We start from the raw sequence: 227,314 nt of genomic DNA, 5'->3' as shown, positions 1-227,314 counted from the left end.
ACCGATGGTCTACGGCGACGTGACGCCCACTGCCGCGGCCGAACTCTTCGGCATGGCCGGGACCAGGCTGATGGTGCATGGCCACACCCATCGCCCGGCGCGCCACGAACACGCCGCGGGCGTGCGCTGGGTGCTGACCGACTGGGACCTGGACGGGCGCCATCCGCGCGCCGCCGTGCTGCAGCTCGACGGCGGCGGTTTCCGATTGCTGCCGCAGACCGACTGAGATCGCGCAAGATCGCGCGAAAAAAAAGCGGCCGTTGCCGGCCGCCCTCTTTCCCTACTTCATCAGCTTGCGCAACTCGCTCGCATCGAAGCGGTCGTTCGGCGTGTTCTCCAGGTGCTCGCCCAGCCGGTCCAGCGCGGCCAGCACGGCCTCGATGCGCTCGTGCTGGCGCGCGGCATTGTCGATCAGGCTCTTGAGCGCCAGCGACACCGGGTCGTCGGCGTTCGGCGTGATGCCATAGGCCGAGAACTCCTGCTTGGCGCCCTGCTGCGCCGCCGGCGCATCGGGCAGGATGATGCGCGCCGGCACGCCCACCGCGGTTGCGCCCGGCGGCACCGGCTTGAGCACCACGGCGTTGGAGCCCACGCGCGCGCCGTCGCCCACCACGAAGCCGCCCAGCACCTTGGCGCCCGCGCTCACCACCACGTTGGCGCCCAGCGTCGGATGCCGCTTCTGGCCCTTGTACAGCGAGGTGCCGCCCAGCGTCACGCCCTGGTAGATGGTGCAGTCGTCGCCGATCTCGGCGGTCTCGCCGATCACCACGCCCATGCCGTGGTCGATGAACACCCGGCGCCCCAGCCTCACCGCCGGATGGATCTCGATGCCGGTCAGGAAGCGCGACCAGTGCGAGATCCAGCGTCCCAGCCAATGGAAGCCCCCGTTCCAGCACGCGTGCGCAAAGCGGTGGAAGACCACGGCGTGCAGGCCGGGGTAGCAGGTCAGGATTTCCAGGCGGCTGCGCGCGGCGGGATCGCGCAGCATGATCGTGTCGATATCTTCCTTAAGGCGAGAGAACATCTTGGTCGTGTCGTGTTGGCGCGCCGTGCGCCGCGCCACGCGAGGCTTGCGCCTGGGGCAGGGTCGCCGGCGAGGTCGGTGGCCGGTGGGGACGGGATCAGGGAGTGTAAGTGATTTGCGGCCGGCGTTCTGGCGCCGGCCATTGGCCCCGGATCCGTCAGGGATTTTGCAGCGGCAGTGCGGCGATCAACATCGCCCCGGCGCGCGCCAACCCGCCGCGACGGGCCGACAGCGTGCGCGCTTGCCACGTACGCCTGCGTCGTCCGTTCTCGGAATGCTGCGGGTTGCTGCCACTGTGCGTCTCTCCAGTTACGACTTGCGGTCCGGCTGGCCCTGCGCCATCAGCATATGCTTGGCGATGCCGCGCAGGATGTTGACTTCCTCGCGCTCCAGCCCGCTGCGGGCAAGCAGCCGGCGCAGCCGCGGCATCAGCTTGCGCGGATTGGCGGGGTCGAGAAAGCCGATCGCTTCCAGGCCCGCCTGCAGGTGCCCGAACATGGCCTCGACCTGCTCCGCCGTGGCCGGCTCACCAGCATAGCCGATATTGGCGCCCGCGTCCGCCGCCGCAACGGCAGGCGGGGCTGCATCGAGCAGCGCCAGCCGCATCTCGTAGGCGATCAGCTGCACGGCCTGCGCCAGGTTGAGCGAGGCATAGGCGGGATTGGCGGGGATATGCGTGACCGCCGCGCAGCGCTCGACCACGTCGTTGGGCAGGCCATAGCGCTCGTTGCCAAAGACAAAGGCGATGTCGCCGCTGCCGGCCAGCGTCTGGCATGCGCGCGCCGCAGCGGCGCGCGGCAGCAGCCGCGGCGGCCCGAACTCGCGCTGGCGCGCGGTCATGGCCACGGTCAGCGCCGCGCCGGCCAGGGCCGCGTCGATCTGGTCGACGATCACGGCGCCAGCCAGCACATCGTCGGCGCCGCTGGCCATGGCGATGGCGTCGGCATGGCCCAGCACGCCGGGTTCGCGCGGCAAGACCAGCACCAGGCTGCCGAAGCCCATGGTCTTGATCGCGCGCGCGACCGAGCCGACGTTGCCCGGGTGGCTGGTCTCGACCAGCACGAAGCGCACACGGCCGAAGGCATCGGGTTCTGCACCGGCTGCGTGCGGCGCATCAGGCTCGCCTGTTGGGCGGCTCGTATCATTTGCCGGGTTCATATACAATTCGGGGTTCTTCTCTGGCGCGGCGCCAGGTCATGACGTGCCTGCGAGACTCTCGCGGCACATCCAGTAACCAGACCGGCGACGCCCTGCGTTCTTCTACAATCCGTTGTGTTGTCAGCTGCCCATGAGCGGGCGCGCGGTGCCGTGGCGCCCCGCCGCATCTTCATGGCCGGCCTGGAGAGATTCATGCATCCGATGCTCAATATCGCCGTCAAGGCGGCCCGCAAGGCGGGATCCATCATCAACCGCGCGTCGCTCGACGTCGATCTGGTGCGCGTCTCGCGCAAGCAACACAACGATTTCGTTACCGAGGTCGACCGCGCCGCCGAAGCCGCGATCATCGAGATCATCCGCACCGCCTACCCGGAACACGCCATTCTAGCGGAAGAGTCCGGCCAGTCCTGGGCCGAAGGCGAAGACGCCCACGAATACACCTGGGTCATCGACCCCCTCGACGGCACCACCAACTTCATCCACGGCTTCCCGCAGTACGCGGTCTCGATCGCCCAGCTGCACCGCGGCACGCCGGTGCAGGCCGTGGTCTACGATCCGACCCGCGACGAGCTGTTCACCGCCAGCAAGGGCGCCGGCGCCTTCCTGAACAACCGCCGCATCCGCGTGACCCGCCGCGACAAGCTGGCCGACTGCCTGATCGGCACCGGCTTCCCGTTCCGCGACCTGGAAGGCGTGGATGAATACCTCGAGGTCTTCTCGCTGATGACGCGCAGCTGCGCCGGCCTGCGCCGCCCGGGCGCCGCCGCGCTGGACCTGGCCTATGTCGCCTGCGGCCGCCTGGACGGCTTCTTCGAGCGCGGCCTGAAGCCGTGGGACATGGCCGCCGGCATGCTGCTGATCACCGAGTCGGGCGGCCTGGTCGGCAACTACAACGGCGAGCCGCGCCAGATGGAGCAAGGCGAAGTGCTGGCGGGCAACCCCAAGGCCTTTGCCCAGATGGTGCGCCTGCTGTCGCCGTACTCGCTCGACAACGCCAAGCCGGCCACTGCCTGAGTCGGTGGCATGGCCTGATGGCCATCGCCCGCAACACAAACGCCCGCCGCGCCCCGGCGGGCGTTTTGCTTTGCGGCCGCAGCGCTTGCCGGCGCGCAGAGACTATTCGCATATTTCCCGCCGCCCCGGCCGACCATGATCCCCGTCAAGGTCGCGCCGCCCTGCCCTCCCCAGAATGAATCCAAGCGCCACGCCCCGTGCGCGCGGATCAAGCCGAGGAGAGCCCGCATGTTTCCCGAATACCGCGACAAGATCTCGCTCCTGAAGACGCAGGACGCCCACTTCGCCCGCCTGTTCCATCGCCACAATGCGCTGGACCAGGAGATCCACAACATGGAGTCCGGCTTGGTGCCGGCCTCGGGCTTCGAAATCGAGCGGCTGAAAAAGGAGAAGCTGCAGATTAAGGATCAGCTCTACCAGATCCTGCGCCAGCGTGTGGCCTGAACGAAGGACTGCACATGACCGATCGCAATACGCCTGCCGCCCATGCCCACGCCCATGCGCACGCTCATACCCACGTCACTTCGCAGCCCCATGTCCGCCCTGCTGCGCGCGGCGATGTGCTGCCGACCAACACGGCCCTGTCGGCCGAACGCAATGAAATCAGCGATGCTGTCGATGCCGCCGTGCAAGTGGCCGCCAGCAGCATGCAGGACGTTCTCGCCAGCCGCGCCGGCCAGGGCGCCAGCATGCTCGACGCCATGCGCACGCTGCTCGACGGCCTGGCGCCCGATGAGGCCGCGCGGCTGCGCAGCCTGATCCTGGAAGGCGATCCCGGCGCCTGGCAGGCGGGCCGCCGGCGCCAGCCCGACGATGAACTCGCGGCCGGCTGGCGCGACGGGGCGTACCCTTACCAGAACCTGATGTCGCGCCGCAATTACGAAAAGCAGAAATACCGGCTGCAGGTAGAACTGCTCAAGTTCCAGGCCTGGGTGCGCGAGACCGGGCAGCGCGTGGTAATCCTGTTCGAAGGCCGCGATGCCGCCGGCAAGGGCGGCACCATCAAACGCTTCATGGAACACATGAACCCGCGCGGCGCCCGCGTGGTGGCGCTCGAAAAGCCGACGGAATCCGAACGCGGCCAGTGGTATTTCCAGCGCTACGTGCAGCACCTGCCGGCCGCCGGTGAAATCGTGCTGTTCGACCGCTCCTGGTACAACCGCGCCGGCGTCGAACACGTGATGGGCTTCTGCTCCTCGCGTGAGTACCAGGACTTCCTGCAGCAGGCCCCGGAGTTCGAGCGCCACCTGGTACGCAGCGGCATCCACCTGTTCAAGTTCTGGTTCTCGGTCAGCCAGAAAGAGCAGCGGCGCCGCTTCCGCGAACGCGAGATCCATCCGCTCAAGCAGTGGAAGCTCAGCCCGGTCGACATTGCGTCGCTCGACAAATGGGGCGAGTACACGCGCGCCAAGGAGGCGATGTTCGCGCATACCGACACCGCCGACGCGCCGTGGACGGTGATCCGCTCGGATTGCAAGAAGCGCGCGCGGCTCAATGCGCTGCGCTACATCCTGGCGCGCTTCCCCTATGCCAACCGGGACACCACCGCCATCGGCCAGGCCGATCCACTGATCGTCGGGCGCGCGCTGGCCAACTGATTCCCGGGCGGCAACGCAGGACGCCCGCCTGCCCTCTTTCGCCTTACTCACCAGAAAAGGACCCCATGTTCAAGCACATCCTGCTCCCCGTCGACGGCTCGGAGCTTTCGCACAAGGCCGTTTCCGCCGCCATCCAGTTTGCCCGCACCACGGCGGCCAGGCTCACGCCATACATGTGCGTGGAGAGCTATCCGTATGTGCTGTCCAGCGACAGCTCGCACGAAAAGCGCGAGGTGTACCAGCAGCGCGTGGAAGCCGAGGCGCGCCAGGAACTCGCCAAGGTCGAGGCCGCGGCAGCGCTGGCGGGGGTGCCGTGCACCAGCCACGTCTCCAGCGCCTCGGTGCCGTACCAGGGCATCATCCATGCCGCCAGGGAACTGGGCTGCGACGTCATCTTCATGGCCTCCCACGGCCGCAAGGGACTCAGCGGGCTGCTGCTGGGCAGCGAAACGCAGAAAGTGCTGACCCATAGCGACATCCCTGTGCTGGTATTCCGCTGATCCAGGGCCGTACACCCCGTCTGCGGCGCATCGGCGGCGGCACCGTGCTGTACCATATCGCCCATATTCGAAAACGCCCCTTCGTGCCGCGGCCACAGGCCGCCGGACCAGTGCCCGGCCGCCCCCGCGGGGGCGCTTTTCCGCGACACGCAAGGCGGCGCTCCGAGCGGATCGGGCGGCACAACGCAGGCCCACCGCCAGACAGGCTAAATGGCAATGGGATTGCAGAAGAAAACCGACCCTGAACAGGCACAGGCAGACGCCGCAGGCAGCCGCCACACGCCAATGATGCAGCAATACCTTCGCATCAAGGCAGACCACCCCGACACCCTGCTGTTCTATCGCATGGGTGACTTCTACGAGCTGTTCCACGACGACGCCGAAAAGGCCGCGCGCCTGCTCGACATCACGCTGACCGCGCGCGGCGCCTCGAATGGCGTGCCGATCCGGATGGCCGGCATTCCCTTCCATTCGGCGGACCAATACCTGGCACGGCTGGTAAAGCTCGGCGAGTCGGTGGCCATCTGCGAGCAGATCGGCGATCCCGCCACCAGCAAGGGACCGGTAGAGCGCAAGGTGGTGCGCATCGTCACGCCGGGCACGCTGACCGACGCGGCGCTGCTGCCGGACAAGGTCGACACTTTCCTGATGGCGGTGCACCAGCAGACCACGCGCCGCGGCATCAGCAAGACCGGGCTGGCGTGGCTGAACCTGGCCAGCGGCGAACTGCGCCTGATGGAGTGCGAGGTGGCGCAACTGGGCCGCGAGCTTGAGCGCATCCGCCCGGCCGAACTGCTCTATGCCGACGGCATCGACCTGCCGGCGCTGGCCTGCGCGCGCACGCGCCTGCCCGAATGGCATTTCGACCAGGATGCGGGCTCGCGCCGGCTGCGCGAGCAGCTGGGCGTGGCGAGCCTCGATCCGTTTGGCTGTGCCGGTCTGGGCGCGGCGATCGGCGCCGCCGGCGCGCTGCTGAACTACGCAGCCACCACGCAGGGCCAGTCGCTGCGCCACGTGCAGGGCCTGAAGGTAGAGCGCGAGTCGGAATACATCGGCCTGGATTCGGCCACGCGCCGCAACCTGGAACTGACCGAGACGCTGCGCGGCGGCGAGTCGCCGACGCTGTTCTCGCTGCTGGATACCTGCTGCACCACGATGGGCAGCCGCGCGCTGCGCCACTGGCTGCACCATCCGCTGCGCGACCCGGCCGTGCCGCAGGCGCGGCAACAGGCCATCGGCGCGCTGATCGACCAGGGTACCGATACGCTGCGCGCCGCGCTGCGCCGGCTGGCCGACGTCGAGCGCATCACCTCGCGCCTGGCACTGCTGAGCGCGCGCCCGCGCGACCTGTCCTCGCTGCGCGACACGCTGCGCGCACTGCCCGACGTGCAGGCCTGCATCCGCGACGAACAGGACAGCGCGCTGCTGGCGCAGACTCTGCAGGACCTGGCCGTACCGCAGGCGTCGCTGGACCTGCTGGTGCGCGCGGTCGCCGAGGAACCCGCGACCGTGGTGCGCGACGGCGGCGTGATCGCACGCGGCTACGACACCGACCTGGACGAGCTGCGCGATATCTCCGAGAACTGCGGCCAGTTCCTGATCGACCTGGAAGCGCGCGAACGCACGCGCACCGGCATCGCCAACCTGCGCGTCGAGTTCAACCGCGTGCATGGGTTCTATATCGAGGTCACCAACGGCCAGGCCGACAAGGTGCCCGACGACTACCGCCGCCGCCAGACGCTGAAGAATGCCGAGCGCTATATCACGCCCGAGCTGAAGTCGTTCGAGGACAAGGCGCTGTCGGCGCAGGACCGCGCGCTCGCGCGCGAGAAGCAGCTTTACGATGGCCTGTTGCAGGCACTGCTGCCGCATATCGGCGAGCTGCAGCGCGTGGCCGGCGCGCTGGCGCGCCTCGATGTGCTGGCGGCGCTGGCCGAGCGCGCGCAGACGCTGGACTGGTCCGCGCCCGAGCGTGTGCGCGAGAACGTGGTCGACATCGTGCAGGGCCGCCACCCGGTCGTGGAAGGCCAGCTGGCAGCGGAATCGGTGGCGTTTATCGCCAACGACTGCCAGCTCAACGAAGCGCGCAAGCTGCTGCTGATCACCGGCCCCAACATGGGCGGCAAGTCGACCTTCATGCGCCAGACCGCGCTGATCGTGCTGCTGGCCTGCGTGGGCGCCTACGTGCCGGCGCGGCGGGCCGTGATCGGCCCGATCGACCGCATCTTTACCCGCATCGGCGCGGCTGACGACCTGGCCGGCGGGCGCTCCACCTTCATGGTGGAAATGACCGAAGCCGCCGGCATCCTGCACCACGCCACGCCGTCTTCGCTGGTGCTGATGGACGAGATCGGCCGCGGCACGTCCACCTTCGACGGGCTGGCGCTGGCGTGGGCGATCGCGCGCCACCTGCTGTCGCACAACCGCAGCCATACGCTGTTCGCGACGCACTATTTCGAGCTGACGCAGTTGCCGCAGGAATTCCCGCAGGCCGCCAACGTGCACCTGTCCGCGGTCGAGCACGGTGACGGCATCGTATTCCTGCATGCGGTGCAGGATGGCCCCGCCAGCCAGAGCTATGGCCTGCAGGTGGCGCAGCTGGCCGGCGTGCCGCAGCCGGTGATCCGCGCCGCGCGCAAGCACCTGGCATGGCTGGAGCAGCAATCGGCCGATGCCACGCCGACGCCGCAGCTCGACCTGTTCGCGGCGCCGACGCTGCCGGACACCGATGACGACGATGACGACAAGGGCGAAAGCCATGCCGCGGCCACGCCGCAGCGGGCCGCACTGGCTCCGGAGCATGCCGCGCTGATCGACACGCTGGCCGACCTGGACCCGGACAGCCTGACGCCGCGTGCCGCGCTCGATGCGCTGTACCGGCTCAAGTCGCTTGCAGGCGAGGCGGTCGGTACGGCATGAACGCCAGGCGCCGGCACGCCGGCCGCATCCTAGCCGCGGCATTGCTGCTGTGCGCGGCCAGTACCGCATGGCCGGCACCCGCCGGCCGCGGGGGCAAGGCCGCGCCCAAGCCGAAGGTGATGCGCGTCGCGCTGATCGCCGACCTGCCGCAATGGCCTGCCGCCGAGGCCAACGCCACCGCACTGCTCGACAGCTTTGCCGAACGCAGGCTCGACCTGGTGATCCACGCCGGCGGCATCAAGGGCGATACCGAATCCTGCAGCGACGCCATCCTGACGAGCCGCCAGCAGCTGCTGGCGCAGTCGCCGTTGCCGCTGCTCTACGTGCCGGGCGAAACCGACTGGGCCGAATGCCGGCTCCCGGTCAACGGCAAGTTCGACTCGGTCGAGCGGCTGAACCGCCTGCGCGAGCTGTTCTTCCCCGAGGACGCCACGCTGGGACAGCATCCGCGCCCGGTGGTGCGGCAGTCCGACCAGGCCCTGTTCCGCACCTTCCGCGAGAACGCGCGTTTCGTGCTCGGCGACATCCTGATCGTCGGCCTGAACGTGCCTGGCGACAACAACCACTACCGCAACGAGGGCGGGCGCAACAGCGAGTTCGAAGACCGGCGCGAGGCTAACCGCCAGTGGCTGGCACGCGCGTTCTCGCTGGCGCGGCAGCGCGACATGAATGGCATCGTCGTGGTGGCCCATGCCGACCCGCACTTCGCCAACGGCTGGGAGAAGAAAGGCCGCCCGACGCTGCTGGACGGGTTCATGCGCCACCGCACGCGCGACGGCTACCTGGAATTCAAGCGCCAGCTGCGCGACCTGAGCGCGCGCTTTCCCGGCCAGGTGCTGCTGGTGCATGCCGGCGAGAGTGGCTTCGGCATCGACAAGCCGCTGCGCGACAACGCCGGCAAGGTGCTGCAGAATTTCACGCGGGTTTCGCTGCCGGACAATACGGTGGCGCAATGGACCGAGCTGGTGATCACGCCGAACGCGGCGGCGCCGTTCTCGGTTTCGCTCCGGGACGCGCCGGCCACGCCCTGAGCCGCGGTGCCACGCCCATGCAAAACGCCCATGAAAAAAGCCGGCTAGGCCGGCTTCCTTCATGGGCCACGGAGGGCGCGGGATCAGTGCAGCGTGCGCGGGGTATCGTCGTCCTCGTCCTCGTCCACCACCTCGATACCCGAGGCGCCGTGGGCGTGGCCGTGCTCGATTTCCTCGGCGGTGGCCTCGCGCACTTCCGAGACCTTCAGCCAGAAGCGCAGCGCCATGCCGGCCAGCGGATGGTTGCCATCCAGCACCACCTTGTCTTCGGCCACGTCGGTCACGGTGTAGATGACGGAGTCTTCTTCATCGCCGTCCTCGGGCATGCCTTCGAACTGCATGCCGACTTCCAGAGGCTCGGGGAAGCGATCGCGCGGCTCGACCTTGACGAGTTCGGCATCGTAGTCGCCGAAGGCATCTTCGGGCTCGAGCTGCAGCTGGGTCTCGAAGCCGGTGTCATGGCCGTCGAGCGCTTCCTCGATCTTGGGGAACGTGCCATCATACCCGCCGTGCAAATAGACCATGGCTTCATCTGACTCTTCGATCAGATTGCCTTGCGCGTCCGACAGCTTGTACATCACGGACACTACCGTGTTCTTAGCGATTTTCAATTCTTGACTCCATGAACGATTCCGCATTATACGCACAGGCCCTGCCCCCTGGCCCCGTCGATCCAGACACTCCGCTCGACCTGCTTGGTGGCATGACGCCGGCTGCATTCATGCGGGATGTCTGGCACCGCAAGCCACTGCTGATTCGACAGGCGGTACCCGGAATCGTGCCGCCTGTGTCGCGCGATGCGCTTTTCGACCTTGCCGATCGCGACGAAGTCGAATCGCGCCTGGTGACGCACTTCCGCAATCGCTGGAAGCTCGAACATGGTCCATTTGCGCGCGAAAACCTCCCCGCCGTCAAGACCCGCCAGTGGACTTTACTGGTGCAGGGCGTGAACCTGCACGATGCCGCAGCGGCCGAGCTGATGGGCCGCTTCCGCTTCGTGCCCGACGCGCGCCTGGACGACCTGATGATCAGCTACGCGTCCGATGGCGGCGGCGTCGGTCCGCACTTCGATTCCTACGACGTATTCCTGCTGCAAGTCTCGGGCCGGCGCCGCTGGCGCATCTCGTCGCAGACCAGCCTGGAGCTGGTCCCGGACATGCCGCTGAAGATCCTTGCCGATTTCAGCGCCGAGGAGGAATGGGTGCTGGAGCCGGGCGACATGCTGTACCTGCCGCCGCAATACGCCCACGACGGCGTCGCCGAAGGCGAATGCATGACCTGCTCGATCGGCTTCCGCGCGCCGGCCTACCGCGAACTGGCGGGTCACTTCCTGGCGTGGCTGTCCGAGACGGTGGAGGACAACGAAGACCTGGGCGGGCGCTACGCCGATGCCGGCGAACGTGCGGCGACGAAGCCCGCGCAACTGCCCGCCGGTATGGCCAAGGCCGTGGCCGAGCGGCTCAAGGCGCTGCAATGGAATTCGCAGATGGTGTCGGAATTTCTTGGCTCCCATCTGTCAGAACCGAAACCCGGGGTCGAATTCGCGGAGATATCCGACCTGCCGCAGCGCCGTTATGAGAAACTTGCGGCCCAGCATGGCGTCGTTCTTGCACCCGCCTCGATTGCACTTTACGACCGGAACAATTTCTTCCTCAATGGGGAAGCCTACGAGCCGCCGGCCGAATTGATGCCCTGGCTGAAGAAGCTGGCCGATAATCGCCACCTTAGTGGCGATGATGTTGCCGCATGTGCCGTTCTTCCTGACCTGATGGAGACTTTTCATCACTGGACACAGGAGGGATGGCTACAATTGGGACCCCGGCTGTAATAATGCGTAACATTGCAATTCAGTAAATTTCGGCGCTACACAAGCCGGGAAAACGCGGATATAATCGTTGGCTGGCTAGTACTGTGGACCACTGCATATGTCGGCACCCGGGAGGGCCTCTATTTTGCAGTTCAAGAGCGATAATTACCGGTAATTATTCATCGCCTGTTTTCCGTTATTACAAGTTAAAGGACGAACAATGAAGAAGTCTCTCCTGATCGCATCGCTGCTGGCCGCTGTTGCTCTCGCCGCTTGCGGCAAGAAGGAAGAACCGGCTGCTCCGGCCGCTGACACGGCTGCTCCGGCTGCCGCCGCTCCGGCTGCTGAAGCTTCGGCTCCCGCTGCTGAAGCCCCGGCTGCTGCCGCTGCTGACGCCTCGGCCCCGGCTGCTGAAGCCTCGGCTCCGGCTGCTGACGCTTCGGCTCCGGCTGCCAAGCAGTAATCGGTTTCGACCGACAAAAAAACCGGCCTTCGGGCCGGTTTTTTTTATTGGGCGCCGCAAGGCGCGTCGTGCTCGGTTCAGGCACGCACCGCTTGCCAGTCCAGCCCCATTTCCTGATCGGCTACCAACACTTCCGAAGGCAACGCGCCCAGCGCCGCAGCCAGCGCGCCCGTTGCCAGCTCACGCGTGTTGTTCTGCTTGCTCAGGTGTGCCGCCACGACGCGGTTCAGGCCGGCATGCGCGACCTGCCCCAGGATGCTCGCCGCCACCTCATTGGCCAGATGGCCGAAGTCACCGCCAATCCGCCGCTTCAGCGACGCCGGGTAGACCGAGTTGCGCAGCATCTCGCGGTCGTGATTGCACTCCAGCACCAGCGCATCGACACCTGAGAGGCGCGCCGTCACATAGGGCGTTTCCATGCCCGCGTCGGTCAGCACGCCCAGGCGCGACTGCCCATCGGACAGCACGAACTGCAGCGGCTCGCGCGCGTCGTGCGGGACCGTGTATGGCATTACCTGGATGCCGCCAATGGCAAAGGCGTGGTCTGCGCCGCAGACGCGCACATCGGCAAGGTCGGCGCCACGCATATGCGAGGTCGCCAGCCAGGTGCCGTGGCTGGTGTGGACCGCCAGCCGGTGCCGTGCCGCAAAGGCGTAGGCCGAGCCGACATGGTCGCCATGCTCGTGCGTGACCAGCACGGCGTCGAGTTGGTCCGGCGTGACGCCAAGCCGCTCCAGGCGCCGCGCGGTCTCGCGGATGCCGAAGCCGCAATCAAGCAGCACGCGCGTGGTGGTGGTGTCTTCGCGGGATTCGATCAGCAGCGAGTTGCCCTCGCTGCCGCTGCCGAGGAAGGCGAAGCGCATCATGGCCACGCCCTCCCCGCCGTGCAGTTGGCAGGCCGGCCAGAACGGCCGGTGGTTGAGCCGGTCACCGCCGGCTCAGTGCAGTTGCTCGTCGAGCAGCGACAGGATGCGCTTGCCGATTTCGCCGTTCTCAGGCTGGCCGGCATCGTTGAGCACCGTCACCAGCGTGCCGCTGCCGGTACCCTTGAGCGCCACGCGGTATTTCTTGGCGGTCTTGGGATCATCCGGCTTGGTGAACAGCTTGGAGAAGAAGCCACGGTTGTCGACGTTGGTGCGCGGATCCACGTAGCGCACGTAGTACAGGCCCTGGGCACGGTCGCGGTCTTCGATGGTGAAGTTGACGCGATCCAGCGACAGGCCGACCGAGCGCCAGGCGCGATCGAATGGCTCCGGCAATTGCAGCGCCGGGGCGCCATTGACCTGGGCCAGGTAAGACTTCTGTGCAGCGCCGCCGGCTGCGGCAGCCGTAGCACCGGCTGCGCCAGCCGCGGCCGCATCGGCCGTCGCGGCGCTGCTGCCGGCCGCCGCCGGATTCTTGGCCATGCGGTCGGCCTGTTCCTTCTGCACGCCCAGGCGTTGCGCCAGGCGCGACAGGAACTCGGCTTCCAGCTCGGGATCGGCCGGCCGCGGGGTCCAGACGGTGCTGGACTTGTCGATGCCGGTCAGTTGCTCCTGCGCGCCGCGGTGGCTGATGAACACTTCCAGCGTGCCGTTCTGCGCACGCTCGACGCGGGTGCGGAACTTGTCGCGCTCGGAGGTCGAGTACAGGCCGTCGAACACCTTGCCGATGGTATTGCGGATGATGTCCTGCGGGATCTTGGCGCGGTTCTCGGCCCAGTCGGTCTCCATGATGCCGGTCTCGGGCGAGTCCTGCACCAGCAGGAAACCGCTTTCCTGCCAGAAACCACGCAGTTGCTGCCACAGCTGGTCGCCGCGCATGCCGTTGCTGATCACCAGCCAGCGCGTGTTGCCGTCGCGCTCCATGCGGATGCCCTGCGCCGAGGGGAGTACGTTCTCGGTCGGGGATTGCTCGCGCACCTTGGTCGCCTGGCTATAGGTCGACAGCGTCGAAGTGCCGTTGGCATCGGGCACCGAGTAGCGGCGGTCGCCTTCCAGCTTGGTCAGGTCGGGCGGGATGTCCAGCGTAGGGGTGCGCTTCGACGCCGACGACTTGTAGTCGATCTTGTCGGGCTGCATCGCTTCGTTGAGGCTGCTGCAGCCGGTGATCACGCCCGCGGCCAGCACGGGCACAACCAGGGCGGCGCGGCGGACTTGCGTCGCGCCGCGGCGGTTAAGCTTCGATTTCATTGACACGCAATCCTAGTTGAGGGAGCGACAGCAAGACGCCGCGGTAAATCAGGCCAGCAGGCCGGCGGCGGCCAGTGCCTTGCGTACGGTTTCGTGGTTGGATTCCGACAGCGGGGTCAGCGGCAGGCGGATGCCGCCTTCCATCTTGCCCATCTGCTGCAGGGCCCACTTCACCGGGATCGGATTGGCTTCGACGAACATGGCCTTGTTCAGTCCGATCAGTTCCATGTGCAGGCGGCGCGCGGTGACGACGTCGCCCTTCAGTGCCGCCGCGCACATCTCGTGCATCTTGCGCGGGGCCACGTTCGCAGTGACCGAGATATTGCCCTTGCCGCCCAGCAGGATCAGCGCGACCGCGGTGGGATCGTCGCCGCTGTAGATGGCAAAGCTTTCCGGCGCGTCGTTGATCAGCTGCGCGGCCCGGTCGATATTGCCCGTGGCTTCCTTGACGCCGACGATGCCCGGCACCTGCGCCAGGCGCAGGATGGTGTCGTTGCTCATGTCGGCAACGGTGCGGCCCGGCACGTTGTACAGCAGCACCGGCAGCTCCACCGCTTCCGCGATGGTGCGGAAATGGCGGTACATGCCTTCCTGGGTCGGCTTGTTGTAGTACGGCACGACCTGCAGCGATGCGTCGGCACCCACCTTCTTGGCGAAGGCGGTCAGCTCGATGGCCTCCTTGGTGGAGTTGCCGCCGGTGCCCGCGATGATCGGGATGCGCTTGCCGGCCTGTTCCACGGCCACGCGGATCAGCTCGCAGTGCTCCTCGACGGAAACCGTCGGGGATTCACCGGTCGTGCCGACGATCACGATGGCGTCGGTACCCTCGGCGACGTGCCAGTCGACCAGTGCGCGCAGGGCCGGGAAGTCCAGGCTTCCGTCCTCATGCATCGGAGTGACGATGGCGACGATGCTGCCGGTAATCTGTGTCATAACGTTAAGGAATTCGGGATGCGAATAACGGGATTGTACCGGAACCGCAGGCGGCTTCGACCGCCGGCGGCAGGCAGGATGACTCGGGGTTGATACCAACTGTTTCAACGTGTGCAGCGCATTCTCGCCGACAGCGCACACGCGCTTTCAGGGGTCCAGGCGGTAGCGTGCCGGGGTGGCCGCATCCGGCACGGCGGCGGCCTCGCGCACCGCACACAGGCGCTGCACGAAGGCCGTTTTCGGCACTTCCTGCACGCCGTCTTCATAGGCGATGACGCGCAGTCCATGCGTGCGCGCCACATCGAGCAACTCTCCGGGACGGAGCAGAAAGTCGGGCCGCGACGGCTTGCCGACGGTCTCGTTGCCCGCCGCGAAGGTCTCGTAGAGCCACACCCCGCCCGGCGCCAGCGCCGCGGCCAGGTGCGGCCACAGCGGCCGGTGCAGGTAGTTGGTGACGACGATGGCGTCGAACGGCGCCTCGTCGGCCAGCGGCCAGGCCCCCTGCTCCAGGTCGGCCACGCGCCCGGTCACGCCGGACGGCAGCGCGGCAATGGCGGCGGCATCGCGGTCAACGGCCAGCACCGCATGCCCGCGCGCGGCCAGCCAGGCGGCATGGCGGCCGCTGCCACAGGCCAGATCAAGCACGCGGGCACCGGGACGCAGCAGGTGCGCCCAGCGGGTGACCCAGGCGGAAGGTGCGGACAGGCCGGCATGCGGCGCTGGAACGTCGCTCATGGCGCCCCCGTCAGTGCAGCAGCATCACGACCGGGCGCAGCATCAGCTCGATCAGCGACATCAGCACGTTGACTACCGGCGTCATCCAGATAGTGGTGATCACGCCCGCGGCGACCAGCGCCAGCACCACGAAAATCCCGTAGGGCTCGATGCGCGACACCGCGCGCGCCACGCCCTGCGGCAGCAGTGCGGTCAGCACGCGGCCGCCGTCCAGCGGCGGCACCGGGAACAGGTTGAAGGCGGCCACCACCAGGTTGACGCGCACGCCGGCCAGCGCCATTTCGCCAAAGAAGGGTTCGCGCACGCCGGCCCACGTCAGGCCGATCGCCAGCAGCACCCAGACGAAGGCCTGCACCACGTTGCTGGCGGGGCCTGCCAGCGCCACCCACATGCCATGCCAGCGCGGATTGCGCAGGCGCTCGAACACCACCGGCACCGGCTTGGCATAGCCAAACACGAACTGGCCGCTGGTCATGATGTAGAGCAGCAGCGGCACCGCGATGGTGCCGATCGGGTCGATATGGCGGATCGGGTTCACGCTGACGCGCCCGAGCGAATAGGCCGTGTTATCGCCGAATACTTTGGCCACATAACCGTGCGACGCCTCGTGCAGCGTGATGGCGAACAGCACCGGCAGGGCATAGACCGCGAAGGTCTGGATAAGGGAGGAATCCATGTCGGCTATTGTAACGGGCCGCCGGCTTGCCAGGCGCACGGCGGCGCACCTGTGGCGGCGGCGCACCGCGGGCCTGGCGCCCGAAGTCCAGAGCCCGGGTTCAGAGCCCGGGTTCAGAGCCCGAAGCGCGAGATGTCGCCGCGGCCGGCGCGCACCAGCTCGGGCTCGCCGCTGGTCAGGTCGATCACCGTGGTCGGCTGCGCCGGCGCCGGGCCGCCGCAGACCACCAGGTCGAGCTGCTTCTCCAGCCGGGCGCGGATTTCCGCCGGATCGTTGAGCGGCTCGTCGTCGCCGGGCACCTGCAGCGTGGCCGAGATCAGCGGCTCGCCCGCTTCGCCCAGCAGCGCCAGCGGGATGGCGTGGTCGGGCACGCGTACGCCGATGGTCTTGCGCGCCGGGTGCGACAGGCGCCGCGGCACTTCCTTGGTGGCTTCCAGGATAAAGACGTACGGCCCGGGCGTGGCGCCCTTGATCCAGCGGTACTGGCGGTTGTCGACGCGAGCGAAGTTGCCCAGTTCGGACAGATCGCGGCACATCAGCGTCAGGTGGTGGCGATCGTCGATGCCGCGCAGCCGGCGCAGGCGCTCGACCGCGTGCTTGTCGTCGAGCTGGCAGGCGAGCGCGTAGCTGGAATCGGTCGGCAGCGCGATCAGTCCGCCCTTCTGCAGGATCTGCGCGGCCTGCTTGATCAGGCGCGACTGCGGGTTGAGCGGATGGATCTCGAAGTACTGGGACATGCAGGGCGCCTTTGGTTTTGCTTTTCGTTGGGCTGGCTGGTTACCAGTCGTGCCAGACCGGCGTGACCGTGGACGGCAGCGGCGGCAGCGTGCCGAGTTCGACCCGGCCTTCGCCGGGTCCGTGGAAATCCGAGCCGCGCGAGGCCAGCAGCCCGTAGTGGCGCGCCACCTCGGCATAGCGGCGGTACTGGTCCGGCGTGTGGCTGCCGGTCACGACCTCGACGGCGCCGCCGCCGAGCGACTTGAACTCGTCGAACAGGGCATCGTGCTGGGTGTCGGTGTAGTGGTAGCGGCCTGGGTGCGCCATCACGGCGATGCCGCCGGCGGTGCGGATCCAGCCCACGGCTTCGGACAGGCTGGCCCAGCGATGGCCGACATAGCCGGGCCGGCCTTCCGACAGGTATTCGCTGAACACGTCGCCGATGGTTGCGCAGTGGCCCTGGTCAACCAGCCAGCGCGCGAAATGGGTGCGCGAGATCAGGTCGGGATTGCCAACGTACTTCAGCGCGCCCGCGTAGGCGCCTTCGATGCCGACCCTGGCCAGCGCCTCGGCGATGTCGCGCGCACGCCGGGCACGTCCCGAACGGGTGTCGGTCAGGCCATCGATCAGCTCGGGACAGAACGGGTCGATCTGCAGGCCGACCACATGCACGGTCTGCCCGGCCCACGTCACCGATATCTCCACGCCGGGCACATAGCGCATGCCGAATTCTTCGGCCGCGGCGCGCGCCGCGGCCTGCCCGCCGACCTCGTCGTGGTCGGTCAGCGCCCAGTACTGGACGCCCGCATCGCGCGCGATCTCAGCCACCGCGCGGGGCGACAGCGTGCCGTCGGACACGGTGGAATGGCAGTGCAGGTCGGCGTTGATGGCGTGGGCGTTTTGCATGGGGCTCATTCTACTCCGATCGCCCTTTGCCAGCGTGGCGCCGGCGGCCTGCCGGAGGTGGTCCGGCGCCCATGGCAAAGCCCTGCCGGCAACGCTGGCGTCGCCGGGAAACGGGCTGGCGCGGGGTATAGTCGGGCTTTGCACCATCTTCCGCGGGCCGTCCGTGCCCGCCTTGCCCACCATGTCTACCGACGCCACCACCGCCGCGACCACGTCCGCCGTCACCACCACTGACGTCCTGATCGTGGGCGCCGGCCCGGTCGGGCTGTTCGCCGCCTTCCAGGCCGGCGTGCTCGGCCTCAAATGTGAACTGATCGACGTGCTCGACCGCGCCGGCGGCCAGTGCACCGAGCTGTATCCCGAGAAGCCGATCTACGACATCCCGGCCGTGCCCGGCTGCCTGGCGCAGGAACTGGTGGACCGGCTGCTGGAGCAGTGCGAGCCGTTCGCCTTCCCGATGCATTTCGGCCAGCGCGCCGAAAGCGTGTCCGAAATCCCCGGCGCCCCAGCGCAGGACGGCCATCCGGCGCACCAGCGCATGCTGGTCACCACCGATGGCGGCAAGCGCTTCGATGTCGCGGCGGTGCTGGTCTGCTCCGGCGCGGGCGCGTTCGCGCCGCAGCGCGTGGCGCTGCCCGAGGCCGCGGCGCTGGAAGATCGCCACGTGCACTACGCCGTGCGCGATGTATCGCGCTTTGCCGGCAAGCGCGTGATCGTCGCCGGCGGCGGCGATTCGGCGCTGGACTGGGCGCTGGCGCTGCGCAAGGTGGCCGCGCGCGTGACGCTGCTGCACCGGCGCGAGGGCTTCCGCGCCGCCGATGGCACCGTGGCCGAGATGCGCGCCGCGGTGGCGGCCGGCGAGATGGATTTCGTGGTCGGCATGCTCGGCACCCTGCGCACCGACGGCGATGCACTGGCCGAAGTGGAAGTGCGCACCCGCGACGGCAGCCAGATGCTGCCCGCCGATGAGCTGGTGGCGCTGTACGGCCTGGTGTCCGAACCCGGCCCGATCGCGCAATGGGACATGGACATGCGTGCCGGCCGCATCCTGGTCGACACCACCACGTATGAAAGCTCGCGCCGCGGCATTTTCGCCGCGGGCGATATCGCCTTCTATCCCAACAAGCAGAAGCTGATCTTGTCAGGCTTCCACGAAGCCGCGCTGGCGCTGCGCAAGGCGTATCACTACGCCTTCCCGGAGAAGGCGCTGGTGCATGTCCACACCAGCAACAACGCCGCGCTGAAGGAAAAGCTCACCCACGCCTGAACGCGGGCGCCGTCCCTAGCGGCAGAACGACTCGACCAGCTCGGCCACCGCGGCCGGCTGGTCATGGTGCAGCATGTGGCCGGCGTCATCGATCACGGCCTCGCGGAAATCGCGGAAGGCGCGGAAGCGCTCCTTGAACTCGTCGATGCCCTGCTTGTGGGCGATATGGCGCAGCGTCTCCGAATCGCGCGCCTCGACATGCAACACCGGCGCGCTGACCTGCTCCCAGATCGCCATCACTTCATCGAGCCGGTACAGCAACGGATTGACCAGCTTGTGCGCCGGGTCGCCCAGGATTTCCCAGCGGCCGTCGGCATTGCGGCGCGACCAGTGCGCGGCCAGGAACGCGGCGCGGTCGTCGGGCAGGCGCGGGTTGGTCTTCTGCAGGCGCGCGGCGACGCCGTCGACACTGTCGTAGGTCTTCAGCTCGGCGCCAATGCGCAACTCGTCCAGCCAGCGCGCGTAGCGTTTGGGGGCATGCGCCGGCCGTGTCGCCGTCATGCCGAAGCCTTCCAGGTCCACCACGCGGCGCACGCGTTCGGGGCGGATGCCGGCATACAGGCAGATCACGTTGGCGCCCATGCTGTGGCCGAGCAGGTCCACCTGCCCTTCCGGCTGGTAGTGGTCGAGCAGCGCCTCCATGTCGGCGATGTAGTCCGGGAACCAGTACGACTGCGTGCCGGGATAGCGCGAAGGCCAGTCGGTCTCGCCAAACCCGCGCCAGTCGGGAGCGATCACGTGCCAGTCGCCGCGCAGGTGGTCGACCAGGAACTGGAACGAGGCGGCCACATCCATCCAGCCATGCAGCATGAACAGCTTGCGCGCGCCGGGCGTACCCCAGTGGCGCACGTGGTAGCGCAGCCCGCGCAACGTGATAAATTCAGACCGCGAGGTTTCCTTGATTGTCATTGTCTCCACCCTGGCGTCGGGTCTTCCTGCCGCGGGGGCTGGCGAAGGGAAGCCGACAAAATAGAACGATCGTTCGCTTGTTGGCATTATAGCGGCCAGCGCCATTTGCAGCTTGCCGCGCAGGGCGAACGGACAGCAGACCTTCAGGAGACCTTGGATGGCCGCAGCTGCCTTGCCGGCAAGCCGGCGCGACGACTACCGCGCGCTGTACGAATCCTTCCGCTGGGAAATCCCCCCGAACTTCAACATTGCCGAAGCCTGCTGCGGCCGCTGGGCGCGCGATCCGGCAACCATGGACCGCATCGCCGTCTATACCGAGCACGAAGACGGCCGGCGCAACGCGCATACCTTCTCCTACATCCAGGCCGAAGCCAACCGGCTCTCGGCGGCGCTGCGCGACCTGGGCGTGGCGCGCGGCGACCGGGTGGCGATCGTGATGCCGCAGCGGATCGAGACCGTGATCGCCCACATGGCGATCTATCAGCTGGGCGCGATCGCGATGCCGCTGTCGATGCTGTTCGGGCCCGAGGCGCTGGCCTACCGCATCGCGCACAGCGAAGCCAGCGTGGCGATTGCCGACGAAACCTCGATCGACAACGTGCTCGCCGCGCGCCCGGAATGCCCGGCGCTGGCCACCGTGATCGCCGCCGGCGATGCGCATGGCCGCGGCGACCATGACTGGGACGTTCTGCTGGCCGCGCAGCTGCCCACCTTCACCGCCGAAGAGACCAAGGCCGGCGAGGCCGCCGTGCTGATCTACACCAGCGGCACCACCGGCCCGCCCAAGGGCGCGCTGATCCCGCACCGCGCGCTGGTCGGCAACCTGACCGGCTTTGTCTGCTCGCAGAACTGGTATCCGCAGGACGCCGACGTGTTCTGGAGCCCGGCCGACTGGGCCTGGACCGGCGGGCTGTGGGATGCGCTGATGCCGGCGCTGTACTTCGGCAAGCCCATCGTCGGCTACCAGGGCCGCTTCTCCGCCGAGCGCGCCTTCGAGCTGCTCGAGCGCTACGCCGTCACCAACACCTTCCTGTTCCCCACCGCGCTCAAGCAGATGATGAAGGCCTGCCCCGAGCCGCGGCAGCGCTACGACATCAGGTTGCGCGCCTTGATGAGCGCCGGCGAAGCGGTTGGCGAGACCGTGTTCGGCTGGTGCCGCGACGCCCTTGGCGTGATCGTCAACGAGATGTTCGGCCAGACCGAGATCAACTACATCGTCGGCAACTGCACCGCGCAGAACGACGACGAGCGCCTGGGCTGGCCGGCGCGGCCCGGCTCGATGGGACGCCCCTACCCCGGCCATCGCGTGCAGGTGATCGACGAAGAAGGCCGCCCCTGCGCGCCGGGCGAGGACGGCGAAGTTGCGGTCTGCGCCACCGATAGCGCCGGGCATCCGGACCCGGTGTTCTTCCTCGGCTACTGGAAGAACGAGGCGGCGACCGCGGGCAAGTACGTCGAGCGCGACGGCCTGCGCTGGTGCCGCACCGGCGACCTCGCGCGCATCGATGCCGACGGCTACCTGTGGTACCAGGGCCGTGCCGACGATGTGTTCAAATCCTCGGGCTACCGCATCGGGCCGAGCGAGATCGAGAACTGCCTGCTCAGGCATCCGGCGGTGTCCAACTGCGCCGTGGTGCCCTCGCCCGATCCCGAGCGCGGCGCGGTGGTCAAGGCCTTCGTGGTGCTGACGCCGGCGGTGGCGCGCTCATTCGACGCCGACGCGGCGCTGGTGGCGGAACTGCAGGCACATGTGCGCGGGCAGCTGGCGCCGTACGAGTATCCGAAGGCGATCGAGTTTATCGACCAGTTGCCGATGACGACCACCGGGAAGATACAGCGGCGGGTGCTGCGCTTACTGGAGGAAGAGCGGGCGGCGCAGCGCCGGCAGTCGGCCTAGCCAGCCGACGCTTCCAGCCAGGCCAGCTCATCCTCATCAAACCCGGCCGCGCGCCGAGCATCGAGGTTGAATGGCCCGCGCAGCTTCGGCGCACGGTACTGCTCGGCCAGTCGCGCATAGGTAGCAACCGGCTCCAGCTTGCGCTGCGCGCACAGCCAGCGGTACCAGTGGTTGCCGATCGCAACATGGCCGACCTCGTCGCGCAGGATGATATCGATGATCGCCGCGGCGGCATGATCCCCGGCGCCGGCCAGCCTGGCGCGCACCGGCGGCGAGGCATCGAGCCCGCGCGCTTCCAGCGTGCGCGGCACCAGCGCCATGCGCGCCAGCACGTCGCCGGCGGTCTTGTCGGTCATCTCCCACAGGCTGTTGTGCGCGGGAAAATCGCCGTAGGCCGCACCCAGTGTGCCCAGATGCCCGGCCAGCAGCGTGAAATGCAGCGCCTCTTCGTCGGCCACGCGCAACCAGTCGCGGTAGTAGGCCGGCGGCATGCCGGAGAAGCGCCACACCGCATCCAGCGCGAGGTTGATAGCGTTGAATTCGATATGGCACAGCGCGTGGATCATCGCCGCGCGGCCGGCGGGCGTATGCAGCGAGCGGCGCCGTTCGACGCCCTGCGGCGCCACCAGTACCGGCCGTGCCGGACGTCCCGGGATGGTATGGCCCGCGCCGGCATCGATCGCCTCGTCCGCATGCAGCGCCGCATCGGACAGCGCCATGGCATCGCGGTACAACGCGCGCGCGGCGCCGGCCTTTTCGCGCGGATCGGTCATGCACAGCACCGCCAGCGCGCGATGGCGCGGCGAAAGTGACGGATCAGGCAAAGCGGCGGCGGGAGTTTTTTCTGGCATGAGCGTAAAATCCGGACTGCCGCCATTGTAGGGCCTCGCCGGCACCCACCCTTGTGCCTGGCCATGCAGTTCCCCACAGACCCGCTGACTCTTTAAAGTCCGGCGGCAACCCCCACTTCAACAAAAGCCTTTCGTGCAGGAGACCTCATGGCGCTTTACCAGCTCGGCGACGTCAAGCCCAATATCGACAGCGAAGCCTACGTGGCCCCGGAAGCCACCGTCATCGGCAACGTGACCCTCAAGTCCCGCGCCAGCGCCTGGCCCGGTGTCGTGATCCGCGGCGACAACGAGCCGATCATGGTGGGGCATGACACCAATATCCAGGAGGGCGCGGTGCTGCACACCGACCCGGGCTGCCCGCTGACCCTGGGCGACAAGGTTTCGATCGGCCACCAGGCCATGCTGCATGGCTGCACTGTCGGCGAAGGCTCGCTGATCGGCATCCAGGCCGTGGTGCTGAACCGTGCCGTGATCGGCAAGGAATGCCTGGTGGGCGCGGGCGCCGTGGTCACCGAGGGCAAGGTCTTCCCGGACCGCTCGCTGATCCTGGGCGCGCCGGCCAAGGTGGTGCGGCAGCTGACGGATGAGGACGTCGCCAACCTCTATCGCAACGCCGAAACCTACGCCTCGCGGCAGGCCATGTACAAGCAACAGCTCAAGCGGATCGGCTGAACGCAGCCGCGACCGCGTCCATCGCATTACTCGACAGACAACGTGACTCAGACTACCCCCACCACCCCCGACACCCTGCAGAAGTTCCTGTTCGACGCCGCCCCGGTGCGCGGCGAACTGGTGCGCATGGAAGCCACCTGGCAGGAAGTGCTGGGCCGCCACCGCTACCCCACGCCGGTGCGCCGGCTGCTGGGCGAGATGATGGCCGCCGCGGCACTGCTGTCAGCCAACCTGAAGTTCAACGGCGCGCTGGTGATGCAGCTGCACGGCGACGGCCCGGTGCGGATGCTGGTGGTGGAATGCCTGTCCGACCTGTCGATGCGGGCCACCGCCAAGCTGGCCGAGGGCGCCGAGATTGCCGACGACGCCACGCTGGCCGACCTGGTCCATGCGCACGGCCACGGCCGCTTTGCCATCACGCTCGACCCCAAGGACAAGCTGCCGGGACAGCAGCCGTACCAGGGCATCGTGCCGCTGGCGGACGAGCACGGTCCGCTGCCGTCGATCAGTGCGGTGCTGGAGCACTACATGAAGGCCTCCGAGCAGCTCGACACGCGCCTGTGGCTGGCCGCCGACGATCGCGTGGCCGCCGGCATGCTGCTGCAGAAGCTGCCCTCCTACGGCGGCACCGCCGACGTAGGCGAAACCGGCGCGCCGCTGGCCAGCCATGCCAGGGCCCAGGACCTGGATACCTGGGATCGCGCGGTGCAGCTGGGCTCCACGCTCAAGGCCGAGGAACTGCTGGCCGAATCGCCCGAGACGCTGCTGCGCCGCCTGTTCTGGGAAGACCTGCAGGACGCCGGCCTGCGCGTGTTTGAGCCGATGACGCCGCATTTCCATTGCTCGTGCTCGCGGCCCAAGGTGGCGGGCATGCTGCAGTCGCTGGGGCGTGAAGAGATCGAGGGCATCATCGCCGAGCGCGGCAACGTGGAGATCCATTGCGATTTCTGCGGCCAGCGCTATGAATTTGACCCGGTCGACTGCGCCCAGCTGTTCTCGGCCACGCACATCGCCACCGGCGCCGGGGCCGGCGCGCACCAGCACCACTGAGGCGGCATTCCTCGGCTCGGCCCGTGGCGGGAGCGGCAGGGAGCGGCAGGGAGCGGCGAAATGGAAACATCCGGCGCGCCGCCCGGTCCAACGGCTGTACGATCGCTATACCCGCGAGCCGTGAGCCTGAGGACCGTCATGAACGCCGAAGCCTCCCTCCCGTTACCAGAATCCGGCGCCACGACAGCGGCCGCCACGCGCGGCTGCTTGCGTGGCGCTTTTGTTTTGGCCGCGGCAGTCGCCCTGCTGCTGGCCACCGGCTGCGCGCAGATCCCGCGCGACGCCAACGGCTCGCCCCCGACGGCGCGGCTCGCCCCGAATGCCATGCCGCCCGCCCGGCTGACGCCCGAAGCACGGCAAAAGCTCGATGCCCTGAACCAGGAGGTGCTGCGCGAGCAGGCCGACGCCATCGCGCGGCAGCAACAGGCCGAGGCCTATGCGCGTGCGGCATATGCCTATCCCAATACCAGCTGGAACCTGTTTTACGGAGGATGGGGGGGCGGCCACTGGGGTGGCGGCGTCAGCGTGGGAATGCCCGGCTACTGGGGCGGCTATCCGTACTGGTGGTGACGGCCACGGTGCCGCCGGGCAGGAAGCAGAACGTTGATCAGTGTCCGCCGCGCCCGGCGACGGAGTTCGCCGGCGGCGGCAGCGGCGGCGTGGCGCTGACCTTGGGAGCCGGTGCCACGAACTGCACGAACACCTCGCCTTCCCTCACCATGCCCAGCTCATAGCGCGCACGTTCCTCGATCGCGCCGGTGCCGTCCTGCAGGTCGGCAACTTCCCCTTCCAGCTTGGCATTGCGCAGCTTGAGCGTCTGGTTGCGGGTACCTTGCTCGGTCAGCTGGCGGTTCAGGTCCCAGACGCGCAGCCAGCCACCCTTGCCCAGCCAGAGCGGATACTGGACCGCGAGCAGCAGCACGAACAACAGCAGCGAAATCAGACGCATGAAAGGTTGCGGACGAGAAATTCCGCACAATGATCTGCGAAGTCGGCCCGGAAGGCAATTGCCAGGCAGATTTCGATACAAAAACGGCGGTGGCCGGATGTTATCCGTGCCACCGCCTTTTCACAGCCATCACGTCATGCCGCACTAACGCACTAATGCGCTAACGGGCACGACGGGCAAGGTTCAGCGCAGGTTGTAGAACGCGCCCTTGCCCGGGTAGCTGGCGATATCGCCGAGGTCTTCCTCGATGCGCAGCAGCTGATTGTACTTGGCCATGCGGTCCGAGCGCGACAGCGAGCCGGTCTTGATCTGGCCGGCGTTGGTGCCCACGGCGATGTCGGCAATGGTGCTGTCTTCGGTTTCGCCCGAGCGGTGCGAGATCACGGCGGTATAGCCGGCGCGCTTGGCCATCTCGATGGCGGCGAAGGTTTCGGTCAGGGTGCCGATCTGGTTGATCTTGATCAGGATCGAGTTGCCGATGCCCTTCTCGATGCCTTCCTTCAGGATCTTGGTGTTGGTGACGAACAGGTCGTCTCCCACCAGCTGCACGCGCTTGCCCAGCTTGTCGGTCAGCGTCTTCCAGCCGTCCCAGTCGCCTTCGGCCATGCCGTCCTCGATCGACACGATCGGGAACTTGTCGCACAGGTTGGCCAGGTAGTCGGCGAACTGGGTCGAGGTCAGCTTCAGGCCTTCGCCTTCCAGCTGGTACACGCCTTCGCCTTCGTGGTAGAACTCGCTGGCGGCGCAGTCCAGCGCCAGCAGCACGTCTTCACCGGCGCGGTAGCCGGCCTTCTCGATGGCTTGCACGATGGTGTTCAGGCATTCCTCGTTGGACGAGAAGTTCGGCGCGAAGCCGCCCTCGTCGCCCACCGCGGTGGACATGCCCTTGTCGGCCAGGATCTTCTTCAGCGCGTGGAAGATTTCGGCGCCGCAACGCAGCGCTTCGCGGAAGCTGGTCTGCGACACCGGCATGACCATGAATTCCTGGATGTCCAGGCTGTTGTTGGCGTGCGCGCCGCCGTTGACGATGTTCATCATCGGCACCGGCAGTTGCATCGCGCCCGAGCCGCCGAAGTAGCGGTACAGCGGCAGGCCGGCTTCTTCAGCGGCGGCCTTGGCCACGGCCATCGACACCGCCAGCATGGCGTTGGCGCCCAGGCGGCCCTTGTTCTCGGTGCCGTCGAGGTCGATCAGGGTGCGGTCCAGGAAGGCCTGCTCGGAGGCGTCCAGGCCCATGATGGCTTCGGAGATTTCGGTGTTGATGTGCTCGACGGCCTTCAGCACGCCCTTGCCCAGGTAGCGCGACTTGTCGCCGTCACGCAGTTCGATGGCTTCGCGCGAACCGGTCGATGCGCCCGACGGCACCGCGGCGCGGCCCATCACGCCCGATTCCAGCAGCACGTCGCATTCGACGGTGGGGTTGCCGCGCGAGTCGAGAACCTCGCGACCGATGATATCTACGATTGCACTCATGAATTCCTCTCTGACTGTTGATTCTTGCTGCTGCTGATTACTTCAACCTGTGCCTGTGTCAGGCGCGTGTCAAACGGCCCGACAACCCTCAGGCAGCGCCTTCCACCACGATCATGTTCATCTTTGCCGCATGCTCGCGCGCCTTGCGGGCCGCGCGATAGGCTTCGCCGTCGTGGAACGACTTGGCGGCTTCATAGCTGGGGAATTTCAGCACCACGACGCGGCTCGGCGCCCACTCGCCTTCCAGCGGCTCGGTCTTGCCGCCGCGTACCAGCACCTCGGCGCCATGGATCTGCATGGCCTTGCTCGACAGCACTTTGTATTCTTCGTACTGCTGGGGGTCGGTCACGTCGACGTAGGCGATGATATAGCCCGCGGCCATGGAGAATCTCCCGATTTTTTGTATTGTCTTTCGATATGGTTTGTCACCACCGGCATTGCGGTGGTGACAAGACCGGGCCTGCTCAGGCGCAGGCCGGCCAGCCGAAGTTGTCTTCCAGGAAACCGGCGCGCTTGACCAGCGTGTCCAGTTCCTTGAGTACGGCCAGCAGTTCCTTCATGCGCGACAGCGGCACCGCGTTGGGGCCGTCGGACATCGCCTTGCTCGGATCCGGGTGCGTTTCCATGAACAGGCCCGCCACGCCGGTGGCGACGGCGGCGCGCGACAGCACCGGCACGAACTCGCGCTGGCCGCCGGAGCTGGTGCCCTGGCCGCCCGGCAGCTGCACCGAGTGGGTGGCGTCGAACACCACCGGGGCACCGGTCTCGCGCATGATCGCCAGCGAGCGCATGTCGGACACGAGGTTGTTGTAGCCGAACGAGACGCCGCGTTCGCAGGCCATGAAGACGTCATCCGGCAGGCCGGCTTCGCGCGCGGCGTCGCGGGCCTTGTCGATCACGTTCTTCATGTCGCCCGGCGCCAGGAACTGGCCCTTCTTGATGTTCACCGGCTTGCCGCTCTGGGCGCAGGCACGGATGAAATCGGTCTGGCGGCACAGGAAGGCCGGGGTCTGCAGCACGTCGACCACGGCGGCGACGGGCTTGATCTCGTCGATCTCGTGGATGTCGGTCAGCACCGGCACGCCGACTTCGCGCTTGACGGTCGCCAGGATCTCCAGGCCCTTCTCCATCCCCAGGCCGCGGAACGATTTGCCGGAAGAACGGTTGGCCTTGTCGAACGACGACTTGTAGATGAACGGGATGCCCAGTTCAGCGGTGATGGCCTTGAGCTCGCCGGCGGTATCCAGCGCCATCTGCTCGGACTCGATCACGCACGGACCGGCGATCAGGAAGAACGGCTTGTCGAGGCCGACCTCGAATCCACAGAGTTTCATGACAGACTCCTCTCTTGCCGCCTGGCCTCAGGCGCCCTTGCGCTGCTGGCTGGCAAGCGCGGCTTCGACGTAGGCCTTGAACAGCGGATGGCCGTCACGCGGCGTCGAGGTGAATTCCGGGTGGAACTGCACGCCGACGAACCACGGGTGCATCGACTCCGGCAGCTCCATCATTTCCGGCAGGTTCTCGGTCGGGGTACGGGCCGAGATCACCATGCCGGCGTTTTCCAGCGTCGGCACGTAATGGTTGTTGACCTCGTAGCGGTGACGGTGGCGCTCGTTGACCTCGGCGCCGTAGATGGCGTTGGCCTTGGTGCCTTCCTTGACCGGCACGCGCTGCGCGCCCAGGCGCATGGTGCCGCCCAGATCGGAATCGGCCGAGCGCTGCTCGACCTTGCCTTCGCGGTCGACCCACTCGGTGATCAGCGCGACCACCGGGTGTTCGGTTTCAAGGTTGAATTCGGTCGAGTTGGCGTCGGCCATATTGGCCACGTGGCGGGCAAACTCGATCACGGCCAGCTGCATGCCGAGGCAGATGCCCAGGTACGGCACCTTGTTCTCGCGGGCGTACTGGATCGCGCGGATCTTGCCTTCCGTGCCGCGCTTGCCGAAGCCGCCCGGCACCAGGATGGCGTCGAGCGGGGCCAGCACTTCGAGGTGGCCCGATTCCAGTTCCTCGGAATCGATGTACTCGATGTTGACGCGCGTGGCGGTGTGCATGCCGGCGTGGCGCAGCGCCTCGATCAGCGACTTGTACGACTCGGTCAGGTCGACGTACTTGCCGACCATGCCGATGGTGATTTCGTGCTCGGGATGTTCCTGGGCGTTGACCAGCTTCTGCCACATCGACAGGTCGGCCGGGCGCGGGTCCAGGCGCAGTTCCTCGCAGATCAGGCGGTCGAGGCCCTGCTCGTTGAGCATCTGCGGAATCTTGTAGATGCTGTCCGCATCCCACACCGAGATCACGGCGTCTTGCGGGATATTGGCGAACAGCGAAATCTTGGCGCGCTCGTCGTCCGGGATCGGGCGGTCGGCGCGGCACAGCAGCGCGGTCGGCGAAATGCCGATTTCACGCAGTTTCTGCACCGAGTGCTGGGTCGGCTTGGTCTTCAGCTCGCCGGCGCTGGCAATGAACGGCACCAGCGTCAGGTGCACGAAGGCAGCGTGGTTGCGTCCCATGCGCAGGCTCATCTGGCGCGCGGCTTCCAGGAACGGCAGCGATTCGATGTCACCCACGGTACCGCCGATTTCCACCAGCGCCACGTCGGCCTTGCCGTCGTGCGAGGCAGCGGCGCCCTTCTCGATGAAGGCCTGGATCTCGTTGGTGATATGCGGAATCACCTGCACGGTCTTGCCGAGGTATTCGCCGCGGCGCTCCTTGCGGATCACCGATTCGTAGATCTGGCCGGTGGTGAAGTTGTTCGACTTGCGCATCTTGGCCGAGACGAAACGCTCGTAGTGGCCGAGATCGAGGTCGGTTTCCGCACCGTCTTCCGTGACAAACACCTCGCCATGCTGGAAGGGGCTCATCGTGCCGGGATCGACGTTGATGTAGGGATCTAGCTTGAGGAGGGTGACTTTGAGGCCGCGCGACTCAAGAATGGCCGCGAGCGAGGCAGCAGCGATGCCCTTGCCGAGAGAAGAGACGACGCCACCGGTGACGAAGACGAATTTGGTCATAAACCGAGCTTGCCGGGGAAATCGGGATTATACATGAGAGCCCGGTCCGCGCCGACCCGGAAATTGTGACAGCCCCGCCCGCCAATCGCCTGGCGGGCGGGGCTCTATGGGGATCTTCCGGGCCGCGCGGCAGGCTGCGCCGCATGCGCCGCTTGAAAATGATCAACGAAGGATCAGCGCCCGTCGCGGCGCATCGCTCCGATCAGGTCGCGCACCAGTTGCGCCGTTTCCTGCGGCCGCTCCATCGGGTATAAATGGCCGCCCTCGATAAAGCGCAGGTTTTCGCCCACGAGCTTGCGGGTCGCGGCAAGGCCGCACTGGCGCACCTCGCGCGAGCGCGTACCGGCGACAAAGCCGACCGGCACCGGCGCGCCCCGCCTGAGCTTGCGCCCCAGGCTGGTAGGCAGCGTGCGGTAGATCGAGTACTCGACCTCGCGGTCGAAGCGCAGGCGCCGCTCGTTGCCCTTGCCGGTCGGCTCGGTGCCATGGAGCGCATAGTCGCGCAGCACCTCCTGGTCCCACACGGCAAAATTCGGCTTGCCGCGGAAGTGCTGCCACACGGCCTCGGCATCGGGCCAGTGCGTGCGCCGGTTCTTCGTCACCGCCGCCGGGCCGGGCTTTTCGTCGATGCCGAGCACCTGCGCCGTCTTCAGCAGCGAGGCGCGCCAGCCGGCAATGATCGGCGAATCCAGCATCACCACGCCGCGCACCCATTCGGGCCGGCGCAGCGCCGCCATCATCGACAGGAAGCCGCCCAGCGAATGGCCCACCAGCCAGACCGGCTCGCGGTACTGGCGCCCCACTTCCTCGAGCAGTTCTTCCACCAGATGCGGCCAGCCACGCGTGACCGGAAACTGGGGCCGGTGGCCGTAACGGTCCACGGCGCGGAACTCGAACTCGCCGTCCAGTTCGCCGAACAGCTTGCGGTACGTCGTGACCGGAAAGCCGTTGGCATGTGAAAAATGGATGATCTCGCGCACCGCCCCGCCCCTCATTCCTGGGTGCGGGAGGGATTGCGCCTGGCGCGCACGGGCTGGCCCCAGCAGTCGCCCTCGCCGCTGCGCGCCAGCGGGAAGTCGGCCGGCAGGGCCGGGTCCCATTCGGGGTTGTGGATTTCGCCGAACACCTGGCGCAGCCGGTGGCCCCAGGTATCGCGGATCATGCGGAAATAGGCGTTGCGCTCGTCGATGTTGACGAAGCGCGTCACGCGCAGCGAATCCGCCTCGTAGACCAGCAGGTCCAGCGGCAAACCCACTGAAATATTGGACTTCAGCGTCGAATCCATCGAGATCAGCGCGCATTTCGCGCCCTCGGCCAGCGGCAGCGACGGATGCACGACGCGGTCGATGATGGGCTTGCCGTACTTGGCCTCGCCGATCTGGAAATAACAGTTTTCCGGCGTGGCTTCGACGAAGTTGCCGGCAGCATAGATGTTGAACAGCCGCACCCGCTCGCCGCGGACCTGGCCGCCGAAGATCAGGCTGACGTTGAATTCGATGCCGGCATCGCGCAGCGCATGCGCGTCGCGCTTGTGCACCTGGCGCACCGCGTCACCGACGATGGACGCGGCTTCGAACATGTCCCGCGCGTTCCACAACGAGCGCTTGTCGTCGTGGTTCTCCGCCAGGATCTGGCGCACCGACTGGCTGATGGCGAGGTTGCCCGCGGTCATCAGCACCATCACGCGGTCGCCTGGCTCTTCGAACACGGTCATCTTGCGTGCCGTCGAGATGGCGTCCACCCCGGCGTTGGTGCGGGAATCGGACAGGAATACCAGGCCGGCATCCAGCCGCATGGCTACACAGTACGTCATGGTCTTGTTCTGGTGTTCTTGTCGGACGGCCGGGAGTGGCCGGCCGGAGGGCTGCATTAACGGATTCTAGCGCCGCTGCCGTGTCTCGGTGCCGGTTCTGGAATGTGGCACCTAATTGGCGCGGCCGAAGCTAGACCGGATCGGCAAGCGGCGTGATCACGACATTGACCTCGAGCGTCTCGCCGGCACCGCCCTCCAGGATGCCCCGGACCGGTGCGGCAGACTGGTAGTCGCGCCCCACGGCGAGGCGGACATGGCGCTCGTCGGTGAGGCAGCCGTGGGTGATGTCGATGCTGCACCAGATCTCGCGCTGGGGATCCAGACAAACGTCGGCCCATGCATGGCTGGCCAGTTCGGTCGCGGCGGGATCGTAGAAGTAGCCGCTCACATAGCGCGCCGGCACACCGAGCGCGCGGCATACCGCCACCATCACTTGCGCCTGATCCTGGCACACGCCGCTGCCCAGGCCGAACGCCTCGGCGGCTGAAGTCCCGACATCGGTGGTATTGGGCTTGTAGCGGACGCGTTCGCCGATGGCCTGGGCCAGCGCCAGCAACGCGGGAATTTCATGGCCCGAGGCCAGGAAAGGCGCGGCGAAGGCCTGCATCTCGCGCGGCGCCGTGGTCAGCGGCGTGCTGCCGAGGAAGTACAGCGGCGACACGCGCGATTCGCCGGCCGGCGGCGCATCGCAGAAGGCATGGTGGCCGTCGCGGTCGAGGTCGCCATGCGGAGGCAGCACTTCCACTTCGCCGCTGGCTTCGATGGCAATGGTGTCCGCCGGGCCCGCCACGGTGAAGTTGTGCACGATGTTACCGAAGCCGTCGCACGCCGCCGACGGGTTGCCCGGCGTGCTCAGCTGCCAGCTGTGCACGGTCTGCAGCGGGCCCGAGCGCGGCTCGAGCCGCAGCTCGTGCACGCTGCGGCGCACCGGCTCGGCATAGCGGTAGACAGTATGGTGGTGGATCTTGTATTTCACGGTATCAGGGCGCGGCGCGGCGGCGGCAGCACATGGTCGTTGCCGGCGCGCCCATGTCAGGCCGCCTGCAGCGGTACCAGGAAGTCCCGGCTGATGCCATTGCCGAGATCGCCGATGCGCTCCAGGAAGCTGGTCAGGTACGCATGCAGGCCGACGGCAAAGATGTCGTCGATGCGCGCGTATTTGAGGTCGGCGTGGAGTTTACCAGCCTGCCGCTCGGTCTCCGCCGACTGCTGGTTGCGCACCATGGCCAGGATCGTCACCACCTCGTCCATGCTCGACACCAGCGAGCGCGGCATGTCGGGGCGCAGCACCAGCAGTTCGGCCACGCGCTGTGGCGTGACCACCGCGCGATACACCTTGCGGTAGACCTCGAAGCCGGACACCGAGCGCAGCACCGCAGCCCAGTGGTAGAAGTCGTTCTGCTCGCGGTTGGGATCGCTGTCGTCACTGCCCGAGGCCTGGAACTTGACGTCGAGGATCCGCGCGGTATTGTCGGCGCGCTCCAGGAAGGTGCCCAGCCGCATGAAGTGAAAGGCATCGTCCTTGAGCATGGTGCCGAACTGCACGCCGCGCGCCAGGTGCGAGCGGAACTTGACCCATTCGAAGAAGCTCGACGGGTCTTCCCTGAGTACGCCGTCGGCGATCATGCGCTGCACGTCGAGCCAGGTCGTGTTGACGGTTTCCCAGACTTCGGTGGTCAGCGAGCCGCGCACCGCGCGCGCGTTCTCGCGTGCCGCGCGCAGGCAACTCATGATCGACGACACATTGGTCATGTCGCGCACCATGAAGTCGATCACGTCGTCGCGCGACAGCAGGCCGTACTTGTGGTCGAAGGCCTGCGTCAGCTCCGAGATATCGAGCATCGCCCACCAGCCCTGCTCGGCCACCTCGGCCGACTGCGGCAGCAGCGAGGTCTGGTAGTTGACGTCGAGCATCCGTGCGGTGTTTTCCGCGCGCTCGGTGTAGCGGGCCATCCAGAACAGGTGGTCGGCGGTACGGCTCAGCATGTGGGCTCTCCTGGCATGGCAGCGGCGGTGTTGATCGCGGTGTTGCTCGCGGTCTTGATCGCGTGAGGGGCTGTCGTCGTCATCGTTCGAGCACCCAGGTGTCCTTGGTGCCGCCCCCTTGCGAGGAATTGACCACCAGCGAGCCCTCGCGCAGCGCCACGCGCGTGAGCCCGCCGGGCACCATGCGCACCTCCTTGCCCGACAGCACGAACGGGCGCAGGTCGATATGGCGCGGGGCGATGCCCGACTCCACATAGGTCGGGCAGGTCGACAGCGCCAGCGTCGGCTGCGCGATGTACTGCTCGGGCCTGGCCTTGACCACCTCGCGGAAGGCATCGATCTCGGCGCGCGTCGCGGCCGGACCCACCAGCATGCCGTAGCCGCCGGCGCCGTGGGTTTCCTTGACTACCAGCTCTTGCATATGGTCGAGCACGTACTGCAGGTCGTCGGGACGCCGGCACATGTAGGTGGGTACGTTGTTGAGGATGACCTCTTCGCCGAGGTAGAAGCGGATCATGTCGGGCACGTACGGATAGATCGACTTGTCGTCCGCCACGCCGGTGCCGATCGCATTGCAGATGGTCACGTTGCCGGCACGGTAGACCGACAGCAGCCCGGCCGCGCCAAGCGCGGAATCGTGCCGGAACACCAGCGGGTCGAGGAAGTCGTCGTCGACGCGCCGGTAGATCACGTCGATGCGCTGCGGCCCCTGCGTGGTGCGCATGAACAGGTGGTCGTCCTCGACGAACAGGTCGCTGCCTTCGACCAGTTCAACGCCCATCTGCTGCGCCAGGAAGGCGTGCTCGAAGTACGCCGAGTTATACATGCCCGGAGTCAGCACCACCACCGTGGGATCGGCGATCGCCTGCGGCGATACGCCGCGCAGCATGTCGAGCAGCAGGTCGGGATAGTGCGCCACCGGCGCGACGCGGTTGCGTGCGAACAGGTCCGGGAACAGCCGCATCATCATCTTGCGGTTTTCCAGCATGTACGACACGCCGGAGGGCACGCGCAGGTTGTCTTCCAGCACGTAGAACTCGCCCTCGCCGGCACGCACCACGTCGATGCCGGCCACGTGCGCATAGATGTCGTGCGGCACGGTGACGCCGAGCATCTCGGGTCGGTACTGGGCGTTGTTGTAGATCTGATCGGGCGGGATCACGCCGGCCCGGATGATGTCCTGGCCGTGGTAGATGTCGTGGATGAACCGGTTCAGCGCAGCCACGCGCTGGCGCAGGCCTTTTTCCAGCAGCGCCCATTCGCTGGCCGGGAAGATGCGCGGGATCACGTCGAACGGGATGGTGCGCTCGGTGCCGCTGTTGGCTTCGTCCTTGTCGCCATAGACGGCAAAGGTAATGCCCACGCGCCGGAAGATCAGGTCCGCCTCGGCCCGCTTGTTGTCCATGGTGCCGCCGGACTGCCGCGCCAGCCAGTCAGCGAAATGCCGGTAATGCGGGCGTACCGCCCCGTCGGGCAATGCCTGCCCTGCCTGGATGACCGTGGGCGCCCCGTCGGCGCGCCAGTCCAGCATCTCGTCGAAAAACCGCCCTGCCATGATGGCCGTTCCTCCATGTAGTGGGCGTCGGGTGCTGCCACTGCCCCGCATCCGGCCGCCCTGGTTTGACCTGGCTGTCCTGCCACAAGCCCGCCGCGTTATTGCCCCGGGGCCCGGGAGGGTCTCCGATGGCATTGGCGCGGCGATACTGTCGAGTCACTGGCCCTTTCAGCATACCTGTACCGGCGAAAGCCGCAAGCTGGCGAATCCTGGCCGGCACGGAAAGTGAGCTAGCAAGATGTCTGCCAGCGCACGCAAAAACGGCCGCCGGCGAGGCTGGCGGCCGTCATTGCGATGGCGCGGTGGATCGCGGGCGAAAGGCTCAGCGAGCGGAAGCCTGCAGGATGGTGTCCACCAGGACTTCGGGCGACTGGCGGATATCGAGCTCCAGCGCGTCGCGCGGCGCTTCCAGCGTATCGAACTGGCTCTGCAGCAGCTCGGGATTGAAGAAGTGGTCGGTGCGGGCGGACAGGCGCCCGGCGATCAGTGCGGCATCGCCCTTCATGTGGACGAAGGTCACGCCGCCGTCTGGCGGCGTGAGCCGGTCGCGGTACGCCTGGCGCAGGGCCGAGCAAGTGAACACGTGGGTCCGGCCTTCGGCGCGCGCCGTGTCGATGGCGGCGCGCATCGCCGCCAGCCAGGGCCAGCGGTCTTCGTCGGTCAGCGGGATGCCCGCGTGCATCTTGGCCTTGTTGGCCTCGCTGTGGAATTCGTCCGCGTCATGGAAGCCGCAGCCCAGGCGCTGCGCCAGCAGCTGGCCGACCGTGGTCTTGCCGCTGCCGGAAACGCCCATCAGGATATAGATCATGTCTGCTCCGTCGGTCTTGGTATCGTCTTGCTGTCGTGAGGCAGGTGCGCAAGGCTATTGTGCGACGGTTTGCGCCGCCACGGCAGCGGCGGATGCGCCTGGCGCGGCGCCGGCATCCGCTTCGGACAGGTCGAGTGCGCTGCCCCCCTCTTCCGCGATGCGCGCATGGCGCCGGAACGAGCCAAACAGGCCGCGCCCGAGGCTGAACCGGGCAAAATCGTCGGCCGGGGCCGGCGCCGGCTCGCGCGCCGCGAACTCGCCCTCGTCGCCCAGCCATTGCAGCACGCCGGCGACCGCGTCGACGCGGATGCGGTCGCCGTCGCGCACGCGGGCCAGCGCGCCGCCGGCCAGTGCCTCAGGGCCGACGTGGATCACCGCAGGCACCTTGCCCGACGCGCCCGACATGCGCCCGTCGGTCACCAGCGCCACCTTGTGGCCGGCGTCCTGCAGCGCGCCCAGCACCGGCGTCAGGCGGTGCAGCTCGGGCATGCCGTTGGCGTTCGGCCCCTGGAAGCGGACCACGGCGACCAGGTCGCCATTCAGTTCGCCGGCATCGAACGCGGCCTGCAGCGCTTCCTGCGCATCGAAGACGCGCACCGGCGCCTCAACCACGCGATGCTCGGGCGCCACGGCCGAGACCTTGATCACACCGCGGCCCAGGTTGCCCTGCATCAGCCGCAGCCCGCCTTCGGGCGAGAACGGCGCCGCGGCGCTGGCAACGACCTGGGCGTCGCCGCTTGCCGTCGCCCCCTCGCGCCATTGCAGCACGCTATCGCGCATCACCGGCTCCTGCGTGTAGCGCGCCAGGCCCGGGCCCGCGACGGTCTGCACGTCCTCATGCAGCAGCCCGGCCTGCAGCAGCTCGCGGATAATCAGCCCGGCCCCGCCGGCGGCATGGAAGTGGTTCACGTCGGCGGAGCCGTTCGGGTACACCCGCGCCAGCAGCGGCGTGATGCGCGACAGTCGGTCGAAGTCGTCCCAGTCGATGATGATGCCGGCGGCGCGCGCCATGGCCACCAGGTGAATGGTGTGGTTGGTCGAGCCGCCTGTCGCCAGCAGGCCGACCATGGCGTTGGCCACGGCGCGCTCGTCGACGATGCGCGCCAGCGGCAGGTAGTCGCTGCCGCGCGCACTCAGCGCAATCGCGCGCTGCGCCGCCGCGGCCGTCAGCGCATCGCGCAGGCCGCTGTCCGGGTGGACGAAGGCCGCGCCGGGCAGGTGCAGGCCCATGATCTCCATCAGGAACTGGTTGCTGTTGGCGGTGCCATAGAAGGTACAGGTGCCGGCCCCGTGGTAGGCCTGGCATTCGGCCTCGAGCAGCGCATCGCGGCCAACCTGGCCGGTGGCGTAAAGCTGGCGCACGCGCGCCTTCTCCTTGTTGGACAGGCCGGTGGCCATCGGGCCCGCCGGCACGAACACTACCGGCAGGTGGCCGAACTGCAGCGCGCCCATCAGCAGGCCCGGCACGATCTTGTCGCACACGCCCAGCATCAGCGCCGCATCGAAGGTGTTGTGCGACAACGCGATGGCCGTGCCCATGGCAATCGCATCGCGCGAGAACAGCGACAGCTCCATGCCGGCGTTGCCCTGCGTGATGCCATCGCACATCGCCGGCACGCCGCCCGCCACCTGCGCCACGGCCCCGACCGCGCGCGCGGCTTCGCGGATGACGCCGGGGTAGCGCTCATAGGGCTGGTGCGCCGACAGCATGTCGTTGTACGCGGTGACGATGCCGAGATTGGGCGCATGGTCGACGCGCAGCTTCAGCTTGTCGTTGGCTGGCAGTGCGGCGAAGCCGTGCGCCAGGTTGGCGCAGGACATGCCGCGCAGCGGTCCCAGCTCGGCTTGCGCACGCTCGCAGCGTGCAAGGTAGGCGGCACGGCTGGCGCGGCTGCGGGCAACGATGCGTTCGGTGACGGCCAACAGCTCGGCATGGACGGCAATGGGCATGGCGGAGGCGTTCCTTTTGTCGGGGCGTAGCACCAAAGCGGCGCGATCGCATGTAGATTTTCTACATTATTACCGATAGCAATGCCGCCGTCGACTGGATCATGCATCACAATGGCGCTCAATCTTGCTTGTTTTCCCACATCACGGGCAAACCCTGACAGCCAGGCGGGCACGATTTCGGGCACGATGCCTCGCCAACGGATGTAGAATCTCTACATTAGAGAATCCCGAACAACCTGATATCCGCCCGCCGCCATGCGCGACCGAATCCTTGCCGTCTACGACACGCTCCGCCCCTCCGAACGCCGTCTGGCGGACTACGTCGCCGAGCACGGCGCCGCCGTTATCCGCCTGTCGATGCCCGAACTGGCCGAGCGCGCAGGCGTGTCGCAGCCCACCATCGCACGGTTCTGCGCCGCACTGGGCTACGACGGCTTCCGCGAGTTCAAGCTGCAATTCGCGCAGAACGTCGGCGGCGGCATGCCATTCGTGCACCAGGATGTGGACGCCCACGACCGCCCCGCCGACATCGCCGGCAAGGTGTTCGACCGCACCATCGCCACGCTGATGAGCGTGCGCAACGCGCTGTCGGCCGACCAGATCGAACACGGCATCCACCTGCTGGCGCGCGCCCGCCGCATCGAGTTCTACGGCTGCGGCAATTCCGGCATCGTCGCGCTCGACATCCAGCACAAGTTCTTCCGTCTCGGCATCCCGACCGTCGCCTATTCCGACCCGCATGTCTTCAGCATGTCCGCCGCGCTGCTCGGCGCCGGCGACGTGGCGGTGCTGGTGTCCAACAGCGGCCGCACCTGGGACATGCTGACTGCCGCCACGCTGGCGCGCAGCAGCGGCGCCAGCGTGCTGGCGATCACCCACAGCGGCTCGCCGCTGGCCAAGCTGGCCGACGTTTGCGTGTTTTCCGATGTCGAGGAAGACAGCGAGGTCTATACGCCGATGACCTCGCGCATCAGCCACCTGGTGCTTGGCGACGTGCTGGCCGCGGGCGTGGCACTGGAGCGCGCGGAAACGGTTGCCGCCGGGCTGCAGCGTGCCAAGGCCCACCTGCGCGAACGCCGCATCGCGGGCGCCGAGCCGGCACGCACGCTGCCGCCTGCCCGAGGCCGCGCCAAGCCCCAGCCGGCTGCCGCCGACGCGCAACCTGCCCCGGCGGCCACCCGCGCGCGACGCCGCAAGGCCCGCTAGCGCGGTAATGCCGTTCAGTTAAGTCTGAACGGCATTTTTCTTTGCAGGGGTTGTAAACAAGGTGTCGAGCTGTTAACTTGCCGTTCCGATGCTATCGGAACAAGTCCACGCCACCCTTGAGCTTAGTGAGCCGGCCAGTTTTGCCCGGCTCAGCGAGCACCTGCCGATGGCTTGGATTGAGCAAGCGCTGGCAGCCTCGGGGACAGCGTCCGTTCGCCGGCGCCGACTGCCAGCAGAGCAGGTGGTCTGGCTGGTCATCGCGCTGGCGCTCTATCGGCACCAATCGATTCCCGATGTGCTGGAGACGCTGGACCTGGCACTGCCCAACGATGCCAACGCCTGTGTCAGCAAGAGCGGGATCGCCCAAGCCCGCGAGCGGCTTGGAGACAAGCCTCTGTTGTGGCTGTTCGAGCAGACCGCACGGGCGTGGGTGGCTCAGGATGCTGCGCACTACAAATGGAAGGGCTTGGCGCTTTACGCCATGGATGGGACCACCTTCCGCACTGCCGATAGCCCTGAGAATCGCCTCCACTTTGGCGCGCAGAGCTACGCCAGCGGCAAGGTCGCCAGCTATCCACAAGTCCGCGGGGTCTCGCTCACGGCTGTTCCCACCCATCTTGTTGCCGATATCGCCTTTGGCTGCTATGGGCGCAACGAGATGCTCTATGCCAAGGAGCTCATTGAGCGGATCCCGGATCATTCGTTAACGATCTTTGACAAGGGCTTTCTGGCCGCAGAGATCCTGTGGGGCTTGCGCATGGGCGGCAGCGAGCGCCACTTCCTGATCCCCGCTAAGAAGAATCTGCAGTGGGAGTTGCTCTCAGGCAACGAGGGCGATGGCATCGTCCAGATGAAGGTCTCGCCTCAGGCTCGCCGCAAGAATCCTGCCTTGCCAGAGACTTGGACAGCTCGCGCGATCCGGGACGAGGACTCAGACCGCGTCCTGTTGACCTCGTTGACAGACCGTCGGCGCTTCAAGGCAGCCGACATCATTGGGTGCTACAAGCGCCGTTGGGAAATCGAAACCAGCTATCGAGAACTGAAGCAGACGATGCTCGGGGCCGAACTGACCTTGCGCAGCCGCCAGCCTGAGGGCGTGCATCAGGAAATCTGGGGGGCACTGATTGCGTACAACCTGGTGCGTCTGGAGATGGCCAAGGCTGCGCTCGAGGCCCGCGCCGAGCCCACCGACTTGAGCTTTGTGCTGGCCTTGCGCCTGATACAGGGCGAGTTGATCTGGGCAGCCGGCATGGCCCCAGGCAAGCTGCCGGCCCATCTGCAGCGCATGCGCGCCAAACTTCAGTTGGCGATCGTCCAAAAGCGACGGGGGCGTAAGTGCCCCCGTGAAGTCAAAGCCCTGCCTAAGCGCTACACCGTCCGGTTCCTCAGAAAGGACCTTAACTGAACGGCATTACCGCTAGCGCGGCGCATCCGGCCTGGTGCGCCAATAGCGCGGCTCAGCCTGCCGGAACACCGACAGCGTATAGCCCGCCGGCGCGGTGGCCATGGTCACCGCGCCGGTTTCGTCAGTGCGGTAGCGCGCGATGCCGGCGCGTCCATAGCGCTCCCACACGTCGGCGCGGGGGTGGCGGTAGCGGTTGGCATAGCCAAGCTGGAATACCGCCGCCCGGGGCCGCACCGCGTCCAGCCACGCTGCACCGGAAGAGGTGCCGCTGCCGTGGTGCGCCACCACCATCACGTCGGCATGCAGCGCTTCGGGCGGCAGCCTGTCGATCAGCGCGCGTTCTTCGGCCACGCCGATATCGCCGGTCAGCAACAGGCGATGCCGCGCGGTCGCCACGCTCAGCACACAGCTACGGGCGTTGCTGGCGATCGCCGCCTGTTGCGACTGCAATGGCAACGGATGCAGCACCGTGAAACGCACGCCGTCCCAGTCCCATTGCTGGCCGTCCGCGCACGGCGCCCAGCCGGATGCTGGCGGCCCGAGCAAGGCATGGTGCGGCGGCGCGCCGGTACTGCGCGCCGCTACGGCCACCGCCGCCGCCACGTCAGCCACACCACCGGCATGATCCGCGTCTTCATGGCTGACCATCAGCTGGTCGAGCCGGCCGAGACCCAGGCCGCGCAGCACCGGCACCACCACTTGCGCGCCCGCACTGGAGCCCGATGCATAGCCAGGGCCCGTGTCGTACAGCAGCGCATGCGTACGCGTCTGCACCAGCACCGCGGTCCCCTGCCCCACGTCGAGCATCACCGCACGGAACTCGCCATGCGCCACCGGCGGGCCGCGCGCCAATACGAGCGGCAACACCAGCAGGCCGCCATGCAGGCGCGCCGCGGCACTGGCAGGCGGCGCCAGCAACAGCGCGATCCCGAGCAGGGCGAGCAGCAGCGGCAACGGCCCCGATGCCGGCGCCTCCCACATGGCCCACGGCAGGCCGGAAAGCCAACCCAGCAAGGCGGCCAGCCATACCATGGCCTGGTGCGCGACGGCCAGCAACGGCGTGGCCAGCATGGCCGGCGCGGCGGCGGCAGCCAGCGACAGTGGCGTCACCAGCAGGCTGACCACCGGGATCGCGATAGCATTGGCGAGCGGCGACACCACCGACACCTGCTGGAACAGCAACAGCGTCAGCGGCACCAGCCCGGCTGTGACCGCCCATTGCGTGCGCGCCGCGGCGGCAAGCGTGGCACGCATGCGTTGCCAGCGAGTTTCCGGCGCGCCATGCCCGGACCGGGCAGCGTAGAAGATCACCGCCACCGCGCCGAAAGACAGCCAGAAGCCCGGCGACATCACCGCCCACGGATCCAGCAGCAACGCCGCCAGTGCCGCACAAGCCAGCACCACCGACGCCGGCGGTGCCCGCCCACTCCACACCGCCAGTGCGGCCACGCATAGCATCGCCACCGTGCGCAACGCGGGCACCTGCATCCCGGCCAGCAGCCCGTATGTCACCGCACCGGCTACCGCCGTCACCAGGGCCGCGTGCCTGGCCGGCAGCCACAGGGGCAGCGGCCGGCGCAGCCGGCGCCCCAGCCCGAACGAATGCCGCCACAGCATGCCGGCGAACGACCCCGCCATGCCAGCGATCATGGTGATGTGCAGGCCTGAAATGCTGACAAGGTGGCTGATGCCGGTACGCCGGAACAACTGCCAGTCTTCCGTATCGATGCCGCGCTGGTCGCCGATCACCAGCGCGACCAGCACCGGGCCATAGCGCGCATCATCCGGCAGCGCCGCGCGCAGGTGATCGCGCACTGCCGCGCGCCACGCTTCGATGCGCCATGCGAGCCGTTCCCGCGTTGCCTCCTGCGGCGGACCATGCGCGCGTCGTACGTAGCCCGTCGCGCCATAGCCCTGCGCCAGCAGCCAATAGGCATAGTCGAAGCCGAAGGGATTGGCCAGTCCGCGCGGGCGCCGCAGGCGTATGGTCAGGGTATAGCGCTGGCCGGGGTACAGGTCAGGCGGCGCGTCGCGCCAGTGGAGAAGCAGCCGGCCGGGCAACGTCAATCCTGGTTCGTCCGCCCCATCCGGCACGGTCTTCCCGACGGTGAAGGCAAAGCGGACGCCGCCCGCTGATTCGGACGGCAATCCGGAAACCACACCCTGCACGTCGAGATCGCGCGATTCGAGCGATGCGGGCAACCACTCCCGCAAGCGCATATCGGCGCGCCATGCCGCCCAGCAGAACGCGGCACCAACGGCCACCGCGGCCACGGCGGCCAGCACCAGTCCCCGCCATGCGGCACGCAGGCGCCTGCCACGCAGCAGCATCGCGATGGCCGCCAGCACCAGACCGGCAGCGGCCACGCGCACGACGTCCTGCCGCGGCAGCGTTGCCTGCTGCTGCAGCAGCCAGCATCCCGCGACGAACGCCACCACGAACACGCGCACGGCATCTCCCCGGCTGATTGCACACAGCCAGAGTTGTAACCGCACGATGCAGCGGAAAGCTTGTCAGCCTGTCAGGAAATCGTGGAAGTTGTGTGTGTGGCCGGCGCCATGGATTCGGCGAACGCAGCCAGCCGCGGCAGTGCCTCGACGGCATTGCGCCAGGTTGCCTGCGCCAGCGCCGCGGCATCGATGCCGCGCAGATCGCTCAGCACGCGCGCCACGCCGGCGACTTCGGCGGGGGTGTTGCGCACCTTGTGCTGCTCGCCGAACTGGTCGTCGGCAAGCCACGCGGGTGCGATATCGGGAGCGTCGGTTTCCAGCACCAGCGCCTCCAGCGGCATGTCCGTAGCCAGCCGTCGGATCTGGCGCGCGCGGCTGAAGGTCAGGTTGCCGCCGAAGCCAAGCTTGAAGCCCTGCTCGACAAAGCGCCGCGCCTGCTCATGGCTGCCGTTGAACGCATGGGCGATGCCGCGCTTCACGCCCAGCTTGCGCAACTGCGCGCCGACCTGGTCCTGCGACTTGCGCACATGCAGCAGCACCGGCAGGTCAAATTCGCGCGCGATCTTCAACTGTTCGGCATAGAGCCAGGCCTGGTGATTGCTATCGAGACCGGCGACAAAGAAATCGAGCCCGATCTCGCCAATGCCGACGAAGCGCGGATCGCCCATGCTGGCCGCCACCTCGCGCCGCAGCGCATCGATATCGGCCTGCCCGGTACCGGGCGAGCAGAGCGGATGGATGCCGAGTGCGTAGACACAGCGCGAGTCGTCGTGCGCCAGCTTGCGCACCGCCTCGAAATTCCACACCGCCACCGCCGGCACGACCATGCCGCGCACGCCGGCGGCCTCGGCCGCGTCGGCTACCTGGCGCCGGTCAGCGTCGAATTCGCGCGCGTCGAGATGGCAGTGGGTGTCGATCCACATGGTGCAATGGCGGGGGCCCGGCCTAGCGTTCCTGGTGCAGGTGGCCGTCGCGCAGCCGCAGCACGCGGTCGCAGCGGCCGGCCAGGTCGAGGTCGTGGGTGACGATGACGAAGCTGGTGCCGAGCGTGCGCGACAGTTCGAGCATCAGATCGTAGACGCCGCCGGCGGTATGGTCGTCGAGGTTGCCGGTCGGTTCGTCGGCCAGCACGCAGGCGGGTTGCCCCACCAGCGCGCGCGCGATCGCCACGCGCTGCCGCTCGCCGCCGGACAGCTCGCCCGGCCGGTGTTTGGAGCGGCCGCCCAGCCCCACGCGCTCCAGCATCGCCTGCGCCGTGCCGCGCGCATCGTGCTGCGTCATGCCGCGGATACGCATCGGCATCGCCACGTTGTCGAGCGCGGTGAATTCCGGCAGCAGGTGATGGAACTGGTAGACAAAGCCCAGCGAGCGGTTGCGCACCACATTGCGCTCGCGCTCGCGCAGCGCCGTGAACGGCTTGCCGAGCAGCGCAACGCGGCCCGAGTCGGGATTGTCGAGCCCGCCCAGCACATGCAGCAGCGTGCTCTTGCCCGAGCCGGATGCACCGACGATGGCGACCTTCTCGCCGGCATTGACGCGCACGTCCACGCCGCGCAGCACTTCGACATCGAGCCCGCCCTGGCGAAAACGCTTGGTCAGGCCCTCCGCCACCAGCACCGGCGAACCGGCGACCGCCTGGCCCGCCGCATTGGGGGCGGTATCCGCTTGCAGCACGGCTTCACTCATAGCGCAGCGCCTCCGCGGGGTTGACGCGGGCGGCACGCCAGCTGGGGTACAGCGTGGCCAGCGTGGCCAGCACGAAGGAAATGATGCCGATGGTGGCGATGTCGTTCACGCGGGGATCCGAAGGCAATTCACTGATGAAATAGATGTCGCGCGGCAGGAACTGCACGCTGAGCACGCGCTCGATAAACGGCACAATCACGTCGATATTGGTCGCGATCAGCGTACCGCCGGCCACGCCCAGGATGGTGCCGATAAAGCCGATGGCGACGCCCTGCACGATAAAGATCTTCATGATCGAGCGGGGCTGCGCGCCCATGGTGCGCAGGATGGCGATATCGGCCTGCTTGTCGGTCACGGTCATCACCAGCGTCGACACCAGGTTGAACGCGGCCACCGCGATGATCAGCGTCAGGATGATGAACATCATGCGCTTCTCGGTCTGCACCGCGGCGAACCAGTTGCGGTTCTGCTTGGACCAGTCGCGCAGGTACAGCTCGCCCGACATGGTGCCGGCGAGCTGCTGCGCCACCTGCGGCGCGCGCTGCATGTCCTGCAGCTTCAGCCGCACACCGGTAGGTCCGCTCAGGCGGAACAGCGTCTCGGCGTCATGCATGTTGACCAGCGCCAGCGCGCTGTCGAACTCGAAGTGGCCCGACGAGAAGATGCCGGTCACGGTGAACTGCTTGAGCCGCGGCAGCACGCCGGCCGGCGTGATGGTGCCCTGCGGCGCGACCAGCGTAACCTTGTCGCCGACCTGCACGCCCATGGCATTGGCCAGCTCGTTGCCCAGCGCGATGCCGAATTCGCCCGGCACCAGCGCGTTCATGCTGCCGGACTTGAACTGGCTGCCGATGTCCGAGACCTTGGGTTCCTGCGACGGCTCGACACCACGCAGCAGCACGCCGCGCACGGCATCGTCGCGGGTCAGCATGGCCTGCGCCGCCACATAGGGCGCGGCGCCGACCACTTCCTTGTTCTGCAACGCCTCGGCCGCGGTGTGCTGCCAGTCGGGCAGCGACGACGGGCCGATGACCTCGATATGCGCCAGCACCGACAGCATGCGGTCGCGCACTTCTTTCTGGAAGCCGTTCATCACCGACAGCACCACGATCAGCGCGGCCACGCCCAGGGCGATCCCGAACATCGAGATCATCGAGATAAACGAAATAAAGGTGTTGCGGCTGGCGCGCTTGCTGGCGCGGGTGTATCGCCAGCCGATCTGCCACTCGTAGGGAAAGTTCAAGAGGATTCCTGTTGTTTCGGGATATCGCCGCCGCCCTTTCAAGGGGCGCCGGCGGCACTCAGGGAGCCGTGGCGAACGCCTTCCACGATGCACGGAAGCGGCGCGGGACTGGCATCGACCAGCCGGAAGTTTACAATCTCGCCACCATGATGACGCACCTGACCCTGATTGTGCCCTTTTCCGTCCCGCCGGGCGCCGGCGACGACGGCCGTGACGACGTCATTCCCGGCGCGCTGCTGCGGCAGTTGGAGCTGCCAGCGCTCGGAAAGTTGCTGACGCGGGCCACGCCGGGCCCGCGCGAGCGGCACGACGACCCGTTCCTGCGCAGCCTGCCGCAGGAACGCTGGCTGGCCGCCAAGACGGGGCTCGACACAGGCCGGGTGCCGTCGGCGCCTTATATGCGGCTGGCCGACAGCAGCGCAGCCGCCCTGGCGGCGGACGGCCAGTCCTGGGCCTGCCTGCAGCCGGTGCACATCCACGCGGCACGCGACCACCTGGTGCTGATGCCGCCGGCGCATCTCGGCATCCGGCCGGATGAGGCGGCCGCGCTGCACGCCGCCATCGAGCCGCTGCTGCAGGAATCCGGCATCGCGCTGCAGACGCCCTGCCCGGTGCGCTGGTACCTTCCCGAGTCAGTGTTCGGCCCGCTGGTAGCGACCACGCCGCTGCGCGCGGCCGGGCGCAACATCGATATCTGGATGCAGGCCGGCGAGCGTGCGCGCGACTGGCGCCGGGTACAGAACGAGATCCAGATGACCTGGTTCGACCATCCGGTCAACCAGGCCCGCGAGGCGCGCGGCGAGCTGCCGGTGAACTCGGTCTGGCTGTATGGCGGCGGCACGCTGCAGGCCGTGCCGCGCCTGGCCGACACGGTACTGAGCGACGACCCGTTCCTGGCCGGGCTGGCGCTGGCCGCCGGCAGCCGCGTATTGCCCGTGCCAGCGGGATTGGCCGGCGTGGCGGCGCCCGGGGGATCGGCGTTGGCGATGCTGGAACTCGCCACCGAAGCCCATATCACGGAGGACTGGGGCCTGTGGATCGAGCGCATGCATGCGCTCGATGCCGACTGGTTCGCACCGGCGCTGGAGGCGCTGGCCGCAGGCGGCATCGGCGGCGTGACGCTGGTGCTGGGCGGCGAGAACCACTTTGCCGAGTTCACCGTGACCCGCGCCGACCTGCGCAAGTTCTGGCGCGGCATGGGCCAGCGCGGCGACTGGCGCGCGCTGCTGTCCGACCTCGCCTTTGCCGCCTGAACCTCGCCGAACGCCAGCCAACGACCCATCGCAAGAACAAGACCGCCCCGCCATGACCCGGATCGCCATCCGCACCTATTCCTCCGAACACGTCTCCACGCTGGCCGCCGCCGGACTGCATCCCACGCTGGCCCGCATCCTGGCCGCGCGCGGCGTGGCCCGCACCGCCGAGCTGGCGACCGACCTGCCTGAACTGGTGCCACCGGGCGCCATGAAGGGCATCGGCCATGCCGCCGCCTACCTGGCCGACGCCATCGCCGCCGGCAAGCGCCTGCTGATCGTCGCCGACTATGACTGCGACGGCGCCACCGCCTGCGCGGTCGGGGTGCGCGGACTGCGCATGCTGGGCGCGCGGGTCGAGTACATCGTCCCCAACCGCTTCGAGTACGGATACGGCCTGACGCCGGAGATCGTGGCGCTGGCGGCCAGGCAGCAGCCGGACGTGATCGTCACCGTCGACAACGGCATCGCCAGCGTCGACGGCGTGGCCGCGGCCAATGCGCTGGGGATCGACGTGGTGGTGACCGACCACCACCTGCCGGGCGCCGAACTGCCCGACGCGGCGGTGATCGTCAACCCGAACCAGCCGGGCTGCGAATTCCCGAGCAAGAACCTGGCGGGCGTGGGCGTGATGTTCTACGTGCTGCTGGCGCTGCGCGCCGAGCTGCGCCGGCGCGGCGTCTACACCCAGGCCACCCAGCCGCCGCTGCAGACGCTGCTCGACCTGGTGGCGCTGGGCACCGTCGCCGACGTGGTCAAGCTCGACACCAATAACCGCATCCTGGTGGCGCAGGGCCTGCGGCGGATGCGCGCGGGACGCATGCAGCCGGGCGTGGCGGCGCTGTTCCGCGCCGCGGGCCGCGAGGCGTCGCGTGCCAATACCTTCGACCTCGGCTTCGGGCTGGGCCCGCGCCTGAACGCGGCCGGCCGGCTGGCGGACATGTCGCTGGGCATCGAATGCCTGCTGACCGACGATGCCAACCGCGCCTGGGAAATCGCCCAGGAGCTCGACAGCATGAACCGCGAGCGGCGCGATATCGAGGCCGGCATGCAGCAGGAGGCCTTGCAGATCCTGGAGCAGCCCATGGCCGGTCTTGCCGGCCCGGATCCGTCGGCGCGCTTTACCGTCAGCGTGTTCAACGACACCTGGCACCAGGGCGTGATCGGCATCGTCGCATCGCGGCTCAAGGACAAGTACCACCGCCCCACCATCACCTTCGCGCCCGGCGATGAAGCCACCATCAAGGGCTCGGGCCGCTCGATCCCGGGCTTCCACCTGCGCGACGCGCTCGACCTGGTGTCCAAGCGCTGCCCCGGCATGATGGTCAAGTTCGGCGGCCATGCCATGGCGGCCGGCCTGACCGTGCGCGCCGAGCGTTTTGCCGAGTTCCAGGAAGCCTTCGAAGCGGTCGGCAAGGAATGGCTGACCGACGACCAGCTCGCGCGCGTGATCGAGACCGACGGCGATATCGAGGACCACTGCTTCAGTCCAGAATTCGTCACCCTGCTGGAGCAGCAGGTGTGGGGCCAGGGCTTCCCGGCACCGACCTTTTGCGGCGAGTTCGACGTGCTGCGCCAGAGCGTGCTCAAGGGCAAGCACCTGAAGCTGCAGCTCGGGCGCGGCAGCCAGCGCTTCGATGCGATCTGGTTCAACCACGCCGAATCGCTCGGGGCCAGCGCGCAGGTGGCCTACCGGCTCGACAACAACACCTTCAACGGCGTCACGCGCGTGCAACTGGTGATCGAGCACGCGCAATAGCGTGCCGGCCGGGGCATCGCCCCGGTCCTAGCCGCGCGCGGGGAGATAGGCCGCCGGATCGACCGGCTTGCCATTGGCGCGCACTTCGAAATGCAGTTCGCTGGCGCTGGCGCCCATGCGGCCCACGTCCTGCCCGGCCGCCACCGTGGTGCCCTCGCTGACCAGCGGCTGGTCCAGGTTGCCGTAGACGGTCAGCCAGTCGTCGTTGTGCTTGACGATCACCAGCATGCCGTAGCCGCGCAGGTTGCCCACATGGATGGCCCGGCCGGCCGCGGCGGCGCGCACCGTGCCGTTGGCCGGCACGGCAATGGTCAGGCCCTTGCTGGCGGGCGGCGAGTAGCGCGCGATGACGCGGCCGTCGGCCGGCCATTGCAGGCGGATGCTGCTGGCGGGCGGCCTTGACGCGCCGCTGTCGGCGCGTGGGGTATCGGTGACGGCCTGGCCGGTGCCGGTCGAGGCGGTCGAGCCGGCCGAGGCGGCGGCACTGCCGCCGGGCGGCCGCACGCGGATCAGCTGGCCCACTTCGATCTGGCTGGGGCTGGCGATGTCGCTGTTCCAGCGGGTCAGGTCGCGCACGGTGCGGCCGTGCTTGCGGGCGATCGAATAGAGCGTATCGCCGCGTTCCACGCGGTAATAGCCATCCGGCACGGGGCCGCCGGTGGTGCCGCAGCCGGCCGCGACCGCGGCGGCGGTGGCGGCCAGCAGCAGGCCCAGCGCGCGGCGCCGGCCTGCCTCGATGTCATGTCTGGTTTTCGTCATGCGTCCCTGTTTGTCTTCATGCCGGGGGGCGGCTTGCGAATGCGTATTATCGCCGCGTGCGCTGCCCGGCACCGCCGGATAGACCATCGCATGGCCTTTCCGTTCGCCGCGCGGCACGCCATGGCCGCCGCAAATGCCCGAATCCGCGACCGATCCCGGGCACCAATCCGCTATAATTCAAGGTTTTCGAAGCGCAGGAACATCATGGAAGCAGAACGCCTCAACGCCATCTCCAGTGCCATCTCCGATCTCCGTTCCCGGACGGAAGATCTACGGGGGTATCTTTGACTACGATGTCAAAGTAGGAAGGCTGGACGAAGTCAACGGCCTGCTGGAAGACCCGGACGTCTGGAACAACCCCAAGCGCGCCCAGGATCTCGGCAAGGAAAAGAAGGCCCTCGAGGGCGTGGTAAGCGTCCTCGGCAAGCTCACGGACGACCTTAGCGGTGCCGAGGAACTGTTCGAGCTCGCCAAGGAAGAAGGCGACGACGAGACCCTCGAATCGATCGAAACCGACGTCCAGGGCTTCGAGGAGATTGTGGCGGGCATGGAATTCCGCCGCATGTTCTCCGGCGAAATGGACCAGGCCAACGCCTTTATCGACATCCAGGCCGGCGCCGGCGGCACCGAAGCCTGCGACTGGGCCTCGATGCTGCTGCGCCAGTACCTGAAGTACTGCGAGCGCAAGGGCTTCAAGGCCGAGGTGCTGGAAGAGTCCGAAGGCGACGTGGCCGGCATCAAGAGCGCGACCATCAAGATCGAGGGCGAATACGCCTTCGGCTACCTGCGTACCGAGACCGGCGTGCACCGCCTGGTGCGCAAGTCGCCGTTCGATTCGTCGGGCGGGCGCCATACCTCGTTCTCGTCGGTGTTCGTCTACCCCGAGGTGGACGACTCGTTCGAAGTGGAAGTCAACCCGGCCGACCTGCGCGTGGACACGTACCGCGCCTCGGGTGCCGGCGGCCAGCACATCAACAAGACCGATTCGGCCGTGCGGATCACGCACATCCCGACCGGCATCGTGGTGCAGTGCCAGAACGACCGCTCGCAGCACCGCAACCGTGCCGAGGCCATGTCGATGCTGAAGTCGCGCCTGTACGAGCACGAGATGCGCAAGCGCCAGGCCGAGGCCGACAAGCTGGAAGCCGGCAAGACCGACGTGGGCTGGGGCCACCAGATCCGCTCCTACGTGCTGGACCAGAGCCGCATCAAGGACCTGCGCACCAACGTGGAAATGTCCAATACCCAGAAGGTGCTGGACGGCGACCTGGACCCGTTCATCGAGGCCAGCCTCAAGCAGGGACTGTAAGGCAACGACCGTTGTCCGCGCCGCCCGCCCTGCCGGCGCGGCCGGCGGCGGCACAGCAATCCATCCAACGCTGTACCGCCGCCCGCGCCGCACCGCACGGCGGCAGGGCGACATCTCCGACCGGGGCACCATGAGCGAAGCCAATCACCTCTACATCATCACCGGCGCCTCGCGCGGCCTGGGCGCGGCACTGACCAACGCCCTGCTCGTGCCGGGCAACCGCCTGATCTGCGTGGCGCGCAGCCGCAACAACGAGCTGGAGCGCATCGCCACCATGAGCGGCGTGCCGGTGGCCTGGCACCTGCAGGACCTGTCCCAGGCCGGCCCCGCGGCCACCTGGCTGGCCAGCGTGATCGATACCCTCGACCAGCCGCCGGCCAGCGCCACGCTGATCCTGAACGCCGGCGTGGTCGAGCCGATCGGCCCGGTCTCGCGCCTGCAGGAAAGCACGCTGGTACCGCACTTGCTGACCAACCTCGCGGCGCCGATGACGATGACCGCTGCGTTCCTGGAGCGCACCGAGAAGTTCGACTGCCCGCGCAAGGTGCTGGCGATCTCTTCCGGCGCGGCACGCCGCCCGATCGAGGGCTGGAGCGCCTACTGCGCCGGCAAGGCGGGCCTGGACATGTTCATGCGCTCGGTCAACGCCGAGTATGCGCAGGCACCGGCACCGCGCACCGTGCGCGCGGTGGCGCTGGCGCCGGGCGTGATCGATACCGGCATGCAGAACGTGATCCGCAACGCCGACTTTGCCCAGGTCCAGCGCTTCCGCGACCTGAAGGCGAACGAACAGCTCGCTTCCGCCGAGGAAACCGCGGGCCGCATCGTCGCCTACCTGCACCGCCCGGATTTCGGCAGCACCGAGCTGGACGATCTCCGCAATTACTGAAGCCATACTGATCCCGCGCGCGGCCCGCCGCGTGCGACGCTAGAAGACATCATGACCGAACCGAATCACGACCAGGCCAAGTCGCAGACCAAGCCAGCCGCCGCGGACACGCCCGCCGTCGACGAGAACAAGATCATCGCGGAGCGGCGCGAGAAGCTGGCCGCGCTGCGCCAGCAAGGCGTGGCCTTCCCCAACGATTTCCGCCCCACCCACCAGGCCGCCGCGCTGCACGCGCAGTATGGCGAGTCCGACCAGGCCGCGCTCGAAGCCAGCCCGGTCGAGGTCGCGATCGCCGGCCGCATGATGCTCAAGCGCGTGATGGGCAAGGCCAGCTTCGCCACCGTGCAGGACGGCAGCGGCCAGATCCAGTTCTACATCACCCGCGACAAGGTCGGCGAAGAGGTCTACGCCGCCTTCAAGCACTGGGACCTGGGCGACATCATCAGCGCCCGCGGCGAGCTGTTCCGCACCAACAAGGGCGAGCTGTCGGTGCAGGTGCGCGAGCTGCGCCTGCTGTCCAAGTCGCTGCGTCCGCTGCCGGACAAGTTCCACGGCCTGGCCGACCAGGAGATGAAGTACCGCCAGCGCTATGTCGACCTGATCGTGTCGCCGGAAACGCGCAACACCTTCCGTGCCCGCACCAACGCGATCTCCTCGCTGCGCCGCCATATGGCCGACGCCGGCTTCATGGAAGTGGAAACGCCGATGCTGCACCCGATCCCGGGCGGCGCCGCGGCCAAGCCGTTCATCACGCACCACAACGCGCTGGACATGCAGATGTTCATGCGCATCGCGCCCGAGCTGTACCTGAAGCGCCTGGTCGTCGGCGGCTTCGAGCGCGTGTTCGAGATCAACCGCAACTTCCGCAACGAGGGGGTGAGCCCGCGCCACAACCCCGAGTTCACCATGATGGAGTTCTACGCGGCCTACACGGACTACCGCTGGCTGATGGACTTCACCGAAGACCTGATCCGCAAGGCCGCGATCGACGCGCGCGGCAGCGCCGTGCTGACCTACCAGGACCGCGAGCTCGACCTGTCCAAGCCGTTCCATCGCCTGACCATCTGCCAGGCGATCCAGAAGTTCGCGCCGCAGTACACCGACGCGCAACTGGCCGATGCCGAGTTCCTGCGCGTCGAGCTGAAGAAGTTCGGCGTCAACACCAACGCGCCGCAGTTCCTCAATGCCGGGCTGGGCACGCTGCAGCTGGTGCTGTTCGAGGAAACCGCCGAGAGCCAGCTGTGGGAGCCGACCTTCATCGTCGACTACCCGGTCGAGGTCTCGCCGCTGGCGCGCGCTTCGGACACGGTGCCGGGCATCACCGAGCGATTCGAGCTGTTCATCACCGGCCGCGAGATCGCCAACGGCTTCTCGGAGCTCAATGATGCCGAGGACCAGGCCGACCGCTTCCGCAAGCAGGTCGAGCAGAAGGATGCCGGCGACGAGGAGGCGATGTATTTCGACGCCGACTATATCCGCGCGCTGGAATACGGCATGCCCCCGACGGGCGGCTGCGGCATCGGCATCGATCGCCTGGTGATGCTGCTGACGGATAGCCCGAATATCCGCGACGTCATCCTGTTCCCGCACCTGCGCAAGGAAGACTGACGGTGTGCTCCCTCTCCCGCAAGCGGGAGAGGGAGCACACAAGCGGTAGGTCAAGACACGCCGCACGGGCCATCCTCTGTTACAGCCCCACCTCCCCGCCGCACCAAGCCACGCCCAACCCATTGATACAAAAGGCCTTTTCCGCCTACATATATTTACAAAAACAAACGGAAAACGCCCCCCGCTTCCGCCAAACTGGTTCCATCCCATCGCGGCCATCGCCGCACCGGAGCCACAATGCAGAGCCAAGCCACTTCGCACGACCACACCCCCACACCGCTGCAGCCGCTGCCGCCGCTGCGCCGGCTGCATCCGCTGATCGGCGCGGCAGCCGTGGCCGTGGTCATTGCCAGCCTGACCGCCGTCGCCGCCGTCACCGGCGTGCTGCCGCTCGGCAAGGCCGACCCTGATCTGCACGCACCGCAAAGCCAGCAAGCTGCACAGGCGCCGCAAGGGCCTTTGCCGGTCACCACGCAGACCGCCCCGCCGCCAGGCAGTACTACGCGTCCGCCTGTCTACGACGACGGCCAGCCCGCGCAATCGCGCCAGAACGCCACTTCCTCGCAGCCGACGCAAGCGGCACCGCGCACCGCTCCCGCGCGCCAGGCCGCCCAGCGCGATAGCGAGCCCCGCGCCAGCCAGAGCGCCGCCACCGAGCGCCCGGCCGCCAAGGGCAGCCCATATGCCGGCCGCATCGTCGCCGTCACGCCGATAGAGACCCAGAAGCCCAACACCAGCGGCCTGGGCGCGCTCGGCGGCGCCGTGGTGGGCGGGCTGCTGGGCAACCAGGTGGGCAAGGGCAATGGCCGCATCGTCGGCACGGTTGTCGGTGCGGTGGGCGGCGGCGTCGCAGGCAACCAGATCGAAAAGGCCGTGAGCAAGGACACCCACTATCAGGTGCGCGTCCGCATGGATGACGGCAGCCACCGCACCTTCACGTATGAGCAGGACCCCGCGGTGCAGGTCGGCGAGCGCGTGCACATGGAAAACGGTGCGCTGGTGCGAGGCTGACCCTCCAAATTCGCGCTGCACCAATGCAAAAGGCCGGCGATCACGCCGGCCTTTCTGCTTCATTCCGATACCGAGAGCTTATTCCGCTTCCTGGATCCAAGCTTGCTGGATCGCCTCCAGGATCTTCTCGCCCGAACGCGCCGGATCGTCGGCGAAGCCGTCGAGCTCCAGCACCCAGCTGCGCAGGTCGGTAAAGCGCACGCCGGCCGGGTCGACGTCAGGATACTTGTCGTACAGCGCGGCGGCGATATCGTAGGTATCGGTCCACTTCATGGGTTCGTTCTCCGCTGAGATCTGTGCCGGCGGCTCAGTGGCCTTCCTTGGCGTGGTTGATGGTGTACTTGGGAATCTCGACGGTCAGGTCTTCCTCGTCGACGATGGCCTGGCAAGACAGGCGCGAATTCGGCTCCAGGCCCCAGGCCTTGTCGAGCAGGTCCTCTTCCTTCTCCTCGGCCTCGTTGAGCGAATCGAAGCCTTCGCGCACGATCACGTGGCAAGTGGTGCAGGCACAGGATTTCTCGCACGCGTGCTCGAGCTCGATACCGTGGGAAAGCAGCGAGTCGAGGACGCTGACGCCCTTCTCGGCTTCGATCACCTTCCCTTCCGGGCAGTATTCGACGTGGGGCAAAACAATGATCTGTGGCATGTCGTTTCCTGGGTTCTGTAGTGCGGTGCAGGCGCGGTGATCAGCCCAGTTCCTGTACCTTGCGCCCGGCCAGCGCGCTCTTGATCGAGCGGTCCATGCGGCGGGCGGCGAATTCATCGGTGCCGTGCGACAGTTTTTCCACCGTGGCGCGGATCGCCAGGTGATCTTCACCCCTGGCGATCTCGCGCACGCCGGCGATCAGCGCTTCGACCTGTGCGCGCTCCTCGGCCGACAGCAAGTCGCCATCGGTCTGCAGCGCACGCTCGGTGGCCTCGACCAGGCGGTCGGCCTCGACACGTTCCTCGGCCAGCGCACGGCTCTTCATGTCGTGCTCGGCTTCGCGGAAGCTGTCCTGCAGCATGCGCGCGATATCGTCGTCGGCCAGCCCGTACGACGGCTTGACCGTCACCGAGGCTTCCACGCCCGAATGCGTCTCGCGCGCGGTCACCGACAGCAGGCCGTCGGCGTCGACCTGGTAGGTCACGCGGATGCGCGCCGCGCCAGCCACCATCGGCGGGATGCCGCGCAGCTCGAAGCGCGCCAGCGAGCGGCAGTCACTGGCCAGCTCGCGCTCGCCCTGCAGCACGTGGATCGCCATCGCAGTCTGGCCGTCCTTGAAGGTGGTGAACTCCTGCGCACGCGCCACCGGGATGGTGCTGTTGCGCGGGATGATCTTCTCGACCAGCCCGCCCATGGTCTCGACGCCCAGCGACAGCGGGATCACGTCGAGCAGCAGCCAGTCTTCGCCCGGCGCATGGTTGCCGGCCAGCAGGTTGGCCTGCATCGCGGCGCCCAGCGCCACCACGCGGTCGGGGTCGAGATTGGTCAGCGGGGTCTGGCCGAAGTAGTCGCCGACCGCCTTGCGGATCGACGGCATGCGCGTGGCGCCACCGACCAGCACCACGCCCTTGACGTCGTCGGGCGTCACGCCGGCGTCGCGCAGCGCCTTGCGCACCGGTGCCAGTGTCTTCTGCACCAGATTGGCGGTGATCTTCTCGAAGGTCTCGTCGGTCAGCGTCAGGTGGACGATCTCGCCGGAGTCGAGCACTGCGTCGATCACGGTGCTGTCCGCTTCCGACAGGGCTTCCTTGGCGGCGCGCGCGCGCACCATCAGCAGGCGCATGTCCTGCGCCGACAGCGGCTGCAGGCTGGCCTGCTCGACGATCCAGCACAGCAGCCGCTGGTCGAAGTCATCGCCGCCCAGCGCGGAATCGCCGCCGGTGGCCATCACTTCGAACACGCCGCGCGTGAGCTTGAGCACCGAGATATCGAAGGTGCCGCCGCCCAGGTCATAGACCGCGTAGACGCCTTCGGCGGCGTTGTCGAGGCCATAGGCAATGGCCGCGGCGGTGGGCTCGTTCAGCAGGCGCAGCACTTCCAGGCCGGCCAGGCGCGCGGCGTCCTTGGTCGCCTGGCGCTGTGCCTCATCGAAATAGGCCGGCACGGTGATGACCGCACCGACCAGGTCGTCGCCCAGCGTGTCTTCGGCACGCTGGCGCAGCGTGGCCAGGATCTCGGCCGAGATTTCCACCGGGCTTTTCACGCCCGCGGCGGTCTTGATCTGCACCATGCCCGGCGCATCGACGAAATCGTACGGGCTGTGCTCGATATTGGCCACGTCGCGCAGGCCGCGGCCCATGAAACGCTTGACCGAGACGATGGTGTTCTTGGGATCGCGCACCGCTTCGTCCTGGGCCCGGTAGCCGATATGCGCGGTACGGTCCGGCAGGTAGCGCACGACCGAAGGCAGCAGCGCGCGGCCGCGCTCGTCGCCCAGCACCTCGGGGATGCTGCTGCGTACCGCGGCCACCAGCGAGTTGGTGGTGCCGAGGTCGATGCCGACGGCCAGGCGGCGTTGGTGGGGCGCCGGCGACATGCCGGGTTCGGAAATCTGGAGCAGTGCCATGGTAATTCTTCGCTGTCTTGTACGGCAGGGGAAACCGCCATGCGGGCGGCATGGGTGCGGTTTTCAAGCCGGGCGCCATTGTGTCACGGCCCCGGCAATCGTGCCGGTCAGTCTTCCAGCCGGTCGATAGCCTCGCTGGTATCGTGCTCGATCTTCTCGATAAACATCAGCTGGCGGACCGCGCCACCGGCGGCTTCGTTGTCGCCGGCGTCGAGCAGCGCGCCCATTGCGGCGTGGCGCTCGCGCTTTTCCCGGCGCAGCTCGCGCAGCAGCGCATCGAGGCGGTCCACGTCGCGCGCTTCCACCGCTTCCTGCAGTGCTTCACGCCACTCCATCTGCTGCATCAGGAAGGCGGGCGACATGGCGGTGTTGTTCTCCGCCTGCACGTCGACGCCGCGCAGCTTCAGCAGGTAGGTCGCGCGGCGCAGCGGCTGGCGCAGCGTGCGGTACGCTTCGTTGGCATGCGCGGCCCACTGCATGGCCACGCGGCGCTCGGCATCGCCGGCGTTGGCGAAGCGGTCCGGGTGCGCCTGCGACTGCACGGTGCGATAGGCCGCGTCCAGCGCGGCCTCGTCGACGCCGAACTGTGCCGGCAGGCCGAACAGCGCAAAAAAATCGTCTTTCAACTGCTTCCCCAAGAAAAAAGAGCGGCCGCGCCGCCCCTTCGTCCATTCGCCGCCATCACCGGCCGGCAGGCTGGCTGGCCCGCGCCAGCGCCCACTCCGCCGGCGCTTCATTGCGGTCGCACTTCAGGCAGTTCACCCGCGTGCCGATCATGCCGGCGCGGCCCTGCACGCTCTGCGTCCACGGCCGCAACTGCCACGGCGGATCGTGCCGGACGTGCTGGCCATGGCCGCAATCGAGTTCGGCCACCCAGTGGCCTTCCTCGTCCCGGTGGAACCCGGTGATGCTGCGCTCCACCGACGCTACCGCGATGTGCTGCTCAGACCGTGAAGGACTCGCCGCAGCCGCACTCGTCCTTGACGTTGGGGTTGTTGAAGCGGAACCCTTCATTCAACCCTTCGCGCGCATAGTCGAGCTCGGTGCCGTCGATATACGGCAGGCTCTTGGCGTCGACGATGACCTTGATGCCGTGCGACTCGAACACCGCGTCTTCCGGCAGCAGCTCGTCCACATACTCCAGCTTGTAGGCCAGGCCCGAGCAGCCGGTGGTCTTCACGCCCAGGCGCAGGCCCACGCCCTTGCCGCGGCGTTCCAGGTAGCGGGCGACGTGCTTGGCCGCCTTCTCGGTCATCGTGATCATCGTTGCGTCTTCCTTCGTGCTTCGCTTGTCGATCGACAGGATCAGGCGGCCTTCTGCTCGGCGCCGTGCTTCTTCTTGTAGTCTTCGACAGCGGCCTTGATCGCGTCTTCAGCCAGGATCGAGCAGTGGATCTTCACCGGCGGCAGCGCCAGTTCCTCGGCGATCTGGGTGTTCTTGATCTCCAGCGCCTGGTCCACGGTCTTGCCCTTGACCCACTCGGTCACCAGCGACGACGAGGCGATGGCCGAGCCGCAGCCATAGGTCTTGAACTTGGCGTCTTCGATCACGCCAGCCTCGTTGACCTTGATCTGCAGCTTCATCACGTCGCCGCAAGCCGGGGCGCCGACCATGCCGGTGCCGACCGCATCGTCGTTCTTGTCGAACGAACCGACGTTGCGGGGGTTTTCATAGTGGTCGAGAACCTTCGTGCTGTATGACATTTTGCTTACCTCTTGCGTATCTTTTGCGGGGGGTCTTGCTGTAATTTTTTCTGATCCGTCGGGCGCTCAGTGCGCGGCCCACTGGATCGAATTCAGGTCGACGCCGTCCTTGAACATTTCCCACAGCGGCGACAGGTCGCGCAGCTTGCCGATCTTCGACTTGAGCAGCTCGACAGTGAAGTCGATCTCCTGCTCGGTGGTGAAGCGGCCGACCGTGAAGCGGATCGAGCTGTGCGCCAGCTCATCGTTGCGGCCCAGCGCGCGCAGCACGTACGACGGCTCCAGCGAGGCCGAGGTGCAGGCGGAGCCCGACGACACCGCCACGTCCTTGATCGCCATGATCAGCGACTCGCCCTCGACGAAGTTGAAGCTGACGTTCAGGTTGTGCGGCACACGGTGTTCCAGGTCGCCGTTCAGGTAGACCTCTTCCATGTCCGACAGGCCGTTCCAGAGGCGGTCGCGCAGCATGCGGATGCGTTCGTTCTCGGTGGCCATTTCCTCGCGGGCGATGCGGAAGGCTTCGCCCATGCCGACGATCTGGTGCGGGGCCAGCGTGCCCGAGCGCATGCCGCGCTCATGGCCGCCGCCGTGCATCTGCGCCTCGATGCGCACGCGCGGCTTGCGGCGCACGTACAGCGCGCCGATGCCCTTGGGGCCATAGGTCTTGTGGGCCGAGAACGACATCAGGTCGCACTTCAGCTTGTTCAGGTCGATCGCCACCTTGCCGGTCGCCTGTGCGGCGTCGCAGTGGAAGATGATGCCCTTCTCGCGGCAGATCTCGCCGATCTGCTCCACGTCCTGGATTACGCCGATCTCGTTGTTGACCAGCATCACCGACACCAGGATCGTGTCCGGGCGCAGTGCCTGCTTGAACACGTCCATGTCGAGCAGGCCGTTTTCCTTCACGTCCAGGTAGGTCACCTCGAAGCCCTGGCGCTCCAGTTCGCGCGTGGTGTCGAGCACGGCCTTGTGCTCGGTCTTCACGGTGATGATGTGCTTGCCCTTGCCCGAATAGAAGTTCGCGGCACCCTTGATCGCCAGGTTGTCCGATTCGGTCGCACCCGACGTCCACACGATCTCGCGCGGGTCGGCGCCGACCAGTGCGGCGACCTGCTCACGCGCTTCTTCCACCGCGCGCTCCGCGTCCCAGCCGTACGCATGGCTGCGCGAGGCGGGGTTGCCGAACTGCTCGCGCAGGTACGGAATCATCTTGTCCGCCACGCGCGGGTCCACCGGCGTGGTGGCCGAGTAATCCATGTAGATGGGGAAATGTGGGGTGCTCATCGTTATGACTGCCTTTTAGGGACCGCTGTATCGCTGATTACTGTCGTTGCCTGCCGCGTGCGTTGGTAGACGCTCAGGACTGCGCCAGGCTGAATACTGAATTCACCACCCTCGCCCGGACCGGCTTTTCCTGCTTGTCGGCCTTGCCGCGCGCGGCGGCGGCGGCCGGCTGCGCGGCTTCCTCGCGCATGTCGTGCAGCACCGCGGGTTGGCGGGCACGCTGCTGGTCGACCAGGTTCTTGAGGGAGACGGAGTCGAGGTACTCGACCATCTTCTGGTTCAGCGTTGCCCACAGTTCGTGGGTCATGCAACGCCCGGAGCCGTCATCTCCGTTACAATTACCCTTTCCGCCGCACTGGGTGGCGTCCAGCGGCTCGTCGACGGCGATGATGATGTCCGCCACCGTGACGTCTTCGGCCTTGCGCGCCAGGCTGTAGCCACCGCCCGGGCCGCGCACGCTTTCGACGATCTCATGCCGGCGCAGCTTGCCGAACAGCTGTTCCAGGTAGGACAGCGAGATCTTCTGGCGCTGGCTGATGCCGGCGAGCGTCACCGGTCCCTGATCCTGGCGCATGGCCAGGTCGATCATCGCAGTGACCGCGAAGCGGCCTTTGGTGGTCAGTCTCATGGTGCAGGGCTCTGGGGGGTAAAGCGAATACTTGATCGTTTCCGTCAAGTATAAAGGTACCCGACTAATTCAGTCAACTACCCTGCCGCAGCGCATCAAACCCCGCGCCCTCCTCCCGGCAGCCCTCGCCGGGCTTGCCGCACGCGGCGGCATGACCCGCGCCCGTGCCGGCTCAACCGGCGGCGGCCTGCAGGCGCTGGCGCAGCATCGCGACCAGCCCATCGCAGGCATCCTCGACATAGTCGAGCACGCGCTCGAAGCCGTCGCCCTCGCCGTAGTACGGATCGGGCACTTCTTCGGCATCGTGGCAAGTGGCGAAGCTCATCAGCAGGCGAAGCTTGTCACCGGCGCCGGGATGCAGCCGGGACAGGCCGGCGAGGTTTTCGCGGTCCATCGCCAGGATCAGGTCGAAGCGGTCGAAGTCAGGCAGGCCGACCTTGCGGGCGCGCAGCGCCGACAGGTCGTAACCGCGGCGCAGCGCGGCGCGCTGGGTGCGTGGATCGGGCGCACGGCCCAGGTGGTACTCATGGGTGCCGGCCGAGTCCAGTTCGACCAGCTGCTCCAGCCCGGCCACGGCGAGCTTGGCGCGCAGCACCCCCTCCGCCGTTGGCGAGCGGCAGATGTTGCCCATGCAACACATCAGAATGGCGTATTTCTTCATCGGTCGATCGACAGCGGGGCTGGAGAAAGCGCAGGCGCGGCCACGGCACGGCGGCGCTCAAAGGCCCCTTGCCCGCCGGGCCTGGTGGTTCCGAGAGGCAGAATTCTAGCCGCCTGCACGGAACGGACGCCAAAGCCCTCCGGTGCCCGCGCCGTGGCGGCGGGCCGGCCTATGCGAGCTGCTTGGCCAGGCGCTCGCCGTGCGCAAACCCGGCCACCAGGGCAGCTTCGGCGGATTTGAAATGATCGGTGATGCGCGAGGTCTCGGTCAGCGTGCCGGCGGCGCGGATATTGGTCCCCGGGCGGCAGACGCGCACCGTGTACGACCATTCGCTTTGCGAGCGTTGCTTGACCTGGACCTGCACCTCGTGGGTTTCATAGACCTTTTTCTTCCACTCGCCGACTTCGGTCATTGTGTTTTCTCCTCGGGAAATGGGACAGGATAGCGGCTAATTGACCTCACCGGCATCGATGGCCCGCATTGCCGCGGCCTCGGCCAGCGCAACGGCCGCCTCCTGCGTGGGCGCATCGCCGGCGATGGCCTCGTAGGTGGGCCCGGCCGGCTCGCCAAAGGCATCGGCAATGCGCATCTGCCCGGCAAAGCCCCCTGCGGCATTAGGCACCGCGCTGGCCACGACCAGGTAGCCCCCGTACTCGAACTGGCGCTCCATGGCAGCTCCTTGAGCCCGGCTCACGCCGGCAGCTTGGCCGCCAGCACTTCCAGCTTCTGGATCGGCGGCGTACCCATGAACAGTTCCGGCGCCCGGGCCATCAGCGCGGCGGCAACCTTGCCGGCCAGGTGTGCCTCGCGCGCGGACTCATCGGCAAAGGCATCGAAGATGCCGAACATCGACGGCCCCAGGCGCAGCGCGAACCAGGCTGCGGTGCCGGTCTCCTGCTGCACCAGCGCCAGTCCGTCGCGCAGGAACTGCCCGACTTCCTGCTCCTTGCCGGGCCGCGCTTCCAGCGGCACCCACAGGCCAAGCTTCACCATGATGCGTCTCCGGGATCGGTGATGACGCTTTTCACTATAGGCCAGCCGCGGCGCGCGCCGGCGCCACTGCCGGACCTCACGCCGGCGGCAGCACGCCCTCGCCGCTGGCGCCGAACACCTGCGCCTTGAGCTTGGCCAGCTGATCGCGCACCTGTGCCGCCTGCTCGAACTCCAGGTTGCGGGCATGGTCGAGCATGAGCTTTTCCAGCCGCTTGATTTCCTTGGAGACCTGCTTCTCGCTCATGTCCTCGTAGCGCGCCTGCTCCTGCGCTGCCTGCAGCTCGGCCCTGGCATCGCTGGCGTTGTAGACGCCGTCGATGATGTCCTTGATGCGCTTGACCACGCCGCGCGGAACGATGCCGTTGGCCTCGTTGAAGGCCATCTGCTTGGCGCGGCGGCGCTCGGTCTCGCTGATGGCCTTCTGCATCGAGTCGGTCATGCGGTCGGCATACAGGATGGCGGTGCCATTGACGTTGCGCGCGGCGCGGCCGATGGTCTGGATCAGCGAGCGCTCGGCGCGCAGGAAGCCTTCCTTGTCCGCGTCCAGGATCGCCACCAGCGAGACTTCGGGGATATCCAGGCCCTCGCGCAACAGGTTGATGCCGACCAGCACGTCGAAGGTACCCAGGCGCAGGTCGCGGATGATCTCGACACGCTCCACCGTATCGATATCCGAGTGCAGGTAGCGCACCTTGACGCCGTTCTCGGACAGGAACTCGGTCAGCTGCTCGGCCATGCGCTTGGTCAGCGTGGTCACCAGCACGCGCTCGTTGACCTCCACGCGCGCGTGGATTTCCGACAGCAGGTCGTCCACCTGCGTGGTCGCCGGACGCACGATGATGGTCGGATCGACCAGCCCGGTCGGGCGCACCACTTGCTCCACCACCTGCCCGGCGTGGTCCTTCTCGAACTGCGCTGGCGTCGCCGTGACGAACATCACCTGGCGCATCTTGCGCTCGAATTCGTCGAACTTGAGCGGGCGGTTGTCCAGCGCCGACGGCAGCCGGAAGCCGTACTCGACCAGCGTGGTCTTGCGCGCGCGGTCGCCGTTGTACATGCCGTTGAGCTGGCCGATCAGCACGTGCGACTCGTCCAGGAACATCAGCGCATCGGACGGCAGGTAGTCGACCAGCGTTGGCGGCGGCTCGCCCGGGCGAGCGCCGGACAGGTGGCGCGAATAGTTCTCGATGCCCTTGCAGAAGCCCAGCTCGGAAAGCATTTCGAGATCGAAGCGGGTACGCTGCTCCAGCCGCTGCGCCTCCACCAGGCGGTTTTCCTTGTGGAAGAACTCCAGCCTGTCGCGCAGCTCGTCCTTGATCGCCTCGATCGCGCGCATCACGGTCTCGCGCGGCGTTACATAGTGGCTCGAGGGATAGACCGTGAAGCGCGGGATCTTCTGTTTCACGCGTCCGGTGAGCGGATCGAAAAACTGCAGCGACTCCACTTCGTCGTCGAACATCTCCAGCCGCACCGCCATCTCGGCGTGTTCCGCCGGGAAGATGTCGATGGTGTCGCCGCGCACGCGGAACGTGCCGCGCTGGAAATCGGTCTCGTTGCGGGTGTACTGCATGGCGATCAGGCGCGCGATCACGTCGCGCTGGCTGATCTTGTCGCCGGCCCGCAAAGTGAGAATCATCTGGTGGTATTCGTTCGGGTTGCCGATACCATAGATCGCAGAAACCGTCGCCACGATCACCGTGTCGCGGCGCTCCAGCAGGCTCTTGGTCGCCGACAGACGCATCTGCTCGATATGCTCGTTGATCGACGAGTCCTTCTCGATGAACAGGTCGCGCTGCGGGACGTAGGCCTCAGGCTGGTAGTAGTCGTAGTAGCTGACGAAGTACTCGACCGCATTGCGCGGGAAGAACTCGCGAAACTCGGCATATAGCTGGGCCGCCAGCGTCTTGTTGGGCGCGAACACGATCGCCGGCCGTCCCAGCCGGGCGATCGTGTTGGCCATGGTGAAGGTCTTGCCCGACCCGGTCACGCCCAGCAATGTCTGGTACGAGAGGCCGTCCTCCACCCCCTCCACCAGCTGGCGGATCGCCTCCGGCTGGTCCCCGGCGGGCGGGAACGGCTGGTACAGCTGGAACGGGGAGCCGGGAAATGTGACGAATTTGCTTTCGTCCAGGGCCGGCGCGGCTTCTGCGAGGTTCGACATAGGGGGCGGAATAGCGGGAGAGGTAATTAAGAAGTAACGAAAGAAGTGATGGCGAGACTAGGGAAAAACCTCAGGAAAACGGGCGGATACGCTAGAATCTTGGGGTTGACAGCCCCCGCTTCAAACCGTTTCAGGCCCGTCCCGAACGGCATGGGGCCGATTCCGCCCAGAACGGAACGGGGCCTGCCAGCCGCCAGCGCAGTCCGAAGCATTCTACGCCTTCCCGTTTTCTTTCATTGCCGACCACGAGATTCCAAATGAGTTTGTTTTCTGCCGTCGAGATGGCCCCGCGTGACCCGATCCTGGGCCTCAACGAAGCCTTCAATGCCGACACCCGCGCCACCAAGGTCAACCTGGGCGTTGGCGTGTACTTCACCGACGAAGGGAAAATCCCCCTGCTGCGCGCCGTCCAGGAGGCAGAAAAAGCCCGTCTGACCACCGCCACCCCGCGTGGCTACCTGCCGATCGAAGGCATCGCCGCCTATGACCAGGCAGTGCAGACGCTGCTGTTCGGCAAGGAATCGCCGCTGATCACCGAAGGCCGCGTGGTGACGGCCCAGGCACTGGGCGGCACCGGCGCGCTGAAGATCGGCGCCGACTTCCTCAAGCGCCTGTACCCGGACGCCAAGGTCGCCATCAGCGACCCGAGCTGGGAAAACCACCGCGCGCTGTTTGAAGCCGCCGGTTTCCCGGTCGTCAACTACGCTTACTACGACGCTGCCAGCCACGGCCTGAACTTCGCCGGCATGGTGGAATCGCTGAAGTCGTACCCGGCCAACACCATCGTCGTGCTGCACGCCTGCTGCCACAACCCGACCGGCGTCGACCTGTCGGCCGAGCAGTGGAAGCAAGTGGTGGAACTGGTCAAGGAACACAACCTGATCCCGTTCCTGGACATGGCCTACCAGGGCTTCGCCGACGGCATCGACGCCGACGGTGCCGCCGTGCGCCTGTTCGCCGACTCCGGCCTGCCGTTCTTCGTGTCCAGCTCGTTCTCGAAGAGCTTCTCGCTGTACGGCGAGCGCGTGGGCGCGCTGTCGATCGTCACCACCGGCAAGGAAGAAGCCCAGCGCGTGATGTCGCAGGTCAAGCGCGTGATCCGCACCAACTATTCCAATCCGCCGACGCACGGCGGCACCGTGGTCGCCACCGTGCTGAACAGCCCGGAACTGCGCGCCATGTGGGAAGAAGAGCTGGCCGAGATGCGCGACCGCATCAAGCTGATGCGCCATGCGCTGGTGGACAAGCTGGCCGCCAAGGGCGTGCCGGGCGACTTCTCCTTCGTCAAGGCGCAGCGCGGCATGTTCTCGTACTCGGGCCTGACCTCGGCCCAGGTGGACCGCCTGCGCAACGAACACGGCATCTACGCTGTCGGCACCGGCCGCATCTGCGTGGCGGCGCTGAACAGCCGCAACATCGATGCGGTGGTCGATGCGATCGCAGCGGTGATGTAAGGCTGCCAGCGTTGCTGCGCGGCAACGGGCGGCAACACGTGACAGTGCGTTGCAACTGGCGCAAGCATCACAAAGCGTCATTAAAAAAGCGGCCTCGGCCGCTTTTTGCATTTGTTTTCAGTCTTGTAGGACAGTGTCATCCAAATATCAGGCGAATGCCTTATTGTGTTCCGCAGATAGGGAAGTACCTTAAGGTATATGCTGCAAAGCAAGATCGTTAGCACGGTCGTTCGATAACGGGCATAATCCGCGACGATCCCAGGTGTATTGTCAGTACATTAGTACTTGGTGGTACGTGACCAAAAGTAAGACAGGCAGAAACGGCATGCTCTACCAACTGCATGAGTTCCAGCGCTCGATCCTGCACCCGCTCACCGCATGGGCCCAGGCGACCGCCAAGACTTTCACCAATCCCCTCAGCCCGATGTCGCTGGTTCCCGGCGCCCCCCGGCTTGCGGCGGGCTATGAGCTGCTGTACCGGCTCGGCAAGGAATACGAAAAGCCGGCATTCGACATCAAGTCGGTGCGCTCCAACGGCCGCGACATCCCCATCGTCGAACAGTCCGTGCTGGAAAAGCCGTTCTGCAAGCTGCTGCGCTTCAAGCGCTATGCCGACGACCCGGAAACCATCAAGCTGCTGAAGGATGAGCCGGTGGTGCTGGTGTGCGCGCCGCTGTCGGGCCACCACGCCACGCTTCTGCGCGACACCGTGCGCACGCTGCTGCAGGACCACAAGGTCTACGTGACCGACTGGATCGACGCGCGCATGGTGCCGGCCGAAGACGGTGCCTTCCACCTGTCGGACTACATCTACTATATTCAGGAATTCATCCGCCATATCGGCGCCGAAAACCTGCATGTGGTGTCGGTGTGCCAGCCGACCGTGCCAGTGCTGGCCGCGATCTCGCTGCTGGCCTCGGCCGGCGAGACCACGCCGCGCACCATGACCATGATGGGTGGCCCGATCGATGCCCGCAAGAGCCCGACCGCCGTCAATTCGCTGGCCACCAACAAGTCCTTCGAGTGGTTCGAGAACAACGTGATCTACACCGTGCCGGCCAACTACCCCGGCCACGGCCGCCGCGTGTACCCGGGCTTCCTGCAGCATGCCGGCTTCGTGGCGATGAACCCGGACCGGCACCTGTCCTCGCACTATGACTATTACCTGAGCCTGGTCGAGGGCGACGCCGACGACGCCGAGGCGCATGTGCGCTTCTACGACGAGTACAACGCGGTGCTGGACATGGCCGCCGACTATTACCTCGACACCATCCGCGAAGTGTTCCAGGAATTCCGCCTGGCCAACGGCACGTGGGCCATCGATGGCAAGCCGGTGCGGCCGCAGGATATCGAGGGCACCGCGCTGATGACGGTGGAAGGCGAACTGGACGATATCTCGGGCGCGGGCCAGACTGCCGCCGCGCACGACCTGTGCAGCGGCATCCCGAAAGACCGCAAGCAGCACATCACCGCGCCGCGTTGCGGCCACTACGGGATTTTCTCGGGCCGGCGCTGGCGCGAGAACATCTATCCGGACCTGCGCGATTTCATCCGCAAGTATCACCAGACCGCGGCGAAGTAACGCTGCCGCAGACAGGACAACGCCCGCAATCGCGGGCGTCTCCTTTCAGGTCGCGCTCTCGGGACAGCAGGAGCGCTTCAGGTAGCAGAGCAGCATCTCGGAATGCAGCTCGGCAAAACGCTCGTGCTCATGTTGCGAAGCCACGTCGCGCCCGGTCACGGCGCTGATGGTGTAGCGGTTGGACAGCACGTAGTAACCCAGCGCCGAGATCGTCAGGTAGAACTGCGGCACGTCGATGTTGTCACGGAAGACGCCCTGCTGCTGGCCCCTGCGGATCACGTCGGCCAGCACATCCACGACCGGGTTGATCAGCTGCTGCAGCTGCGCGGATTTCTTCAGGTGACGGGCTTCGTGCAGGTTCTCGCTGTTGATCAGGCGGATGAACTCGGGGTGCTCGTAATACCAGTCCCAGACAAAGCGGGCCAGCGCGCGCACGCCGGCGATCGGGTCTTCGTCGACCAGGTGCAGCCTTTCTTCAGCGGCGCGGAATTCGGCGTACTGTTTTTCCAGCACGGCCAGGAACAGCCCTTCCTTGCTGCCGTAGTAGTAATACAGCATGCGTTCGTTGGTTTCCGCGCGCCGGGCAATCTGGTCGACGCGGGCGCCGGCCAGACCACCCTTGGCAAATTCCTCGGTGGCCGCAGCGAGGATTCGTCGGCGCGTCCCTTCGGGATCGCGTTTGGTCTTGGTCTCTGTTGACATGGATGGCAGGTCGATCGTTGCGCGGATTATGGCACACACCGGAATGCGGCAGTCCGGCTGCGCGACGCGCATCATCGCCGTTTCTGTCCACCGGCGAAATCGGGGATAATCCTTGCGGCGCGAGGGCTCGAAGAGGCCCGCCGGCGACGGTTACGCCGGATTATTGTGCGCCGGCGCAGTCCCGCCGGGTGTTTCCCGGGCGGCAGTTGTGTCGCCAAACACGCATAGCGCCGCCCCATAAACGTCCAGTCCTGTCCTGATCCGGTTTGTCTCCTGAATTCCAGCCTGTTGTCGTGAATCCCGCCGTCAAATCCCTCGCCGACCGCATCGAGGCACTGTTGCCCCAGACTCAGTGCACCAAATGCGGATTCAACGGCTGCCGCCCGTACGCCGAGGCCATGGCCGCCGGCGAAGCGGCCTGCAACCGCTGCCCGCCGGGCGGCGCGGAAGGCGTGCGCCGGCTGGCCGGGACGCTTGGCGTCGAACCCATGCCGCTCGATCCGGAGCGCGGCAACGAGCAACCGCGCGCGGTCGCGCTGATCGACGAGAGCCTGTGCATCGGATGCACCCTTTGCATCCAGGCATGCCCTGTCGATGCCATCGCCGGCGCCGCCAAGCAGATGCATACGGTGATCCCCGAACTGTGTACCGGCTGCGACCTGTGCGTGGCGCCCTGCCCGGTCGACTGCATCGCCATGGTCCCGGTCACCGGCGACCGCACCGGCTGGGACGCCTGGTCACAGGCCCAGGCCGACGCTGCCCACGCGCGCTACCTGGCGCGCCAGGCCAGGCTGGTGCGCGAGCGCGAGGAAAACGACGCGCGCCTGGCCGCCAAGGCCGCGGCCAAGCTGGCCGCGGTGCAGGCCGAAGCTCCGCAGGACGACGCCGAGCGCGCCGCGCAGGAACGCAAGCGCGCCATCATCCAGGCTGCGATCGAGCGCGCCCGCCAGAAACAGCAGGCCGCGCGTCCGCGCAATATTGAAAACGTCTCCCCCGCCGTCCAGGCGCAGATCGATGCCGCCGAAGCGCGCCGCGCGCGCGCCGGCCTGACCGAGCCGGGCGTCGGCCCCAACGCCAAACCCGACCCGGAACGACAACAATGAACGCCGCCAAGTGCCGTGCCATTTTCGAGACGCTGCGCGAAGTCAACCCGGCCCCGGCCACTGAACTGGAATACAGTTCGCCGTTCGAGCTGCTGATTGCCGTGCTGCTGTCGGCGCAGGCCACCGACGTCGGCGTCAACAAGGCCACGCGCCGGCTGTTCCCGGTCGCTCACACGCCTCAGCAGATGCTCGACCTCGGCGAAGCCGGGCTGAGCGAATACATCAAGACCATCGGCCTGTACAAGACCAAGGCCAGGCATGTGATCGAGACCTGCCGCATCCTGGTCGAGCGGCACGGCGGCAAGGTGCCGCCCGACCGCGAAGCGCTGGAAGCGCTGCCGGGCGTGGGCCGCAAGACCGCCAACGTGGTCCTCAATACTGCCTTTGGCGAGCCCACCATTGCGGTCGACACGCATATCTTCCGGGTCGCCAACCGCACCGGGTTGGCGCCGGGCAAGAACGTGGAGGTGGTCGAGCAGAAGCTGCTCAAGTGCGTGCCGCATGAATTCCTGCACGATGCGCACCACTGGCTGATCCTGCACGGCCGCTACGTGTGCAAGGCGCGCAGGCCGGAATGCTGGCACTGCGTGATCGAGCCTTTATGCGAGTTCAGGGAAAAGACGGAAGCGCCGCAGCTGTGAAGCGCCCGGCGGCGGGCCTTAGTGCGGCTCGCGCGCCAGCACCATGGCCAGCTGCAACGCCGTGCGTGCCACCACTTCGACATCGGGTGTATAGCCCTGTCCGATCCAGCGCAGGGCGACATGGATGACCCCACCCGCAACGCCAGCGGTCAGCAACGGATCGAGCCGCCGGCCCGGCGGCAGCAGCGCCTGCGCCAGCAGGCCGCCGAATTCGCCCAGCGAATCCGCCAGCGCGCCATCGACCAGCTTGCTGACGCCGCGGATCTCCACCAGGAACACCCGCGCCGAACGCGGCTCGCACTGCAAGGTCCCGAAATAGGCGCGCAGCATGGCCAGCGCCCGGTTGGGGCCGTCGCCGCCGGCCGCCTCACCGGCGCGCGCCAGTGTCTGCAGCAGGCGGTGGGTGACCGCCTGGAACGACGCCAGCAGCAGCGCCTCGCTGTTGGCGAATGACTCGTAGAAATAGCGCTCGGTCAGGCCGGCGGCCTCGCAGACGGCCTTGACCGTGGCGTTCTGGTAACCGCGCTCGCCATAGACCTGCACCGCCGCGGCGATCAGCTGGCTCCGGCGCTGAGCGCGCCGTTCTTCGGCTTCGGCGCCGCGGTAGCGGCGTGCGGGGGTGAGCTCGGGGGTCATGTGCGCCATTATGACATTCCCTATTGTCAGATGCCTTGTCTTATCGCTTCTGACAACCTATGTTGTCAGAAGCGCCACTCGCCCCCGGATGCCTGACATGACCGCAGCCCATCCTGATGATGCCGTCCTCGATGTCCTGATCGTAGGCGCCGGCCTGTCCGGCATCGGCGCCGCGCGCCACCTGCAGATGCGCTGCCCCGGCAAGCGCTACGCCATCCTGGAAGCCCGCGACGCCATCGGCGGCACCTGGGACCTGTTCCGCTACCCGGGCATCCGCTCCGACTCGGACATGTACACGCTGGGCTACCGCTTCAAGCCCTGGCGCGGCGCCAGGGCCATCACCGACGGGCCGTCGATCCGGGCCTATATCCGCGAGACCGCCGAGGAAGCCGGCATCACGCCGCATATCCGCTTTGGCCACAAGGTCGTCAGCGCCGCATGGGAAAGCGCCGCCGGCTGCTGGACGGTCGAGGCCGAGCGTACGGCAAATCACAGCCGCCTGCGCCTGCGCACCCGCCTGCTCTATGTCTGCGCCGGCTATTACAGCTATGCCGAGGGGCACCGCCCGGCCTTTGACGGCGAGGAGCGCTTCCGCGGCCGCATCCTGCATCCACAGTTCTGGGACGAATCGCTCGACTACGGCGGCAAACGCGTTGTGGTGATCGGCAGCGGCGCCACGGCGGTCACGCTGGTGCCGGAGATGGCAAAGCGCGCCGCGCAGGTGACCATGCTGCAACGCTCGCCCACCTACATCGTGACGCGCCCCGCCGAAGACGCGATCGCCCACAAGCTGCGCAGGCTGCTGCCCGAGCGGCTGGCCTACGGCGCCACGCGCTGGAAGAACGTGCTGCTCGGCATGATGTTCTTCCAGCTGGCGCGGCGGCGGCCCGCGCGCACCAGGGAAAAGCTGATCGGCATGGCGGCGGCGCAGCTGGCACCGGGTTTCGACGTCGCGACGCATCTCACGCCGCGCTACAACCCATGGGACCAGCGCCTGTGCCTGGTGCCCGATGGCGACCTGTTCGGCGCCATCCGCGACGGCCGTGCCACGGTGGAGACCGATACCATCGAACGGTTCACCGAAGACGGCATCGTGCTGGCCAGCGGCAAGACGCTCGCCGCAGATATAGTAGTCGTGGCCACTGGGCTGAAGCTGAACATGCTGGGCGACATCGCGGTCAGCGTCGACGGCGAGCCGCGCCGCCCCGCCGACTCGTTCGCGTACAAGGGGATGATGCTGAGCGGCGTGCCCAACCTGGTGCTCGCCTTCGGCTACACCAATGCCTCGTGGACGCTCAAGGCCGACCTCACCGCCGAGTACGTCTGCCGCCTGTTGCGCCATATGGGCCGCCATGGCCACCGCATGGCGATGCCGCGCGCGCCGGCCGGCATGCAGCCCACGCCGTTCCTGGATTTCACGTCGGGCTATGTGCAACGTGCCGCCACCGTGCTGCCCCGTCAAGGCGACCGCAAGCCCTGGCGCGTCTATCAGAATTACTTGAAAGACATGCTGACGATCCGGCACGGGCGCATCGCCGACGGCGTGCTGCAGTTCGATGTCCCGTCTTTCTCCTCCCCGGCTGGCCGGCCACACCGCGACAGCCAGGAGCCTGCCGAAACCAATACCGTGCCGGCCGTTGCCGGCAACGAGGTGCAATCGTGACCATCGCCCTGACCGTCGCTGGCCTGCTGATCGGGCTGCTCGTGGTGCTGGGCGCCGCGCTATGGCTGCACACGTTGCGCACCGTCCGGCGCATCGAGGCGGCAATGCCGCCGCGCGGACGCTTTGTCGAGGTACCCGGCGCGCGGCTGCACGTGGTCGAGCGCGGCCAGGGTCCCGCCGTGCTGCTGGTGCACGGCCTGTCCGGACAACTGGAGAATTTCGGCTACGGCATGATCGAACCGCTCGCGCGCCATTTCCGCGTGATCGCCGTCGACCGCCCCGGCGCGGGCCACTCGACGCGCGTGGCAGGCACCGCTGCGGATCTGCCGGCACAGGCCGAGTCGCTCGCGGCACTGTGCGACCAGCTTGGACTGGACAAGCCGCTGGTGGTCGGCCACTCGCTTGGCGGCGCGATCGCGCTGGCACTGGCCATCCATCACCCCGAGCGCGTCGGCGGCCTGGCGCTGATCGCGCCGCTCACCCATCCGCCCAAGGCGATTTCGCCGGTCTTCCAGGCGATGACCGTGCCGGGCGCGCTGCGCCGGCTGCTGGCGTGGACGCTGGTGGTGCCGATGTCGGAACGGCGCCGTGAAGAAGTCATGGATATCGTGTTCGGTCCCGACCCGTTCCCGCTCGACTTCCCGACGCGCGGCGGCGGCCTGCTGGCGCTGCGGCCCTCCCATTTCCTTGCCGCTTCCGAGGACCTGATCGGTGCCGCGCGAAGCCTGCCGGCAATGTTGCCGCACTATGGATCGCTGCGCGTGCCGGTGAGCGTGCTGTACGGGCGCGATGACCGCATCCTCGACTTTGCCGAGCATGGCGAAGCACTGGTCGCCAGGGTGCCGGGCGCCACGCTGACGCTGGTCGACGGCGGGCATATGCTGCCGGTGACCGCCATCGACACCTGTGTCGACTTTGTGCGCGACGCCGCCGCGCCGCGGCATGCGCCGGCGCCGGGCCCGGCCCAGTTCGCCTGAACCACGGAGTTCCTGCCATGACCACCCCGACCGCCTCCAATCCCTACAAGCAGGATGTCTTCACCGCGTTCCGGGCCGTGCGCAAGCTGCTGGCCAATGGCAACGACACCGAGCAGGTGTTCCGCATCATGCGCGCGCTGAACGGCCCGTCGATGCCGCGCAACTTCGGCCGCCTGCTGTCCACGCCCGACGGCAGGCGCATGGTCTACCAGCGCATCGAACTGGCCGAGCGCCTGTCCGATCCTGCCTATGTCGCGAGCTTCGCCCCGGGCACGGTCGGCGCGGCGTATCGCGCTTTCCTGGAACAGACCGGTTACAGCGCGGACGGGCTGGCCAAGGTCTCCAACCTCGACCAGGAGCCGGTGATCGAGGACGCGTACATGTGGTTCGGCCGGCGTACCCGCGACATCCACGACATCTGGCATGTGCTCACCGGCTACCGGGCCGACGAAAGCCTTGGCGAAGCCGCGCTGGTGGCGTTCAGCTACGCGCAGACCGGCGGCAAGGGATGGGCGTTCATTGCCATCGCGGCGTCGCTGAAAAGCCTGCGCGTGACCGGCCGCCTGGCCTTTGCGCGCGCCGTGCTGGAGGGCTACCGGCTGGGGCGCCGCGCCGGGTGGCTGCTCGGCGAGGACTACGAAAGACTGTTGCACGAGCCGCTCGACGCCGCCCGCGCACGGCTCGGCATTGCGGAGCCGGGGCGCTATCTCGCCTGCAATGCGGTGCAGGAATGGACTGCCTGACGCAGGCGCGCACCAGTACAAAAAAAGCGACCCGACGGGTCGCTTTTTTTTGGTTCTGGCGCGCGGCCTCTTCAGACGATGCGGCAGGCTTCGTCGAACGGCAGGCGCGGCAGGCGCGGATGCAGCTTGTCGGCAACGCCGTAGCCCAGGTTGACCAGGAAGTTGACCGACCACTTGCCATCGGGGAAGAAGGCCGCGTTGACCTTGTCGGCGTCGAAACCACCCATCGGGCCGCAATCCAGGCCCAGCGCACGTGCGGCCAGGATGAAGTAGCCGCCTTGCAGCGAGCTGTTCATCAGGGCGTCGCGGGCGATCTTCTCCTCGTTGCCGGCATACCAGGCACGCGCGTCGGCGTGCGGGAACAGGCGCGGCAGCTGGTCGTGGAAGGCCTTGTCGAAGGCGATGATCGCCGTGACCGGCGCCGAGCGGGTCTTGTCGACGTTGCCGGCCGATACGCAATCCACCAGGCGCGCCTTCTCGGCCGCGCTCTTGACGAAGACGATGCGGGCCGGGCTGCTGTTGGCGGCGGTCGGGCCGAACTTCATCGCGTCATAGACCTGGTGCAGGACGGCGTCGTCCACGTGGCGGTCCTGCCACACGTTGTGGGTGCGGGCCTCGGTGAACAGTTGCGCCAGCGCGGCTTGGTCGATCTGGGACATGCGGCTCTTCCTATGCATGAAGTGAAAGAAGCGGCGATTTTACCCAAGCGCCAGGATGTGCCGTGCCAGCGTCTTTGACCAACCCGTTCAATTCTCTTGCATGTCGCCGCGGGCCGGTGCCGGCGCGCTGCTGCGCCGTGTCAGCCATAGCACGCCGGCCAGGATCAGCCCGCCGCCGAGCGCCTGCGTGCCGCCGATGTGCTCGCCCAGCAGCAACGCCGCCAGCAGCACCGTGACCACCGGCTCGAGCGTCGACAGCATCGAAGCCTGCGCCGCGCCAAGCCGCTGCAGCCCGGCGAAGAAGGTCAGGATCGCCAGCACCGTCGACAGCAGCGCAATCGCCGCCAGCGCCAGCCAGCCGCCGGCGCTCGCCGGGAACTGCGGCGGCACGCCCGCGCCAAGGCGCAGCAGCCCGACCGCACCGTAGACCAGCGCGGCCGCGCTGCAGATCACCGTGGTGGTGGCGATCGGGTTGACACCGGCGGTCACGCGCGCGCCGACGATGATGTAGACGGAATAGATCACCGCCGCCGCCAGCCCCAGCGCGATGCCCAGCGGCGAACCCTCGCCGCCGCCGACCGTCAGCCCGGCCCCCACCGAGCACAGCACCAGCGCGATCACGGCCGCCGTGGTCAGCCGCTCTTTCAGGAACACCGCGGCCAGGATCGTCACAAACAGCGGGTACAGGTACAGCAGCAGCGCCACCAAGCTGGCCTGCGCATGGTTCAGCGCACTGAAAAAGCAGAACGACTGGCCCACATAGCCAATGCCGCCCATCGCCGCCAGCGCCAGCACGCGCCGCCACGGCGGCAGGCCGATGCCGCGCGTGCGCATCACCCACGCCAGCGCCCCCGCCGCCAGCACGAAACGTACGAGCAGCAGGCCATAGACGTCGGCACCGGCCGCATAGGCAAAGCGCGCAAAGATCGCCATGGCGCCGAAGGCGCTGGCCGACACCGCAATCAGCAGCACCCCGGTGAGCTTGGCGCGGGCCTGTTCGTGGGCGGTGGCGGAGGCGATCATGAAGATGGCGGGAAGTCGGCGATCCCGCATTCTACTTGGCGCCGCCGGCGCGCCAGCGCTCGCCGCGCCCCTCGTTTACAATGGCGCCACCATGTTTAATCCCTCACGAGAAGAAGTCCGCCGTTTCTTCTGCGAAGCCTGGCAGAAGCAGATCGCGGGCAGCGTGCTGACGCCGCTGGAAGTCATTGCCGTCGACTGGATCGGCGAGCATCCCGAGTACCACGACCTGCTGCGCGACACCGAAGGCGCGCTGACGCAGGACTACACCCCCGAGCAAGGCCAGACCAACCCGTTCCTGCACCTGGCGATGCACCTGTCGATCTCGGAACAGGTTTCCGTCGACCAGCCACGCGGCATTCGCGAGGCTTATGAGGCGCTTGCACGCCGACTCGATTCGCCGCACGAAGCCCAGCACCAAGTGATGGAATGCCTGGGCGAGATGCTGTGGCAGGCACAGCGCAGCGGCCTGCCGCCGGACGGCGAACAATACGTCGACAGCGTGCGCCGGCGCGCGATGCGCTGAGCCCGCCACGCTAGCCGGTTGCTGGCAGCCTGCTAGCCGTCTGCAACGGTTGCGTACATTTCGTCACAACCCGCTTTCTATCGCGTGGTAGGCTTTGCGGGTTCCGAAATTTCCCGATGCCGCAGCGCGCCGTTCCAGCCGCGCCCGCGGTGCCCAGCATCATGTCCCGATTGACCCTGCCCCGCCGGCTGGCGCCTGCCAGCCGCGCCGTCGCCCCCCTTTGCCTGTCACTGGCGCTGGCTTTTCCTCTGGCCGCCCACGCCGGCGTGGCGCTGCTGCAGCCGCCACGCGTGATCGACGGCAACCAGCCCCTGACGCTGACGCTGGTGGTCAGCGCCGACGGCGCGACGCGCCGTTACCGGATCCCCGATACGCTGGAAGTGACCGCGTCGAGCGAAATGCAGGCGCCGGTACGCCTCGTACTGTGGCGGGAGGTCTCCGCGCCGCCCGTGGTCAACCTGCGCCGCGGCGAGCACCGCGCCATCCGCTACAGCGCGACCCTGCCGCCGCAGCTGCGCGGCCAGGTGCGGCTGGATGCGACCGGCATCGACGCCGCGCCGGTGGTGGTCACTCTGAACCGGCTGCCGCAGCCGGGCGAGGCCACCACCGCCGCCCCGCCCGCGGTAGCCGCTACGGCCGGGGCCGCTGGCGAAGCCGCGGAGACGGTCCCGGTTCCGATCACGCCGGTGACCAGCGCAAGCGCCACCGCCCCGGCGCCCGCGGACCTGCGCGACAGCGCGCGCCTGTCGTTCTACGACCCGATGTACTTCATCGTCGGCGCGCACGATGGCGCCAATGCGAAGTTCCAGTTCAGCTTCAAGTACCGGATCTTCGAGGGCGAGGATCCGGCATCGAAGAGCCTGTTCGACAACCTCTACCTCGGCTTCACCCAGTTCTCGCTATGGGACCTGTCTGAGCAGTCCAAGCCGTTCCGCGACACCAACTACCGGCCGAGCCTGTTTTACTACCTGTCGGATACCGGCGTGCGCAACCGGGCCATCAGCCGGCTGTCGCTGGCGGCCGGCGTGGAGCACGAGTCCAACGGCCGCAGCGGCGACGAGTCGCGCAGCATCAACACCGTGTTCGTCAAGCCGACGTTCTACATCGGCGACCAGAACGACTGGCACTGGCGCGTCGCGCCCAAGCTCTATGCCTACGTGGAAAAGGGCGACAACCCTGACATCGCCCACTACCGCGGCTATATGGACCTGGGCATCGCGTATGGGCGCCCGGATTCATGGGAGTTTTCCGCCACGCTGCGCAAGGGCACGCGCAAGTGGTACGGCAGCGTCGATGCGCAGGTCACCTATCCGCTGGCGCGGCTGCTGCCGGGTACCGCGGGTTACCTGATGGCGGGTTACTTCGTCGGCTATGGCGAAAGCCTGCTCGACTACAACCACAAGCTGCCCTGGCAGTTCCGCATCGGCTACGCGCTGTCGCGCTGAAGGCCTGATGCCGCCTGGCTGGCCGGTTCACCCCGCCAGCGGTTTGCCGCCCGCCTTCAGCCGGGCATTGGCGACCGCAGCGGCAAACTGGCCGTGGCCATGCCAGCCGGTGGCACGGCCCAGCTTCTTGCCGTTCTGGAAGAACATGAACACCGGGATGCCGTGCAGGCCGAAGCGCTTGCCCAGTGCGGGGTGCTCATAGACATTGGCATGGAGCCAGTGCAGGCCGAGTGCCCGGATCGGCTCGGGATTGGCGAGCATGGCTTTCTTTGCCATCTCGCAATTGAAGCAATCCACGCCCCAGAAGAACACGCACACACCAGCGCATCGCCGGCCTGCGCAATCGCGGCGTCGATGCCGGCGTCGTCGACCTGGCGCATGCCAAAGGCCTCGAAGGCGCGATGGTCGAGGTGGGCTGCCGCGGCCTGGTCCGCGGACGGCTCGCCGGCCGGCGATTCGCTTGACATGATTCGCTCCCGCAAAGGCAAGAAAGCAAAACGCCCGGGCCTGGACGGCACCGGGCGCAGCCTCAGCCGCTAAGCAGTCCGGCTTACTTCGGTGCCGCCACCGTCACCAGCGCCGGGCGCAACACGCGGTCGGCAATGGTATAGCCGCGCTGCAGCACGGTGACGACGGTGTTGGGTTCCTGGTCGGCCGGCACCATCGAAATGGCCTGGTGGCGGTGCGGGTCGAACTTCTCCCCGACCGGGTTCAGTTCCACGATCTTGCCGCGCTCGAACGCGGCTGCCAGCTGGCGCGCAGTCAGTTCGACGCCTTCGCGCAGCTTGGCAATATCGCCGGAACCGTCAGCCAGCGCGGCCTCCAGGCTGTCCATCACCGGCAGCAGGTTGTCGGCGAAGTTCTCGATGGCGAATTTGTGGGCCTTGGCAACGTCTTCCTGCGCCCGGCGGCGGATGTTTTCGCCCTCGGCGACCGCGCGCATGTACAGGTCGTAGTGTTCACGCGCCTTGGCTTCCAGGGCGGCCAGCTGGGCCGCCACATCCTCCACGGCGGCAGCCTCCGGCGCGGCGGTCTCCTGCGCGGCAGGGGCGCTGGCTTCGTCGTTGGGCGTCGGGTTGGATGGCGTCTGCTTCTGTTCTTCCATGTCGATCCGTATCAATGCATTGGCGCGGCCGTCCGTGGGTACGGCCGCGGTGGGTCAATCGGCGTGTTTAGCGGGCAATTGGTGGCGTCGCGCCGGATTTCAAGAGTGGCGCCGGCGAGACGCGGAAACAAGCGGTTACAAAGGCGTGAGTTATGCAATTGACGCCTTATTGCCTTGCTGCACTGCACTCACTAACATTCTCTTACGAAAAATGACAAAAATGCCGGGGGCCTGGAGATGGTTCATTTTTGTGCCTCTTCCGAAAGGTTGGCCATGCATAAGCTGCCAGTCGTGACGCTCTGCCTCGTGGCCGCCCTGGCGGTCATGACCGCCTTTATCTGCCTGTCCGACGCCTTCTCGCCGCGCGATACCGAGTATGGCAGTGGCAAGGCGGTGTTCAAGCACTACATCGTTCCTATCATCAGCCAGGAAGTCTCGCAGGAATAAGCGCCAGCGCAACTTTCCGGCACACACGCTCGCACCGCGGCGGCCCCGGCATTGTGCCGGCGCCGCCGCGTGTCGTTCCTGCCAGCCTCAGTGCCGGAAGTCATCGATGCGGCGGCGGTCGCGCTTGGTCGGGCGCCCCTGCAACTGCGCGGCGGGCTCCGGCTGCAGGCGGCGCCGCTCGGCCTCGGCCTGCCGGCGTGCCTGGCTGTCGGCACTCTCTTCATACAGCGTCTGCGCCACCGGTGCCGGTCCGCGCGCCGGGGCAATGCCCTTCACCTGGAGTTCCCAGCGCTGCTGGTGCGCTTCGAGCGCGACCTTGTCGCCGGGCCGCACTTCACGCGAGTTCTTGACCAGTTGGCCGTTGACGGTCACCTTGCCCCGCTCCACCGCCTCGGCCGCAAGCGAGCGCGTCTTGAAAAAGCGCGCGCACCATAGCCATTTGTCGATGCGCTGGCGCGCATCCGCTTCAAAATCCACGTTCATGCTGCGGCTCCCCGGGTCTGCGCACGCGAGCGACGCGCTTCCAGCTCATGCGGGTGCGGCGTGTTGAGCGGCCATCCCTGCAGGTGCTGCAGGGCAATCTCCGCCATCGCCGCCACCCACGGCGCCGCGTCGTTCATGCAAGGAATAAAGTGGAAATCCTTGCCGCCCGCGACCTTGAACTCGGTCTGCCCTTCCATCGCGATTTCCTCGAGCGTCTCGATGCAGTCCGCCGGGAAACCCGGGCAGAACACATCGACCCGGCCGGCGCCAACCTTGCCCAGCTCCGCCAGCGTCGGGGCCGTGTACGGCTGCAGCCACTCCGCCTTGCCAAAACGAGACTGGAACGTCACCTGATATTGCCCCGGCTGCAAGCCCAGCGCGTCGCCCAACAGCCGGCCGGTCTTCAGGCACTCGCAGTGATACGGGTCGCCCAGCTCGAGCGTGCGCCGCGGCACGCCGTGGAACGACAGGATCAGCTTGTCGCCGTGCGCAAAATCGGGCATGCCGTGCCGTGACCAGTAGGCCCCGACCTGCTGGTGCAGCGCCGAGATATAAGCGGGATGGTCATGGAAATGTTTGACCAGCCGCAGCTCGGGCTGGTTGCGCCATTGTCCCAGCACGCGGAACACTTCGTCGAAGGCGGTGGCGGTAGTGGTGCCGGAGTACTGCGGATACATCGGCAGCACCAGCACCTGCTCGCAGCCCTGGCGGCGCAGCGCTTCCATCACCGAGGCGATCGAGGGGTTGCCGTAGCGCATGGCGCACGCCACCGTCACCTCGTGGCCGTTCTGGTTCAGCAGCCGCTGCAGCGCATGGGCCTGGCGCTCGCTGTAGACCAGCAGCGGCGAGCCGGTCATATGCGCCTCGCGCAGCCAAATCGACTCGTACTTCAACGCCGACGCACGCGAACGCAGCGGCAGGATCACGCCATGCAGCAGCGGCAGCCAGGCGGCACGCGGGATCTCGACCACGCGCGGGTCGGACAGGAATTCCTTCAGGTAGCGCCCCACCGCCCTGGGCGTGGGCGCATCGGGGGTACCCAGGTTGACCAGCAGGATCGCCGTGCGCGGCGCCTGCCCGTGCTGGTAAACCGGTTCGGGTGAAAACGTCATGTCGCTTCCGGGTTGGCGCGCGGCCGGCAACGCGCCATGGCGGCGCGCCAGCGCAGGTGGCGCTCGGTAGGAATGGGGCAGCTTGTCAGACCGGCCAGCCGCGTCACTGGTTCTGGCTCAGCGCGCTGGACAGCAGCCGCGCGGTGATGTCTACGATCGGGATCACGCGCTCGTATGCCATGCGTGTCGGGCCGATCACGCCGAGGGTGCCGACGATCTGCCCGTCGACCTCGTACGGCGCGGTGATGACCGCCATGTCTTCCAGCGGCACCAGCTGGCTCTCGCCGCCGATGAAGATCTGCACGCCCTGGGCGTGGCTGGAGACATCGAGCAGCTGCAGCAGGCTGGTCTTGTGCTCGAACACGTCGAACAGCCGGCGCAGCTTGTCCATGCTGGAAGACAGGTCTTCCACTTCGAGCAGCTTGCGTTCGCCGCTGATATAGACGTGGTCGTCTTCCTCGTCGTCGGCCACGCTGCCGGCCTCGACCGCCGCCTGCATCAGCTGCGACATGTCGCGGCGCAGGTCCTGCAGCTCGACGCGCAGGTGGCTGCGCACGGCGTCGAAGCTCATGCCGGTGTAGTGCGAGTTGAAGTAGTTGGCGGCCTCGATCAGTTGGGCCGGGGTATACGACAGCTCGGTCTGGATGATCCGGTTCTGCACGTCGCCCTCGGGGCTGACGATGATCAGCAGGATGCGCTTGTCGGACAGGCGCATGAATTCGATCTGCCGGAACGCCTGCGCGCGCCGGGGCGTCATCACCACGCCGGCGAAGTGCGACAGGTTGGACAGCGTGCGCGCTGCCGCCGTGATCATGCGCTGCGGACCCAGCTGCTGGGCGCCGAGCTGGCCCTGGATCTGGCCGGTCAGCTCGGCCAGTTCGGTGTTGCGCTCCAGCGGCTTGGCCGTCAGCATGGAATCGACGAACAGCCGGTACCCGCGCGGCGTCGGGATGCGGCCGGCCGACGTGTGCGGGCTGGCGATAAAGCCCATTTCCTCCAGGTCGGACATCACATTGCGAATGGTCGCGGGTGACAGGTCCAGCCCCGAGAATTTCGAGAGGGTGCGGGACCCGACCGGCTGGCCTTCGGCGATGTAGCGCTCGATCAGGGTCTTGAGCAGCGTTTTGGAACGTTCATCCATGATGCCCCGATTTTACGCAAGTTTTAGACCTTCTGGCGCCCCGCCTGGGTTGCGGCGCCGGCGCCTGCTGGCAACGGCAGCGGCGGTATGGTCTAATCCCGGCATGTCCGCCCCCCCGAGAGCCAGCGCCTTGCGCACTTCGTTCAACACCGTCGCCCTGGTGGGCCGCTACTCGACTGCCGGCATCGAAGGACCGCTGGAGGAGATCGCCTCTTATATCCTGCGCAACGGCCAGGATGTGGTGTTCGAGCGCGAGACCGCGCTGGCCACCGGGCTGACCGCCTACCCTGCCCTGTCGGCCGAGGAAATCGGCCAGCACGCCGACGTGGCGGTGGTGCTGGGCGGCGACGGCACGCTGCTGGGCATTGCCCGCCAGCTGGCCGGGTACGACGTGCCACTGATCGGGGTCAACCACGGGCGGCTCGGCTTCATGACCGACATCGCGCTGGAAGACGTGCACACGGTGCTGCCCGACATGCTCGACGGCCGCTACGAGGCCGAGAACCGGCTGCTGCTCGAATCCCGCGTGGTGCGCGACGACAGCGTCATTTTTTCGGCGCTGGCGCTGAACGACGTGGTGGTGAACCGCTCAGGCATTTCCGGCATGGTCGAGCTGGCGGTGTCCGTTGACGGCAACTTTATGTACAACCAGCGTTCGGACGGCCTGATCGTGTCGACCGCGACCGGCTCGACCGCCTACGCGCTGTCCGCCGGCGGCCCGATCCTGCACCCGACGCTGTCGGGCGTGGTGCTGGTGCCGATCGCCCCGCACGCGCTGTCGAACCGCCCGATCGTGCTGCCGCACGATGCCGAGGTCACCATCGAAGTGGCCAGCGCGCGCGACGCCAGCGTCAATTTCGACATGCAGTCGCTGACCTCGCTGCTGCCCGGCGACCGCATCGTGGTGCGGCGCTCGGAGAAGAGCATCAACCTGCTGCACCCGGTGGGCTACAACTACTACGCCACGCTGCGCAAGAAGCTGCACTGGCACGAATACCCGTCCGAAGACAACCGCCTCTGAGCCGCCCCCAGAGCCCGAGCTAGCCACCCCGATCCTACGCCAGCCCGACTTTCCGGACCGATCTCACTTTCGCCACGATCCGCCACGATGCTGCGCAGCCTGTCCATCCGCGATTTCGTCATCGTCGACACGCTCGACCTCGATTTCACCCCTGGCTTCACCGTCTTTACCGGCGAGACCGGCGCCGGCAAGTCGATCCTGATCGACGCCCTGGCCCTGGTGCTGGGCGAGCGGGCCGACGCCGGCATCGTGCGCGAAGGCGCCGCACGCGCCAGCATCAGCGCCACCTTCACGACCCACCCGGCGCTCGACGCCTGGCTGGCCGAGCGCGAGCTCAATGCCGAAGACGATGACGGCGCCGGCGCGGTGCTGCTGCGGCGTACGGTCGATGCCGGCGGCCGCAGCAAGGCCTTTATCAACGGCGCCGCGGCCACGCTGGCGCAGCTGCGCGAAGTGGGCGACCAGCTGGTCGACATCCACGGGCAGCACGCGCACCAGCTGCTGCTGCGCCCGGACGCGCAGCGCCTGCTGTTCGACGCCCACGCCGGGCTGACCCAGCAGGCCGGCGCGGTGGCCGAGGCCTGGCGCGCGTGGCGCGCCTGCGTGCGCCAGCGCGAGGCGGTCGAGCACCAGTCGCGCGAGATGCAGCTCGAGCGCGAGCGGCTGGAGTGGCAGGTCGGCGAGCTCGACAAGCTCAACCCGCAGCCGGGCGAATGGGAAGAGATCCAGGCCGAGTACAACCGCCTGTCGCATGCCGCCGGCCTGATCGACGGCAGCCGCGCGGCGCTGGAGGCGCTGTCCGAAGCCGACGGCTCGGTGCTATCGGCGCTGAACACCATCGTGCACCGGCTGCAGCAGCTGGCCGACGTCGACCCGGCGCTGCGCGACGTGCTGGCCGCGCTCGAGCCGGCCCAGGTGCAGGCCGAGGAAGCCGCGCATTCGCTGACCCGCTACGTCGACCGGCTCGAGCTGGATCCCGAACGGCTGCAGGCCGTCGAGGAACGCATGCAGGCGCTGCACGCCACCGCGCGCAAGTACCGCCTGCCTCCCGAGCAGCTGCCCGATGAGCTGCTGGCGCGCCGCCAGCAGCTCGACGACCTGCAGGCCGCGCAGGACCTGAACAAGGTGATGGCGCGCGAAGCCGCCGCCAAGGCCGCCTACCTGACGCTGGCGCAGCACCTCAGCCATGCGCGCTCGCAAGCGGCGCAGGCGCTGTCGGCCGCGGTCACCGAGGCCATGCAGGGCCTGTCGATGGCGGGCGGCAGCTTTGTCGCCGCGCTGAACACGCTGGAAGACGGCCAGAGCTACGGCCTGGAGCAGGTCGAGTTCCTGGTGGCCGGCCATGCCGGCGTCAGCGCGCGGCCGCTGGCGCGGGTCGCGTCCGGCGGCGAACTGGCGCGCATCAGCCTGGCGATCTCGGTGATTACCAGCGAGGCTTCGCCCACGCCGACGCTGATCTTCGACGAAGTCGACACCGGCATCGGCGGCGCCGTCGCCGAAGTCGTCGGCCGGCGCCTGCAGGAACTGGGCCGCGCGCGCCAGGTGCTGTGCGTGACCCACCTGCCGCAGGTCGCCGCGCAGGCCGGCACGCACCTGCTGGTCAGCAAGGAAACCACCGATGGCGGTGATGGCTCGGTCACGCGCTCGGTTACGCGCTCACGCATCCGCGTGCTCGACCCGGCCGGGCGCGTGGTCGAGACCGCGCGCATGCTGGGCGGCGCAACCGTCACCGCGACCACGTTGCAGCATGCCGAAGAGATGCTGGCGCAAGGCGCCGAAGCCCAGGCCGGCGCCCCGGTGCGCGGCACGGCCAAGGAAAGCCGGCGCGGCCGCCGCGCCGCCGGCTGATGCCCCGGCATCGTCGCCCACATCGCCCACGTCGCCCCCACATCGCGCTTGCATCGGCGCACCCGAACCAACTTTCACAGGAGCCTCACCATGACCCGCCACGCGCCGCCGGCAGGCCGCCGCCACCGCCCCTTGCGCGCCGTCCTGGCCCTGGCCACAGCGGCCACGGCCGCACTGCTGGCATTGTCTGGCTGCAAGGCCCAGTCGGGGCCTTACGCCCCGCCGCCGGGAAGCATCACCGACGACCGCGCGGTGGGCGACATCATGGTCAAGTTCAAGCCGCCCGCGGTCGAAATGTCCGAGGATGCCGGGAAGTTGCTGGCCGAGATCAAGGGCCCGATCCGCTATGTGGTCAAGCGCCCCATGTCGGGCGGGGTCTGGCTGGTGACGGCGATCTCCAAATCGGCGGATGCCACCATCGACCAGGCGGTTGATACGCTGCGCGCCATCCCGCGTGTCGAGACCGCCGAGCCGGACCGGATGATCCAGCCAAACCGCACCATGCCGACCAGCCGGGATATGCCCAAGAGCTGAGTTGCCCGCGGAGTCCGTCCGGAAGCGGCGGGTTCTAAACCTTCGGTATCCCTTGCGCAACCGGCGCGGATCGTATTCCCTACATTCGATCCCCCTGCGCGCCCGATGACGTGCGGGGTGCCTCTGGAGGAATACATGCTGCATCCCGCGCAGTCCGTCTTCCGTCACTGCTTCGCGTTGCCCCACTGGCGGGCAGCCCTGATCACCATCGCTGCGCTTTGTGGCGCAGCACCGGTCGCCGCAGGCGCCGCGCCCTCCTCGACTTCAGCCGCGGCCCCGGCCTACACCGGCCAGATCATCGTGCGCTGGCGCGATGGCACCACCTCCACCGTGAGCAGCAAGGAGCCGGCCGCATCAGCGACGAGTCCGCTGCAGCAACTGCGCGAGCGCACCGGCATCGCCGCCACGCTGCGCCGCCCCATGGGCGGCAACATGGACCTGCTGCAGGTGCCGGACGAACTCGCCTCCGACCCGGAAGCCGCCGCCGCCCGCCTGCGCCAGGACCCGCGCGTGGCCGATGCCGTGCCGGACCGCTGGCTGCACCTGCACGATACCCTGCCCAACGACCCGCAATTCTCCGCCAACCAGCCTTACCTGATGGGCACCGGCACCGCCGTCGGCGGCGTCAACCTGCCGCGCGCCTGGGACCGCACGCGTGGCAGCGGCGGCATCGTGATCGCGGTGGTCGATACCGGCGTGCTGCGACACCCCGACCTGGCCTCCCGGCTTCTGCCGGGCTTTGACTTCATCAGCAGCGCCATCGTCTCCAATGACGGCGACGACGGGCGCGACAGCGACGCTACCGATCCCGGCGACAATGTCCCGGCCGGCTTCACCTGCCCCGGCAGTTCAACACCGACCACCGAGGCCACGTCCAACAGCTGGCACGGCACGCGCGTGGCCAGCGTGATGGGCGCGGTCACCAACAACGGCGAAGGCATTGCCGGCGTCGACTGGAGCGCCCCCATCCTGCCGGTGCGGGTGTCGGGACGCTGCGGCGCGCTGCTGTCCGATACGGTCGACGGCATGCGCTGGGCGGGCGGCCTGCCGGTGCCGAATGTGCCGGCCAATCCAACCCCGGCGCGGGTGGTCAATATCAGCCTTGGCGGCGGCACCTGCAGCAGCATCGAGCAGCAGGCGGTCAACGACCTGAACGCGCGCGGCGTGGTGGTGGTGGCGGCGGCGGGCAACAACCGCAGCGCGGTCGAAGCGCCGGCCGATTGCAGCGGTGTGATCGCCGTCACGGCCCACGCCAACGACGGCGAGAACGCCACCTATGCCAACATCGGCCCGCAGGTGGCGATCAGCGCGCCGGGCGGCGGCTGCGGCAATTCGCGCGTGCAGAACGGGGCATGCACCACCACGCTTTCGGTAATCCGCACGCTGGGCAACAACGGCACCACCTCGATCGGGGCCTACACGATATCGTCGTCGCAGGGCACCAGCTTCGCGGCACCGATGGTGTCTGGCGTGGTGGCGATGATGTTCGCGCTGAACGGGTCGCTGACGCCGGCGCAAGTGACCGCGGCGTTGAAGGCCTCGGCGCGGCCGCATCCATCCGGCACCTTCTGCACCACCAATCCAGGCGTGTGCGGCGCCGGGCTGCTGGATGCCGACAACGCGCTGGCCGCGGCGGTGTCGGCCCCGCCGGCGGCCGCCGCGCCGGCACCGTCCGGCGGTGGCGGTGGCGGCGCGGTGCCACGCTGGCTCGCGCTCGCGCTGGCCGGCACCGGCCTGCTCGGCTTCGCGCTGCGCCGGCGCGCATAAAGCTTGCCCTGCCAGCTTGCCCTGCCGCGGATGCGGCTCAGTCGCCGTCGGCGCTGCGCAGCGGCCGCCGCGCCAGCCACCACTCCTGCACGACCCAGCACAGCAGTCCGGCCACCGCGCCGGCTGCGTGCGCGGCGCGCACCACGCCGAACCCCCATGACGGGTCAAAGATCACCGGCGCCAGCCACGATTGCTCCAGCCACACCTTGGCCAGCACGCCCAGGCACAGCAGTACGCCGAGCACGCGCGACAACCCGGGCGCGCGCAACAGGCTGAGCCCGCCCCACAGCGCCAGCCCGTGCAAGGCGCCGGACAAGCCGCCATACCAGCCGACCGATGGCACGCGCAGCAGCGCGGCCTGCACGGCAAGGCCGCACGCCAGCAACACCAGCAGCATGGCGCGCGCCCGCGCCGCACGCCCGGCCAGCGCCAGCAGCCCCGCGGCCGCAAGTGCGTTGGCCAGCCAGTGCATCGCGCCCAGGTGCACCCACATGGCGGTGGCCAGCCGCCACCACTGGCCGTCGAGCCGTACTGCATCGCGCAGATAGAGGCCGTGGGCGTGCCACCACGGCAGGAAGGTGAAGCAGGCCGACAGCGCCCACACCAGCGCGCTCGCCGCCAGCAGCCCCGGCCACGAGGCACCGGCGGGACGGCCCGGGGCCGCCGCGGCGGGCGTGGCCTTCGTGGCCATGGTGGCCTCAGTCCTCACCGAACACGGCCTGCCACAGCGTGCGCACCTGCGCCCTCTGTCCGGCGACCGATTCCGCCGCCAAGCGCGCGTGCGCCTGGCCGTCGAGCCGCAACTGGTGCTGGCGCGCGCGGAACAGCCGGTAGGCGTCGCCCACCGCCACGGCCAGCGCGGCATCGATCAGCCCGAGCGCGCCGGCCTCGCGCAGCAGCGCGATATTGCCCGCGTTGCGCGTCAGCTGCGGATGCGCGCGGCTGTGCAGCAGCACCAGGTACTGCACCGTGAACTCGATGTCGACCATGCCGCCGCGGTCGTGCTTGAGGTCGAACAGGCTGGTGGGATTGGGATGGCCCTCGGCCACCTTGCGGCGCATCTGCACGATCTCGCCGCGCAGCACCGCGGCATCGCGCTCCTGGCGCAGCACCTCGTCGCGCAGCGCCTCGAAGCGCTCGCCGATGGCCGCATCGCCGGCACAGAAGCGCGCGCGCGTGAGCGCCTGGTGTTCCCAGACCCATGCGGTGTTGTCGCCCTCGCGCAGCTGGTAGCGGCGGAAGGCGTCGAAGCCGGTGACCAGCAGGCCGGCCGCGCCGTTGGGGCGCAGCCGCGTATCGACGTCGAACAGCGCACCCGCCGCGGTATGGCTGGTGAGCCAGGTGATCAGCCGGCGCGCGAAGGCGGCGTAGACATCGGGCGCCCTCTCGTGCTCGTCGTCATACAGGAAGATGATATCGAGGTCCGAGGCATAGCCCAGCTCCTTGCCGCCGAGCCGGCCGTAGGCGATCACCGCGAAGCGCGGCGTGTCGCAATGGCGCGTGGCGAGCTGGCGCCACACCGTCTGCAGCGTGGCATCGAGCATGGCGTCGGCCAGGTCCGACAGCCGGTCGGCCACCTGTTCCACCGTCAGCATGCCCTGCAGGTCTTGCAGCAGTACGCGGAAGGTCTCGGCGTGGTGCTCGCGGCGCAGGATGTCCATCTGGTGCTCGACCTGCCCTTCGGCGGCCAGCAGCCGCTCGTGCAGGCGCTTGCGGAACGCGGCCCAGTCGGGCGCGCCGGCCAGCGCATCGCTGTCGAGGAGTTCGTCGAGCAGTTGCGGATGGCGCGTCAGGTAGGCCGCGGCCCAGCGCGAGGCATGCAGCGTCTGCGCAACGCGGTCCATCGCCTGCGGGTACTCGGACAGCAGCGACAGGTAGGAGGCGCGCCGGCTGATGGCCTCGAGAAAGTCGATAAAGCGCGCGATGGTGCTGTCGGCGTCGTCCTGGCGCGCGGCCAGGTCGAGCGCGCGGTTCACCAGCTGGTCGAAGCGGGCGCGGCTGGACTCGGACAGCGCACGGTAGCGCAGCGACGACGCGATCGCGCGCAACCGGTCGAACAGGCCGGTGCAGTCGGTGAAGCCGGCCGCCTGCAGGCGCCGGCACGGCGTGGCATCGTCGCACGCATCCTCCCCGCCCTGCGCCGGCGCGGCGGCGTCCTGCTGGTTGTCCTGCGCGCGCGCGGCGTTGTCGTCGAGCACGATGTCGGGCCACAGCGCCTCGCAGGGCGCGGCGTCGGGGTCGGAGAAGGTGGCCTCGAACTGCTGCGCCACCGGCTCCTGCAGCGCCGCCAGCCGCGCCAGCAGTTCGTTCCAGCTGGCACAGCCCATCATCCGCGCCACCGCCAGCCGCTCGTCTTCCGAGGTCGGCAGGTGATGGGTCTGGGCGTCGTCGCGGTACTGCAGGCGGTGCTCCAGCTGGCGCAGGAAGCGGTAGGCGTCGCCCAGCTGTCCGGCCTGGCCGGCGGGCAGCAGGCCGCGCTCGACCGCCACCCCCAGCACTTCCAGCGTGGGCCGCACGCGCAGCGCGGGATCCTGGCCGCCGCGGATCAGTTGGAACACCTGCGCCATGAATTCGATCTCGCGGATACCGCCGCGGCCGAGCTTGATATTGAACGAGCGCTGGCTGCCGATATTCATGCCGTGGCCCGCCAGCCCGCCGCTGCGCTTGGCGGCCTCGCTGCGGATCTGCGCATGCAGCGAGCGGATCGCCGCGATCACGCCGTAGTCCAAGTAGCGCCGGAACACGAACGGCGTGGTCAGGCGCGCCAGCAGGCCGGCGGTGCGCTGCGCGTGCGGCGTGCCGAGCGCCGACACCACGCGGCCCTTGATCCAGGCGTAGCGCTCCCACTCGCGCCCCTGCACCACCAGGTATTCCTCCAGCATGCCGAGGCTGCACGCCAGGGGGCCGGCGTCGCCATTGGGCCGCAGCCGCATGTCGACGCGGAACACGTAGCCATCGGCGGTCACCTCGGCAAGCAGGTTGATCAGGCGGCGGCCGAGGCGGATAAAATACTCATGGTTGGACAGGCTGCGCGTGCCGCCCTGCGTGTCGCCGTCTTCGTCATACAGGAAGATCAGGTCGATGTCGGACGAGACATTGAGCTCGCGCCCGCCGAGCTTGCCCATGCCGACCACCACCAGCTCCTGCACCTCGCCGCTCTGCTCGCCGACCGGGCGCCCGAAGGTAGTGGCGAGATCGGCGCCGAGCACCGCCAGGCCATGCTGGATCGCCAGTTCGGCCAGGTCGGTCATGGCGCCGGTGATTTCGCCCAGCGCGGCCAGGCCGCGCAGGTCGCGCTCGATCACCGCGCACATGACTTCGGCGCGCAGCCGGCGCAAGGTGCGCTTGGTGGCTTCCTCGGCATCGGCCGAAGGTTCGTGCAGCGCCTGCAGCCGCGCCTCCATCCACGCGCGCGTAAGCGGCTGCCCGGCCGCCGCCGCGATCACCGCGGGCAGTTCGGGGCGGGCCAGCAGCACACGCCGCGCGTAGTGCGAATACGCTGCCGAGTACAATACGTGGCCGCCACAGCCGGCCGCCTGCAGACCCTGCGGCAAGGCCTGCGCCGCAGTGACGGCAAAGGCGCCGGCGGTCATGGTCCCGGGGCCTTCGCCGGGGGCAAGCGCCGCCGCCGGATCCGCCAGGTAAGCCGGTCCCGGTGTGGCGCCCGCGCCATGTTGGTCGGAGGGATCGCCAGCGGCGGAACTCGTCGGGTCAGAGACAGTCATTCCAGTAATTTGAAATGCGAGAAAAGGTGCGGCCGGTACCGGCGGCAAAGCGGGCGAGCCCGGGTCATGCCGCATCGGTTCACGCCGCGCGCGGTGCGCGCATTCTTGTTGTAGCCGGCCGGGCACCAGATTGGAGAGCGGCTAGTATTGTCGGATAATCTGCGCATGTCCAGCCGCGCCCCACAACCCGCTGACGGTGCTCCCCCCAATGGCGGCGCGGGCGGGCATATGGCCGCCGCTACGCTGCCGGCTCCGGCCAACGACACCGTCAAAAGCTCCGCTACCAGTTCCGCCAACAAATCCGCTGACAACGCCGCGAACAACCCCGCTTCGCCACCACCCGCTCATTCCTTGGCTGCTACAGGTATCGATTCCCCTGCCCTGACGCGCCCCGCGTCGGGCCTCGCGCGGCTGCGCGGCCTCGCCGGCGCCGGCGCGCGCGCGGTCGTTCGCATGGTGCGCCACCCGTTCTGGCGCGGCCTGGGACGCGCGCTGGTACGGCTGGCGCTGGTGCTGGGCGTGCTGGCGCTGGTGGCGGGCCTGCTGATCCGCTTCGTGCTATGGCCGCAGGCATCGGCCGCGCGCGAATGGCTGGAGGAACGCGGCTCGCTCGCGCTGTCGGCACAGGTCACCATCGGCGCGCTCGATACCTACTGGGACGGCTGGCACCCCGCCTTCCGCGCCCGCGACCTGCGCGCCGTGGACAATGGCAAGCGCGTGCTGCTTGCGACCGCCACGCTAGACGGCAAGCTGTCGTGGCGCTCGCTGTTCAGCATGGGCCTGCAGTTCGTCAGCCTGGGCGCCACCGGCACCGACATCCTGGTGCGCCGCACGCCCGAGGGCAAGCTGCTGGTCGGCGGCATGCAGGTCGATGCCACCGGCGGCCAGCAGGAAGACGACCGCTTCCTGGGCTGGCTGATGTCGCAGGGCCGCGTGTCGCTGTCCGACGGCAGGCTGCGCTGGCTCGACGAGAAGGCAGGCCTGCCGCAGCTCGATATCGGCGAAATCCTCCTCGACACCCGCCGCGACGGCTCGCGCCATACCGTGACGCTGGAAGCGCGCTCGCCGGCGCTGGGCCCGCGCCCGCTGGTGGTCAAGTCCACCTTCAGCAACGATTACCTGCACAGCGCCGGCAACTGGCGCTACTGGAGCGGCCAGGCCAGCTGGGACGTGGCCCAGCTGGAATTGCCGGTGCTGCAGCGCTACCTGGCCATGTTCGAGGGCGTGGCCAGCGGCACCTTCAGCACCGACGGCAGCATCGAATTCCGCCAGGGCCGCATCGTGCGCAGCCAGACCCGTCTGCGCGCCAGCAGCGTCGACCTGCAGCTGGCCGGCGCCGCCGCCCCGCTGCGGCTGGCCAATGCGCAGGCCTTTTTGCTGCACCGGACCGAACGCGACGGCAGCAACCTGCTCACCGTCGACACGCTGCTGTGGCAGCCGCAGCCGCAGCCTGCCAGCGGCCAGGCGGCTCCGGCCGACGCCAGCTGGCGCGAAGGCATGCGCAAGGTCGAGCTCGGCTGGGCTTATGCCAAGGACGGCAACCTGCGCAAGTTCACGCTGAAGGCGCCCACGCTGGACCTGAACACGGTGCGCGCGCTGGCCAGCTCGATGCCGCTGGAGACCGCGGTGCTGCGCCGGCTGCGCGCGCTGCAGCCGGCCGGGCACATCGACAACCTCAACGTCAGCTGGAGCCGCGAGCGCGCGGGCATGCTCGACCGCAGCGGTGGCAAGCCCCACTACAGCCTGCAGGGCACGCTGCGCGAAGTCTCGGTCAACGGCCAGGCGGCGGTGCCGGCCCTGGATACCAAGGGCCGTCCGCGGCTGGGCACGCCCGGTTTCTCGCACCTGTCGGGCACGTTCTCGTTCGACGACCAGCAAGGCAGTGCGCGCTTCGAAGGCAATAACGCATCGCTGGTGATGCCCGGGCTGTTCGAGGAGCCGCGCGTGCCGTTCGACCAGATCGGCGGCGACGTGCGCTGGCACCATGCCGGCGGCAAGCTGGTGGTGACGCTGGACGGCATCCGCTTTGCCAACGCGGATGCGGCGGGCTCGGTGCGCGGCACCTGGCGCGCCGGTGGCGACGGCACCTCCGGCATCGCCGACCTGAGCGGCGAGATGACCCGCGCCCAGGTCGCGCGCGTGCCGCGCTACCTGCCGCAGACCATCCCGGCGGGCACGCGGCACTACCTCGCGGGCGCGCTGATGAGCGGCGACGCGGCCGGCGTCAGCTTCGTGCTCAGGGGCGACCTGGAGCATTTCCCGTTCCACGCGCCGTTCGAGAAGGCGGGCGAGTTCCGCGTCGACGTGCCGATCGAGCGCGTCAGCTACCAGATTGCACCGCACGAGACTGGCGCGGGGGGCGCGCCGCTGTGGCCGGTGTTCACCGACATCGCCGGACAGGTCACATTTGACCGCGGCGGCATGACCTTCCTGGCACGGCGCGCCTCGGTGCACGACATCCCGGGCGTGGTGCTGCAGGACGTCAACGGCCGCATCGACGACCTCAGCGAGCATGGCCGCCTCGCCATCGACGGCGGTGCCAGCGGGCCGGTGCAGGGCTTCCTGCGCTATATCGCCGCCTCGCCGGTGCGCGAATGGACCGCGCGCGTGGCCGACGCGGCACGCGCGCATGGCAACGGCGAACTCAGGCTCAGGCTCGACATGCCGCTGGAGCACGCCAACGCGGCCAAGGTGGAGGGCCGTTTCCGCTTCCCCGGCAACGACGTGGTGCTCAGCCCGCAGCTGCCGGCATTCGGCAATGCCAGCGGCGACATCACGTTCAACGAGCACGGGTTCGGGCTGGAGAACCTGCGCGCGCGCTTCCTGGGCGGCGAAGTCAAGCTCGGCGGCGGCACCCAGCCGGAAGGGGGCACGCGCGTCACCGCGAGCGGCACCGTCTCGGCCGCGGGCCTGCGCGAGGCCGCGGCAGGCTCGGCACTGGCGCCGCTGGCGGCCAGGCTGGAAGGCAGCACCGGCTACAACACCGTGATCGCGATGCGCGAACAGGAGCTGCAGGTGCAGTTGAATTCATCGCTCAACGGCATGGCGATCGGATTGCCGGCACCGCTGGCCAAGGCGGCGGCGCACGACCTGCCGCTGCGCGTCGAGCTGCGCCCCGCGCCCGGCCGCGCCGGCATCGACGAACTGGCGCTGCAGCTGGGCAACGCCCTCAACGCACGCTACCTGTTGCGCCGCGACCAGAACGGCGGCAATGGCATCGAAGTCGTCGCCGGTGGCATTGGCGTGCAACAGGCGGCGCCCGCGCCGATGGCCGGCGTCAGCGCCGCGGCGACCTTCGACCGGCTCGACATAGACGCCTGGCGCGCGGCCTTTGCCGGACCGGCCTCCACGGGCGACGGCGGGCGCCCCTCGCCCTTCCTGCCCGGGCGCATTGCGCTGCGCGCCGGCACGCTCCATGGCATGGGCCGCACGCTCGACGACGTCGCGCTCGACGCCACGCGCGAGCGCGACGGCTGGAATGCCAGGATCGAATCGCGCCAGATCGCCGGCGCCGTGCAGTGGCAGCCGGCCGCCGGTACCGCTGGCGCCAATGCCACGGGCGCGCTGCAATTGCGACTGTCGCGCCTGAACGTGCCCGACGCCAGCGACGAGCAGAACGTGGTCGACGCCCTCGCCAGCAGCATCGACGAACTGCCCGCCATCGACCTGGTCGCCGAGCAGTTCATGCTGCGCGGCCACGACTTCGGCAAGCTGGAGGTCAAGGCGCATACCGGCACCAGCGGCACCGACCCGGTCTGGACCCTGGACAAGCTGAGGATCGAACAGCCCGATGCCACGCTGACCGGCCACGGCAGCTGGCGCGTGCCGCGCCGGCTGCGCGCCGACGGCAGTACCGAGCGCCGCACCCTGCTGTCGTTCGTCATCGACATCGGCGACGCCGGCGCCACGCTCGACCGCCTGGGGCTGCCGCACACGCTGCGCGACGGCAAGGGCAAGCTGGAAGGCCGCGTAGCCTGGCGCGGCTCGCCGCTGTCGATCGACTACCCGACGTTGTCCGGCAAGCTGTCGCTCGATCTGGAGAATGGCCAGATCCTAAGCGTCGAACCGGGCGCGGCGCGGCTGCTGGGCGTGCTCAGCCTGCAGGGGCTGCTGCGCTTTGCCACGCTGGACTTCCGCAGCCTGTCGGGGCGCGGACTGCTGTTCGACCGCATTTCGGGCTCTGGCACGATCGAGAACGGGGTCGGCACCATCCAGGATTTCGAACTCAAGAGCCCGCAGATCATCGCCAGCATGAGCGGCACCGCCAACCTGCTGCGCGAGACCCAGGACCTGCGCGTGGAGGTGGTGCCGCGCATCAATGCCACCTCGACCTCTGTGGCGGCCGCCTTTATCAACCCGGTGCTGGGCATCGGCACGCTCGCCGCGCAACTGCTGTTTGCCGACGAGTTCTCCAAGGTATTCACCCAGCACTACCGCATCACCGGCAGCTGGGCCAACCCGCAGATCGGCAAAGTGGAGGAGAATAATATGCAAGCCCCCCGCTTCCAGAACCGCGCCGAGCCCGCGCTCCCGCACTGAAGCCGCTGCCGTCCGAGAGAACTCAAGAGAGTCCAAAGAGGAAACCAACGCCCATGACCGCCCCCGCCCCGTTCCGCGTGGCCGCCGTGCAGACCGTTACCGGCACTTCGCTCGATGCCAACCTCGCGCGCGCCGAGGCGCTGATCGCCGAGGCCGTAGCCGGCGGCGCGCAGCTGGTGCTGCTGCCCGAATACTTCTGCATGATGGGCCGCTCCGAAGCGGACAAGGTGGCGGTACGCGAGCACGACGGCGATGGCCCGGTGCAGCAGTTCCTGGCCGGCGCCGCGCGCCACCATGGCATCTGGCTGGTGGGCGGCACGCTGCCGATGTGGTGCGACGACCCGGAGCGCGTGTACAACACCTCGCTCGCCTTCGACCCGCGCGGCGAACGCGTGGCGCGGTACGACAAGATCCACCTGTTCGGCTTCACGCGCGGAGCCGAAAGCTATGACGAATCGCGCACCATCCTGGCCGGCCGCACCCCGGTCAGCTTCGATGCACCGTGCGGCCGCGTGGCCATGTCGGTGTGCTACGACCTGCGCTTTCCCGAGCTGTACCGCGGGCTGGCGTCCGGCGCGGGCACCAGCCTGATCCTGATGCCGGCCGCCTTCACCTACACCACCGGCCAGGCGCACTGGGAAATCCTGCTGCGCGCACGAGCCATTGAAAACCAGTGCTATGTGCTGGCCGCCGCACAGGGTGGCAAGCATGAGAACGGCCGCCGCACCTGGGGCCATTCGATGCTGGTCGACCCGTGGGGTGAAGTGCTGGCCATGCTGCCCGAAGGCGAAGGCGTGGTGGCCGGCACCATCGACCCGGCGCGGCTCGAAGAGGTCCGGCAAAACCTGCCGGCATTGCGTCACCGGGTGCTGTAGCATGTACGCAACCGCGGGGCCGCATGTGATCGCGCATTTGATCTCATCCGGCACCCGCACCAGGTATTTCATGCCACCGGCAATTCCATGGCTTGCCGGGGCGGCAAACAGAAGAAAGGACATCTCATGAACGCCGGCGATCTCGGAATCCGCAACCTGGCCACCGCGCAGCAACTGCTGCTGGCGCCATACGGCCTGGACGAGGCCAAGCTGCAGCGCGTGCTGGCCGATATCTTCACGCACAAGGTCGACTACGCCGACCTGTACTTCCAGTACACCCGCAACGAGGCCTGGAGCCTGGAAGAAGGCATCGTCAAGTCGGGCAGCTTCAGCATCGACCAGGGCGTGGGCGTGCGCGCCGTGTCGGGCGACAAGACCGCCTTTGCCTATTCGGACGACATCAGCCTGGCCGCGCTGTCGCAGGCGGCTGCCGCCACGCGCACCATCGGCCGCGCCGGCAACGGCCGCGTCAAGGTGGCGGGTGAACTGGCCTCGCACGCGGGCCGCAACCTGTACGCGCCCAACGACCCGCTCGATTCGATGACCGCCGCCGAAAAGGTGGCGCTGCTCGAGCGCATCGAACGCATGGCGCGCGCCAAGGACCCGCGCGTGGTGCAGGTGATGGCAGGCCTGGCCGGCGAGTACGACGTGGTGCTGGTGGCGCGCAGCGACGGCGTGATCGCCGCCGACGTGCGCCCGCTGGTGCGCGTGTCGGTGACGGTGATCGCCGAACAGGGCGGGCGCCGCGAGATCGGCTCGTCGGGCGGCGGCGGCCGCTATGCCTATGGCTATTTCACTGACGACCTGCTGCAGAAGTACGTGGAGGAAGCCGTGTCGTCGGCGCTGGTCAACCTTGACGCCCGCCCCGCCCCGGCCGGTGCCATGACCGTCGTGCTGGGCCCGGGCTGGCCCGGCGTGCTGCTGCATGAGGCGGTCGGCCATGGCCTGGAAGGCGACTTCAACCGCAAGGGCTCGTCGGCATTTTCCGGCCGCATGGGCGAACGCGTCGCGGCCAAGGGCGTGACGGTGGTTGACGACGGCACGCTGGCCAACCGCCGCGGCTCGCTCAACCTGGACGACGAAGGCAACCCGACCCAGTGCACCACGCTGATCGAGGACGGCATCCTGCGCTGCTATATGCAGGACACGCTCAACGCGCGCCTGATGAAGATGCCGGTCACCGGCAACGCGCGCCGCGAAAGCTATGCCGCGCTGCCGATGCCGCGCATGACCAACACCTACATGCTCAACGGCGACAGGGACCCGCAGGAAATCATCGCCAGCGTCAAGAAGGGCTTGTATGCGGTCAACTTCGGCGGAGGCCAGGTCGATATCACCAACGGCAAGTTCGTGTTCTCGGCGAGCGAGGCGTACATGATCGAGGATGGCAAGATCACGTACCCGGTCAAGGGCGCGACGCTGGTCGGCAACGGCCCCGAATCGCTGAAAGACGTGACCATGATCGGCAACGACATGCGCCTGGATTCCGGCGTTGGCGTCTGCGGCAAGGAAGGCCAGAGCGTGCCGGTGGGCGTGGGCCAGCCGACGCTGCGGATCGAAAATATGACGGTGGGCGGCACGGCCTGACGCCGCATCGCCACAACGAAACGGGACCCGCGGGTCCCGTTTCTCATGGTGTGTCGGGGGCGAACGGCCGCGCCTCGTACACCAGGTTGAACGGCGTCTGCGCCGCCCTGCGGAAGCTGCCGAAGCCGGCCTGCTCGGCCACGCCGCGCATGCGCGCCTCGCCTGCCTGCGCACCCAGGCATAGCCCCACTTCCTGCGAGCGCGACGCCGGCGTGCAGATGAACGTGGAAGCGGAATAGAACACGCGTCCGACGGGGTTCAGGTTGTCTTCCAGCTTGTCGTTGGCAAACGGCTCGACAATCATCCATGCGCCGTCCGGCCGCAGCGTCTCGCGCACGTGCCGTGCCGCGCCCACGGGGTCGCCCATGTCGTGCAGGCAGTCGAACACCGCCACCAGGTCGTAGTCCTTGCCGGCGTAGTCCTTGGCGCTGGCCACTTCGAAGCGCACGCGGTCGCCCACACCGGCGCGCCGCGCGGCCTCGGTGGCATGGCGTACCGAAGGCTCGTGGTAGTCAAAGCCGACAAAACGCGAGGCCGGATAGGCCTGCGCCAGGATGATGGTCGACGCGCCATGGCCGCAACCCACATCGGCCACGCTGGCCCCGCGCCTGAGCCGCGCCTCGATGCCGTCGAGCGCGGGGATCCATTCCGAGACCAGGTGCGCGGAATAGCCCGGCCGGAAAAAGCGCTCGGTGCCGTGGAACAGCGCCGGGTCGTGTTCATGCCAGCCCAGCCCGCGCCCGTTGCGGAAGATGTCGATCATCTTCGGGATAGCGCGGAACTGCGCCACCGCTATCTGGAACGCGCCTGGAATGAACGCCGTGCTGCCCTCTTGCGCCAGTGCAAAGGCCTGCTCTTCGTTCAGGCTGAATTCCGCGCTGTCGGGATCGTAGTCGACGTAGCCGCTGGCGGCCTGGGCCGACAGCCATTCGCGCAGGTAACGCACGTCGGTACGGGTTTTTTGCGCCAGCATATCGGCGGTCATCGGCTTTTCCGCCATGGCCTTGTACAGGCCCAGTTCATCGCCGACCACCACGGTGGCGGCGTGCATCACCGCGCCGATATCGTGGACGAACTTCTCCATGAAGGCATTCAGCCTCGCCTCGTCGACGCTCATGATGCACCTCCCCGTGCGCTCCCTCCCGTTCAATATAGGCGGCGGCCTCAGGCGATACAGCAGGAAGCGGCGCGCCACGACAGCTACCGTGCGGTGCCGCACGCGGCGCCGCGGACACTTGCCAACCCCGGCAAAAGGCGCTATAAAGATGCTTCGTCGCGCCGCAGGCAACCAAGGCACGCCGAACAATTGTCGACCGGCGCGCAATTTTCTGCCTTTCTGCCACGCAGTGCAGCATGAATCCAGCGCCTATCCACAAAATCGAATCAAGCTGACCTCAGCCAACATCCTTTTCCGCCATGTCCGCTAAGTTTTACTTTTACTTCTTTAGCGATCTCACACCGCTGGCGGATAGGGAGGGACGGCTGTAAGCGCCCCGAATACAAAAAAAACCGCCAGCGACCCTGGCGGTTTTTTTATACCCCATTGCTTCCCCACTCTCACGACCTCACAAGATTCACGGAGCCATCATGCTGAAGAACACCGACGACCTGCGCATTCGCGAACTCAAGGAGCTGCTGCCGCCGGCGCACCTGATCCGCGAATTTGGCTGCTCAGAAGCGGCTTCGGACGTGATCTACGGCGCGCGCCAGGCCATGCACCGCATCCTGCATGGCATGGATGACCGGCTCATCGTCATCATCGGCCCGTGCTCGATCCACGATACCCGCGCCGCGCTGGAATACGCCAAGCTGCTCAAGGTGCAGCGCGACCGCTTCGCCAACGAGCTGGAAGTGGTGATGCGCGTCTACTTCGAGAAGCCGCGCACCACGGTGGGCTGGAAGGGCCTGATCAACGACCCGCACATGGACGGCAGCTTCAAGATCAACGACGGCCTGCGCACCGCGCGCGAGCTGCTGCTGAACATCAGCGAGCTGGGCGTGCCGACCGGCACCGAGTACCTCGACATGATCAGCCCGCAATATATCGCCGACCTGGTCAGCTGGGGCGCGATCGGCGCGCGCACCACCGAGTCGCAGGTGCACCGCGAGCTGGCCTCCGGACTGTCGTGCCCGGTGGGCTTCAAGAACGGCACCGACGGCAACGTCAAGATCGCGGTGGACGCGATCAAGGCCGCGTCGCAACCGCACCATTTCCTGTCGGTGACCAAGGGCGGCCACTCTGCGATCGTGTCGACCTCGGGCAACGAGGACTGCCACGTGATCCTGCGCGGCGGCAAGGCGCCCAACTACGATGCCGCCAGCGTGCAGGAAGCGTGCGACGCCATCGCCAAGGCCGGGCTGGCCTCGCGCCTGATGATCGACGCCTCGCATGCCAACAGCAGCAAGAAGCATGAGAACCAGATCCCGGTGTGCGAAGACATCGGCCGCCAGATCGCCGGCGGCGACCAGCGCATCATCGGCGTGATGGTCGAATCGCACCTGGTGGCGGGCCGCCAGGACCACGTGCAAGGCACGCCGGTGGAAAACCTGACCTACGGCCAGTCGGTCACCGATGCGTGCATCGGCTGGGATGAATCGGTCAAGGTGCTGGAAGGCCTGGCGGAGTCGGTGCGCCAGCGCCGCCTGGTGCCGGGCAGCGGCAACTGAGCCATCAGAGGCGCGCGCCTCGCATGACCGCCGGCTACATCCGGCTGTCGTGCATGGCGCCGCCGCCGAGGTCCGCCAGTTCCGGCGTCACCTCGGCGTAGCGCCGCAGCCTGCCGCCATGGCGGGCGATAAAGGCGCTGGCATCGCTCTCGGCGCGGAAGCTCGCCAGCGTCGGCCCCATCGATCCGTGGCGCCCGCTGCCGGCGACATACACGCCGGTGGTGGCATCGAACCAGTGGCCGCGCGGCCGTTCCCAGTCAGCCCGCGCCATGTCCTGCACGAACACCGCGCGCACCGGCCTGACCTGCTCGGGCCGCAGCAGTGCGTGGAACATTTCCACTGTGTCGCAAAACCACTGCGGGCGCGCGTCGCCGGCGTAGAAGATCTGCGCCTTGGGGCCGGGATAGTCGGCCAGCAGCATGCCATCCAGCACGCAGGCGGTGGCGGATTCGATTTCCTGCGGCTGCGCGGTGCCTTCCGGCTTCTTGCCGCAGGCGGCAACGAGGACCGTGGCGCCGGCCATGGCAAGCATCAGGTGGCGGCGGCGCAAAGAGGATGGGGAACACATCAGCGGAATCTCCTGGCAGCAAGGACCAGCGGCACGGCAATCCACGCCAGCAGCGCCGCGCCGGTGGGCCAGGGGCTGGCCAGCGCCGGCGGCACGATGCTGGCAACGCCGCCGGCGCTGCGCAACTGGTCGAGTGAAAAGGCATTGACGATGCGGAACAGGTCCGCGGGGTTCAGCAGCAGCAGCCACGCGATCCAATCGATGCCGGACCCGCTGGCGCCGCCCTCGCCCGCGCCGGCGACCAGCAGCCCGAGCAGCAGCAGGTCGAACACCAGCACGAAAAAGAACCACAGGCCGATCGCCAGGCCCGATGCCTGCGCGCGGTCGCGCGACAGCACCGACAGCCACAGCGCCAGGCTCAGGAACGCCAGGCCGAGCAGCCCGGCGCTGGCGACAAAGCCGAGGTAGTGGTACAGGCCGGCCCAGCCGAACTGGCGCGCCAGCAGTAGCGCCATCAAGGCAAAGCCGCCGGCGGTGGCAAGCAGCAATGCGGCGGCCAGCCCGAGGTACTTGCCCAGCAACAGCTCGCCGCGCGTCAGCGGCAACGACAGCAGCAGGTCCAGCGAGCCGCGCTCGCGCTCGCCCACCACGGCATCGAAGCCGAGCAGCAGCGCGATCATCGGCACCAGGTAGATCACCAGGCTCGCCAGGCTGGTGATGACGAACTCCAGCGAACGCGGTCCGAGCACACCCTGCTCGGCGCCGCCGAAATAGCCGATCGCCACCGACAGCGCGGTGAAGACGACGGCCACGGCCAGCACCCAGCGGTTGCGCATGCGGTCGCGGAATTCCTTGGCGGCGATCGCTGCCACCTGCCTTGCATCGATGCGCGCGCTCATGCTTGCCCCCGCATGCCGAGGAACAGGTCTTCGAGCGAGGGCTCGCGGATCTGCAGGTCACGCAGGCGGCCCGCAAGCGGCTGCAATGCGGCGAGCATCGGCATCTTGGCGGCAACGGGACAGCGCACGGTCAGTTCATCCGGCCCTTCCTCCATCTCGTCCACCACTTCGATCATGCCGTACGCTTGCGTCCGCAGCAGGCGCAGCGCGTGCTCGCGCGCGCCCGGTTCGAGGCGCAACCGCAGTGTCAGCGGCAGCCCCGCCTGCGCGCGCAGCGCCTCCAGGCTGCCGGTGGCCTGCAAGCGGCCGCCGGCAAGAATGGCGAAGCGGTCGATGCGCTGCTGCAGCTCGGCCAGGATGTGCGAGGTGATGACGATGGTCACGCCGCGCTCGCGCAGCGCGTCGAGCATCCGGTAGAAGTCGCGGATTGCCGCCGGGTCCAGCCCGTTGGTCGGTTCGTCGAGAAACAGCACGCGCGGTGCGCCGAGCAGCGCCTGCGCGAAACCGAGCCGTTGGCGCATCCCTTTCGAATACTCGCGCACCGGCCGTGCGGCGGCGGCGGACAGGCCGACCTGGTCGAGCATCGGCGCGCAGGCATCCGCGTTCACGCCCTTCAGGCGCGCGAAGAAGCGCAGCGTTTCGAGCCCGCTCAGGTTGTCATACAGCACCAGATGCTCGGGCAGGTAGCCGATGCCGCGCCGCGCGGCGCGAAAGGCGCGGCTGCCCACGTCGGCACCGGCGACGCGCAAGGTGCCATGCGTGGGCGGCAACAGCCCCAGCATCATCCTGAACAGCGTGCTCTTGCCCGCGCCGTTATGCCCGATCAGCCCGATCAGTTCGCCCTGCCCCACGCTGAGGCTGACATCGTCCACGGCGCGCAGCGAGCCGAAGTGCCGGCTGACGCCGGTCAGCGCAATGGCATCCGTGATCATTTCAGTTGCCGGTCTGAGCATCCCAGTCCCTCCAGTTGGCGCGCACCGGGCGCATCCGCGGATAGGCATCGACCACGCCCGGCGCCCGGATCACCGGGAACTGCCGTGCCGTCAGCCGCAGCGCCTGCAGCGCCGGACTGCCCAGCAGCAGCGTCACCCCGGGGTAGCGCCAGCCGAGCCGGTCGACGAGGTCATTGGCCTGGTATGGCACGTCACCCACGCCATCGCCGTCGCGGTCCCAGCCCAGGTAGCCGCTCCAGTAGTTGCCCTGTCCGCGCCCGCCCCACGGCTCGTCGCGCGCGCCCACGTAGCGCACCGGCTCGCGGTTGCCGATGAAATCGTTGCCCTGCACCACGTTGCGCGTCGAGCCGGCCGACAGGTGCACGCCGATCGCATTGCCCAGCACCAGGTTGCCGCGCAGCGTCGCGTACTCGACGTCGTAGATAAAGAAGCCGCGCTGGTTGCCGGCGACTACATTGCCTTCGATCACCGAGTCCTGCAGCGTGCGCAGCATGATGCCGTGGTCGGCATTGCCCCAGGTGCGGTTGTTGCGCACGACCTGGTCGCGCACCTCCATCAGCGCCAGCCCGCCGCGGTTGCGGTAGCTGTCGTTGCCTTCCCACAGGTTGTGGTACGAGTTCATGTAATGGGTGCCGTAGCGGCTGTGGTGCAGCCGGTTGCCGCGAAAGATGGCGTGGTGCGAGACATCGACATAGAGTGCATCGCGCACGAAGCTGATGTTGTTGTCGAGGATGCGTGCGCCGCGCGTGTTGTAGAGCTGCACGCCGTTGCCGCGCTGCGCCGAGTTGTAGTCGCGCTTGCCGGTGATGGTGTTGCGTTCGATGCGGACATCGTCGGCCTTCTCGATCCACAGCCCGAACAGGTTGTAGGTCAGGTCGCAATGGCGCACCACGGCGCGGTGCGCGCCGGGGCGGATATAGATGCCGGCGTTCTGGTCCTTCAGGCTATCGCCGGAGTCGCGCACGATCAGGCCTTCGACGGTCACGTCCGGCGCCGTGATGCGCAGCGTATCGCCGCGCAGCGCGCCGCCGAGCGTGGGCCGCGCGATGCCGCGCAGCACCAGCGGCTTGTCGATGACGAAGTTGCCGGTGTAGTGGCCGCGCGCGATCTCGATGGTGTCCCCCGCGCCGGCGGCATCGATCGCTGCCTGCAGCGACTGGCCGGGCTGCACGCGCCAGGTCGCGGCCTGCGCGCAGCTTATCCATAGGAGCACGATACCAGGCAGCAGCTTCATGCGGCCAGCATCCCCATCGCCTTCAGCGCCAGGAACAGCAACGCACCGACCAGCAGGTTCTTGAAGCCGACATAGCTAAGCATGTCCATCACAGTTGCGCGCCGGTAACGGCCGCGCCACCACGGGCCATCCTTGACATAGCGCTTGCCGGACAGGCGGATCAGCACTTCATAGAGGCTCCAGCCCAGCCACCAGCCGATCACCGCGCCGGCGCGCATCTGTCCGCTGGCCGCCAGTGCCCACGCAACGGTTGCGGCCAGCGCCACCGCGAGGCCCGCCAGCTGCAGTGCGGCAGCGGTGCGCCAGCCCTGCCCGCTCCATGGACACAAGTGGTCCCACAGCTCGGCGACCCAGCGCGCGACGCCGGCCGTTACCGCGTAGGGGGGCGCCACCGGGTCCGTCGGCATGCGCGGATCCGGGCCCGACGGCTGCGCCGCTTCAGCCGGCACCGGCACCAGCGGGATGAAATACCCGTTGCGTCCCACCGGCGTCAGCGGCAGCGCGTCGCGTTCGCGCCGCTTGCGCTCGCGCGCCAGCGGCGGGCAGCCGCGCGTATCGGTATAGAGCACCATGCAGTCGAGGCAATGCAGGCATTCGCGATGGTCGATGCGGCCATCGGCATCGATCGCCTGCGCGCCGCAGCCCACCGCGCATGCCTTGCAGTGGTTGCAGTCGGGCTTGCGCCGCAGGCCAAACCAGCGGAACGTGCTGGGCATTGCCAGTGCGGCGCCGAGCGGGCACAGGTACTTGCAGTAAGGCCGTTCAATGAACAGCGACAGTCCCAGCAGCGTGCAGGCGAACAGCCCGTAGGGCCACGCGCGGTTCGGGATGCCGACCAGGAAGGTCGTCTTGAACGGCTCGATCTCCGCCAGCATCTCGGCCAGCGCCATCGAAAACACCGACACCGCCAGCAGCCCGAAGAACACGCCGTACTTGACCCACTTGAGCCGGTCATGCCAGCGGCGCGGCAACTGCCGCTGCCATCGCTTCAGGCCCTGGAAACGGCCCAGCTTGTAGATCGCCTCGGACAGCGAGCCGAACGGGCACAGCCAGCCGCAGAACAGCCCGCGCCCGAACAGCAACACGGTGATGATAATGAAGATCCAGAAGCAGAAGATAAAGGGATCGCTGAGGAACAACGCCCAGTCCCAGCGCAGCAGCAGTGCATGGAACCACGTCAGCACCTGCGTGATCGATGGCTGCGCCATCGCGCCGAAGCCGACAAAGACAATGCTGAGCGCCCAGGCGGTGTATTTGAACGCATTGACCGGCCATTTGTTTTTGTGTGTAGCGCGCCGCGTCAGGCGCTCGCGCAGTGCGTAGACCAGCGTGACCGCGCCGAGCAGCGCGATGAACAGGCCAATTGCGGTGGCCTGCTTGCGCCAGACCTTGCGCCACGGCGCCTCGGGTTCGTCGAGCTGCGGCCGGCCGCCCTGCAGCATCGCTGCCGGCAGCCAGTATGGCGCATCGAAGCTGGCGAAGCTGCGCGTGCCGGTGGCGCGGTCGACGCGATTGCCGAGGAATGACAGCTTCCACGGATACGCCGCGGAAAACGCCGGCGACCGGATCACGAAGATCGCCGACTCCGTCACCGCCGGCGCGCCCTCCGCCGCGACGCCGTAGAGGTTGAGGTAGTCCAGGTCGCGGAAGGTGAACGCGTCGGCACCCTGGCGCACCTGCACGCGATCGTAGATGCCGCCGCGCACGAAGCCCGAGCCCTTGAACGATTCCGCCCCCCGGGTGCGGACCACGAAAATGGCGTGCTCGCCGGGCTTTAGCTGCGCGCGCAGCCCCTGCCAGCCGGCATCGCCCAGCACGCTGCGGCCGATGTCGGGATGATTGAGATCGCCAAACCACAGTTCGATAAAGGGCTCGCCGCTGCCGGGCAGCCCGACCTGCGCCGGCTGCACGAGCAGCCGCTGCACCAGTCCGCCGGCCACCAGTTGCTGCCAGCCATATTGTTTTCCGCTTTCGGCGAACCGCGCCGGTGCCCGCTTCGCCGGCGCCAGGATGCCGACCTGCCGCGCCACTGCCGCGCCCGACGTGGTCAGCACCTGGTTCTGCGCGATCACCGTCACGGTGGCGCCGGAAATCGCATCGACACCGACCACGCCTTCGTCCGGCCGCGACTGCCCGACCTCGATCTTGTCGGCAACCGATTTGCCGACGTACTGCTGGTTGAAATCGAGCAGCGCCGATTCCGGGATGCCCAGCAGCAGGATCGGCTCGGAATGCTTCAGCACCCTGACTCCGGTGTACTGCCCTCGCGTATCCATGCCGATCAGCGTCACCACCGGCTTGCCGGAATACGCTGGCGTATCGGTGATGTCGGTGGACAACATCACGTACCCGATCACCTCGCGCTTGCCGTCCGCGCCAGTGCGATAGCCTTCGACGTAGGGCGGTTGTCCCTTGCGCGGAGAGAAGCTGGTGGCGCCGGGCAGCACTTCGGTGCAGGACACCAGCGCGCACAGGTCCGCCGCGGTGGACAGTTCCGGCGGCAAGGCCGCCTCGTAAGCGCCGGCGTGCGCCGGCACGGCAAAGCCAAGCGCCAGCAGGCACACGGCGAAGCCCGCCGCAAGCCGTTCGAGAATTGCGTGGATCATGGGAATTGGGGGCAAGGGACGACCGGCGCAGCAGCGGGCACCGCGCCAGGTCATCCACGCATGCCGTCTCAGGCCTCGACGATCATGCGGCTGCGCATCTCAAGATGCAGCGCGTGGCAGAAGTGGGTGCAGTAGCACCAGAACACGCCCGGCTTGTCGGCGACAAAGGTTACCGACGCGGTCTCGAGCGGATTGACGATGAAGTTGATGTTGTATTTGGGGATGGCAAACCCGTGCGTCAGGTCTTCGATCTTGTCCAGGTTGGTCAGGATCAGCGTGACCTCGTCGCCCTTCTTCAACTTGATTTCGCGCAGCGAGAACACCGGCGCCTGCGACGTGATCTTCACCGTCACCTTCCTGCCGTTGCGGAACACGCCCGACTGCTGCGGATCCTTCACCGCCAGCGGGAAATCATCCAGCGCATAGACCTGCTTCGGCCGCAGCAACTCGCGACGGAAGATGATGAAATCGTGCGGCTCGCTGTGCACCGGATGGTCCGCCAGCAGCACCATCTTGTCGCCCGAGATATCGATCAGCTGCTCGTTCTCGGCATGCAGCGGCCCCACCGGCAGGAAACGATCCTTGGAGAACTTGCAGCCCACTGCCAGGAACTTGCCGTCGGCGGCGACGGTTTCGGACTGGGAGGCGTTCAGGTGGCCGGGCTGGTACTGCACGTCGAGTCGGTCGACCACGTACTTGGCGTTCTTGTCGCCCTTGTGGAAGCGGATCGCCGCGTCGATATTCCACTTGACGATCTGGCTGTCGAGGAACAGCGTGGTGTAGGCATTGCCGCGCCCGTCGAAGGCGGTATGCAGCGGCCCCAGGCCCAGCTCGACCTCGGCGACGATGGCATCGTCGGGCGTCTCCAGCTTGCCGTCGAACCAGTCCAGCACCTTCGCCAGTTCGATCACGGTGCCGGTCGGCGACAGCTTGCCGGCGCAGATGAAGTACTTCTGGTCCGGGCTGGCATTGACGCCGTGCGGGTTCTTCGGCACCGAGACGTAGGTGGTCAGCGCGGTCTTCGGGTCGGCGTTGGCCGCGTGCGTGCCGTCGACCACCGGCACCTTCGAATCGCCGATGGTCTTGAATTTCCCATCCTTGATCGCAGCCTCGATGCGGGCGATGTTGAAGAACAGGCAGGCATCGCGCTCGGCCGACATCATGTCTTCATAGCGCGCGCCCATCTCGACGTTGTACTGGTTGGTGGCAGCCAGCTTGCCGTCGTACGAGGATGCGACCAGGTCGCAATTGCCGTCGATCAGCACCTGCCAGCGCACCGCCATCGTCTCCGCATCGACACAGGTGAACAGCGAGCGGTACTTGCCGGCGTCCTCGGTCGGCGTATTGGGCAGCGGCAGGGCGAACTCCGCGCCGCAGAACACGCGCGTGGTGTAGTTGATGTTCGCGTCGACGGGGTCGCGCTTGTCCGGAAAAATGCCGTGGAAGCCCTGCACGTTGGGCAGGTCGGTGATCTTGTCGCAGACAAAGTAGTCGAGCCGGATGCGCGCCAGCCGCGCGTTGATCTTGTCGTTGATCCACGCGTAGCGGCCATCGTAGTTGCCGTCCTTGTAGGAGGCATGCACGTGGTGCGTGTCGCCGACGGTGTACAGCACGTTGCCATCGGGGCGCGTGCCCATCACGCGCTTGGATTCATTGGTGATGCCCCAGCCGGTCAGCGCGTCGGGCACGAAGCACGGGATGCGGTGCAGCTCGCGCCCCGAGGGCAGGCCCAGCACGCGCACGTCGCCCGCATGGCCGCCGCTCCACAGGCCGTAGTAAGTATCGAGCTCGCCCGGCTTCAGGTGCACCGACACGCCGGCAGGGGCGCCGCCATGTCCTGCCTGGGCAGCGCTTGCCGCGGTGGCCGCGGCGGGCGCGGCGCCCTTGTCCGTGCACGCCGCCACGCCGGCCAGCCCGGCCAGCGCCGCGGTATTGATAAAGCGCCTTCGTCCCGGTGCCGCCGGTGCATCGGTGTGTGCCAGTGGGTGTTGCGAATGCCTCGTCATCTTCGATCCTCGAACCGTCATTGCAATGGGCGGAGGGCTCCGCCTGCTCTCTTCGTTGTGTGGGTGGCCTGATGTTGCCGGTTACAGATAGTCGAAGCAGTTGGCGTGAACGAGGTTGACGGTCGTCATGGATATCTTAAATATTCATTTTTGATGCATGTTTTTTTGAAGACTGCCCGGAGAATGGCGACACCACAACGTCAACGACTAACGCGGCATGCGCCGCCCACCCTGTCATGCGCGCCAAGACCCTGCCGGCAACGCTGTCTTCCTCCTCTCGCATCGACGCCATGCGGCGCAACGTTCTGCGCGCCGCCGCGGCCACCATGCCGATGCTTGCCACCGCCATGTTCGTCAGGCCCGCGTTGGCCGATGCCACGGTCACGCGCGCATCGCGGCGCCTGCTGGGCACGCAGGTCGATATCGTGGTGCAGGACAGTTCTTACCAGGCTGCAAGGTCCGGCATCGCCGCCGCCTTTGCGGAAATGGCGCGCCTGGAGCAATTGATGTCGCGCTACCGGCCGGACAGCCAGGTCAGCGCGCTGCAGCGCGCAGCGGGCCGGCAGCCGGTGCCGGTCGCACCGGAACTGATGGCAGTGCTCCAAGCGGCGGCAGCACTGTCGGCGCGCACCGGTGGCGCGTTTGACATCACCGTCGGCGCCTTTGCCGGCTGGCACTTCGGTGAAGGCAATGCACGCGTGCCGGCTTCCGCCGAGCTGGCACGCGAACGGACGCTGGTGGACTACCGGCAGGTCATGCTCGACGAACGCCGGGGCGAAGCGATGCTGCTGCGCCCCGGCATGCGCCTGGACCTGGGCGGCATCGCCAAGCTGCCGATCCTGCAGGCCGGCATGCAGGCACTGCGCAGGCATGGATTGCATCATGCCATGATCAATGGCGGCGGCGATGTGCTGGCGAGCGGCCAGCTGCAAGGGCGCGACTGGCGCGTGAGCGTGCGCGATCCGCGCGCACCGGCACGGCTGCTGGGCGTACTGGAGGTATCCGACGCCGTGGTAGCGTCATCGGGCGACTATGAGCGCTGCTTCGTCGCCAACGGCAGGCGCTACCACCACGTGCTCGACCCCGCCACCGGCATGCCGGCGTCGGGTCCGCATGGCGTGACGCTGGTGGCTTCACCGGCTGTGGCGGTCAATGGACTCGGTGCCGCGTTGATGGTGGCTGGCAAGTCCGCCGCGGCCGGCCTGCTGCTCGATGCGGCCGGCGTCGATGCGTTGGTCGTCGGCGACGGTGAGCCGTGGCTTACGGCAGGGATGCGCCGCCGGCTGGCAGGTGTGGCAGCGTAGGCCGCGCGGGCGCGCCGCCCAAAGAAAAGACCGCCTGTCCAAGGCGGCCTTTTCCTCTGCAACGGCGCGACGGTCGCCGCTATGGCTTACTTCTTAAGCACCAGGTCGCCCGGCAGCGACTCGATATACGCTGCGATATCCTTCAACTCCTTGCGCGTGAACGGACGCGGCTTGCCATCCTTGCCGGTCACGGCCGGATTGGCGTTGACCTGGCCGGCCATGATCGCATTGGAGCGGCCCACCAGCGCGTTGCCCGACACCTGGTACGACGCCATCGCGTGGTACAGGTAGTCGGCATGCTGGCCGGCCAGCTTGGGATAGTCGGGCGAGATCGGCTTGTTCAGGCCCTCGCCGTGGCAGGCCACGCAGGCACCCTTTTGCACCAGCGCCTTGCCGTTGGCGAGGTCGGCGGCCGAAGCCGGCAGTGCGGCGGCACCCAGCACGAGTGCGCCGAGCGCGATCGAAAGCGTCTTGAGCGTCTTCATGATGGGTCTCTTACTTCAGGGCGTTGTTCTGGGTATTCGGCTTCTGCTGCGAGTAGTAGGCCGCCACGTCGGCGATTTCCTGCTCGGTCAGCGTGGCCGCGATGCTGCGCATGGTCGGGTGCTTGCGCTCGCCCTTCTGGTACGCCTTCAGCGCGTTTTCGATGTACTTGGCGCTCTGGCCGCCCAGCATCGGCACTTCATAGATCTCGGGGAACGACGCACGGTAGCCCGGAATGCCGTGGCATCCGATGCACATTGCAACCTTGTCCTTGGCAGCGTCTCCATTGCCCTTGACTTCCTGTGCCTGCGCGCCCATTGCAGCCGCGCCCAGCACCACCATCGTGAGGAGCTTTTTCATTGTCTTTGCGGATTGGAAATTAAACCGTGCGTGACCTGCCCTGCCGGGCGGAGACGGTTTCAGAATGCTTCTGGGGGAAAGCCTGGCTTGTCGGTGGGGTTGCAAGAGTTGCAACCCGCCAGACCCGCCCAGACATTCGGCATCCGGGATCATTGCCGTGATGTGGAACACATTCTGGAACCACCTCGCGCAATCGCCGCGACCCGGACGGGCCGCTGGGACTTCTGAGCGCGGACTGCCGGATACTGGAGAACTGGACGTGGGGGCGCGTCAAACCGGCGCATTGTACAGCAGGCGGCACCTGGCAGTCCAGCTACCGCCCCTGGATGCCGGCCGTCTGTCAGGCCCGCCCAACACGAACCGCAAAGGTCTTTTATACTGGCCCATTCCGGGAAAGCGCACGACCGTTCGCAGACGCTCGATGGCAGGCCCGGACGAACCATACCGCCCATGATGAAAGCGCGCGTGACAGCGCGAAGAGACTGCGCCAAACACGCCAACCCGGCCCGAACCGACCAAGACAGGGCCGTCACCTCCAGGTTGCCTCATGTCAAACACCGCCAACGCTTCCGCCCAAGCTTCTTCCGCCCAGCAGGCCCGTTTCGAGGGCAGTGACCAGTATGTCGCCACCGACGACCTCAAGCTGGCCGTCAACGCCGCGCGCACGCTGCAGCGCCCGCTGCTGATCAAGGGCGAGCCCGGCACCGGCAAGACCATGCTGGCCGAGGAAGTGGCCGCCGCGCTCGGCATGCCGCTGCTGCAGTGGCATATCAAGTCGACCACCAAGGCGCAGCAGGGCCTGTACGAGTACGACGCGGTCTCGCGCCTGCGCGACTCGCAGCTCGGCGACGACCGCGTGCACGACATCCGCAACTACATCGTCAAGGGCGTGCTGTGGCAGGCCTTCGAGGCCGACCAGCAAGTGGTGCTGCTGATCGACGAGATCGACAAGGCCGACATCGAATTCCCCAACGACCTGCTGCGCGAACTCGATCGCATGGAGTTCTACGTCTACGAGACGCGCGAACTGGTCAAGGCGAAGCACCGTCCGCTGGTGATCATCACCTCGAACAACGAGAAGGAACTGCCCGACGCCTTCCTGCGCCGCTGCTTCTTCCACTACATCAGGTTCCCGGACGCCGACACCATGCAGCAGATCGTCGACGTGCACTACCCCGGCATCAAGCGCGAGCTGGTCGCCGCCGCGCTGGAATCGTTCTACGAGATGCGCAACCTGCCGGGCCTGAAGAAGAAACCGTCCACCTCCGAGCTGATCGACTGGCTCAAGCTGCTGATGTCCGAGGACATCCCGCCCGATGCGCTGAAGAGCCCCGACAAGAAGGCCGCGATCCCGCCGCTGCACGGCGCGCTGCTGAAGAACGAGCAGGACGTGCACCTGTTCGAGCGCCTGGTGTTCATGAACCGCGCCAACCGCTGAGCGAGCATTCTGTCATGACCGCTTTTGCCAAACCCGTGACCCTGGCCGGCAAGCACGCCACGCTGGAGCCGCTGCGACCCGAGCACGCCGACGGCCTGCGCGCCGCCTGCGCCGACGGCGAGCTGTACAAGCTCTGGTACACCAGCGTGCCCGCGCCCGAGCGCATGGAAGCCGAGATCGTGCGGCGCCTGGGCCTGCAGGAGCAGGGCTCGATGCTGCCGTTCGCGGTGCGCGACGCCGCGGGCGAACTGGCGGGCATGACCACTTACATGAATATCGACGCGGCCAACCGGCGCGTGGAGATCGGCTCGACCTGGTACGCGCGCCGGGTCCAGCGCACGCCGCTGAACACCGAGTGCAAGCTGATGCTGCTCGGCCATGCCTTCGACCAGCTCGACTGCATCGCCGTTGAATTCCGCACGCACTGGATGAACCAGCAGAGCCGCGCCGCGATTGCGCGCCTCGGCGCCAAGCAGGACGGCGTGCTGCGCAACCACCAGCGCATGCAGGACGGCTCGTTGCGCGATACCGTGGTGTTTTCGATCATCGCCAGCGAATGGCCGACGGTGCGTCAACACCTGCAATTCCAGCTTGACCGTCCGCGCTGAAGCGGCCGCCTATCACCTGAGCAAGGCATCATGCTGATCGACTTCTTCTTCTCGCTGCGCCACGCCAAGCTGCCGGTCTCGGTCAAGGAATACCTGACCATGCTGGAAGCGCTCAAGGCGCAGGTCATCACGCCCTCGATCGACGAGTTCTACTACCTGTCGCGCATGACGCTGGTCAAGGACGAGAAGCACTTCGACAAGTTCGACCAGGCCTTTGCCGCCTACTTCAAGGGTGTGGAAAGCCTGGTTGACTGGAAGTCCGACATCCCGCTCGACTGGCTGCAGAAGACGCTGGAGCGCGAGCTGTCGGCCGAGGAAAAGGCCAAGATCGAGGCCATGGGCGGCCTCGACAAGCTGATGGAACGCCTCAAGCAACTGCTCGAGGAGCAGAAGGAAAAGCACGAGGGCGGCAACAAGTGGATCGGCACCGGCGGCACCTCGCCGTTCGGGCACGGCGGCTACAACCCCGAAGGCATCCGCATCGGCGGCCCGAGCAAGGGCAACCGCACCGCGATCAAGGTGTGGGAAGCGCGCACCTACAAGGACTATGACGACCAGGTCGAACTGGGCACGCGCAACATCAAGGTGGCGCTGCGCCGCCTGCGCCGTTTTGCGCGCGACGGGGCCGACACCGAGCTGGACCTGGACGACACTATCCACTCGACCGCGGCCAATGCCGGCCTGCTCGACATCAAGCTGCGGCCCGAGCGCCACAACAAGGTCAAGGTGCTGATGCTGATGGACGTGGGCGGCTCGATGGACGACCACATCAAGCGCGTGGAAGAACTGTTCTCGGCCACCAAGACCGAGTTCAAGCACCTGGAGTACTACTACTTCCACAACTGCCTGTACGACTACGTGTGGAAGAACAACCGCCGCCGCCACGCCGAGAAACTGGCCACGTGGGACCTGCTGCACAAGTACACGTCCGACTACAAGATCATCTTCGTCGGCGACGCGACCATGAGCCCGTACGAGATCCTGCAGCCCGGCGGCTCGGTCGAATACAACAACGCCGAGGCCGGCGCGGTGTGGCTGAACCGCATGACCGAGCAGTTCCCACACTTCGTCTGGCTCAACCCCGAGCCCGAAGGCCTGTGGCAGTACCGCCAGTCGATCACGGTGATCAACCAGCTGATGAAGGGGCGCATGTACCCGGTCACGCTGGCGGGGCTGGAATCGGCGATGAAGGTGCTGTCGAAGTGAGTGAGTGAATGCCGCGTTAGGGACGATCGGCCTGTTCCCTTGCGCGGCATCACCCGCCGCTTTCGTACTGCAGCAGCGCAGACCACTCGCGGCAGGCCTTCTTGTCGGCCGGGTTCTCCCCGGCGCAGTTGGTGCCGGCCGGGCTCGGGCCGGCATTGACACCATGGCCTGGCGCCCGAACAGCCGGCCGCCCTGGTTGGAGTTGCCGGCGTCGAGCGCTGAGCCGCGCAGCGGCGCCCGCCTTGGCTGCGGCGAGTCAGTCCACCGTGATCCCTGCCTGCCGGATGAACCTGCCATAGCGCGCCCGGTCGGCGATCTGCCGCTCACCGTACGCGCGGATGCTCATCGGCTCCGCCGTGCCGCCCAGCTTCCTGACGCTTTCCTGTAGCGACGCAGCGGACAGTGCCTGGTTGATCTCGCGGTTCATGCGCTCCAGGATGGCCGGCGGCGTGCCTGCAGGCGCATAGACCCCGAAGGTCGAATCGCCGTCCACGTCCCGCAGGCCGGCTTCGGCCAGCGTGGGCACATCGGGGAACTGCGGTGCGCGCCGGGCGCTGGCCACCGCGAGCAGGCGCAGCTTGCCGCTGGCAACGTATTGCAGCCCCGGCCCCGGGTCGAACATGAACTGGACCTGCCCCGCGAGCAGGTCGCCCAAAGCCGGCGCCGCGCCCTTGTACGGCACGTGCACGGCATCGAGCCCACCCGACCGCTTGAACATTTCCGCCGCGATATGCGGCGTGCTGCCGTTCCCGGCCGAGCCGTAGCTGAGCTTGCCCGGATGCTCGCGCACGTAGCTGACGAACTCGCCCAGCGTCTTGACCGGCAGCGAGGGATGCACCAGCAGGTAGACCCGCACCAGCGCCACGGATGCCACGGGCGTCAGGTCCCTGAGCGGGTCGTAGGGCATCTTCTTGTAGAGGAAGGGATCGATCGCCACCGCACCGCCGGAGGTCAGCAGGAAGGTGTATCCATCCGGCTGTGCCTTGGCCACGGCATCGCCGCCGACGATGCCGTTCGCGCCGGGCCGGTTATCCACCACCACGGGGCGTTTGAGCGCTTCGGACAGGGTCGGTGAAATGCCGCGGGCCAGCGTGTCGGCCGCGCCGCCGGCCGGGAAGTTCACCACCAGCCGGATCGGCTTCACGGGCCACGGCGTGGCATTGCCTTGTGCAGCCGCGCTGCCGGCCAGGCCCAGCGCGCACATTGCCACGGCAATGGGGCGCGCAATGCGGGAAGGGAATCGCATATGCTTTGTCTCCTGAATGTTCTCGTTATGTGCGGGCGGCCAGTGGCCGCCACCGGCCACCACCGGCCACCACCGGCCGTCCTGCTCAGAACGGATACTGCCTCGGCGTGGTCTGCATCGTGATCCAGCGCAGTTCGGTGAAGGCCTCGATGCCGGCCTTGCCGCCAAAGCGGCCATAGCCGCTGGACTTGACACCGCCGAACGGCATCTGGGCTTCGTCATGCACGGTGGGCCCGTTGACATGGCAGATGCCCGACTCGATGCGCCGCGCGACCTGCATGGCGCGCGCGATGTCGCGCCCGAACACGGCGGCGGAAAGCCCGTACTCCGAATCATTGGCGCAGGCGATGGCCGCTTCCACGCCACTGATGCGCACGACCGCCTTGACTGGCCCAAACGATTCCTCGTGGTAGATGTCCATCTCCGGCGTGACATGATCGAGCACGGTCGCGGCCATCAGCGTATCCGTGGCCTTGCCGCCGCAGGCGAGCTTCGCGCCCTTTGCCAGCGCATCGTCGATCATGGCGTTGCAGCGTTCGACCGTGCTCATGTCCACCACCGAGCCCAGCACCGCCGGCCCCGAGCGCGGATCGGCAAGCGGCAGCGCGGCGGCACGCGCGGCAAACCATGTCACGAATTCATCGGCCACGGCGGCATCGACCACGATGCGCTCGGTGGACATGCAGATCTGCCCGGAGTTGGCGAAGGCGCCGAAGATGGCGGCGTCGACCGCGGCATCGAGGTCGGCATCATCGAGCACCACCAGCGGCGCCTTGCCGCCCAGTTCGAGCACCGCCGGCTTCAGGTGGCGCGCGCAGGCCTGCGCAATCAGCCGGCCCACGCGCGTCGAACCCGTGAAGTTGACGCGCCGTACCGCCGGATGGGCCACCATGGCCTCCACCACCTCGGCGGCGTCGGCCGGCGCATTGGTGATGAAGTTGACCACGCCCGGCGGAAAGCCAGCTTGCGCGAGCGCATCGATGATCAGGCCATGCGTTGCCGGGCAGATCTCCGAGCCCTTGAGCACCACGGTGTTGCCGCAGGCAAGCGCGGTCGCCACCGCACGCACGCCGAGGATGACCGGCGCGTTCCAGGGCGCGATGCCAAGCACCACGCCCGCGCCCTGCCGCACCGCCATGGCAACGCTGCCCGGCACGTCAGACGGAATCACGTCGCCATGAATGTGCGTGGTCAGGGCGGCCGCCTCCTGCAGCATGCCGACGCCCAGATGCACGTTGAAGCCGGCCCACTGGGCCGAGGCGCCGGTCTCCGCCGCCATCGCCGCCGCGATCGCCGCCCCCTTGCTTTCCAGCGACTGCGCGGCGCGCATCAGCAGCGCCCGGCGATCGCCCGGGCCCGTATCGCGCCACGCCGGGAAGGCATCGGCCGCTGCCGCCACGGCGGCCAGCGCATCCGCCTTGCCGGCGGCCGGGGCGCGCGTGGCGACGCTCTGGTCCAGCGGGTTGCGGCGCTCGAAGGTTGCGCCGCTGGCGGCCGGCGTACGCTCGCCGCCGATCAGCATGGTGATGGTCTGCATGGTCTGTCTCCTCTGTTGTTCTGGCATGCCGGCGCGGCATGGAAAGGGAAAGCGGCTAGGCCACCTCGATCTCGACCACGGTCGGCACGCTGGATTGCAGCGCCGTGGCCAGCGCATCGGGCAGCGCTGACGCGGTGCGGATCCGCACCGCCTCGCAGCCATGGCCGCGCGCGAGCGCCACGAAATCGAGGTCGGGCAGAGCCGTGCCCACCAGCGGATCGCCGTGGCCGAAGCCGAAGGTGGGCGCGAATTCCTGCAGCGCCGCGTAGCGGCGGTTGTTCAGCACGATGAACGTGATCGGCAGTTTCAGCTGCGCGGCGCTCCACAACGCCTGGATCGCGTACATGCTGGACCCGTCGCCGACCAGGCCGATCACCTTGCGCCCTGGCTTGCCCAATGCCACGCCAACAGCCGCCGGCAGCCCGAAGCCCAGGCCGCCGCTGCACATCGTGTAGAAGGTCTCGCTGCGCACGATCGGCAGGTAGCGATGCATCACCGGGCGCGCGCTCGGCGCTTCCTCGACGATGATCGACTCCGGATCGCGCAGCTCGGCCAGGGTCTGCAGCACGTAGGCCACGCTCATCGGCGCGCCCGGCTGCGCGCGCGGCGCGGGCTGCCTTGGCGGCGGGGCTTCGCGGCGCGGCGGGGCGGGACGGGCCAGCAGGCCGGCCACACCCTGGCGGATGCTGCCGACCGCGCTCGTGCCCGCCGGTGCCCAGGCTGCGGCACTGGCGTCCTCGGTCAGCTGGACCAGCTGCGCGCCCGGCGGCACGTGCGGGCCGAAGCCCTCCACGTGATAGGTGAACGCGGGTGCGCCCACGGCAAAGATCAGGTCATGCCCGGCCAGCAGCGCGACGATCTTCTCGCGCATGGCCGGCAGGAATCCGGCAAACAGCGGATGGTCTTCGGGAAAGCCGCAGCGCCCTGACATCGGCGCGACCCACACCGAAGCCTGGTGCCGCTCGGCCAGCCGCACGACGTCATCCCAGGCGCCGTCACGATCGACGGCCGCGCCGACCACCAAAGCGGGACGGCGGCTGGCGTCGAGCGCGTCGCCGATCTGCGCGAGCAGCGCGGGCTGGGCCCCGATCTCGGTGCTGACCGTGCGTGGCAGTACCGGCTCGCAGGGACGGGCCCAGTCATCGGCCGGAATGGAGATCAGCACCGGCCCGCGCGGCGGCTGCATGGCGATGTAGTAGCCGCGCGCAATCGCCAGCGGCACGTCTTCGGCGCGTGCCGGCTCGCAGCTCCACTTCACGTATGGCTTGGGCAGCTCCGTTGCCTGCGCCGAATAGAGGAACGGTTCGTACGGCAGGATCGAGCGCGCCTGCTGGCCGGCAGTGATCACCAGCGGCGTGCGGTTCTTGAAGGCAGTGAAGATGCTGCCCATGGCATGCCCGACGCCGGCGGCCGAGTGCAGGTTGACGAAGGCGGCGTTGCGCGTGGCCTGGGCGTAGCCGTCGGCCATGCCGACCACGACCGACTCCTGCAGGCCCAGCACGTAACGGAAATCAGCAGGGAAATCCAGGAATAGCGGCAGTTCGGTCGAGCCGGGATTGCCGAACACCGAAGTCATGCCAAAGGCCCGGAGCAGGTCCAGGACGGCGCCGCGGACAGTGACAGGCAGCTGGGGTGGGCTGGAAGGGGCGATAGGCGCCATGGCGGTCGGTTCCTAGGGCTGGGATGGGTTGACTTGCGCCACAGTATGGACACGCTGCCCTTGCCTGAAAATTGCCAATTCCGGGCAAAGTCATTACCATTCTGCATGACCCTCGATCTGCGCCAAATCCAGGCCTTCCTTGCTGTCTGCGAGCACCGCAGCCTGGGGCGCGCCGCGGCCCACCTGAACCTGACCCAGCCGGCGCTAAGCCGTACCATCCAGCGGCTGGAAGCCCAACTGGGTGCCCCGCTGTTCGAACGCTATTCCACCGGCATGGTGCTGACCGCCTACGGCGAGGCGCTGCTGCCCCACGCCACCCTGCTGCGCCACGAAGCCGACCACGCCATCGAGGCCGTCCGCGCGCTGCGCGGGCTGGCCAGCGGCACCATCCGTGTCGGCGCCGTCGCCAGCGTGGTCAGCGGCGTGCTGCCGCAGGCCATCGAGGCCGTGCTGGCGCGCTGGCCCAATCTGCGGCTGCGCATCATCGAAGGAGTGGGCGATTTCCTCGCCGATGCGCTGGCCAAGCGCGAGATCGACCTGGCCATCGGCATTGCCCTGCCGGAAAACGACGAGATCTGCGCCGTCAGCGATGTTGGCTGGAGCGATACCAGCTACGTGGTGGCCGCAACCGGCCATCCGCTGATGGGCAAGCGCGGCCTGAAGCTGGCCGATACGCGGGGCTGCCACTGGGTGATGCCGCCGCGCGGCACCGCGCCGTTCGAGGAACTGCTGCGTCTGTTCGCGCGGCATGAACTGGCGCCGCCCGAGATCGTTGCCGAAACGCGCTCGATCATCGCGCTCAAGAGCCTGGTCGCGCGCGCCGGCTTCCTCAGCTGGATTGCCGAGCCGATGTACCAGGCCGAGCAGAAGGCCGGGCTGATCCACCCGCTGCCGATACCCGGCGCCAGCGCGCCGCGCCGGCTGACCGTCTACCGGCGCCGGCACGGCATCCTGCCAGCGCCGGCAGTCAGGCTGCTGGAGCAACTGCGTAACCTGACTGCAACGCAAGCCTAGCGCGCCGGACCCGCTTGCCCGGACGAGGCGGCCCGTGATCCGGCGGCCGGCACATCTGCACCCTCCATCACCCACTTGCGGAAAATCTGCAGCGCCGGCAGGTGCTGTTTCTGCTCCGGATAGCACAGGTAATAGCCTTTCTTTGCCAGCACCTGCGCCGGATGCGCGACCACCAGCGCCCCGCTGGCGAGTTCCTGTTCGATCAGGCAGCGCGGGATCAGCGCAATGCCCAGCCCCGACAGCGCGGCCTGCGTCAGCAACGAGAACTGGTCGAAACGCGCGCCGCTCCACGCCTGCCGCGTGGTTACGCCGAGCGTGGCGAACCAGTCGGGCCAGGCCTCGGGCACGGTGGTGTGGTGCAGCAGCGGATAGTGCAGCAAGGCGGCCGGCGTGCGCGCGACGCCGTGCGGTTCCTGTGCCAGCAGGCCCGGCCGGCATACCGGTAGCACTTCGCGTCCGGTCATGTAGTCCGCCAGGCTGCCTGGCCAGACGCCATCGCCGAAGCGGATCGCCGCATCCAGATCCGGCTCGGAAAAATCGTAGCCCTGCGCATGCGGCACGAATTCCAGCGTTACCTCCGGATGCCGCGCAAAGAACTGCGGCAGGCGCGGGATCAGCCACTTCGCGCCCAATGTCGGCATGCTTGCGATATGCAACACGCCGCCGCGGCCCTGGCGCGCCATCAGTTCGACGGTGGCGGCCTCCAGTTCGTTGAGGCTTGGCCCGATGCGCTCCAGGTAGCGCTCTCCCGCCGTGGTCAGCACCAGGCGCTGACGCACGCGCTCGAACAGCTCCACGCCAAGGTAAGCCTCCAGGCTGCGCACCTGCTTGCTGACCGCCCCCTGCGTCACATGCAGTTCGCGTGCGGCGACGGTGAAACTGTTGTGCCGGGCCGCGGCCTCGAAGGCCTGCAACTCGGTCAGCGACGGACACATGCGTCGCATAATTCACCTCTACTTCACGACCAAATGGAATGAGCTAGGGATTTTATTTCGTTTGCGAGGGTCCTGCCTGGACGAGCAGAATCGTGAAAACGCCTTTGTCTCTTTCTCGATACCTTTCCCCACACATCATGCAACGTCGCCACCTCCTCCGCGTCCTGGCCGCCACCTCGGCCGCCCTCGCCACCGGCCTGTCGTTCAGCGCCGCCGCCCAGTCCGGCTACCCGACCAAGCCGATCACGCTGGTCGTGCCCTTCCCCGCCGGCGGCACCACCGATATCGTCGCGCGCATCGTTGCCGACAAGCTCGGCCAGCAACTGGGCCAGGCCGTGGTGGTCGACAACCGCGGCGGCGCCGGCGGCAGCATCGGCACCACCTTCCTGTCGAAGGCGGCGCCCGACGGCTACACGCTGGGCATTGCCACGGCCTCGACCCACGGCATCAACCCTGCGGTCTACCCGCGCCTGTCCTACGATGCAACCAAGGACTTCACCACCATCACCAACCTGGCCTCGGTGCCGAACGTGATGAGCATCAACCCGGCGGTCAAGGCCACCGACATGAAGTCCTTCATCGCGCTGGCGCAATCGCAGCCGAACAAGCTGGCCTATGGCTCGGCCGGCAACGGCAGCGTCTCGCACATGATGGGGGAACTGTTCAAGATGAGCAGCAAGACCGAACTGCTGCACGTGCCGTACAAGGGCGTGGGCCCGGCGCTGAACGACGCGCTGGCCGGCCAGGTGCAGGTGCTGTTCGACAACCTGCCGTCGTCGCTGCCGTTCATCGAAGGCGGCAAGCTGCGCGCGCTGGCCGTGGCCGCGCCCAAGCGCGTGGCGGCGCTGCCGAACGTGCCGACCTTCGCCGAGCTGGGCCTGGGCGAGGTCAACGACGCCGCGTGGTTCGGCCTGATCGCGCCGGCCAACCTGCCGGCCGACATCCAGAACAAGCTGCATGCCGCCGCCGTCAAGGTGCTGGCAACGCCGGAAGTCAAGGCCAAGCTGGAAAAGCTGGGCGCGACCCCGGTGGGCGACACCCCGGCTCACTTCGCCGCGCAGATCAGGAGCGAAGTGGCCAAGAACAAGCGCGTGGCCGCGGCCGCCAAGATCTCGCTCGACTGACCACTGGCGCAGCACCATGACCGATACCGACCGAACCACCGCGGATAGTCCGTACTTCCTGTACCAGCCGGAGGGCGAGCCCGCCCCGCTGTTCCTGGATTCGCCGCACAGCGCGACCACCTACCCGACGGACTTCCGCCCCGATCCCGCCCTGCCGCTGCAGCTGCTGCGGCAGGCCGAGGACACCTTCGTCGATGAGCTCTACGCCGGCGCGCCGGCGCGCGGCATCCCGCTCTTGTGCGCGGGCTTCCCGCGCAGCTACCTCGACGCCAACCGCGCGCTGGAGGAAATCGACGAAGCCCTGCTCGACGCCCCCTGGCCCGGCGCGAAGCAGGAAACCTCCAAGACCCGGCTTGGCAAGGGCCTCGTCTGGCGCGTGCTCGACAGCGGCGAGGCGATCTACGACCGCAAGCTCGGCGTCGAAGAAGTGCAGTCGCGCATCAACCGCTGCTACCTGCCCTACTACGCGCAGCTGCAGAAACTGGCCGATCACGCCGTCACCAGCCACGGCAGCGCCTGGCACATCAACTGCCATTCGATGCCGAGCCACGCCGCGCCATACGCGACCGAGTTCCCCGGCCTGGAGCATCCCGACTTTGTCGTCGGCGACCGTGACGGCACCACCTGCGACAAGCGCTTCACCGACCGCATCGAAGGCGTGCTCAAGGACATGGGCTACGAGGTCTGGCGCAACCACCCCTACAAGGGCGTGGAAATCGTGCGCGTGGTCGGCCAGCCGCAGGCCGGTCGCCACAGCCTGCAGCTCGAGGTCAACCGCAAGCTGTACATGGACGAGGTGGGCCTGACCCACACCGCCGGCTTCGCCAAGCTGCGCCATGACCTGAACGCACTGCTCGACGATTTGCTGCGCTTTACGCGCGCGATGCCCTCGCGCGTGGCCTGAGGCGTTTGCCAACGCACCACGGCCGGGCCGCGCGGGATCACCGCGGACCGGCCGTGCGGGTTCCCCGCAGTTGTGCGGCGTGGGAAATATCTGCTAGAAAGCAGGCCCGTTCCTGCGCGTCGTCATTGCGTTAGAAGAATAGGTAACAAGATTTAGGAACTTTGCCGGATAGGTTTCCTCTATCATGGCATTCCTTTGCGAAGCTACCCGGCCTGCCGGCCCCTGCGCCGGCAAGCCAATCCCAGAACGCGAACACCGCAAACACTGTGATCCGACGAATTTCCGAACTGCTCGGCAGCCGGCTCCGCATGTTGGCTGCCGCGGTGGCCGGTGCGATCGGGCTGGCGGGCTGCGCCAACATGCCGGCCGACGAGGCCGCCGCGCAGGCCCCTGCTGCCGCCGCCCCGACGGCCGCTCCTGCCCGGCCCGCCCCCGCTCCTGCCGCTTCCTCCACCCCGCCCACCAAGACCATCACCCTGCCCGATCGCGGCCGTGTCAGCCTGTCCGAGTACCGCGCACGCATGCGCGAGCAGCTGATGAAGACCGAGAACGCCAGCAGCGACGTGGCCGACTGCGCCGCGCACGCCAGCTGGGTAGTGCCGCGCTCGGCCAGCTACGATGCCCTGAAGATCCCCACCGGCGCGCTCGCCGCCGGGCAGGCCACGACCGAGCCCTGGAGCGGACGCTTCTCGCCCGGCAAGCAGGCCGTGCCGGTCAGTACCGTGGTGACGTTCAACGCCACCGCACACAAGCGCCGCGGCGACGACTGGCAGCCCGTGCGCGTGCGCTGCGGCTACGACGACGGCATGATGCTGGCGTACGAACTGCAGGACCCCGGCGGCGCCACCATCAGCGAACCCGCTGCCGCGCCTGCGGTGCCCACGTCGAGCCAGGCCACGTCGTCCGGCAAGAGCCGCAAGGGCAAGGGCAAGAGCACGGCGTCGTCGAAGTCGGGCAAGTCTTCGGCGGCCAAGTCGACCAAGTCGGCTTCGTCGAAAGCGGCGTCAGGGTCGGCGAAGACGAGCAGCACGGCCAAGAAGAAGCAGTAAGCTCGCTGGTTGTCTCCCCTCTCCCGCCCCTCTCCCATCAGGGAGAGGGGAGCAAACCCTCAGCGTGCGAGAGAGACACCACCTCAGCCCAGGTAATCCAGGATCGCCTGCAGCATCGCCGTACCCAGCAGCGCGCTGCGCGCGCCGTTCCAGCCCACCGCCGGATCGGGCAAGTCGGCGTTGTCCTTGAACGGCATTTCCAGCGTCAGCGCCAGGCAGCCGAAGGTATGGCCGATGTACTTGGACGCGAGCTTGAGCGCGTCGGCGTTGTACTTGCTGGCGGCATAGCCGTGCACGTCCTGGAAGTCCGGCGAAGCACGCTTGAAGGCTTCGATGAAGCGCTGCTGCTCGCGCCGGCGCGCTTCGGTAAAGCCGGGCAGCATCTCGCTGCCGGCGACGAAGTTGTACGGCAGGCCCTCGTCGCCGTGGATATCGAAGAACATGTCGCACCCCGTGGCCTCGATGGCGCGGCGCACGTGGTAGACCTCCGGGCTGGTATCCGCGCTGGGCGACATCCATTCGCGGTTCAGGTTGGCGCCGGCGGCGTTGGTGCGCAGGTTGCCGCGCGCCGAGCCATCCGGGTTCATGTTCGGCACGATATGGAACACGGCGCGCTCGAGCAGCCTGCGCGCGACCGGATCGCCGGCCCAGATGCCGGTGCCGGTCAGCCGCTGCAGCACGCCTTCGACAAACCATTCGGCCATGCTCTCGCCCGGATGCTGGCGCGCGATCATCCAGATGGTCTTCTTGCCGGGGCCGGGCTGGCCCAGCGTGGCGCGGGTCATGTCGCGCCCGTCGACGGTGCTGCCCAGGTGCGACAGCTGCGCCAGCGGCGAGCGCTGGCAGCTCGCCAGCAGCGACAGGTGGCGCTCGTCGGGATAGGGCTCGAAATACGCGAACCAGACGCTGTCGTGCTCCGGCGTGAACTCCACCGTCATCACCTTGCCGTCGAAGCTGGTCGGCACGCGGAACCAGTGCGCGCGGTCATACGAGGCCACCGCGCGGTAGTCGCGCCAGCCATCCGGATAAGTGCAATCGCCCGCGTTGAGGAAGTGCATCCGGCACGCCTGCCCCGCCGCGCCCTGCAGGCGGAAATGGAACCACTGCCGGAAGTCGGCGTGCGAATCGGCGCGGATGCGCAGGCGGATATCGTCGGCACGGTCGAGCGCCTCGACCTCGATGGCACCCGAATCGAAATGCGAGGAAATATGCAGGGCGGAAGGCATGGCTGGCGGTCTCGTTTCGTTAGGGTTCGGTCTTCCGGGGTTCAGTCTTCCAGGCGGCGGCGGAACACCCAGCGGCCGGCGTCGGAAGCGGAGGCGTCGAAGGCATAGCCGTCCCCGGCGAAGCGCTTGAGCTTTTCCGGCTCGGTGATGCGGTGCGTGACCGCGTAGCGCGCCATCGTGCCGCGCGCGCGCTTGGCGTGGAACGAGATGATCTTGTAGCGCCCGCCCTTCCAGTCCTCGAACACCGGCGTGACGATGCGTGCCTGCAGCACCTTGGGCCGCACCACCTTGAAATACTCTTCCGAGGCCAGGTTGACCAGCACTGGCGAGCCTTCCTGCTTCAGCGCAGCCATGTCGCCGTTGATCGTCTGCGTGACCTCGTCGCCCCAGAATGCATACAGGTCCTTGCCGGCTGCGTTGTCGAGGCGCGTCCCCATTTCCAGCCGGTAGGGCTGCATCCAGTCCAGCGGACGCAGCACGCCGTACAGGCCGGACAGGATGCGCAGGTGCTTCTGCGCGAAGCCGAGGTCCTCGGCGCTCAGCGTCTTCGCGTCGAGACCGTCGTAGACGTCGCCGTTGAAGGCCAGCACCGCCTGCTTGCTGTTGGCGGCGGTGAACTCGGGCGACCACTCGGCATAGCGCGTGACGTTGAGCACGGCAAGCTTGTCGGAGATGTCCATCAGCGTGCCCACGTCCTGCGGCGCGAGCTTGCGCAGGCGCTCGATCAGCGTGGCGGAACGGTCGATGAAACGCGGCAGCGTATGGGTCTTGATGCGCGGGGGTGTCTCGTAGTCCAGGGACTTGGCGGGAGACAAAACGATGAGCATGGCAAAATCGCGGCTATAGCCAAGGACAAACCAGCCAAGATTGTAGCGAATGCGCCTCGACAGTACCGGAACCGACCATCCCGCCAGCCCCGCCGGCATCACATCCGCGCCAGCGGGCGCACCCTGCGTGGTGCTCGACTCCAATATCTGGGTCGACCTGCTGGTGTTTCGCGACCCGCATGTCGAGCCGATCCGGCACGCGCTCGAAGCCGGCGCCATCGCCCCGGTGATCCGCGCCGATTGCCGTGAAGAACTGCGCCGGGTGCTGGCTTATCCGCAATTTGCCCGCTTCGAGGTGGATATCGACGCCGCGCTGGCCACCGTCGACCGCCTGGCCCGCCTCGAACCGCTGCCGCCGCAGGACGAGGCCGACGCCATCAGGCTGCCCCGCTGCAAGGACACCGACGACCAGAAGTTTGTCGAACTGGCCCACTTTGCCGGCGCGGCGTGCCTGGTGTCGAAGGACAAGGCGGTGCTCAAGCTGCGCAGCCGGCTGCGCCGCTCCAGCGGCGTCGAGGTGCTGACGCCGCCGGGCTTCGGCGCCTGGCTGGCCGCGCGGGTCGACACCGCCGCCAGCACCGCCGACATCACAGCCAACACCACGGCCGATCCGCTTTAGAATTGCCGGATCGCGCGCGCGGCCGGTCCGGCACGCGCGCCCTCCCCTTACCGCATCGATACGCCCGCAACATGTCCGCAGACACCACGCTCCCCCCGCTGACCCCGCCACCCTCGCGCCTGCCCGGCGTCGGCACCACCATCTTTACCGTGATGTCGGCCCTGGCCATCGAGAAGAACGCCGTCAACCTGGGCCAGGGTTTCCCGGATTTCGATTGCGACCCGAAGATCGTCGATGCCGTCGCAGGGGCCATGCGCGCCGGTCATAACCAGTACCCGCCGATGGCGGGCGTGCCGCGCCTGCGCCAGGCCATCGCCGACAAGATCGCCGCGCTGTACGGCCACCAGTACAGCTGGGAGTCGGAAATCACCGTCACCGCCGGCGCCACGCAGGGCATCCTGACCGCGATCCTGTGCGCCGTGCACCCGGGCGACGAAGTGATCGTGCTCGAGCCCTGCTACGACAGCTACCTGCCCGCGATCGAACTGGCCGGCGCCACCGCCGTGCCGGTCACGCTGGAGGCGCCCGAGTTCCGCGTGCCCTTCGACAAGCTCGCCGCCGCGATCACGCCGCGCACGCGCATGATCCTCATCAACACGCCGCACAACCCCACCGGCACGATCTGGCGCGCGGGCGACATGGACAAGCTGGCGCAGATCCTGGCCGGCACCGACATCCTGCTGCTCTCCGACGAGGTTTACGAGCACATGGTCTACGACGGCCAGCGGCATGAATCGGTCTCGCGCCATCCCGAGCTGGCGCGGCGCAGCTTCGTGATCTCGAGCTTTGGCAAGACTTATCACGTGACGGGCTGGAAGGTCGGCTACGTGGCCGCGCCGGCCGCGCTGATGGCCGAGTTCCGCAAGGTGCACCAGTTCAACGTCTTCACCGTCAATACGCCGGTGCAGCATGGCCTGGCCGACTATATGGCCGATCCCGCGCCGTACCTGGAGCTGTCGGCCTTCTACCAGGCCAAGCGCGATTTCTTCCGGGCGGGACTGGCCGGTTCGCGCTTCAAGCTGCTGCCCTCGGATGGCACCTACTTCCAGTGCGTCGACTACTCGGCCATTTCCGACCTGAGCGAGGCGGACTTCGCCATGTGGCTGACGCGCGAGATCGGCGTGGCGGCGATTCCGGTGTCGGCGTTCTATACGCAGCCGCGCGAGTCGGGCGTGGTGCGATTCTGTTTTGCCAAGAAGGAAGAGACGCTGGCGCTGGCGCTGGAACGGCTCGCCAGGCTCTGAGCAGGCCCGCGGACCCTGCCCCCAAAACATAAACGCCCACGATGTCATCGCGGGCGTTTTGCTTTGTCGCGAGGATGCGCCGACGCTTACTTGCTCCGGCTCATCATCAGTTCCGTATTCGCCTTCCGGTCCGCATTGACCTTCTGCACCGACTCGCGCTGCGACAGCGTCTTCAGGTAATCCTTGACCGGCAGGTCAGCCAGCATGTCCGTGCCATAGATGATCTTGGTGCACGACGACACCAGCGGCAGGTGCACCGCCGCCGCGCAATCGGCCAGCGTGAAGCTCTCGCCCGCGATATACGGCGAGAATTTCGCCAGCCTGGCAAACGCCGGGATATAGCGCGTCAGCAGCTTGTGCTGGCGCTCCTTGACGTTGTCGCTGACCTTGCCGCCGAAGAACGCTTCCGGATACAGCTCGCGCGCCGTCAGCTCCAGGTACAGCTCCAGGAAGGTGACGATCTCGCGCACCTTGCCGGCCTGCAGCGGGTCCTTCGGCAGCAGCGGCGTCTGCGGGAAAGCCGCCTCCAGGTATTCGACGATGACTTCCGACTCGCACAGCGAGCCGGATTCGGTGATCATGTAGGGCACCTTGCCTGCGGGCGAAGCAGCCGGGTCGGTCTCGCCGATCCAGGCGAGCACCTCTTCGAACGGCACGTTCTTTTCCAGCAGCGCCAGCTTCACTTTGTTGTAGTAGTTGCTGGCGGCAAAACCGCAGAGCTTCAGCATGTCGTCTCTCTCCATTGTTGGAATGATCGCCCGCGCGAGCACGGGTCTGAGGGGGATTGTGGACCATCCGTAGCCTGCCGTGTCCGGCCTGGCCGATCAGCGCACGCCGCCTGCCCTTCCGGTCTGTTCGGAAAGATGCAAAAAACGTACGATCGTGCTAATTTAACCACAACTTTTGGGACGAATGATGAGCACTTTCACCATCGACACGCTGGGTGTCGTCGGCACCGGCGCCATGGGACGCGGCATTGCGCAGATCGCCGCCCAGGCTGGCCTGACCGTGAACCTGTACGACGCCAACCCGCAAGCTGTGGCCGCCGCCCGCCAGTACCTGCAGGACACGCTGGCCAAGCTCGCCGACAAGGGCAAGATCAGCGCCGCCGACGCCCAGGCCACGCTGGCCCGCGTCAAGCCCTGCGGCGCGCTGGAAGACCTGGCCGGCTGCGACATGGTGCTGGAAGCCATTGTCGAGAAGCTCGAAGTCAAGCGCGACCTGATCGCCAGGCTGGAAGCGATCCTGCGCGAGGACGCCATCATCGCCTCTAACACCTCGTCGCTGTCGATCACCGCGATTGCCGTCGGCGCGAAGCACCCGGGCCGCATCGCCGGCTACCACTTCTTCAACCCGGTGCCGCTGATGAAGGTGGTCGAAGTCATCGACGGCCTGTCGGGCGACCCCGCGGTGGGCGACGCGCTGATGGCGCTGTCGCGCCGCATGGGCCATACGCCGGTGCGCTGCAAGGACATGCCGGGCTTCATCGTCAACCATGCCGGCCGCGGCATGAACATCGAAGGCCTGAAGGTCGCGCAGGAAGGCGTGGCCGAGTTTGCCGACATCGACAACATCATGCGCGAGCAGGCCGGCTTCCGCATGGGCCCCTTCGAGCTGATGGACCTGACCGGGCTGGACGTGTCGCACCCGGTGATGGAGTCGATCTACAACCAGTTCTACCAGGAGCCGCGCTACCGTCCGTCGCCGATCACCGCGATCCGCGCGGTCGGCGGGCTGATCGGCCGCAAGGCCGGCGCCGGCTTCTACCGCTACGCCGATGGCCAGAAGCAGGTGCCGGCGGCCGCCGCTGTGCCGGGCGCGCGCCCGTCGAGCGTCTGGGTCAGCCATGACAGCGAGCGCGGCCACGCCATGGTGACCAAGCTGCTGGGCGCGCTGGGCGTGACCCCGGAAGGCGGCAACAAGCCGTCGGCCGACGCGCTGATCATCGTCACGCCGCTGGGCCTGGATGCCACCACCAGCGCGCTGCAGCAGGGCCTGGACCCGGCCCGCACCGTCGCCATCGACACGCTGCTGCCGTTCGAGGCCACCAAGCGCCGCACGCTGATGACCACGCCCGCCACCAGCGCCGCCGCGCGTGACGCCGCGCATGGCCTTTTTGGCAGCGACGGCGTGCCGGTCACGCTGATCCGCGATTCTGCCGGCTTTGTTGCCCAGCGCGTGCTCTGCTGCATCATCAATATCGCCAGCGATATCGCGCAGCAGCGCATCGCCACGCCGGCGGACATCGACCTTGCCGTGAACCTCGGCCTCGGCTACCCGAAGGGCCCGCTGGCCCTGGGCGACGCGGTCGGCCCGCAACTGGTGCTCGAGACGCTGCGCAACATGGAAGCGCTGACCGGCGACATGCGTTACCGCCCGAGCCCGTGGCTGTGGCGCCGTGCCGGCCTCGGCCTGTCGCTGCTGGCCGAAGAGCAGTAAGCCCGTTCCTTATCGTTTTAAGAGCCCGGTTTTCCAGAGTCCGCCCCCATGCCCGCACAACTGCTATCCGAACGCGTCGACTCGACGCTGGTCCTGACCATCTCGAACCCGGAGGCGCGCAACGCGCTGCACCCGGACATTTATGCGGGCTCCAAGGCGGCGCTGGACGCGGCCGCCGCCGACGATACGATCCGCGCGGTGATCTTCACCGGCGCCGACGGCATGTTCTGCGCCGGCGGCAACCTGAACCGGCTGCTGGGCAACCGCAGCCAGCCGCCCGAGGTGCAGGCCGCCAGCATCGAGGTGCTGAACGGCTTTATCCGCTCGCTGCACGCCTTTCCCAAGCCGATCATCGCGGCGGTGGAAGGCGCGGCCGCGGGCGCGGGCCTGTCGCTGGTGCTGGCGTGCGACTTCGTGGTCGCGGCCAGCGACGCCAAGTTCGTGATGGCCTACGTCTCGGTCGGCCTCACGCCCGACGGCGGCGGCTCGTACGAACTGGCGCGCGCCCTGCCGCGCCAGCTCGCCAGCGAGATGATGATGGAAGGCAAGCCCGTCAGCGGCGAGCGGCTGGCCCAGTTCGGTCTCGTCAACCGCGTCACGCCGCCGGGCGAGGCGCTGGCCGAGTCGCTGCGCCTTGCCGCAGGGCTGGCCAGGCAATCGCCGCATGCGGTCGGCCGCATCAAGGGCCTGATCAACTATGCGGCCACGGCTTCGCTCGACGAACACTTGCTGGCCGAGCGCGACAATTTTGTAGCCGCGCTGCATCACCCGGATGGCGGCGAAGGCATCAGCGCCTTCCTTGAAAAGCGCAAGCCGCAGTACCGCTGACGGACCCGGACGGGCGGCTGCCCGTCTTCATGGCAATCCCGCGGCAGACGGGCAGGCCAGCTACAACACAAGGAGACAACGCATGGAATTGCCGCCGTCCTCGCGTCGCCGCATCTACCTGATGCGGCACGGTGCCGTCTCGTATTTCGATGAAGCCGGGCGCCCTGCCCTGCCGGAGATGGTGCCGCTCAACGAAACCGGCCGCATGCAGGCCACGGCCGCCGGACGCGCCTTTGCCGCGGAGCAGATCCGCTTCGACCGCGTCATCGTCAGCGGCCTGCCGCGCACCGTGGAGACCGCCGAGCGCGTGCTGGCCGAACTGCCCGACATGGACGGCGTGGTGCCCGAAGTCTGGCCCGAATTCCAGGAGATCCGCGGCGGCGATCTGTCCGCGATCGCCGACGCCGACCTGCGCGACGCCTTCGTCGGCGCCTTCGAAGGCGAGGTGCCGGAAGACAAGCGCTTCCTCAACGGCGAGACCATCGGCGCCTTTCTCGACCGCGTGCTGCCCGGGCTGGATCGCCTGCGCGAAGACCCGGAATGGGATACCGTGCTGATGGTGCTGCACGGCGGCACCAACCGCGCCATCCTGTCGCAGGCCATCACCTGCGGGCGGCGCGTGCTGTTCGGCTCGCTGCTGCAGACGGCGGGCTGCATCAATGTGCTCGACATGGGCGACGGCCCGCTCGACTGGGTGGTCCGCATGACCAACTACTCGCCGCCCACGCCCGTCCACAGCGGCTCGCGCCACACCACCATGGAAGTGCTGCTGCACCAGTATTTGCGCGGACGCCAGCCGGCCGCCTGAGTCACCCCAGCCATCCAACCGAACCCGAACAGAAAACCAACGGAGACAGCATGACGAGCAACGTATCGCACTTCGAGGGCACGCGCCCGGTGGCAGACCAGCAACGCTTCGACACCGGCGCGCTGGAAGCCTGGATGCGCCAGCACGTGGAGGGCTTTGCCGGCCCGCTGACCGTCGAGCAATTCAAGGGCGGACAGTCCAACCCGACCTTCAAGCTGGTCACGCCGGGCCAGACCTATGTGATGCGCGCCAAGCCCGGCCCCAAGAGCAAGCTGCTGCCGTCAGCGCATGCCATCGAGCGCGAATACCGCGTGATGGCCGCCCTCGCCGGCACCGACGTGCCGGTGGCGCGCATGTACGCGCTGTGCGAAGACGAATCGGTAATTGGCCGGGCCTTCTACATCATGGAATTCGTCGCCGGCCGGGTGCTGTGGGACCAGTCGTTGCCCGGCATGGACAATGCCGAGCGCAGTGCCATCTATGACGAGATGAATCGCGTCATCGCCGCGCTGCATACCGTCGACTACAACGCCATCGGGCTGGGGGACTACGGCAAGCCCGGCAACTACTTCCAGCGCCAGATCGAGCGCTGGACCAAGCAATACAAGCTGTCGGAGACCGAGTCGATCCCGGCCATGGATGCGCTGATGGACTGGCTGCCGCAGCATATTCCCCAGGAAGACGCGGACCTGACGTCGATCGTGCATGGCGACTACCGGCTCGACAACCTGATGTTCCACCCCACCGAGCCGCGCGTGCTGGCGGTGCTGGATTGGGAACTGTCCACGCTGGGGCATCCGATGGCGGATTTCAGCTACCACTGCATGAGCTGGCATATCGCACCGGGGCAGTTCCGCGGGATTGCGGGGCTGGACTATGCGGGGCTGGGGATTCCTGACGAGGCGACGTATCGCCGCATGTACGAGCAGCGCACCGGGCGTGCGATCACTGGTGACTGGAATTTCTATCTTGCCTTCAGCATGTTCCGTATTGCCGGGATTCTGCAGGGGATCATGAAGCGCGTGGTGGATGGAACGGCTTCGTCGGCGCAGGCTACGGATGCGGGTAAGCGGGCGCGGCCGATGGCGGAGATGGGGTGGGAGTATGCGAGGAAGGCTGGGGGGTAAGGAAATAGTTATGCTCGGGCATCTTGGTCGCTAGCCGTTGAACCGCTGTTGTCGCTGATGGTGACATGTTATCGGCCGTTGCTGCGTCGCTGTCGCTGTTGGTGACATGCTGTCGGCCGTTGATGCGTCGCTGTCGCTGATGGTGACATGTTATCGGCCGTTGCTGCGTCGCTGTCGCTGTTGGTGACATGCTGTCGGCCGTTGAACCGCCTGGTTCCGCCCTCCTGGGCGGGTCACTTTTTGGCCGAGCGCCAAAAAGTAACCAAAAAACGCGTCGCCTGAGCGGCTGGCTATCAAGTTGGCGGCGTGGGTGGTTCGGCCGGCGGTGATTTCCGTTTGGGCTTCGTCGCCGTTCGAGCCTGCTAACGCCAGGTGAGTTAGGGATAGTGCCTGGCGTTAATCGACTATTGAACGATCCCCATGCCGGGCGTAGGCAACCTGCTGCATGCCATATCGGTGGGACGCCTTCGGCTGCGCTGCGCGCGGACCCTAATGTGGCAGAGCGCCGATCTCGCCCTGGCCATTGCCGTCGCCGCCCAGCGAGCGCAGCGATGCGGGTTCGGGCCAGGACACCTCACCCGCGAGACTGAGCCGCGCGCAGCGCAGCCGTAGGCGATGATGCGATACCGCAGGGAGCAGGCGGCCTACACCCGTCCTGGGGATAGTTCAAAAGTGGGGATTCGTCAGGCACCCACACTCACTCACCTGGCGTAGCAGGCGGGCATCGCGACCACGCTTCACTGAGACCAACGCCGCCCATATAGCCAGAAGCGCCAAATTGGCTCAGCCAGCCGCAGGCGACGCGCTTTTTGGTTACTTTTTGGCGCTCGGCCAAAAAGTGACCCGCCCAGGAGGGCGGAACCAGGCGGTTCAACGGCCGACAGCATGTCACCAACAGCGACCACGATAGCACGCTGAAAACCGCCCCCTTAATCCCCCACCGCCACCCCCTCCCTCCGCGGATCCGCCCCACCCGCCCAAACGACCTTCCCATCTGGCCCCTGCCGACGCACGATAGCCTGCGTGCCGCTGGTCATCTCAATCTCGGCAACCTGATGCCCGCGCTGCTGCAGCGCCTGCACCAGCCCCGGCGACACCAGCCCCTTCTCCACTTCAGTAGGCCCATTGCGGCTGCCGAAGTTACCCATGCCGATCGCAGCCTGCGGATCCATATTCCAGTCCAGCATCCCGACCAGCGTCTTGGACACATACTCGATGATCTGTGAGCCGCCGGGCGAACCCACCGTGGCCACGAGCTGCCCGGTCTGGCGGTCAAACACCAGCGTTGGCGCCATCGACGAACGCGGCCGCTTGCCCGGCTCGACACGGTTGGCCACCGGCTTGCCATTCTCGCTCGGCAAGAACGAGAAGTCGGTCAGCTGGTTGTTCAGCATGAACCCACGCACCATCAGATGCGAGCCGAAGTACGACTCGATCGTAGTGGTCATCGAGATCGCGCCGCCGCGGTCATCGACCGCGACGATCTGCGAGGTGGACATGCGCGGCGGCGAGCGGTCCGGGGCATACGCCACCGCAGGGCCCGGCGGCACGCCCGGCTGCGCCTTGCCCATGCTCTTGTCGCCGATCAGCTCGGCGCGCGACGCGAGGTAGTTCGGGTTGACCAGGCCGGCCACGTCGATCTGCACGAAATCGGCATCCGCCACGTAGAGGCCGCGGTCGGCATAGGCCAGGCGGTCGGCTTCGGAAATAGCGTGGACCGCGTCCGGATTGGCTTCCACCTGCGCGGGCGTGTTGACGTTTTGCGGCTTGAGCGCTGCCAGCGCGTACTTGGGATTCTTGGTCTCCAGCGCCTGCAGCGTGCCCAGGATCTGCGCAATCGCGATACCGCCCGATGACGGCGGCGGCATGCCGCAGATCTTCCAGCGCTTGTAGTCGGTGCAGACCGGCACGCGCTGCTTGGCCCGGTAATCGCGCAGGTCAGCCATCGACAGCGAGCCCCGGTTGGCACTGCCGTTGACCTTGGCGACGATGTCCTGCGCGATCGGGCCACCGTACAGCACACCCGCGCCGCGCCGCGCAATATCGCGCAGCGTCTGTGCGAGCCTGGGGTTCTTCAGCACCGTGCCGGCCGGCTTGGGCTTGCCCTGCGCATCGAGGAAATACGCGGCCATCTCCGGCGAGTTGGCCAGGAACTTGTCGGCCGCCACCTGGGTGTACAGGCGCTGCGAGATCGGAAAGCCCTTCTCCGCCAGCGAGATCGCCGGCTCGAACAGCTTGGCCCAAGGCAGGCGCCCGTGCTGCCGGTGCGCCATCTCCAGCGCGCGCATCACGCCCGGCGTGCCGACCGAACGCCCGCCAATCTGTGCCTCGCTGAATTCCATCGGCTTGCCGTCGGTGCGCATGAACAGGTTTTCGGTGGCACCCGCGGGTGCGGTCTCGCGGCCGTCAAAAGCCTGCACGCGCTTGCCGTCCCAGTACATGATGAAGGCGCCGCCACCGATGCCGGTGGCTTGCGGCTCGACCAGCGTCAGCACGGCCTGCATGGCGATGGCGGCATCGATCGCCGAGCCGCCCTGGCGCAGCATGGCGCGCCCGGCCTCGCTGGCCAGCGGATTGGCCGCTGCGGCCATATGGCGCTGCGCATAGACCGTCGACATGCCGGCGCGGTAGCCGGAAGCAACCTCCGGGGCAGGCGGCATGGGTGCCGCGGGCGCCGCCGCGGCCGGGGCGGCAGCTGGCTCAGCCGTTGCGGCGGGCGTCCCTGTCCCTCCGCCCTGCGTTCCACACGCGCCAAGCAGCGCAGCCGTAGTCAGGGCCAGCGTGCTGCGCCACACCATCGAATCGAGGTCAAAGCGGGCCATGCGATGTCTCCTGGGGAAGGAATCAGGCGATTGTAGTGGCGATCGCCGCATGCGGGGGTGGGGCGAAGTCTGATTTCCGTCACCTGACAGAGCGTGCAGCGAAAAAAACCGGAGGGTTTAACCCCGCCGGCTACCGTGCGCCGTTTCATGGACAGGCCTCCACGGCGTCCCGCCAGCGGCCCACCAGGAGAACAACATGCAACTTCACGCTCCGGTCGTGACCACCGTTGGCGCCCGGCGGACCCGGGCCGCAGCTGCCTGCTGCGCAACCGCGCTGGCACTGGCGCTGTCGGCCTGCGGCGGGCATTCGCCTGCGCTGACGCAGGCGCCGCAATCCGCTCCGCCGGTCCCGACCCCGGCCCCGGCGCCCGCGCCGGTCCTGGACCACGCCGCCGAAGTGGCCAAGGCCGCAAATGCCGCGCCCGCGGCCGAAATGCGCGCCATCGCACCCCGTGCACCGCTGGCCATGCCGCGACCCTACCACCTGCCGCCACCCCAGGCCGCGGACCGCGAGCGCTACGGCCAGATCGAAGAGAACGGCGTCAAACTGGTCGCGCAGGCCCCGGTATCCACCTTCAGCATCGATGTCGACACCGGCAGCTACAGCAATATGCGCCGCCTGCTCAATGCCGGCCGCCTGCCTCCCGCCGATGCCGTGCGCGTGGAGGAATTGCTGAACTACTTCCCGTACGACTACGCCCAGCCCGCCGACGGCCGGCCCTTCGCCGTGCATACCGCGCTCGCGCCCGCGCCCTGGCATCCGTCCAACGTGCTGCTGCGCATCGGCATCAAGGGCAAGGACATCGCCAGCGGCGCGCTGCCGCCGGCCAACCTGGTGTTCCTGGTCGACGTGTCGGGGTCGATGGACTCGCCCGACAAGCTGCCGCTGCTCAAGTCGTCGCTGAAGCTGCTGGTGAACAAGCTGCGCGCGCAGGACCGCATCACGCTGGTCACCTATGCCAGCGGCACCCGCGTGGCGCTGCCGCCTACGCCGGGCAGCGACAAGGCCGCAATCAGCGCCGCCATCGACCAGTTGGTGGCCGGCGGCAGCACCGCTGGCGCCAGCGGCATCGCGCTGGCCTACCAGGCCGCGCAGCAGGGCTTTATTGCGGGCGGGATCAACCGGGTGCTGCTGGCCACCGACGGCGATTTCAATGTCGGCGTCACCGACTTCCGGCAGCTCAAGGGCATGGTCGAGGAAAAGCGCAAGTCCGGCGTGTCGCTGTCGACGCTGGGCTTCGGCACCGGCAACTACAACGAGCAGTTGATGGAGCAGCTGGCCGATGCCGGCGACGGTGCGTACTCGTATATCGACAACCTGATGGAAGGCAACAAGGTGCTGGCCAACGAGATGAGCTCGACACTGGCCACCATCGCGCGCGACGTGAAGATCCAGGTGGAATTCAACCCGGCGACGGTGAAGGAATACCGGCTGATCGGCTACGAAAACCGCATGCTGGCGCGCGAGGATTTCAACAACGACAAGGTCGACGCCGGCGACATCGGCGCGGGCCATACGGTGACCGCGCTGTACGAGCTGACGCTGGCCGGCCAGCCCGGGCTGGTCGATCCGCTGCGCTACCAGCCCCCCGCGCCCACCGCGCCCACCACGCCCACCGGGCCCGCATCCGGCCGCGACGGCGAACTGGCGCATGTGAAGCTGCGCTACAAGCTGCCTGCGGCCAGCACCAGCCAGCTGATGGATATCGCCGTGGCGCGGCAGGCGATCCGGCCCCTGGCCCAGGGCGACGACGACTTCCGCTTCGCCGCCGCCGTCGCCGGCTTCGGCCAGGCGCTGCGCGGCGGCAAGCACACCGGCAACTGGGGCTACGCCGAGGCGCACGCGCTGGCGCAGGGCGCGCGCGGCGCCGACCGCTTCGGCTACCGCGGCGAATTCCTCAAGCTGGTCGACCTGGCGCAAAGCCTGGCCACCAGCAAGCCGGGAGATGCGGCTGGCGCGGTTCCCGAGCGTGCGGCGCGCTGACAACGTCCCGGCGCAGGGCAGCGCAGCGCTTGGCTGCCCCGCCCTGCGCTCTCCTATACTCGGGCGCATGCAGGCTCCAGACCCCGCCCCCCCTCGCCCACTGGCACCATTGGCCCCGTTGGCCCCGTTGGCCCCGTTGGCCGCGCTGCCGGACCAGGACCTGATGCTGCTGGTCGCTTCGGGCATCATCGAGCAACCCATCGCCGAACTGTTCCGCCGCCATAATGCCGGCCTCTACAACTACGTGGCGTGGCTGTGCCAGGGCAACACCGGCGAGGCCGAGGACATCGCGCAGAAGGCCTGGATCAAGCTGATGACGCGCTGCGGCGACTACCAGCCAGCCGCGGCGTTCCGCACCTTCCTGTACCAGATCGCGCGCAATGCCTGGCTCGACCAGATGCGCAGCGCGGATGTGCGCCAGCGCCACGACACGGACGACGGCGAGCCGCCGGAGCTGCCCGCCGATGACCTGTCGCCGGAAGCCGAGCTGCAGTTGCGGCAGCATGCGCACCACGTCCACCGCGCACTGCTGCAACTGCCGGCGGCACAGCGCGAGGTGGTGGTGCTGCGCTTCTTCAGCGACATGAGCGTCGAGGATATCGCGCAGATGCTGGGCGAGAAGTTCGAAACGGTGAAGAGCCGGCTGCGCTACGCCTTCGCGCGGTTGCGTGCCGAGCTGGCGGGCGGCGTCCCGGGCGCGCGGGAGCGTGGGCCATGAGCGCCGCCGACCGCTTCATCGACGGGCAGGACCGGCTTGCCGCGTTGCTGAAGGAATTGCCCGCCTACATGCCACCGGAGCGGCTGGCCGCCGCCGTGCAAGCGGCGGCGCACGCGGCCCAGCAGGAAGCGGACGCGCGCCGCGCCGGCACCCTGCCATTCGGCCTGCCATTTGCCGCGCCGCCGGGGCTGGCGTCCGCGGTGCTGGAAGAAGCCGCGCGGCTGCAGGCAGCGCAGGCGGGCCGGCGCGATGCGGTGCTGGCCGGCATCGCTGCGGGCCAGCCGGCGGCGCAGGCGCTGGGTGCGCCTGTCAGCGATGCCACGCGCGACTGGCTGGCGGCGCAGGCGCGCAGCGCTGCCGCCGCGCAGGCAGTCGAAGGGGCGAAGCACGCCGGACGAACAGAACAGGCACGAACGGCACGCGCACGCCGCTGGTGGCGCTCACTCGGTGCGGTAGCCAGCGTAGCGGCCGTGGCCGGGCTGACCACCAGCATCGTGCTGCGGCAGATCGACGAAGGCGCCTTGCAACCGGCCACCGGCGTCGCAGTCGGCGAGGCTGCGGCACCGGCGGCCGGGGACGCTCCTGCGTCAACGCATGAAGCACCCGTCGCCGCTCCGGCGAACCCCGCCCCGCCAGTGCCCAAGGCCTCTTCGTCGGTATCGCGGGAGCAACGGCAGGAACGCGAAGCCACCCCGCGCCAGCGCGCGCAGCCGCCCGCCGAGCGCAAGGCGACGCCACGCGGCGAAACGCGGGCCATGCCCGCCCCAGCCCCAGCCCCAGCCCCAGCCCCAGCCACCGACAGCTTGCCGCCACAGGCTCCCGCCGTCGCAGCGGCTCCGCCAATGCCCGCGTACTCCGCCATGGCGGAATCCGCGCCTGCTCCGGCGGCACCACCCTCACCGCCCTCACCGCCGGCGGCAGCCGCCCCGCGTGCCGATTTCGCGCGCAAAGCCGCCCCGCCGCTGGCAGCGGCGCGCGCACCCGCTGCCGCCGCGGCGATGGTCGTGTCGGTACAGGAGGATCCCGCGGCGATCGCGGCGCGCATGCAGGCAACCATGCCGCTCGGCGTATGGGCAGCGGAACCGGACAACGCGGAAATCAGGGAATGGGTGGAACGGCTGTGGCAGTCGCTGCCGGCGGGGCAGCGCCCACCGTTGCCGTACGCGGTGCAGCCTGACCGCACGCTGGCGCCGGGCCAGGTACGCATCGGGCTGCAGCACCGCGCGCCGCAGTGAGCGCGGCGGTGCCTGGTTGGTCGGGGAAGATCAGCGCGTGGTGAACGACCAGGCCAGGTCCACCGGCTGCGAACCCAGCCGGCCGGTCACGCGCACGTTGTAGCGCTGGCCGCTCGCCAGCGGTGCCACCGGCGTGCAGATCGCCAACCCGCGCGCGGCGCTGGACAGGCCCGACGAACGGCTGTCGACCTTCAGGCAATTGACGCTGGCGCCTTGCGCGTCGGTGATGGCGAAGTTGTCGGCATCGAACTGCAGCGAGGTGTTGATCGCCTGCAGCGAGACCGGGTAGCCCACGGTCTTGCCTTCGTAGCCCGGCGCCGGGTTGGGGCTTTCGGAGTTGACCCAGCTCGCCGGCACATCGGCCTGGCCGTTGAACGGGTAAGCCACCATCTGGTTGTCGCTGCCGCCCTTGGACGCATCCGCCAGGTCGATGGTCTGGTAGTAGCTCGCCGAGGTGCCGCTGCCGTTCGGGCCCACGCTTTCGGCAAAGCCGCTGCCGGCCGAGCCGTAGCTGCCGAGCAGCGCGGCGCGATGGAACGGTGCGTTGATCAGGTCGGAGACCAGCGCATCCTTGGGCGTCATCGACAGGTTGGCGTTGGCCACCGAGGTCCAGCGATTGGCACCGGCCACCACTTCCGCGGTGGCATTGGTCGGATAGGCAGCCTGGATGCGCTCGTTCGGCGTGGCACCGGTATAGCCAGGCTTGCCGCTGACTTCGTCGTGCGTCAGCGTGGCGTTGGCCAGCATGTATGCCGTGTGGTTCTGCGCCACGGTGTTGAGCGGGTCGCGCGCGGCCAGCGGCGGCAGGCCGACCTGCTCGCGGCGGTAGTTGGCGTAGCACAGGCCCGCACTGCGCGGTTCGTCGAGCACGCGGTAGTTGCTGACCGCGCTGCCGCGCGGCGGCAACAGCGTGATGCCGCTGCCTGCCGCGGGCGCCGGTGCCGCACCGCTGACGGTGTAGCAGCCGCCGGCCGTGGTCGGCGTGGAAGACGTCGAGCCAGGCGTCGAGCCAGGGCTCGTGCTGGACTGGGTGCCGGATTGCGAGGAGCCCTGCGGCGTGCCGGCGGACGTGCCGCCGCTGCCGCCGTCCCCACCGCCGCCACAAGCGGACAGGGCCAGCACGGCAGCGGCGCAGAGGCCGGTCAGGGTGAACGTGGTGTGCCGCGCGCGTCGCGGCAGCGTCGGTTGGCAATCAGCAAGCAAGCGTGTCCCGGTCATCGGTCTGGATGTGTCGTAGTCGTGGAATAAGGCATCTGCCTGAGGGATCCGCACGCGCGGACGACCGACGCGTGAGGCGCCGGAGGCAGAAAGACCGGTCGATGGTATGAGCGTGACCCGGCAGGGTCTAGCGTGCGAACAAATGCTTACGTGTGAACCGCGCGCGGAGCACGGGGGCGGCGTCCGGCGCACGTTGAGGCAACCAGCATGCGGCGCGCACTCCGCTTAGCCAGCAGGCGTCACATCGGCGGTACCGCCACCGAGCGATGTCATCACCGCCATCAATTGCTCGCGCAGCCACCTGTTGGCGCCATCGTTCTCGCCGCCCGCATGCCAGTACAGGTGCAGTTCCAGCGTCGGCACCTTGAACGGCAGGGACAGCAACCGGTTGGCGTAAGGCTCGTTAGCGATGCGCGCATAGCGCAGCGGCAGCGTGGCCAGCAGATCGGTGCAGCTGACCACGCGGCATGCGGCGGCATAGTGCTGGCAGCGCAGCCTCACGCGCCGCGTCAAACCCATGCGGTGCAGCGCCTGGTCTTCCAGCCCCGCGCCGCGGCGGCGCGATGACACGTGCACGTGCTCGGCCGCCAGGTAGCGCTCCAGCGTCAGCTCCTTCTTCACCAGCGGATGATCGCGGCGTGCCAGCACCACCATCGGGTCGTTCATGAACGGCGCGTGGTGGATGGCCGGCGACACCGGCAGCAGGATATCGATCGCGGTGTCGATGGTCCCCGCCAGCAGCTCGGACTCCATCTCGCGCCGGTCAAAGCGGATCGCGGCGATTTCCACGTGTGGCGCCATCGCCGTCACCCGCGCCATCAGCGGCGGCAGCAGCGTCGATTCGAGCGCGTCGCGCATGCCGATGGTGAAGCGCCGCACCGTATTGGTGGGATCGAAGTGCGGCGTATCCTGCAGCGTCCGGGCAAACGACTGCAGCGCGCCGCGCACCTCGCCGGCCAGCGAACGGGCCAGCGGCGTGGGCGCCATGCCCTGCCCGCGCCGCTCGAACAGCGGGTCGTCGAACAGCGTGCGCAGCCGCCCCAGCGCATGGCTGACAGCCGGCTGCGTCAGATTGAGCTGGCGCGCGGCCGCGGTGATGCTGCCTTCGCTGTAGATGGCGTCGAACACCACGAAGAGATTGAGGTCGATGCGGGAGAGCTGCATGGCAGCGATTCTGTCATGGAATGCAGGGAATTGATACTGCCAAATCCAGAAAATTCATTTTTCTAATTACCAGCTTTCAGATAGAGTGCATTGCATCGGCGAAGTCTGCCCGAACGACGAAGCCAACCAGCGCCGTTGCCCGCCGTTGCCAATGCGCGGCGCCCATCGATCCGTAGCGAGGAGACCACATGGATTTCGAGTACAGCCCGAAGGTCAAGGAAATGCAGGCCAAGCTGCTGGCCTTCTTCGACAAGCACATCTATCCGAACGAGAAGCGCTTCGCCGAGGAGATCGACGCGAACCGCCGCGCCGGCAACGCCTGGGTCCCGACCAAGGTGATCGAGGAGCTCAAGCCGCTGGCGCGCGAAGCCGGCCTGTGGAACCTGTTCCTGCCGCGCTCGCCGCGTGCGCCGCAGGGCCTGTCCAACCTGGAATACGCCACGCTGTGCGAGATCATGGGCCGGGTGCCCTGGTCCGCCGAGGTCTTCAACTGCGCCGCGCCCGACACCGGCAACATGGAGACGCTGGAGCGCTATGCCTCCGAGGAACTGAAGGACAAGTGGCTGGAGCCGCTGCTCGCCGGCGAGATCCGCTCGGCCTTCCTGATGACCGAGCCGGCGGTGGCCTCGTCGGACGCCACCAACATCGAATGCCGCATCGAGCGCGATGGCGACCACTACGTCATCAACGGCACCAAGTGGTGGTCCTCGGGCGCCGGCGACCCGCGCTGCAAGGTCTACATCGTGATGGGCAAGACCAATCCCGACGCCGGCCGCCATGAGCAGCAGTCGATGGTCGTGGTGCCGGCCGACACCCCGGGCATCACCATCAAGCGCTTCCTGCCGGTGTTCGGCTACGACGACGCGCCGCACGGCCACATGGAGATCGAGCTGAAGAACGTGCGCGTGCCGGTCTCGAACATCCTGCTGGGCGAAGGCCGCGGCTTCGAGATCGCGCAGGGCCGCCTCGGCCCGGGCCGCATCCACCACTGCATGCGCAGCATCGGCGTCGCCGAGCGCGCGCTGGAACTGCTGTGCAAGCGTGCGCTGTCGCGCGTGGCGTTCGGCAAGCCGGTGGCCAGCCAGGGCGTGACCCAGGAACGCATCGCCGAAGCGCGCTGCGAGATCGAGATGGCGCGCCTGCTGACGCTCAAGGCCGCGTACATGATGGACACTGTCGGCAACAAGGTGGCCAAGGCCGAGATCGCGATGATCAAGGTGGTGGCACCGAACGTGGCGCTGAAGGTAATCGACTGGGCCATCCAGGTGCATGGCGCCGCCGGTGTTTCCAGCGACTTCCCGCTGGCCAACTGGTGGGCGCACCAGCGCACGCTGCGCCTGGCCGACGGCCCGGACGAGGTGCACCGCAACGCCATCGCCAAGCTGGAACTGGCCAAGCACATGAACGTGAACCCGGACAGCATCAAGATGCCGGTGGCGCGCGGCTTCTGAGCGCCCGGCCGGGCGCTGGCGCTTCGTGCGCCGGCCCCGGGAATGCTCGCCCCTGACGCCAGTATGGAAACGCGCAGCCAGCCTGCGCGTTTTTTTCTTCTGTGCTTAAATCGCCCGGTTCGCCACGTCAGTGGTTGGCGTGGCAGTCACCACGATCGCAGCCAGGGGAGCCATTGCGATGATCGACGTCTATACCTGGGCAACGCCCAACGGCCACAAAGTCCACATCATGCTTGAGGAATGCGGCCTGGAATACAAGGTCCATCCGATCAACATCGGCGCCGGCGACCAGTTCGGCGACGACTTCCTGAAGATCAGCCCCAACAACAAGATTCCCGCCATCGTCGATCCCGACGGTCCGGACGGCAAGCCGATCTCGCTGTTCGAATCGGGCGCGATCCTGCTGTACCTGGCCGGCAAGACCGGCAAGTTCCTGCCCGAGGACGTGCGCGGCAAGTACGACGCGCTGCAGTGGCTGATGTTCCAGATGGGCGGCGTCGGCCCGATGCTGGGCCAGGCGCACCACTTCCGCATCTACGCGCCGGAGCAGATCGAATACGCGGTCAACCGCTACACCAACGAAGCCAGGCGCCTGTACGGGGTGATCGACACGCAGCTGTCGAAGCACGAATGGCTGGCCGGAGACCAGTACACCATCGCCGACATCGCCACCTTCCCGTGGCTGCGCAGCTGGCAGAACCAGGGCGTCGAGCTGGACGAATACCCGAACCTGAAGCGCTGGTTCAACGAGATCGCCGAGCGTCCCGCGGTCAAGCGCGGGGTCGAGGTGCTGGCCAGCGCGCGCAGGGCGCTGCAGGACGACAAGGCGCGCGAGGTCCTGTTCGGCGCCACTCAGTACAAGCGGCACTGAGTGCCGGCCCGGGCATGGCCCCGGGCCGCCGCGGTGTTCAGGCCGCCACCAGTGCCGGCATGCTGGCATGCCCCCTGGCCAGCCCGCCGGTGCACCGCGCGGCCTGGCCGTTCCCGTCTTCGTTTTCGTTTCCGCCTGCGCGGTCGTTCCCGCCTTCGCTCTGGTTCCCGCGCCCGGCCGACGGTCCGAAGCAGCACAGCAGGCCAGTGCCAGGCATGAGCACGTGGAGACGACAGGGTTCATTCGCATCCGGCGCGTAAAGCGCGCCGGGCTGCAGGAACGCCGCCTCGTCAGCCTCGTCCGCCGCCGCAGACTCCGTCCCGCGCCAGTACAACCCCGCAGCACCGCGATAGCACAGCGCCCAGCGCAAGCCGCTCGCGCGCAGCCGCTGCGCCCAGTCGCCACTCGTGTCATCGAGCTGGACGAACCCAGGCCGCATGCCTGACGGGCCTTGCAGCGCGCCTCCGCCCCGGGCTGCGCCGGCCATGCCGTCAGGGTCGTCCGCACCCACCTCCCCCAGCTTGCAGCCACGCGCGCCAGCGGACAGCGACACCGGCGCCGCGGCGGCGTCCTGCGCCACCGCGCGCACCAGGATCGTATCGACCGTCGCGCGGACCTGCATCGGCACGCCGGTGGCAGGCGCGAACAACTCGCCGCCGCCCGTCAGCAGGCTGCCGCGCCCGGGCGCCGACACGCGCAGCCCGCCGCGCAGGCAGGCCCACCACTCGGGCCGCTGCGCTGTGAATTCGGGCTGGGCCTCTCCAGCGCGGAGAAAGACGTAGTCGCAGGTTTCGCCAAGCCCCGCCGTGGCAGGCAGCAAGCGCGACTGGAAACCGATGGTCAGGTCCGCCACCGCATGGTGGCCGGATGGGAAGGCGCGCATCCGCGCCTCGAACAGCGTGAAGATCTGCATGGTAATTCCCTGAGCGGGGCGACAGGATGCGGTCATCCTGTCCGCGCAATGCGGCGCCCGCGCGAAAGCGTCGCGCCGGCATCGCACATTGGTCCCGTCTGGCACGGCCATGCAAGCCGCCCGATGTCATGCCATCGTGCCGCGCCATATGCACTGGCGCATCCCTTATTCCGCGGATCGGGCATCGATAGTGAGGGGGAGAATAAGTTGTCGTGGCCTCAAGGTCAAACCCTTAGCCTCAGAACACTCTGAACTTCCTACGATCCCATGACTACTCGAAATCTCAGACTTTTCGGATTGCATCTCGCCTGGCTGCGCAAGCAGCGCGGCTGGTCCCAGGAAACGCTGTCGCTCGAAAGCGGTCTGGCGCGCTCCTACCTGAGCGGCATCGAAGGGGGCAAGCGCAACCTGGCGCTGATCAACATCTGCACGCTGGCCGAGACCCTTGCGGTCCCGCCATCCGAAATGCTGGACTTCGCCCGCCACGATGTCAGCGAGTTGCAGGTGGAGCAGCCGCCGATGCCCTACGGCAACCGGCAGCAGGCAGCCATCGAAGCCACCGTCCGCCATATGGCCGAACTCAACGAGCCCGAGTTGAACCTGGTGGCGGCGGTTGCGCGGGCGCTGGCGGGCAAGGGCAGCTTCCGCCCGCCGGTGAGCTATGTCAAACCCGGCGCCAGGGCCGCCGCGGGCGACGTCGAGTCCTAGACGCCGAGCATGCCCTGCCGTTCGATGAAGCGGATCACTTCGTCCAGGCCCTGTCCGGACTTGACGCTGCCCATCACGAATGGCCGGGCGCCGCGCATCTTGCGGGCATCGCTCTCCATCACTTCCAGGGACGCGCCGACGTACGGCGCGAGGTCTGTCTTGTTGATCACCAGCAGGTCGGACTTGGTAATGCCAGGGCCGCCCTTTCTCGGAATTTTCTCACCGCCGGCTACGTCGATCACGTAGATCGTCAGATCAGAAAGTTCTGGGCTGAAAGTTGCTGCGAGGTTGTCGCCGCCGGACTCGATGAACACCACGTCGGCATCCGGGAATCTCGCCAGCATGCGGTCCACCGCTTCCAGGTTGATCGACGCATCCTCGCGGATGGCGGTGTGCGGGCAGCCGCCGGTTTCCACGCCCATGATGCGTTCGGCTGGCAACGCGCCGGAGATCGTCAGCAGGCGCTGGTCTTCCTTGGTGTAGATGTCGTTGGTGATCGCGACCAGGTCATAGCGGTCGCGCATGGCCTTGCACAGCATCTCCAGCAGCGTGGTCTTGCCGGAGCCAACCGGGCCGCCGACGCCGACGCGCAGCGGAGGGTTCTTCTTGGTACGGGCCTGGGTCATGGTGGTTGTGGAATCAGGAACGGAACAGCCGGGAGTACTGCGTTTCGTGTCGTGCGGAAAGCAGGCCCAGCATCGGGGAAAAGGTCGACAGTTGCGGTGGCGTGGAATCGGCACGGCGCGTGGCTTCGTCCACGGTTTCCAGCACCGCCGCGTGAAGACGGCGCAGCATGTGTTGCCCCGCGACCTGGCCGAGCGGCACCGCCTTGATCGCGGCGGCAACCTGGTTCTCGGCCCAGTTGAAGCAATAGGCTGCCAGGCCGTCGCGGGCGTCGACGTCCAGTGCAACGCACGCTGCCGTGAAGGCGGTTGGCAGGCAGACCGGCGATAGCGATGCCAGCGCCTCGCGCAATGCTGGCGTGCCCCACTCCATCTGGCCGATCAGCTTCGACAGCGACCAGCCCATCTGCTCGGTCTCGAGGCGAAGCTCCGAGGTTTCACGGGTGGCGTGGAACCAGTCGTTCCAGGCCTGCACCGCAGCCGTGTCGCCGGCACGCCAGCAGCGATGCAACAGCAGCCACAGCGGCGCTTCGCATTGGGCCTGGACGTGCAGCAGGTTGTCGCGGACCCAGCGCTCGGCCGTCCGGGCATCGTGGATGCTGCCGGCTTCGATCGCGGCTTCAAGGCCTTGCGAATAGCTGAAGCCGCCGATGGGCAAGGCAGGCGATGCGAGATGCAGCAGGGAGATGAGTTGGTGGAGGTTGGTCATCACCGGATCACTGGCTTACCGCCCTACGTCTCAATGCTTATGCCTGCAATTCGCATCGTGAACATGATCCGCCTCGCCATGCTCGTGATCATGACCATGTCCGTGCGAGTGCGAGTGCGAGTGCGAGTGCGAGTGCGAGTGCGAGTGCGAGTGCGAGTGCGAGTGCGAGTGCCCATGATGCTCATGAAACACCGCCTGCGCCGCCGCATAGTCCTCGGCAAACGTAGCATCGTGCCCATGCTTGTGCCCGCCGCCATACGCCCCGGCTTCCGGCTCGAACGGCAGTTGCACGCGCCCGGCGCGCACGCCCAGTCGCTGCAGCATGTCGGCCAGCACCGGGTCGTACTCGAGCCGCAGATAGTCGCGCCCGATCTCCACCGGCGTGTGCCGGTTGCCAAGATGATACGCCGCGCGCATCAGCGCGTGCGGATCCTCCGAACGCACATCCAGCACGGCCTCCGCCGCGGCCTGCACTTCGACAAAGCTGCCATCCTCGGCCACCAGCAGATCGCCACCCCGCAGCACCGTGCCGCGCGGCAGGAACAGCGCGGCCTCGGTGCCGTTGTCGAGCATCGCGCGCAGGCGGCTCTTGCTTCGTTCGTTGAAAGGCAGGACCAGCTTGGGAGCGCGGCGCACCAGCACCGGCGCGATGCCGTGCGGGGCGCTCAGGAACTTGTCGATCTTCAGCATGCGCGATGCGGGGCGCGGGCCCCGGCGGTTCAGAACAGGAAATAGCGCTGCGCCATGGGCAGCTCGGTGGCGGGCTCGCAGGTCAGCAACTGGCCGTCGGCGACGACCTGGTAGGTCTCCGGATCGACCGTGACATGCGGTTGCCAGTCATTGTGCACCATGTCGCGCTTGCTGACCGTGCGCGTGCCGCGCACCGCCGACAGCGTCTTGGCGAGCCCATAGCGCTCGCCGATATCGGCCGCCAGTGCCGCCTGCGAGACAAAGGTCAGCGAAGACCGGTGCAGCGCCCCGCCCGCCGACGCGAACATCGGCCGGTAATGCACCGGCTGCGGTGTCGGGATCGACGCATTGGGATCGCCCATCGCCGCGGCGGCGATCATGCCGCCCTTCAGGATCAGGCTCGGCTTGACGCCAAAGAACGCCGGACGCCACAGCACCAGGTCGGCCCATTTGCCGACCTCGACCGAGCCAACCTCATGCGCGATGCCATGCGTCAGCGCCGGGTTGATGGTGTACTTGGCGACATAGCGCTTGACGCGGAAGTTGTCGTGCCCGCCGCGCGCATCGTGCGGGTCGCCGGGCAGCTTGCCGCGCTGCAGCGCCATCTTGTGCGCGGTCTGCCAGGTGCGGATGATGACCTCGCCGACGCGGCCCATGGCCTGCGAGTCGCTGGAGATCATCGAGAACGCGCCGAGGTCGTGCAGGATATCCTCCGCGGCGATGGTTTCGCGGCGGATGCGGCTTTCGGCGAAGGCGATATCCTCGGCGATCGACGGATCGAGGTGGTGGCACACCATCAGCATGTCGAGGTGCTCGTCCAGCGTGTTCACCGTGTAGGGCCGCGTCGGGTTGGTCGACGACGGCAGCACGTTGGCCTCGCCGCACACCTTGATGATGTCCGGCGCATGGCCGCCGCCGGCGCCTTCGGTGTGGTACGTATGGATGGTACGGCCCTTGAATGCGGCGATGGTGGCCTCGACAAAGCCGGCCTCGTTCAGCGTATCGGTGTGGATCGCCACCTGCGTATCGGTCGCGTCCGCCACCGACAGGCAGGTGTCGATCGCCGCCGGCGTGGTGCCCCAGTCCTCATGCAGCTTCAGCCCGATCGCACCAGCCTCGACCTGCTCCAGGATCGGCGCCTGCTGGCTGGCGTTGCCCTTGCCGAGCAGGCCGATATTCATCGGGTAGGCGTCCGCCGCCTGCAGCATCCGTTCCATGAACCACGGCCCCGGCGTCACGGTGGTGGCGAAGGTGCCCGTCGCCGGGCCGGTGCCGCCGCCGATCATGGTGGTGACGCCGCTCATCAGCGCCTCTTCGATCTGCTGCGGGCAGATGAAGTGGATATGGCTGTCGATGCCGCCCGCCGTGACGATCATGCCCTCGCCGGCGATCACCTCCGTACCAGGCCCCACCACGATGGTCACGCCCGGCTGGATATCCGGGTTGCCGGCCTTGCCGATCGACGCGATGCGCCCGTCCTTCAGCCCGATGTCGGCCTTGACGATACCCCAGTGGTCGACAATCAGTGCATTGGTGATGACCGTGTCGACGCAGTCCTTCGCCATGCGCTGGCTCTGGCCCATGCCGTCGCGGATCACCTTGCCGCCGCCGAACTTCACTTCCTCGCCGTAGATGGTGAAGTCCTTTTCGACTTCGACGATGAGCCCGGTATCGGCCAGCCGCACGCGGTCGCCGGTGGTGGGTCCGAACATCTCGGCATAGGCCTGCCTGGAGATCCTTGCCATCACAGCGCTCCCATGATCTTGCCGTTGAAGCCGTAGACGATGCGGTCGCCGTCCAGCGCCACCAGTTCGACGGTGCGGGTCTGGCCGGGCTCGAAACGCACCGCCGTACCGGCCGCGATATTCAGCCGGAAGCCGCGCGTGGCTTCGCGGTCGAACGACAGCGCGGTATTGGTCTCGTAGAAATGGAAGTGCGAGCCGACCTGGATCGGCCGGTCGCCGGTATTGGCCACCGTCACGCTGACCGTGGCGCGGCCGGCGTTGAGTTCGATCTCGCCATCGGCGGGTATCAGTTCACCGGGGATCATGGTGTGTCTCCTCAGGCCACCAGCTGGCCGGCGCCGTACAGCGCCACGCCGGCACCGGCCAGGCGGGCGAGCCAGCTGGCATGGCGGCGCAGCAGCATGCCGGCGCCGATGCCGAGCAGGTGCAGCGCCATGGTCGCGACGGCAAATCCGCCGACGTAGGCCAGCACCGCGGGCAGCGCCTCGGCAGTGGCCGGCAGCTCCGCGCCATGCGCATAACCGTGGAACACCGCAAAGCCGCCAACCAGCAACGCGCTGGCCCAGGCCGGCAGTTTGGCGCGCAGCGCCAGCAGCAGACCGACCACCAGCAACGACACGGCAATCATCGGTTCCACCGCGGGCAGCGCCATGCCGGCCAACCCAAGCGCGGCACCGGCCAGCATCAGCGCGACGAAGACCAGCGGCAGGCGCAGCGTATCGGCGGCCGAGCGGGCCACCAGCGCGCTCCATACGCCCACCGCCGCCATCGCCAGCAGGTGGTCGGCACCGGTGAACGGGTGCGCCAGGCCGGCCCACAGGCTGGCGCCGACGGTGGCGGCGTCATGGCCGGGGTGCGCCAGCGCGGCGGTGGCGGCAACGGTCAGGGTGGTGCCCAGGGCAAGGCGCAGGCAGGCGGAACGGTTCATGTCGGCTCTCGGTTTGATTTGTTGTTCGAAGCGGTCGAAATCGGACGTCAAGGCGAAGGCTCAGACGATGGGGTGGTGCACGGTCACCAGCTTGGTGCCGTCCGGGAACGTCGCCTCGACCTGAATCTCGGGGATCATCTCGGCGATGCCATCCATCACGTCGTCGCGCGTCAGCACGGTGGTGCCTTCGTGCATCAGCTCGGCCACGGTGCGGCCGTCGCGCGCGCCTTCCATGATGGCGGCGCTGATCAGCGCCACCGCTTCCGGATAGTTGAGCTTGAGCCCGCGCGCCTTGCGCCGTTCGGCCAGCAGCGCGGCGGTGAAGATCAGCAGCTTGTCCTTCTCTCTCGGCGTCAGTTCCATCTCTTGTTCCTTGTCTGTCTTGTTGTCCGGTCGTGGCCTAAGTTGCCCACAGCCGCAGCGGCCGCGCCGCCACGCCGTGCATCGGCTCGCGCAGCGCGCTCCAGCCGTCGACCATCACGTGGCGCACGGCTTCCATCTGCCGGCCGAGCACGCGCACCAGCAGCATCGACTGGCCATGGGCTGCCAGGCAGGTCACGCCTGCGCGCAGTTCCGGGCCATAGGGCAACTGCTCCGCCAACGCTTCCGCCAGTTGCTGCGTGGCGCCCTCGCCCACCGCCCACAGCGTGCCCTGCACATTGAGTCCGTCGAGTCCCGCCACCGCGGTGCGCAGCGGCGAACCCGCATCGAGATGCGACTGTTCGATCCACAACGCGCGCTCGCCGGCGCCGACGCGGGTATCGAGCCACAGCGCGCCACGCGCCCATTGCTCGCCCGATGCCTGCCGGCCCAGCACCACGGTATCCCAGCCGATCGCGCTGCCGCCCGGCGCAACGTCGAGCACTGTCGAGATACGTGCGCGCGCATCGTCGAACACGATGTTCTCCTGCGGCAGCCAGTCCAGCCGCGCCCCCGCGCCGACCGACAGCCGCACCTGCTGCGCCGCGTCGCGGCCGAGCGACTTGTACCACTTGGTGGCGCCGGGCGTGGCCAGCACCGCGTGGGCACCGGCCTCGACCGTCACCTCGATATCCAGGCTGTCGCCGCCCGCCACGCCGGCCGGCGGATGCAGCATGACGGCATGGCAGATGCCGCCTTCGGGATACAGCGGTTTCTGCACCAGCAGCGGCCCCTGGTGGCGGCGCTCGACCAGCGCGGTGCGTTCGCCGCGTTGCGCAAAGCGCAGCCGCAGGCTGGCCTGCCATGCGGCGGGCACGGCGAGTGATGAAGGAAAATCGGGATGACGCATGGCGTGGCAAAGCCGGCGGCGGGCGCGCGATGGCGGGGTTGCAGATAATCATAGCGCGCCGCCTGCCTGGGCGGAAAGCGGCGTGCGATGCGCATTCCCCGTTCCACGCCTACACGGCAATCAGCTCCCGTACGCCGTCCTGCTCCATGCTGGCCCCGGCACCCCGCGCGACCACCTCGCCCCGGCTCATCACCACATAGTGGTCGGCGATATGGCGCGCGAATTCGTAGTACTGCTCGACCAGCAGCACCGTCATGCCGAACTCGTCCACCAGCAGCCGCAGCGCGCGGCCAATGTCCTGGATGATCGATGGCTGGATGCCCTCGGTCGGCTCGTCGAGGATCAGCAGCTGCGGTTCGCTCATCAGCGCCCGGCCGATCGCAAGTTGCTGCTGCTGGCCGCCGGACAGGTCGCCGCCGCGGCGCTGGCGCATGGTGCGCAGTACCGGGAACAGCTGATAGATGCGATCCGGCACACCCGCTGGACGCGCGCGGCTGGCGGCACCGATCAGCAGGTTCTCCTCGACCGTCAGCCGCGGAAAAATTTCGCGCCCCTGTGGCACATAGGCCAGCCCGGCGGAAACGCGCTCGTACGGCGCCTTCTTCTCCAGCGGCTTGCCGTCCCAGTGGATGCTGCCGCTGCGCGTCGGCACCACGCCCATCAGGCATTTCAGGAGCGTGCTCTTGCCCACGCCGTTGCGGCCGAGCAGCGTGGTCAGCCTGCCCGCCGGCACGTCGAAGGAGACGTTGCGCAGGATATGGCTGCCGCCGTAGAACTGGTTCAGTGCGTTGACCTGCAGCATGCCTATCTCCCCAGGTAGGATTCGATCACGCGTTCGTCGCGCTTGACGCTGTCGAGCGTGCCTTCTGCCAGCACGCTGCCTTCGGCCAGCACCGTGACCTTGCCGGCAGCGCCGGCCAGCGCGGCGACGAACTCCATGTCGTGTTCCACCACCATCATCGAGCAGCTGCCGCGCAGGCCGTTGAGCAGGCTGGCCAGCTGCATGGTCTCTTCATCGGTCATGCCGGCCACGGGCTCGTCGAGCAGCAACAGCTGCGGCTGCTGCATCAGCAGCATGCCGATCTCCAGCCGCTGCTTCTGCCCGTGCGACAGCAGGCCCGCGGGCCGGTAAGCCTCGTCCTCCAGGCCGGTCAGCGCCAGCGTCTCCTCGATGCGGCGATGCCCCTCGCCGGTCAGCCGCGCGCGCAGCGACGACCACCAGCGCTTGTCGGCCTTCATCGCCAGCTCCAGGTTCTCCCACACCGCGTGCTGCTCGAACACGGTCGGCTTCTGGAACTTGCGGCCGATGCCGACCTGCGCGATGCGCGGCTCGGTCATCCGCATCAGGTCGATGGTCTGGCCCAGGAACACGCGCCCGCTGACATTGGCATTGCGCGGCCCGGTCTTGCCGGTGATGACATCCATCATCGTGGTCTTGCCCGCGCCGTTGGGACCGATCACGCAGCGCAGTTCGCCATGGTCGATCGACAGGTTCAGCTTGTTGAGCGCGCGGAAGCCGTCGAACCGCACGGTGACGTCTTCCAGGTACAGGATCGGGCCGTGCGACACATCGATGGTGCCCGGCTCCAGCACGCGGCCCAGCCCGGTGGCATCGCCGCTTTCGGCCTGGCCGTGTTCGAGTGCGGCGTTCATGCTTCACCTCCGGTGCGGCCCGCCACCGCGGGCGTGGAAACGGGCTCAGGCTCGGACGGCACCGCGGCGGCAGCGCGGCGCTCGCGCAGGCGCTTCCACAGGCCAATCACGCCATCGGGCAGGTACAGCGTCACCAGCACGAACATCGCGCCCAGCAGGAACAGCCAGTATTCGGCGAAGTGGGCGGTGAAGAGCGTCTTGGCACCGTTGACCAGGAACGCGCCGATGACCGGCCCGATCAGCGTTCCGCGCCCGCCCACGGCAACCCACACCGCCATTTCGATCGAGTTGCCGGGCGACATCTCGCCCGGGTTGATGATGCCGACCTGCGGCACGTACAGCGCGCCGGCGATGCCGCACAGCACCGCCGAGAAGGTCCACACGAACAGCTTGTAGCCGAGCGGGTTGTAGCCGGAGAACATGACGCGCATCTCCGCATCGCGCACGGCCGTGACCACGCGGCCCAGCTTGGACGTGACAATGTAGCGGCAGGCAACGAAGCCCCCGAGCAGCGCCACGAAGGTCAGCACAAAAAGCGCCGTGCGCGTCTGCGGCGCGGCGATGGCGAACCCCGCGATGCGCTTGAAATCCGTGAAGCCGTTGTTGCCGCCGAAGCCGGTCTCGTTGCGGAAGAACAGCAGCATTGCCGCATACGTCATCGCCTGCGTGATGATGGACAGGTACACGCCCTTGATGCGCGAGCGGAAGGCAAAGAAGCCGAACAGCCATGCCAGCACGCCCGGCACCAGCACCACCAGCAGCAGCGCATAGCCAAGATGGTCCGTGCCGTGCCAGAACCACGGCAGCTCCTTCCAGTCGAGGAACACCATGAAATCCGGCAGGTCGCTCTTGTACACGCCTTCGCGCCCGATCGAACGCATCAGGTACATGCCCATGGCATAGCCGCCCAGCGCGAAGAACAGGCCATGGCCGAGGCTCAGGATGCCGCAGTAGCCCCACACCAGGTCGAGCGCGATCGCCGCCAGCGCAAAGCACATGATCTTGCCGACCAGCGTCAGCGCATATGCCGACAGGTGCAGCGGATGGCCTTCCGGCACCAGCAGCGCGCACACCGGCACGCCGATGCCGACGACCACGGTCAGTACCGCCAGCGCCATCCAGCCGCGCGGCGAGAACAGCGACTGGCGTTCCGGCACGGCAAGCCGGAAAGGTGTCGCGGAAGAATCGGGTTGGAATCGCTGCATCATGCCTCCGCGCTGCGCCCCTTGAGCGCGAAAAGTCCCTGCGGCCGCTTCTGGATGAAGAGCACGATCAGCACCAGGACAAAGATCTTGGCCAGCACCGCGCCATAGAACGGCTCGATGAACTTGTTGATGATGCCCAGCCCGAATGCGCCCACGATGGTGCCGGCCAGCTGCCCCACCCCGCCCAGCACCACCACCATGAACGAATCGATGATGTAGGCCTGGCCCAGGTCGGGACCGACATTGCCGATCTGCGACAGCGCACATCCGCCGAGCCCGGCGATGCCGGCACCGAAGGCGAAGGCGTAGCTGTCGACCTTCCACGTGCGCACGCCCACGCACGCCGCCATGGTGCGGTTCTGCGTGGTGGCACGCACGAACAGCCCCAGCCGCGTGCGGTTGAGCACCGCCCACGCCACCGCCACCACCGCCAGCGCGAACAGGATGATGACCACGCGGTTGTACGGGATCACCAGTCCCGGCATCCATTCGAAGCCGCCGCTCATCCAGCCGGGATTGGCCACTTCCACGTTCTGCGCGCCGAACAGCGTGCGCACCGCCTGCATCAGCAGCAGGCTGATGCCGAAGGTGGCCAGCAGCGTTTCGAGCGGGCGGCCGTACAGGTGGCGCAGCACCAGCCGCTCCAGCACGAAGCCGACTGCCGCCGCCGCCAGGAACGATGCCGGCAGCGCCGCGGGCAGGTACCACGCGAACGCATCCGGCGCATAGGCGCGGAACAGCGACTGCACCACGTAGGTCGCGTAGGCGCCGATCATCAGGAACTCGCCGTGCGCCATGTTGATGACGCCGATCAGGCCATAGGTGATGGCGAGGCCAAGCGCTGCCAGCAGCAGCACGCTGCCCAGGCTCAGGCCGGCGAACAGGTTGCCGATCAGCTCGGCGCGGCGCTGGTCGCTGCGCAGCTGGTCCAGCGCCTGCTGCGCGGCCAGGCGCACGTCCGCATCCGCTTCGCGGTAGTTGCCGGCGCTGTCGCGCTCGACCAGCGGCGCAAGCTTCTGGCGGCTCTGCGGGTTGCTGTCCGTGGCGAGGATGCGGATCGCTTCGAGGCGCGCGTCATGCGCGGCTGCGTCCGCCGGCTCCGCCAGCATCAGGTTGGCCCAGATCACGTCCAGGCTGGCCCGCAGGCCCGCGTCGGCCTCGGCCTTGCGCGCGGCTTCCACGGCGGCCAGCGAGGCGCTTTCCGGCTGGTCGCGCAAGGTGCCGATGGCCTGCGCGCGCACCGCGATGTCGGGCGACTGCAGCTGCAGGCTGCTGGCGGCGCTGTCGACCAGCGCGCGCAGGCTGTTGTTCAGGGTCAGGGATTCGAGTTCGTCCGGCTTGACCGTGACCGGCTTGCCGGTGATGGCATCGACCACCTTGTCGCCGTCCTGGCGCACCATGCCGACCGACGGCGCATATTGAAGGGTGTCGTCCTGCAGGGCCTTCAGGATCGGGCCGGCTTCAGCGGGCGATGCCTTGGTCACCGCGGACAGCGCGGCAGTCTTGGCATCGAAGTCGTCTTCGGCCAGCGGCTTCAGGTCGGCCTGCGTCAGCGCAGCGGCCCACGGCGCCGCGGCCAGCAGCAGCGCGGCCAGCAGGGCGCGCAGCCAGGGCACGACTTGAACGGATAAGGGATTGCGCATAGGAGCTTGCGATTGGCAGGAATGAAGCGAGCTTGTTGTTGCTCCCCTCTCCCGCAAGCGGGAGAGGGGAGCCGCATGGTGGCAAGCAAAAGAGGCTTACATCACCTTGTCCGGCTTCCCTTCATTGCCCGCGATGAACGGGCTCCACGGCTGCGCACGCACTGCCTTCGGCGTCTTCCACACCACCGAGAACTGGCCGTCGCCCTTCACCTCGCCGATCATCACCGGCTTGTACAGGTGGTGGTTCTCGCCCATGGTCAGCGTGAAGCCGTCCGGCGCCTTGAAGGTCTGGCCGTACATCGCCGCCCGCACCTTGTCGGTATCGGTGGTGCCGGCCTTCTTCACGGCCTGCGCCCACATATGGATGCCGACGTAGGTGGCTTCCATCGGGTCGTTGGTCACGCGCTTGTCGCCGCCCGGCAGGTTGTTGGCCTTGACCCAGGCCGCCCACTGCTTCTTGAAGGCGTCGTTCTGTGCGTTCTTGACCGACATGAAGTAGTTCCACGCCGCCAGGTGGCCGACCAGCGGCTTGGTGTCGATGCCGCGCAGTTCTTCCTCGCCCACCGAGAACGCCACCACCGGCACGTCCTTGGCCTTCAGGCCGGCGTTGCCCAGTTCCTTGTAGAAGGGCACGTTGGAATCGCCGTTGATCGTGGAGATCACTGCGGTCTTGCCACCCTGCGAGAACTTCTTGATGTTGGCGACGATGGTCTGGTAGTCGCTGTGGCCGAACGGGGTGTAGACTTCTTCGATGTCCTTGTCGGCAACCCCCTTGCTCTTCAGGAAGGCGCGCAGGATCTTGTTGGTGGTGCGCGGGTAAACGTAGTCGGTGCCCAGCAGGAAGAAGCGCTTGGCACCGCCGCCTTCCTTGCTCATCAGGTATTCCACCGCCGGGATCGCCTGCTGGTTGGGCGCGGCGCCGGTGTAGAAGACGTTCTTGGACATTTCCTCGCCTTCGTACTGTACCGGGTAGAACAGCAGCGAGTTCAGCTCTTCATAGACCGGCAGCACGGACTTGCGCGACACCGAGGTCCAGCAGCCGAAGGTCACCGCGACCTTGTCCTTGCTGACCAGCTGGCGCGCCTTCTCGGCGAACAGCGGCCAGTTGGACGCCGGGTCCACCACCACCGGCTCGAGCTTGCGGCCGAGCACGCCGCCGCTCTTGTTGATCTCGTCGATGGTCATCAGGGCCACGTCTTTCAGCGACGTCTCCGAGATGGCCATCGTGCCGGACAGCGAGTGCAGGATGCCGATCTTGATCGGCTCCTTGGACTGCGCCATGGCCAGCGGGCTGGTACCGATCATTGCCGCGGCGGCGATGGCCGACAGCTTCAGCATGTCACGTCGTTGCATTTGCAGCTCCCGTTTGTGGTGTTGGTCAGGGACTACGCTCCCCAGGGTGATGCATCTGCAACTAGCGTGCCACTTTGATAAACGAGCTGATACCCGCCCCGCCGGCGGCAGACGGCGTGCTGGCGCGCCGCGCGGGGTGTGCCGCGATCCGTGCCAGCCCCCGCGCACCAGAGCTGTGCGGGCGGCGAACGCACCACTCCCGTGCAGCGACGCAATTCTGTGCACGCCGCTTGCGAAAGGCGCCAGCCGGTGCGCACCACCGCACCAGGGCCGGGCACCATGCCAACGGCCGGCGGCGCAAATAAAAACGGGGCCCCTCGCGGGGCCCCGTTTTTCGATGCCAGGACGCCAGTCCTTACATCACCATCATGTTGGTGTTCAGGTTGTGCATGATCCACAGCGAACCCGCCACCACGATCACCAGGATCAGCGCCGTGAACAGCAGCGCGATCACGTTGCTGCGCTGGTCGGACGACGTGTCCAGGTGCAGGAAGTACTTCAGGTGGACCAGGATCTGGACCGCGGCCATGCCTAGGATGATCCACAGGATCGTGCCCTTGTCCATGCTGCCGTCCATCACCAGCTTGAACGGGATCACGGTCAGGATCACCGCCAGGATGAAGCCGATCGCGTAGCCCTTGAAGCTGGCGTGCGTGCTGTGCGAGTCGTGCGCGGCATGCGCGCCATGCGAATCACGAGTGGCGTGCGCCGCCGGTGCGTTGTGTTGTGCCATCACAGATGTCCCATCAGGTAGACCACGGTAAACACGCCGATCCAGACCACGTCCAGAAAGTGCCAGAACAGCGACAGGCACATCAGGCGCTTGCTGAGCGTCGGGGTGATGCCCTTCTTGCCCAGCTGCCACATCAGCACGATCATCCACAGCATGCCGCTGGCGACGTGCAGGCCGTGGGTGCCGACCAGCGTGAAGAACGACGACAGGAACGCGCTGCGGCCCGGCCCGGCGCCTTCGGCGATCAGGTGGTGGAACTCGTTGATTTCCATCGCCATGAACGCCGCGCCCAGCAGGAACGTCACGCCGAGCCAGGTCTGCACGTGCTTGAGGCTGCGGTTCTGCAGCGAGATCATCGCCATGCCGTACGTGATCGAGGAGAACAGCAGGATGAAGGTCTCCACCAGCACGTAGTTGAGCTCGAACAGCTCCTTCGCCGAGGGGCCGCCTGCCAGCTCGCCGCGCAGAACGGCGAACGTCGCGAACAGCCCGGCGAAGATGATGCAGTCGCTCATCAGGTAGATCCAGAAGCCATACACCGTATTGGCACTGGTATCGTGGTGCGCATGGTCATGCGCGTCGGCGTGGGCCGAGGCGCCGGCCTGCGCGGGGATGCGGTCTAGGACTTGAGTCGACATGGTTCTCAGGCTTGCGAAGCAATGCGCTGCAGATGGCGCGTTTCAATCTGCTCGACCTCGGTGGCCGGCACGTAGTAGTCGATATGGTCGTCGTTGCTGCGGTGGATAAACGCCCACACCATGCCCACCAGGCCAACGATGGCCATCCACCAGATATGCCAGGTCAGGGCAAAGCCGAACACCAGGCTGAAGGCACCGATGATGAAGCCCGCGCCCGTGTTCTTGGGCATGTGGATCTTCTCGTAGCCTTCGGTCGGCAGGGTCTCGCCGCGGGCCTTCATGTCGGCGAACGCGTCCAGGTCACGCACCACCGGAGTGTGCGCGAAGTTGTAGAACGGCGGCGGCGACGAGGTGGCCCACTCCAGGGTACGGCCGCCCCACGGGTCGCCGGTCACGTCGGCCAGCTTCTTGCGGTCGCGGATCGACACGACGATCTGCAGCACCTGGAAGAAGATGCCCAGCGCCACGAACACCACGCCCACCACGGCCAGGTACAGCCACGGCGTCCACGCCGGGTTGTCGGTGTGGTTCAGGCGGCGGGTCATGCCCATCAGGCCCAGCACGTACAGCGGCATGAAGGCGAAGTAGAAGCCCACCAGCCAGCACCAGAAGGCGCACTTGCCCAGGCGCTCGTTCAGCGTGAAGCCGAACGCCTTCGGCCACCAGTAGGTGATGCCGGCCAGGTAGCCGAACAGCACGCCGCCGATGATCACGTTGTGGAAGTGGGCGATCAGGAACAGGCTGTTGTGCAGCACGAAGTCGGCAGCCGGCACGGCCATCAGCACGCCGGTCATGCCGCCGATCACGAAGGTGATCATGAAGCCCAGCGTCCACAGCACCGGCGAGGTCATCTGGACCCGGCCGCGGTACATGGTGAACAGCCAGTTGAAGATCTTCACCCCGGTCGGGATGGAGATGATCATGGTCGTGATGCCGAAGAACGCGTTGACGTTGGCGCCCGAGCCCATCGTGAAGAAGTGGTGCAGCCACACGATGAACGACAGCACCATGATCGCGGCGGTCGCGTACACCATGCCCTTGTAGCCGAACAGCTTCTTGCCCGAGAACGTGGAGATGACTTCAGAGAAGATACCGAACGCCGGCAGGATCAGGATGTACACCTCGGGGTGGCCCCAGATCCAGATCAGGTTCACGTACATCATGGCGTTGCCGCCACCGTCGTTCGTGAAGAAGTGGGTGCCGATGTAGCGGTCCAGGCCCAGCAGCGCCAGCGTCACGGTCAGCACCGGGAAGGCGGCCACGATCAGCACGTTGGTGCACAGCGCGGTCCAGGTGAACACCGGCATGCGCATCAGGGTCATGCCCGGGGCGCGCATGCGCAGGATCGTCACCAGGAAGTTCACGCCGGTCAGCAGCGTGCCCAGGCCCGAGATCTGCAAGCTCCAGAGGTAATAGTCCACCCCCACGCCAGGGCTGTAATCCAGGCCCGACAGCGGCGGGTAGGCCAGCCAGCCGGTCTTGGCGAATTCACCGACGCCCAGCGAGACGTTGACCAGCATGGCGCCCGCCACGAACAGCCAGAACGACAGCGTGTTCAGGAACGGGAAGGCCACGTCGCGCGCGCCGATCTGCAGCGGCACGACCAGGTTCATCAGGCCGGTCATCAGCGGCATGGCCACGAAGAAGATCATGATCACGCCGTGGGCGGTGAAGATCTGGTCGTAGTGCTCGGGCGGCAGCACGCCGGTGGCGCCATTGGTGGCGAGCGCCAGCTGGGTACGCATCATGACCGCGTCGGCAAAGCCGCGCAGCAGCATGATCAGCGCGACCAGGCAGTACATCACGCCGATCTTCTTGTGATCGACGGACGTGAACCACTCATTCCAGAGATAGCCCCACTTCTTGAAATAGGTGATCGCGCCCAGCAGCGCGGCACCGCCCAGGGCGACGCCGGCCAGCACGACCATGATGATCGGCTCATGAAACGGAATCGCCGACAAACTCAACTTGCCAAACATCATTGCTCCCAGGATTACGCGCCCGCCGGCAGCTTGGCCGGCGTGGTCATCGACAGCTGCTCTTCACCGAGGGTATTGCGCGACGTGCAGATCGGGCCGCCCTTGAAACCCCTGTCGGCAACCGCAGTGCCGCTGTGGTCCATGTACTTGTGCAGGATGTTGTGGAAGAGCTGGTCTTCCACCTTGCCGTAGTACGTGACCGGCTCCCTCTCGCTGGGTTGTGCCAGCGTCTTGTAGCCTTCAACGCCCAGTTCGGTCGACGAGGCGCGAACCTTGGCGACCCACTCGTCGAACTCGTAGTTCGACATGGCGACCGCCTTGAACTTCATGCCCGAGAAGCCGCCGCCACTGTAGTTGGCGGACACGCCGTCATACGAGCCGGCATGGTTGGCGATCAGGTGCAGCTTGGTCTCCATCCCTGCCATGGCGTACACCTGGCTGCCCAGTTGCGGGATGAAGAACGAATTCATGATCGAATCCGAGGTGATCTTGAAGTTCACCGGGGTGTCGACCGGGAACGCGATCTGGTTGACGGTCGCGATCTTCAGTTCCGGATAGATGAACAGCCACTTCCAGTTCAGCGCCACCACCTCGACGGTGACCGGCTTCTTGTTCGATTCCAGCGGCTTGTACGGGTCCAGGTCGTGCGAGGACTTCCAGGTGATGATGCCCAGCGCGATGATGATCAGGCACGGGATCAGCCACACCACCACTTCGATCGCGGTCGAGTGCGACCAGTCCGGCTCGTAGCGCGCCTTGGTATTGGACGCGCGGTACTTCCAGGCGAACACCAGCGTGAGCACGATCACCGGCACCACCACCAGCAGCATGAGCCAGGTGGCGATCAGGATGATGTTCTTGATATCGACGCCAACCTGCCCTTTCGGGTCGAGCAGCGTCATGTTGCAGCCGGCCAGCAGGAGCAGGCCGAGGCAGGGCAGGAACCGCGTCCAACGCGGCAGTATTGGTTTCTTCATGTCACGACTGGTTTGGTTACACCGCGCTTTGGGCAAAAGCGTGGCTAAACCGCCTGATGCTCGCGCAAGAGGCGTGGGGCTATGGGAAAACCGGAAGGACGTGTCCTTAGCTGGCGTTGCGGTCGGGCGGCGAATCTAACGCCGGAGGACCATGCGGCCTTGCAACGCCATGAACACGGAAGGACAACTGACTGCGCGCGCTGCAGGCCCTGTGGGACCTTGCCGGCGCTGCGGCACCTGGTGGCCGAAACCGCGAACGGTCCCGGCTCAGTACAGCGGCCGGGTAGCGTTGGAATACGAGGTTTTTGCACTTCCCGACGGACTTGCCTTCAGCAACCTGGTGGCAAGCGCGGTTTTCGGCCGGGGAGCGCAACACGTAAAACATCGTGGGCGCGAATGTACCGCAACGCAACATTGAGGGTAAACCCAACGCCACAGAACACAGAGTTCAGATAAACGGACAATCATGTGCTGTCGCCGCATCGCAGCACTTGATTGCCGTCAAGATCACAATTTCGCCTATAAATATGCATAAAGCCGCGCATTGGCGCGGCTTTGTGGGTGCGACATTTTCGTGTGGCATATTGTCGCAGTGCGTCAGAACCTTTGTCGCACCTCAACACCACACGGTGGATGTGGGGTCATCCGTAGCGGCGGGAAATTGACTCCGCGACACATACCGGGCGCTCGCTGCCCTCGCGCTCGATCGTCACCTCCCAGGTGGACTGCGCACCCACCAGTTCCGGCGACTTTGGCAGCGGATCGAGCCGTTCGACCTTGAGCAGCTTGATTCGTGCCCGCAATTTGCTGCCCACCGGCACCGGCGCGGTGAAGCGCACGCGGTTCAGGCCATAGTTGACGCCGATCTTCGACGGCATGTGCAGCGCGTTGTGCATGAACTTGGGCAGCAGCGACAGCGTCAGGAAGCCATGGGCGATCGGGGCGCCATAGGGCGACTCCTTCTTGGCGCGCTCCACGTCGACGTGGATCCACTGGTGGTCGCCGGTAGCCTCGGCAAACTGGTTGACCTGCTGCTGGGTCACCTCCATCCAGTCGCTGACCGCGACTTCCTGCCCTTGCAGGCCTTCCAGCTCTTCCAGCGTTGCGATGGTACGCATTTCGGTTGTCTCCTCGATGGGTGGGTGGATGTGTCGTTATGCGGGGCGGCGGCCGTACATGCCCATGCCCTTGACGGTGCAGACCAGTTCGCCGCGCTGGTTGGTGGCTTCCCACTGGGTATGCACGATGCCGCGGTCCGGCTTCGATTGCGAGGCTCGCGTGTCCAGCACGTTGAGCACCACGGTCAGCGTGTCCCCGGCATAGACCGGCTTGATCCAGCGGATCTCGTCCACGCCGGGCGAGCCCATGCTGGCCGACTTGCCGGTGGTGCTCAGCACCAGCAGGCGCATCATGATCGAGCAAGTCATCCAGCCGCTCGAGATCAGTCCGCCGTAGATGCTCTTGGCAGCCGCTTCCTTGTCGATATGAAACGGCTGCGGGTCGTACTGGCGGGCAAAGGCGAGGAGTTCTTCCTCGGTGACGACGTAGGAGCCCAGTTCGCGGCGGCTGCCGACCTCAAAGTCCTCGAAATACAGCATTGCTTGTCTCTCCGTAATTGTTAGCCTGGGATGGCGACGGCCTTGTCCCGACGATGATCGCATGCATGCCACGGCTCAGCGTCCGTATTTGCCGAACCCGTCCCTAACAGCGCGCAAAGAAAAAAACCGCGCCTGGGAATACGGCGCGGTTTTGACTGGCATGGCAGACGAGAGGATCAGGCTGCTTCCTGGAACCCCGGCTGGGCGGCAAACCGGCCCAGGTGGTGATCCACGTCACCGAAGGTGGTGTTGATCAGCGTCAGGCGCTTGAACATGTGCGCGGCCGGCAGTTCGTTGGTCACGCCCATGCCCCCGTGGATCTGCACCGCTTCCTGGCCGACCGTGCGCGCTGCCTGCCCCACGCGCGCCTTGGCGGCGGAAACGTAGCGGCGGCGCTCTTCCGGCGTGGCCTCTTCAAAACGGGCGGCGGCCAGCAGCGTGATCGAACGCGACTGCTCGGCATGGATGAACATCTCGACCATGCGATGCTGCAGCGCCTGGAAGCGTGCGATCGGCTGGCCGAACTGCTGGCGCGTCTTGGCGTATTCCAGCGTGGCGGCGTTGAGCGTGTCCATCACGCCCACGGCCTCGGCGCACAGCAGCACCGCGGCATAGTCGGCCACCTGCTCGACCAGCGCGAAGCCCTTGCCGGCCTCGCCCAGCAGTTGCGCCGGCGCGTCCTGGAACGTGATGTCGGCCGCGCGCAGGTTGTCGATGGTGCGATAGTCCTTGATGCTGACACCGGCGCCCTTGGCATCCACCAGGAACAGCGAGATGCCGTCCTGGTCGGCATCGCCGCCGCTGCTGCGCGCCGACACGATCAGCTTGTCGGCCTGGCCGCCGTGCAGCACCACGGTCTTGCGGCCGTTGAGCTTGCCGTCGCGGGCTGTAACGCGCACGTTGTTCAGCTCATAGCGCGCCTGCGGCTCGTTGAAGGCCACGGCCAGCTTCAGCTCGCCGCCGGCGACCTGCTCCAGCAGCGCGTCCTGGCCGCCGGCCAGGCCCAGTGCGTAGGCACCCACCACGGTGGCCAGGTACGGCTCGACCACCAGGCCACGGCCCAGCTCCTGCTGGACCACCATCATGTCGAGCGCCTTGCCCGAGAAGCCACCCTGCGCTTCCGGCACCGGCAGCGCGGTCAGGCCGAGCTCGACCAGCGAGCCCCACGCGGATTCGCCGTAGCCGGCGGCGCTTTCGTAGTTCTTCTTGCGGTCCTCGAAACCGTAGTCCTTCTCGACAAAACGGCGGACGGCGTCGGCCAGTTGCTTCTGTTCGTCGCTGAGATTGAAGTTCATGTTACCTATCTCCTTCCTGTCCTCACAGCCCCAGAATCATCTGGCTGATGATGTTCTTCTGAATTTCGTTGGACCCGCCGTAGATGGAGGTCTTGCGATAGTTGAAGTAGTACGCGGACAGCGGCGCGGCGTCGTCGTAGCCGGTCACCGCATGCTCGGTCTCGCACTCCAGGTAGGCCGTGTCGAACGGCTGGGCGTACGGGCCGACGGCCTCGACCATCAACTCGGTCAGCAGCTGCTGGATCTCGGTGCCCTTGATCTTGAGCATCGACGCCTCGGGACCGGGGCCCTTGCCGGCGGCTTCGCTCGACACCACGCGCAGCACCGTGATCTCCAGCGCCATCAGTTCGATTTCCAGCGCGGCCACCTTGGCGCCGAACACCGGATCCTCCAGCAGCGGCTTGCCGTTCTTCTGCTGCTGGCGCGCCACGCGCTTCAGGAAGCCCAGCTCGCGCTTGGAGTTGCCCACGCGGGCAATGCCGGTACGCTCGTGGCCGAGCAGGTACTTGGCGTAGGTCCAGCCCTTGTTCTCTTCGCCGACGCGGTTCTCGACCGGCACCTTGACGTTGTCGAAGAAGACCTCGTTCACTTCATGCTCTTCGTCCAGCATGATGATCGGGCGCACGGTGATGCCCGGGGTCTTCATGTCGATCAGCAGGAACGAGATGCCTTCCTGCTTCTTGGCTTCCGGATCGGTGCGGACCAGGCAGAAGATCATGTCGGCGTGCTGGCCGAGCGTGGTCCAGGTCTTCTGGCCGTTGACGATGTAGTGCTTGCCGTCCGAAGTCAGCTCGGCGCGGGTCTTCAGCGAGGCCAGGTCCGAACCCGAGCCCGGCTCCGAATAGCCCTGGCACCACCAGTCGGTGCAGTCCAGGATGCGCGGCAGGTAGTACGACTTCTGCTGCTCGTTGCCGTACTTCATGATCACGGGCGCAACCATGGCCACGCCGAACGGCAGCACGCCGGGCGCGCCGACGCGGGCATTCTCTTCGTCCCAGATATGGCGCTGGGTGGCGTTCCAGCCGGTGCCGCCGAATTGGACGGGCCAGTGCGGCGCCGACCAGCCCTTGCCGGCGAGGATCTTGTGCCAGCGCACCAGGTCGTCGCGGTTCGGACGGCGGTGGTTGAGAATCTTGCTGCGGATGTCCGCCGGCAAGTTGGCTTCGAGCCAGCTACGCACTTCCTCGCGGAAGGCGTTGTCGGACGCCGAGTAGTTGAGATCCATGCCCGTCTCCATGATGGTGCCGGCATCGTCTCAGGCTGCCGGCGGTTTGTTCTGCCTTGCGCGTCATGCGCCGACAGCAACGGGCACAGGACGCAATTCAGTGAGCCGTCTGCTTCAGCGCATCCGGCACGATAAGCGGGAAAGTCTCGATGCCCTCCTCGGCCAGCGCCTGCACTTCCTCCGGCGAAGCCGAGCCGCGGATTCCGCGTTCCGGCGCTTCATCGTAGTGCATGCGCCTCGCCTCCTCGGCAAAGCGGTCGCCAACGTCCTCGGTCTGGGCCAGCACCTGCTTCACTGCCTTCATGTACAGCGCTTGCAGTGCCGCCGGTGCCGCGGCGGTTGCCGCTGGCTGCGCCGGCTTGCCAGCCGCCTTCGGCGCGGTCGCGCCTGACAGGTTCAGGCGCGGCGCGCTGGGCAGCCGCGTCACGGCATGGTCGCCACAGACCGGGCATTGGACGAGGTCGCGCGCGATTTGCGACTGCGCTTCTTCCTCCGAGGCAAACCAGCCCTCGAAACGATGGTCATGCGCGCAGCGCAGGTCGAGCACCTTCATGATCTTTCCAGCCCGTCAAAAGCTATATTATCCGCGAATCGAAATTTTGTGAACGGTCGTGCTAAATTTTTTCGAACGACCGTTCGTAGAACGAACATGCAGTGTTCAGCACATACGTTTATCGCCCCACAACCAGCTTAGCGCAGTGCGCGCCCCGCTGCCGGAGCGAGTCAGCCCGGCACCGTTTGCTCGCCCGGCTGCCACGCGCCGGAAACGATTTTCTCCAGCCAGAACGCGCCGATGATGGTCTTCACATCGCTGATGCGGCCGCTGCGCACCCAGTCGATCACCTGCCCCACCGGCGCGATGAACGTCTCCAGGAACTCGCCATCGTCCAGCTGCGCCTCGCCGTGCGTCAGGTCGCGCGCCAGGAAGACGTCGATGAATTCGGTCGAGTAGGAGATGACCGGGTGGATGCGAGTCAGGTAGTCCCAGCGCCGGGCCGTATAGCCGGTCTCTTCCTGCAGCTCGCGCTCGCCGCAGCGTTGCGCGCCCTCTTGCGGGTCGAGCTTGCCGGCCGGGAATTCCAGCATGACTTCGCCGACCGGATAGCGGAACTGCCGTTCCATCAGGACGGTGCCATCGTCGAACAACGGGATCATCATCACCGCGCCCGGATGCACGATGTACTCGCGCCCGGTCTGCTTGCCATCGGGCAGGCGGACGATGTCTTGCTTCAGGGTGAGGAATTTGCCGCGATGGACCGTGGCCGAGGCGACGCAGACTTCCTTCAGTGCGTCGTCGTTCGCGGTGTGGCCGGCGGGGTCGGCGAGAGACTGGGTGCCGCGTTGGATCTTGTCGGTCATGAACGCTCCGGATCAGGCAGGCCCGGCGCCGACAAGACCGGCTTCAGGCCGTGCGGTGTTTGACGAGGTATTGCCAGGTGAAGCCCGGGAAGGCGAACACCAGCATCATGCAGGCGGTGATGGCGTAGAACTGCCAGCCCTGCGGGAAGGCATTGCCGAGGCTGGCCTCGACGGCGAAACCGGCGGCACCGGCCACCGCGTACCAGACGATCAGCTCCAGCAGGCGCAGCCACAGCGGCTTGCGCGCCCACCGGAGCGGGATCGCCATGAACAGGCGCTGGTTCACAAACGGCAGGTTTGCACTGATCAGTGCCAGCAGTATGACAAACCAGCCGCTTGCGGATGCGCTCATGGACGTTGGCCGATCAGGAGCCCAGGGTCGAGCGGATGGCCTGGTAGCACAGGTTCATCAGCGCGGCCGGGAAGAAGCCCAGCACGATCACGGCGGCGCCGTTCAGCGTCAGCATCGAGCGCAGGCCGGCGGTCGCTTCCAGCTGCTCTTCGCCAGCCGGCTCATCGAAGTACATCAGCTTGACGATGCGCAGGTAGTAGAACGCGCCGATCAGCGAGAACATCACCGCCACCACGGCGAGCCAGCTCATGCCAGCCTTGATTACCGCGTCCAGCACGGCCAGCTTGGCGTAGAAGCCCACGGTCGGCGGGATGCCGGCCAGCGAGAACATCATCACCAGCATCAGGAAGGCGAACCACGGGTTGCGGCGCGACATGCCCTTCAGGTCTTCCAGCGTCTCGGCCTCGAAGCCCTTGGTGGTGCGCAGCAGGATGATGCCGAAGGTGCCCAGCGTGGTCAGCAGGTAGGTCACCGAATAGAACATCGCCGAGCTGTACGCATCGGCGGCGCCGTCAGCCTTGTTGGCCACCACGCCCGACAGCAGGCCCAGCAGCACGAAGCCCATGTGCGAAATGGTCGAGTACGCCAGCATCCGCTTCAGGTTGGACTGGACGATGGCGGTCAGGTTGCCGATCGCCAGCGACACGATCGACAGCACCACCAGCATCATCTGCCAGTCATTGGCCAGCGGCAGCAGGCCTTCCACCAGCACGCGGATAAACAGCGCGAACGCGGCAACCTTCGGGCCGCCCGCGATCAGCAGCGTCACCGCGGTCGGCGAACCCTGGTAGATATCCGGGATCCACATGTGGAACGGCGCGGCGCCCAGCTTGAACGACAGGCCGGCGACGATGAACACCACGCCAAAGGCCAGCATCGTGGTATTGACGCGGCCCGACTCGACCACGCGGAACACCTCGCCCAGGTTCAGCGAACCGGTGGCGCCGTACATCATCGAGATGCCGTACAGCAGGAAGCCCGAAGCCAGCGCGCCCAGCACGAAGTACTTCATGGCCGATTCCGAGGTCACGCGCGATTCACGGCGCAGCGCCACCAGCGCGTACGACGACAGCGACAGCAGTTCCAGGCCCAGGTACAGGGTCAGGAAGTTGTTGCCGGTGATCATCACGATCTGGCCGCCGAGCGTGAACAGCGCGAGCTGGTAGAACTCGCCGGCGAACATGTTGCGATCGGCCAGGTAGCTGCGCGTATAGACCAGCGTGACAAACAGGCCGGCGGCGCAGAACGCCGACAGCACGTTGGCCATCGGGTCGATCACCACCAGGTTGGAGAACGCGTAGTGCGTCTCGCCGCTGGCGGCGTTCAGGCCGAACCATACGGTCAGTACCAGGGTGGTCAGCAGCGACAGCGGATAAGCCACGCTTTGCTTGCCCCTGCCGCGTGCAAGGTCGATCCAGTTGACCGCGCCAATGGCGATCGCCAGGAAGATAATCGGCGCCACGGGGGCGAGTGTCGAGGACGGTTGCATAATGATTTCTCTCCCCGCTTACAGCTTGGACTGCGCCGCGTGCTGCAGCAGGTTGACCACGGACGGGTGCATCGCGTCGGTAAAGGGCTTCGGGTGCAGGCCCATATACAGCGTCATGATGGCCAGCAGGCCGAGCATGACGAACTCACGCTTGTTCAGGTCGACCAGCTCGCGCACGTGCTGGTGCACGACGTCGCCGAAGATCACGCGCTTGACCATCCACAGCGAATAGGCAGCGCCGAAGATCAGGGCGGTGGCAGCCAGCAGGCCGATCCAGAAGTTGAACTTGACGGCGCCCAGGATCACCATGAATTCACCGACGAAGCCCGAGGTAGCCGGCAGGCCGCAGTTGGCCATCGCGAAGAACACAGACAGCGCGGCGAACTTCGGCATGGTGTTCACCACGCCGCCGTAGTCGGCGATCTGGCGCGAGTGCACGCGGTCATACAGCACGCCGATGCAAAGGAACATGGCGCCCGAGATAAAGCCGTGCGAGATCATCTGGATGATGCCGCCTTCAACGCCGATATCGCTGAAGATGAAGAAGCCCAGCGTGACGAAGCCCATGTGGGCGATCGACGAGTACGCCACCAGTTTCTTCATGTCGGCCTGCACCAGCGCCACCAGGCCAATGTAGATCACGGCGATCAGCGAGATCGTGATGATGAACGGAGCCAGGTAGTGGCTCGCGTCAGGCGCGATCGGCAGCGAGAACCGCAGGAAGCCGTAGGCGCCCAGCTTCAGCATGATGGCGGCCAGCACCACCGAACCGCCGGTCGGCGCTTCCACGTGGGCGTCGGGCAGCCAGGTGTGCACCGGCCACATCGGCACCTTGACCGCGAAGGCGACGAAGAAGGCAATGAAGATCGCGATCTGCTCGTTCATCGACAGCTTGGCCTGGTGCCATTGCAGGATGTCGAACGTGCCGGTCTTGTTGTACAGGTACAGCAGCGCGACCAGGGTCAGCAGCGAGCCCAGCAGCGTGTACAGGAAGAACTTGAAGGCCGCGTACACACGGTTCGCGCCGCCCCAGACGCCGATGATGATGTACATCGGGATCAGCGTGGCTTCGAAGAACACGTAGAAGAGCATGCCGTCGAGCGCGCAGAACACGCCGACCATCAAGCCGGACAGGATCAGGAACGAGGCCATGTACTCGGCCACGCGCTCGGTGATCACTTCCCAGGCCGAGATCACCACGATCACCGTGATGAATGCGGTCAGCACCACGAACCACATCGAGATACCGTCGACGCCCAGCAGGTAATGGATGTTGAAGCGCTCGATCCAGTTCGCCTTTTCGATGAACTGCATCGCCGCGCTGGCACGGTCGAAGTGGAATACCAGCGGCAGCGTCACGACGAAGCTGGCGATCGAGCCGAACAGCGACATCCACCGCACGAAGCCCGGGCTGCGGTCCGAGCCGAAGGCCAGGATCAGCAGGCCGAAAAAGACAGGCAGCCAGATTGAGAAAGACAGAACCATTTCTATGTTTTCCTTACTTGGTGCCTATCACTTGGTGCCGATCACACCGGTGACCGTCAGCGTCAGCAGCACCAGCATGCCGACGATCATCGCAAATGCGTAGTGGTAGATATAGCCCGACTGCAGGTAGCGGCTGGCCGAAGCGAACGAAGCCACCACACGCGCCGCGCCGTTGACGAACAGGCCGTCGATCACGCTCTGGTCGCCGCCCTTCCACAGGCCGGTACCGAGCAGGCGTGCGCCGCGGGCGAACACGGCCTGGTTGATGGCGTCCATGTAGTACTTGTTGTCGAGCAGCTTGTACAGGCCCGAGAAGCGGTTCGCGATAGCCTCGGGGATATCCGGGCGCTTCATGTAGAAGAACCACGACAGCACGACACCGGCAATGGCCAGCCACAGCACGGGCGTGGTCAGCGAGTGCAGCGCCATCGGCACCCAGCCGTGGAAGGCTTCCTTCAGCTCGGCCATGGCGTGGTGGTTCTCGCCGACGAAGATCACGTCCTTGAACGCGACGCCCATCTTGAAGAAGTTGCCGAACAGCATCGGCTCGATCGCGATGGCGCCGATGATCACCGACGGAATCGCCAGCAGCACCAGCGGCAGCGTCACCACCCACGGCGACTCGTGCGGCTTCTCGCCGGCGGACAGGCCATGGTGGTGGTCGAGCGAGACTTCCTCGTCCTCGTGGTCGCCCTCATGGTGCTGGTGCGCATGGTTCTGGCCCCAGCGCTCCTTGCCGTGGAAGACCAGGAAGTACATGCGGAACGAGTAGAACGCGGTCACAAACACGCCAGCCAGCACGGCGTAGTAGGCAAAGCCCGAACCGGCGATATGCGACTCGGCCACGGCCTCGATGATCGAGTCCTTGGAGTAGAAGCCCGCGAAGAACGGCGTGCCGATCAGCGCCAGCGAACCCACCAGCGAGGTGATCCAGGTGATCGGCATGTACTTGCGCAGGCCGCCCATGTTGCGGATGTCCTGGTCGTGGTGCATGCCGATGATGACCGAGCCCGCGCCCAGGAACAGCAGCGCCTTGAAGAAGGCGTGGGTCATCAGGTGGAACACGGCCACCGAATAGGCCGACGCACCCAGCGCCACGGTCATGTAGCCCAGCTGCGACAGCGTCGAGTAAGCGACCACGCGCTTGATGTCGTTCTGGATGATGCCCAGGAAGCCCATGAACAGCGCGGTGATGGCGCCGATCACCAGCACGAACGACAGCGCGGCGTCCGACAGCTCGAACAGCGGCGACATGCGCGCGACCATGAAGATGCCGGCCGTCACCATCGTTGCCGCGTGGATCAGTGCGGAAATCGGGGTCGGGCCTTCCATCGAGTCAGGCAGCCAGACGTGCAGCGGGAACTGCGCCGACTTGCCCATCGCGCCGATGAACAGGCAGATGCACGCGACGGTGATCATCATCCAGTCGGTGCCCGGGAAAACCACGGTAGCCAGCTGGTCACGCGCGGCGAATACTTCGGTGTAGTTCATGCTGCCGCTGTAGGCCAGCAGCAGGCCGATGCCCAGGATAAAGCCGAAGTCACCGACACGGTTGACCAGGAACGCCTTCAGGTTGGCGAAGATCGCGGTCGGGCGCGTGTACCAGAAGCCGATCAGCAGGTACGACACCAGGCCCACCGCTTCCCAGCCGAAGAACAGCTGCAGGAAGTTGTTGCTCATCACCAGCATCAGCATCGAGAAGGTGAAGAGCGAGATGTAGGCAAAGAAGCGGTTGTAGCCGGGGTCTCCGTCCATGTAGCCGACGGTGTAGATATGCACCATCAGCGAGACGAAGGTCACCACGACCATCATCATCGCGGTCAGCGAGTCGACCAGGAAGCCGACCTCCATCTTCAGGTCGCCGATGGCCATCCACTCGTACACGGTGCCGTTGTAGCCGGCGCCGTTCATCACGTCGAGCAGCACCATCACCGACAGCACGAAGGAAATGGCCACGCCCAGGATGGTCGAGGTGTGGGCCACGATCCGGCCGCCGCGCGACTCCGAGGAAAACAGGCCAAAGAACTTGGTACCGAACAGGCCGGCGATCGCTGAGCCGGCTAGCGGCGCCAGCGCGATCGCGAGCAGCAGGTTGGGGTTGAGCGTGGTTGCCATAGGACGCTTATTGGTGTGCGGTCGGTGAGTCTTGGTTATCTGCGTAGTGCGGCACGGATCAGTACTTCAGGGTGTCCATGTCGTCCACGTTGATCGTATCCAGGTTGCGGAACAGCACGACCAGGATTGCCAGACCGATTGCCGACTCGGCGGCGGCCACCGTAAGGATGAAGAAAACGAAAACCTGACCAGCCAGGTCGCCCAGGTAATGCGAGAAGGCGACAAAGTTGATGTTCACCGCAAGCAGCATCAGTTCGATCGCCATCAGCAGCACGATCACGTTCTTGCGGTTCAGGAAGATGCCGACGATGCTGATCGCAAACAGGATCGCACCGAGCACGAGGAAGTGGGCGAGAGAGAGCACAGCGTTTCTCCGGGCTTTAGTTCTTATTGGCGGCAGCCGCGGCTTCCGTCTGCGGGTTCTGGACATCGGCCTGCATCGGCACCAGGCGCACGCGCTCGTCGCGGCGGGTGCGCAGCTGCGCCGACACGTCCTGGGCCTTGGTGTCCTTGCGGCGGCGCAGGGTCAGCGCCACGGCGGCGATGATGGCCACCAGCAGGATGATGCCGGCCACTTCGAAGGCGTAGATGTAGTCGGTGTAGATCAGCTTGCCGAGCGCGGCGCTGTTCGAGTAGCCCGGCTCCTGCGAACCGCTGGCGGCCACCGGCGTGGTGGTGCCGATGAAGTTGCGCACCAGCACGATCGCCATCTCGGCAATGATCAGCGCGCCCACCACCGAGGCCATCGGCACGTAGGTCCAGAAGTCGCGGCGCAGGTGCTCGATGTCGATATCGATCATCATCACCACGAACAGGAACAGCACCATCACCGCGCCGACATAGACCAGCACCAGCAGGATGGCGAGGAATTCCGCCTTGAGCAGCATCCAGATCGCGGCTGCCGTGAAGAACGACAGCACGAGGAACAGTGCGGAATGCACCGGGTTCTTCGCAGTGATGACTTTCAGTGCGGAGAGCACCAGCACCAGCGCAAAGACATAGAAGATGGTGGTCGTGAGTTCCATGGTTCCTATCGGATCCTCTCAGGGCCGTCCGGCACAAGCCTTCCCCTTCGGGTGGCCCGCTCCTGCGGCATCCTTGCTTTGGCCCCTCGCATTGGAGGGACCGTATTCAAATTCGGTGGCAGAAGCAGCCAGGTCTGTTACTGGTGGCCGCCCTGCCGTTTGGCGCATGCGCCGGTCAGCGATACTTGGCGTCGGCAGCCTTGGCCGCCGCGATCTGCGGCTCGTAGCGGTCGCCCACTGCCAGCAGCATGTCCTTGGTGAAGTACAGGTCGCCGCGCTTCTCGCCGTGGTACTCCAGGATCTGCGTTTCCACGATGGCGTCGACCGGGCAGGCCTCTTCGCAGAAACCGCAGAAGATGCACTTGGTCAGGTCGATGTCGTAGCGGGTGGTGCGGCGCGTGCCATCGTTGCGCACGTCCGACTCGATGGTGATGGCCAGCGCCGGGCACACCGCTTCACACAGCTTGCAGGCAATGCAGCGCTCTTCGCCGTTCGGATAGCGGCGCAGCGCGTGCAGGCCACGGAAGCGCGGCGAGATCGGCGTTTTCTCTTCCGGGAACTGGACAGTGATCTTGCGCGCGAAGAGATAGCGGCCGGTCACGGCCATGCCCTTGAAGAGTTCCTTCAGGAGCAGGCTGTTGAAGAAGTCCTTGATGGCGAGCAGCATGACGATTGCTTCCTAGTATTTCCAAACGGTGCGTGCCGCGGCACACACTGTCCTTTGGCCGTTCAATGCCAGATGTTCCAGGGCGACTTGATCCAGATCGCCACGATGATCAGCCACGCCACGGTCAGCGGAATGAACACCTTCCAGCCCAGGCGCATGATCTGGTCATAGCGGTAGCGCGGGAACGAGGCGCGGAGCCAGATAAAGACCGACAGCAGCAGGAAAACCTTGATCAACAGCCAGAAGAAGCCGGGGACCGCGTTGGTGATCACGCTCGAGAACGGAGGTGCCCAGCCGCCCAGGAACATCAACGAGGTCATCGCCGAGATGATGATCATGTTGATGTATTCGGCCAGGAAGAACAGCGCGAAGCCCATGCCCGAATATTCGATCATGTGGCCGGCCACGATCTCCGACTCGCCTTCCACCACGTCGAACGGGTGGCGGTTGGTTTCGGCCACGCCCGAGATGAAGTAGACACCGAACATCGGCAGCAGCGGCAGCCAGTTCCACGACAGGATGTTGATGCCCATGTCGGCGAAGTAGCCGGTGTTCTGGCCGTTGACGATGGCCGACAGGTTCAGGCTGCCGGCAACCATCAGCACCGTCACCAGCGCGAAGCCCATGGCGATTTCATACGACACCATCTGTGCCGCGGCACGCATGGCGCCGATAAAGGCGTACTTGGAGTTCGAGGCCCAGCCGGCCAGGATCACGCCGTAGACGCCGACCGAGCTGATCGCCATCACGTACAGCAGGCCGGCGTTGACGTCCGCCATCACCACATCGGCCTGGAACGGAATCACGGCCCAGACCGCGACGGCAGGCATCAGCACCATCAGCGGCGCGATCAGGTACATGCCGCGGCTGACCTGCGTCGGCATCATGACTTCCTTGAGCAGCAGCTTCAGCACGTCGGCGATCGGCTGCAGCAGGCCGAGCGGGCCGACGCGGTTCGGGCCCAGACGCACGTGCATCCAGCCGATCAGCTTGCGCTCCCACAGGATCAGGTAAGCCACGCACAGCAGCAGGGGCACCACGATCAGCACGGCGCGGATCAGGATCCACAGCGGCGTCCAGTACGCGCCCAGTACGCCCTGCCCTTGCGAGGTAATCCAGTCAATCATGTCTTCTTCTCGCTCTTGTTCTTACGCCGTGGCCACGGCGCCGGCTTTGGCCGGTGCCAGGTCGATGGCCTTCTCTACGGTGACCGTGCCGAACATGCCGCCCAGGCCCATGGCCGCCGGCGTTGCCGCCGGCACGCGCACGGTGTTGGCCGGCAGCGTGGCTTCGAGCACGGCCGGCAGCACCACGCTGCCCTGCCCTTGCGTGACGCGGACCGGGTCGCCCGACTGGATGCCCAGGCGCGCAAACAGGTCGGCCGGCAGCGCGATCTGCATGGCGCGGCGCGCGGCAGCGGTCAGCTGCAGCGAGTCGGCGCGGCGCACGATCGGGTCGGCGTGGTAGATCGGCACGTCGGCGATGCGTTCGATGCCGTTGGCGGCAGCGGCGGCAACGCGGATCGGCGCGTCGGTGGCATTGTCCAGCTGTGCCTCGACCGGGGCCGACAGCACTTCGGCACGGACCGACTCGGCGGTTTCGTAGTCGAAGCCGGCAACGTCCAGCAGGTTGCCCAGCACGCGCAGCACCTTCCAGCCCGGACGCGACTCGCCCAGTGCGCGAACCACGCCGTTGAAACTCTGTGCCTTGCCTTCGCAGTTGACGAAGGTGCCCGAAGTTTCGGTGAACGGCGCTACCGGCAGGATCACGTCGGCGTACTGCATGGCAGCTTCCGAACGGAACGGCGACAGCACCACCACCGTGTTGGCCTGCGACAGTGCAGCCAGGGCCTTGCCCGGATCGGCGGTGTCGAATTCCGGCTCGGTGTTCAGCAAGATGTAGGCCTTGCGCGGCGTGTCCAGCATTGCCTGCGCGTTGGCGCCGCCTTGCTTCGGCAGCGCGCCTGCGACGTAGCCGCCGACGGTGTTGGCCGCTTCGGTCAGGAAGCCCAGCGTCGCACCGGTTTCGGTGGCGATCCACTGTGCCAGCGCATGCAGCGCCGAGAACTGCGGATGACGCACGGCCTCGTTGCCGAGGAACACGGCACGGCGCTCGCCCTGCAGCAGCGCTTCCGCCACCTTGGCGGCGGTGTCGCCACCATCGAAACCATCGGTGCCGGCCGGGGCGGCGACGCCCTTGGCGGCGGCCACGGCACGGGCCACGCCGGCGAGCGCGGCAGTCCAGCCGGACGGCGCCACGTCGATGCGGGTCGCCGGCATCAGCAGGTCTTCACCGCCGGCACCCAGCACGGCCACGCGGGCGCCCTTCTTGGTCGCCTGGCGCAGGCGCGAAGCCAGCAGCGGATGATCCTTGCGCAGCGACGAGCCGATTACCAGCACGCGTTGCAGCGCGGTGACGTCAGCCACCGGCAGGCCGAGCCACGGCGCGCCCTTCAGCGCGGCCGAGAAGTCGGACTGGCGCAGGCGGAAGTCGACGTTGTCGCTGCCCAGGCCACGCACCAGCTTGCCCAGCAGGAACAGTTCTTCCAGCGTGCTGTGCGGGCTGGCCAGCGCGGCGATCTGGTCGGCGCCATGCTCGCGCTTGATGCCAGCCAGGCCATTGGCCACGTATTCCAGCGCGGTCTGCCAGTCGGTTTCCATCCATTCGCCGCCCTGCTTCAGCAGCGGGCGGGTCAGGCGGTCGGCACTGTTCAGGCCTTCATACGAGAAGCGGTCCTTGTCAGAGATCCAGCACTCGTTGATGTCTTCGTTTTCCAGCGGCAGCACGCGCATCACGCGCTGGTTCTTGGTCTGCACCACCAGGTTCGCGCCAAGGCCGTCGTGCGGCGAAACCGACTTGCGGCGGGCCAGTTCCCAGGTGCGGGCCGAGTAGCGGAACGGCTTGCTGGTCAGCGCGCCGACCGGGCACAGGTCGATCATGTTGCCCGACAGTTCCGAGTCAACCGTCTTGCCGACGAAGGTGGTGATCTCCGAGTGCTCGCCGCGGTTGAGCATGCCCAGTTCCATCACGCCGGCCACTTCCTGGCCGAAGCGCACGCAGCGGGTGCAGTGGATGCAGCGGGTCATCTCCTCCATGGAGATCAGCGGGCCCACGTTCTTGTGGAACACCACGCGCTTCTCTTCCTTGTAGCGCGACTCCGAGGCACCGTAGCCCACGGCCAGGTCCTGCAGCTGGCACTCGCCGCCCTGATCGCAGATCGGGCAATCCAGCGGGTGGTTGATCAGCAGGAATTCCATCACGGACTTCTGCGCCTTGACTGCCTTCTCCGAATTGGTGAAGACCTTCATGCCGGGGGTCACCGGCGTGGCGCAGGCAGGCAGCGCCTTCGGGGCCTTCTCGACCTCGACCAGGCACATGCGGCAGTTGGCCGCGATGGACAGTTTGCGGTGGTAGCAGAAGTGCGGGATGTAGGTGCCCAGCTTGCGGGCCGCTTCCATCACCAGGCTGCCCTCAGCAACCTCAACCTTCTTGCCGTCGATCTCTAGTTCAACCATGTTCTGCCACGCTTAGATGTAGGCCGGAACCATGCACTGCTTGTGTTCGACGTGATATTCGAACTCTTTCCAGTAGTGCTTGAGCATGCCGCGGACCGGCATCGCCGCGGCATCGCCGAGCGCGCAGATGGTGCGGCCCATGATGTTTTCCGCGACGTTGTTGAGCAGGTCCAGGTCTTCCTGGCGCCCTTCTCCGTGTTCGATGCGATTGACCATGCGATACAGCCAGCCGGTGCCTTCGCGGCACGGCGTGCACTGCCCGCACGATTCCTCAAAATAGAAGTACGACAGGCGCAGCAGCGAGCGGACCATGCAGCGCGTCTCGTCCATCACGATCACCGCGCCCGAGCCCAGCATCGAGCCGGCCTTGGCGATCGAGTCGTAGTCCATGTCGGACGCCATCATCAGGTCGCCCGGCACCACCGGCGCGGACGAACCGCCCGGGATCACCGCCTTGATGCGCTTGCCGCCGCGCATGCCGCCGGCCAGTTCCAGCAGCTTGGCGAACGGCGTGCCCAGCGGGATCTCGTAGTTGCCGGGACGCTCGACATCGCCGGAGACCGAGAAGATCTTGGTGCCGCCGTTGTTCGGCTTGCCCAGCTTCAGGTAGTTCTCGGGACCGACGGCCAGCAGGAACGGCACCGCGGCGAAGGTCTCAGTGTTGTTGATGGTGGTCGGCTTGCCATACAGGCCGAAGCTGGCCGGGAACGGCGGCTTGAAGCGCGGCTGGCCCTTCTTGCCTTCCAGCGATTCCAGCAGCGCGGTTTCCTCGCCGCAGATGTAGGCGCCATAGCCGTGGTGGGCGTGCAGCTGGAAGCTGAAGCCCGAGCCCAGGATGTTGTCGCCCAGGAAGCCGGCAGCACGCGCCTCTTCGAGGGCTTCCTCGAAGATCTTGTACTCGTTCCAGATCTCGCCGTGGATGTAGTTGTAGCCCACGGTGATGCCCATCGCGTACGCGCCGATGGCCATGCCCTCGATCAGCGAATGCGGGTTGTAGCGGATGATGTCGCGATCCTTGAACGTGCCAGGCTCGCCTTCATCGGTGTTGCAGACCAGGTACTTCTGGCCCGGGAACGTGCGCGGCATGAAGCTCCACTTCAGGCCGGTCGGGAAGCCCGCGCCGCCGCGGCCACGCAGGCCCGAGACCTTGACGTCGGCGATCACCTGCTCGGGCGGGATCTTTTCGGTCAGGATGCGCTTCAGTTGCTGGTAGCCGCCACGCTTGACGTAGTCTTCCAGGTGCCAATTCTTGCCGTCCAGGCCGGCCAGGATCAGCGGCTGGATATGGCGGTCGTGCAGACTGGTCATGTTACTTGCCCCCCTTGGCGGCTTCAGCCTTCAGCTCGTCGACAAGCGCGTCGAGCTTGTTGTCGCTCATGAAGCTGCACATGCGGGTGTTGTTGACGATCATCACCGGCGCGTCGCCGCAAGCGCCCATGCACTCGCCCTCTTTCAGGGTGAAGCAGCCGTCAGCGGTGGTCTCGTTGTAGTCGATCCCGAGCTTGCGCTTCAGGTACTCGCCAGCGCGCTCGCCACCCGACAGGGCGCACGGCAGGTTGGTGCAGACGGCGAGCTTGAATTTGCCCACCGGCTTGGTGTCGTACATGTTGTAGAAGGTCGCCACCTCTTCCACCCACACGGGCGGCATCTCGAGGTAGTTGGCGACGAACTGCATGACTTCGGGGGAAACCCAGCCCACCTCGCCCTGTGCCACGGCAAGCGCCGCCATCACGGCCGACTGCTTCTGGTCGGCCGGATACTTCGCGATCGCGCGATCGATTTCCTTGAGAGCTTCTGCTGATAGCATGGTCATTGCAGTAAAACGGCGGAGGCAGCGCCACTGGGCGTCCATCCGCAGGTTTGCAGCCGTCGCTGCCGTTCCGCCGGCGGGCCTTAGGCCTTGCCGGTCCGCCGCGGGTCTTCCGGGCCGCTCCGCTCGGCGGAGCACCTCGGAAAGCGCCCGGATCGTCGTCCGGGCCGGCGGTCCGTGATTAGCGGTCGATCTCGCCGAAGACGATGTCTTGCGTGCCGATGATCGTTACCGCGTCAGCAATCATGTGTCCCTTGGCCATTTCGTCCAGCGCGGCCAGGTGCGGGAAGCCAGGCGCACGGATCTTCAGGCGGTACGGCTTGTTCGCGCCGTCCGAGATCGCGTAGATGCCGAACTCGCCCTTCGGGTGCTCCACCGCTGCATACGCTTCGCCTTCGGGCACGTGGATGCCTTCAGTGAACAGCTTGAAGTGGTGGATCAGTTCTTCCATGTTGGACTTCATGTCCACGCGCGAGGGCGGCGCCACCTTGTGGTTATCGGTGATCACCGGGCCCGGGTTGCGGCGCAGCCATTCGATGCACTGCCTGATGATGCGGTTGGACTGGCGCATCTCTTCCACGCGCACCAGGTAGCGCGCGTAGCAGTCGCCGCCCACGCCCACCGGCACGTCGAAGTCCATCTTGTCGTAGACCTCGTACGGCTGCTTCTTGCGCAGGTCCCACTCGATGCCCGAGCCGCGCAGCATCGGGCCGGTAAAGCCCATCTGCATCGCACGTTCCGGGCTGACCACGCCGATGTTGACCAGGCGCTGCTTCCAGATCCGGTTGTCGGTCAGCAGCGTCTCGTACTCGTCGACGTACTTCGGGAAGCGGTTGGTGAAGTCCTCGATGAAGTCCAGCAGCGAGCCCGAACGCGCTTCGTTCATCGCCTTGATGGCGCGCTCATTGTGGATCTTCGAGGCACGATATTGCGGCATCGTGTCAGGCAGGTCGCGGTAGACGCCGCCCGGACGATAGTAGGCCGCGTGCATGCGCGCGCCCGACACCGCCTCGTACATGTCGAACAGGTCTTCGCGCTCGCGGAAGGCGTACAGGAACACCGCCATCGCGCCAACGTCGAGAGCGTGCGCACCGATCCACATCAGGTGGTTCATGATGCGGGTGATCTCGTCGAACATCACGCGGATGTACTGCGCGCGGACCGGTACTTCCAGGCCCAGCAGGCGCTCGATCGCCATCACGTAGGCATGCTCGTTGGACATCATCGACACGTAGTCGAGACGGTCCATGTAGGGCACGCTCTGGATCCAGGACTTCTGTTCGGCCAGCTTCTCGGTGGCACGGTGCAGCAGGCCGATGTGCGGGTCGGCGCGCTGGATGACTTCGCCGTCCAGCTCCAGCACCAGGCGCAGCACGCCGTGTGCGGCCGGGTGCTGCGGGCCGAAGTTCAGGGTGTAATTCTTGATGTCTGCCATGGCGCGTTCTCAGTGCTCCAAACCGCCGTACTTGTCCTCGCGGATCACGCGCGGCGTGATTTCGCGCGGCTCGATCGTGACCGGCTGGTAGATGACCCGCTTCTGTTCGGGGTCGTAGCGCATTTCGACAAAGCCGGAGACCGGGAAATCCTTGCGGAACGGGTGGCCGACGAAACCGTAGTCGGTCAGGATGCGGCGCAGGTCCGGGTGGCCGTCGAACACGATGCCGTAGAAATCGAAGGCTTCGCGCTCGAACCAGTTCACCGAGTTCCACACGTCGATCAGGCTGGCCACCACCGGGAAATCGTCATCCGGGGCGAACACGCGCAGGCGCAGGCGCCAGTTGTGGGTAATCGACAGCAGGTGCGAGACGGCGGCAAAGCGCGGGCCGTCCCAGGCGCCGTCGCCGAAGTCGGAATAATCCACGCCGCACAGGTCGATCAGCTGCTCGAAGCGCAGCGAGGGATCGTCGCGCAGGATGCGGGCGGCTTCCAGGTAGTCGTCGGCCTTGACGATCAGCGTCAGTTCGCCGGTCGCCTCGATCAGTTTCTGCACGCGCTTGCCGAGAGCCTTCTCGAGCGCGGCCTTCAGGATGTCGAGCTTCGCCATTTCAGCCCTTGCGCGCGATGGTGTTGGTACGCTTGATCTTGTTCTGCAGCTGGATCACGCCGTAGATCAGCGCCTCGGCCGTCGGCGGGCAGCCCGGCACGTAGATATCCACCGGCACGATCCGGTCGCAGCCACGCACCACCGAGTACGAATAGTGGTAGTAGCCGCCGCCGTTGGCGCACGAGCCCATCGAGATCACCCAGCGCGGTTCCGCCATCTGGTCGTAGACCTTGCGCAGCGCGGGGGCCATCTTGTTGCACAGCGTGCCGGCCACGATCATCACGTCCGACTGGCGCGGCGACGGGCGGAACACCACGCCGAAGCGGTCCAGGTCATAGCGCGCCGCGCCGGCATGCATCATTTCCACGGCACAGCAGGCCAGACCGAAGGTCATCGGCCACAGCGACCCGGTGCGGGTCCAATTGATCAGCTTGTCAGCGGTAGTCGTGACAAAGCCTTCGTTGAGAACGCCTTCGATTGCCATTTCACATCACTCCCAATCGAGCGCGCCCTTTTTCCAGATGTAGACGAAGCCCACGATGAATTCCAGCAGAAACACGCCCATGGCGATGAAACCCGGCCAGCCGATATCCCTCAGGGCAACACCCCAGGGAAACAGGAAGGCGGTTTCGAGATCGAACAGGATAAAAAGGATGGCGATGAGGTAGTAGCGCACGTCGAACTTCATGCGCGCATCCTCGAATGCTTCGAAGCCGCACTCGTACGGCGACAGCTTCGCGGGATCGGGCTTGTTCGGACCGAGGATCCGACCAATCGACATCAGTGCCACGCCGAGCACGACACCGAAGATGATGAAGATGAGAACGGGGAAGTAGGCTTCGAGATTCAAGGTACGGCCAGCCTTATCTGGAATGTTGTCAACAGCACCAGCTGAAGCGGCGTCCTGTTGCCCACCCCAGGCGCTAAGCCACGAGAATCATGGCGCGCCGCCTTGCGGACTGCCGGAGTCCCACGCTCGGGTGCATTGCCCGGCCAGGGACTCCGATCAAGTTGTTTGGTGCCGACGGCGAGACTCGAACTCGCACAGCTTTCGCCACTACCCCCTCAAGATAGCGTGTCTACCAATTTCACCACGTCGGCTGGGGGAGAAACAATATTGCCTGGCGCCGGGTTTTCAGGCCCTTCAGGACTCTCGCTGGGGCGTTTGCCTTCGCTTAAGCCCCATCGCTGGGGAATCGTTTCAAGCCTTGCATTCTAACCTAAATTTCTTGCTTTGTTCAACGCACAACTGCAAAAAAACTCAGGAATCCGCCGCAAGGCAATCGGATTATTTCGGTACAGCGGGACCTGCGGGCGCCGAAGCGTCAGCAGCGGCGGCCGGGGCAGCGGCCGGGGCCGATGCGCCTGCCGTGGCCGGTGCCGAGGCCGGGGCGGCACCCATCACGCCCAGCGACGCAGCGGGCTTGTAGTTGCCCAGCAGCGTCAGCGCCAGCGTGCACACGAAGAACAGCGTGGCCAGCACGGCGGTGGTGCGCGACAGGAAGTTTGCCGAGCCGGTGGCACCGAACAGGCTGCCCGAGGCGCCCGAGCCGAATGCCGCGCCCACATCGGCGCCCTTGCCATGCTGGATCAGCACCAGGCCAATCACGCCCAGGGCCGACAGCACCTGCAACACCACCAACAAAGTCTTGAAGATTGCCATTTGATTTAAATAAGCGTTACTTGCCTGGTTACTTCCTGATCGAAACGAACCGAACGATCGGAACGGCCGGCATTCAGGCGTTGCCGATCGCGAGAAAATCTTCCGACTTCAGCGAGGCGCCGCCAATCAGCCCCCCGTCGATATCGGCCATGGAAAACAGTTCGGCCGCATTGTCGGGCTTGACGCTGCCGCCGTACAGGATGGCCATGCGCTGCGCCACGCCGGCGTCGCGCGCCGCAACCTTGGCGCGCAGGAAAGCGTGCACGGCCTGCGCCTGCGCGCTGGTCGCGGTCTTGCCGGTACCGATCGCCCAGACCGGCTCGTAGGCCAGCACCACGCGGCTCAGCTGCTCCGCCGACAGCGCGTCCAGCACTGCCTGCAGCTGGCGGCCGACGACGGCCTCGGTCTGATCGGCCTCGCGCTCGGCCAGCGTTTCGCCGACACAGACCACGGGGACGATACCGAATTCCAGCGCGCGCAGCGCCTTGGCAGCCACAACCTGGTCGGTTTCGCCATGGTAGGTGCGGCGCTCCGAGTGGCCGACCAGGGCATAAGTGCAGCCGAACTCACCCAACATCGAGGCAGCAACCTCACCGGTGAAAGCGCCACGCGCTTCGGCCGAGACATCCTGTGCACCCCAGGACACTTGCGAGCCGTTCAGCAGCGCCTGGCATTGTGCAAGATAGGGGAACGGTGCGCACACCGCCAGCGACGCACGCGCCACGCCGCCCTTGATCCCCTCCAGCAGCGCCGCGTTCGCAGCCAGGCTGCCATGCATCTTCCAATTGCCGATGACGAGCTTTTGTCTCACGAGGTGCCCCTCCAAAATCAAACCCGCTATTGTAGCGTGTGGCAGGGGCGGGGGCTACCGCCGCCCGACAACGGCGGGCGGCGGCATTTTGTTGCGTGACTTCGGCGCCGTCAGGCGGCGCACGGCATCACCAGGTCAGCACGATCTTGCCGATATGCTCGCTCGACTCCATCAGGCGGTGCGCGTCGGCGGCCTGCGCGGCCGGAAAGACCTGGTGGATCACCGGCTTGATCTTGCCGCCGGCCAGCAGCGGCCACACCTGCTCGTGCAGCGCCGCGGCGATCTTGCCCTTGAACGAGGCCGGCCGCGGACGCAGCGTCGAGCCGGTCACGGTGATGCGGCGGCGCAGGATATCGCCGAGCGGGATCTCGGCCTTGGCGCCGCCCAGCAGCGCAATGATGACGATGCGGCCATCGTCGGCGATGCACTTGAGCTCGCGCGCCAGGTACGGGCCGGCGACCATGTCGAGGATCACGTCGACGCCCTTGCCGCCGGTCAGCGCGGCCACCTCGGCAACGAAATCCTGGGTCTTGTAGTTGATCGCGCGATCGGCGCCCAGGTCCTCGCAGGCCTTGCATTTTTCATCGGTGCCGGCGGTGACGAATACCTTGAAGCCCAGCGCCTTGGCGATCTGGATCGCGGTGGTGCCGATGCCGCTGGAGCCGCCCTGGATCAGCAGCGTTTCATCCTTGCCACGCGGGCCGTGGCCCAGGTAACCGCGGTCGAACACATTGCTCCACACCGTAAAGAAGGTCTCCGGCAGCGCGGCGGCTTCGATATCGCTCAGGCCATCGGGCGCCGGCAATACCTGCGCCAGCGGCGCGGTGCACAACTGCGCGTAGCCGCCGCCCTGCACCAGCGCGCAGACGCGGTCACCCACCTTGAGGCCGAAGCGGTTGTCGGCATGCGACAGGTCGCCACCGACCACCACGCCCGCCACTTCCAGGCCAGGCAGGTCCGACGCGCCCGGCGGCACCGGATAGTTGCCGGTGCGCTGGAATACGTCCGGGCGGTTCACGCCGGCGGCGGCCACGCGGATCAGCACCTCGCCCGGGGCGGGCACCGGATCGGGCCGCTCGGTCAGCTGGAGGACTTCGGGGGCGCCGTATTCGCGGATCTCGATGGCTTGCATGCTTCTTTGCTCCTTGTCTTTGCTCGGTGTGAGCGTTGGCTCGATGGGGGCTCGATGGGTTGCCGCAGTGTAAACAAAAAAACGGCCGGGCATCGCCCGGCCGTTTTTCCGCGGCACCGCCTTGCGGCGGCACCTGTGGGACATTACTGCCCCGCTTACTGCTGCTGCTCCGAGCCGCCGGCCGGTGCTGCCGGGGCAGCGCCTTCGCCAGCGTTGATCGGGCTGATGCTGCCGCCCTCTTCGGCCAGCGCGGCCTTCAGCGACAGGCGCAGGCGGCCCTTCTCGTCGGCCTGGATCAGCTTGACGCGGACCTGCTGGCCTTCCTTCAGCCAGTCCTTGATGTCCTTCACACGCTCGTTGACGATTTCCGAGATGTGCAGCAGGCCATCCTTGCCCGGCAGGATGTTGACGATGGCGCCGAAGTCCAGCAGCTTCAGCACGGTGCCGTTGTAGATCTTGCCCACTTCGGCTTCCGCGGTGATGCCCTCGATGCGGCGCTTGGCTTCGGCCATGCCTTCGGTCGAGGTCGAGGCGATGGTGATGGTGCCGTCTTCCTGGATGTCGATGGTGGTGCCGGTTTCCTTGGTCAGCGCCTGGATGGTCGAGCCGCCCTTGCCGATCACTTCGCGGATCTTGTCCGGATGGATCTTCATGGTGATCATGCGCGGTGCGTGCTCCGACAGCTCGGTGCGGGCGTGGCCCATGGCTTGCTGCATGTTCGACAGGATGTGCAGGCGGCCTTCCTTGGCCTGCGCCAGCGCGACCTGCATGATCTCCTTGGTGATGCCCTGGACCTTGATGTCCATCTGCAGCGCGGTGATGCCGTTGTCGGTACCCGCCACCTTGAAGTCCATGTCGCCCAGGTGATCTTCATCGCCCAGGATATCGGTCAGCACGGCGAACTTGTTGCCTTCCAGGATCAGGCCCATGGCCACGCCGGCCACGTGCGCCTTGACCGGAACGCCGGCATCCATCAGCGCCAGGCAGCCGCCGCAGACCGAAGCCATCGACGACGAACCGTTGGATTCGGTGATTTCCGAAACCAGGCGGATGGTGTACGCGAACTCATCGTCCTTCGGCAGCACCGGGATCAGTGCGCGCTTGGCCAGGCGGCCATGGCCGATTTCGCGGCGCTTCGGGCTGCCCACGCGGCCGGTTTCACCGGTGGCGAACGGGGGCATGTTGTAGTGGAGCATGAAGCGGTCGCGGTATTCGCCGGCCAGCGCGTCGATGATCTGCTCGTCGCTCTTGGTGCCCAGCGTGGCCACCACCAGCGCCTGCGTCTCGCCGCGGGTAAACAGCGCCGAGCCGTGCGCGCGCGGCAGCACCGACGAACGGATCTCGATCGGGCGCACGGTGCGGGTGTCGCGGCCGTCGATGCGCGGCTCGCCGTTCAGGATCTGGCCGCGGACGATCTTGGCTTCCAGGTCGAACATGATGTTGCCGACTTCCACCTTGTCGGCTTCCACGCCGGCTTCGGCCAGTGCGGCGGCCACGTTGGCCGTCACTTCCTTCAGCTTCTGGCTGCGGGCCGACTTCTGGCGCAGCTGGTAGGCCTCCTGCAGCAGCGGCAGCGCGACTTCGGTGACCTTGGCGATCAGCGGCTCGTTCTTGGCGGCCGCGGTCCAGTCCCACTCGGGCTTGCCGCCTTCGCGCACCAGTTCATGGATGGCGTTGATGGCGGTCTGCATCTGCTCGTGGCCATAGACCACGGCGCCCAGCATCACGTCTTCCGAAAGCTGGTTGGCTTCCGATTCGACCATCAGCACGGCGCGCTCGGTGCCGGCGACCACCAGGTCCAGGTCCGAGGTGGCGATCTGCGAGCGGGTCGGGTTCAGCAGGTACTGGCCGTCCTTGTAGCCCACGCGCGCGGCGCCCACCGGGCCGCTGAACGGGATGCCCGACACGGCCAGCGCGGCCGACGCGCCGATCAGCGCGGGGATGTCGGCCGGCACTTCCGGGTTCAGCGACACCACGTGCACCACCACCTGCACTTCGTTGTAGAAGCCTTCCGGGAACAGCGGACGCAGCGGACGATCGATCAGGCGCGAGGTCAGGGTCTCGTTTTCCGACGGACGGCCTTCACGCTTGAAGAAGCCGCCGGGGATCTTGCCGGCCGCGTAGGTCTTCTCGATGTAGTCGACGGTCAGCGGGAAGAAATCCTGGCCCGGCTTCGGGTTCTTGGCGGCGACCACGGTCGCCAGCACCACGGTGTCTTCCACATCGACCAGCACGGCACCGCCGGCCTGGCGGGCGATTTCGCCGGTTTCCATGCGGACCTTGTGCTGGCCCCACTGGAATTCCTTGACGACCTTGTTGAACATGGACATGTGCATTCCTTGTCTTGCGTGCACGCCGCGATCACTGCTTGCGATCGTTGCGCAGCGTGCCACGCCTGCGTTCTCAGCCGCAGGCTAACTGCCGGAGACAGCTGCAGTCGCAGGGAAGTGCTATGCCATTCCAGCGCGGCACTGTTGCCGATGCCGCGCTGGAATGACACAAAGCCCCGTTTCCTTGGCCGGTCCGGATACTAAAACCAGAAAAAAGAACAACTTACTCCGTTGCGCGCCTTGCCGCAACGGGGTCCGGCGAATCGAAATCCTCGCCGGAAGCAGTGAAGCGAAAATCACTCCAACCACCTGCAGCATTCCCGGCCGGCGCGGAATCGCCCGGCCAGAAAAGCAAAATGCCTGCCCCAGCAATGCTGAAGCAGGCATCCAGGCCTCACGCGAAACCGTGCAAACCCAGGAATCGCGCTGCCATCGTACGCAACCTCTTGCGCAAGCTTACTTGCGCAGGCCCAGCTTTTCGATCAGGGCGCGGTAGCGGTCGGCGTCGTTGGACTTGAGGTAGTCCAGCAGGCGGCGGCGGCGGCTCACCATGCGCAGCAGGCCGCGGCGGCTGTGGTGATCCTTCATGTTGGCCTTGAAGTGCGGGGTCAGTTCGTTGATGCGGGTGGTCAGCAGGGCCACTTGCACTTCGGGGCTGCCGGTGTCGTTGGCGCCACGGGCGAACTGCTTGATGACTTCGGACTTGTTGATATCGGCGACTGCCATGATGATTTCCTTTCACTTGCGACCGCCACAGCGCGGGATGCGCCGCATGCGTCGTGTCACGGATTTGCCGCCATCCGGCCAGGGGCCAGTCGACGACAGCCGCGCATTATAGCCGAAAATGCGCGCGAGGAGAATCGCAACCGCGGAGCCTGCCGGGGCTCAAGGGCGCTCCATCCGGCACGTGGTCGGCAGCGTGGTCTGCGCCGCCTTCAGCTTGCGCACGGTGCGGAAGCCGTAGCCCGAGCCCTCGTTATCGAAACGCACCGCACCGCCCTGCTTGTCCATCACGGACACATAGAGCGGCTGCAGTACCTGGTGGTCCTCCGCGCGGACGGTGGCCTCATGGAAATCGTTGACGTAGCGCATGTTCTCCAGCGCCCGCGCCACCTTGACCGCATCGGTGGTGCCCGCTTTCTCGATGGCGCGCGCCAGCATTTCCACCATCATCTGCATGCGCAGATGCACGTAATCGTCCTTCGGCTCGGGGTAACGCGCGCGGAACTGCTGGTAAAACGCATCCGAGGCAGCGCCACCCACGTTCGGGTGCCATTCGGCCACGGCCAGCACGCGGCCGACGCCGGCATCGCCCATTGCCGCGGGCGCCCCCAGGCCGTTGCCGTAGAAGGTGTAGAACTTGGCCTGCAGCCCGCCCTCGCGCGCGGCCTTGACCATCAGGGTCAGGTCATTGCCCCAGTTGCCGGTGATGACCGCGTCCGCGCCGCTTGCCTTGATCTTGGCGATATAGGGGGCAAAATCCTTGATCTTGCCGATCGGATGGAATTCGTCGCCGACGATCTGGATGTCCGGTCGGCGCGCGGCCAGCATCTCGCGCGCCGAACGCGCCACCTGGTGGCCGAAGCTGTAGTCCTGGTCGATCAGGTAGACCTTGCGCACGGACTGGTCCTGCCGGATCACCTCGGTCAGCGCCTGCATGCGCATGTCGGCGCTGGCGTCGAAACGGAAATGCCAGAAGCTGCAGTTCTCGTTGGTCAGGCTGGGATCGACCGCCGAATAGTTCAGGAACAGCACGCGCGCATCGGGCTGGCGCGCATTGTGGCGGTTGATGGCAGAAACCAGTGCGCCCGCCACGGCCGAGCTGTTGCCCTGCAGGACGAAGGGAATGCGCCGGTCGGTCAGCGCGCGCAACTGGATCAGGCTTTCGTCGACATTGCCCTTGCTGTCGAATGTCACCAGCTCGAAGAGCCGCGCGCCCTCGGCGGTCTTGACGCCGCCGCGGGCATTGACGCGCTCGATCGCCAGGCGCAGGTTGCGCGCCACCGCCTCGCCCGCGTTGGCGAACGGGCCGGAAAGGCCGTCGATCATCCCCAGCCGGATCGGCTCCTGCGCGGACGCGCCTGCCGGCACAACCGCCGCCACTGCCAACAACAAGCCACCCAGCCAACCTCGCAACCGCGCCACACCCTGCATAGTCTCTCCCGGAAAGCGGTGGATGGTACGGCAGCACGCCGGTAGTGCGCAAATCACGGCCGCCTCCACTGCATCTGCCGCGATTCGCGTCGAATGCCGTCGTATTCGGCGAAGTAGCGGAGGAAAGCAGCGCCAGGACCACACAAGGCAGGCGGAGAACTACACTTTCGATATCACCCAGGCATTGACCGAGGCCGTCATGAACCCTGCAATCGCCGGCGGCGCCCGCCGGTTCTTACTGGCGCTTGCTGCCGCCCTGCTCTGCGCCTGCTCCACGCTGATGCCGGTCCAGGAAGGCACCAAGCTTGTCGGCCAGCCCAAGGCGGCGGTCCAGGCCATGTTCGGGCCGCCCACCGATATCTACAACCTGCCCGACGGGACCTCGCGCTGGATCTACTCCAAGCAGCCGCTGGGCCAGTACGCCTATGGCGCCGAGTTCGACCGCAACGGCAACCTCACCAGCTTCCGCAATATGCTGTCGACGCCGGAGCTGTACAAGGCGCAGGTCGGCACCTGGACCCGGGAGGATGTGGCGGAGCATTTCGGCGTGACGCGCCTGCCGGTCGAATATTTTCCGCGGATGCGCAATGAAGTCTGGTCCTACCGCTTCCGCCATGAAGACGTATGGCCATCGCTGTTCCACTTCTATTTCGACGATGCCGGCGTCCTGCGCCGGACCCAGATCACGCCCGACCCGCTCTACGACCCCGATGAAAGATTCCGCCGATGGTAGGGGCGATGGCAGGCGCACATGAAAAAGCCCGCCATCCCCGGGTCGGGAATGGCGGGCTTGGTCCGTACGCTCAGGCCGGGTAAGCCGTCCGCCGTCTTACGCAGAAGCCTTGGTCAGATCTGCGGATTGATCTTCTGCACGGCCTTGTCGTGCAGCTTGTTCAACGCGGCCAGGTAGGCCTTGGCCGAGGCGGCGACGATATCCGGGTCGGTCCCCACGCCGTTGACGATGCGGCCGGCCTTGGACAGGCGCACGGTCACTTCGCCCTGGGCCTCGGTGCCGCCGGTGATCGCATTCACCGAATACAGCACCATCTCGGCACCGCTGGCCACGCGCGACTCGATCGCATGCAGCGTGGCGTCGACCGGGCCGTTGCCCTCGCCTTCGCCGCTCTGCTCCTGGCCGTCCATGCTGAACACCACGCGTGCATGCGGGCGCTCACCGGTCTCGGAACGCTGCGACAGCGAGATGAAGCGGAAGTGCTCGTTCGCGTCATGCTGGGCCTCGTTAGAGACGATGGCCATGATGTCTTCATCGAAGATCTCGGCCTTCTGGTCGGCCAGCTCCTTGAAGCGGGTGAAGGCAGCATTGACTTCGCTCTCGCTGTCGAGCTCGATGCCGAGTTCCTGCAGACGCTGCTTGAAGGCATTGCGGCCCGACAGCTTGCCCAGCACGATCTTGTTGGCGGTCCAGCCCACGTCCTCCGCGCGCATGATCTCGTAGGTGTCGCGCGCCTTGAGCACGCCATCCTGGTGGATGCCCGAGGCGTGCGCGAAGGCGTTGGCGCCGACGACGGCCTTGTTCGGCTGCACCACGAAACCGGTGATCTGCGATACCAGCTTGGAGGCCGGCACGATCTGCGTGGTGTCCACGCCGACGTCCAGGTCGAAGTAGTCGCGGCGGGTCTTCACCGCCATCACCACCTCTTCCAGGCTGGTGTTGCCGGCGCGCTCGCCCAGGCCGTTGATGGTGCACTCGACCTGGCGCGCACCGCCCAGCTTGACCGCGGCGAGCGAGTTGGCCACTGCCATGCCAAGATCGTTATGGCAGTGCACCGACCAGATCGCCTTGTCCGAATTCGGGATGCGCTCGCGCACCGAGCGGATCAGCGCCGCGTAGCCCTCCGGCACGGCATAACCCACGGTGTCCGGCAGGTTGATGGTGGTCGCGCCCTCGGCGATCACGCCTTCGAGCACGCGGCACAGGAAGTCCATGTCCGAGCGGCTGCCGTCTTCCGGCGAGAACTCGATATCGTCGGTGAACTGGCGCGCAAAGCGCACTGCCAGGCGAGCCTGCTCGTACACCTGGTCCGGCGTCATGCGCAGCTTCTTCTCCATGTGCAGCGCGGACGTGGCGATAAAGGTGTGGATGCGGAACGAGTTGGCGGGCTTGAGCGCTTCGGCCGCGCGGGCGATGTCCTTGTCGTTGGCGCGGGCCAGCGAGCAGATGGTCGAATCCTTCACCACCTGGGCGATCGAGCGGATGGCTTCGAAGTCGCCGTTCGAGCTGGCCGCAAAGCCGGCCTCGATCACATCGACCTTCAGGCGTTCCAGCTGGCGCGCGATGCGGATCTTTTCCTCGCGGGTCATGGAAGCGCCGGGCGACTGCTCGCCGTCACGCAAGGTGGTGTCGAAAATGATGAGTTTGTCAGACATTTTGTGGAGCTCCTGAGTAGCTTCTGGTGTGCCGTCCCCGGCCTGCCGTGTCCGGGGCTTACCGCCTGTTCCGCGCTCCACGGCTGTGGAATGCAAAACGCCCCGGCGTGCACGAGCAGGCCGGGGCGTTGGTGTTCCTTACGGATTCCGCGCTAAGGGTAGCGTTGTCCTCAGCGCGCGCGCGTCCCGACCTGATGGCCTAGTAGGCCACCTAGGGTGGTGCGGGCGAGTAGGACTTGGCGCGAAATCATGGGAGCGACTATAGCCGGTTTGGCGCGCCCGTGCAATACAGGGTTTTGCCGCACGCGCCCGCGGATCTGTGCGCGCCTCGCCTCAACCCTTGGGCGGGATGCGCAGCTTCTGGCCGGGGTAAATCTTGTCCGGATGCGACAGCATCGGCTTGTTGGCCTCGAAGATCTTGTTGTACTCGGCACCGTTGCCATAAGCGGCCTGCGCGATCGCCCACAGCGTGTCGCCCTTGACCACGGTATGCCATTGCGACTCTGCCGACTCGACGTTCACCGACATCTTGTCCTCGACCTTGTCCACGCCCTCGACATTGCCGGCGCACAGGATGATCTTCTCGCGCGTGGCCTGGTCCGGCGCCACGCCGAACACCGTCACCAGACCCCGCGAGCCATCCACCTGCACCATCAGCCCGGTGGCATCGAGCCCCATCTTCCTGATGTACGCCTCGATCGCATCGCCCGCGGCACGGTTGGCGGCATCGACCTTCTCGGCCGACGCATCCGCCGCCGCGGCCTGCTGCGCCGCCTTGGCCTCGCCGGTGCCGAACAGCTTTTCCCCCGCTTCCTTGATGAAGTCGAACATGCCCATGACATCCTCCTGACGGTAAGTGGAAAACACTGCAGAGTGCCACGGCCAGCGGCCGCGGCGTAAAAACAATTGTGAAACCGGGAAAGCACGAAGGGCGCCTTAGCGCCCTTCCCTGCCCACAACCATCAACCGTTGCCGCCGTTTCCGCCATTGCCGCTTTCGCGCGCCTTGCGGACCCCGCCCGGCTGCCCGTGCAGGGCACGCCAGCCCCACAGCACGTAACCCGAGATCGCGTAGGCGACGAACAGCCCGAACAGCGCCACCGGCGGATCGGTCGACACCACCACGAACAACACCAGGACCAGCACCATCATGCCGAACGGCACGCGGTAGCGGACATCCAGCGCCTTGCCGCTGTAGAACGGCGCATTGGACACCATCGACAGCCCAGCGTACAGCGTGATGCCGAACGCCACCCACGGCATCCACAGTTCCTTGACCGGCAGCTTGTTGTCGATCACCAGCCAGACAAAGCCGGCGACCAGTGCCGCGGCAGCCGGGCTGGGCAGGCCCTGGAAGAAGCGCTTGTCGACCACGCCGATATTGGCGTTGAAACGCGCCAGCCGCAGCGCCGCGCAGGTGCAGTAGACGAAGGCCGCGATCCAGCCCCACTTGCCGAGGTCATGCAGGATCCATTCGTACATCACCAGCGCCGGCGCGACGCCGAACGAGGTCATGTCCGACAGCGAGTCATACTGCTCGCCGAACGCGCTCTGCGTATTGGTGATGCGCGCCACGCGCCCGTCCATGCCGTCGAGCACCATGGCCGCGAAGATCGCGATGGCGGCCACGTCAAAGCGCATGTTCATCGCCTGCACGATGGCGAAGAAGCCGGCGAACAGCGCCGCGGTGGTGAACGCATTGGGCAGCAGGTAAATGCCGCGGCGGCGCGGCCGCTGGCGCTCATAAGCGATGTCGTGGTCGTCCGCGGCATCGTCGTCATAGTCCTCGGCACCGCGCAGCTGGTTATGGCGGAACGGGCGCAGATGCGTCACGTTGCCGCTGCTGCCCCGTTTGTTACGTCGATTGAAGGCAACCATCGCAGTCCTCCTGTGTTCCTGTCGTCCTGGTCAGGCCTTCGCTCACTTCACGTCGAGTTCGGCGAGGATCGTCGACGACGCCGACACCTTCTCGCCAATGGTCACGCGCGGACGCGCGTCGAGCGGCAGGTACACGTCCACGCGCGAGCCGAAGCGGATGAAGCCATAGCGCTGGCCGCGCGCGAGCTTGTCGCCGGCCTTGGTGTAGCAGAGGATACGGCGCGCCACCAGGCCGGCCACCTGCACCAGCGTGACCACCTGGCCATCGGTCGCGCGACGGATGACCACCGCATTGCGCTCGTTCTCGACCGAGGCCTTGTCGAGGTCGGCGTTGACGAACTTGCCCGGGAAATATTCGACCTTCTCGACCGCGCCGTCGACCGACACGCGGTTCGAGTGCACGTTGAAGACGTTCATGAAGACGCTGATCTTCAGCGCCTCGCGATTGGCGTACGGATCCATGGTCTTCTCGACCACGACGATGCGGCCGTCGGCCGGCGCCAGCACCGCGTTGGGCGCCGACGGGATCGGGCGCGGCGGATCGCGGAAGAACTGCAGCACGAACACCGTGATGATCCACAGCGGCAGCGCCCACCAGAAGCCCGCGCTGGCGTGCACCAGCAGCGAAATGACAAAGGCGCCGGCCAGGAACGGCCAGCCTTCACGGGCGATCAGCGGATGAGGATAGTTCATGCAGTACGTGTTTCGGTGGAGTCAAAATCAGGGCGAGGCGGTGCGGCAGCGGCGATATCCGCCGGGGCGGCGCTGGCCGGCTCATGTCGGTTACGTGCCACGGAGCAGCATCAGGCGCACGCCTTGCCCGAAAAGTTCGACAAGGATAACAAAAAGCCGTTCAGGTCCCGGCAGTCCCCTTCCGATGATAGAAGGGCAAGGCACGGAACGCTGAACGGCTTCGGCCCGCCGCCGTGCGGCGCGGGCCATCAGGCAGCGCTACAGATCAGTTCTTCGACTGGTCGACCATCTTGTTCTTGGCGATCCACGGCATCATCGCGCGCAGCTTCTCGCCCACCACTTCGATCTCGTGCTCGGCGTTCAGGCGGCGGCGCGAGATCAGGGTCGGGGCGCCGGCCTTGTTCTCCAGCAGGAAGCTCTTGGCGTATTCGCCGGTCTGGATGTCCTTCAGGCACTGCTTCATCGCCTTCTTGGTCTCCTCGGTCACCACGCGCGGGCCGGTGACGTACTCACCATATTCCGCGTTGTTGGAGATGGAGTAGTTCATGTTGGCGATGCCGCCTTCGTAGATCAGGTCGACGATCAGCTTCAGTTCGTGCAGGCACTCGAAGTAGGCCATTTCCGGCGCGTAGCCGGCTTCCACCAGGGTCTCGAAGCCAGCCTTGATCAGCTCGACGGTACCGCCGCACAGCACGGCCTGCTCGCCGAACAGGTCGGTTTCGGTTTCTTCGCGGAAGTTGGTCTCGATGATGCCGGCACGGCCGCCGCCGTTGGCGGTGGCGTACGACAGGGCGATGTCACGGGCGGCGCCGGACTTGTTCTGGTGCACGGCGATCAGGTGCGGCACGCCGCCACCTTGCGTGTACGTGGCGCGCACGGTGTGGCCCGGGGCCTTCGGCGCGATCATGATCACGTCCAGGTCGGCGCGCGGGATCACGGCACCGTAGTGCACGTTGAAGCCGTGGGCGAAGGCCAGCGCGGCGCCTTCCTTGATGTTGGCGTGCACTTCGTTCTTGTACACGTCGGCGATCTGCTCGTCCGGCAGCAGGATCATGACCACGTCGGCGCCCTTGACGGCCTCGGCCACTTCCTTGACCTGCAGGCCGGCGTTGGCGGCCTTGTTCCACGACGCGCCGCTCTTGCGCAGGCCGACCGTCACGTTGACGCCCGAATCCTTGAGGTTCAGCGCGTGGGCGTGGCCCTGCGAGCCATAACCGATGATGGTGACGTTCTTGCCCTTGATCAGCGAGAGGTCGGCGTCCTTGTCGTAAAACACTTTCATGATAAATCCTTCAATCTCTGTCTTTTATATGAGGGGGGCGGCATCCTCGTGCGCATTGTGTGCGCACGGATCGCGCCGCCCGGGGGATACTGCTTGAACCTGTGCGATTGGCTGCGAGCGGCGCCGGATCAGACCTTCAGGATGCGCTCGCCGCGGCCGATGCCCGAGCCGCCGGTACGGACGGTCTCCAGGATGGCGGTACGGTCGATCGCGTCCAGGAACGCATCGAGCTTGACGCCGTTGCCGGTCAGCTCGATGGTGTAGGTCTTCTCGGTGACATCGATGATGCGGCCGCGGAAGATGTCGGCGGTGCGCTTCATTTCCTCGCGCTCCTTGCCCACCGCGCGCACCTTGACGAGCATCAGCTCGCGCTCGATGTGCGCGCCTTCGGTCAGGTCGACCACCTTGACCACCTCCACCAGGCGGTTCAGGTGCTTGGTGATCTGTTCGATGATGTCATCCGAACCGGTCGTGACGATCGTCATGCGCGACAGCGAGGAGTCCTCGGTCGGCGCCACGGTCAGCGTCTCGATGTTGTAGCCGCGGGCCGAGAACAGGCCCACCACGCGCGACAGCGCACCGGCTTCGTTCTCCAGCAGGACCGAAATGATGTGTCGCATTACAGGTCCTCCGCGCCGAGCAGCATTTCGGAAATGCCCTTGCCCGCCTGGACCATCGGCCAGACGTTTTCGGTGGGATCGGTCTGGAAGTCCAGGAACACGGTACGGTCCTTCAGGCGGAACGCCTCGCGCAGCGCCGGCTCGACGTCAGACGTCTTCTCGACGCGCATGCCGACATGCCCGTAGGCCTCGGCCAGCTTGACGAAATCGGGCAGCGCGTCCATGTAGGAATGCGAGTAGCGGTTGTCGTACTCGATCTCCTGCCACTGGCGCACCATGCCGAGGTAGCCGTTGTTGAGCGAGCAGATCTTCACCGGGGTGTCGTACTGCAGGCACGTCGACAGTTCCTGGATGCACATCTGGATCGAGCCTTCACCGGTGATGGTGACGACTTCCTTCTCCGGGAACGCCTTCTTGATGCCCATCGCGTACGGCAGGCCCACGCCCATCGTGCCCAGGCCGCCGGAGTTGATCCAGCGGCGCGGCTCGTCGAACTTGTAGAACTGCGCGGCCCACATCTGGTGCTGGCCGACGTCGGAGCAGATAAAGGCGTCGCCGTGGGTCAGTTCCCAGATCTTTTCCACCACGTACTGCGGCTTGATGATCTCGGAGCTGCGGTCGTACTTCAGGCAGTCCACCGAGCGCCATTGCTCGATCTGCTCCCACCACTTGGCCAGGGCTTCGCGCTTGGGCTTGACGTCGCTGGCCTTGAGTTGTGCGATCAGTTCCTGCAGCACGTCCTTGACGTTGCCGACGATGGGAATATCGACCTTGACGCGCTTCGAGATCGAAGACGGGTCGATATCGATATGGATGATCTTGCGCGCCTGCGAGGTGAAGTGCGACGGGTTGCCGATCACGCGGTCGTCGAAGCGGGCACCGATGGCGATCAGCACGTCGCAGTTCTGCATGGCCATGTTGGCTTCATACGTGCCGTGCATGCCGAGCATGCCGACGAACTGCTTGTGGGTGCCGGGGAACGCGCCCAGGCCCATCAGTGTGTTGGTCACCGGGTGGCCGGTCATCGCGGCCAGCTGGCGCAGTTCATCGCTGGCATTGGCCAGCACCACGCCGCCGCCGCTGTAGATGTACGGACGCTCGGCGTTCTGCAGCAGTGCCACCGCCTTGCGGATCTGGCCCGAGTGACCCTTGTTCACCGGGTTGTACGAGCGCATGTCGATCGACTTGGGGTACTCGTACTTGCAGGCATTGCGCGAGACATCCTTGGGGATGTCCACCACCACCGGGCCCGGACGGCCGGTGGAGGCAATGAAGAACGCCTTCTTGATGGTCGCGGCGAGGTCGCGCACGTCCTTCACCAGGAAGTTGTGCTTGACGATCGGGCGGGTGATGCCGACGGTGTCGCACTCCTGGAAGGCGTCCTGGCCAATGGCGTGGGTCGGCACGTTGCCGGTGATCACCACCATCGGGATCGAGTCGAGGTACGCGGTGGCAATGCCGGTGACGGCATTGGTCACGCCGGGACCGGAGGTCACCAGGGCGACACCCACCTTGCCGGTTGCGCGTGCATAGCCGTCTGCGGCATGGACCGCGGCCTGCTCGTGGCGCACCAGGATGTGCTCGAACTTCTTTTGCTTGTGGAGCTCGTCGTAGATATACAGCACTGCGCCGCCGGGGTAGCCCCAGACGTACTCGACGCCTTCTTCGGCAAGTGCGTGAACGAGGATTTCCGCCCCGATCATTTCGGGTGCGGCAGATGAATTGCTGTCTGCGTGGGAGAATTCCGCGCTGGGCATGTTCATTTCAGTCCTTTGCAATTTTCGGCAAAAAATTGTTTGGATGCTCTCTGCCGAACTTGTGGCTCGGGTTCAAGCGGTGCGCGTCTGCATGGAAGACCGCCTCATAAGCGGCCGGATGAGACAACCACTGATGTCGTGTGAACCGTCGATGATACTGCAATGCACCAGCGCGGTCTATGGTTGTTTTGCGCCGGTTTATAGGGTTTTACGCAGGGGCAGATGCCGGTTTCCCGCTGCACATTGTCTCTCCCTCAATACAAAGTGGTACATGCGCAGGTTTTTTTGCTAGCATCGCAGCACCTTGCGCATGCTACGGGCCGTACGCAGCACATTCCACATTCGCAAGGCTGAGCAATCGACGCCGCACCAAGCTGCACACCAAGCGCACTCTGCCTGAATGGCCACCGACCAGGAACTGACCGATTTTCTCGCCAGCGTCGAACGCCGCGCCTTCAAGCAGGCCGTGTTCGCGGTGCGCGACGACGAGGCGGCGCTGGATATCGTGCAGGACGCGATGATCAAGCTGGCCGAGAAATACGGCGACAAGGGCGCCGCCGAATTGCCGCCGCTGTTCCAGCGCATCCTGCAGAACACCATCCACGACTGGTTCCGCCGCCAGAAGGTGCGCAACACGTGGGTCACGTTGTTTTCCAGCCTGCGCGACGACCGCGACGGCGGCGACGATAGCGACCTGCTGGAAACGCTGGAGGCGCAGGCCGGCTCCGAATCGGCGGAAAGCAGCGCCGACAAGGTCGAGCGCGCGCAGGTGATGCACATCATCGAGCAGGAGATCCAGCGCCTGCCGGCGCGTCAACGCGAGGCATTCCTGATGCGTTACTGGGAAGATATGGACGTTGCCGAAACCGCAGCCGTCATGGGCTGCTCCGAGGGCAGCGTCAAGACGCACTGTTCCCGTGCCACGCATACTCTGGCGCAAGCCCTGCGCGCACGGGGGGTCCGACTATGAGCATAAACGAGAGAGATATCCGCGAACGCCGGTTCGCCCATGAGATTCGCACGGCACTCGATGCCAGTGCCGAGGCATTGCCGGCCGACATTGCCGAACGGCTCGCCGCCGCGCGCCGGATTGCGCTCGCGCGCAAGAAGGCCGAAGTGGCCGTGCCGGTGCCGCAATTCGCCATGCCGGGACCGCATGTCCCGGTGTTCGACGATGACGACTCGCCGCTGCACCGCGCCGGTGCCTGGCTGCGCCGCCTGGGCCTGATCTGGACGCTGGTGGCGCTGGCCGCCGGCCTGATGGGCATCTACCACTGGCAGCAGCAGAAACGCGTCGAAGAACTGGCCGATGTCGATGCGGCCATGCTGCTCGACGACCTGCCGCCCACGGCATACGCCGACGAGGGCTTCCACGTCTTCCTGAAACACGGGCAATAGCATGGCGCCCGCACTGCCCCGCCCCGACGCCCTGCACCGCCGGCTGGCCGCGCTGCTGCTGGCCGTATCCGGCGCCGCGGCCGGCTGGTCCCTGCTGCCAGCCGCCGCGCACGCGCAAGGCGCCTCCGGCGCCACGCCGGCACACGCGGCAGCCAGCGCGCGCCCGGCATGGTCCGAGCTGAGCCCGGTCAACCAGCGCATCCTGGCGCCGCTGCAGCCGCTGTGGGACACCCTGCCCGAACTGAACCGCCGCAAGTGGCTGCGCATTGCCGAGCGCTACCCGAAGTTCTCGCCGGAGGAACAGGCGCGGCTGCAGGCGCGCATGGCTGAATGGATCAGGATGACGCCCCAGCAACGGCGGCTGGCGCGCGAGAACTACCAGATCACCCGCGCGCTGCCGGCCGAGAAGAAGGCCGAGGCCTGGGACAAGTACCAGCAACTCCCGGAAGAGCAGAAGAAGAAGCTGGCCGCCGCGGAGCGCGTGCCGAGCCGGCCTGGTGCCGTCAGCGCGCTGCCGAGCACCAAGCGCCTGCCGGGCGGCACCAGCCACGCGGTCCGGCACGAGCCCAGGTCCGCCGGCGCGGGCGGCAAGCCTGCCAGCGAAGCCCAGGCCGCTTCTGCCGTGGCCGCATCGCCGGCAACGGCATCCGCGCCCGCAGCGCTGCCGGCCACTCCAGCCAGCGCCGCGACCGCCGCGGCCGCCAGCACCGCTACGGCTGTACCGGAAGCCGCTACCGAGGCCGCCGCGGCCTCCGAAGGCACGGCGCGGCAGTAGTCGGCCCGCCCGATGGGTGGCCGCCGTGCCCTTTGGCATAATGGCTGTCTTGCGCGTCCCGCGCGCGCTTGCGCCGCCCTTCTTCGCCTGACATGCCCGCTGCCACCACCCTCGACCCCAAGCCCGCCGCAGCTCCCGCGCCCGTGGCACCGCCGCTGCGCCGCCGCATTGCCTGCATGCTGTACGAAGGCGTATTGCTGTTCGGCGTGATGAGTGCTTCCACTGCCTGCTACCTGCTGCTGCGTCCGCTGCTGCGGCAGGTCGGCGCGGACGGCCCGCTGGCGATCCAGCTGTGGAGCTTCGTGGTGATGGGCCTGTATTTCACCTGGTTCTGGCAGCGCAACGGCCAGACCCTGGCCATGCAGACCTGGCGCATCCGCGTCGAGAACGCCGCCGGCGCGCCTCCGCGCTGGCCGCAGGCGGCGCTGCGCTACGTGCTGGCCTGGCTGTGGCTGCCGCCGTCGGCGGCGCTCGGGCACTGGCTGGGGCTGGTCAAGGGCCCGTTCGTCGGCGTGCTGTGCGCCGGCCTGCTGGTCTGGATCCTGCTGGCCTGGCTCGACCCGCGCCGGCAGTTCCTGCATGACCGCCTCGCCGGCACGCGGCTCGCGGACCTGCGCACGCCCAGGGCATGACGTTCGGCGCCGCCGGCATCCGCCGCCTGGCGGTGACCGCGCAGGCGGCCGCGGCGCTTGGCATCGGCGCCGCCCTGGTGCGGCTGGCTGGATGGCCCTGGCCGGGCGCGCTCGCCGCCGGCGTGGCGATGATCCTCGGCGGCTTCGCCGCCGGCATCGCCTTCGCCTTCGCCTTTACCGGGCGCGGCCTGTGGGTGGCGTCAGGCCACCGCCCGCCCGCGCCGCCGCAAGAACTCGCCGCTACACGCCGCCCGTTGCGCTTGCCTGAAGCACTGCGCTGCTACCTGAACGAGATCCGCTCCGTGCTGCGCATGTTCGACTGGCTGCAGCCGTTCCGCGCCCGCGCGCCCTTTGCCCCGCCCGCCGACGCCCTGCCCGGCCGCGACGCACCGCCGGTGCTGCTGGTCCACGGCTACGCCTGCGGGCAGGCGATCTGGCTCGACATGCAGCCCGCGCTGGCGGCCGCGGGCTACCGCTGCGAAGGGATCGACCTGCTGCCGGTCTTCGGCGATATCGACGACTACGCGCACGCGCTGCTCGGCGCGATGCGGCGCGTGACCGCAGATTACGGCCGTGCGCCATTGCTGGTGTGCCACAGCATGGGCGGGCTGGTGGCGCGCGCGGCGCTGCGGCTGGCTGGCGACGAGGACCTCTGCGCCGGCATCGTGACCCTCGGCACCCCGCACCATGGCAGCGCGCTGGCGCGCTTTGGCGGGGGTCATAACGCCAGGCAGATGCGCTGCGGCAGCCTGTGGCTTTCCGCGCTTGCCAGCGCGGAAAGCCCGCGCCTGCGCGCCCGCATGGTGTCGGTGTTCAGCTGGCACGATTCAATCGCCGGGCCACCCTGCACCGGCTGGCTCGAGGGTGCCGGGCATATCGCGCTGTCAGGCATCGGCCATGTGTCGCTGCTGCGGCATCCGGCGGCGATCCGGGCGGTGCTGGATGCGCTGCGGGAACTGTCGGCACGCGGACGCTAGCCGACATCGGAAGCATCGCGGCTGTCCTGCTTGCGCCACGGTTTCCCACGCTTCACAAGTCAGTCATGTTTCCGTCACGGCGCCGTCATCGCGCGCTGGCTGAATGCAGCCATCGCCGCTACCGGGACTGCCATGGTGCAAGCACTCCGATCCGCCCGCGGATACCTGTCGAAGGCCGCGCAACTGAAGCAACGGCTGCGCCGCAGTTTCGGCGGCAGCTGGGATACCGCGGCACCGCTGAGCGCGTTCCTGCCTCCGGGCCTTGACGCCGCCGCCCTCGCGCCGCTGCGCGAGCAGCCGGACACCTATCCGGCCGAGGCGCACAAGATCCACCGCTACCGCGCCATCTGGCTGTCCGACATCCACCTGGGCACGCCCGGCTGCCAGGCCACCTACCTGCTCGACTTCCTCAAGCACAACGAATCCGACCAGCTCTACCTGGTCGGCGACATCATCGACGGCTGGCAGCTGCGCCGCGGCTGGTACTGGCCGCAGAGCCACAACGACGTGGTGCAGAAGCTGCTGCGCAAGGCGCGCAAGGGCACCGAGGTGATCTACGTGCCCGGCAACCACGACGAAGCCGCGCGGCAGTTCGATGGCATGGCGTTCGGCGACATCACCGTGCGCGAAGAGGCGGTCCACGTCACCGCCACCGGGCGCCGGCTGTGGGTGGTGCACGGCGACCTGTTCGACGGCGTGGTACAGCACGCGCGCTGGCTGGCCTACCTGGGCGACTCGCTGTACACGATGATCCTGGCGCTGAACCGGCACTTCAACCGGCTGCGCGCGCGGCTGGGCTTCCCGTACTGGTCGCTGTCGCAGTTCCTGAAGCACCAGGTCAAGAACGCGGTCAACTACATCAGCGCCTTCGAGACCGCGATGGTCGACGAAGCGCGCCGGCGCGGCTGCGATGGCGTGGTCTGCGGCCACATCCACAAGGCCGAGATCCGCGAGGTCAACGGCCAGCTCTACTGCAACGACGGAGACTGGGTGGAAAGCCTGTCGGCATTGGTCGAGACCATGGAGGGCGAGCTGAAGATCGTCTACTGGACCACGCTGATGGATCCGCCCGAACCGGCCGCCCGCCGCCGGCGCCGTGCCGCGGTGGCAGGCTGATGCCGGCCCCGCATTCCTCCCGCGCCCCTGATTCCGCATTGCCCTTCCAACGCCCCCTAGGAGGCTGCATGAAGATCCTGATCGTCACCGATGCCTGGGAACCGCAGGTCAACGGCGTGGTGCGCACGCTCAAGTCCACGCGCCGCGAGCTGGAGGCACTGGGCCACACGGTCGACATGATCACGCCGCTGGAATTCCGCACGGTGCCGTGCCCGACCTACCCCGAGATCCGGCTGTCGCTGTTGCCGTCGGCGCGGGTGCAGCGGCGCATCGAAGCATTCGCTCCCGATGCCCTGCATATCGCCACCGAAGGGCCGCTCGGCCTGGCCGCGCGGCGCCACGCGCTGCGCCGGCACCTGCCCTTCACCACGGCCTACCACACGCGCTTCCCGGAGTACGTGCAGGCGCGCTTCGGCGTTCCGCTGGCCTGGACCTACCGCTTCCTGCGCTGGTTCCATGGCCCGGCGCAGGCGGTGATGGCGCCGACGCCGGTGGTGCTCGACGACCTGCACCAGCACGGCATCGACCACGGCGTGCTGTGGACGCGCGGCGTCGACCTCGACATCTTCACGCCGCAGCGCGCCAACGTGCTCAACACGGCGCACCCGATCTTCCTGTACGTGGGCCGCGTCGCGGTGGAGAAGAACGTCGAGGCCTTCCTGGCGCTGGACCTGCCCGGCTCCAAGTGGGTGGTCGGCGACGGCCCCGCGCTGTCCGCGCTGCGCGCGCGCTATCCGGGCGCCAATTACCTGGGCGTGCTGAGCCAGCCGGAACTGGCCCGGGTGTATGCTTCGGCTGATGTCTTCGTGTTCCCCAGCCGCACCGACACCTTCGGGCTGGTGCTGCTGGAGGCGCTGGCCAGCGGCCTGCCGGTGGCGGCGTACCCGGTCACCGGCCCGATCGACGTGCTGGGCGACAGCCCCGCGGGCGTGATGCACGAAGACCTGCGCGAAGCCTGCCTGGAAGCGCTGCGCATCGACCGCGCCACGGCCCGAGCCCATGCCGAACGGTTTTCATGGCGCGCCGCCTCCGAGCAGTTCCTGGCCCACTTGCGGCCGTTCGCTGCCGGAAAGCCCGGCGGCGCGGCGGCCCAACCCGCATCGCAAAGCCATGCCGAAACCCCATCCGGAGCTGCCGTCCGACCCGCCCCTGCAGAGGCCGCCGGCAGCCCAGACCGCTGACTACACGATCGAGCAGAACCCCCACAAGGGCAACCGCGGCCTGGCACGCGCCTGGCACGCCGCCATCAACTCGCTGTCCGGCCTGCGCTACGCGGTGCTGGAGGAAAGCGCGTTCCGCCAGGAGCTGACGCTGGTGGCGATCCTGGCGCCATGCGCCTTCCTGCTGCCCGTGGGGGTGGTCGAACGCATCCTGCTGCTCGGCACGCTGCTGGTGGTGCTGATCGTGGAACTGCTCAACTCCAGCGTCGAGGCGGCCATCGACCGGATCTCGCTGGAACGCCACAGCCTGTCCAAGCGCGCCAAGGATTTCGGCAGCGCCGCGGTGCTGCTGGCGCTGGTGCTGTGCGGCGGCACCTGGCTGGCCATTGCCGGGCCCCACGTGGTGCAATGGGTGCAGGCGCTGGCGGGCTGAATCCGGGGCAAGGCACCAGACGGGAGGTGGCCCGGGCCGATTGCTTATAATCGCAACCCTGCCACGATTCACCGATCGACCGATCGACCGACCGCCCGGACGCCCATGGAACCGAAACCGCAAACCGGCCCCCGCCGCACCAGGGACCGCATCCTCGACGTCTCGCTGCGCCTGTTCAACGAAGTCGGCGAACCGAACGTCACCACCACGACGATCGCGGAAGCGATGGAGATCAGCCCCGGCAATCTCTACTACCACTTCCGCAACAAGGACGACATCATCAACTCCATCTTCGTGCGCTTCGAGCAGGAGATGGAGCGCCGCCTGAAGATGCCGGACGACCACAAGGCGACCCTGGACGAAAGCTGGGGCTACCTGCAGTACATGTCCGAGTTCCTGTGGAACTACCGCTTCCTGTATCGCGACATCAACGACCTGCTGGCGCGCAACCGGATGCTGGAGACCAACTTCAAGCGCATCGTCGAGCAGAAGCAGCGCTTCGCGCACGAGATCTGCCGGCAGTTCCTGGAAGACGGCGAGATGGAAGCCACGCCCGAGCAGGTCGAGGCGATCTGCACCAACATGGTGGTGATTGCCACCTACTGGCTGTCGTTCCAGTTCGTGCAGCATCCGCGCCAGTACAACGATGCCGAGCAGATCCGCGGCTACCTGCACGGCTCGAGCTACCACATCTTCTCGATCCTCGCGCCCTACCTGCGCGGCCGCGCGCGCGAGGCCTTCGACCAGCTGGCCCGCGACTATGCGGCGTCCAAGGCAGCCGCCGAGGCGGCAAAGGAAAAGAAGTGAAATCCGTCTGCGTCTATTGCGGCTCCAGCCCCGGCAACCGCCCCGAATATGCCGAGGGCGCGCGCCTGCTCGGCCGCACGCTGGCCGAGCGCGGCCTGGCGCTGGTCTACGGCGGCGGCAAGGTCGGCCTGATGGGCACCGTGGCCGACGCGGTGCTGGAACACGGCGGCACCGTCATCGGCATCATCCCGGAAGCGCTGATGCAGAAGGAAGTGGGCCACCGCGGCCTGACCGAGCTGCACGTGGTGCGCAACATGCACGAGCGCAAGCAGATGATGGCCGACCGTGCCGATGCCTTCATCGCCATGCCCGGCGGCGTGGGCACCTTCGAAGAGCTGTTCGAGACCTTCACCTGGCTGCAGCTGGGCTACCACGACAAGCCGGTGGGGCTGCTTAACGTCGGTGGTTTCTATGACGGCATGCTGGGTTTCCTCGGCCATGCCGTGCAGGAAGGATTCCTGAAGCAGGTGCATGCAGACCTGCTGCATGTGGCGGACCTTCCCGGCACGCTGCTGGACCAGCTGGCCGCCGCGCCGCGCGTGCGCGTGGACAAGTGGCAGCAGGCCCGCGACAAGACCTGACGCCCGGCGCGGCTCCTGCCGCGCCTAGAACGACGAGCCCGGCCGCTGCAGGAATGCCAGTTCCTCCGCCGTGCCCGGCCTGCCCAGCACCGCGTTGCGGTGCGGGAAGCGGCCAAAGCGCACGATGATCTCGCGGTGCTTGTCGGCCCACTCCACCACATCCACCTTACCGCCACTGGACTCGCGCAGCTGCGTCATCAGCCGCACCGCCTCGTCCTGGTCTTCCAGCGCTTCCGAATGCTCGAACGGCATGTAGCAGAACATGCGGTGGTAGTCCGTCGGCAGCTCGCGGTCCATGCCGGTCGCGACGATGCGCCTGGCCAGCGCCAGCGCCTGCGCATCGGTGCCGAAGCTGCGCGGATCGTTGCGGAACATGTTGCGCGGGAACTGGTCCAGCAGCACCACGCGGGCACAGGCGCCTTCGGGGGTGACCGACCAGTCGTCCGGCGCGCCCTCGCTGGCGACCTGCCAGTCAGACAGGAAGTGCGTGCGGATGCGGTCGTCGAAATCATCCGACTTGGTGAACCATGCGCGGCGCTCGGTATTCCAGGCCGCCGAACCAGGCTGGTCGAACCAGAAATCGAGCACGCGGCAGGCACCTTCGGGCAGTTGCACGGACATGGGTGGAGATTCTTTCTCAGTGAGCAGGGGAAGGAAGGCGCCTCAGCGCGCCACGTTGCGCATCCAGTCGGCGGTCTGGAAGAACGCCTGCATCAGGCGCAGCTGCAGGTCCTCGGACAGGCCGATGTCCTGCATCGCCAGTGCCATGCAGCGCATCCACTGGTCGCGCTCGCTGATACCGATCTCGAACGGCATGTGGCGCGCGCGCAGGCGCGGATGGCCGAAGCGCTCGATAAAGTGGTTGGGGCCGCCCAGCCAGCCGCACAGGAACCAGAACAGCTTGTCGCGCGAGCCGTCTAGCGACGGCGGATGGATCGCGCGCAAGCCGGCAAACTGGGTTTCCAGGTCCATCAGGTCATAGAAGCGGTCGACCAGCTCGCGCACGCGCGCCTCGCCGCCGACCAGCTCGAAAGCCGTGACCTCGGGGGCGCCGTCGGCATTGCCGGATTGTTGATTGGATTCAGTACTCATCACAAACTCGAGGCGCGGCGCCGTTCAGGCGTCACGCAAGGTCGCCAGCGCCGGCTGGCGCAGCACTTCGCGCAGGCCCAGCCAGCCGCCGGCAAAAGCGCACAGCATGCCAGAAACCACGCCGACCGGCACGATCCACCCATTGAAGCGGTAGGGGAAGTCGAAAACGAACTGCGACAGCCCCCACCCCACCGCGATCGCTCCCAGGCTGGCCAGGAATCCTGCCAGGCCGCCCACCACGAGGAATTCCGCGTATTGGGTCTGCCGCACCAGCGCCGCCGACGCCCCCAGCGCCTTGAGCAGGCCGGCGTCGCGCATGCGCTCGTCGCGCGCGCCGGACAGCGCCGCGTACAGCACCGTGACCCCGGCGGCCAGCGTGAAGATAAACAGGAACTCCACCGCCGCGATCACCTGGTCCAGGATGTCCTGGATCTGGCGCAGGATCATGTCGGTGTTGACCACCGTGATGTTCGGGAAGGCCGCGATCAGCCGGTTGCCCAGCGCCGCGCTGGCAGCGGGCAGGTGGAACGAGGTGATGTAGGTCTCGGGCATGCCCTGCATCGCCGACGGCGGCAGGATCACGAAGAAATTGACCCGCATCGAGCCCCAGTCGAGCTTGCGCAGCGAGGTCACGCGCGCCTGCACCGCCTGGCCGGCCACGTCGAAGCGCAGCGTGTCGCCGAGGTGGATCCCGAGCGTCTTGGCGATGCCCTCCTCCACCGAGGCACCCGCGTCGGTGCCGGCGCTGCCGTCGGACCACCGCCCGGCGATCACGCGGTTGCCCTCCGGCAGCACATCGGTATAGGACAGGTTGAATTCGCGCTCGACCAGGTTGCGCGCGCGGCCTTCCTCGAAGCTGCCGGCCTGGATCGCACGCTCGCCGATATGGGTCAGGCGCCCGCGCACCATCGGATAAAGCAGGTCGTTGATGCCGGCGCCGGCCAGCATCTTGCGCAGCGGTTCGCGCTGGTCGGGCTGGATATTGATGATGAAGCGGTTGGGCGCGTCGGCCGGCGTGGCGCTGCGCCACGAATCGACCAGGTCGTTGCGGGTCATGCCGAGCAGCAGCAGCGCCATCAGCCCCACTGCCAGCGCCACGGTCTGCAGCACGGTGACGCCGCGGCGGCGCTCCAGCACCGCCAGCGCAAAACGCCAGCCCATCGACGCGGCACCACGCAGGCGCCCGCGCAGCAGGCGCGACAGCAGCGTGAGCAGCCCCAGCGCCAGCAAGCCGAACACCACGCCGGCGCCGACGAAGCCGCCCGCGGTGGTCAGCCCGAGCCGCAGGTCGCGCGCCGCCACCAGCAGCAGCGCGACGAAGGCACCCAGGCCGAGCGCGTACGCGACCCACGCGGATACCGGAGGCAGCCCGATATCGCGGCGCAGCACCCGCAGCGGCGCCACGCGCGTCAGCGCCAGCAGCGGCGGCAGCGCAAACCCCGCCAGCAGCACCAGTCCCGCCAGCACACCCACCAGCGCCGGCAATGCCGAAGGCTGCGGCAGCGACACCTTGAGCAGCCCGCCCAGCGACAGCAGCAGCCCGTAGTGCGCCAGGTAGCCGATCAGCACGCCGGCCAGCGCGCCGCCCGCGCCGATCAGCAGGAATTCCAGCCCGAACGCGCGCAGGATCTGTCCGCGCGACAGCCCCAGGCACTTGTAGACCGCGCAGGCATCGGTATGGCGCTGCATGTAGCGGCGCGCCGACATGGCGATTGCCACCGCCGCGATCATCGACGACAGCACCGCCACCAGCGACAGGAAGCGCTCGGCCCGGTCGAGCGTGGCGCGCATCTGCGGCTGGCCGGATTCGAGCGACTCGATGCGGGTGTTGCGCAGCTTGCGGCGGTCGATCTCCGCCTGCGCCCATTTCTGGTAAGCGGCACCGGCGGCGTCGGGGCCGGCCACCAGCAGCCGGTAGGTCACGCGGCTGCCCCAGCCGATCAGGCCGGTGCCTTCCAGGTCCGACAACGGCATCAGCACGCGCGGCGCAAAGTTCATGAAGCCCGTGCCGCGGTCCATCTCCTGCGTGATGATGCGGTCGATGCGGAAGGTGCGGCTGCCAAGCTGAAGCGCGTCGCCCACGTTCAATCCGAGCGCGCCCAGCAGCGCTTCGTCGACCCATACCGTGCCCGGCGCGGGAATCCCTTCGGCGGGCGCGTCCGGCGTGCCCGGCGCGTTGGCCACCCTGAGCCTGCCGCGCAGCGGATAGCCGTCGGTCACCGCCTTGAGCGCGGCCAGCTGGCTGGGCGCGTCGGCACCGGCGGCGCGCGCCTTGCCGCTGGCCGTGGCCATGCTCGGGAAGGTCACCGTCTGCGCCACCGCCAGCCCCTGCTGCCCGGCACGCTGCGCGAAGGCGGCGTCGAAAGGCTGGTCCGAGACCAGCAGCACGTCAGACGCGATCATTTGCCGCGCATCGCGCTCCAGCCCCAGCCGCATGCGGTCGGCCATGAAGCCGACGCTGGACAGCGCCGCCACCGCGAGCACCAGCGCGAACAGCAGCAGGTAGAGCTCGCCGGCGAGCCAGTCGCGGCGTGCCATGCGCAACGCCTGGCGCCAGGCGGAAAACCTGCCCGCTTGCGCGGTGCCCGCCCCGGCGGCGGGACTGGCATTGGTGGTCGGGGCGTCGATGGCGGACTCGGAGGGCATCGGTTGTTTGGTGAATTCTTCGGTGAATTGTTCGGTGATGGCTTGGCGCCGGTGCGCCGCGGGTCAGTCGGAAAGCCAGGAAACAGGGATACGGTCCGGCGTGAACGGCAACGGAACGGCAAGCGCTACGGAGGTCCCGGCCGCCCCGGCCGCGCGCTGCCGCCGCGCAGCGTGGCATGCAGCCGGCGCACGCCGCGCCACAGCCTGGGCAGCAGCCAGATGGCGGCCACCAGGAACAGCACCAGCACCACCAGGAACACTACCGGCAGGAAGAACGCCAGCATCAGGCTGCCGGTCGCGGTCAGGTCCTCGGTGAATGAGGCCGCCCAGTTGGAAAACGGTTCCGGCGAAACGTTGATCAGCGCGCGCGTGCCGGCCTTGGCCGCATGCGCGGTGCCGGCCAGCGTGCCGCCGATCAGGCCGGCAGCCACCACCCACTGCGGGTCGAGCTGGCCGAACGCGGCGGCCGCCAGGATCGCGCCGGCCGGAATGCGCACGAAGGTATGGATGCCGTCCCAGACCGAGTCGAAGCCCGGCACCTTGTCGGCGATGAACTCGGCCACGGCCAGCACCGCGGCCACGCCGATCACCCACCAGGATTCCAGCGGCTGCAGCCCGGGGGGCAGTTCCAGCCAGCCCAGGCGTGCCAGAACGCCGGCGGCGAACACGGCGAGATAGAGGCGAAAACCGCTGGCCCAGGACATGCCCGCGGCCAGCGCGGCGGTTTCCAGCATGTTGCTCCTTGCAAGGCCGGGCGTGCGCGGGGCACGCCCTGGCAAGGAGTGTAATACGAGCGGAGCGGGCGGGCAGCGCGCCCGCCATCCAGCCCATCATCCGCTCCTGCCGCCCGGCCCGCCGCTCAGGTGCCCTCCTTGCCGTCCGGCCCGAACCAGGGCAGCGCTTCCTGCGGCGTCAGCACCCCGGCCGGCTCGGCCATGGCGTAGCCGGGCAGCGCCTCGATGCGTTTTGCGAACGCCGGATCGGCCAGCAAGGCCAGCAGCGCCGCCATCCAGCCGGCGGTCTGGTCGTTCTTGCGCAGCGCCAGGTAGTAAGCCTCGCGCGTCAGCGGCACGAAGGCCAGGCCGTGACTTTCGGCGTTCATGCGCAGCCCGAAGCCAACCTGGGCGCGGCCGCCATGCACCGCCTCAGCCACCTTCTCGTTGCTGAACTCGGTTTCGTCATAGCCGGCGACCTGGTCCTGGTACAGGCCCTGTGCCGCCAGCAACTGGTCGAACAGCATGCGCGTGCCCGAACTGCGCTGGCGGTTGACGAAACGCGCCTGGGTGCGCACCAGGTCGCGCAGGTCGCGGATCTCGCGCGCCAGCTCCGGCGCCACCATCAGCCCCTGCTCGCGCCACGCCAGGCGCAGCAGCCGCACCGAGGCCGGCCGCAGCCACTTGCGCAGGGTCACATGCGCCACAGATCCCGCCGTCTGCACCGGCGAGACGTAGAAGCCCGCCAGCTCCGACTGCCGCTCCTGCAGACATACCAGCCCTTCCACGCTGCCGCAGAACACCGTGTCCAGCTGCAACGGCGCGACCGCCTGGCCGAGCGCGGCAGCCAGCACTTCCACGGCCGGGTCATGGCTGCCGGTGAAATGGACGCACGATTGCGGCTGCTGGGCATCGTCGAGCTCGGCGATGAAATCCGCCATGGCCTTCTGCACCACCGGTTCGACCGACTCGCGCAGGCGCAGCTCGGCGCGCAGCAGCCGCTCGCCAAAACGCGTCAGCGATGCGCCGCGGCCCCGCTCCATGTCGAGCATGGAGCGGCCCAGCATTTCCTCCCATGTGCGCATCACCCCCCAGGCATGGCGGTAGGACAGGCCGATCTCGCGCGCGGCCCGGTGCAGCGAGCCGGTCTCGCGCACAGCCTTGAGCAACTGGAACACCTTGTCGTTGGCGCGCGGGTTGTCGTCCGGCGCAATGACCGGAAACAGGTCAAAGCGGAACGTCATATGTTCCTCGCTTCATATTTACATCTGAAATTCCGCTGGATCACAATGAACACCCCTGTTTTATTGTCTTTCGCTGCATTCTCCCCGAGTCCTGTAGGGAAAGGCAATTATGTCCATCAAAACATAACTCAATGGGTTCCCCATGCAGCCGCGCCACACCTCCAGCCCGTTCCGCCACCTGCGCCGCGCCACCGCCGCCGCCTGCGTGGTCCTGATGTCGGCCGCGCACGCCGGCGAACTGAAGCTCGCCACCACCACCAGCACCGACAACTCCGGCTTGTTGAAGTACCTGCTGCCCCGCTTCGAGCAGAAGTCCGGCGTCAGCGTCAAGGTGATCGCCGTCGGCTCCGGCAAGGCGATGAAAATGGGCGAGATGGGCGACGTCGACGTGCTGCTGGTCCACGCCCGCAAGATGGAAGACGCCTTCGTCGCCGCCGGCTACGGCGTCAACCGGCGCGACGTGATGTACAACGACTTCATCGTGGTCGGCCCGGCCAACGACCCGGCCGGCCTGAAGGGCGGCAAGGACGTGCTCGCCGGCTTCCGCAAGCTGTCGGGCAGCGGCAGCAAGTTCATCTCGCGCGGCGACAACTCCGGCACCGACGTGATGGAGAAGGAGTACTGGAAAGAAATCGGCATCGAGCCCAAGGGCAAGCTGTGGTACGTCAGTGCCGGCCTGGGCATGGGCGAGGTACTGACCATGGCCGCGCAGATGCCGGGCTACACGCTGTCAGACCGCGCCACCTACGGCGCCTACCGCGCCAAGACCGGCCTGGCCATCGCCATCGAGGGCGACCCGAAGATGTTCAACCCGTACGGGATCATCGCGGTCAATCCGGCCAGGCACCCGGGCACCAACTATGGGGATGCGATGAAGCTGATGGAGTGGGTCACGTCGAAGGAAGGGCAGGACGCGATCGCCAGTTACAAGGTGGAAGGGGAACAGCTGTTCTTCCCGAACTACAAGGCGCAGACCGCGCAGAAATAAATCGCCCGGGGGCAGGGGGATCAACCCGCCTCCGCCTCCAGCCGCGGCAATTGCGGCAGGTCCGCCGCCACCTCCGCGATCATGCGCCGGATCCACATGATGTCCGGCGCCGCGTGGCAGCGCTCGTGCCACAGCTGGTAGAAGCGCATGCGCGGGAACGACACCGGCGACGGCACCATGCGGATCGGCAGATATTGCGCATAGTGCGCCGCGAACTGGCGGCCGGTGGTGAAGACCATGTCAGTCTTCATCAGCACATACGGCACCAGCCCGAAGTACGGCAGCGTCACCTGGATATTGCGCTTGTAGCCCTGCTCCGCGAGCGCCTGGTCGATCATGCTGCGCTGCATCGACGCATATGGCGCCGGGGCCAGGTGCGGCATCTCCAGGTAGTGCTTGAGCGTCAGTCCCTTGCGCGCCAGCGGGTGCTGCGCGCCCAGCATGCACACCACCTCATCGTCGAACAGTGGCGAGATATGCAGGTGTTCCGGCGGCGACAGCCAGTTGCCGACCACGATATCCAGCTGCCCCTGTTCCAGGTCGTCGAGGAAGTCCGACGACGACGTCATCGGATGCACGAACAGCTTGGCGCCCGGCGCCAGCCGGCGCACGCGTTCGACGATATTGGGCAGGAAGAAGGCGTCGAGGTAGTCCGGCGCCCCCAGGTGGAAGGTGCGCGTAGTGGTGGCCGGGTCGAACTGCTGCGGCGGGCGGGCAATGCGGTCCATCGCCGCGAGGCTTTGCTCGGCCAGCGCCAGCAGTTCGCGGCCGCGCTCGGTCGGCACCATGCCGTTCTTGCCCCGCACCAGGATGGCGTCGCCGGTGATCTCGCGCAGGCGCTTCAGGGTGTTGCTGATGGCGGGCTGCGACTGGCCCAGGCGCACGGCGGTGCGGGTCACGCTCTGCTCGGTCAGCAGGGTGTGGAGCACCCGCAGCAAATATGTATCGAGATGGTCGCGTCCGTGCATGGCGATGGGCAGCCCTCCGGCGGGGGCCGGATAGGTGGCGTGGGGGATGGGAACGGCGCATAGTGTATGACAAGCACCCCACAATCGGTCAAATCCGCATACCGCTCAGTGCGGCCGGGCACCGACCGGCGTGCCCGCTGATGGCGCATATCACCTGGGTCGAATATTGCATGAAACGTAGCGATGCTATGTTTCCGCCATCCCCAAGAGAGAGAAGACCATGGAGACGCAAACCATCCGCTTTTTCCACCGCGGCCAGGTCAAGGAAGTATCCGACGCCCCCATTACCCGCACCGTGCTGCAGTACCTGCGTGAAGACGCCCGCTGCACCGGCACCAAGGAAGGCTGCGCCGAAGGCGACTGCGGCGCCTGCACCGTCGTCATTGGCGAACTGCAGGACGGCGGCGACGTCGAATTCAAGGCGGTCAATGCCTGCATCCAGTTCCTGCCCACGCTCGACGGCAAGGCCCTGATCACGGTCGAGGACCTGCGCCAGGCCGACGGCACCCTGCACCCGGTGCAGGAAGCCATGGTCGAGTGCCACGGCTCGCAGTGCGGCTTCTGCACCCCCGGCTTCGTGATGTCGCTGTGGGCGCTGTACCAGCAGCACACCCCCGGTGGCGAGGCGCCTTCGCGCCAGACCATCTGCGACGCGCTGACCGGCAACCTGTGCCGCTGCACCGGCTACCGCCCGATCATCGACGCCGGCGAGCGCATGATGGCCCTGCCCGCCCCGACCGACGGCAAGCTGGACCCGAAGCAGATCGCCGACACGCTGCGCAACCTGAAGCGCGGCGAGACCTTCCGCTACCGCGCGCAGGGCCAGGACTTCTTTGCCCCGCGCACCGCGGCCGAGTTCGGCGCGATCAAGGCGGCGCAGCCCGATATCCGCATCCTCGCCGGCAGCACCGACGTCGGCCTGTGGGTGACCAAGCAGTTCCGCGAGCTGGGCAACCTGCTCTACGTGGGCCAGGTGGAAGACCTGAACCGGATCGAGGAACGCGACGGCATGGTCGAGATCGGCGCTGCCGTCACGCTGGAGAAGGCCTACGCCGCGCTAAATGCCGCGCACCCGGAACTGGAAGAGATGTGGAAGCGCTTCGCTTCGCTGCCGATCCGCAATGCCGGCACGCTGGGCGGCAATATCGCCAACGGCTCGCCGATCGGCGACTCGATGCCGGCGCTGATTGCGCTAGGTACGGAAGTGGTGCTGCAGCTTGGCGAAACCCGCCGCACGCTGCCGCTGGAAGACCTGTACCTGGCCTACCAGAAGACCGCCATGCAGCAAGGCGAATTCGTCGCCGCGCTGCGCGTGCCGGTGGCGGGGCCGCAGCACTTCCGCACCTACAAGCTGTCCAAACGTTTTGACGAGGATATCTCGGCCGTGTGTGCCGCATTCGGCATCACCGTGCAGGACGGCATCGTCCGCGAGGCGCGCATCGCCTTCGGCGGCATGGCGGCCACGCCCAAGCGCGCGGCCGCCACGGAAGCGGCCCTGATCGGCCGGCCGTGGAACGAAGCCACCGCCCGCGCCGGCATGGCCGCGCTGTCGCAGGACTACACCCCGCTGACCGACATGCGCGCGACCGCGTCGTACCGCAGCCGCGGCGCCGCCAACCTGCTGTACCGCTTCTGGCTGGAAACCACCAGCGAAGCGCTGCCCGCGGCAGCCGTCAATGTCCGTGCGCCCGGCGCCGGCACCATCGCAATCGTCACGGCCTGAGAGAAAAAGGAAAATCGGCATGAACAAGCAAACCGAACCCTTCCTGCTCGACGCCGGCATTGCCGCCGAGGCAGTGCCGCAGGTCGGCATCTCGCGTCCGCATGAATCCGCCCACCTGCACGTGGCCGGCACCGCCACCTATACGGACGATATCCCCGAGCTGGCCGGCACGCTGCACGCCGCGCTCGGCATGAGCAGCCGCGCGCACGCCCGCATCAAGTCGATCTCGCTCGACAAGGTGCGCGCCGCTCCCGGCGTGGTGTCCGTGCTGACGGTGGACGACATCCCCGGCACCAACGACTGCGGCCCGATCATCCACGACGACCCGATCCTGGCGCGCGACGTGGTGCAGTTCATCGGCCAGCCGGTCTTTATCGTGGTGGCGACCTCGCACGACGCCGCCCGCCGCGCCGCCCGCCTGGGCGTGATCGAGTATGAAGACCTGCCGCCGGTGCTGTCGCCGGAAGCCGCGCACGAAGCCGGCAGCTATGTGCTGCCGCCGATGCACCTGAAGCGCGGCGAGGCGGTCAGCCATATCGCCGGCGCTGCCCACAAGGACGGTGGCAAGATCCACCTCGGCGGGCAGGAACAGTTCTACCTGGAAGGCCAGATTTCCTACGCCGCGCCGCGCGAGAACGACGGCATGCAGGTGTGGTGCTCGACCCAGCACCCGACCGAGATGCAGCACGCCGTGTGCCATATGCTGGGCTGGCAGGCGCACCAGGTGCTGGTCGAGTGCCGCCGCATGGGCGGCGGCTTCGGCGGCAAGGAATCGCAGTCGGCGCTGTTCGCCTGCTGCGCCGCGCTGGCCGCGTGGAAGCTGATGTGCCCGGTCAAGCTGCGTCCGGACCGCGACGACGACATGATGATCACCGGCAAGCGCCATGACTTCGTGTTCGACTACGAAGTGGGCCACGATGACGAAGGGCATATCGAGGGCGTCAAGGTCCAGATGGTGTCGCGCGCCGGTTTCTCGGCCGACCTGTCCGGCCCGGTGATGACCCGCGCCATCTGCCACTTCGACAATGCCTACTGGCTGCCGAACGTGCAGATCGACGGCTACTGCGGCAAGACCAATACGCAGAGCAATACCGCCTTCCGCGGCTTCGGCGGCCCGCAGGGCGCGTTTGCGATCGAGTACATCCTGGACAACGTGGCCCGCAACGTCGGCAAGGATTCGCTCGAAGTGCGCCGCGCCAACTTCTACGGCAAGACCGGGAACAACGTCACGCCGTACGGCCAGACCGTGGAAGACAACGTCATCCACGAGCTGATCGACGAACTGGTCGCGACCAGCGCATACCGCGCACGCCGCGAGGCCACGCGCACCTTCAACGCGCAGAGCCCGATCCTGAAGAAGGGCATCGCCATCACCCCGGTGAAGTTCGGCATCTCGTTCAACGTGGCCCACTTCAACCAGGCCGGCGCGCTGGTGCACGTCTACAACGACGGCTCGGTGCTGGTGAACCATGGCGGCACCGAAATGGGCCAGGGCCTGAACACCAAGGTGGCGATGGTGGTGGCGCACGAGCTGGGCATCCGCATGGAACGCGTGCGCGTGACCGCGACCGATACCAGCAAGGTGGCCAACACCTCGGCTACCGCGGCATCGACCGGCGCCGACCTGAACGGCAAGGCCGCACAGGATGCCGCCCGCCAGATCCGCGAGCGCCTGGCCGCGTTTGCCGCGCGCAAGGCCGGCGTGGAGCCGTCCGAAGTGCGCTTCAACGACGACCTCGTAAGTGCCGGCGAACTGCGTGTATCGTTCGGCGAACTGGCGCGCGAGGCCTATGTGGCGCGCGTGCAGCTGTGGTCCGACGGCTTCTACACCACGCCCAAGCTGCACTGGGACCAGAGCAAGCTGCAGGGCCGCCCGTTCTACTACTACGCCTACGGCGCCGCCTGCTCCGAGGTACTGGTCGATACGCTGACCGGCGAATGGAAGCTGCTGCGCGCCGACGCGCTGCACGACGCCGGCCGCTCGCTGAACCCGGCGCTGGACATCGGCCAGGTCGAGGGCGCGTTCATCCAGGGCATGGGCTGGCTGACCACCGAGGAACTGTGGTGGAACAAGGACGGCAAGCTGATGACGCACGCCCCGTCCACGTACAAGATCCCGACGGTCAACGACTGCCCCGAGGAATTCAACGTGCGCCTGTTCCAGAACCAGAACGTCGAGGACAGCATCCACCGCTCCAAGGCGGTGGGCGAGCCGCCGCTGCTGCTGCCGTTCTCGGTGTTCTTCGCGATCCGCGACGCGATTGCGGCGGTGGGCGACTACCGCATCAACCCGCCGCTGAAGGCGCCCGCCACCAGCGAGGCGATCCTCGACGCCGTGGAAGCGGTACGCGAAGCGGCAGCGCAAGCGGCCTGAGCGCAGGCAACGAAGCGATCGCAAGGAAGCGCGCGCCCGCGGGTGCCCCGGACTTTCCCCCCGTGCCTGCCGTGACAGGCACGGGGCCGGCGGACGAAGCAGGCGCGCGCCCACCCTGCCCCAGGCAAGACCCAGTTTTCCGATAAGGCCCCCACATGCAGGACGCACCGCTCAAACCCTTCCGCTTCGCCGACGCCGCCCGCATGGTGCGCACCGGCGTGCCGGTGGCGATGGTGACCATCGTCGAGGTCAAGGGCTCGGCCCCGCGCGAGCCCGGCATCCGCATGCTGGTCAGCCCGGACGACCTGGTCGGGACCATCGGCGGCGGCCACCTGGAATGGCGCGGCATGGATATCGCGCGCGAGATGCTGGTGCGTCACGAGCAGCGCCGCATCGAGCGCATCCCGCTGGGCCCGGCGCTGGGCCAGTGCTGCGGCGGCGTGGTGCAACTGGCGTTCGAGGTGCTGGGCGAGGCCGACCTGGCATGGCTCGATGCGGTCGAACGCAATTTCGCCGCGCACCGCGCGCTGCAGCGCCACGTGCCGGCCAGCGGCGCGGTGACCTTTGCCGACAGCCGCGCCGTCCTCCCCGCCGTCGACCTGCGGCCGGACGGCAGCTGGACCGACACGGTGGTGCCCGACGCCATGCACGTGGTGCTGTTCGGTGCCGGCCACGTCGGCCACGCGCTGGTCAAGGTGCTGGCGACGCTGCCGTGCCGCGTGCACTGGGTGGACGAGCGCGACACGCTGTTCCCCGGCGGCCTGCCCGACAACGTCGAGGCCGAGGCCAGCGACACACCCGAGGCCGTGGTGACGCAGGCGCCGGCGGGCAGCTATTTCCTGGTGATGACGCACAGCCACGCGCTCGACCAGACCCTGTGCGAAGAAATCCTGAAGCGCACCGATTTCGCCTACTTCGGCCTGATCGGTTCCAAGACCAAGCGCGCCCGCTTTGAACACCGCATGGCCGAGCATGGCATCGACCCGGCCAGGTTTGCGGAAATGACATGCCCCATGGGGGTTCCCGGGATTACCGACAAAGCTCCGGCTATGATTGCGGTTGCTATCGTCGCCCAGCTGCTCCAGGTTCGCGAACAGCGCCTAGCCGCGCTGCGTGCGGGCCTGGCGGAGGCGGTGCATCCCTGAGAACCCGTGCCGCCGGCCCTGGCTGGCGGGCATAGAGAACACGAGGCCCCCATGACCATCGATGCCGCACTGGCGGACAAAATCCGCCGTACCCCCAAGGCCGAACTGCATGTGCATATCGAAGGCACGCTCGAGCCGGAACTGATCTTCCGGCTGGCCCAGCGCAACCAGGTGGCGCTGCCCTACCCCAGCGTGGAGGCGCTGCGCGCCGCCTACGCCTTTACCGACCTGCAGTCGTTCCTCGACATCTACTACGCCGGCGCCAGCGTCCTGCTGACCGAGGAAGATTTCTTCGACATGACCATGGACTACGTCAAGCGCGCCGTCGCCGACAACGTCCGCCACGCCGAGATCTTCTTCGACCCCCAGACCCATACCGCGCGCGGGGTGCCGATCGGCGTGGTGATCGACGGCATTGCCGACGCCCTGGCCCAGGCGCGTACGGAATATGACTTCTCCAGCAGCCTGATCCTGTGCTTCCTGCGCCACCTGTCGGAGGAAGACGCCTTTGCCACGCTGGAAGCCGCGCTGCCCTACCGGGACCGCTTCGTCGGCGTGGGGCTGGATTCCTCCGAGAAAGGCAACCCACCGGAAAAGTTCGAACGCGTGTTCGCCCGAGCGAAAGAGCTGGGCCTGCACCGGGTCGCGCACGCCGGCGAGGAAGGCCCGGCGCAATACGTCTCCGATGCGCTCGACATCCTCAAGGTCGAGCGCATCGACCACGGCGTGCATGCCATCGACGATGCCGCGCTGATCCAGCGCCTGGCGCGCGAGCGCGTCGCGCTGACGGTATGCCCGCTGTCCAACGTCAAACTCAAGGTCTACCCCGACCTGAGCGACCATCCGCTCAAGCGCATGCTGGATGCGGGCGTGGCCATCACGCTCCATTCGGACGATCCGGCCTACTTTGGCGGCTACATGAACGCCAACTGGGAAGCCACCTTCGACGCGCTGCCGCTGGATGCCGCCGACGCGCACAAGCTGGCGCGCAACAGCTTTGAAGCGGCCTTCCTGCCCGAGGTGCAGAAGGCCGAGTTCCTGGCCGAAGTCGACCACTTCTGGTCGGCCACGCCCAAGTCCCCGCCCGCGACGGCCCCTGCGGCCTGACCGGCGCATGCCAATAGACCGGCCCGCCGCGTGACGTAACGTCGGCACGCGCGGGCCGGCCACAAGAGACAAACGATGACGACCACCCCCACGACCGAGTCCACCACCCGTGCCATCCGCGGCCGCGTGCTGCATTTCCTGCGCGACCCGCAGTTCCATGAGGATGCGTACCAGTATTGGGACGACGGGGTGCTGATCGTCACCGACGGCCGCATTGCCGCCGCCGGCGAGTATGCAAAGCTGGCAGACCGCATCCCGGCCGGCGCCGAGATCGTCGACCACCGTGGCAAGCTGATCGTGCCGGGCTTTATCGACACCCACGTGCACTACCCGCAGACCGACATGATCGCGTCGCCGTCGCCGGGCCTGCTGCACTGGCTCGACACCTACACCTTCCCCGAAGAGCGCCGCTTCGCCGATCCCGACTACGCCCGCGGCGTGGCCGGTTTCTTCACCGAAGAACTGCTGCGCAACGGCACCACCAGCGCGGTGGTCTGGAGCACGGTGCACAAGGCCTCGGCCGACGCGCTCTTCACCGAGAGCGAGGCGCGCAACCTGCGCCTGGTCACCGGCAAGGTGATGATGGACCGCAACTGCCCCGAATTCCTGCGCGATACGGCCGAGACTGGCGCGCAGGATTCGGCCGACCTGCTGTCGCGCTGGCATAACAAGGGCCGCCTGTCGTACGCGATCACGCCGCGCTTCGCGCCGACCTCGACCGAAGCACAGCTGGCCGCCTGCGGCGAACTGGCGCGCGCCTACCCCGACGCCTTTATCCAGACCCACGTGGCCGAGAACCGCGACGAGGTCAAATGGGTAGCCGAGCTGTTCCCGGACGCGCGCAGCTACCTGGACGTCTACGACCGCTACGGCCTGCTGCGCCCCGGCGCGATGTACGGCCACGCCATCTACCTGGACCAGGACGACCGCCGCCGGCTGGCCGACAGCGGCGCCGCGGTGGCGCACTGCCCCACCTCCAACCTGTTCCTGGGCAGCGGTTTCTATGACTTCCACCTGTCCGACGCCAACCGCCTGAACGTGACGCTGGCCACCGACGTCGGCGGCGGCACCTCGTTCTCGATGTTCCGCACCATGAACGCCGCGCACAAGGTCGCGCGCATGGGCGGCTACTACCTGACCGCGCTGCGCATGTTCTACCTGGCCACGCGCGCCGCCGCCGAGGCGCTGGGCTGGACCGGCCGCGTCGGCAGCTTCAGCGAGGGCTGCGAGGCCGACTTCGTCGTGCTCGATCCCAAGGCCACGCCGCTGATCGCCCGCCGCAGCAACCGCTCGGAGACGCTGGAAGAAGAACTGTTCGCCTTTGCCATGCTGGGCGACGACCGCGTGATCGACAGCGTCTACATCATGGGCGAGCCGGTGCGCGCCGCCGCCTGATCCGTCACATCCGGCACTCCTGTCCGGTACCCAATTCCGGCACCACGGCGCCCGCCCTTCGCGGCGGGCGCGCTTTTACCGCTTAGCGCGTCCTTCCGGATTGACGCCCGTCAAGATCCCCACCGGCAAAGCCTTCTAACCTTGCGGTTTCGCCATGGCCGGCATGCGCCGGCCTCATTGGCAGCATTGGCTGCGTTGGCCAACGCCATCCGACCGCAAAACCAGAAGGTTCCGCATGACCGCAATCCCATCCACGCCCTCAGCGCATCCCGAGCATGCCCCGCATGCCCGGCAGTCCGCCAAGCCCGGCCGGCTGCCGCTGCCGGAGCCGATCGCCCCGGACGCGCCATTCCCGTCGCGCAAGGTCATCCGCGGCTGGCTGATCCCGCTGGGCGAGCGCAGCACGCCGCGCGCGCTGGCGCTGTTCGCCTTCGACTACCTGCTGTTCGCCGCCGTGCTGGCCGGCGTGGTGCTAGCCTCGCACTGGGCCGCCAAGCTGGGGCTGGGCGTGCTGGCCGGGCTGGTGATCGCGCGCCTGTTCATCATCGGCCACGATGCCTGCCACCAGAGCCTGACGCCGCGCCGCGGCCTGAACAAATGGCTGGGCCGGCTGACTTTCCTGCCGTCGCTGACGCCGTACAGCCTGTGGGAAGTCGGCCATAACGTGGTCCACCACGGCTATACCAACCTGAAAGGCTTCGACTTCGTCTGGGCGCCCTACTCGCTGGAAGAATTCAACGCGCTGCCGCGCTGGCGGCGCGCGCTGGAGCGCATCTACCGCACCGGCTTCGGCCCGGGCCTGTACTACCTGGTAGAGATCTGGTGGAGCAAGCTGTTCTTCCCCAGCAAGCGCCAGATGGCCACCCGCCGCCCGGTCTTCGTGCGCGATTGCCTGCTGGTGGCGGCCTTCGGCGTGGCCTGGATCGGCGCGCTGGTGGCACTGGCCTTTGCCACGGGCCAGTCGGCCTGGATGCTGGTCGGCGCCGGTTTCGTGCTGCCTTTCCTGGTGTGGAACGTGACCGTGGGCTTCGTGCTGTACGTGCACCACACCCATGCCAGCGTGGCCTGGTACGACACCAAGGCCATGTGGGCCAAAGCGCAGCCGTTTGTCTCGACCACCGTGCACCTGCGCTTCCGCCATGGCATCGGCTCCGCGCTGCATCACATCATGGAGCACACCGCGCACCACGTCGACATGAGCGTGCCGCTATATCGCCTCAAGCGCGCGCAGGCGCTGCTGGAGCACGCGCTGCCGGGCCGCATCATCATCGAGAACTTCTCCTGGCGCTGGTATTTCGACACGGCGCGCCGCTGCAAGCTGTATGACTTCAAGGCGCTGTGCTGGACCGATTTCCGCGGCCGCCAGACCAGCGAGCACGCGCCGGTGCCGGCCTGATCGCCATACCGACCGCGGCGGCGGTGGACGATCCACCGCCGCCGCGGTTATAATTGCCGCTTCCATTGGGGAGTAGCCGCCCTGCTCTCACCGCGCCGCGCAATGCGGATTCCGGGGGACAGGGGCGTACGTCAACAGACTTGACCGCTTGCGGTTATGGCGTGCGCAGCTCCGGACCCCGCCTGGCCAGACTGGCCCAGGCAGCGTCCACGCCTGGCGAGACCGATGACCATACCTTTCTGGCCGGGCCGGGAAAGGTGTGCGTCATTGGCATCTCGCGATGCATTGCGGCCTGGTTATCCCACATAACAACATGGAAGCCTTCCTCGTCTCCACAGGCATCGTCGCCCTTGCTGAAATGGGCGACAAGACGCAACTGCTGTCGCTGGTCCTGGCCGCGCGCTATCGCAAGCCCCTCCCCATCATCCTTGGCATCCTGATTGCCACGCTCGTCAACCACGGCTTTGCCGGCGCGCTTGGCGGATGGATCACGCATGTGGTCGGAGAAAACCTGCTGCGCTGGATCCTGGGCCTGGGCTTTATCGCGATGGGCGCATGGATGCTGATTCCCGACAAGCTCGACGATGCCGAGCAGGCCAAGCCGGTGAAGGGCGCGCTTGGCATCCTGGCTACCACCATCGTTGCGTTCTTCTTCGCCGAGATGGGTGACAAGACGCAGATCGCCACCGTTGCCCTGGCGGCGCGCTTCAGCGATGCGGTGGTGGCCGTGGTCGCCGGCACGACCTTCGGCATGATGATCGCCAATGCGCCTGCTGTTCTGCTGGGGGACAAGTTTGCCAACAAGATGCCGATTGGGCTGGTGCATAAGATTGCGGCCGCGATCTTCGTGGTGCTGGGCGTGCTGGCGCTGATGAATATTGGAGGTTGATTTCGGGGGTGGGTCGCTGTTGGTGACAGCAACGCATCAACAGCCGATAGCATGTCGCCAACTGCACCAGCAGTGCACACCCCCAACCCTATGATCACATCGCGGCGAAAGCAAAAAAAACGGGACACAAAGGCCCCGTTCAAACCCTCGCCGGTCCGGTACTAACGACTGCCGACAACTCAGCCCTCCAGACCGTCGATCACCGATGCTCGGATTTCGCGGGCCGGCTCGGCAAGAGCCAGCCCCAATGCTTTTCAACTCAAACCACGATCAATTCGTAGTCTTCGCCCCGCCTTCGAACCACTGCCCCAGCAGCGCACGTTCGTCGTCGGTAATCTGCGTCACGTTGCCCAGCGGCATCGCCTTCTGCTGCACGGCCTGCTGGTAGATCAGCTGGGCGTGGGCCTTGATGTCTTCCGGCGTCTCCAGCTTGATCCCCTTGGCCGCCGTCGGCATCATCTTCGGCTGCTCGGCGTGGCATTGCACGCAGCGTGCGTTCATCACTTCCTGCACCTTGGCAAAGCTGACGGTCGCTGCGGCTGCCTCGCCACCCTTGGCCACGGCGGGGCGCGGCTGCGGCGCGATCATCACGGCCACAACGCCCAGCGCGGCAACGCCGGCAGCAGGCCACAGCACGTTGATCTTGCCCTTGTGCTTCAAGATGAAGAACTGGCGGATCAGCACGCCCGACAGCATGATCAGGATCAGCACCACCCAGTTGTACTTGTGGGCGTAGGTCATGCTGTAGTGGTTTGACAGCATCGCGAACAGCACCGGCAGCGTGAAGTAGGTGTTGTGCACGCTGCGCTGCTTGCCACGCTTGCCGTGGATCGGGTCCACCGGCTGGCCGGCCTTCAGTGCTGCCACCACCTTGCGCTGGCCCGGGATGATCCATGCCAGCACGTTCGCGCTCATGATCGTCGCGATCATCGCGCCGGTCAGCAGGAACGCCGCGCGGCCCGAGAAGACGTGGCATGCGACGTAAGCGGCCGCCGCGATGTAGATCGCTACCAGGATGCCGACCAGTCGGTCATTCTTGTTGAACAGGCGGCAGATGCTGTCATAGACGATCCAGCCGATCAGCAGGTACGACACCGCGAAGCCGACCGCCGCGCCAGGCGACATGTCGAACACATTCTTGTCGATCAGGAACGTGCTGGCGTTGAACAGGTACAGCACCACCAGCAGCGCGAAGCCGCTCATCCAGGTCGAGTACGACTCCCAGTAGAACCAGTGCAGGTTCTCCGGCAGCTGCTTGGGCGCGGTCAGGTACTTCTGCGGGTTGTAGAAGCCGCCGCCGTGCACGGCCCACAGTTCGCCGTCGACGCCTTTTTCCTTCAGGTCGGGCGCGGTGGGCTTGGTCAGGCTGTTGTCCAGCCACACGAAATAGAACGAAGAGCCGATCCATGCAATGGCGGTGATGACGTGCACCCACCGCAGCAGCATATTGGCCCAGTCGAGGATATAGCCTTCCATGTCTTGTCTCCTGTTTCCCTATGCCACCGCGTCAGCTGCCGCGGTAGGTCGAGTACGACCAGGGCGAAACCAGGAGCGGCACGTGGTAGTGCGCGTTGACGTCGGCAATGCCGAAGCGCAGGGGCACCACGTCCAGGAAAGCCGGCTCGGGCAGCTTCGTGCCCTGCGCGCGGAAATAGTCGCCCGCGGCGAATTCCAGTTCGTACACGCCGGCGGCAAGGTCGGCGCCTTCCAGCAGCGGCTGGTCGCAGCGGCCGTCGTGGTTGGTGACCACGGTCTTCAGGGTTTCGCGGCGATTGTCGACAATTTTATGGAGAGTAATCGACATCCCTTGTCCGGGCGTGCCGGCAGCGGTGTCAAGAACATGGGTGGTCAAGCGTCCCATCGTATTTGTCCTTTTGCGATTGGGTTGTGAGGGGCGCCGCTGCCTTCACTAGCACCATTTGTGGGATGGTGCCCGCTCGGTACGTCTGGTAACGCATCCCGGCGCTGGGTTGGTGCGTGGCGACAATGCGCCTGCCCGACCCGGTTGACAACTCCGGGATTACCCTGAGTTGTCGAAAACCTGAGTTGGTTTTGTTGACAATATTGCCGTCCCAACCAAATAATTGTCAACAATTTTCGGATCACCGGACCCTGATACAGGGCATTACGGGGGTCCGGACCGACCTGATTGCATGACCGCTGGTGCCAAGATGTCCAAGAGCCTGAAGCTGATTGCCGGTGTCACCGGCGTTTCCGATGCCGACCCAGCCGGGTCCCTGCCCACCAGGCCGGACAAGCCCGCGCGCAAGGGCTCGGTCGAAGAGCGCATGTACCACGAGATCTACGACGCGATCATGGAGCACCGGCTGCCGCCGCGCACCAAGCTCACCGAGCATTCGCTTTGCGAGATCTATGCCACCGCGCGCCACACCGTGCGCAAGGTGCTGTCGCACCTGGCCGCCGACGGCATGGTCGACCTCGAGCCCAACCGCGGCGCCTTTATCGCCAGCCCCTCCACCGACGAAGCGCACGACATGTTCGAGCTGCGCCAGATGCTGGAGCGCGCGGTGCTGGAAAAGCTCGCCGGCATGCCCGACGTGAAGGCCGTGATCGCGCCGCTGCGCAAGATGGTCGCCAGCGAGCGCCAGGCCTTCCTGACGCACGACCGCCCCAAATGGATCCGCCTGTCCGCCGAATTCCACACGGCGCTGGCGGAGCTGTCGGGCAACGCCCTGCTGGTCAATATGATGCGCCGGCTGGTGTCGCGCACCACGCTGATGATCGCCAGCGTGGAAGCCCCGGGCAACAACGCCTGCTCGTTCGACGAACACGAGGAAATCCTCGATGCACTGGAACAGGGCGATGCCGCGCTGGCCCAGTCGCGCATGGCGCACCACCTCGGCGCCTGCGCCGACCGCGTGCAGCCGGACGAGCCGGGCAGCTTCGATCTTCGCAGCGTGCTAGGCCGCTCCACCTAGCACGGTGTTCCCGCCACGCCCCCGCAAGAAGCAGGCCGAACGCCCGCCGTCCGCACCGCGCCCAGGCAGTGCAAACGAGAGCGCAGCAGCGGCAGGCCGACAACAACGATAGCAAGGCCGGCAACACGCATTGCCGGCACAGAACTGGCACGGGCGTGGCGTTCCCATCAAACCAAAGGAGAGGAGACGCACCAATGAATTCCGCAAGCACCACGGTCCCGACGGACCTCACCAACGAGCGTTTGCCTTCAGGGCGCCTGCTCGCGCTTGGTTTGCAGCACGTTCTGGTGATGTACGC

213 protein-coding genes, 1 tRNA gene, 1 pseudogene and 1 riboswitch (2 of these 216 running past the window's edge) are annotated in these 227,314 nt (G+C 67.1%); of the genes and pseudogenes, 81 read left to right on the top strand and 134 right to left on the bottom strand.

All coding sequences use genetic code 11. From position 1 onward, the window contains the following. A protein-coding gene (locus E0W60_RS16330) for a UDP-2,3-diacylglucosamine diphosphatase (protein WP_133097497.1) crosses the window boundary here: on the top strand, positions 1-226 show its 3' end. Its footprint begins 572 nt before the window's first position; the window shows 226 of its 798 coding nt (coding positions 573-798); its start codon lies beyond the left edge, outside the window; it ends in the stop codon at positions 224-226. Between the two features lie 54 nt (positions 227-280). Here the strand turns inward: E0W60_RS16330 and cysE are convergent, their stop codons facing one another. Both cysE and E0W60_RS16320 read right to left on the bottom strand, forming a co-directional pair. Then, entirely contained in the window at positions 281-1,024 is a 744-nt protein-coding gene (gene cysE / locus E0W60_RS16325; protein WP_133097498.1) for a serine O-acetyltransferase, read from the bottom strand. Between the two features lie 309 nt (positions 1,025-1,333). Then, positions 1,334-2,182, bottom strand: coding sequence for an RNA methyltransferase (locus tag E0W60_RS16320; RefSeq protein WP_135704958.1), 849 nt, complete (start codon positions 2,180-2,182; stop codon positions 1,334-1,336). Positions 2,183-2,374: 192 nt separating this feature from the next. Here E0W60_RS16320 and E0W60_RS16315 point away from each other — a divergent pair, with 192 nt between their 5' ends. The 6 genes from E0W60_RS16315 (at position 2,375) to E0W60_RS16290 (ending at position 9,244) form a co-directional block, all read left to right on the top strand. Next, the gene (locus E0W60_RS16315; RefSeq protein ID WP_133097500.1) at positions 2,375-3,196 is read left to right on the top strand and encodes an inositol monophosphatase family protein; all 822 of its coding nucleotides are present in this window, start codon (positions 2,375-2,377) and stop codon (positions 3,194-3,196) included. Positions 3,197-3,424: 228 nt separating this feature from the next. Beyond that, positions 3,425-3,640: a YdcH family protein gene (locus E0W60_RS16310; protein WP_133097501.1), complete on the top strand. Its 216-nt coding sequence runs from the start codon at positions 3,425-3,427 to the stop codon at positions 3,638-3,640. 14 nt (positions 3,641-3,654) lie between these two features. Continuing rightward, positions 3,655-4,794, top strand: a complete 1,140-nt coding sequence (gene ppk2, locus E0W60_RS16305; protein WP_240745945.1) for a polyphosphate kinase 2 — start codon at positions 3,655-3,657, stop codon at positions 4,792-4,794. Between the two features lie 65 nt (positions 4,795-4,859). Next, the gene (locus E0W60_RS16300; protein WP_133097503.1) at positions 4,860-5,294 is read left to right on the top strand and encodes a universal stress protein; all 435 of its coding nucleotides are present in this window, start codon (positions 4,860-4,862) and stop codon (positions 5,292-5,294) included. A gap of 216 nt (positions 5,295-5,510) precedes the next feature. Continuing rightward, positions 5,511-8,213 (top strand): DNA mismatch repair protein MutS, encoded by a 2,703-nt coding sequence (mutS, locus tag E0W60_RS16295; RefSeq protein ID WP_135706240.1) that lies wholly within the window; start codon positions 5,511-5,513, stop codon positions 8,211-8,213. Further along, positions 8,210-9,244: a metallophosphoesterase family protein gene (locus E0W60_RS16290; protein WP_135704956.1), complete on the top strand. Its 1,035-nt coding sequence runs from the start codon at positions 8,210-8,212 to the stop codon at positions 9,242-9,244. Before mutS ends, E0W60_RS16290 begins: the two co-directional genes overlap by 4 nt. A gap of 83 nt (positions 9,245-9,327) precedes the next feature. On the opposite strand, the gene E0W60_RS16285 is transcribed toward E0W60_RS16290, so the two are convergent. Beyond that, positions 9,328-9,855 carry an FKBP-type peptidyl-prolyl cis-trans isomerase gene (locus tag E0W60_RS16285; RefSeq protein WP_029046911.1) on the bottom strand — a complete coding sequence of 176 codons (528 nt, stop codon included), beginning with the start codon at positions 9,853-9,855 and terminating at the stop codon, positions 9,328-9,330. Positions 9,856-9,866: 11 nt separating this feature from the next. On the opposite strand from E0W60_RS16285, the gene E0W60_RS16280 reads away from it, so the two are divergent. Together E0W60_RS16280 and E0W60_RS37525 are read left to right on the top strand one after the other, a co-directional pair. Beyond that, positions 9,867-11,072, top strand: a complete 1,206-nt coding sequence (locus E0W60_RS16280) for a cupin domain-containing protein (protein ID WP_195429607.1) — start codon at positions 9,867-9,869, stop codon at positions 11,070-11,072. Positions 11,073-11,271: 199 nt separating this feature from the next. Beyond that, positions 11,272-11,514: a hypothetical protein gene (locus E0W60_RS37525; RefSeq protein WP_084402413.1), complete on the top strand. Its 243-nt coding sequence runs from the start codon at positions 11,272-11,274 to the stop codon at positions 11,512-11,514. A 77-nt stretch (positions 11,515-11,591) separates the two neighbouring features. On the opposite strand, the gene E0W60_RS16270 is transcribed toward E0W60_RS37525, so the two are convergent. From E0W60_RS16270 to E0W60_RS16240, 7 genes are all read right to left on the bottom strand, one after another. Further along, positions 11,592-12,380, bottom strand: a complete 789-nt coding sequence (locus E0W60_RS16270; RefSeq protein ID WP_133097505.1) for an MBL fold metallo-hydrolase — start codon at positions 12,378-12,380, stop codon at positions 11,592-11,594. A gap of 72 nt (positions 12,381-12,452) precedes the next feature. Continuing rightward, positions 12,453-13,685 (bottom strand): outer membrane protein assembly factor BamC, encoded by a 1,233-nt coding sequence (gene bamC / locus E0W60_RS16265; RefSeq protein WP_133097506.1) that lies wholly within the window; start codon positions 13,683-13,685, stop codon positions 12,453-12,455. A 48-nt stretch (positions 13,686-13,733) separates the two neighbouring features. After that, positions 13,734-14,618 (bottom strand): 4-hydroxy-tetrahydrodipicolinate synthase, encoded by an 885-nt coding sequence (gene dapA, locus E0W60_RS16260; protein WP_133097507.1) that lies wholly within the window; start codon positions 14,616-14,618, stop codon positions 13,734-13,736. A 147-nt stretch (positions 14,619-14,765) separates the two neighbouring features. Next, positions 14,766-15,353: a class I SAM-dependent methyltransferase gene (locus E0W60_RS16255; RefSeq protein ID WP_133097508.1), complete on the bottom strand. Its 588-nt coding sequence runs from the start codon at positions 15,351-15,353 to the stop codon at positions 14,766-14,768. Positions 15,354-15,363: 10 nt separating this feature from the next. Next, positions 15,364-16,029 (bottom strand): site-2 protease family protein, encoded by a 666-nt coding sequence (locus E0W60_RS16250; RefSeq protein WP_133097509.1) that lies wholly within the window; start codon positions 16,027-16,029, stop codon positions 15,364-15,366. A 113-nt stretch (positions 16,030-16,142) separates the two neighbouring features. After that, complete coding sequence (locus E0W60_RS16245; protein WP_133097510.1) at positions 16,143-16,766, bottom strand: L-threonylcarbamoyladenylate synthase; 624 nt, start codon at positions 16,764-16,766, stop codon at positions 16,143-16,145. Between the two features lie 40 nt (positions 16,767-16,806). Next, positions 16,807-17,652 (bottom strand): 3',5'-nucleoside bisphosphate phosphatase, encoded by an 846-nt coding sequence (locus E0W60_RS16240; protein WP_133097511.1) that lies wholly within the window; start codon positions 17,650-17,652, stop codon positions 16,807-16,809. A 181-nt stretch (positions 17,653-17,833) separates the two neighbouring features. Between E0W60_RS16240 and E0W60_RS16235 the strand changes: the two genes are divergently transcribed. Then, on the top strand, positions 17,834-18,919 hold the full coding sequence (locus tag E0W60_RS16235) for an NAD(P)/FAD-dependent oxidoreductase (protein WP_135704955.1): 1,086 nt from the start codon (positions 17,834-17,836) through the stop codon (positions 18,917-18,919). A gap of 15 nt (positions 18,920-18,934) precedes the next feature. On the opposite strand, the gene E0W60_RS16230 is transcribed toward E0W60_RS16235, so the two are convergent. Beyond that, positions 18,935-19,828 (bottom strand): alpha/beta fold hydrolase, encoded by an 894-nt coding sequence (locus tag E0W60_RS16230; protein ID WP_135704954.1) that lies wholly within the window; start codon positions 19,826-19,828, stop codon positions 18,935-18,937. A 157-nt stretch (positions 19,829-19,985) separates the two neighbouring features. Between E0W60_RS16230 and E0W60_RS16225 the strand changes: the two genes are divergently transcribed. Next, positions 19,986-21,725 carry an acyl-CoA synthetase gene (locus E0W60_RS16225; RefSeq protein WP_135704953.1) on the top strand — a complete coding sequence of 580 codons (1,740 nt, stop codon included), beginning with the start codon at positions 19,986-19,988 and terminating at the stop codon, positions 21,723-21,725. Here E0W60_RS16225 and E0W60_RS16220 read toward each other — a convergent pair. Further along, on the bottom strand, positions 21,722-22,576 hold the full coding sequence (locus E0W60_RS16220) for a ferritin-like domain-containing protein (protein WP_135704952.1): 855 nt from the start codon (positions 22,574-22,576) through the stop codon (positions 21,722-21,724). The genes E0W60_RS16225 and E0W60_RS16220 overlap by 4 nt on opposite strands. Positions 22,577-22,723: 147 nt before the next feature. Between E0W60_RS16220 and E0W60_RS16215 the strand changes: the two genes are divergently transcribed. From E0W60_RS16215 to E0W60_RS16205, 3 genes are all read left to right on the top strand, one after another. Continuing rightward, positions 22,724-23,248: a gamma carbonic anhydrase family protein gene (locus E0W60_RS16215; RefSeq protein ID WP_135704951.1), complete on the top strand. Its 525-nt coding sequence runs from the start codon at positions 22,724-22,726 to the stop codon at positions 23,246-23,248. Positions 23,249-23,290: 42 nt separating this feature from the next. Next, positions 23,291-24,298, top strand: a complete 1,008-nt coding sequence (locus E0W60_RS16210) for an Hsp33 family molecular chaperone HslO (RefSeq protein ID WP_133097516.1) — start codon at positions 23,291-23,293, stop codon at positions 24,296-24,298. A 138-nt stretch (positions 24,299-24,436) separates the two neighbouring features. Next, positions 24,437-24,868 carry a hypothetical protein gene (locus tag E0W60_RS16205; protein ID WP_135704950.1) on the top strand — a complete coding sequence of 144 codons (432 nt, stop codon included), beginning with the start codon at positions 24,437-24,439 and terminating at the stop codon, positions 24,866-24,868. A 37-nt stretch (positions 24,869-24,905) separates the two neighbouring features. Here the strand turns inward: E0W60_RS16205 and ftsB are convergent, their stop codons facing one another. The 12 genes from ftsB to edd form a co-directional block, all read right to left on the bottom strand. Continuing rightward, positions 24,906-25,247, bottom strand: coding sequence for a cell division protein FtsB (gene ftsB / locus E0W60_RS16200; protein WP_029046895.1), 342 nt, complete (start codon positions 25,245-25,247; stop codon positions 24,906-24,908). Between the two features lie 183 nt (positions 25,248-25,430). After that, positions 25,431-26,720 carry a phosphopyruvate hydratase gene (gene eno, locus E0W60_RS16195; RefSeq protein ID WP_133097518.1) on the bottom strand — a complete coding sequence of 430 codons (1,290 nt, stop codon included), beginning with the start codon at positions 26,718-26,720 and terminating at the stop codon, positions 25,431-25,433. 88 nt (positions 26,721-26,808) lie between these two features. Beyond that, a complete protein-coding gene (locus tag E0W60_RS16190; RefSeq protein ID WP_133097519.1) occupies positions 26,809-27,102 on the bottom strand; it encodes a DUF1330 domain-containing protein in 294 nt (97 codons plus the stop codon). Between the two features lie 82 nt (positions 27,103-27,184). Further along, a complete protein-coding gene (gene kdsA, locus E0W60_RS16185) occupies positions 27,185-28,054 on the bottom strand; it encodes a 3-deoxy-8-phosphooctulonate synthase (RefSeq protein WP_135704949.1) in 870 nt (289 codons plus the stop codon). A 27-nt stretch (positions 28,055-28,081) separates the two neighbouring features. Next, positions 28,082-29,734, bottom strand: coding sequence for a CTP synthase (locus tag E0W60_RS16180; protein ID WP_135704948.1), 1,653 nt, complete (start codon positions 29,732-29,734; stop codon positions 28,082-28,084). Positions 29,735-29,907: 173 nt separating this feature from the next. After that, positions 29,908-30,714, bottom strand: coding sequence for an alpha/beta fold hydrolase (locus E0W60_RS16175; RefSeq protein WP_135704947.1), 807 nt, complete (start codon positions 30,712-30,714; stop codon positions 29,908-29,910). Positions 30,715-30,725: 11 nt separating this feature from the next. Then, positions 30,726-31,547 carry a peptidase gene (locus tag E0W60_RS16170; RefSeq protein ID WP_133097523.1) on the bottom strand — a complete coding sequence of 274 codons (822 nt, stop codon included), beginning with the start codon at positions 31,545-31,547 and terminating at the stop codon, positions 30,726-30,728. A gap of 130 nt (positions 31,548-31,677) precedes the next feature. Beyond that, positions 31,678-32,523 (bottom strand): transglutaminase family protein, encoded by an 846-nt coding sequence (locus tag E0W60_RS16165; protein WP_135704946.1) that lies wholly within the window; start codon positions 32,521-32,523, stop codon positions 31,678-31,680. A gap of 56 nt (positions 32,524-32,579) precedes the next feature. Then, positions 32,580-33,533 (bottom strand): alpha-E domain-containing protein, encoded by a 954-nt coding sequence (locus tag E0W60_RS16160; protein WP_133097525.1) that lies wholly within the window; start codon positions 33,531-33,533, stop codon positions 32,580-32,582. Positions 33,534-33,612: 79 nt separating this feature from the next. Then, positions 33,613-35,088: a circularly permuted type 2 ATP-grasp protein gene (locus E0W60_RS16155; protein ID WP_133097526.1), complete on the bottom strand. Its 1,476-nt coding sequence runs from the start codon at positions 35,086-35,088 to the stop codon at positions 33,613-33,615. Between the two features lie 322 nt (positions 35,089-35,410). Beyond that, positions 35,411-35,896: a gluconokinase gene (locus E0W60_RS16150; protein ID WP_133097527.1), complete on the bottom strand. Its 486-nt coding sequence runs from the start codon at positions 35,894-35,896 to the stop codon at positions 35,411-35,413. Positions 35,897-35,950: 54 nt separating this feature from the next. Beyond that, entirely contained in the window at positions 35,951-37,846 is a 1,896-nt protein-coding gene (gene edd, locus E0W60_RS16145) for a phosphogluconate dehydratase (RefSeq protein WP_135704945.1), read from the bottom strand. Between the two features lie 255 nt (positions 37,847-38,101). Between edd and E0W60_RS16140 the strand changes: the two genes are divergently transcribed. Together E0W60_RS16140 and E0W60_RS16135 are read left to right on the top strand one after the other, a co-directional pair. Next, entirely contained in the window at positions 38,102-39,052 is a 951-nt protein-coding gene (locus E0W60_RS16140; protein ID WP_135704944.1) for a MurR/RpiR family transcriptional regulator, read from the top strand. Positions 39,053-39,140: 88 nt separating this feature from the next. After that, positions 39,141-40,457: an IS4 family transposase gene (locus tag E0W60_RS16135; RefSeq protein ID WP_135704128.1), complete on the top strand. Its 1,317-nt coding sequence runs from the start codon at positions 39,141-39,143 to the stop codon at positions 40,455-40,457. A 12-nt stretch (positions 40,458-40,469) separates the two neighbouring features. Here the strand turns inward: E0W60_RS16135 and E0W60_RS16130 are convergent, their stop codons facing one another. From E0W60_RS16130 to E0W60_RS16115, 4 genes are all read right to left on the bottom strand, one after another. Next, on the bottom strand, positions 40,470-42,908 hold the full coding sequence (locus E0W60_RS16130; RefSeq protein WP_135704943.1) for a DNA internalization-related competence protein ComEC/Rec2: 2,439 nt from the start codon (positions 42,906-42,908) through the stop codon (positions 40,470-40,472). Between the two features lie 71 nt (positions 42,909-42,979). After that, a complete protein-coding gene (locus E0W60_RS16125) occupies positions 42,980-43,831 on the bottom strand; it encodes a TatD family hydrolase (RefSeq protein WP_135704942.1) in 852 nt (283 codons plus the stop codon). Between the two features lie 22 nt (positions 43,832-43,853). Then, positions 43,854-44,594, bottom strand: a complete 741-nt coding sequence (lolD, locus tag E0W60_RS16120; RefSeq protein ID WP_133097574.1) for a lipoprotein-releasing ABC transporter ATP-binding protein LolD — start codon at positions 44,592-44,594, stop codon at positions 43,854-43,856. Then, positions 44,587-45,837, bottom strand: a complete 1,251-nt coding sequence (locus E0W60_RS16115) for a lipoprotein-releasing ABC transporter permease subunit (RefSeq protein WP_135704941.1) — start codon at positions 45,835-45,837, stop codon at positions 44,587-44,589. The genes lolD and E0W60_RS16115 overlap by 8 nt, the downstream gene beginning before the upstream one ends. A gap of 146 nt (positions 45,838-45,983) precedes the next feature. Between E0W60_RS16115 and E0W60_RS16110 the strand changes: the two genes are divergently transcribed. Together E0W60_RS16110 and recJ are read left to right on the top strand one after the other, a co-directional pair. Then, the gene (locus E0W60_RS16110; RefSeq protein WP_135704940.1) at positions 45,984-47,090 is read left to right on the top strand and encodes a hypothetical protein; all 1,107 of its coding nucleotides are present in this window, start codon (positions 45,984-45,986) and stop codon (positions 47,088-47,090) included. Between the two features lie 52 nt (positions 47,091-47,142). Beyond that, positions 47,143-48,849, top strand: coding sequence for a single-stranded-DNA-specific exonuclease RecJ (gene recJ, locus E0W60_RS16105; RefSeq protein ID WP_135704939.1), 1,707 nt, complete (start codon positions 47,143-47,145; stop codon positions 48,847-48,849). Between the two features lie 27 nt (positions 48,850-48,876). On the opposite strand, the gene E0W60_RS16100 is transcribed toward recJ, so the two are convergent. After that, positions 48,877-49,608: a peptidoglycan DD-metalloendopeptidase family protein gene (locus tag E0W60_RS16100; protein ID WP_135704938.1), complete on the bottom strand. Its 732-nt coding sequence runs from the start codon at positions 49,606-49,608 to the stop codon at positions 48,877-48,879. Positions 49,609-49,812: 204 nt separating this feature from the next. Between E0W60_RS16100 and prfB the strand changes: the two genes are divergently transcribed. The 4 genes from prfB (at position 49,813) to E0W60_RS16080 (ending at position 54,425) form a co-directional block, all read left to right on the top strand. Next, positions 49,813-50,917, top strand: a protein-coding gene (gene prfB, locus E0W60_RS16095; protein ID WP_135704937.1) for a peptide chain release factor 2 whose coding sequence is annotated in 2 segments (ribosomal slippage) — positions 49,813-49,893 and positions 49,895-50,917 — 1,104 coding nt in all. Because the reading frame shifts where the segments join, the coding sequence is not laid out codon by codon here. A gap of 130 nt (positions 50,918-51,047) precedes the next feature. Then, complete coding sequence (locus tag E0W60_RS16090) at positions 51,048-51,806, top strand: SDR family oxidoreductase (protein ID WP_133097580.1); 759 nt, start codon at positions 51,048-51,050, stop codon at positions 51,804-51,806. Positions 51,807-51,857: 51 nt separating this feature from the next. Further along, complete coding sequence (gene lysS / locus E0W60_RS16085; RefSeq protein WP_135704936.1) at positions 51,858-53,414, top strand: lysine--tRNA ligase; 1,557 nt, start codon at positions 51,858-51,860, stop codon at positions 53,412-53,414. 237 nt (positions 53,415-53,651) lie between these two features. Beyond that, on the top strand, positions 53,652-54,425 hold the full coding sequence (locus E0W60_RS16080; protein WP_135704935.1) for a glycine zipper 2TM domain-containing protein: 774 nt from the start codon (positions 53,652-53,654) through the stop codon (positions 54,423-54,425). 78 nt (positions 54,426-54,503) lie between these two features. Here the strand turns inward: E0W60_RS16080 and iscX are convergent, their stop codons facing one another. The 14 genes from iscX to uvrB form a co-directional block, all read right to left on the bottom strand. Further along, entirely contained in the window at positions 54,504-54,698 is a 195-nt protein-coding gene (gene iscX / locus E0W60_RS16075; protein WP_133097583.1) for a Fe-S cluster assembly protein IscX, read from the bottom strand. Between the two features lie 34 nt (positions 54,699-54,732). Next, positions 54,733-55,071, bottom strand: coding sequence for an ISC system 2Fe-2S type ferredoxin (gene fdx / locus E0W60_RS16070; RefSeq protein WP_111519648.1), 339 nt, complete (start codon positions 55,069-55,071; stop codon positions 54,733-54,735). 40 nt (positions 55,072-55,111) lie between these two features. Then, the gene (gene hscA, locus E0W60_RS16065; protein ID WP_133097584.1) at positions 55,112-56,977 is read right to left on the bottom strand and encodes a Fe-S protein assembly chaperone HscA; all 1,866 of its coding nucleotides are present in this window, start codon (positions 56,975-56,977) and stop codon (positions 55,112-55,114) included. A 107-nt stretch (positions 56,978-57,084) separates the two neighbouring features. After that, on the bottom strand, positions 57,085-57,603 hold the full coding sequence (gene hscB, locus E0W60_RS16060) for a Fe-S protein assembly co-chaperone HscB (RefSeq protein WP_133097585.1): 519 nt from the start codon (positions 57,601-57,603) through the stop codon (positions 57,085-57,087). Between the two features lie 55 nt (positions 57,604-57,658). After that, positions 57,659-57,898, bottom strand: a complete 240-nt coding sequence (locus tag E0W60_RS16055) for a DUF3565 domain-containing protein (protein ID WP_135704934.1) — start codon at positions 57,896-57,898, stop codon at positions 57,659-57,661. 22 nt (positions 57,899-57,920) lie between these two features. Then, complete coding sequence (iscA, locus tag E0W60_RS16050) at positions 57,921-58,241, bottom strand: iron-sulfur cluster assembly protein IscA (protein WP_010809024.1); 321 nt, start codon at positions 58,239-58,241, stop codon at positions 57,921-57,923. A gap of 41 nt (positions 58,242-58,282) precedes the next feature. Further along, entirely contained in the window at positions 58,283-58,681 is a 399-nt protein-coding gene (gene iscU / locus E0W60_RS16045; RefSeq protein ID WP_010809025.1) for a Fe-S cluster assembly scaffold IscU, read from the bottom strand. Positions 58,682-58,747: 66 nt separating this feature from the next. Continuing rightward, entirely contained in the window at positions 58,748-59,971 is a 1,224-nt protein-coding gene (locus E0W60_RS16040) for an IscS subfamily cysteine desulfurase (RefSeq protein WP_276609610.1), read from the bottom strand. 67 nt (positions 59,972-60,038) lie between these two features. Then, entirely contained in the window at positions 60,039-60,593 is a 555-nt protein-coding gene (gene iscR, locus E0W60_RS16035; protein WP_063238406.1) for a Fe-S cluster assembly transcriptional regulator IscR, read from the bottom strand. A 172-nt stretch (positions 60,594-60,765) separates the two neighbouring features. Continuing rightward, entirely contained in the window at positions 60,766-61,254 is a 489-nt protein-coding gene (locus tag E0W60_RS16030) for a low molecular weight protein-tyrosine-phosphatase (protein WP_133097589.1), read from the bottom strand. 169 nt (positions 61,255-61,423) lie between these two features. Beyond that, the gene (locus E0W60_RS16025) at positions 61,424-61,666 is read right to left on the bottom strand and encodes a hypothetical protein (RefSeq protein ID WP_133097590.1); all 243 of its coding nucleotides are present in this window, start codon (positions 61,664-61,666) and stop codon (positions 61,424-61,426) included. Positions 61,667-61,702: 36 nt separating this feature from the next. Continuing rightward, positions 61,703-61,924 (bottom strand): hypothetical protein, encoded by a 222-nt coding sequence (locus E0W60_RS16020; protein WP_029046863.1) that lies wholly within the window; start codon positions 61,922-61,924, stop codon positions 61,703-61,705. 20 nt (positions 61,925-61,944) lie between these two features. Then, entirely contained in the window at positions 61,945-62,247 is a 303-nt protein-coding gene (locus E0W60_RS16015; RefSeq protein WP_133097591.1) for a putative quinol monooxygenase, read from the bottom strand. 76 nt (positions 62,248-62,323) lie between these two features. Continuing rightward, positions 62,324-64,408, bottom strand: a complete 2,085-nt coding sequence (gene uvrB, locus E0W60_RS16010) for an excinuclease ABC subunit UvrB (RefSeq protein ID WP_135704933.1) — start codon at positions 64,406-64,408, stop codon at positions 62,324-62,326. A 257-nt stretch (positions 64,409-64,665) separates the two neighbouring features. Here uvrB and E0W60_RS16005 point away from each other — a divergent pair, with 257 nt between their 5' ends. Together E0W60_RS16005 and E0W60_RS16000 are read left to right on the top strand one after the other, a co-directional pair. Further along, positions 64,666-65,862, top strand: coding sequence for an amino acid aminotransferase (locus E0W60_RS16005; RefSeq protein WP_135704932.1), 1,197 nt, complete (start codon positions 64,666-64,668; stop codon positions 65,860-65,862). Positions 65,863-66,187: 325 nt separating this feature from the next. Beyond that, positions 66,188-67,444, top strand: a complete 1,257-nt coding sequence (locus tag E0W60_RS16000) for a polyhydroxyalkanoate depolymerase (RefSeq protein ID WP_133097594.1) — start codon at positions 66,188-66,190, stop codon at positions 67,442-67,444. 45 nt (positions 67,445-67,489) lie between these two features. Here E0W60_RS16000 and E0W60_RS15995 read toward each other — a convergent pair whose 3' ends face one another. Beyond that, positions 67,490-68,146: a TetR family transcriptional regulator gene (locus E0W60_RS15995; RefSeq protein WP_133097595.1), complete on the bottom strand. Its 657-nt coding sequence runs from the start codon at positions 68,144-68,146 to the stop codon at positions 67,490-67,492. A gap of 293 nt (positions 68,147-68,439) precedes the next feature. Here E0W60_RS15995 and rsxB point away from each other — a divergent pair, with 293 nt between their 5' ends. Together rsxB and nth are read left to right on the top strand one after the other, a co-directional pair. Further along, positions 68,440-69,249 (top strand): electron transport complex subunit RsxB, encoded by an 810-nt coding sequence (rsxB, locus tag E0W60_RS15990; protein WP_135704931.1) that lies wholly within the window; start codon positions 68,440-68,442, stop codon positions 69,247-69,249. Continuing rightward, positions 69,246-69,890 carry an endonuclease III gene (gene nth / locus E0W60_RS15985; RefSeq protein ID WP_133097597.1) on the top strand — a complete coding sequence of 215 codons (645 nt, stop codon included), beginning with the start codon at positions 69,246-69,248 and terminating at the stop codon, positions 69,888-69,890. The genes rsxB and nth overlap by 4 nt, the downstream gene beginning before the upstream one ends. Before the next feature lie 18 nt (positions 69,891-69,908). Here nth and E0W60_RS15980 read toward each other — a convergent pair whose 3' ends face one another. Next, positions 69,909-70,535 carry a TetR/AcrR family transcriptional regulator gene (locus tag E0W60_RS15980; RefSeq protein ID WP_135704930.1) on the bottom strand — a complete coding sequence of 209 codons (627 nt, stop codon included), beginning with the start codon at positions 70,533-70,535 and terminating at the stop codon, positions 69,909-69,911. Between the two features lie 88 nt (positions 70,536-70,623). Between E0W60_RS15980 and E0W60_RS15975 the strand changes: the two genes are divergently transcribed. The 3 genes from E0W60_RS15975 to E0W60_RS15965 are packed head-to-tail and all read left to right on the top strand — an operon-like array spanning position 70,624 to position 73,909. Further along, a complete protein-coding gene (locus tag E0W60_RS15975; RefSeq protein WP_135704929.1) occupies positions 70,624-72,189 on the top strand; it encodes a flavin-containing monooxygenase in 1,566 nt (521 codons plus the stop codon). Then, positions 72,186-73,166 carry an alpha/beta fold hydrolase gene (locus E0W60_RS15970; RefSeq protein WP_135704928.1) on the top strand — a complete coding sequence of 327 codons (981 nt, stop codon included), beginning with the start codon at positions 72,186-72,188 and terminating at the stop codon, positions 73,164-73,166. The genes E0W60_RS15975 and E0W60_RS15970 overlap by 4 nt, the downstream gene beginning before the upstream one ends. A gap of 17 nt (positions 73,167-73,183) precedes the next feature. Further along, positions 73,184-73,909, top strand: a complete 726-nt coding sequence (locus tag E0W60_RS15965; protein WP_135704927.1) for a Coq4 family protein — start codon at positions 73,184-73,186, stop codon at positions 73,907-73,909. Positions 73,910-73,980: 71 nt separating this feature from the next. Here the strand turns inward: E0W60_RS15965 and E0W60_RS15960 are convergent, their stop codons facing one another. Beyond that, positions 73,981-74,568 carry a malonic semialdehyde reductase gene (locus E0W60_RS15960; RefSeq protein WP_135704926.1) on the bottom strand — a complete coding sequence of 196 codons (588 nt, stop codon included), beginning with the start codon at positions 74,566-74,568 and terminating at the stop codon, positions 73,981-73,983. Between the two features lie 87 nt (positions 74,569-74,655). Next, positions 74,656-75,591 carry a DMT family transporter gene (locus tag E0W60_RS15955; RefSeq protein WP_431189903.1) on the bottom strand — a complete coding sequence of 312 codons (936 nt, stop codon included), beginning with the start codon at positions 75,589-75,591 and terminating at the stop codon, positions 74,656-74,658. A gap of 91 nt (positions 75,592-75,682) precedes the next feature. Between E0W60_RS15955 and E0W60_RS15950 the strand changes: the two genes are divergently transcribed. Both E0W60_RS15950 and E0W60_RS15945 read left to right on the top strand, forming a co-directional pair. After that, positions 75,683-76,114: a DUF1841 family protein gene (locus E0W60_RS15950; protein ID WP_135704924.1), complete on the top strand. Its 432-nt coding sequence runs from the start codon at positions 75,683-75,685 to the stop codon at positions 76,112-76,114. A gap of 161 nt (positions 76,115-76,275) precedes the next feature. Further along, entirely contained in the window at positions 76,276-77,559 is a 1,284-nt protein-coding gene (locus tag E0W60_RS15945) for a phospholipase A (RefSeq protein ID WP_135704923.1), read from the top strand. A gap of 27 nt (positions 77,560-77,586) precedes the next feature. On the opposite strand, the pseudogene E0W60_RS15940 reads toward E0W60_RS15945, so the two are convergent. Then, a pseudogene (locus E0W60_RS15940) lies at positions 77,587-78,026 on the bottom strand (thioredoxin family protein). A gap of 83 nt (positions 78,027-78,109) precedes the next feature. Beyond that, complete coding sequence (grpE, locus tag E0W60_RS15935; RefSeq protein WP_135704922.1) at positions 78,110-78,664, bottom strand: nucleotide exchange factor GrpE; 555 nt, start codon at positions 78,662-78,664, stop codon at positions 78,110-78,112. 273 nt (positions 78,665-78,937) lie between these two features. Between grpE and E0W60_RS15930 the strand changes: the two genes are divergently transcribed. Next, a complete protein-coding gene (locus tag E0W60_RS15930; RefSeq protein ID WP_165971578.1) occupies positions 78,938-79,111 on the top strand; it encodes a hypothetical protein in 174 nt (57 codons plus the stop codon). Positions 79,112-79,198: 87 nt separating this feature from the next. Here E0W60_RS15930 and E0W60_RS15925 read toward each other — a convergent pair whose 3' ends face one another. The 3 genes from E0W60_RS15925 to hrcA form a co-directional block, all read right to left on the bottom strand. Beyond that, a complete protein-coding gene (locus tag E0W60_RS15925; protein ID WP_133097609.1) occupies positions 79,199-79,594 on the bottom strand; it encodes an RNA-binding S4 domain-containing protein in 396 nt (131 codons plus the stop codon). Continuing rightward, positions 79,591-80,706: a ferrochelatase gene (gene hemH, locus E0W60_RS15920; RefSeq protein ID WP_133097610.1), complete on the bottom strand. Its 1,116-nt coding sequence runs from the start codon at positions 80,704-80,706 to the stop codon at positions 79,591-79,593. The genes E0W60_RS15925 and hemH overlap by 4 nt, the downstream gene beginning before the upstream one ends. A 103-nt stretch (positions 80,707-80,809) precedes the next feature. Next, positions 80,810-81,847: a heat-inducible transcriptional repressor HrcA gene (gene hrcA / locus E0W60_RS15915; RefSeq protein ID WP_133097611.1), complete on the bottom strand. Its 1,038-nt coding sequence runs from the start codon at positions 81,845-81,847 to the stop codon at positions 80,810-80,812. 103 nt (positions 81,848-81,950) lie between these two features. Between hrcA and E0W60_RS15910 the strand changes: the two genes are divergently transcribed. The 4 genes from E0W60_RS15910 (at position 81,951) to mprA (ending at position 87,017) form a co-directional block, all read left to right on the top strand. After that, complete coding sequence (locus tag E0W60_RS15910) at positions 81,951-82,868, top strand: NAD kinase (protein ID WP_133097612.1); 918 nt, start codon at positions 81,951-81,953, stop codon at positions 82,866-82,868. 87 nt (positions 82,869-82,955) lie between these two features. Then, positions 82,956-84,716 carry a DNA repair protein RecN gene (gene recN / locus E0W60_RS15905; RefSeq protein WP_135704921.1) on the top strand — a complete coding sequence of 587 codons (1,761 nt, stop codon included), beginning with the start codon at positions 82,956-82,958 and terminating at the stop codon, positions 84,714-84,716. Positions 84,717-84,806: 90 nt separating this feature from the next. Beyond that, positions 84,807-85,250: a hypothetical protein gene (locus E0W60_RS15900; RefSeq protein ID WP_133097614.1), complete on the top strand. Its 444-nt coding sequence runs from the start codon at positions 84,807-84,809 to the stop codon at positions 85,248-85,250. 135 nt (positions 85,251-85,385) lie between these two features. After that, entirely contained in the window at positions 85,386-87,017 is a 1,632-nt protein-coding gene (gene mprA, locus E0W60_RS15895; RefSeq protein WP_135704920.1) for an MprA protease, GlyGly-CTERM protein-sorting domain-containing form, read from the top strand. A 37-nt stretch (positions 87,018-87,054) separates the two neighbouring features. Here mprA and rrtA read toward each other — a convergent pair whose 3' ends face one another. Together rrtA and glnE are read right to left on the bottom strand one after the other, a co-directional pair. Next, a complete protein-coding gene (rrtA, locus tag E0W60_RS15890) occupies positions 87,055-87,708 on the bottom strand; it encodes a rhombosortase (protein ID WP_133097687.1) in 654 nt (217 codons plus the stop codon). Between the two features lie 7 nt (positions 87,709-87,715). Next, positions 87,716-90,742, bottom strand: coding sequence for a bifunctional [glutamate--ammonia ligase]-adenylyl-L-tyrosine phosphorylase/[glutamate--ammonia-ligase] adenylyltransferase (gene glnE / locus E0W60_RS15885; protein ID WP_135704919.1), 3,027 nt, complete (start codon positions 90,740-90,742; stop codon positions 87,716-87,718). Positions 90,743-90,907: 165 nt separating this feature from the next. Here glnE and E0W60_RS15880 point away from each other — a divergent pair, with 165 nt between their 5' ends. From E0W60_RS15880 to tldD, 3 genes are all read left to right on the top strand, one after another. Next, a complete protein-coding gene (locus tag E0W60_RS15880; RefSeq protein WP_240745944.1) occupies positions 90,908-95,281 on the top strand; it encodes a YhdP family protein in 4,374 nt (1,457 codons plus the stop codon). 53 nt (positions 95,282-95,334) lie between these two features. After that, the gene (locus tag E0W60_RS15875; RefSeq protein ID WP_135704918.1) at positions 95,335-96,156 is read left to right on the top strand and encodes a carbon-nitrogen hydrolase family protein; all 822 of its coding nucleotides are present in this window, start codon (positions 95,335-95,337) and stop codon (positions 96,154-96,156) included. A 126-nt stretch (positions 96,157-96,282) separates the two neighbouring features. Then, positions 96,283-97,743 carry a metalloprotease TldD gene (gene tldD, locus E0W60_RS15870; protein WP_135704917.1) on the top strand — a complete coding sequence of 487 codons (1,461 nt, stop codon included), beginning with the start codon at positions 96,283-96,285 and terminating at the stop codon, positions 97,741-97,743. 43 nt (positions 97,744-97,786) lie between these two features. Here tldD and E0W60_RS15865 read toward each other — a convergent pair whose 3' ends face one another. Further along, on the bottom strand, positions 97,787-98,860 hold the full coding sequence (locus tag E0W60_RS15865) for a class I SAM-dependent methyltransferase (protein ID WP_135704916.1): 1,074 nt from the start codon (positions 98,858-98,860) through the stop codon (positions 97,787-97,789). A 470-nt stretch (positions 98,861-99,330) separates the two neighbouring features. Between E0W60_RS15865 and aroG the strand changes: the two genes are divergently transcribed. Continuing rightward, complete coding sequence (aroG, locus tag E0W60_RS15860; RefSeq protein ID WP_165971581.1) at positions 99,331-100,410, top strand: 3-deoxy-7-phosphoheptulonate synthase AroG; 1,080 nt, start codon at positions 99,331-99,333, stop codon at positions 100,408-100,410. A 34-nt stretch (positions 100,411-100,444) separates the two neighbouring features. On the opposite strand, the gene E0W60_RS15855 is transcribed toward aroG, so the two are convergent. The 6 genes from E0W60_RS15855 to nosZ form a co-directional block, all read right to left on the bottom strand. Beyond that, positions 100,445-100,978 carry a nitrous oxide reductase accessory protein NosL gene (locus tag E0W60_RS15855; protein WP_133097682.1) on the bottom strand — a complete coding sequence of 178 codons (534 nt, stop codon included), beginning with the start codon at positions 100,976-100,978 and terminating at the stop codon, positions 100,445-100,447. Continuing rightward, positions 100,978-101,817, bottom strand: coding sequence for an ABC transporter permease (locus tag E0W60_RS15850; protein WP_195428084.1), 840 nt, complete (start codon positions 101,815-101,817; stop codon positions 100,978-100,980). The genes E0W60_RS15855 and E0W60_RS15850 overlap by 1 nt, the downstream gene beginning before the upstream one ends. Then, positions 101,814-102,749 (bottom strand): ABC transporter ATP-binding protein, encoded by a 936-nt coding sequence (locus tag E0W60_RS15845; protein WP_195428085.1) that lies wholly within the window; start codon positions 102,747-102,749, stop codon positions 101,814-101,816. Before E0W60_RS15845 ends, E0W60_RS15850 begins: the two co-directional genes overlap by 4 nt. Before the next feature lies 1 nt (position 102,750). Further along, entirely contained in the window at positions 102,751-104,004 is a 1,254-nt protein-coding gene (locus tag E0W60_RS15840; RefSeq protein WP_135704915.1) for a nitrous oxide reductase family maturation protein NosD, read from the bottom strand. Further along, on the bottom strand, positions 104,001-106,610 hold the full coding sequence (locus E0W60_RS15835) for a NosR/NirI family protein (RefSeq protein ID WP_135704914.1): 2,610 nt from the start codon (positions 106,608-106,610) through the stop codon (positions 104,001-104,003). The genes E0W60_RS15840 and E0W60_RS15835 overlap by 4 nt, the downstream gene beginning before the upstream one ends. 68 nt (positions 106,611-106,678) lie before the next feature. Further along, a complete protein-coding gene (gene nosZ, locus E0W60_RS15830) occupies positions 106,679-108,616 on the bottom strand; it encodes a TAT-dependent nitrous-oxide reductase (RefSeq protein ID WP_135704913.1) in 1,938 nt (645 codons plus the stop codon). 290 nt (positions 108,617-108,906) lie between these two features. On the opposite strand from nosZ, the gene E0W60_RS15825 reads away from it, so the two are divergent. Then, a complete protein-coding gene (locus E0W60_RS15825) occupies positions 108,907-109,920 on the top strand; it encodes an FAD:protein FMN transferase (protein ID WP_431189911.1) in 1,014 nt (337 codons plus the stop codon). An 86-nt stretch (positions 109,921-110,006) separates the two neighbouring features. Here the strand turns inward: E0W60_RS15825 and E0W60_RS15820 are convergent, their stop codons facing one another. Next, positions 110,007-110,405 (bottom strand): c-type cytochrome, encoded by a 399-nt coding sequence (locus E0W60_RS15820; RefSeq protein WP_135704912.1) that lies wholly within the window; start codon positions 110,403-110,405, stop codon positions 110,007-110,009. A gap of 10 nt (positions 110,406-110,415) precedes the next feature. Continuing rightward, complete coding sequence (locus E0W60_RS15815) at positions 110,416-110,763, bottom strand: c-type cytochrome (protein ID WP_133097676.1); 348 nt, start codon at positions 110,761-110,763, stop codon at positions 110,416-110,418. Between the two features lie 547 nt (positions 110,764-111,310). Between E0W60_RS15815 and E0W60_RS15810 the strand changes: the two genes are divergently transcribed. Genes E0W60_RS15810 through E0W60_RS15800 form a run of 3 tightly spaced genes read left to right on the top strand, consistent with a single transcriptional unit; the run spans position 111,311 to position 114,015 of the window. Continuing rightward, a complete protein-coding gene (locus E0W60_RS15810; RefSeq protein ID WP_133097675.1) occupies positions 111,311-112,201 on the top strand; it encodes an AAA family ATPase in 891 nt (296 codons plus the stop codon). Between the two features lie 14 nt (positions 112,202-112,215). Beyond that, positions 112,216-112,809 carry a GNAT family N-acetyltransferase gene (locus tag E0W60_RS15805; protein ID WP_133097674.1) on the top strand — a complete coding sequence of 198 codons (594 nt, stop codon included), beginning with the start codon at positions 112,216-112,218 and terminating at the stop codon, positions 112,807-112,809. A gap of 30 nt (positions 112,810-112,839) precedes the next feature. Then, complete coding sequence (locus E0W60_RS15800) at positions 112,840-114,015, top strand: vWA domain-containing protein (protein WP_135704911.1); 1,176 nt, start codon at positions 112,840-112,842, stop codon at positions 114,013-114,015. Between the two features lie 256 nt (positions 114,016-114,271). Here the strand turns inward: E0W60_RS15800 and E0W60_RS15790 are convergent, their stop codons facing one another. The 3 genes from E0W60_RS15790 to mdlC all read right to left on the bottom strand — a co-directional run bounded on the left by E0W60_RS15790 (position 114,272) and on the right by mdlC (position 118,458). Then, positions 114,272-115,261 carry a Bug family tripartite tricarboxylate transporter substrate binding protein gene (locus E0W60_RS15790; protein WP_135704910.1) on the bottom strand — a complete coding sequence of 330 codons (990 nt, stop codon included), beginning with the start codon at positions 115,259-115,261 and terminating at the stop codon, positions 114,272-114,274. An 85-nt stretch (positions 115,262-115,346) separates the two neighbouring features. Next, entirely contained in the window at positions 115,347-116,798 is a 1,452-nt protein-coding gene (locus tag E0W60_RS15785; RefSeq protein ID WP_135704909.1) for an aldehyde dehydrogenase, read from the bottom strand. 55 nt (positions 116,799-116,853) lie between these two features. Further along, on the bottom strand, positions 116,854-118,458 hold the full coding sequence (gene mdlC / locus E0W60_RS15780; RefSeq protein ID WP_135704908.1) for a benzoylformate decarboxylase: 1,605 nt from the start codon (positions 118,456-118,458) through the stop codon (positions 116,854-116,856). A 105-nt stretch (positions 118,459-118,563) separates the two neighbouring features. On the opposite strand from mdlC, the gene E0W60_RS15775 reads away from it, so the two are divergent. Then, positions 118,564-119,472 carry a LysR family transcriptional regulator gene (locus tag E0W60_RS15775; protein WP_240745942.1) on the top strand — a complete coding sequence of 303 codons (909 nt, stop codon included), beginning with the start codon at positions 118,564-118,566 and terminating at the stop codon, positions 119,470-119,472. On the opposite strand, the gene E0W60_RS15770 is transcribed toward E0W60_RS15775, so the two are convergent. Beyond that, positions 119,469-120,416, bottom strand: coding sequence for a LysR family transcriptional regulator (locus E0W60_RS15770; protein WP_133097668.1), 948 nt, complete (start codon positions 120,414-120,416; stop codon positions 119,469-119,471). The genes E0W60_RS15775 and E0W60_RS15770 overlap by 4 nt on opposite strands. Positions 120,417-120,544: 128 nt before the next feature. Between E0W60_RS15770 and E0W60_RS15765 the strand changes: the two genes are divergently transcribed. The 3 genes from E0W60_RS15765 to E0W60_RS15755 all read left to right on the top strand — a co-directional run bounded on the left by E0W60_RS15765 (position 120,545) and on the right by E0W60_RS15755 (position 123,484). Next, complete coding sequence (locus E0W60_RS15765) at positions 120,545-121,531, top strand: Bug family tripartite tricarboxylate transporter substrate binding protein (protein ID WP_133097667.1); 987 nt, start codon at positions 120,545-120,547, stop codon at positions 121,529-121,531. 16 nt (positions 121,532-121,547) lie between these two features. Then, positions 121,548-122,435, top strand: coding sequence for an N-formylglutamate amidohydrolase (locus E0W60_RS15760; RefSeq protein ID WP_133097666.1), 888 nt, complete (start codon positions 121,548-121,550; stop codon positions 122,433-122,435). Positions 122,436-122,701: 266 nt separating this feature from the next. After that, a complete protein-coding gene (locus E0W60_RS15755) occupies positions 122,702-123,484 on the top strand; it encodes a BspC domain-containing protein (RefSeq protein ID WP_431189902.1) in 783 nt (260 codons plus the stop codon). An 83-nt stretch (positions 123,485-123,567) separates the two neighbouring features. Here E0W60_RS15755 and E0W60_RS15750 read toward each other — a convergent pair whose 3' ends face one another. Together E0W60_RS15750 and yaaA are read right to left on the bottom strand one after the other, a co-directional pair. Then, the gene (locus E0W60_RS15750; RefSeq protein ID WP_135704906.1) at positions 123,568-124,710 is read right to left on the bottom strand and encodes a M14 family metallopeptidase; all 1,143 of its coding nucleotides are present in this window, start codon (positions 124,708-124,710) and stop codon (positions 123,568-123,570) included. Between the two features lie 41 nt (positions 124,711-124,751). Further along, positions 124,752-125,537, bottom strand: a complete 786-nt coding sequence (gene yaaA, locus E0W60_RS15745) for a peroxide stress protein YaaA (protein ID WP_133097664.1) — start codon at positions 125,535-125,537, stop codon at positions 124,752-124,754. 49 nt (positions 125,538-125,586) lie between these two features. Here yaaA and E0W60_RS15740 point away from each other — a divergent pair, with 49 nt between their 5' ends. Together E0W60_RS15740 and E0W60_RS15735 are read left to right on the top strand one after the other, a co-directional pair. Beyond that, on the top strand, positions 125,587-126,156 hold the full coding sequence (locus E0W60_RS15740; RefSeq protein ID WP_133097663.1) for a PIN domain-containing protein: 570 nt from the start codon (positions 125,587-125,589) through the stop codon (positions 126,154-126,156). 71 nt (positions 126,157-126,227) lie between these two features. Beyond that, a complete protein-coding gene (locus tag E0W60_RS15735) occupies positions 126,228-127,400 on the top strand; it encodes a pyridoxal phosphate-dependent aminotransferase (protein ID WP_135704905.1) in 1,173 nt (390 codons plus the stop codon). Positions 127,401-127,486: 86 nt separating this feature from the next. On the opposite strand, the gene E0W60_RS15730 is transcribed toward E0W60_RS15735, so the two are convergent. After that, positions 127,487-128,128: a glutathione S-transferase gene (locus E0W60_RS15730; protein WP_133097661.1), complete on the bottom strand. Its 642-nt coding sequence runs from the start codon at positions 128,126-128,128 to the stop codon at positions 127,487-127,489. Between the two features lie 187 nt (positions 128,129-128,315). Here E0W60_RS15730 and E0W60_RS15725 point away from each other — a divergent pair, with 187 nt between their 5' ends. From E0W60_RS15725 to E0W60_RS15710, 4 genes are all read left to right on the top strand, one after another. Further along, positions 128,316-129,839, top strand: coding sequence for a 3-hydroxyacyl-CoA dehydrogenase (locus E0W60_RS15725; RefSeq protein WP_135706235.1), 1,524 nt, complete (start codon positions 128,316-128,318; stop codon positions 129,837-129,839). Positions 129,840-129,887: 48 nt separating this feature from the next. Next, positions 129,888-130,667 (top strand): oxepin-CoA hydrolase, alternative type, encoded by a 780-nt coding sequence (locus E0W60_RS15720; RefSeq protein WP_133097660.1) that lies wholly within the window; start codon positions 129,888-129,890, stop codon positions 130,665-130,667. Between the two features lie 82 nt (positions 130,668-130,749). Further along, the gene (locus tag E0W60_RS15715) at positions 130,750-131,475 is read left to right on the top strand and encodes a histidine phosphatase family protein (RefSeq protein ID WP_135704904.1); all 726 of its coding nucleotides are present in this window, start codon (positions 130,750-130,752) and stop codon (positions 131,473-131,475) included. A 50-nt stretch (positions 131,476-131,525) separates the two neighbouring features. Then, positions 131,526-132,602, top strand: coding sequence for a phosphotransferase (locus tag E0W60_RS15710; protein ID WP_133097658.1), 1,077 nt, complete (start codon positions 131,526-131,528; stop codon positions 132,600-132,602). Positions 132,603-133,531: 929 nt separating this feature from the next. Here the strand turns inward: E0W60_RS15710 and ggt are convergent. Beyond that, positions 133,532-135,424, bottom strand: a complete 1,893-nt coding sequence (ggt, locus tag E0W60_RS15705) for a gamma-glutamyltransferase (RefSeq protein WP_135704903.1) — start codon at positions 135,422-135,424, stop codon at positions 133,532-133,534. 196 nt (positions 135,425-135,620) lie between these two features. On the opposite strand from ggt, the gene E0W60_RS15700 reads away from it, so the two are divergent. From E0W60_RS15700 to E0W60_RS15690, 3 genes are all read left to right on the top strand, one after another. After that, a complete protein-coding gene (locus E0W60_RS15700; RefSeq protein ID WP_135704902.1) occupies positions 135,621-137,408 on the top strand; it encodes a vWA domain-containing protein in 1,788 nt (595 codons plus the stop codon). A 118-nt stretch (positions 137,409-137,526) separates the two neighbouring features. Further along, a complete protein-coding gene (locus tag E0W60_RS15695) occupies positions 137,527-138,126 on the top strand; it encodes a sigma-70 family RNA polymerase sigma factor (RefSeq protein ID WP_240745941.1) in 600 nt (199 codons plus the stop codon). Further along, on the top strand, positions 138,123-139,361 hold the full coding sequence (locus tag E0W60_RS15690; protein ID WP_135704900.1) for a hypothetical protein: 1,239 nt from the start codon (positions 138,123-138,125) through the stop codon (positions 139,359-139,361). Before E0W60_RS15695 ends, E0W60_RS15690 begins: the two co-directional genes overlap by 4 nt. A gap of 30 nt (positions 139,362-139,391) precedes the next feature. On the opposite strand, the gene E0W60_RS15685 is transcribed toward E0W60_RS15690, so the two are convergent. Further along, positions 139,392-140,579 (bottom strand): CAP domain-containing protein, encoded by a 1,188-nt coding sequence (locus E0W60_RS15685; RefSeq protein WP_135704899.1) that lies wholly within the window; start codon positions 140,577-140,579, stop codon positions 139,392-139,394. A gap of 225 nt (positions 140,580-140,804) precedes the next feature. Continuing rightward, positions 140,805-141,743: a LysR family transcriptional regulator gene (locus tag E0W60_RS15680; protein WP_063241508.1), complete on the bottom strand. Its 939-nt coding sequence runs from the start codon at positions 141,741-141,743 to the stop codon at positions 140,805-140,807. Between the two features lie 188 nt (positions 141,744-141,931). On the opposite strand from E0W60_RS15680, the gene E0W60_RS15675 reads away from it, so the two are divergent. Together E0W60_RS15675 and E0W60_RS15670 are read left to right on the top strand one after the other, a co-directional pair. After that, on the top strand, positions 141,932-143,194 hold the full coding sequence (locus tag E0W60_RS15675) for an acyl-CoA dehydrogenase family protein (protein ID WP_133094192.1): 1,263 nt from the start codon (positions 141,932-141,934) through the stop codon (positions 143,192-143,194). A gap of 178 nt (positions 143,195-143,372) precedes the next feature. Further along, positions 143,373-144,065, top strand: coding sequence for a glutathione binding-like protein (locus tag E0W60_RS15670; RefSeq protein ID WP_133094250.1), 693 nt, complete (start codon positions 143,373-143,375; stop codon positions 144,063-144,065). Between the two features lie 37 nt (positions 144,066-144,102). Here E0W60_RS15670 and E0W60_RS15665 read toward each other — a convergent pair whose 3' ends face one another. Further along, positions 144,103-144,978 (bottom strand): hypothetical protein, encoded by an 876-nt coding sequence (locus E0W60_RS15665; protein WP_135704898.1) that lies wholly within the window; start codon positions 144,976-144,978, stop codon positions 144,103-144,105. 267 nt (positions 144,979-145,245) lie between these two features. On the opposite strand from E0W60_RS15665, the gene E0W60_RS15660 reads away from it, so the two are divergent. Beyond that, on the top strand, positions 145,246-145,686 hold the full coding sequence (locus tag E0W60_RS15660; protein ID WP_133094190.1) for a helix-turn-helix domain-containing protein: 441 nt from the start codon (positions 145,246-145,248) through the stop codon (positions 145,684-145,686). On the opposite strand, the gene ureG is transcribed toward E0W60_RS15660, so the two are convergent. The 45 genes from ureG to E0W60_RS15435 form a co-directional block, all read right to left on the bottom strand. Beyond that, on the bottom strand, positions 145,683-146,312 hold the full coding sequence (gene ureG / locus E0W60_RS15655; protein WP_013956047.1) for an urease accessory protein UreG: 630 nt from the start codon (positions 146,310-146,312) through the stop codon (positions 145,683-145,685). The two genes, E0W60_RS15660 and ureG, sit on opposite strands and share 4 nt — an antisense overlap. Before the next feature lie 13 nt (positions 146,313-146,325). Continuing rightward, positions 146,326-147,018, bottom strand: a complete 693-nt coding sequence (locus E0W60_RS15650) for an urease accessory protein UreF (protein WP_135704897.1) — start codon at positions 147,016-147,018, stop codon at positions 146,326-146,328. A gap of 30 nt (positions 147,019-147,048) precedes the next feature. Then, positions 147,049-147,708, bottom strand: a complete 660-nt coding sequence (gene ureE / locus E0W60_RS15645; protein WP_135704896.1) for an urease accessory protein UreE — start codon at positions 147,706-147,708, stop codon at positions 147,049-147,051. A gap of 29 nt (positions 147,709-147,737) precedes the next feature. Beyond that, entirely contained in the window at positions 147,738-149,453 is a 1,716-nt protein-coding gene (ureC, locus tag E0W60_RS15640) for an urease subunit alpha (protein ID WP_135704895.1), read from the bottom strand. Next, the gene (locus tag E0W60_RS15635) at positions 149,453-149,758 is read right to left on the bottom strand and encodes an urease subunit beta (protein WP_133094186.1); all 306 of its coding nucleotides are present in this window, start codon (positions 149,756-149,758) and stop codon (positions 149,453-149,455) included. The genes ureC and E0W60_RS15635 overlap by 1 nt, the downstream gene beginning before the upstream one ends. An 11-nt stretch (positions 149,759-149,769) precedes the next feature. Next, positions 149,770-150,381 (bottom strand): HupE/UreJ family protein, encoded by a 612-nt coding sequence (locus tag E0W60_RS15630; protein WP_135704894.1) that lies wholly within the window; start codon positions 150,379-150,381, stop codon positions 149,770-149,772. A gap of 60 nt (positions 150,382-150,441) precedes the next feature. Next, positions 150,442-150,744, bottom strand: coding sequence for an urease subunit gamma (locus E0W60_RS15625; RefSeq protein ID WP_133094184.1), 303 nt, complete (start codon positions 150,742-150,744; stop codon positions 150,442-150,444). A gap of 37 nt (positions 150,745-150,781) precedes the next feature. After that, positions 150,782-151,651, bottom strand: coding sequence for an urease accessory protein UreD (locus tag E0W60_RS15620; protein ID WP_135704893.1), 870 nt, complete (start codon positions 151,649-151,651; stop codon positions 150,782-150,784). Positions 151,652-151,760: 109 nt separating this feature from the next. Next, positions 151,761-152,453: an urea ABC transporter ATP-binding subunit UrtE gene (gene urtE, locus E0W60_RS15615; RefSeq protein WP_133094182.1), complete on the bottom strand. Its 693-nt coding sequence runs from the start codon at positions 152,451-152,453 to the stop codon at positions 151,761-151,763. Positions 152,454-152,455: 2 nt separating this feature from the next. Continuing rightward, a complete protein-coding gene (gene urtD / locus E0W60_RS15610) occupies positions 152,456-153,304 on the bottom strand; it encodes an urea ABC transporter ATP-binding protein UrtD (RefSeq protein WP_135704892.1) in 849 nt (282 codons plus the stop codon). Then, complete coding sequence (gene urtC, locus E0W60_RS15605) at positions 153,301-154,509, bottom strand: urea ABC transporter permease subunit UrtC (protein ID WP_135706234.1); 1,209 nt, start codon at positions 154,507-154,509, stop codon at positions 153,301-153,303. Before urtC ends, urtD begins: the two co-directional genes overlap by 4 nt. Next, a complete protein-coding gene (urtB, locus tag E0W60_RS15600; RefSeq protein WP_135704891.1) occupies positions 154,509-156,152 on the bottom strand; it encodes an urea ABC transporter permease subunit UrtB in 1,644 nt (547 codons plus the stop codon). The genes urtC and urtB overlap by 1 nt, the downstream gene beginning before the upstream one ends. A 96-nt stretch (positions 156,153-156,248) precedes the next feature. Further along, complete coding sequence (gene urtA, locus E0W60_RS15595) at positions 156,249-157,505, bottom strand: urea ABC transporter substrate-binding protein (protein WP_135704890.1); 1,257 nt, start codon at positions 157,503-157,505, stop codon at positions 156,249-156,251. A gap of 355 nt (positions 157,506-157,860) precedes the next feature. Beyond that, positions 157,861-158,238: a cytochrome o ubiquinol oxidase subunit IV gene (gene cyoD, locus E0W60_RS15590; protein ID WP_135704889.1), complete on the bottom strand. Its 378-nt coding sequence runs from the start codon at positions 158,236-158,238 to the stop codon at positions 157,861-157,863. Further along, the gene (gene cyoC, locus E0W60_RS15585) at positions 158,238-158,876 is read right to left on the bottom strand and encodes a cytochrome o ubiquinol oxidase subunit III (RefSeq protein ID WP_063241489.1); all 639 of its coding nucleotides are present in this window, start codon (positions 158,874-158,876) and stop codon (positions 158,238-158,240) included. Before cyoC ends, cyoD begins: the two co-directional genes overlap by 1 nt. 5 nt (positions 158,877-158,881) lie before the next feature. Beyond that, positions 158,882-160,855: a cytochrome o ubiquinol oxidase subunit I gene (cyoB, locus tag E0W60_RS15580; RefSeq protein WP_133094248.1), complete on the bottom strand. Its 1,974-nt coding sequence runs from the start codon at positions 160,853-160,855 to the stop codon at positions 158,882-158,884. Between the two features lie 14 nt (positions 160,856-160,869). Further along, entirely contained in the window at positions 160,870-161,832 is a 963-nt protein-coding gene (cyoA, locus tag E0W60_RS15575) for a ubiquinol oxidase subunit II (protein WP_135704888.1), read from the bottom strand. 641 nt (positions 161,833-162,473) lie between these two features. Then, positions 162,474-162,950, bottom strand: coding sequence for a MaoC family dehydratase (locus E0W60_RS15570; protein WP_135704887.1), 477 nt, complete (start codon positions 162,948-162,950; stop codon positions 162,474-162,476). A gap of 36 nt (positions 162,951-162,986) precedes the next feature. Continuing rightward, positions 162,987-163,430: a MaoC family dehydratase gene (locus E0W60_RS15565; RefSeq protein WP_133094176.1), complete on the bottom strand. Its 444-nt coding sequence runs from the start codon at positions 163,428-163,430 to the stop codon at positions 162,987-162,989. A gap of 176 nt (positions 163,431-163,606) precedes the next feature. Next, positions 163,607-164,725 (bottom strand): acyl-CoA dehydrogenase family protein, encoded by a 1,119-nt coding sequence (locus E0W60_RS15560; protein ID WP_135704886.1) that lies wholly within the window; start codon positions 164,723-164,725, stop codon positions 163,607-163,609. 22 nt (positions 164,726-164,747) lie between these two features. Then, positions 164,748-165,950: an acyl-CoA dehydrogenase family protein gene (locus E0W60_RS15555; RefSeq protein WP_135704885.1), complete on the bottom strand. Its 1,203-nt coding sequence runs from the start codon at positions 165,948-165,950 to the stop codon at positions 164,748-164,750. A gap of 97 nt (positions 165,951-166,047) precedes the next feature. Next, a complete protein-coding gene (locus tag E0W60_RS15550) occupies positions 166,048-166,503 on the bottom strand; it encodes a DUF1178 family protein (RefSeq protein WP_133094173.1) in 456 nt (151 codons plus the stop codon). A gap of 170 nt (positions 166,504-166,673) precedes the next feature. Continuing rightward, positions 166,674-167,309, bottom strand: coding sequence for an NUDIX domain-containing protein (locus tag E0W60_RS15545; protein WP_195428132.1), 636 nt, complete (start codon positions 167,307-167,309; stop codon positions 166,674-166,676). A 43-nt stretch (positions 167,310-167,352) separates the two neighbouring features. Then, complete coding sequence (locus E0W60_RS15540; RefSeq protein WP_133094172.1) at positions 167,353-167,661, bottom strand: DUF2818 family protein; 309 nt, start codon at positions 167,659-167,661, stop codon at positions 167,353-167,355. 13 nt (positions 167,662-167,674) lie between these two features. After that, positions 167,675-169,150 (bottom strand): NADH-quinone oxidoreductase subunit NuoN, encoded by a 1,476-nt coding sequence (gene nuoN / locus E0W60_RS15535; RefSeq protein WP_133094171.1) that lies wholly within the window; start codon positions 169,148-169,150, stop codon positions 167,675-167,677. A gap of 18 nt (positions 169,151-169,168) precedes the next feature. Continuing rightward, on the bottom strand, positions 169,169-170,635 hold the full coding sequence (locus E0W60_RS15530) for an NADH-quinone oxidoreductase subunit M (protein WP_135704884.1): 1,467 nt from the start codon (positions 170,633-170,635) through the stop codon (positions 169,169-169,171). A 27-nt stretch (positions 170,636-170,662) separates the two neighbouring features. Further along, positions 170,663-172,750 (bottom strand): NADH-quinone oxidoreductase subunit L, encoded by a 2,088-nt coding sequence (gene nuoL, locus E0W60_RS15525; RefSeq protein ID WP_133094169.1) that lies wholly within the window; start codon positions 172,748-172,750, stop codon positions 170,663-170,665. Positions 172,751-172,808: 58 nt separating this feature from the next. Beyond that, positions 172,809-173,114, bottom strand: a complete 306-nt coding sequence (nuoK, locus tag E0W60_RS15520; RefSeq protein ID WP_029044763.1) for an NADH-quinone oxidoreductase subunit NuoK — start codon at positions 173,112-173,114, stop codon at positions 172,809-172,811. Between the two features lie 16 nt (positions 173,115-173,130). Then, entirely contained in the window at positions 173,131-173,775 is a 645-nt protein-coding gene (locus tag E0W60_RS15515; RefSeq protein ID WP_135704883.1) for an NADH-quinone oxidoreductase subunit J, read from the bottom strand. A 175-nt stretch (positions 173,776-173,950) separates the two neighbouring features. Further along, a complete protein-coding gene (gene nuoI, locus E0W60_RS15510) occupies positions 173,951-174,442 on the bottom strand; it encodes an NADH-quinone oxidoreductase subunit NuoI (protein ID WP_042884667.1) in 492 nt (163 codons plus the stop codon). A gap of 62 nt (positions 174,443-174,504) precedes the next feature. After that, on the bottom strand, positions 174,505-175,569 hold the full coding sequence (nuoH, locus tag E0W60_RS15505) for an NADH-quinone oxidoreductase subunit NuoH (protein ID WP_135704882.1): 1,065 nt from the start codon (positions 175,567-175,569) through the stop codon (positions 174,505-174,507). Positions 175,570-175,590: 21 nt separating this feature from the next. After that, a complete protein-coding gene (gene nuoG, locus E0W60_RS15500; protein WP_133094166.1) occupies positions 175,591-177,957 on the bottom strand; it encodes an NADH-quinone oxidoreductase subunit NuoG in 2,367 nt (788 codons plus the stop codon). A gap of 12 nt (positions 177,958-177,969) precedes the next feature. Next, complete coding sequence (nuoF, locus tag E0W60_RS15495; RefSeq protein ID WP_133094165.1) at positions 177,970-179,265, bottom strand: NADH-quinone oxidoreductase subunit NuoF; 1,296 nt, start codon at positions 179,263-179,265, stop codon at positions 177,970-177,972. Between the two features lies 1 nt (position 179,266). After that, on the bottom strand, positions 179,267-179,764 hold the full coding sequence (gene nuoE / locus E0W60_RS15490) for an NADH-quinone oxidoreductase subunit NuoE (RefSeq protein ID WP_133094164.1): 498 nt from the start codon (positions 179,762-179,764) through the stop codon (positions 179,267-179,269). A gap of 184 nt (positions 179,765-179,948) precedes the next feature. After that, positions 179,949-181,202 carry an NADH-quinone oxidoreductase subunit D gene (locus E0W60_RS15485; protein WP_135704881.1) on the bottom strand — a complete coding sequence of 418 codons (1,254 nt, stop codon included), beginning with the start codon at positions 181,200-181,202 and terminating at the stop codon, positions 179,949-179,951. Positions 181,203-181,211: 9 nt separating this feature from the next. Then, positions 181,212-181,811 (bottom strand): NADH-quinone oxidoreductase subunit C, encoded by a 600-nt coding sequence (locus E0W60_RS15480; protein ID WP_133094162.1) that lies wholly within the window; start codon positions 181,809-181,811, stop codon positions 181,212-181,214. A gap of 1 nt (position 181,812) precedes the next feature. Further along, entirely contained in the window at positions 181,813-182,295 is a 483-nt protein-coding gene (locus E0W60_RS15475) for a NuoB/complex I 20 kDa subunit family protein (protein WP_011297145.1), read from the bottom strand. A gap of 6 nt (positions 182,296-182,301) precedes the next feature. Then, entirely contained in the window at positions 182,302-182,661 is a 360-nt protein-coding gene (locus E0W60_RS15470) for an NADH-quinone oxidoreductase subunit A (RefSeq protein ID WP_010809131.1), read from the bottom strand. A gap of 166 nt (positions 182,662-182,827) precedes the next feature. Next, a tRNA-Leu gene (locus E0W60_RS15465) sits at positions 182,828-182,912 on the bottom strand. Between the two features lie 187 nt (positions 182,913-183,099). Then, positions 183,100-183,474 carry a preprotein translocase subunit SecG gene (gene secG / locus E0W60_RS15460; RefSeq protein WP_133094161.1) on the bottom strand — a complete coding sequence of 125 codons (375 nt, stop codon included), beginning with the start codon at positions 183,472-183,474 and terminating at the stop codon, positions 183,100-183,102. Between the two features lie 73 nt (positions 183,475-183,547). Then, a complete protein-coding gene (gene tpiA / locus E0W60_RS15455) occupies positions 183,548-184,285 on the bottom strand; it encodes a triose-phosphate isomerase (protein ID WP_133094160.1) in 738 nt (245 codons plus the stop codon). 127 nt (positions 184,286-184,412) lie between these two features. Next, on the bottom strand, positions 184,413-185,417 hold the full coding sequence (locus E0W60_RS15450; RefSeq protein WP_135704880.1) for an NAD(P)H-quinone oxidoreductase: 1,005 nt from the start codon (positions 185,415-185,417) through the stop codon (positions 184,413-184,415). A 155-nt stretch (positions 185,418-185,572) separates the two neighbouring features. Continuing rightward, positions 185,573-187,747 (bottom strand): polyribonucleotide nucleotidyltransferase, encoded by a 2,175-nt coding sequence (gene pnp / locus E0W60_RS15445; protein ID WP_133094158.1) that lies wholly within the window; start codon positions 187,745-187,747, stop codon positions 185,573-185,575. A gap of 456 nt (positions 187,748-188,203) precedes the next feature. Next, positions 188,204-188,473 carry a 30S ribosomal protein S15 gene (gene rpsO, locus E0W60_RS15440; protein ID WP_010809136.1) on the bottom strand — a complete coding sequence of 90 codons (270 nt, stop codon included), beginning with the start codon at positions 188,471-188,473 and terminating at the stop codon, positions 188,204-188,206. A gap of 159 nt (positions 188,474-188,632) precedes the next feature. Then, positions 188,633-189,901, bottom strand: a complete 1,269-nt coding sequence (locus E0W60_RS15435) for a branched-chain amino acid ABC transporter substrate-binding protein (protein WP_135704879.1) — start codon at positions 189,899-189,901, stop codon at positions 188,633-188,635. A gap of 199 nt (positions 189,902-190,100) precedes the next feature. On the opposite strand from E0W60_RS15435, the gene E0W60_RS15430 reads away from it, so the two are divergent. Continuing rightward, positions 190,101-190,634 (top strand): hypothetical protein, encoded by a 534-nt coding sequence (locus tag E0W60_RS15430; RefSeq protein ID WP_133094156.1) that lies wholly within the window; start codon positions 190,101-190,103, stop codon positions 190,632-190,634. 113 nt (positions 190,635-190,747) lie between these two features. Here the strand turns inward: E0W60_RS15430 and E0W60_RS15425 are convergent, their stop codons facing one another. The 7 genes from E0W60_RS15425 to E0W60_RS15395 all read right to left on the bottom strand — a co-directional run bounded on the left by E0W60_RS15425 (position 190,748) and on the right by E0W60_RS15395 (position 198,524). Next, entirely contained in the window at positions 190,748-192,289 is a 1,542-nt protein-coding gene (locus tag E0W60_RS15425) for a 2-isopropylmalate synthase (protein ID WP_063241466.1), read from the bottom strand. A 333-nt stretch (positions 192,290-192,622) separates the two neighbouring features. Continuing rightward, a complete protein-coding gene (lysM, locus tag E0W60_RS15420) occupies positions 192,623-193,126 on the bottom strand; it encodes a peptidoglycan-binding protein LysM (protein WP_135704878.1) in 504 nt (167 codons plus the stop codon). 125 nt (positions 193,127-193,251) lie between these two features. Next, the gene (gene pssA, locus E0W60_RS15415; protein ID WP_133094154.1) at positions 193,252-194,166 is read right to left on the bottom strand and encodes a CDP-diacylglycerol--serine O-phosphatidyltransferase; all 915 of its coding nucleotides are present in this window, start codon (positions 194,164-194,166) and stop codon (positions 193,252-193,254) included. 42 nt (positions 194,167-194,208) lie between these two features. Beyond that, on the bottom strand, positions 194,209-194,859 hold the full coding sequence (locus tag E0W60_RS15410) for a phosphatidylserine decarboxylase (protein ID WP_133094153.1): 651 nt from the start codon (positions 194,857-194,859) through the stop codon (positions 194,209-194,211). Between the two features lie 265 nt (positions 194,860-195,124). Continuing rightward, positions 195,125-196,141, bottom strand: coding sequence for a ketol-acid reductoisomerase (gene ilvC / locus E0W60_RS15405; RefSeq protein WP_092314074.1), 1,017 nt, complete (start codon positions 196,139-196,141; stop codon positions 195,125-195,127). 128 nt (positions 196,142-196,269) lie between these two features. Next, positions 196,270-196,761: an acetolactate synthase small subunit gene (ilvN, locus tag E0W60_RS15400; RefSeq protein ID WP_116308864.1), complete on the bottom strand. Its 492-nt coding sequence runs from the start codon at positions 196,759-196,761 to the stop codon at positions 196,270-196,272. After that, positions 196,761-198,524 carry an acetolactate synthase 3 catalytic subunit gene (locus E0W60_RS15395; protein ID WP_133094152.1) on the bottom strand — a complete coding sequence of 588 codons (1,764 nt, stop codon included), beginning with the start codon at positions 198,522-198,524 and terminating at the stop codon, positions 196,761-196,763. Before E0W60_RS15395 ends, ilvN begins: the two co-directional genes overlap by 1 nt. Positions 198,525-198,918: 394 nt before the next feature. Between E0W60_RS15395 and E0W60_RS15390 the strand changes: the two genes are divergently transcribed. The 10 genes from E0W60_RS15390 to E0W60_RS15345 all read left to right on the top strand — a co-directional run bounded on the left by E0W60_RS15390 (position 198,919) and on the right by E0W60_RS15345 (position 206,397). Continuing rightward, positions 198,919-199,488, top strand: a complete 570-nt coding sequence (locus tag E0W60_RS15390; RefSeq protein ID WP_133094151.1) for an RNA polymerase sigma factor — start codon at positions 198,919-198,921, stop codon at positions 199,486-199,488. Then, positions 199,485-199,916 carry a DUF3619 family protein gene (locus E0W60_RS15385; RefSeq protein WP_135704877.1) on the top strand — a complete coding sequence of 144 codons (432 nt, stop codon included), beginning with the start codon at positions 199,485-199,487 and terminating at the stop codon, positions 199,914-199,916. Before E0W60_RS15390 ends, E0W60_RS15385 begins: the two co-directional genes overlap by 4 nt. 1 nt (position 199,917) lies before the next feature. Beyond that, positions 199,918-200,691 (top strand): DUF3106 domain-containing protein, encoded by a 774-nt coding sequence (locus E0W60_RS15380; RefSeq protein WP_135704876.1) that lies wholly within the window; start codon positions 199,918-199,920, stop codon positions 200,689-200,691. A gap of 92 nt (positions 200,692-200,783) precedes the next feature. Beyond that, positions 200,784-201,323 (top strand): RDD family protein, encoded by a 540-nt coding sequence (locus E0W60_RS15375; RefSeq protein WP_133094148.1) that lies wholly within the window; start codon positions 200,784-200,786, stop codon positions 201,321-201,323. Then, positions 201,320-202,300 (top strand): lipase family alpha/beta hydrolase, encoded by a 981-nt coding sequence (locus tag E0W60_RS15370; RefSeq protein WP_135704875.1) that lies wholly within the window; start codon positions 201,320-201,322, stop codon positions 202,298-202,300. The genes E0W60_RS15375 and E0W60_RS15370 overlap by 4 nt, the downstream gene beginning before the upstream one ends. Before the next feature lie 132 nt (positions 202,301-202,432). Then, positions 202,433-203,416, top strand: a complete 984-nt coding sequence (locus tag E0W60_RS15365; protein WP_135704874.1) for a UDP-2,3-diacylglucosamine diphosphatase — start codon at positions 202,433-202,435, stop codon at positions 203,414-203,416. A 68-nt stretch (positions 203,417-203,484) separates the two neighbouring features. After that, a complete protein-coding gene (locus tag E0W60_RS15360; RefSeq protein ID WP_135704873.1) occupies positions 203,485-204,597 on the top strand; it encodes a glycosyltransferase family 4 protein in 1,113 nt (370 codons plus the stop codon). Beyond that, on the top strand, positions 204,527-205,009 hold the full coding sequence (locus E0W60_RS15355) for a diacylglycerol kinase (protein ID WP_135704872.1): 483 nt from the start codon (positions 204,527-204,529) through the stop codon (positions 205,007-205,009). Before E0W60_RS15360 ends, E0W60_RS15355 begins: the two co-directional genes overlap by 71 nt. Before the next feature lie 105 nt (positions 205,010-205,114). Next, positions 205,115-205,816: a TetR/AcrR family transcriptional regulator gene (locus E0W60_RS15350; protein ID WP_133094143.1), complete on the top strand. Its 702-nt coding sequence runs from the start codon at positions 205,115-205,117 to the stop codon at positions 205,814-205,816. Continuing rightward, on the top strand, positions 205,813-206,397 hold the full coding sequence (locus E0W60_RS15345) for a TIGR00730 family Rossman fold protein (protein WP_133094142.1): 585 nt from the start codon (positions 205,813-205,815) through the stop codon (positions 206,395-206,397). The genes E0W60_RS15350 and E0W60_RS15345 overlap by 4 nt, the downstream gene beginning before the upstream one ends. A gap of 24 nt (positions 206,398-206,421) precedes the next feature. Here E0W60_RS15345 and E0W60_RS15340 read toward each other — a convergent pair whose 3' ends face one another. The 5 genes from E0W60_RS15340 to E0W60_RS15320 form a co-directional block, all read right to left on the bottom strand. Continuing rightward, on the bottom strand, positions 206,422-207,018 hold the full coding sequence (locus tag E0W60_RS15340; RefSeq protein ID WP_133094141.1) for a DUF924 family protein: 597 nt from the start codon (positions 207,016-207,018) through the stop codon (positions 206,422-206,424). A 42-nt stretch (positions 207,019-207,060) separates the two neighbouring features. Beyond that, on the bottom strand, positions 207,061-207,489 hold the full coding sequence (locus E0W60_RS15335) for a group II truncated hemoglobin (protein ID WP_133094140.1): 429 nt from the start codon (positions 207,487-207,489) through the stop codon (positions 207,061-207,063). A gap of 24 nt (positions 207,490-207,513) precedes the next feature. Continuing rightward, a complete protein-coding gene (locus tag E0W60_RS15330) occupies positions 207,514-210,135 on the bottom strand; it encodes an ABC transporter permease (RefSeq protein ID WP_135704871.1) in 2,622 nt (873 codons plus the stop codon). A 125-nt stretch (positions 210,136-210,260) separates the two neighbouring features. Next, positions 210,261-210,869, bottom strand: a complete 609-nt coding sequence (locus E0W60_RS15325) for a DUF4126 domain-containing protein (protein ID WP_133094138.1) — start codon at positions 210,867-210,869, stop codon at positions 210,261-210,263. A gap of 125 nt (positions 210,870-210,994) precedes the next feature. Then, entirely contained in the window at positions 210,995-212,092 is a 1,098-nt protein-coding gene (locus E0W60_RS15320) for a substrate-binding domain-containing protein (RefSeq protein WP_135704870.1), read from the bottom strand. A 142-nt stretch (positions 212,093-212,234) separates the two neighbouring features. Here E0W60_RS15320 and E0W60_RS15315 point away from each other — a divergent pair, with 142 nt between their 5' ends. Beyond that, complete coding sequence (locus tag E0W60_RS15315; RefSeq protein ID WP_135704869.1) at positions 212,235-213,080, top strand: substrate-binding domain-containing protein; 846 nt, start codon at positions 212,235-212,237, stop codon at positions 213,078-213,080. A gap of 20 nt (positions 213,081-213,100) precedes the next feature. On the opposite strand, the gene E0W60_RS15310 is transcribed toward E0W60_RS15315, so the two are convergent. Further along, the gene (locus tag E0W60_RS15310; RefSeq protein WP_063241445.1) at positions 213,101-214,048 is read right to left on the bottom strand and encodes a LysR substrate-binding domain-containing protein; all 948 of its coding nucleotides are present in this window, start codon (positions 214,046-214,048) and stop codon (positions 213,101-213,103) included. A gap of 220 nt (positions 214,049-214,268) precedes the next feature. On the opposite strand from E0W60_RS15310, the gene xdhA reads away from it, so the two are divergent. The 7 genes from xdhA (at position 214,269) to E0W60_RS15275 (ending at position 224,077) form a co-directional block, all read left to right on the top strand. Next, entirely contained in the window at positions 214,269-215,771 is a 1,503-nt protein-coding gene (xdhA, locus tag E0W60_RS15305; RefSeq protein WP_135704868.1) for a xanthine dehydrogenase small subunit, read from the top strand. Between the two features lie 19 nt (positions 215,772-215,790). Further along, entirely contained in the window at positions 215,791-218,145 is a 2,355-nt protein-coding gene (gene xdhB / locus E0W60_RS15300; RefSeq protein ID WP_135704867.1) for a xanthine dehydrogenase molybdopterin binding subunit, read from the top strand. Between the two features lie 155 nt (positions 218,146-218,300). Further along, on the top strand, positions 218,301-219,290 hold the full coding sequence (xdhC, locus tag E0W60_RS15295) for a xanthine dehydrogenase accessory protein XdhC (RefSeq protein WP_135704866.1): 990 nt from the start codon (positions 218,301-218,303) through the stop codon (positions 219,288-219,290). 51 nt (positions 219,291-219,341) lie between these two features. After that, positions 219,342-220,397: an adenosine deaminase gene (locus E0W60_RS15290; protein ID WP_135704865.1), complete on the top strand. Its 1,056-nt coding sequence runs from the start codon at positions 219,342-219,344 to the stop codon at positions 220,395-220,397. Between the two features lie 75 nt (positions 220,398-220,472). Next, positions 220,473-221,792, top strand: a complete 1,320-nt coding sequence (gene guaD / locus E0W60_RS15285) for a guanine deaminase (RefSeq protein WP_135704864.1) — start codon at positions 220,473-220,475, stop codon at positions 221,790-221,792. A gap of 235 nt (positions 221,793-222,027) precedes the next feature. Beyond that, positions 222,028-223,188 (top strand): fatty acid desaturase, encoded by a 1,161-nt coding sequence (locus E0W60_RS15280; RefSeq protein ID WP_240745940.1) that lies wholly within the window; start codon positions 222,028-222,030, stop codon positions 223,186-223,188. A gap of 55 nt (positions 223,189-223,243) precedes the next feature. Continuing rightward, positions 223,244-223,368: riboswitch (yybP-ykoY riboswitch) on the top strand. Positions 223,369-223,501: 133 nt separating this feature from the next. Next, the gene (locus tag E0W60_RS15275) at positions 223,502-224,077 is read left to right on the top strand and encodes a TMEM165/GDT1 family protein (protein ID WP_133094130.1); all 576 of its coding nucleotides are present in this window, start codon (positions 223,502-223,504) and stop codon (positions 224,075-224,077) included. A gap of 270 nt (positions 224,078-224,347) precedes the next feature. Here the strand turns inward: E0W60_RS15275 and E0W60_RS15270 are convergent, their stop codons facing one another. Both E0W60_RS15270 and uraH read right to left on the bottom strand, forming a co-directional pair. Beyond that, positions 224,348-225,553, bottom strand: coding sequence for a urate hydroxylase PuuD (locus tag E0W60_RS15270; protein ID WP_135704863.1), 1,206 nt, complete (start codon positions 225,551-225,553; stop codon positions 224,348-224,350). Between the two features lie 31 nt (positions 225,554-225,584). Then, complete coding sequence (uraH, locus tag E0W60_RS15265) at positions 225,585-225,938, bottom strand: hydroxyisourate hydrolase (RefSeq protein WP_029044808.1); 354 nt, start codon at positions 225,936-225,938, stop codon at positions 225,585-225,587. A 310-nt stretch (positions 225,939-226,248) separates the two neighbouring features. On the opposite strand from uraH, the gene E0W60_RS15260 reads away from it, so the two are divergent. Together E0W60_RS15260 and E0W60_RS15255 are read left to right on the top strand one after the other, a co-directional pair. Further along, the gene (locus E0W60_RS15260) at positions 226,249-227,016 is read left to right on the top strand and encodes a GntR family transcriptional regulator (RefSeq protein WP_133094127.1); all 768 of its coding nucleotides are present in this window, start codon (positions 226,249-226,251) and stop codon (positions 227,014-227,016) included. Positions 227,017-227,210: 194 nt separating this feature from the next. Continuing rightward, positions 227,211-227,314: the start of a nucleobase:cation symporter-2 family protein gene (locus E0W60_RS15255; RefSeq protein ID WP_133094126.1), read on the top strand. 1,303 nt of this gene lie beyond the right edge of the window; the window shows 104 of its 1,407 coding nt (coding positions 1-104); the start codon lies at positions 227,211-227,213; its stop codon lies beyond the right edge, outside the window.

Source organism: Cupriavidus oxalaticus, from assembly GCF_004768545.1.
Taxonomy (GTDB): Bacteria; Pseudomonadota; Gammaproteobacteria; order Burkholderiales; family Burkholderiaceae; genus Cupriavidus; species Cupriavidus oxalaticus_A.
Note: the sequence above shows the minus strand (reverse complement) of the source record. Positions and strands in the feature narration are given on the sequence as shown.

Coding starts and splice junctions, on each gene's coding strand:
- bamC (WP_133097506.1), bottom strand. CDS start 13,685: ATGAAATCGAAGCTTAACCGCCGCGGCGCGACGCAAGTCCGCCGCGCC.
- E0W60_RS16110 (WP_135704940.1), top strand. CDS start 45,984: ATGATGACGCACCTGACCCTGATTGTGCCCTTTTCCGTCCCGCCGGGC.
- E0W60_RS15275 (WP_133094130.1), top strand. CDS start 223,502: ATGGAAGCCTTCCTCGTCTCCACAGGCATCGTCGCCCTTGCTGAAATG.
- rpsO (WP_010809136.1), bottom strand. CDS start 188,473: ATGGCAGTCGCCGATATCAACAAGTCCGAAGTCATCAAGCAGTTCGCC.
- E0W60_RS15280 (WP_240745940.1), top strand. CDS start 222,028: ATGACCGCAATCCCATCCACGCCCTCAGCGCATCCCGAGCATGCCCCG.
- E0W60_RS15720 (WP_133097660.1), top strand. CDS start 129,888: ATGCCCGCACAACTGCTATCCGAACGCGTCGACTCGACGCTGGTCCTG.
- E0W60_RS15475 (WP_011297145.1), bottom strand. CDS start 182,295: ATGGCAATCGAAGGCGTTCTCAACGAAGGCTTTGTCACGACTACCGCT.
- E0W60_RS15955 (WP_431189903.1), bottom strand. CDS start 75,591: ATGATCGCCTCCGCCACCGCCCACGAACAGGCCCGCGCCAAGCTCACC.
- yaaA (WP_133097664.1), bottom strand. CDS start 125,537: ATGCTCATCGTTTTGTCTCCCGCCAAGTCCCTGGACTACGAGACACCC.
- E0W60_RS15390 (WP_133094151.1), top strand. CDS start 198,919: ATGGCCACCGACCAGGAACTGACCGATTTTCTCGCCAGCGTCGAACGC.
- E0W60_RS15670 (WP_133094250.1), top strand. CDS start 143,373: ATGATCGACGTCTATACCTGGGCAACGCCCAACGGCCACAAAGTCCAC.
- nuoI (WP_042884667.1), bottom strand. CDS start 174,442: ATGCTGCTCGCCATCAAGGACTTCTTCAACAGCCTGCTCCTGAAGGAA.
- E0W60_RS15700 (WP_135704902.1), top strand. CDS start 135,621: ATGCAACTTCACGCTCCGGTCGTGACCACCGTTGGCGCCCGGCGGACC.
- E0W60_RS15810 (WP_133097675.1), top strand. CDS start 111,311: ATGTCAAACACCGCCAACGCTTCCGCCCAAGCTTCTTCCGCCCAGCAG.
- E0W60_RS15315 (WP_135704869.1), top strand. CDS start 212,235: ATGCAGCCGCGCCACACCTCCAGCCCGTTCCGCCACCTGCGCCGCGCC.
- E0W60_RS16315 (WP_133097500.1), top strand. CDS start 2,375: ATGCATCCGATGCTCAATATCGCCGTCAAGGCGGCCCGCAAGGCGGGA.
- xdhA (WP_135704868.1), top strand. CDS start 214,269: ATGGAGACGCAAACCATCCGCTTTTTCCACCGCGGCCAGGTCAAGGAA.
- E0W60_RS15330 (WP_135704871.1), bottom strand. CDS start 210,135: ATGCCCTCCGAGTCCGCCATCGACGCCCCGACCACCAATGCCAGTCCC.
- E0W60_RS15715 (WP_135704904.1), top strand. CDS start 130,750: ATGGAATTGCCGCCGTCCTCGCGTCGCCGCATCTACCTGATGCGGCAC.
- E0W60_RS16030 (WP_133097589.1), bottom strand. CDS start 61,254: ATGAAGAAATACGCCATTCTGATGTGTTGCATGGGCAACATCTGCCGC.
- E0W60_RS16205 (WP_135704950.1), top strand. CDS start 24,437: ATGAACGCCGAAGCCTCCCTCCCGTTACCAGAATCCGGCGCCACGACA.
- fdx (WP_111519648.1), bottom strand. CDS start 55,071: ATGCCACAGATCATTGTTTTGCCCCACGTCGAATACTGCCCGGAAGGG.
- tldD (WP_135704917.1), top strand. CDS start 96,283: ATGAACGCCGGCGATCTCGGAATCCGCAACCTGGCCACCGCGCAGCAA.
- E0W60_RS15540 (WP_133094172.1), bottom strand. CDS start 167,661: ATGAGCGCATCCGCAAGCGGCTGGTTTGTCATACTGCTGGCACTGATC.
- aroG (WP_165971581.1), top strand. CDS start 99,331: ATGCTGAAGAACACCGACGACCTGCGCATTCGCGAACTCAAGGAGCTG.
- E0W60_RS15685 (WP_135704899.1), bottom strand. CDS start 140,579: ATGACCGGGACACGCTTGCTTGCTGATTGCCAACCGACGCTGCCGCGA.
- iscA (WP_010809024.1), bottom strand. CDS start 58,241: ATGATCACGATGACCGAGAAGGCGGCCAAGCACGTCGCCCGCTACCTG.
- secG (WP_133094161.1), bottom strand. CDS start 183,474: ATGGCAATCTTCAAGACTTTGTTGGTGGTGTTGCAGGTGCTGTCGGCC.
- cysE (WP_133097498.1), bottom strand. CDS start 1,024: ATGTTCTCTCGCCTTAAGGAAGATATCGACACGATCATGCTGCGCGAT.
- E0W60_RS15975 (WP_135704929.1), top strand. CDS start 70,624: ATGACCGCAGCCCATCCTGATGATGCCGTCCTCGATGTCCTGATCGTA.
- nuoE (WP_133094164.1), bottom strand. CDS start 179,764: ATGCTATCAGCAGAAGCTCTCAAGGAAATCGATCGCGCGATCGCGAAG.
- E0W60_RS15945 (WP_135704923.1), top strand. CDS start 76,276: ATGTCCCGATTGACCCTGCCCCGCCGGCTGGCGCCTGCCAGCCGCGCC.
- E0W60_RS16180 (WP_135704948.1), bottom strand. CDS start 29,734: ATGACCAAATTCGTCTTCGTCACCGGTGGCGTCGTCTCTTCTCTCGGC.
- E0W60_RS15425 (WP_063241466.1), bottom strand. CDS start 192,289: ATGTCTGACAAACTCATCATTTTCGACACCACCTTGCGTGACGGCGAG.
- E0W60_RS16300 (WP_133097503.1), top strand. CDS start 4,860: ATGTTCAAGCACATCCTGCTCCCCGTCGACGGCTCGGAGCTTTCGCAC.
- E0W60_RS15335 (WP_133094140.1), bottom strand. CDS start 207,489: ATGAGTACTGAATCCAATCAACAATCCGGCAATGCCGACGGCGCCCCC.
- E0W60_RS15320 (WP_135704870.1), bottom strand. CDS start 212,092: ATGACGTTCCGCTTTGACCTGTTTCCGGTCATTGCGCCGGACGACAAC.
- E0W60_RS16170 (WP_133097523.1), bottom strand. CDS start 31,547: ATGACGTACTGTGTAGCCATGCGGCTGGATGCCGGCCTGGTATTCCTG.
- E0W60_RS15450 (WP_135704880.1), bottom strand. CDS start 185,417: ATGCAAGCCATCGAGATCCGCGAATACGGCGCCCCCGAAGTCCTCCAG.
- E0W60_RS16270 (WP_133097505.1), bottom strand. CDS start 12,380: ATGATGCGCTTCGCCTTCCTCGGCAGCGGCAGCGAGGGCAACTCGCTG.
- cyoD (WP_135704889.1), bottom strand. CDS start 158,238: ATGGCACAACACAACGCACCGGCGGCGCACGCCACTCGTGATTCGCAT.
- E0W60_RS15805 (WP_133097674.1), top strand. CDS start 112,216: ATGACCGCTTTTGCCAAACCCGTGACCCTGGCCGGCAAGCACGCCACG.
- pssA (WP_133094154.1), bottom strand. CDS start 194,166: ATGGTTGCCTTCAATCGACGTAACAAACGGGGCAGCAGCGGCAACGTG.
- E0W60_RS15435 (WP_135704879.1), bottom strand. CDS start 189,901: ATGCAGGGTGTGGCGCGGTTGCGAGGTTGGCTGGGTGGCTTGTTGTTG.
- E0W60_RS15635 (WP_133094186.1), bottom strand. CDS start 149,758: ATGATCCCCGGTGAACTGATACCCGCCGATGGCGAGATCGAACTCAAC.
- E0W60_RS15550 (WP_133094173.1), bottom strand. CDS start 166,503: ATGAAGGTGCTCGACCTGCGCTGCGCGCATGACCATCGTTTCGAGGGC.
- E0W60_RS15395 (WP_133094152.1), bottom strand. CDS start 198,524: ATGAACATGCCCAGCGCGGAATTCTCCCACGCAGACAGCAATTCATCT.
- E0W60_RS15480 (WP_133094162.1), bottom strand. CDS start 181,811: ATGGCGAAGCTCGACATCCTGAAGGCCGCGCTCGAGAAGGCTCTCGGC.
- E0W60_RS16020 (WP_029046863.1), bottom strand. CDS start 61,924: ATGGAGCGCCAGTTCGAGTACGGGGGCTACCTGGTCGTGGCCAGCGCG.
- E0W60_RS15840 (WP_135704915.1), bottom strand. CDS start 104,004: ATGAAGCTGCTGCCTGGTATCGTGCTCCTATGGATAAGCTGCGCGCAG.
- E0W60_RS15310 (WP_063241445.1), bottom strand. CDS start 214,048: ATGCACGGACGCGACCATCTCGATACATATTTGCTGCGGGTGCTCCAC.
- ilvN (WP_116308864.1), bottom strand. CDS start 196,761: ATGCGACACATCATTTCGGTCCTGCTGGAGAACGAAGCCGGTGCGCTG.
- E0W60_RS15625 (WP_133094184.1), bottom strand. CDS start 150,744: ATGGAACTGACGCCGAGAGAGAAGGACAAGCTGCTGATCTTCACCGCC.
- uraH (WP_029044808.1), bottom strand. CDS start 225,938: ATGGGACGCTTGACCACCCATGTTCTTGACACCGCTGCCGGCACGCCC.
- E0W60_RS15880 (WP_240745944.1), top strand. CDS start 90,908: ATGTCCAGCCGCGCCCCACAACCCGCTGACGGTGCTCCCCCCAATGGC.
- E0W60_RS15620 (WP_135704893.1), bottom strand. CDS start 151,651: ATGCGTCATCCCGATTTTCCTTCATCACTCGCCGTGCCCGCCGCATGG.
- E0W60_RS16135 (WP_135704128.1), top strand. CDS start 39,141: ATGCTATCGGAACAAGTCCACGCCACCCTTGAGCTTAGTGAGCCGGCC.
- E0W60_RS16320 (WP_135704958.1), bottom strand. CDS start 2,182: ATGAACCCGGCAAATGATACGAGCCGCCCAACAGGCGAGCCTGATGCG.
- eno (WP_133097518.1), bottom strand. CDS start 26,720: ATGAGTGCAATCGTAGATATCATCGGTCGCGAGGTTCTCGACTCGCGC.
- E0W60_RS16150 (WP_133097527.1), bottom strand. CDS start 35,896: ATGATCTATATCCTGATGGGCGTTTCCGGCAGCGGCAAGACCACGGTC.
- E0W60_RS15980 (WP_135704930.1), bottom strand. CDS start 70,535: ATGGCGCACATGACCCCCGAGCTCACCCCCGCACGCCGCTACCGCGGC.
- E0W60_RS16005 (WP_135704932.1), top strand. CDS start 64,666: ATGAGTTTGTTTTCTGCCGTCGAGATGGCCCCGCGTGACCCGATCCTG.
- iscX (WP_133097583.1), bottom strand. CDS start 54,698: ATGAAGTGGACCGATACCTACGATATCGCCGCCGCGCTGTACGACAAG.
- E0W60_RS15350 (WP_133094143.1), top strand. CDS start 205,115: ATGGAACCGAAACCGCAAACCGGCCCCCGCCGCACCAGGGACCGCATC.
- nuoG (WP_133094166.1), bottom strand. CDS start 177,957: ATGGTTGAACTAGAGATCGACGGCAAGAAGGTTGAGGTTGCTGAGGGC.
- E0W60_RS15410 (WP_133094153.1), bottom strand. CDS start 194,859: ATGAACTATCCTCATCCGCTGATCGCCCGTGAAGGCTGGCCGTTCCTG.
- E0W60_RS15825 (WP_431189911.1), top strand. CDS start 108,907: ATGCGGCGCAACGTTCTGCGCGCCGCCGCGGCCACCATGCCGATGCTT.
- ppk2 (WP_240745945.1), top strand. CDS start 3,655: ATGACCGATCGCAATACGCCTGCCGCCCATGCCCACGCCCATGCGCAC.
- E0W60_RS15785 (WP_135704909.1), bottom strand. CDS start 116,798: ATGCAGACCATCACCATGCTGATCGGCGGCGAGCGTACGCCGGCCGCC.
- E0W60_RS15800 (WP_135704911.1), top strand. CDS start 112,840: ATGCTGATCGACTTCTTCTTCTCGCTGCGCCACGCCAAGCTGCCGGTC.
- E0W60_RS15360 (WP_135704873.1), top strand. CDS start 203,485: ATGAAGATCCTGATCGTCACCGATGCCTGGGAACCGCAGGTCAACGGC.
- ftsB (WP_029046895.1), bottom strand. CDS start 25,247: ATGCGTCTGATTTCGCTGCTGTTGTTCGTGCTGCTGCTCGCGGTCCAG.
- hscA (WP_133097584.1), bottom strand. CDS start 56,977: ATGGCACTGCTCCAGATTTCCGAACCCGGCATGTCGCCGGCGCCCCAC.
- E0W60_RS15730 (WP_133097661.1), bottom strand. CDS start 128,128: ATGCTGAAGCTCTGCGGTTTTGCCGCCAGCAACTACTACAACAAAGTG.
- E0W60_RS15430 (WP_133094156.1), top strand. CDS start 190,101: ATGAACCCTGCAATCGCCGGCGGCGCCCGCCGGTTCTTACTGGCGCTT.
- xdhC (WP_135704866.1), top strand. CDS start 218,301: ATGCAGGACGCACCGCTCAAACCCTTCCGCTTCGCCGACGCCGCCCGC.
- E0W60_RS15515 (WP_135704883.1), bottom strand. CDS start 173,775: ATGGAACTCACGACCACCATCTTCTATGTCTTTGCGCTGGTGCTGGTG.
- E0W60_RS15270 (WP_135704863.1), bottom strand. CDS start 225,553: ATGGAAGGCTATATCCTCGACTGGGCCAATATGCTGCTGCGGTGGGTG.
- cyoC (WP_063241489.1), bottom strand. CDS start 158,876: ATGTCGACTCAAGTCCTAGACCGCATCCCCGCGCAGGCCGGCGCCTCG.
- E0W60_RS16160 (WP_133097525.1), bottom strand. CDS start 33,533: ATGCTGAGCCGTACCGCCGACCACCTGTTCTGGATGGCCCGCTACACC.
- E0W60_RS15710 (WP_133097658.1), top strand. CDS start 131,526: ATGACGAGCAACGTATCGCACTTCGAGGGCACGCGCCCGGTGGCAGAC.
- E0W60_RS15930 (WP_165971578.1), top strand. CDS start 78,938: ATGCATAAGCTGCCAGTCGTGACGCTCTGCCTCGTGGCCGCCCTGGCG.
- glnE (WP_135704919.1), bottom strand. CDS start 90,742: ATGACTGTCTCTGACCCGACGAGTTCCGCCGCTGGCGATCCCTCCGAC.
- E0W60_RS15555 (WP_135704885.1), bottom strand. CDS start 165,950: ATGGATCTCAACTACTCGGCGTCCGACAACGCCTTCCGCGAGGAAGTG.
- E0W60_RS15385 (WP_135704877.1), top strand. CDS start 199,485: ATGAGCATAAACGAGAGAGATATCCGCGAACGCCGGTTCGCCCATGAG.
- E0W60_RS16190 (WP_133097519.1), bottom strand. CDS start 27,102: ATGGCCGCGGGCTATATCATCGCCTACGTCGACGTGACCGACCCCCAG.
- E0W60_RS16240 (WP_133097511.1), bottom strand. CDS start 17,652: ATGCAAAACGCCCACGCCATCAACGCCGACCTGCACTGCCATTCCACC.
- E0W60_RS15790 (WP_135704910.1), bottom strand. CDS start 115,261: ATGCGATTCCCTTCCCGCATTGCGCGCCCCATTGCCGTGGCAATGTGC.
- E0W60_RS15835 (WP_135704914.1), bottom strand. CDS start 106,610: ATGATCCACGCAATTCTCGAACGGCTTGCGGCGGGCTTCGCCGTGTGC.
- E0W60_RS15340 (WP_133094141.1), bottom strand. CDS start 207,018: ATGTCCGTGCAACTGCCCGAAGGTGCCTGCCGCGTGCTCGATTTCTGG.
- E0W60_RS15765 (WP_133097667.1), top strand. CDS start 120,545: ATGCAACGTCGCCACCTCCTCCGCGTCCTGGCCGCCACCTCGGCCGCC.
- E0W60_RS15855 (WP_133097682.1), bottom strand. CDS start 100,978: ATGTGTTCCCCATCCTCTTTGCGCCGCCGCCACCTGATGCTTGCCATG.
- E0W60_RS16280 (WP_195429607.1), top strand. CDS start 9,867: ATGAACGATTCCGCATTATACGCACAGGCCCTGCCCCCTGGCCCCGTC.
- E0W60_RS15950 (WP_135704924.1), top strand. CDS start 75,683: ATGTTTAATCCCTCACGAGAAGAAGTCCGCCGTTTCTTCTGCGAAGCC.
- iscR (WP_063238406.1), bottom strand. CDS start 60,593: ATGAGACTGACCACCAAAGGCCGCTTCGCGGTCACTGCGATGATCGAC.
- mprA (WP_135704920.1), top strand. CDS start 85,386: ATGCTGCATCCCGCGCAGTCCGTCTTCCGTCACTGCTTCGCGTTGCCC.
- hrcA (WP_133097611.1), bottom strand. CDS start 81,847: ATGGATGAACGTTCCAAAACGCTGCTCAAGACCCTGATCGAGCGCTAC.
- E0W60_RS16125 (WP_135704942.1), bottom strand. CDS start 43,831: ATGTGGATCGACACCCACTGCCATCTCGACGCGCGCGAATTCGACGCT.
- nuoF (WP_133094165.1), bottom strand. CDS start 179,265: ATGACCAGTCTGCACGACCGCCATATCCAGCCGCTGATCCTGGCCGGC.
- E0W60_RS16220 (WP_135704952.1), bottom strand. CDS start 22,576: ATGCCAGAAAAAACTCCCGCCGCCGCTTTGCCTGATCCGTCACTTTCG.
- cyoA (WP_135704888.1), bottom strand. CDS start 161,832: ATGAAGAAACCAATACTGCCGCGTTGGACGCGGTTCCTGCCCTGCCTC.
- nth (WP_133097597.1), top strand. CDS start 69,246: ATGAACGCCGCCAAGTGCCGTGCCATTTTCGAGACGCTGCGCGAAGTC.
- E0W60_RS16310 (WP_133097501.1), top strand. CDS start 3,425: ATGTTTCCCGAATACCGCGACAAGATCTCGCTCCTGAAGACGCAGGAC.
- E0W60_RS16155 (WP_133097526.1), bottom strand. CDS start 35,088: ATGGCAGGGCGGTTTTTCGACGAGATGCTGGACTGGCGCGCCGACGGG.
- ureE (WP_135704896.1), bottom strand. CDS start 147,708: ATGCTGAAGATCGACAAGTTCCTGAGCGCCCCGCACGGCATCGCGCCG.
- E0W60_RS15770 (WP_133097668.1), bottom strand. CDS start 120,416: ATGCGACGCATGTGTCCGTCGCTGACCGAGTTGCAGGCCTTCGAGGCC.
- ureC (WP_135704895.1), bottom strand. CDS start 149,453: ATGGCAAGGATCTCCAGGCAGGCCTATGCCGAGATGTTCGGACCCACC.
- E0W60_RS15355 (WP_135704872.1), top strand. CDS start 204,527: ATGCCGAAACCCCATCCGGAGCTGCCGTCCGACCCGCCCCTGCAGAGG.
- E0W60_RS15530 (WP_135704884.1), bottom strand. CDS start 170,635: ATGGTTCTGTCTTTCTCAATCTGGCTGCCTGTCTTTTTCGGCCTGCTG.
- E0W60_RS16215 (WP_135704951.1), top strand. CDS start 22,724: ATGGCGCTTTACCAGCTCGGCGACGTCAAGCCCAATATCGACAGCGAA.
- urtD (WP_135704892.1), bottom strand. CDS start 153,304: ATGAACGCCGCACTCGAACACGGCCAGGCCGAAAGCGGCGATGCCACC.
- E0W60_RS15680 (WP_063241508.1), bottom strand. CDS start 141,743: ATGCAGCTCTCCCGCATCGACCTCAATCTCTTCGTGGTGTTCGACGCC.
- hemH (WP_133097610.1), bottom strand. CDS start 80,706: ATGACGTTTTCACCCGAACCGGTTTACCAGCACGGGCAGGCGCCGCGC.
- cyoB (WP_133094248.1), bottom strand. CDS start 160,855: ATGTTTGGCAAGTTGAGTTTGTCGGCGATTCCGTTTCATGAGCCGATC.
- E0W60_RS15995 (WP_133097595.1), bottom strand. CDS start 68,146: ATGTCAACAGAGACCAAGACCAAACGCGATCCCGAAGGGACGCGCCGA.
- E0W60_RS15365 (WP_135704874.1), top strand. CDS start 202,433: ATGGTGCAAGCACTCCGATCCGCCCGCGGATACCTGTCGAAGGCCGCG.
- E0W60_RS15725 (WP_135706235.1), top strand. CDS start 128,316: ATGAGCACTTTCACCATCGACACGCTGGGTGTCGTCGGCACCGGCGCC.
- E0W60_RS15370 (WP_135704875.1), top strand. CDS start 201,320: ATGACGTTCGGCGCCGCCGGCATCCGCCGCCTGGCGGTGACCGCGCAG.
- ureG (WP_013956047.1), bottom strand. CDS start 146,312: ATGACCCAGGCCCGTACCAAGAAGAACCCTCCGCTGCGCGTCGGCGTC.
- E0W60_RS15375 (WP_133094148.1), top strand. CDS start 200,784: ATGCCCGCTGCCACCACCCTCGACCCCAAGCCCGCCGCAGCTCCCGCG.
- E0W60_RS16025 (WP_133097590.1), bottom strand. CDS start 61,666: ATGACCGAAGTCGGCGAGTGGAAGAAAAAGGTCTATGAAACCCACGAG.
- urtC (WP_135706234.1), bottom strand. CDS start 154,509: ATGCAGCGATTCCAACCCGATTCTTCCGCGACACCTTTCCGGCTTGCC.
- E0W60_RS16000 (WP_133097594.1), top strand. CDS start 66,188: ATGCTCTACCAACTGCATGAGTTCCAGCGCTCGATCCTGCACCCGCTC.
- uvrB (WP_135704933.1), bottom strand. CDS start 64,408: ATGTCGAACCTCGCAGAAGCCGCGCCGGCCCTGGACGAAAGCAAATTC.
- nosZ (WP_135704913.1), bottom strand. CDS start 108,616: ATGACGAGGCATTCGCAACACCCACTGGCACACACCGATGCACCGGCG.
- E0W60_RS15570 (WP_135704887.1), bottom strand. CDS start 162,950: ATGCGTACCATCGCAACGCTGGAAGAGCTGGAAGGCCTGCAAGGGCAG.
- kdsA (WP_135704949.1), bottom strand. CDS start 28,054: ATGAAACTCTGTGGATTCGAGGTCGGCCTCGACAAGCCGTTCTTCCTG.
- E0W60_RS16100 (WP_135704938.1), bottom strand. CDS start 49,608: ATGACGAAAACCAGACATGACATCGAGGCAGGCCGGCGCCGCGCGCTG.
- E0W60_RS15380 (WP_135704876.1), top strand. CDS start 199,918: ATGGCGCCCGCACTGCCCCGCCCCGACGCCCTGCACCGCCGGCTGGCC.
- E0W60_RS15740 (WP_133097663.1), top strand. CDS start 125,587: ATGCGCCTCGACAGTACCGGAACCGACCATCCCGCCAGCCCCGCCGGC.
- E0W60_RS16090 (WP_133097580.1), top strand. CDS start 51,048: ATGAGCGAAGCCAATCACCTCTACATCATCACCGGCGCCTCGCGCGGC.
- E0W60_RS15565 (WP_133094176.1), bottom strand. CDS start 163,430: ATGCTGTATTTCGAGGACTTTGAGGTCGGCAGCCGCCGCGAACTGGGC.
- E0W60_RS15865 (WP_135704916.1), bottom strand. CDS start 98,860: ATGAGCGTCGACGAGGCGAGGCTGAATGCCTTCATGGAGAAGTTCGTC.
- E0W60_RS15815 (WP_133097676.1), bottom strand. CDS start 110,763: ATGAAAAAGCTCCTCACGATGGTGGTGCTGGGCGCGGCTGCAATGGGC.
- E0W60_RS15875 (WP_135704918.1), top strand. CDS start 95,335: ATGACCGCCCCCGCCCCGTTCCGCGTGGCCGCCGTGCAGACCGTTACC.
- E0W60_RS37525 (WP_084402413.1), top strand. CDS start 11,272: ATGAAGAAGTCTCTCCTGATCGCATCGCTGCTGGCCGCTGTTGCTCTC.
- E0W60_RS16250 (WP_133097509.1), bottom strand. CDS start 16,029: ATGGATTCCTCCCTTATCCAGACCTTCGCGGTCTATGCCCTGCCGGTG.
- E0W60_RS15660 (WP_133094190.1), top strand. CDS start 145,246: ATGACTACTCGAAATCTCAGACTTTTCGGATTGCATCTCGCCTGGCTG.
- lysM (WP_135704878.1), bottom strand. CDS start 193,126: ATGGGCATGTTCGACTTCATCAAGGAAGCGGGGGAAAAGCTGTTCGGC.
- mdlC (WP_135704908.1), bottom strand. CDS start 118,458: ATGGCGCCTATCGCCCCTTCCAGCCCACCCCAGCTGCCTGTCACTGTC.
- recN (WP_135704921.1), top strand. CDS start 82,956: ATGCTGCGCAGCCTGTCCATCCGCGATTTCGTCATCGTCGACACGCTC.
- nuoH (WP_135704882.1), bottom strand. CDS start 175,569: ATGATTGACTGGATTACCTCGCAAGGGCAGGGCGTACTGGGCGCGTAC.
- E0W60_RS15820 (WP_135704912.1), bottom strand. CDS start 110,405: ATGAAGACGCTCAAGACGCTTTCGATCGCGCTCGGCGCACTCGTGCTG.
- E0W60_RS15290 (WP_135704865.1), top strand. CDS start 219,342: ATGACCATCGATGCCGCACTGGCGGACAAAATCCGCCGTACCCCCAAG.
- E0W60_RS15485 (WP_135704881.1), bottom strand. CDS start 181,202: ATGGCAGACATCAAGAATTACACCCTGAACTTCGGCCCGCAGCACCCG.
- nuoN (WP_133094171.1), bottom strand. CDS start 169,150: ATGCAACCGTCCTCGACACTCGCCCCCGTGGCGCCGATTATCTTCCTG.
- E0W60_RS15775 (WP_240745942.1), top strand. CDS start 118,564: ATGACCCTCGATCTGCGCCAAATCCAGGCCTTCCTTGCTGTCTGCGAG.
- E0W60_RS16290 (WP_135704956.1), top strand. CDS start 8,210: ATGAACGCCAGGCGCCGGCACGCCGGCCGCATCCTAGCCGCGGCATTG.
- urtA (WP_135704890.1), bottom strand. CDS start 157,505: ATGCAACGACGTGACATGCTGAAGCTGTCGGCCATCGCCGCCGCGGCA.
- urtE (WP_133094182.1), bottom strand. CDS start 152,453: ATGCTGCAGGTCAACGCACTGAACCAGTTCTACGGCGGCAGCCATATC.
- rrtA (WP_133097687.1), bottom strand. CDS start 87,708: ATGGCCACGAAGGCCACGCCCGCCGCGGCGGCCCCGGGCCGTCCCGCC.
- pnp (WP_133094158.1), bottom strand. CDS start 187,747: ATGTCCATGTTCAACAAGGTCGTCAAGGAATTCCAGTGGGGCCAGCAC.
- E0W60_RS15735 (WP_135704905.1), top strand. CDS start 126,228: ATGTCCGCAGACACCACGCTCCCCCCGCTGACCCCGCCACCCTCGCGC.
- E0W60_RS15850 (WP_195428084.1), bottom strand. CDS start 101,817: ATGAGCGCGCGCATCGATGCAAGGCAGGTGGCAGCGATCGCCGCCAAG.
- E0W60_RS15910 (WP_133097612.1), top strand. CDS start 81,951: ATGTCCGCCCCCCCGAGAGCCAGCGCCTTGCGCACTTCGTTCAACACC.
- E0W60_RS16015 (WP_133097591.1), bottom strand. CDS start 62,247: ATGGTGAAGCTTGGCCTGTGGGTGCCGCTGGAAGCGCGGCCCGGCAAG.
- ilvC (WP_092314074.1), bottom strand. CDS start 196,141: ATGAAAGTGTTTTACGACAAGGACGCCGACCTCTCGCTGATCAAGGGC.
- lolD (WP_133097574.1), bottom strand. CDS start 44,594: ATGAGTGAAGCCGTGCTGCAAGCGGATACCGCCCCCAATGCGGCGGGC.
- E0W60_RS15760 (WP_133097666.1), top strand. CDS start 121,548: ATGACCGATACCGACCGAACCACCGCGGATAGTCCGTACTTCCTGTAC.
- E0W60_RS16245 (WP_133097510.1), bottom strand. CDS start 16,766: ATGTCCCAGTACTTCGAGATCCATCCGCTCAACCCGCAGTCGCGCCTG.
- E0W60_RS16255 (WP_133097508.1), bottom strand. CDS start 15,353: ATGAGCGACGTTCCAGCGCCGCATGCCGGCCTGTCCGCACCTTCCGCC.
- xdhB (WP_135704867.1), top strand. CDS start 215,791: ATGAACAAGCAAACCGAACCCTTCCTGCTCGACGCCGGCATTGCCGCC.
- ggt (WP_135704903.1), bottom strand. CDS start 135,424: ATGGCCCGCTTTGACCTCGATTCGATGGTGTGGCGCAGCACGCTGGCC.
- E0W60_RS15665 (WP_135704898.1), bottom strand. CDS start 144,978: ATGCAGATCTTCACGCTGTTCGAGGCGCGGATGCGCGCCTTCCCATCC.
- E0W60_RS15325 (WP_133094138.1), bottom strand. CDS start 210,869: ATGCTGGAAACCGCCGCGCTGGCCGCGGGCATGTCCTGGGCCAGCGGT.
- guaD (WP_135704864.1), top strand. CDS start 220,473: ATGACGACCACCCCCACGACCGAGTCCACCACCCGTGCCATCCGCGGC.
- E0W60_RS16080 (WP_135704935.1), top strand. CDS start 53,652: ATGCAGAGCCAAGCCACTTCGCACGACCACACCCCCACACCGCTGCAG.
- E0W60_RS16235 (WP_135704955.1), top strand. CDS start 17,834: ATGTCTACCGACGCCACCACCGCCGCGACCACGTCCGCCGTCACCACC.
- urtB (WP_135704891.1), bottom strand. CDS start 156,152: ATGCGCAATCCCTTATCCGTTCAAGTCGTGCCCTGGCTGCGCGCCCTG.
- E0W60_RS15845 (WP_195428085.1), bottom strand. CDS start 102,749: ATGATCACGGATGCCATTGCGCTGACCGGCGTCAGCCGGCACTTCGGC.
- E0W60_RS15925 (WP_133097609.1), bottom strand. CDS start 79,594: ATGAACGTGGATTTTGAAGCGGATGCGCGCCAGCGCATCGACAAATGG.
- E0W60_RS15965 (WP_135704927.1), top strand. CDS start 73,184: ATGACCACCCCGACCGCCTCCAATCCCTACAAGCAGGATGTCTTCACC.
- dapA (WP_133097507.1), bottom strand. CDS start 14,618: ATGACACAGATTACCGGCAGCATCGTCGCCATCGTCACTCCGATGCAT.
- E0W60_RS15960 (WP_135704926.1), bottom strand. CDS start 74,568: ATGTCCCAGATCGACCAAGCCGCGCTGGCGCAACTGTTCACCGAGGCC.
- edd (WP_135704945.1), bottom strand. CDS start 37,846: ATGCCCATTGCCGTCCATGCCGAGCTGTTGGCCGTCACCGAACGCATC.
- nuoL (WP_133094169.1), bottom strand. CDS start 172,750: ATGGCAACCACGCTCAACCCCAACCTGCTGCTCGCGATCGCGCTGGCG.
- grpE (WP_135704922.1), bottom strand. CDS start 78,664: ATGGAAGAACAGAAGCAGACGCCATCCAACCCGACGCCCAACGACGAA.
- E0W60_RS15690 (WP_135704900.1), top strand. CDS start 138,123: ATGAGCGCCGCCGACCGCTTCATCGACGGGCAGGACCGGCTTGCCGCG.
- E0W60_RS16140 (WP_135704944.1), top strand. CDS start 38,102: ATGCGCGACCGAATCCTTGCCGTCTACGACACGCTCCGCCCCTCCGAA.
- lysS (WP_135704936.1), top strand. CDS start 51,858: ATGACCGAACCGAATCACGACCAGGCCAAGTCGCAGACCAAGCCAGCC.
- E0W60_RS15900 (WP_133097614.1), top strand. CDS start 84,807: ATGACCCGCCACGCGCCGCCGGCAGGCCGCCGCCACCGCCCCTTGCGC.
- E0W60_RS15260 (WP_133094127.1), top strand. CDS start 226,249: ATGTCCAAGAGCCTGAAGCTGATTGCCGGTGTCACCGGCGTTTCCGAT.
- E0W60_RS16230 (WP_135704954.1), bottom strand. CDS start 19,828: ATGACAATCAAGGAAACCTCGCGGTCTGAATTTATCACGTTGCGCGGG.
- iscU (WP_010809025.1), bottom strand. CDS start 58,681: ATGTCATACAGCACGAAGGTTCTCGACCACTATGAAAACCCCCGCAAC.
- E0W60_RS15545 (WP_195428132.1), bottom strand. CDS start 167,309: ATGACCGACAAGATCCAACGCGGCACCCAGTCTCTCGCCGACCCCGCC.
- E0W60_RS15630 (WP_135704894.1), bottom strand. CDS start 150,381: ATGAACCGTTCCGCCTGCCTGCGCCTTGCCCTGGGCACCACCCTGACC.
- mutS (WP_135706240.1), top strand. CDS start 5,511: ATGGGATTGCAGAAGAAAACCGACCCTGAACAGGCACAGGCAGACGCC.
- E0W60_RS15675 (WP_133094192.1), top strand. CDS start 141,932: ATGGATTTCGAGTACAGCCCGAAGGTCAAGGAAATGCAGGCCAAGCTG.
- E0W60_RS15650 (WP_135704897.1), bottom strand. CDS start 147,018: ATGACCAACCTCCACCAACTCATCTCCCTGCTGCATCTCGCATCGCCT.
- recJ (WP_135704939.1), top strand. CDS start 47,143: ATGACCCGGATCGCCATCCGCACCTATTCCTCCGAACACGTCTCCACG.
- E0W60_RS15750 (WP_135704906.1), bottom strand. CDS start 124,710: ATGCCTTCCGCCCTGCATATTTCCTCGCATTTCGATTCGGGTGCCATC.
- E0W60_RS16225 (WP_135704953.1), top strand. CDS start 19,986: ATGGCCGCAGCTGCCTTGCCGGCAAGCCGGCGCGACGACTACCGCGCG.
- E0W60_RS15560 (WP_135704886.1), bottom strand. CDS start 164,725: ATGAACTTCAATCTCAGCGACGAACAGAAGCAACTGGCCGACGCCGTC.